Below are 230,686 nucleotides of genomic sequence, written 5' to 3'. Positions count from 1 at the left end.
TCATCCGGCTCTAACCTCGGCTTCGTCTTCACAACGGTTTTAAGGACGGACATGGCTCAGCGTGTGTGCATCATCGGCGGCGGCGTGATTGGTCTGGCAACGGCCTATGCGCTGGTGCGCGACGGCTTCGAGGTGACGGTGGTCGAGGCCCGGGACTCGCTGGGCAGCGAAACCAGTTTTGCCAATGGCGGCCAGCTCTCCTATCGCTATGTTGCGCCGCTGGCCGATGCCGGTGTGCCGCTGCAAGCCATTGGCTGGATGCTGCGCGGTGATTCGCCCTTGAAGCTGCGCCCGCGCCTGGACCCGGTGCAGTGGCGCTGGATGGCGTCATTCCTTGCTGCCTGCCGAAGCTCGGTCAACCGAGAAAACGCCGGGCACCTGTTGCGTCTGGCGCTGTTGAGCCAGAGCACATTGAAAAGCTGGCGCGAGGACGATGGGCTGGCCGGTTTCCAATGGCGGCGCAACGGCAAACTGGTGACCTTTCGTACCGCCGGCAGCTTCGAGCAGGCTCGCAAAAAACTGGCCGATCCGCAACAGCAGCAGGTGTTGTCGGCGATCGAGTGTGCAGCGCTTGAACCAGCGCTGGCCGATGCCCCCTTTGTCGGTGCGATTTACACCCCGGACGAAGAGGTTGGCGATTGCCATGGGTTCTGTCAGCAGTTGGCCGCACGGCTGAAGGCGTCGGGTCATTGCGAGTTTCGCCTGGGCCAGGCAGTGACCGGCATCCGCCACGACAATGGCACGGTCAGCGCCATCGAATTGGGTGACGATGTGCAACCGGTCGAACACCTGGTGATCGCCGCCGGCCACCGCAGTCCATTGCTGGCGCTGCCCGGCCTGCGCCTGCCGCTTTATCCGCTGAAGGGTTACAGCCTGACCGTGCCCATCGGCGCCGGCCACCGGGCGCCGGACGTAAGCATCACTGACTACGACCGCAAGATCGTCTATGCCCGCATCGGCGAGCAATGGCGGGTGGCGGCGATGGTCGATATCGTCGGTTTCGACCCCGCTGTCGATCCCGAACGCCTGGCCCTGATCAAGCGCCAGGCGCGCGACACCTTCCCCAATGCCGGCGACTACGAGTCGGCGGTGGAGTGGGCCGGCATGCGTCCGGCGACGCCCAGTGGTGTGCCGTTGCTCGGTGCCACGGCTTATCGCAACCTGTGGCTCAACCTCGGTCATGGCGCGCTCGGATTTACCCTTGCCTGTGGCAGCGGTCGGTTGCTCAGCGAGCTGATCGGCCAGCGTCAACCTTCCATCGACCTGCACGGCTTCAATCACCGGGCCGCTTGAATTCCATTTTGAAGAGGACACTGCAATGACCATTACCCGACTGCACAGCAACCCTCGCCTGTCTGGCGCCGTGACCTTTGGCGACCTGGTGTTTCTCTCCGGCCAGGTGCCGGGCGATGCCGTGGATGCCGGCGGCCAGACCCGCGAAGTGCTGGCGAAAATCGATGCCTTGCTGGCCGAAGCCGGCAGCGACAAGGATCACCTGCTCAGCGCGACCATTTACCTGAAAAACATCACCGAGGATTTTGCCGCGATGAACGAAGTCTGGTCGGCCTGGCTATCGCCGGGGCAGGCCCCGAGCCGCACTACGGTGCAAGCCGAACTGGCTCGTGCGCAGGTACTCGTGGAAATCACCGTCATCGCCGCACGCCTCTGAAATACCCAACACCCACAACGGAGAATAACAATGCAAAAAATCACGTTGCTCGGCTGCACCCTCGGGCTGTTGCTCGGTAGTCAGGTCCAGGCCAGTGAAGCGCCACTGACCGGCACATTGAGCAAGATCGCCAGCGCCAACAGCATCACCCTGGGCTATCGCGATGCATCAGTCCCGTTCTCTTATGTGGGCGATCACACCGGCAAGCCGATGGGCTACTCGGTGGATCTGGCGGGCAAGATTGTCGAGCGCATCCAGCAACAACTGGCACTGCCGGATCTCAAGGTGAAGTACAACCTGGTGACCTCGCAAACCCGCATTCCACTGGTGCAGAACGGTACCGTGGACCTGGAGTGCGGCTCCACCGGCGTGACCGCCGAGCGCCAGAAGCAAGTGGCGTTTTCCTATGGCTTCATCTACGTCAAAGGCCAGCTGCTGACGGCCAGGGATAGCGGCATCAAGCGCTTCGCCGACCTGCGCGGCAAGAACGTGGTCACCACCGCCGGCACCACCAACGAGCGTTTTCTGAAAAGCTACAACGTCGACAACAAGATCGATATGTTCGTGATCAGCGCCAAGGATCACGGCGAAGCGTTCCAGATGCTGCAGTCGGGCCGCGCGGCGGCGTTCTACATGGATGATGCACTGCTCTACGGCGAGCGCGCCAAGGCCCACGATCCGCATAAGTGGGTGGTGGTCGGGGAGGAGCAGTCGCGGGAAATCTACAGTTGCATGGTGCGCAAGGACGACCCGCAATTCCTGGCGCTGGTTAACGGGGTGTTGGGTGATCTGTATAGCTCGGGCGAGATCAACGGTATCTATCAGCGCTGGTTCGAACAGCCGATTCCACCGAAAGGCTTGAACCTGGAATTTCCGATGACCAGCGAACTCAAGGCGATCATCGCCAAGCCGGTGAGTGATCCGGTGCAGTAAGTCAGCCTTTAGACCGTGTCGCGGCCATTCGCGAGCAGGCTCGCTCCTACATTGGAATGCGTTTCACTGTGGGAGCGGGCTTGCTCGTGAAGAGGCCCTAGAAATCACCCCAAAGCTGCTGGGCCACAGATAACGCCACCACCGGCGCGGTCTCAGTCCGCAACACGCGCGGACCAAGGCGTGCAGCATGAAAACCAGCCCCCTTGGCCTGATCCACTTCCGTATCCGATAAACCACCTTCCGGACCAATCAGGAACGCCAGGGTCGAAGGCTTGGCATGACTGACCAATGGTTCGGCCACCGGGTGCAGCACCAGCTTCAGCTGCGCTTCGGTCTGTTTCAACCAGTCGGCCAATACCATCGGTGGATGAATCACCGGCACCCTGGAACGCCCGCACTGCTCGCACGCACTGATCGCCACCTGGCGCCAGTGCAGCAGGCGTTTATCGGCGCGTTCGTCCTTGAGCCGGACTTCGCAGCGCTCGCTGAAAATCGGGGTGATTTCGCTGACGCCCAATTCGGTGGCTTTCTGAATCGCCCAGTCCATGCGCTCGCCACGGGACAGGCCCTGGCCGAGATGAATCTGCAGCGGGGATTCCACCTGGCCAGTGAACTGCTCGTCGATCTGCACGACCACGCGTTTTTTGCCGACTTCCACCAGCGTGCCGCGAAATTCATGGCCGGAACCGTCGAACAGTTGCAACGCATCGCCCTCGGCCATGCGCAGTACGCGGCCGATGTAATGGGCCTGGGCTTCGGGCAGTTCGTGCTCGCCGGTGCTCAGGGGGGCGTCGATGAAGAAGCGGGACAATCTCATGTTGGGTCTCTGTAATTCATGTATAGGTCATGGCGACGCTTTCGCGAGCAGGCTCGCTCCCACAGTTGACCGAGTTCTCTGTGGGAGCGAGCCTGCTCGCGAAGAGGTCATTCCAGACGCTGCGAAAGCTTAGGTGAAATCAATCAGCCCGGATCACGGAAGCCGGGATGGAAATCCTTCGGCACCGCCACGCTTATGCCATCGCGGGTGGCGATGTCGATGCCTTCGCTGGCGACCTCGGCCAGAAAGTCGATCTGCTCCGGGGTGATAACGTACGGCGGCAGGAAATACACCACGCTACCCAGCGGTCGAAGCAAGGCGCCGCGCTCCAGGGCGTGCTGGAATACCCTCAGACCGCGACGTTCCTGCCATGGGTAAGCCTCTTTTGTGGTTTTGTCCTTGACCATCTCGATGGCCAGCACCATCCCGGTCTGGCGCACTTCGCTGACGTTCGGGTGATCCACCAGATGCGCGGTGGAGGAGGCCATGCGCTGCGCCAGGGCCTTGTTGTTCTCGATGACGTTGTCTTCTTCGAAGATGTCCAGCGTCGCCAGTGCCGCCGCACACGCCAGCGGGTTGCCGGTGTAGCTGTGAGAGTGCAGGAAGGCGCGCAGGGTCGGGTAGTCGTCGTAAAAGGCGCTGTAGACCTCGTCGGTGGTCAGGCACGCGGCCAGTGGCAGATAACCGCCAGTCAGAGCTTTGGACAGGCAGAGGAAGTCCGGACGGATGCCGGCCTGCTCGCAGGCGAACATCGTCCCGGTGCGGCCGAAGCCTACGGCGATTTCATCGTGGATCAGGTGCACGCCATAGCGGTCGCAGGCTTCGCGCAACAGCTTGAGGTACACCGGGTGGTACATGCGCATGCCGCCGGCCCCCTGGATCAGCGGCTCGACGATCACCGCAGCCACGCTGTCGTGATTCTCGGCCAAGGTCTGTTCCATCGCCGCGAACATGTTGCGCGAGTGCTCTTCCCAGCTCATGCCCTCAGGGCGCAGGTAGCAATCCGGGCTTGGCACCTTGATGGTGTCGAGCAGCAGGGCCTTGTAGGTTTCGGTGAACAGCGGCACGTCGCCCACCGACATCGCCGCCATGGTTTCGCCGTGGTAGCTGTTGGTCAGGGTGACGAAGCGTTTCTTGTTCGGCTGGCCGCGGTTGAGCCAATAGTGAAAGCTCATTTTCAGCGCGACTTCGATGCAGGACGAGCCGTTATCGGCGTAGAAGCACCGGGTCAGGCCTTCCGGCGTCATCTTCACCAGACGCTCGGACAACTCGATCACCGGTTGATGGCTGAAACCGGCGAGGATCACGTGCTCCAGCTGATCGACCTGATCCTTGATGCGCTGGTTGATCCGCGGGTTGGCGTGGCCGAACACGTTGACCCACCAGGAACTGACGGCATCGAGGTAGCGCTTGCCTTCGAAGTCTTCCAGCCAGACGCCTTCACCGCGCTTGATCGGGATCAGCGGCAGTTGCTCGTGGTCTTTCATCTGGGTGCAGGGATGCCACAACACCGCGAGATCGCGCTCCATCCACTGTTTATTCAAGCCCATTTTCATTCTCCTCGAGGCGGTCCGTGACAGGCGCGGACATGCAATCGCGCAAGCCTATGCAATGCATCGCACGGGGACAACCCATTGTGTCTAATGAGCTACTTTGTATAGGCAGATAGACGTTGCTGGCGGGCGTCTGAAGGCTGACGTATTCTTCGCGGTTCTTGAGCCGTCTGGCTCGAAAAACCGCTATTTTCATCTGTATTTCCGGAGTTCGCTGAATGTCTGTCGGTTGGCTGCGCGCCTGTGCGCTGGTGATGTTGGGGCTGTTCAGCGTGTCTGCGCTGGCCAAGGATAAAACCGCGATCGTGATCGGCGGCGGAGTCGCAGGCCTCACGGCTGCTTATGAACTGCAAAACAAGGGCTGGCAGGTCACGCTGCTGGAAGCCAAGCCGAGCCTGGGCGGCCGTTCCGGCATGGCCACCAGCGAGTGGATCGGCAACGACAAGACCCAACCGGTCCTGAACAAATACGTCTCGACCTTCAAGCTGAGCACCACGCCGGCACCTGAATTCGTGCGGACCCCGGGTTATCTGATCGACGGCGTGTATTACACCGCTGCCGATCTGACCACCAAGGAGCCGGCGACCGCCGAAGCGCTCAAGCGCTACGAAAAGACCCTGGACGACCTGGCGCGCTCGATCGAAGACCCGCAGAACCCGTCCGCCAACAGCACGCTGCATGCTCTGGACCAGATCAACGTGTCCAACTGGCTTGATCGCCTGAGCCTGCCGCCCACTGCCCGACAGCTGGTGAATCAGCAGATCCGTACCCGTTATGACGAACCGTCGCGCCTGTCGCTGCTGTACTTCGCGCAACAGAGCCGCGTTTACCGTGGTGTGGCCGACCGTGACCTGCGTGCTTCGCGTCTGGTCGGTGGCAGCCCGGTACTGGCCCAAGCCTTCGTCAAACAACTGAAAACCATCAAGACCAGCTCCCCGGTCTCTTCCATCACTCAGGACAAGGACGGCGTCACCGTCAAGGTCGGTAGCGTCGGCTATCAGGCGGACTACGTGGTACTGGCCGTGCCGTTGCGCGCCTTGAACAAGATCCAGATGACGCCGGCGCTCGACGCCCAGCACCTGGCCGCGATCAAGGGCACCAACTACGGTTGGCGCGACCAGATCATGCTGAAGTTCAAGACGCCGGTGTGGGAAAGCAAGGCGCGGATGTCTGGCGAGATCTACAGCAACACCGGGCTGGGCATGTTGTGGGTCGAGCCGGCTCTCAAGGGCGGCGCCAACGTGGTGATCAACCTGTCCGGCGACAACGCCCGGGTCATGCAGGCCTTTGGTGACAAGCAGATTGCCGACCAGGTGCTGATTCGCCTGCACGCGTTTTATCCGCAGGCACGCGGTTCGTTCACCGGTTATGAAATCCGTCGCTACAGCAACGACCCCTCGATGGGCGGCGCCTACCTGGCCTTCGGCCCGGGCCAGATCAGCAAGTACTGGCGCCTGTGGGAACGTCCGATCCAGCGTGTAGCCTTTGCCGGCGAACACACCGACACCTTGTACCCGGGCACCCTGGAAGGTGCGTTACGCACCGGTCAGCGCGCGGCCAGTCAGGTCGAAGACCTGGCAGCCGGCAAGTCGTTCGAACCGGCGAAGGCCGTTCCAGTGGCAGCCGCCGCTGCAGCCGGCGCCGTGGCGGCGAAGAAGGGCAACTTCTTCAGCAACCTGTTCGGTGGTTCGGATGACGACAAGAAACCGGAGCCGGTCAAGGCGCCTGAGCCTGTTGCTCCGCCAACTCCGGCACCTGCTCCGGCGCCAGTCGCCGCGCCGGCACCGGTCGAAGCACCGAAGCCAGCGGCACCGGTGAAGGCCGAGCCAGCCAAGAAGGCGCCGGCTAAAACCCCGGTGAAGAAGCCGGTGGCCAAGGCTGAAGTCAAAAAAGCCCCGGCCAAGGCGCCGGCGAAAAAGACTGAAGTGGCGAAGAAGCCAGCAGCGGCGACTGAGACCAAGGCTCAGTAGCGTTCAGGCGTAAAAAAGCGCGGCCCGAGGGTCGCGCTTTTTTTTGCTCATCAAACGTGAGACATCCCGGTTTTTCCTGTGCTGTGCCCGGGAGTTGCACAATCCACGATCCCGGTCCTACACGTTTCAGTGGTTTATCAGATACTTCCCACAAAATAACCAGAACCAAATGATAGGTGGGGCCTGAACTTAAAGTCTATGCTCTGGAAAACCGGAGGGGATATGAAAACACTTTTAGCAGTAATTGTTTTGATAATGATCTCGGGATGTGTAAACGGCGCATTCGTTCTTAAAAGACACGCTCCGGAGCTGGCCCATAAATGCCATATTAATCCTTACGATCCTGATTGTTTAGACCCGCCTCCAATCTTCAAAAGCTCTTAAGTCGGCCTACGGAAATTTCCATAAAGTAATCTCCGTACCATCCGGTAGTACTCTGACCTGCCTTTCCTTTGGCTTTGGGATACGACCAGGGACGAATCCAGAGCGTGCCCAGCACAAATTTCCGTTACGCTGATCGTAAATGACCAGATTCCCGTCATCTTGAATAACCATACAGGTGTTGTACCAGAGCGATTTATCAATGCTATGAGTGCTTTCAGCAATCCACAATCGCCTTCTGGATGGATCGTAAAGAAAGCCATTGTTACTGATTACAAACATAAGTGGCTCACCCATTCTTTTCGGGTACAAAGTTTTACTATAAGGCTGATTGCCATCAGCAACCCAGACTACAGAGCCTCCATCAGTAATGACCAAATTTCCATCAGCCTGTAATACCAATTGAAATCGTCCATTCTCGGACGTGAGGTATTGTCCTGACGACATCTTTTGATTGGGAGGTAGCACCGGGCTGCCACTTGCTTGAAACGGGGTATAAGTAATAGCCATGTTCTTCACCTTGATCAGTGAGTGTTATTGAGTACTCATTCAATCAAGTTAAAAAATGGAAGTGGCTATACATATTTATCGTTTGTCAAAAAATATCTGCTGCTGATCTATCGCTTTCGCGAGCAGGCTCGCTCCCACAAGGGAGCTGATGCGAATAGGAAAACCGTGTTCCCCACAGATCCACTGTGGGAGCGAGCCTGCTCGCGAAGAGGCCTCGGCAGGCGGAAAAAATTTCCAGCCTTGCACTCACTCCCTGCCAGACTTTGGCCTTTAATCTTTCCTTAACTCAGCCATTTCAGACTCTTGATCGCATTTCTCGATATTTCAAAGCAAAATTTTCCGCTTTAATTCGATAGATAACTCGATAGTCTTTGGGCCAGCACTCACAGGATCCAGGCAATGCAGCTACGTAACTCTACTTCCCGTTATGGTTTGGTCAGCATAGTCATGCACTGGGGCGTGGCATTGGCAGTGTTCGGTCTGTTCGCGCTGGGGTTGTGGATGGTCGGTCTCGACTACTACAGCGTCTGGCGCAAAGACGCGCCGGATCTGCACAAGAGCATTGGCCTGGTACTGCTGGGTGTGATGCTGCTGCGGGTACTGTGGCGCTTCGTCAGTCCGCCGCCGCCCACCTTGACCAGCTACAGCCGTATGACGCGCCTCGGCGCCCATTTCGGCCATGGCTTCCTGTATCTCAGTCTGTTCGCTGTGATGATTGCCGGTTACCTGATTTCCACCGCCGAAGGTGTCGGGATTCCGGTGTTTGGCCTGTTTGAAGTCCCTGCACTGGTATCCGGACTACCGGACCAGGCAGATACCGCTGGCGTGATTCACCTCTACCTGGCGTGGGTGCTGGTAATTTTTTCCGGCCTCCATGCGTTGGCAGCATTGAAGCACCACTTTATCGATCGCGATGTGACCCTCAAGCGAATGCTGGGTCGCAAAGCCTGAAGCTCAACCTCGACTCCAAAGGAAAACAAAGTATGTTGAAAAAGACTCTGGCCGCTCTGGCAATCGGTTCCGCCCTGTTGTCCGCCGGTAACGCTATGGCCGCTGACTACGTGGTCGACAAGGAAGGACAGCACGCCTTCGTTGACTTCAAGATCAGCCACCTGGGCTACAGCTACATCACCGGTACTTTCAAGGACATTGACGGCAAGTTCAGCTTCGACGCTGCCAAGCCTGAAGCCAGCAAGATCGAGTTCAACGTGAACACCGCCAGCGTGTTCACCAACAACGCCGAGCGCGACAAGCACATCGCCAGCGGTGATTTCCTGAACGCAGGCAAGTTTGGCAAAGCCACCTTCGTGTCCACCAGCGTCAAACCCACCGGTAAAAACGCCGCCGGCAAAGACACTGCCGACGTGGCCGGTGACCTGACCATCGCCGGCGTGACCAAGCCGATCGTGGTCAAGGCCACTTTCCTGGGTGAAGGCAAGGATCCATGGGGCGGCTACCGTGCCGGTTTCGAAGGCACCACCAACCTCAAGCGTTCCGATTTCGGCAAGCAGAAAGACCTGGGTCCAGCGTCTGACGCGGTTGAACTGTACGTAACGTTTGAAGGTGTCAAAGCGAAGTAATTTTCGCGCCTGACACATAAACGCCCGCTGCTCTCACGAGCGCGGGCGTTTTTTATTGCCGTACAACAAACTCTGCCGGTATCAACAATCCCTGTGGGAGCGAGCCTGCTCGCGAAGACGGCGGTATGATCAACATGGAAATGACGGATAGACCGCTTTCGCGAGCAGGCTCGCTCCCACAGGGTTTCTCATTTGCCATAAAAAATGCCCCGGGTCTTTCGAGCCCGGGGCATTTTTCATTTCAGCGACAAATCAGCGATTGCGGGTCAGCAACGCCGGTTTTTCGCCGCGAGGGCGGCTTGGCAGTTGATCCAGCTGCTCAGGTGTCGGGAAGCGGTCGGCCTTGGACTCCTTGTGCATGATCTTCGGCGCGTTGCCCCGCGGGTTCTGCACGGCCGGTTCCGAACGGGCCTGGTCGTCACGGGCCGGACGACGATTGCGCGAGTCTTCGCGACGGGCCTGACCGTCACGTGGCGCACCGTTGCGTGGGCCGCTGCGTTTGGCTGGCGGCGTACCGGTGCTGGCGCCATCACTGTTGCGCGGACCGTTCTGACGACCCTGTGGCTTGCCGCCACGTGGAGCGCCCGAACCGGTAGCTGTACCTTGTGCCGGAGCACCCGGACGGCGGCCGCGGCCATGGGCTGGCTTCTGTTGTGGCACGTAGTCGACGCGGTTACCGAAGTTATCGATATCGTCGTCCAGGAACTCATCCGGCGCACGGTCGGCAGCGGCGCGAGGCGGCTGGCTCGGTTGACGCTGTTCACGGGCCGGGGTGCCTTCGCGCGGCTTCTGTTCACGGGCCGGGCGTTCGCCGCGACCGGAGGCGGCAGGTTTTTCCTTGCCCTTGTCCTTGCCCTTGTCTTTACGGCCGCCACCGCTGCCGTTCGGACCATCACCGCGCGGGCCACGTGGATTGCGCGGGTTGCGCATGTCCGGGCGTTCGCGGGCTTCCGGTTTTTCAGCTTCCACGGCGCTGGCATCGAAGCCCATCAGGTCGCCATCGGCGATTTTCTGCTTGGTCATGCGCTCGATGCTTTTCAGCAGTTTTTCTTCGTCCGGGGCCACCAGCGAGATCGCCTCGCCCGAACGACCGGCACGGCCGGTACGGCCGATGCGGTGCACATAATCTTCATCGACGTTCGGCAGTTCGAAGTTGACCACGTGTGGCAACTGGTCGATGTCCAGGCCGCGGGCGGCGATGTCGGTGGCGACCAGGATGCGCACACTGCCTGCCTTGAAATCGGCCAGGGCTTTGGTACGGGCGTTCTGGCTCTTGTTGCCGTGGATCGCAACAGCGCTCAGGCTATGCTTGTCCAGGTACTCGGCCAGGCGGTTGGCGCCGTGCTTGGTGCGGGTGAACACCAGCACCTGTTCCCAGGCGCCAGCGGTGATCAGATGCGCCAGCAGCGCACGCTTGTGGCTGGCGGGCAGGCGGAACACGCGCTGTTCGATGCGCTCGACCGTGGTGTTCGGCGGCGTGACTTCGATGCGTTCCGGGTTGTGCAGCAGCTTGCCGGCGAGGTCGGTGATGTCTTTGGAGAACGTCGCCGAGAACAGCAGGTTCTGCCGTTTGGCCGGTAGGCGCGCCAGGACTTTCTTCACGTCATGGACAAAGCCCATGTCGAGCATGCGGTCGGCTTCGTCCAGCACGAGGATTTCAACGTGGGACAGGTCGACGCTGCCTTGGCCGGCGAGATCGAGCAGACGGCCAGGGCAGGCCACCAGCACGTCGACACCGCGGGACATGGCCTGAACCTGCGGGTTCATGCCGACGCCGCCGAAGATGCAGGCGCTGACGAATTTCAGGTCACGGGCATAGACCTTGAAGCTTTCGTGCACTTGTGCGGCGAGTTCGCGAGTGGGGGTCAGGACCAATACACGCGGTTGGCGCGGGCCGTGACGCTGGGATTTGTCCGGGTGACCGTTGGGGAACAACCGCTCCAGGATCGGAAGGGCGAAACCGCCGGTTTTACCAGTACCTGTCTGCGCCGCGACCATCAGGTCGCGACCTTGCAACACGGCGGGAATGGCCCGCTGTTGCACCGGAGTAGGCTCGGTATAGCCCGCATCTTCGATAGCGCGGACTAAAGCCTCGGAGAGACCGAGGGAAGCAAAGGACATGAGTAATCCTGTTTTAGTTAGGGCTTGGCCCAATGGGAGTCTTGCCTGGCGCGAATGGCGTTTAAGAGGACGCTATCCCGTCCGGTCCTGCCGGGTCTCGAAGGCTCGTCTGGAGCGCTCGCGCGGGCTGAAAAGCTGCGCTGTAGCGGGGTCGAGATGCCTTGAACGATTCCGGGCGTCCGGGCGTGAGCCTGGCGGGAAGGCCGGAGTATAACAGAGCAATCACTGCGCGCCGCTTTCCTGCTGCTCAACGGTTTTTGTACGGGCGGCGCTGACACTGGCGGCGCTCGCTGCATTTGTCGGGGCAGCACCGTAGCGGGCGCTTAGCTCGGCATAGGCCGGTTCGCGCTTGAAGCGCTTGAGCTCGGCACCGAAGCGCTGCACCAGCAAATCCATACCGGCATTGCGCCGCACCGCCAGAAACTGGCTCTGCTGGCTGATGATCGTGGGGTTTTCGGTAATCCTGTCGCGGATGTTCAGCTCGTCGAGCAGATGCTGGCCGACACGGCGGTCGGTGATCAGCAGGTCGATCCGTCCGCGCACCAGTTTGCCGAAGTTGGCTTCATGGCTGGGTGCCGGCTCGCGGGTGAACAACGTCGACTCCCTGAAATCCTTGCTGTAGAGGTAACCCGGCGAGGTGCCGATAGTCAGGCCGCGAAGTTCGTCGAGGGTGCGGAACGGGTGTGGTCGATCATTGGCATAGAACATCACGAACTGGACTTCCGAGAGCGGTTCGCTGGGGTAGAGCAGGGTCGCGTCGCGCTCATCGCTGTGAAAAATGTCCAGCGCGCCATCGGCCTGACCCGTTTCAAGCATCGACAGACAACGTTTCCACGGCAGGAACTGCCACTCCACTTCGATGCCCAGGCGCTTGAAGACAATCGCCGTGGTTTCGTAGTCCAGGCCCAGGGATTTGCCGTTTTCCTCATACACGTAAGGAGCCCAGGGTTCCGTGACAATGCGCAATTTCTCGCCCCGAGCGGCAAAGCTCAGGCAAGTGAAGACAAACACGGCGATTAACTGCGTGATCAAAGGCATGGGCTTGAGATTACGACGAGAAACGGGAAAGAGCCAGAAACTGGCTGCAGATGCTCTATCTCCGTGTCTTTGCGCACAATAAAAGTGCATGTGAAAACAAAAGATCGCAGTCTGCGACAGCTCCTACAGAAATTTCACATTCCAATGTAAGAGCTGCCGCAGAGTGCGATCTTTTGATCTTTCTTTGACGATTTTTAACGCGGCAACTTCAGGTTGTTCCACACCGCCAGGCTCGCTTCGGCCTGATTCAGTGTGTAGAAGTGCAATCCTGGCGCGCCACCTTGCAGCAAGCGATCGCACATCTCGGTGATGACTTGCTCGCCGAAACGCTGAATGCTTTGGGTATCGTCACCGTACGCTTCCAGTTGCTTGCGGATCCAGCGCGGGATTTCCGCACCGCAGGCGTCGGAGAAGCGTGCCAGTTTGCTGTAGTTGGTGATCGGCATGATGCCCGGCACGATCGGGAGGTTCACGCCCAGCGCCCGCACGCGGTCGACAAAGTAGAAATAACTGTCGGCGTTGAAGAAGTACTGGGTGATCGCGCTGTCGGCGCCGGCGTTGGCCTTGCGCACGAAGTTGGCGATATCGTCTTCGAAGTTACGCGCCTGCGGATGCATTTCCGGGTAGGCGGCGACTTCGATGTGAAAATGATTGCCGGTCTCTTCACGAATGAATTCGACGAGGTCATTGGCGTGGCGCAACTCACCACTGGCCATGCCCATGCCCGACGGCAAGTCGCCGCGCAGGGCAACAATGCGCTTGATGCCGGCCGCTTTGTACTCGGCCAGCAGGCCGCGCAAGTCGTCCTTGCTATCGCCCACGCAAGACAAGTGCGGTGCGGCAGGGATTTTCACTTCGCTTTCGAGCTGCAGCACGGTATTGAGGGTGCGATCACGGGTCGAACCGCCAGCGCCATAGGTGCAGGAGAAGAAGTCGGGGTTGTATGTGGCCAGCTGACGAGCAGTGGCGAGCAGCTTTTCATGCCCAGCATCGGTCTTCGTAGGGAAGAACTCGAAGCTGTAGCGACGATCTTGGGACATGGTCATATCCTTGGAAACAAGAGCCTTCGAGGCGCTGCTGTCCCATGTGGGAGCGAGCCTGCTCGCGAAAGCGATTTAATGGCCAGCGCAAATGTTGAATGCGATGGCCCCTTCGCGAGCAGGCTCGCTCCCACAGGGAGAGCGAACAATCAGCGCCTGTTAGTAGCGATAAGCGTGCGGCTTGAACGGGCCTTCGACGGTCACGCCGATGTAGTCGGCCTGGGTCTTGGTCAGTTGAGTCACAACGCCGCCGAAACCGCGGACCATTTCCAGGGCCACTTCTTCGTCGAGTTTCTTCGGCAGTACTTCAACCGTCAGGCGCTCGGCTTTCTGGGCTGGCGACAGGTCGGCGTACTTCTGGCCGAACAGGAAGATCTGCGCCAGAACCTGGTTGGCGAACGAACCGTCCATGATACGGCTTGGGTGGCCAGTGGCGTTGCCCAGGTTAACCAGACGGCCTTCGGCCAGCAGGATCAGGTAGTCGTCGTTCTGGGCATCGAATGCGCCAGGACCGGTACGGTGGATCTTGTGAACCTGTGGCTTCACTTCTTCCCATGCCCAGTTCTTGCGCATGAAAGCGGTGTCGATTTCGTTGTCGAAGTGACCGATGTTGCAGACAACAGCGCGTTTCTTCAGGGCCTTGAGCATGTTTGCGTCGCAAACATTGACGTTACCGGTGGTGGTCACGATCAGGTCGATCTTGCCCAGCAGCGCTTTGTCGATGCTTTCTTCGGTACCGGTGTTGATACCGTCGATGAACGGCGAAACCAGTTCGAAACCGTCCATGCAGGCTTGCATGGCGCAGATCGGGTCGACTTCGGAGACTTTTACGATCATGCCTTCCTGACGCAGGGACTGAGCGGAGCCCTTGCCCACGTCACCGTAACCGATGACCAGCGCTTGCTTGCCGGACAGCAGGTGGTCGGTACCGCGCTTGATCGCATCGTTCAGGCTGTGACGGCAGCCGTACTTGTTGTCGTTCTTGCTCTTGGTCACCGAGTCGTTGACGTTGATGGCCGGGATTTTCAGCTCGCCCTTGGCCAGCATGTCCAGCAGGCGGTGCACGCCAGTGGTGGTTTCTTCGGTCACGCCGTGAACGCGATCCAGTACCTGTGGGTACTTCTTGTGCAGCAGTTCGGTCAGGTCGCCGCCGTCGTCGAGGATCATGTTGGCATCCCAAGGCGCGCCATCCTTGAGGATGGTTTGCTCCAGGCACCACTCGTACTCCTGCTCGGTTTCACCTTTCCAGGCGAAAACCGGAATGCCGGCAGCGGCGATGGAGGCGGCAGCCTGGTCTTGAGTCGAGAAAATGTTGCAGGACGACCAGCGTACTTCGGCACCCAGGGCAACCAGGGTTTCGATCAGCACGGCAGTCTGGATGGTCATGTGGATGCAGCCGAGGATCTTCGCGCCCTTGAGCGGTTGCTCTTCGGAGTACTTGCGGCGCAGACCCATCAGGGCCGGCATTTCGGATTCGGCGATGATGGTTTCGCGACGACCCCAGGCAGCCAGGGACATGTCGGCGACTTTGTAATCGTTAAAATCTGCAGGCGTGATAACAGCGCTCATGAAGAGCCTCCATTCGTAATGTATGCGAATGGGCGCCGTTGTGCGTTTAGTGTCGGGCCGATCAAGGCCTGGCAACGCCCCATCCGAGCCTGACAGGTCCAGCCTGCTGCAGCGCCCCTCGGACAGGTGGCGGGAAAACGGTAGCAAGTTGAAGTTACCGTTTTGAAACGGGGGCGATTATAGCTTTCTTTGAGCTGCAAGTTGCAAGCTGCAAGCGACAAGCGAGAGCAGGTCGGCTTTTACTTGCAGCTTGTGGCTTGAGGCTTGAAGCTGGGGGCATTCACCACCATCGTTCAACCACCTCGGAGTCCCCCATGAATTTCCACACCCGCAAATGGGTCAAGCCCGAAGACCTGAACCCCAACGGCACGCTGTTTGGCGGCAGTCTTCTGCGCTGGATCGACGAAGAAGCGGCGATCTACGCCATCGTTCAGCTGGGTAACCAGCGCGTCGTCACCAAGTACATTTCCGAAATCAACTTCGTCAGCGCTTCCCGTCAGGGCGACATTATCGAACTGGGCATCACCGCCACCGAGTTCGGCCGCACCTCGATCACCCTGACTTGCGAAGTGCGCAACAAAATCACCCGCAAAAGCATCCTGACCGTCGAGAAAATGGTGTTCGTCAACCTTGGCGAAGACGGATTGCCGGCACCGCACGGCCGGACCGAGATCAAGTACGTCAAAGATCAGTTCAAGGATGATGACGCCGTTCAATGAATACGGTGGCAGCCCCTTCGCGAGCAGGCTCGCTCCCACATTGAAACGCAATCCCTTGTGGGAGCGAGCCTGCTCGCGAAAGGGGCAACGGAGATTTATCGGGCTACTGAACAGGCGTGATCCGCGCGGGTCGTAACTACATCGCACGCCAGCGGTTCAGGAGCGTTATGGACACTCACAAAACCGGCAAGACCCCCGACCTCTCGCCCAAAGAAAAGCACGAAGTCGAGAAAAGCCAGCCACCGCGCGCGGCGGTGCTGCACGAAATCATCCGCACCCAAGGCGATCAGGAACTGGAGCGCAGTATTGCCGCGCTGTGGTGGTCGGCCCTGGCTGCCGGCTTGACCATGGGCCTGTCTTTGATGGCCATGGGGCTGCTCAATTCCCGCCTGCCGGACGACGAAGGTTTCAAGGTGATCGCCAGTTTCGGCTACTGCGCCGGGTTTCTTGCGGTGATCCTCGCCCGCCAGCAACTGTTCACCGAAAACACCCTGACGGCCGTGTTGCCGATCATGAGCAAACCCACGCTGGGCAACTTTGGTCGGTTGCTCCGGTTGTGGTCTGTGGTGCTGTTCGGCAACCTTTGCGGGACCCTGCTGGTGGCCTACGTCATGCTGGAGTTGCCGATTTTCGACAGCAAGACCGACGTGGCCTTCCTCGACATCGGTCGCAAGGTCATGGAAAACCACCCCAGCCAGATGTTCGCCAAGGGCATTATTTCTGGCTGGATGATCGCCACCATGGTCTGGATGATCCCATCCATGGAGAGCGCCAAGATGTGGATCATCATCCTCATCACCTACTTCATGGCGCTGGGGGATTTCACCCACATCGTGGTCGGTTCGCTGGAGGTCTCGTACCTGGTGTTTGCCGGTGAACTGCCTTGGAAGGATTTCTGGCTGGTATTCGCCGGTCCCACGCTGGTAGGGAACATCATCGGTGGCAGCTTCATCTTCGCGTTGATCAGCCATGCACAAATTCGCAGTGAGAGCGGGCCGCCAAAAAATACAGCGGATCAGGGCGAGGAGCCCGACCCGCAAAAGATCAAAAAATAGTCGATTTCAGCTTGGGGCATTAACCGCTGCTACGCCACGGCGTTGCAGGTAGATGAAAAACAGCGCGGTCAGCACTGTCAGGCCGCTGACCAGCGCGCCCGTCCAGGGCAAGTCCGCCAGATCCGCGCCGCTGGCCACCACCAATCCGCCAATCCATGCGCCCGCTGCGTTGCCGAGGTTGAATGCGCTCTGGTTCAGGGTCGATCCCAGGTTTGGCGCTTCGTGGGCCTGATCGATGATCAGCAATTGCAGGATCGGGCACAACGCGAATGCAAAAATCCCCCACAGCACCAGGGTAATCGCCGCCGGAATCACCGAGTGGCTGGTCTGGCTGAAGGTGGCCAACACCAGCACCACGGCCAGTGCCATGCCGACCAGCGACGGCAACAGGCGACTGTCGGCGAGGCGGCCACCGAGCATGCTGCCCGCCGTCAAGCCCACCCCGAACAACAGCAACATGATTGTCACGCCATGGGGGCTCACGCCAGTGATGTCCTGCAGGATCGGTGCGATGTAGGTGAATACGCTGAAAAGGCTGGTCGAGGCCAGCACACTCATGCCTAGCGCCAGCAGCACGTTGACCTTGCCCAAAACCTTGAACTCGCTGGCGAGGTTGGCCTTGTCCATCGCAATGTCCTTCGGCAACCAGATCCATTGCGCAATGGCGGCGATCACACCGATCACCGACACCGCCCAGAACGTCGAGCGCCAGCCGGCGTATTGCCCAAGTGCGGTGCCCAGTGGCACGCCCAGCACGTTGGCCAGGGTCAGGCCGGTGAACATCATCGCAATCGCCTGAGCCCGTTTGTTCGGCGCCACCAGCCCGGCGGCGACCACCGAGCCGATGCCGAAAAACGCACCGTGGCATAGCGCGGTCACCACTCGGGCGGCCATCAGCGTGGCGTAGTTCGGGGCCAGGGCGCAGAGCATGTTGCCGAGGATGAACATCAGCGTCATGCCCAGCAATGTGGCTTTGCGCGGCATATTGGCGGTGCCGACCGCGAGGATCGGCGCGCCGAACACCACGCCCAGGGCGTACCCGGTGATCAACAGACCGGCATGAGGAATGCTCACCGCGAGGTCGCGGGCAACATCGGGCAGCAGACCCATGATGACGAATTCAGTGGTGCCGATGCCGAACGCGGCAACAGCGAGGGCAAGCAAAGCGAGTGGCATGCGCAAGGTCTCTGTCGGTAGTCTTGACGCTGTGATCAGGCATACGCATGCCGAAGACCGTTCTCGACGAGAGCGGGCAAGGGCGGATGTTATTGGAATTAGTCTGTGCGCAACTGAGTGCGGCGTGGTCGCTTGCAGTATAAACAGCTGCTGACATATCGCGAATCAATTCTGTGGGGGCGGGCCTGCTCGCGATGGATATCAACGATGACGCGTGTTTTCAGGATATACGCGTTGTTCTGACGTTTTTCGCGAGCGAGCTCGCTCCTACATGGGATGCGGGAAAACAAAAAGGAGTGTGCCGTGCTTGCGACGGCTCTGGTGTTGGTGGCGGCGCTGTTGCATGCGGCGTGGAATACCCTGATCAAATTCAGCGCTGAGCGCTTGTTGGTGGTGGCCTGCATGGACAGCGTGGCGATGCTTTTTGTCGCGCTGATGTTGCCTTTCGTGGAGCTGCCGCCCGTTGAAATCTGGCCCTGGATTCTGGCTTCCGCGGCATTCGAGTTGCTCTATCGCTATCTGTTGATCCAGGCCTACCGGGTCGGTGACCTCGGGCTGGTCTATCCGTTGATGCGCGGGTTGTCACCCCTGGTGGTGCTGGCGCTGACGCTGATCTTCGCCGGGGAAGCGCTGACCCATCAGCAGATCTTCGGGATTCTGCTGATCCCGCTTGGCATGCTGTGCCTGCTTTGGCAGGGCGGAGGCGGTGCGCGCCTGCCTTGGTCGATGTTGCCGGTGGTGGGGCTGATCGGCCTGTGCATCGGTTGCTACACCTACATCGACGGTCAGGCGCTGCGGCGCTGGTCGCACCCGCTGGACTATCTGGTCTGGGTGACGCTGCTCAGCGCCTGGCCATTCCCGTTGCTGGCCTGGGTGCGAAAGCGGCCGGCGTTCAGGTTGTTCTGGCGTGAGCAGTGGCGTTTGGGGCTGGCGGTCGGGTTCTGCGTGTTGTTCAGCTACGCTTTGGTGCTGTGGGCCATGCAGCTGGGCTCGATTGCCGAAGCGGCGGCGTTGCGCGAGATCAGTGTGATTCTGGTGGTGCTGTTCGGCATGCGTTACCTGAAAGAACCTTTTGGCAGGCCACGGCTACTGGCCTGTGGACTGGTGCTGATCGGCATGCTGGTGATGAAATTCTGACGGCTCTGTAACGTGAAGAAGGGACTGCTTTATGACGGTTGCTCTGTGGTGCATTTTGATTGCGATTTTCCTGCCGTATGTATGTGTGGGTGTGGCCAAGATCAGCGGCGGGTTCAGGTTGAGACACAACCATGACCCCCGGGGTTTTCTCGATTCGCTGGAAGGATTGGGCAGGCGCGCAAATGCGGCGCAACTGAACAGCTTTGAAGTGACCCCGGCGTTCGCCGCGGCGGTGATCGTGGCTCACCTGGCCGGTAATGCGGAATTGGTGACGATCAACGTGCTGTCGGTGTTGTTCATCACCAGCCGGCTGCTGTACATCATTTTTTATCTAACGGATCTGGCGACGTTGCGGTCGTTGATGTGGTTTGTGGGGATGGGGTTGATTGTGGCGTTTTTTGTTGTGTCGGCCTGAATCTTTATTGCCGATAACGACCCCTTCGCGAGCAGGCTCGCTCCCACAGTGGATCTTCATTGAACACAAATCTTGTGTTCGGCAATGAACCCGTGTGGGAGCGAGCCTGCTCGCGAAAGCTATCTGATGGCCAACGCTTGACTCAGGGCTTGGTCTTCTCTGCATCAGCCACCTGGGGCACTTGCGGCAGCGCCGCGCCCTTAGGCCACAGCATCCAGATCTGCCCCTGTTGCTTCATGTCCCCGGCCAGTTGCCCGGCCGCATCGCCCGTGCCCCAGAACAGATCTGCGCGAACCTCGCCGGCAATTGCGCCGCCCGTGTCCTGCGCCGCCACCGGTCGAACCAATGCGGTGCCATCCGGTTTGGTGGTGGATAGCCACAACAGGCTGCCCAGCGGAATGACCTTGCGATCTACCGCTGCGCTGTAACCCGCCGTCAACGGCACATTCAACGAGCCGCGAGGCCCTTCGTTGCTGTCGGGGTTGCGGGTGAAAAACACATAACTTGGATTGCTGCCGAGCAGTTCCGGAATGCGCGACGGATTGGCCTTGGCCCAGGCGCTGATCGTGCCCATGGTCACGTCCTCTTTCTTCAGTTCGCCTTGCTCCACCAGCCAGCGTCCGATCGGCCGATACGGGTGGCCATTCTGGTCGGCGTAAGCGATGCGCAACTGGCGACCGCTGTCGAGCTGGATACGACCCGAACCCTGGATCTGCAGGAACTGCAGGTTCATTGGATCAGTCAGCCAGGCCACCACCGGTGCCTTGACCCCCTTGGTTTCAATCGTTGCCGCATCGTCGTATGGCTTGAGTACGCGGCCTTCGAGCCGGCCGCGCAGACGTTTGCCTTTGAGTTCCGGGTAGATGCTGTCCAGGGCAACGATGATCATGTCGTCGGGCACGCCATACACCGGGATGTTCGCCGTTGCCGTCTGGGTCAGGCTGCCGGGGTAGACCGGTTCGTAGTAACCGGTGATCAAACCGTTGGGGTTGTCATTGGCGGCACGCAGGCCATAGACATCGAGGTTCTGCTTGATAAAGCCACGAATCTCGCCAGCGGTTTGCGGTACGTTGGCGGCTGCTGCGCAGGTGGTACCCCAGACCGGGTCGGCCTTGAGTCGTGTGCAGGCGCTGCGCCACGAGCCGAAGCCAGCAACCAGGTCATTGTCGGAAACTGCCGGCAGCGCCTCCCACGTGGCGCTGGAGTAGGTGGCCAAGGCGTGGGTTTTCGGTTGTTGTTTGTCGCCACCGGTGCAGCCTGCGAGCAGGGCCACCATTGGCAGGGTCCAGGCCAGGCTGCAACGCCATGCCTTGATACGGCTGTTCATGGAGTAATTCCTTTGCCGGTTGCCTGAGTGCTCCATGCGCTCATGCAACCCGTATTGATAATAGGGCTATTGGTGTTTGCCGATGACGCGAGGATACTGGCCGCCGTTTCCTGTGACCTGAAGCTGCCATGACTCTTAAAAGACTTACTGTTGTATTGCTGGCTTGTCTGACGTTGTCCGCCTGCGGCGGTGTCGATCCCAATTCGCCACTGGGTCAGCGCAAGGCCATTTTCAAGCAAATGCTCAAGACCGGCGAAGACCTGGGTGGCATGTTGCGTGGCCGTATTCCGTTCGATGGCCCGAAATTCGCTGACGGCGCGGTGAAACTTGACGCGTTGTCCCGTGAACCCTGGAAGCATTTCCCGCAAATGCGTGAAGAAGACCATACCAGTGCCAAAAGCGATGTCTGGCAACAGCAGGAGCGCTTTCAGGAAATGGCCCGCACCCTTGAAGCCGCTACCGGCGAACTGGTGATCGCCAGCCAGGTTCAGCCCTACAAGGCCAGCAACCTGGGGCCGGCGGTGCAGAAGGTCGAAGACGCCTGTAGTGCGTGTCATAAAGAATTTCGGGATCATTGATTGGCGGTGCCGGGTCTGACGCCTTCGCGAGCAGGCTCGCTCCCACAGTTAATCGCATTCCCCTGTGGGAGCGAGCCTGCTCGCGAAGACGGATCTGGCAACGCCAACGATCCACGTTTTTTACCGTTTCTTACTTATCCAACTCATCGACCGCTTCCTGCAATTGCTTGCGGGACTCGGCGAGCTTCTCTTTGCGCTTGTCGATCTTCTCGGGATCGCCTTTTTTCATGGCCTTGTCGAGGTCGGCCTGACGCCTGCTGACTTCGTGCTTGGCGTCGAGCACCTTGTTTTCCCGTTCTTTTTTCAGTGAGGCGTCCGTGCAGTTGGCGGTGACTTCGCTCAGGGCTTTTTCCAGCCCCGCCTGCTGCTCGGCATTACCGTGGGACTTGGCCAGTTCGATCTGATTGATGATGCCTTGCTTCTTGGCGGCGCAGCCGGTCAGTCCCGGTGCATCTTCGGCCGCCATCAGCGGGGCGGCCATCACGCTGCAAAGGGCCAACAGGGCGAGCGGTGAAAGAAATTTCATAAAAGCTCCATGTGAAAAGGCAATCGTGTCGATGCAGCGATGGCTTGTTTGAGCCCATCGGTACTAGAGGGTTCCCGGGTGCCAAGGCATTACCGGTCGTTAAAAACCGTCAATCCCTGCCGCCCGTAATGTTTCACTCAAGGCCAGGACCTGCGGGTCGCGGAAAAACGCGCTCAGTTGCGCTGCGCGTCCCGGGCCGATCCCGGATTCGGCCTGCCATTGTTCGATGTTTCGATTCGCCAGCGCCTGCCATGAATCAACGAGATGTGCCTGGCCTGTCGGTGGCATGCCCAGGGCTTTGAGCCAACGGGCGAAAGATCGTTGCCGGGCACTGTCGAAACTGCTCGAAAGTCGCGCGGCACTGCGCTCGCCGAAACCATCAATGTTAGCAAGCTCCTGAGCATCGAGGGTCAACCAATCGAGCAGACCTTTCAGGCGGCCTGATTCAAGAAGCTTTTCCCAGGTGCCAGGGCCGACATGGGACAAAGCCAGGCCCTGCTTGCCACTGAGCCAAGTCAGGCGGGCGAGGAATTGACCCTCGCATCCCGGAGTGGGTTGCCAGCAGCTTAGCGAATGAAAATCCGTTGCCAGCGGCACGTTCAGTTCCGGTCGCTGGGTGCTGCGCAGCACCACGCCATCCAGTCTGGGAATGGTCAGGCCGGCCAGGCTGATGGCGACCTGGTCACCGGGCCGAATGTCCAGAAATTGCCAGCGTTGCAAGGAGCTCACACTGACACGCTTGATTTGCCGGTCATCGAGCATCACCGGCGTCAACTCCAGCACCGGGGTGATCCGCCCGGTCCGGCCGATCTTGAAGTGAACCTTGCGCACTTGCGCCAGTGCCTGGGCGAAAGGGTATTTCCAGGCGGCGATCCAGTAAGGCGGCTTGGCTTGCCACCGTTCGGCGGGTGGTCGGTTTGCCTGGCGCAGGACGATGCCATCGCTGGCAAACGGCAGGGGCGAGCGAAACCAGTGGTCGCGCCAGCGCTGTGCGTCGGCCAGTGCGCTGATCGGTTGGCTGTACGCTTTGGTACCGGGAAATCCCAGTTCATCCAGCATCGCGACGCGCTCTGGCAACTTTTCCGGACCTCGGGGCCAGTCCCAGACGAACAGGCCTATCCCGGTTGCCTGCTGCGAACTTAGTGCTTTGCGAGCCATCAAGCCCGCGACGGTGGCACGGGCATTGAGACTGCCGTCCCGAGCCTGCACGTGCCCGTCCAGGCGCCAGTAGAGTTCGCCTTGCACCAACAGGTCCAGGGGTTGCGAGAGGTGTTGGGGGATGGCTGCAATCTGACGTACCGAAGTCGTCCAGTCCTGGCCATGTGAACCATCGCCACGACTGATCGCCTGGGTCAGCCGGCCCTGGCGATAGATCAAGGTTACGGCAACGCCGTCGACCTTGGGTTGGACCCAGACGTCCGTGCGATCACGCAGCCAGTGTTCGACGGCTTGATCGTCGTGGAGTTTTTCCAGGCCTGTGTGGGCGATGGGGTGGGCAATCGTGCCGCGCGCGGTGCGCAGTGGATTTGTGGGTGAGTCACGATTGTAGCATTGGTGCCACTGGGCAAGGCGCGCGCGGGACTGGTCATAGAGTTCATCGGTGACCAGGGATTTTCCTTCGCGGTGATAGCTGTCGTCCCAGAGGTCGATCTGTTTTTGCAGTGCAGCGACTTCGTTCGAGGCGCGTTCGGTTGGCCAGTCGGGGCATGGGGTGGCGTTGGCGTTCAGGCTGGAAAGGGTCAGCAGGCAAGTGAAAAACAGGCGCAGGGTGAGGGGCATCGCGAGCGTCCTTGCTCATTGGGGTGCCTGAAGGCTAGGCGAGTACTGGCTGGCTTGAAGGGTGGGTGTTTTGCCGAATGTTTTGTTGTCTGGACTGGCTTCTTCGCGAGCAGGGGAATGCGATTAACTGTGGGAGCGAGCCTGCTCGCGAAGGGGGCGATGCGGTCTCGAATGCAAGGCCATAAAAAGCCCCGCACGGCAAAACCGTGCGGGGCTTCTGGTACAGCCGGGAAAGGCTTACAGGCCGGCGGCGGAACGCAGGGCGTCGGCGCGGTCGGTTTTTTCCCAGGTGAAGGTGGTGAAAGTATCGTCACCCACAGTCTTGGTTGCCGGGGTACGACCGAAGTGGCCGTACGCTGCGGTTTCCTGGTACATCGGGTGCAGCAGGTCAAGCATCTTGGTGATCGCGTATGGACGCAGGTCGAACACTTCGCGGACCAGCTTGACGATCTTGTCATCGCTGATCTTGCCGGTGCCGAAGGTGTTCAACGAGATCGAAGTCGGCTGGGCGACGCCGATGGCGTAGGACACCTGAATCTCGCAACGCTCGGCCAGGCCGGCGGCGACGATGTTTTTCGCCACGTAACGACCGGCGTAGGCAGCCGAACGGTCAACCTTCGATGGATCTTTACCGGAAAACGCGCCACCGCCGTGACGGGCCATGCCGCCGTAGCTGTCGACGATGATCTTGCGGCCGGTCAGACCGCAGTCACCTACCGGGCCACCGATGATGAACTGGCCGGTCGGGTTGATGTGGAACTGGGTGTCCTTGGTCAGCAGCTCGGCAGGCAACACGTGCTTGACGATCAGTTCCATCACGCCTTCGCGCAGGTCGTTGTACGACACTTCCGGGTTGTGCTGGGTCGACAGAACAACGGCGTCGATACCGACAACCTTGCCGTTTTCGTAACGGCAGGTTACTTGCGATTTGGCGTCCGGACGCAGCCAAGGCAGCAGGCCGGATTTACGGGCTTCGGCTTGCCTTTGCACAAGCTGGTGCGAGAACGTGATCGGTGCAGGCATCAGTACGTCGGTTTCGTTGCTGGCGTAGCCGAACATCAGGCCCTGGTCGCCGGCACCCTGATCTTCAGGCTTGGCGCGGTCGACACCCTGGTTGATGTCAGGAGACTGCTTGCCGATGATGTTCATCACGCCGCAGGTCGCACCGTCGAAGCCGACGTTGGAGCTGGTGTAGCCGATGTCGGTGATCACGTCACGAACGATCTGCTCCAGGTCAACCCAGGCCGAGGTGGTGACTTCGCCGGCGATGATTGCCACGCCCGTTTTCACCAGAGTCTCGCACGCCACACGGGCGAACTTGTCTTCAGCAATGATGGCGTCCAGTACCGCATCAGAAATCTGGTCGGCGATTTTGTCCGGATGCCCTTCAGACACGGACTCGGAGGTGAAAAGGGAGTATTCGCTCATCTCGATTTTTTCCTGAAATTACCGATGGTGAGTGTCGCCAGCCGGCCGCTGAAAATGGCGGACCTGGATCTGGAAACCATTACGTAAGCCTACATAGAGGCTTTCCCCGGGAACGAGTCCCGCAGCGGTGGCCCAACGGGCCAGGTCGTCCTGTTCAAACCCCAGCCAGAGATCACCGCAGGCCTCCTTGGCCCAACTCTGGTTGTGGCTGCATAACTCTGTCACTAACAGGCTACCGCCTGGTTGCAGCAAATTGGCCATGTGCTTGAGCGCATCGGCCGGCGCGGCGAAATGGTGCAGCACCATGTTCAATACAACGCAATCGGCCTTGAGGCTCACGCCGTTCAAGGCATCGGCCAGTTGCAGGCTGACGTTGGTCAGCATCTGGCGCTCGCACACCTGACGCGCCAGTTCGAGCATCGCCTGGCTGTTGTCCAGCGCCGTGACCTGGGTGAAGCGGCGCGCCAGTTCCGGTAGAAAAGCACCGTCTCCGGGGCCGACCTCGATGGCTGTGGCACCTTCGCTGAAACTCAGTTTGTCGAGCAAGGCCACCACGCTATCGCGGTATTGCGGCAGGCCGGCGATCAAGTCTTGCTGGGCGCGAAACTTCTCCGCGACCCGTGAGAAAAAATCCTGGCTGGCCGCCGCCCTTTGTCCGTGGACCTGAGTTATCCGCGACTGCACATCGGCAGGCAGGGTCAGCTCGTCCACTTCGTCGAGCAAGGCCATGTGCAGTTTGCCGCCCAGGGTTTCGGTGTGGGGCAGGGCGCGACGGTAGAAAATCGCGTTGCCTTCACGGCGGGTCGCTACCAGGTCGGCCTGGGCCAATACCTTGAGGTGATGGCTCATGCCGGACTGGCCGATACCGAAGATCTGCGCCAGCTCAAGCACGCCAAACGAATCGTTGGCCAGCGCGCGCAAAACATTCAGCCGCAGAGGATCGCCAGCGGCCTTGCACAAGGCCGCCAACTCATCGCAATCGTCATGGCGAATGGAAGGCACACGTAAATTCATAAGGCCGGCAGTCTAGTCATGCGTCGGAAGCACCGCAAGAGCAATATCAAAAAGTTTTGATATTGCTCGATAGATGGCACTTCTTAACGTTAGCTTCAGTCAACAAACGAGTGGCGGAAAGGTTTCACCAGCCGAAACCGTCGTTATCGATTGGAAAAACGCCTTCAGATGACTATCTGTCATTGCCCCGAGGCGGCTCGGTGAGGGAAAATGCTCGCCTTTTTTCCGTTTCGTTTTATTCACTCTCGATTCAGAACCCGCAGGAGAACAGCGATGCCTAGCCGTCGTGAGCGTGCCAACGCCATTCGTGCCCTCAGCATGGATGCCGTGCAAAAAGCCAACAGCGGCCACCCCGGTGCCCCTATGGGTATGGCGGATATTGCCGAAGTGCTTTGGCGCGACTACCTCAAGCACAACCCGAGCAATCCATCGTTCGCCGACCGTGACCGCTTCGTGCTGTCCAACGGTCATGGCTCGATGCTGATCTACTCGCTGCTGCACCTGACCGGCTACGACCTGTCGATCGAAGACCTGAAGCAGTTCCGCCAGCTGCACAGCCGCACCCCGGGTCACCCGGAACTCGGCTACACCCCGGGTGTTGAAACCACCACCGGTCCACTGGGCCAGGGCCTGGCCAACGCCGTGGGTTTTGCCCTGGCCGAAAAAGTCATGGCGGCGCAATTCAACCGTCCTGGCCACAACATTGTCGATCACCACACCTACGTGTTCCTGGGTGATGGCTGCATGATGGAAGGCATTTCCCATGAAGTCGCTTCCTTGGCCGGCACCCTGGGCCTGGGCAAGCTGATCGCCTTCTACGACGACAACGGCATCTCCATCGACGGCGAAGTCGAAGGCTGGTTCACCGATGACACGCCCAAGCGTTTCGAATCCTACAACTGGCAAGTGATCCGCAATGTCGACGGTCACGACCCGGAAGAGATCAAAATCGCGATCGATACCGCTCGTAAAAGCGATCAGCCAACCCTGATCTGCTGCAAGACCACCATCGGCTTCGGTTCGCCGAACAAGCAAGGCAAGGAAGATTGCCACGGCGCCCCGCTGGGTGACGCGGAAATCGCCCTGACCCGTGCCGCGCTGAAGTGGAACCACGGCCCGTTCGAAATCCCGGCCGACATCTATGCCGAGTGGGATGCCAAGGAAGCCGGCCGCGCGGTCGAAGCCGAGTGGGACCAGCGTTTCGCAGCCTACTCCGCGGCCTTCCCGACCGAAGCCAACGAACTGATTCGTCGTCTGAGCGGTGAGCTGCCGGCTGACTTCTCCGAAAAAGCCGATGCTTATATCGCCGAAGTCGCTGCCAAGGGCGAAACCATTGCCAGCCGTAAAGCCAGCCAGAACGCCCTGAACGCGTTCGGCCCGCTGCTGCCTGAGTTCCTTGGCGGTTCGGCTGACCTGGCCGGTTCCAACCTGACCCTGTGGAAAGGCTGCAAAGGCGTCACCGCTGAGGACGCCAGCGGCAACTACATGTACTACGGCGTGCGCGAGTTCGGCATGACCGCGATCATGAACGGCGTTGCCCTGCACGGTGGCCTGGTGCCTTACGGCGCGACCTTCCTGATGTTCATGGAATACGCCCGCAACGCCGTGCGCATGTCGGCCCTGATGAAGCAGCGTGTGATCCACGTCTATACCCACGACTCCATCGGTCTGGGCGAAGACGGTCCGACTCACCAGCCAATCGAGCAACTGGCCAGCCTGCGCTGCACGCCGAACCTCGACACCTGGCGTCCAGCTGACGCTGTTGAATCGGCGGTGTCCTGGAAGTATGCGCTGGAGCGTAAAGATGGTCCTTCGGCCCTGATCTTCTCGCGTCAGAACCTGCAACACCAGACCCGCAATGCCCTGCAGATCGCCGACATCAATCGTGGCGGCTACGTGTTGAAGGACTGCGCCGGCGAGCCTGAGCTGATCCTGATCGCCACTGGTTCGGAAGTCGGCCTGGCCGTTCAGGCCTTCGACAAACTCACCGAGCAAGGTCGCAAGGTGCGTGTGGTTTCCATGCCTTGCACCAGCGTGTTCGATGCCCAGGATGCCGGCTACAAGCAATCGGTCCTGCCGTTGCAGGTCAGCGCCCGTATCGCCATCGAAGCTTCCCACGCCGACTACTGGTACAAGTACGTCGGCCTGGAAGGTCGCGTGATCGGCATGACTACCTACGGCGAGTCGGCACCTGCGTCGGCCTTGTTCGAAGAGTTCGGCTTCACCCTGGAAAACATCCTGGGTCAGGCTGAAGAGCTGCTGGAAGACTAAGTTCAGGGTATGTATTGCCTGTTCTGGCGCCATCGCGGGCAAGCCCGCTCCCACAAGGATCTTCGCCGACCCTGTGGGAGCGGGCTTGCCCGCGATAGCGGTCGGTCAGGCAACGCTGCAGTGACAGATTCACCACGGTAATCGAGAACCCCCATGCCTCAACCGCGTCCCTACAAAGTTGCACTCAACGGCTACGGCCGGATTGGTCGTTGCGTCTTGCGTGCGTTGTTCGAGCGAGGCGAGAAGGCCGGGTTTGAAATTGTCGCGATCAACGATCTGGCCGACATGGCCAGCATCGAATACCTGACACGCTTCGACTCCACCCACGGGCGTTTTCCCGGTGAGGTGAAGGTCGACGGCGATTGTCTGCATATCAATGGCGACTGCGTGAAGGTATTGCGCAGTGCCACCCCCGAAGGCATCGATTGGGCGTCGCTGGGCGTCGATCTGGTGCTGGAATGCTCTGGCGCTTATCACACCCGTGAAGACGGCCAGCGTTTCCTCGACGCGGGCGCGCCGCGCGTTCTGTTTTCCCAGCCGATGGCCAGCGAGGCGGATGTCGACGCCACCATCGTCTATGGCGTGAACCAGGATTGCCTGACCGGTGACGAACTGCTGGTGTCCAACGCCTCTTGCACCACCAACTGCGGCGTGCCGCTGTTGCGCCTGCTGGATCAGGCTATCGGCCTGGAGTATGTATCGATCACCACGATTCACTCGGCGATGAACGATCAGCCGGTGATTGACGCCTATCACCATGAAGACCTGCGCCGCACCCGTTCGGCGTTCCAGTCGGTGATTCCGGTGTCCACCGGTCTGGCGCGCGGCATCGAACGCCTGTTGCCGGAACTTGCCGGGCGAATTCAGGCCAAAGCCGTACGTGTGCCGACGGTGAACGTGTCCTGCCTCGATATCACGATGCAGACGGTGAGTGACACCGACGCCACCGAGGTCAACCGGATCCTGCGCGAGGCTGCCACCAGCGGCCCGCTCAAAGGCCTTCTGGCCTATACCGAGTTGCCCCACGCCAGTTGTGATTTTAACCACGACCCACATTCGGCGATCGTCGATGCCAGTCAGACCCGCGTTTCCGGCCCACGGCTGGTGAACATCCTGGCCTGGTTCGACAACGAATGGGGTTTCGCCAACAGAATGCTGGATGTTGCAGAGCACTATCTGCAAACAGCGACTCCAACAACTGCTCTCTAAATCAGTAACCCAGGAAATGCGACCCATGACCGTGTTGAAGATGTCCGACCTCGATCTGCAAGGTAAGCGCGTACTGATCCGCGAAGACCTCAACGTCCCAGTCAAGGACGGTGTAGTCACCAGCGATGCGCGAATCCTGGCTTCGCTGCCGACCATCAAGCTGGCCCTGGAAAAAGGCGCGGCAGTGATGGTTTGCTCGCACCTTGGCCGTCCGACCGAAGGCGAATTCTCCGCCGAGAACAGCCTCAAGCCAGTCGCCGACTACCTGAGCAAGGCGCTGGGGCGTGAAGTGCCGCTGGTAGCCGATTACCTGGGTGGCGTCGACGTGAAAGCCGGCGACATCGTGCTGTTCGAAAACGTGCGCTTCAACAAGGGCGAGAAAAAGAACGCCGATGAACTGGCCAAGCAATACGCCGCCCTGTGCGACGTGTTCGTGATGGACGCCTTCGGCACGGCACACCGCGCCGAGGGTTCGACGCATGGTATAGCCAAGTTCGCCAAGGTCGCTGCTGCTGGCCCGCTGCTGGCCGCCGAACTGGACGCACTGGGCAAGGCCCTGGGTGCACCGGCCAAGCCAATGGCTGCCATCGTTGCCGGTTCCAAGGTTTCGACCAAACTCGACGTGCTGAACAGCCTGAGCCAGATCTGCGACCAGTTGATCGTCGGCGGCGGCATTGCCAACACCTTCCTGGCGGCTGCCGGTCACCCGGTCGGCAAATCCCTGTACGAGCCAGACCTGCTGGACACCGCCCGCGCCATCGCCGCCAAGGTCAGCGTTCCGTTGCCAGTGGATGTGGTGGTTGCCAAGGAATTCGCCGAAAGCGCAGCGGCCACCGTGAAACTGATCGCTGACGTCGCTGCCGATGACATGATTCTGGACATCGGTCCGCAGACCGCAGCGAATTTCGCCGAACTGCTGAAATCGTCGAAAACCATCCTGTGGAACGGCCCGGTCGGCGTGTTTGAGTTCGACCAGTTCGGAAACGGCACCAAGGTGCTGGCCCAAGCCATCGCGGACAGCGCGGCGTTCTCCATCGCTGGCGGCGGCGACACCCTGGCGGCCATCGACAAGTATGGCGTTGCCGAGCAAATCTCCTACATTTCTACCGGTGGCGGCGCGTTCCTCGAGTTCGTCGAAGGCAAGGTGCTGCCAGCCGTTGAAGTCCTGGAAAGCCGGGCCAAGGCCTGAGGCCGCCCGTTTGACCAGGCAAGGGAGTGTTTACATGGTCAAGACGTTAGCGCTGTTGATCGTCGCGGGTTCGCTGGCGGCTTGCGGGAGTAACCCGAAAGCCACGCCGGAGCCTGCGCCGGCTGCACCACAGAATGGCTGTTACCAGGCCGACTGGCAGGCGGAAACCAATCCGGTGCTCAACAAGCGTTCCGGGCCTGACGGCCTGGACAAATACGAGACACAGACCCCCGCCAAGGAACATGGTTGTCCTTGACGGGTCTGACTCTTTACCCAGTGCCGATGGCGTGCGCTGTCGGCCGAGGAACACGGATGAAAGGTTTTATCGCCATTACGGCGCTGGCTTTGCTGGCCGGATGCACTAACTTGAACCCGTTCCAGTCGTCCGCTGCGGCCGACAGCTGGACCACCTGGACCTGCGACAGCCAGGCCAAAGTGCTCTGGCGCTACGCCGATGACAGCCGCAAGGAAGTCGATGTACGTCTGGGCGGTGCCGATCAGGTCTATCGCTTGAAGCAGGAGCCGGGTGCGTCGGGTGCGCTGTACAGCAACGACATGCTGGCGTTTCACGTAAAAGGTGAGGAAGGCCTGGTTTACTGGGTCGCCACCAATGATTTGATTGGCCGCGGTTGTAAAGCGCAATAGCTGACACGAGACCCAATGTGGGAGCGAGCCTGCTCGCGAAAGCGGTCTGACAGGCACTGCGATGTGGGCTGCAAGATCGCCTTCGCGAGCAGGCTCGCTCCCACAGGGGCGGTGTCGAATTTGAGATTGATGCAACACCGAATTCGCAGCCCGGGCTCAACCCCCGATCTGCAATAACTTGAATAGCCGCCGCCGCTACGGCAGGCTGGCACGATTAACGACCCTCAACCGGGAGAGACACACACAATGGCACTTATCAGCATGCGCCAGATGCTGGACCACGCAGCCGAGTTCGGCTACGGCGTTCCAGCCTTCAACGTCAACAACCTTGAGCAGATGCGCGCCATCATGGAAGCCGCTGACAAGACTGACTCCCCGGTGATCGTCCAGGCTTCGGCCGGTGCTCGCAAATACGCCGGTGCGCCGTTCCTGCGTCACCTGATCCTGGCGGCAATCGAAGAATTCCCGCACATCCCGGTGTGCATGCACCAGGACCACGGCACCAGCCCTGACGTCTGCCAGCGCTCCATTCAACTGGGCTTCAGCTCGGTGATGATGGACGGTTCCCTGGGCGAAGACGGTAAGACTCCGACCGACTACGACTACAACGTGCGCGTTACCCAACAAACCGTGGCCATGGCTCACGCCTGTGGCGTTTCGGTAGAAGGCGAACTGGGTTGCCTGGGTTCGCTGGAAACCGGTATGGCCGGTGAAGAAGACGGTATCGGCGCTGAAGGCGTTCTGGATCACAGCCAGATGCTGACCGACCCGGAAGAAGCCGCTGACTTCGTCAAACGCACCCAGGTCGATGCCCTGGCCATCGCCATCGGCACCAGCCACGGCGCCTACAAGTTCACCAAGCCGCCTACCGGCGACGTGCTGGCGATCGACCGCATCAAGGAAATCCACAAGCGCATTCCGAACACTCACCTGGTGATGCACGGTTCGTCTTCGGTTCCGCAAGAGTGGCTGGCGATCATCAACCAGTACGGCGGCGACATCAAAGAGACCTACGGCGTACCGGTTGAAGAAATCGTCGAAGGCATCAAGCACGGCGTGCGCAAGGTCAACATCGACACCGACCTGCGCCTGGCGTCCACCGGTGCGATGCGTCGCCTGATGGCCACCAACCCGAGCGAATTCGACCCACGTAAGTTCTTCGGCGCCACCGTGACCGCCATGCGTGACGTGTGCATTGCGCGTTATGAGCAGTTTGGTACTGCCGGTAATGCTTCGAAGATCAAGCCGATCTCGCTGGAGGCGATGTTCCAGCGTTACCTGAAAGGTGAGTTGAACGCCAAGGTCAACTAAGCCCTGCGCGTTCCAGCTCTACAAAAAACCCGCAGAAATGCGGGTTTTTTTATGGGTGATGATTTGATGTTGGTGTACCCATTGTGGCGAGGGAGCTTGCTCCCGCTGGACTGCGCAGCAGGCCTTCTTTTATTGGGGCCGCTTCGCGACCCAGCGGGAGCAAGCTCCCTCGCCACAGATTCGGTATCTGGCTCGTTTGCTACTTATCGTGATCAATATCCAGCTTGCTGAACGTCACTTTCCCGCCTTCACTGGTGTACCCGGTGTTGTCCTGCACATACACCCCGGCCTTGAAGTACAACGGCTTGTCGCGCCATTTCGCGCTGATGATGGTGTCCCACTGGTAACCCGCGGCACTGATGCCCAACGCGCCGCCGGGGCTCAGGTGGATGAGGTAGGAGAACTCGCGGTCCAGTTTCACGCCGGTTGCGATGGTGATGACCCGGCCCGTGTCGTCATCGGGGTGCATGCGCACTTTGGCGACGATGTTGCCGGTCTCGGTGGCTGTCTTGTATTGATACTCCACTTTCACCATGGGCTTCTGGCTTTGATAGGCGTGGATCTGACCGATGACGATCTTGCCCGAGCTTGGCACTTGATTGACTGCCAGGGTAGCGCGCAGGGAATTGTCGGCATCCGGGTAGTACCAGTTTTTCAGGGTGCCGTTGCTGTAGGTTTCCCGCAGTTCGGTGCGGGGATATTTGGCATTTTCGGTTCGGGTACCGGTCACCGGGGACCAGAAAAACAGTGTGCCGGTGTCGGAGTGGAAGTATTGATCCTTGAAGCCGTTCACCAGTTTGGAGGTTTCTACGGTGTACGGCGGGCTGCCGACAGGAACGCTGAGGTTCCAGGTTGCGAGGTCGATCATAGGCAAAGCTTCCACGATTTTTTTGCAGTACGAACGTACCAGAAGCTCTAGCACGGGCCTTTTAGGGCGGTCTTTATAAGCGTAGAAGGCTTTTTTGTTAATGCCTGCCTGACAAATGGGTGACGTCAAAATCCTGTTAAAAGGCCATCTCTCCCGGTTTTAGCGGTCTTCAGGCATGACCGTTAGTCGGTAAATGAACCTATTGGTTAAATGATGGCGTACTGACACCTTCTGCTTTACTGGATCCAGGTCTAGAGTGAAGTATTAAAATTTGTCCGGTTTTCACGAGAGACCGGCCTGACGTCCTGAACAAAGAGAAGCAGCATGGAATGCGCGCAATCCCCGCCAGCTGAAGGCCGTTCTACGTTATTAATTGTCGACGATTACCCGGAAAACCTGATCAGCATGCGCGCGTTGTTGCAGCGCCAGGACTGGCAGGTCATGACCGCTGCTTCGGGTTTCGAAGCGCTCAGTCTGTTGCTTGAACACGATATCGACCTGGTGCTGCTGGATGTGCAGATGCCGGGCATGGACGGTTTTGAAGTGGCACGCCTGATGCGTGGCAGTCAGCGGACCCGGCTGACGCCGATCATTTTCCTGACCGCCAATGAGCAGTCCCAGGACGCGGTGATCAAGGGCTATGCCAGTGGTGCCGTGGATTACCTGTTCAAACCGTTTGACCCGCAAATTCTCAAGCCCAAGGTCCAGGCGCTGCTGGAACACCAGCGCAATCGCCGGGCCTTGCAGCGTCTGAGTCATGATCTGGAGGTCGCTCGCGCCTTCAATGCTTCGGTGCTGGACAACGCCGCCGAGGGTATTTTGGTGGTCGATGAGGGCGGTCAGATCCGCTTTGCCAACCCGGCGATGTCGCGCCTGCTCAATGCCACGGTACAAGAACTTCAAGGTCGGGCGTTTCTGGATTTCCTGCAAAAGCCGCACATCCCGAACTGGGCCACTTCGGACTTGTTGGCCGGTTATGAACGCGGTGAAACCCTGCGCTTGCACGATGCGTCGCTGCGCACCGCGCCCGGTCAGCTGGTGCCGGTGGCGCTGTCCTGTGCGCCTTTGCCTGCCGAGCAGCACGCCATGGTGGTCACGGTGCTGGACATGTCGGTCGTGCGCCACCTGCATCAGTAACTCGAATTTCAGGCGGTTACTGATCCGCTGACCGGGCTGCTCAACCGCCGTGGGTTTTACCAGACCGTGGAAAATCTTTTGCTGCGTGGCGAGCGCACCGACAGTGCCTGGGTGCTCTTGTACCTCGACCTGGACGGCTTCAAACGGGTCAATGACTCCCTCGGTCACGATGCCGGTGATCGGGTGTTGCGCTGGGTGTCCGAGCAGTTGAAGGCTTGCCTGCGGCCCTTCGACATTCTGGCGCGTATGGGCGGTGATGAATTCACCGCATTACTGGACCTGGAATTCCCCGAGCAAGCGGCCAAGATTGCCGAGAAATTGATCGAGCGAGTCTCGATCTGTCAGCAAATCGATGGTCTGGATATTGCCCTGGGTGCCAGCATCGGCATCGCCACGTACCCGGATTGCGGGGCCAATCTGGACGGATTGCTGCGGGCATCCGACATCGCGATGTACGAGGCCAAGCGCGCTGGTCGCCAGCAATATCGCTTCTACGATCATGAAATGAATGGCCGGGCGCGTTCGCGGTTGATGCTGGAAGAAAGCGTTCGTACGGCCATCGAGAACCGCGATTTCAATCTGGTCTATCAACCGCAGGTGGCCATCGCCGGGGGACAGATCCGCGGCTTCGAAGCCTTGTTGCGTTGGCAGCACCCGAGCGTCGGTGATGTTCCGCCGGGACTGTTTTTACCGTTGCTGGAAGAGGCGCGATTGATCAGTCGCCTGGGTAGCTGGATTTACCAGCGCGGCGCCGGACAACGCAAAGCCTGGGAAGCACTGTTTGCCGAGGATCTGGTGTTGAGCGTCAGTTTGAGCGGCACCCAGTTCGCCATGCCCAATCTGGTCACCGAATTGCGCCAGGTACTGGAGCGGCATGGCTTGCAGCCCCGTCATCTTGAAGTAGAGGTCACGGAAGAAGCCTTGACGCATAACCCGGAAGAAACCCGTAAACAACTGCGTTTGCTGCGTAGCCTGGGCGTCAGGGTGGCGCTGGACGATTTCGGTTCCGGGCAGTGTTCGCTGGCGCATTTGCGCGATCTGGAGCTGGATACGCTCAAGCTCGACCGTCATCTGATCGCTCGGCTGCCGGAGTCTTCACGGGACGCAGCGCTGGTGCGCAATGTGATCGAGCTGTGCAAGCAGTACGACATGCTGGTGATCGCCGAAGGCGTGGAAACCATGGCGCAATATGAATGGCTGCAAGCCAATGGCTGTGAGTATGTGCAGGGGTTTCTGGTTGCGCGGCCGATGATGGCCGAGGACACCGGTCACTTCGTGCAGCCCTTCGACTGGAGCGCGCTGACCCGCTGAATTCGCTACACTGGCCATCTTTCCGTCCTTTGTGTTGCCGTTGCGATGACCGCGTTGAAATACCTCCAGGCCTATCCCGCTTCGCTGCAGGATCAGGTACGCCAACTGATCGACGACGGTCGGCTGGGTGACTACTTGAGCAAGCGCTACCCGCAAAAGCACGGGGTGCAGAGCGACAAGGCGTTGTATACCTACGCCCTAGAACTCAAGCAGGAATACCTGCGTAACGCCCCGGCCATCGACAAGGTGTTGTTCGACAACCGCCTGGACCTGACCCACCGCGCCCTTGGCCTGCACACCACGATCTCACGGGTGCAGGGCGGCAAACTCAAGGCCAAGAAGGAAATCCGTATCGCCTCGCTGTTCAAGGAGGCGCCCTCCGAGTTTCTGAAAATGATCGTGGTTCACGAGTTGGCGCATTTCAAGGAATCCGATCACAACAAGGCGTTCTACAAGTTGTGCGAACACATGCTGCCGGGTTATCACCAGGTGGAGTTCGATGTGCGGGTGTACCTGACCTGGCGGGATATGCAATCTTTCGAGGAGCATAAATGGACGTAAGCAAGACCAAGAGCAGCTTCTATCGTCGTTTGTATGTGGCGTACCTGATCGACAGCGGGCTGGCCAGCAGTGTTCCGGCTTTGACCGAGGTCACCGGAATGCCGCGGCGCACAGCCCAGGACACCATCGCCGCGCTGGCGGATCTGGATATCGTTTGCGAGTTCGAACAGGAAGAGGGCGCGCGAAACCACGCTGGGCGCTACCGGATTCGTGGCTGGGGGGCGATTGATCGGGGGTGGATCGAGCGTAATCTTCGGCAGATCAAGGCGGTGCTTGAATATCCCTGAGTGTTGTAGTGACTGATCTGACGCCTTCGCGAGCAGGCTCGCTCCTACAGTTGAAATGCATTCCAATGTGGGAGCGAGCCTGCTCGCGACGAGGGCCTTACGAGCGACGCATCCCGATGTGCGGAATACCATCCTCGACGAACGCTTCACCCGCCACCTCAAACCCGTACCGCCCGTAATACCCCTGCAAATGCGCCTGGGCCGAGAGATAGATCGGCATGTCGGGCCAGTATTTCTCCGCTTGTTTCAGCGCCTGCGCCATCAACTCATGCCCCAACCCGGTGCCTCGTGCCTGTGGTGCAATGATTACCCGGCCGATCACCACGTCACCACCCTGTAACTCGGGATCGAGCAAGCGCAGGTACGCCACCAATCGATCCCCGTCCCAGGCCATCAAATGGCAAGTGTCGCCTTCCAGATCCTGGCCATCGATGTCCTGATAGACGCATTTCTGCTCGACGACGAACACCTCGGCACGCAACTGCAAAATGGCGTACAGCTGCTCCTTGCCCAGATCGCTGTGGTGTTTGCAGACCCATTCGATTGTCATGTCCTGATTCCTTGAAAACGTCCCTGTGATGGTAAGCGCCCCGGCGATGGATGTCTTTATGGCGGAGAAATCTGTGACAAAGACCAAAATGCCATCATTCATTTCGCGCTTCTGTGTCTTCTTTGTGTAATCTGGAATCAAGCGATGTGCTGGCTTCAATGAGCTAACGTTTAGTGCCTGGGTGTGCCGGTAAGGGGCTTGGAGTTTTAGCTGAAAACACGTCGGGCATCCCGCCCGCTAAGGATTTTCTAGCATGCCGCGATTGCATCGAGCCTTTGCTTTGACTGGATTGCTGTTGCTCATTCAGGACGCGGCGGCGGAAAAGCTGCGTCTGGTGGCCGATGCCTGGCCGCCCTTTACCGATGCCACGCTGGTCAATGGTGGCCTGGCCACCGATATTGTCAGTACCGCGCTGGCGCGGGCCGGTTATGCCAGTGATTTCGAGCAGGTGCCCTGGGCGCGAGCGTTGCTCGGTGTGGGCGAGGGGCGATACGACGTGCTGGTCAATGCCTGGTACACCGACGAACGCACCAAGCTCGGCCAGTTTTCCAGCGAGTATCTGGTCAACCGTGTGCGCTTTATCAAGCGTAAAGACGCGCCGATCGAATTCAACAATCTGCAGCAACTGCACACCTACCCGGTTGCGGTGGTGCGAGGGTACGCCTATTCGCCGGCGTTCGATGGCGATGCGTCGTTGCAGAAGGTTCCGGTACACAGCTTCGCCATGGCCGTGCGAATGGTCGCCGCCGACCGGGTCAAGCTGACCCTGGAAGATGAATACGTCGCGCGTTATTACCTGGCCCGTGAATCCGCCAAGGTGCGCAATGCCGTGGAATTCCTGCCCAAGCCGCTGAGCGAGAACAGCCTGCACATCCTGGTCAGCCTGAAGAACCCCAAGCATGAGCAGATCGTTGCCGGTTTCGACCGGGAGATTGCCAGGATGAAGGCGGATGGGAGTTATGAGCGGTTGATGAAGCAGCATGGGATGTAGGTAAAAAGCAGCTGCAAGCTGCAAGCTGCAAGCGGCAAGTTGGAGTGATGTGGAGCCCTGCTTTTTCTTGGAGCTTGCAGCTTGTAGCTTCAATCTGTTTTCAACAAATGCGCCGCCAGGGTCCGCAACGGCCCCAGTTGCCGGCAGATCAACGCCAGTTGTGTCTGCACCAGCCGCTGGCCTTCATCGATTTCATCGGGCATTTGCTCGAGCTCGTTGGCCAGCGCTTCTTCCTCATCGCTCTGAATCGCAATGGCGGATTTGCTGGCCAGCCCCTGGGCGATTTCGTCGATGCTGACCGCCAGTTTCACGCCGGCACCCTGGATCAAATGCTCGCGTACATCCGACGGCAGCTGGGTTTCCCGGTGCGCGCCCAGGCCTGACAAATAACTGAGCAGCGTGTGCGAGAGCACCAGAAAACGGAACCCCACATCCGCTTCCTTACGGAAATGCCCCGGTTCCATCAGCATGTTGGCCAGGGTGGTCGACAGCGCCGCATCGGCGTTGTGCGCATTGCGCCGGGCCAGGCGATAAGCCAGGTCGTCGCTCTTGCCGGCAGCGTATTGCTGCATGATCTGGCGCAGGTAAATGCTGTTGCAGGTCAGGGTATTGGCCAGCACTTTGTTCAGGCGTCGGCCCTGCCAGTCCGGCAGGAAGAGGAATACCGCGAGACCGGCGATCAGGCTGCCGAGCAAGGTATCGAACAGCCGTGGCAGGAATAGACCGTAGCCGTCACCCACCTGGTTAAAACAGAACAACACCATCAGGGTGATCGCGGCCGTCGCCAAGGTGTAGCGGGTGGTGCGGTTGGTAAAGAACACCACCCCGGCGGCAATCGCGAAGCACGATTGGATCAGCGGGTTGGGGAACAGGTCGAACAGCGCCCAGGCCAGGGTCAGGCCGATGGCGGTGCCGATGATCCGCTGACCGAGTTTGCGCCGGGTGGCGCCGTAGTTCGGCTGACAGACAAAAAGGGTCGTCAGGATGATCCAGTAACCTTGGGACGGGTGGATCAAATGCACCATCGCATAACCGATGCTCAAGGCCAGGGGCAGGCGCAGGGCATGGCGGAACAGCAGCGATGTCGGCGTCAGTTGCGTACGCAGGCGCACCCAGACGTCCTTGAAATTGCGGGGTGAGCGGTCGAGCAGGCTGCTGTCGGTCGCGTCGGCCAGGGCATCAGGGTTGCTGGCGTCGCTGAGCAAGCGGTCGAGGGTGCCAAGGTTCGCCGCCAGCGCTCGCAACGAACGCAGCAAGCCGCGCCAGGCCGGGTTGCTCTGGATGCGCAGGTGTTCAAGGGAGGCGTGCAGATCGCTCAGGGCTTCGGCGAAGCTGGCGTCATAAACGAACGGCTGGCGCATCTGGATCGACTCGGCCAGCGCCCGGCAGGCTTTCCCCTGCTGCCGCAGCAGGCGCTGGCAGCGGAACAGCACGTCGCTGTGGAAGAACGCTTCGGCCAGGGCGTTGTAAGGGTAATGCGAGGAACTGGCGCGCTCGTGGATGTCCTGGGCGAGGAAGTACAGCTTCAGATAGCGGCTGACTTTCGAGCCCGGGCGACCGTTGCCCACGCGGTGGAGAATGATTTCCTTGGCCGCGTTGAGTGCGGCGACCACGCGACCGTTCTGCTGGGCCAGCTCCAGTCGCCGTGCTTCCACGTCCATCTGCCGGACGGGTTCGAACAGCGACGACTTCAACTTCAGGTAATAACCCAGCTCCCGGAACAGTTTCGCCAGGCTCTGCTGCACTGGTTGATTGGAAAACAGCGCCTGCCACAACACCGAGAGCAGGCCGTACCAGGCCGCACCGGCCACCAGCAGCACCGGCTCATGCCAGACATCGGTCACCGCGCCGCCGCGCTGATCCACGCCGATCATGGTGTAGACCGACAGAATCAGCGTCGCCGAGGCAATCGCGCCATAGCGTTCGCCCAAGGCACCGAGCATGGTCAGGCAGAAGGCGGCCAGGGCGAAGGCGATGATGAAAAAGATGGGGTAGGGGAACAGCAGTTCGACCGACAGCGCGGCGACCAGGAAACACACCAGCGTCACGGCCAGCGCGTTGAGGCGGCCTTGCCAACTGTCGTCGGTCTCGGCCAGGGCGCTGGCGATAATCCCCAGGAACAACGGGATCAGCAGCCCCATTTCATCCTGATACCAACACAGCGCCATGGTACCGGTCAGGGCGATGAACACCCGCACGCTGTAGCTGAATTTATCCAGCGCCCAAAGGCGACGCAGAGACTGACTGAACGAGGTCAATGACATGAAATGCGAAGGCCTTCCGAGGCGATGCCGCTAAATTGAGCCAGTAATGACGCCGACGCAATGGCGGCGATCACATCTGACAGCAAAATCTGTTCCTTTACCGAACAATGCCCGCCTCAATTTTTCAGGCAAGCCAAGAAACCTGTGGGAGCTGGCTTGCCAGCGATAGCGGTCTGACAGTCAACAAAGTTGTTGGATGTACTGACTTCATCGCTGGCAAGCCAGCTCCCACAGTGATTGCATTTCACATTAGAGAAATGAGGTATCAGACGTACTGCGCAGCTGCGTAACCCGAAGCCCACGCCCACTGGAAATTGAACCCGCCCAGATGCCCGGTCACGTCCAGCACTTCGCCGATGAAATACAGCCCTGGGCTTTTCAGCGACTCCATGGTCTTGGATGAGACCTCGTTGGTATTCACCCCGCCCAGGGTCACTTCGGCGGTGCGGTAGCCTTCGGTACCGGCCGGCACGACTTTCCAGCTCGCCAGTTTTTCGGCGATGTCCGCCAGTTCCGCGTGGGTGTATTGCTTCATCGGTTTGGAGACAAACCAGTTATCCGCCAGCAGGTTGGCCATCTTCTTGGTGAAGATTTCACCGAGCAGGGTTTTCAGCTCGCTGTTGGGGCGTTCGGCTTGCTGTTGTTGCAGCCAGGTCGGCACGTCGTGGTCTGGCATCAGGTTGATTTCGACGGTATCGCCTGATTCCCAGAACGAGGAAATCTGCAAAATCGCCGGGCCGCTGAGGCCGCGGTGGGTGAACAGGATGTTCTCGCGGAAACTCTGGTCGTTGCAGCTGACCAGGCAATCCACCGATGTACCTGACAGTTCGGTGCACAGCGCCTTGAGCTGATCGGTGATGGTGAACGGCACCAGGCCGGCGCGGGTCGGCAGCAGGTCGTGACCAAACTGCTTGGCTACCTGATAGCCGAAGCCGGTGGCGCCCAGGGTCGGAATCGACAGGCCACCGGTGGCGATCACCAGGGACTCGCAGGTGATCTGCCCCATCGTGGTATCCAGCAAATAGCCTTTCTCAAGCTTTTCGATGGTCTGGATCGAGGTGTCCAGGTGCAGGCTGACGCCGACCTGATTGCACTCATCGAGGAGCATTTCGAGGATGTCGCTGGATTTGTTATCGCAGAACAACTGGCCGAGCTTTTTCTCGTGGTACGGCACGCCGTGCTTGGCGACCATGCCGATGAAGTCCCACTGGGTGTAGCGGGCCAGGGCGGATTTACAGAAATGCGCGTTCTGCGAGAGGAAATTGCCCGGTTCGGTGTACATGTTGGTGAAATTGCAGCGACCACCGCCCGACATCAGGATTTTCTTGCCGGCCTTGTTGGCGTGGTCGAGCAACAGCACCTTGCGCCCGCGCCCGGCGGCGGTCAGCGCACACATCAACCCTGCGGCGCCAGCGCCAATGATCACGACTTCGGTAGAGCGCAAAACGGTGTCCTCTCAGTGTTCACCACAATACAAACTGTGGGAGCGAGCCTGCTCGCGAAAGCGGTGTGTCAGTCAACCATGGGCCAACTGACAGATTGCATTCGCGAGCAGGCTCGCTCCCACAGGGGATCTTCGTAGGTTGGAAGATCGCTTACAAAATACGCACGCGCAACGAACGGCCCTTGATCTTGCCGTCGTTCAGGCGCTGCAGGGCCTGCTTGGCGACGCCACGTTCCACGGCCACGTAGGCCTGGAAATCGAAAATCGCAATCTTGCCGACCTGGGCACCCGGGATCCCGGCGTCACCGGTCAATGCGCCTAGAATATCGCCTGGACGAACCTTGTCCTTGCGGCCGGCAGCGATACACAGGGTGCTCATCTGCGGCAGCAGCGGGCCGCCGCCCTTGGAGGTGAGGTTGTCCACCTGATCCCAGGTCAACGGCGTCTTCTGCAATTGTTCGATGGCTTGTGCACGCTGCGCCTCGGACGGCGCGACCAGGCTGATGGCGATACCTTTCTCGCCGGCACGACCGGTACGGCCGACGCGGTGGATGTGGATTTCCGAATCGCGGGCGAGCTCGACGTTGATCACCATGTCCAGGGAGTCAATGTCCAGGCCGCGCGCCGCGACGTCGGTGGCCACCAGTACCGACGTGCTGCGGTTGGCGAACATCGCCAGTACCTGATCGCGGTCACGCTGTTCCAGATCGCCGTGCAGGCCGACGGCGGAAATGCCTTTGGCGGTCAGGTGATCGACGGTTTCCTGAACCTGTTGCTTGGTGAAGCAGAAGGCCACGGTGGACGCTGGACGGAAGTGGCCCAGGACTTTGGTCACCGCGCTCATGCGCTCTTCCGGGGAGATCTCGTAGAAGCGCTGCTCAATCTGGGTGTCGTCGTGGAACGCCTCGGCCTTCACTTGCTGCGGGTTGCGCATGAACTTCGAGGCCAGCTGCTTGATGCCCACCGGGTAAGTGGCGGAGAACAGCAGGGTCTGGCGACGTTCCGGGGCCTGCATGATGATTTCTTCGATGGAATCGTAGAAACCCATATCGAGCATGCGGTCGGCTTCGTCGAGGATCAGTGTGTTCAGGCCATGGAGCACCAGCGAACCCTTGCGCAGGTGCTGCTGGATGCGTCCCGGGGTGCCGACGATGATGTGTGCGCCATGTTCCAGCGAAGCGATCTGCGGGCCGAGAGACACGCCGCCACACAGGGTCAGGACCTTGATGTTGTCTTCGGCACGGGCCAGGCGACGGATTTCCTTGGCGACCTGGTCGGCGAGCTCGCGGGTCGGACACAGGATCAGCGCCTGGCAACCGAAATAACGCGGGTTGATCGGGTTCAACAGGCCGATACCGAAGGCGGCGGTCTTGCCGCTGCCGGTCTTGGCCTGGGCGATCAAGTCCATCCCCTTGAGGATCACCGGCAAGCTTTGCGCCTGGATCGGCGTCATCTGGGCATAACCGAGGGAGTCGAGGTTAGCCAGCATGGCGGCGGACAGCGGCAAAGTATTAAAAGCGGTGGCGATGGTGGTCACGGGACTGGCCTGCAAAACAAAATGTCGCGCAGTGTACCAGCCTCTGGCCACTTTCCTCGAAAGTTCTGGACGAACGCAAACCAGTGGCGAGGGGATTTATTTGTGGCGAGGGGATTGATCCCCGTTCGGCGGCGAAGCCGTCGCAAAAACCTGTGTGCACGGTTCGCCTGATGGGGCACTGGGGTCGCTTCGCAACCCAACGGGGATAAATCCCCTCGCCACAAATGTTCTCCTCAATGTTCGATGTGTTCTTCCGGGCGTTTGACGCGCCGTCCGTCTTCCCGCGACAGCTGGGAGAAGATCGTCGCCGCCAGCATCGCCATGATGCCAACGGTCACGAACGTCAGCTGAAAGGCGCCCAAAACGGTCTGAACGCCATCGTTCCCGATCTGTGCCGTGAACCCGCCGAGCAGCGCTCCGGCACAGGCCACCCCCAGGCTCAGGGACAGTTGCGCCACCACCGACAACAAACTGTTGCCGCTGCTGGCGCTGGCGTCGTCGAGGTCGATCAGGGTCACGGTATTCATCGCGGTGAACTGCAAGGAGTTGATCGCCCCGAGGATCGCCAGCAGGCACAGCAGCAGCCAGTACGGCGTCTGCTCGCTGACCAGGCCCATGCTCGCCAGCATGATGCCCAGCGCCAGGGTGTTGCCGGTCAGGACGATGCGGTAGCCCAGGCGCTCGATCAGCGGTCGTGCCACCCACTTGGCGATCATCGCCGCCGCGGCCAGCGGCAGCATGCTCATCCCGGCCTGTGACGGTGAATAGCCCAGCGCCACTTGCAGCAGCAACGGCACCAGAAAGGGCAGGGCGCCGCTGCCGAGTCGGGCGAACAGGTTGCCGAGGATGCCGACGGCGAAAGTCCGGGTCTTGAACAGCGACGGTGCGAACAACGGATTGTCGATATGCCCTGCGCGCAGCCAGTAAGCCGCCAGGCAAGCCATGCCGCCGAACAGCAGCAACATCACCCGCAGGTGCGGTAAATGCAGTTCGCCCAGGCCTTCCATGGCGATGGTGATCAGGATCATCGCCGCCCCGAACAGCACAAAGCCAAGGCTATCGAAACGGGTGCGTTCGGAGCCGCGCAGGTCCGGGATGAATTTCCACACGGCGTAGCAACCGATTACCCCCACTGGCAGGTTGATCAGGAAGATCCAGTGCCAGGTCAGGTATTCGACCATCCACCCGCCCATGGTCGGGCCAATCAACGGGCCGAGCAGGCCGGGGATGGTGATGAAACCCATGATGCGCACCAGCTCCGAGCGCGGGTAGGCGCGCAGCACCACCAGCCGCCCGACCGGCAGCATCAACGCGCCGCCCAGGCCCTGGATCACCCGGGCGCCGATCAGCAGGGTCAGGCTGTTCGACATGGCGCAAAGCAGTGAGCCGAGGCTGAACAGCAGAATGGCGCCGAAGAAGATTTTCCGGGTGCCGAAACGGTCGGCGATCCAGCCTGAAGCGGGGATCAGCAAGGCGACGGTGAGCATGTAGGCGATGATTACGCCCTGCATGCGCAGCGGGTCTTCCGCCAGGTCCGCGGCCATGGCCGGCAGGGCGGTGTTGAGGATGGTCCCGTCGAGGGACTGCATGAAGAAGGCAATGGCGACGACCCACGGCACCCAGCGGGCGGTGACAGGGTCGAGAGGTGGGCGGTTGGGCATGGGACCTCTTGTCAGTGTGAATCAGGGAGTCCGTGGTGGCTTCTTCGCGAGCAGGCTCGCTCCCACAGGTTATTCACCGTCCATGTGGGAGCGAGCCTGCTCGCGAAGCTTTTAAAGGGTCAGTGTGAGCCGGCTGACCAGTGCCCCCGGCAACAACGCCGACGCCGTTGCCCGCTGGCTGTAGGTGCTGGCCGACAACAGCAACTCGCGTTCAGCGGTCAGCGCTTCCAGCTGCGAGCCCAGCAAACTGTAGGCACTGTCATCGAAACGCATGGTGCTGACCGGTGCCTGGATCTCGCCGTTCTCGACCCAGAAGGTCGCAAAGCGGGTCATGCCCGTCATGCGTGCCCCCGGCTGGTCCGAAAAATTCAGGTACCACAGGTTGCTGATGTACAAACCGGTGCCCAGTTGCTTGAGGACGTCCGCCTCCAGCAGCGCCCCAGCCTGCATGTTCAAGGCGCTCGGCGATTCCCCGCCGCTGGCGCCGTTGGCGGTCAGGCCATACTCGGCGGCGCTGCGTGAGCCGACCAGTTGCGCGCCGGCCCTGCCTTCGACAATCAACTTGAGATCACTGCGCGGATAGCCTTCGTCGGAGAACGCCGGGCTCAACGAACCACTGACTTTTTCATCCAGCGACACCAGCGGGCTGAAGCTTTGATCACCCCCATAGAGCTTCTGCAGCGGGCTGCTCTTGCTGGCAATCGACTGCGCCGAGAAACCACCCCAGCACAGCATGCCCATGATTTCTTCCAGCGCGGCCGGCGCCAGGTAAGCGCGGTATTGACCCGGCGCCAGGGTGCGCGTTGGTCGCCCCAGGTAGTCAAGTTGCTCGCGGGCCTGCTGGAAGCGCTTGGCAAAACCCTCACTGCTCCAGTCGTGCCCGGCGTAGCTGGCCTTCACGGCCTGGCCGTTTTCATGGAACAGGCTGAAGTCGAAGTTGAAGCTGTTGGCCTGATGCCAGCCGAATGCCCCGGCGGAACTGGCGAAGCCACGGCTGATCGGACCTGCCGCGTAGAAACCGACCAGGTCCAGGCCTTCGGCGGCGCGGGTGATTTCGGCGACTACTTGCTCGGTATCCGGCAGTGGATGCTCTTGAACATTCTTACTCTGCCAACCGTTGTAGTTGAGCAGCAGATAGGGGTCTTGCGGCAGCAGCGGCAGGGTTTCGCGCAATTGTTGCAGGCCTTCGGCCAGGCGTTGTCGGTCCACCTGCGGATCGCCGGACAGGGTGATGTCGAGGTCGGCGTGACGGCCATCGTTGATCAGTTTCAGACTGAGGCTCGCCTGCTGGACCTGCCCGGCCTGGCGCACCTTGGCGTGGTTGAAACGCACGAAGGCCGACGATTCGGCGGCATAGCCGAGGGTGAACTGTTCCGGTTCACGCAAGGCTTCGCGCAAGCCGTTGACCAAGGCCTTGAACGATTCGGCTTGAGCTTTGGACGTACTCATCAGGCGTCTCCCCCAAACACATCAACATTGCTGAATACACAGGCCGGTGACGCATGGCCGACGCGGATCACCTGGTTCGGTTCGCCCTTGCCACAGTTCGGGGTGCCAAGGACCTTGACGGTGCCGGCATCGCCGACAGCGCTGAGGCTCTTCCAGAACTGCGCGGAAATCGCCCGGTAATTCGGGTTCTTCACCACGCCCTTGAGTTCGCCGTTCTCGATCAACTGGCCCCATTCGCAACCGAACTGGAATTTGTTGCGCGCATCGTCGATGGACCAGGAGCGGTTGGTGCTCATCAGGATGCCGTGTTCGATGTTGCCGATCAGGTGTTCCAGCGGTTGATCGCCCGGCTCGATATTGAGGTTGGCCATGCGATCGATCGGCGGACGGTTCCAGCCGCAGGCGCGGCTGTTGGCGACGCCGTCCAGTCCAGCGCGGAATTGCGATAGCGCACCGCCCAATGGCCGAAGCAACAGGCCTTCGCGGATCAGGAATTGTTTGCTGGCGGCGCTGCCGTCGTCGTCATGGCCGTAGCTGGCGAGCTGTTCGGGAATGTCCGGGTCGAAGGTCACGTTGAGCAGTTTCGAACCGTATTGCAGGCTGCCGAAGTCTTCGGGTTTGACGAAACTGGTGCCGGCGTAATTGCGCTCGTCGCCGAGGATGCGGTCCAGTTCCAGCGGGTGGCCGATGGATTCGTGGATCTGCAGCATCATCTGGTCGGGCATCAGCAGCAGGTCGCGCGGGCCTTGTGGGGTGTTCGGCGCCAGCAGCAATTGCAGCGCCTGATCGGCGATTTTCGGGCCGGCACCGAACAGGCCGCAGCGACTGATTACATCAAAGCCGCCCTGTTGGCCGAAGTTCTCGCGGCCCAAGGTGCGGGTCTGGCTGTCGTTGCCGTCGTAGGCGGTGACTTCCAGGCCGGGATAGACGAAGCGCTGTGCCTGGCGCAGTTCGGCGCCTGCGGTATTGAGGTAGATCTGCTCGACGTGGGTGATGCCGATGCTCACCTGCCAGTTCACCAGGCGCTCGTCCTTGGGCACGGCGGCGGATTCGGCGCCGAGCAGTTGATAGCAATCGCTCAGGGACGGGAACGGCTGGTCGAGGTTGGGCGAGAAGTAGTCGGCGCGGTCGCTGGACACGGTTTGTTCGCGCAGGTCCAGCAAGGCGTGGGATTTGAGTCGACGGGCCTGCTGTTCGGCGCGTTCGAGGGCGGCCTGCAAGCCCTGTTGTGACAGGTCATTGGTGGCGGCATAGGCTTCGACGCCGTTGACCCGTACGGTCAGCATCGCGCCTTCGTCACGGCGCAGGCTCGGCGGTTCCGCCACGTTCTTGCGCACCGACAGGTACTGGCCGGACTCGCGCACATAACGCAGGGAAAAGAATTCAGCGCCCGTGCGCAAGGCAGCGAAGCGCTGCTTGAGCTGGGGGTGGAAATCGAACATTCGGGAACCTCCTTGGTATGGAGTGAGGGCGGAGCGGTGCTGCAAGGAGAGGGGTGAAACGATTGCGTGGCGCTAGAGTAGGCCTGCGTGGGGGCTGGATCAAGGATGGAGCGGTGCGGGAAGGTTTAACCGGGGTGAGTCAGATACAGATGTGTTGTTTTACAAGGCCTCTTCGCGAGCAGGCTCGCTCCCACATTGGACCTGTGAATAACTCAGGTCTTATGTGGGAGCGAGCCTGCTCGCGAATAGCCGTAATACGGTGTAACGGTATTACGCGGTCTGGCTGACTTCACGCATCGGCTTGCCCTTCACCGGCGCATCGCCGGCCACATAATAGGCGGCCTTGCTGCGCGGCAATGGCTGGCGGCCACGGATCTTGTCGGCGATTTTCTCGGCCATCATGATCGTCGGCGCATTCAGGTTGCCGGTGGTGATGATCGGCATGATCGAGGCATCGACCACGCGCAGGCCTTGCATGCCATGCACGCGACCTTCGCCATCGACCACGGCCATCTCGTCGGTGCCCATCTTGCACGAGCAGGACGGGTGGAACGCGGTTTCGGCGTGCTCACGGATGAACGTGTCCAGCTGCTCATCGGTTTGCACTTCGATGCCCGGGCTGATTTCGCGGCCGCGGAAGGCGTCCAGTGCAGGTTGCTGCATGATTTCACGGGTCAGGCGAATGCCGTCGCGGAATTCCTGCCAGTCCTGCTCGGTGGCCATGTAGTTGAACAGGATGCTCGGGTGCTGGCGCGGGTCCTTGGACTTGACCTGGATGCGACCACGGCTCGGCGAACGCATGGAGCCCATGTGCGCCTGGAAACCGTGCTCTTTCACACCATTGCTGCCGTTGTAGTTAATCGCTACCGGCAGGAAGTGGTACTGGATGTTCGGCCATTCGAATTCCGGACGGGTACGAATGAAACCGCCGGCTTCGAACTGGTTGCTGGCGCCGATGCCGGTGCCGTTGAACAGCCACTCGGCACCGATGGCCGGCTGGTTGTGCAGGAGCAGCGACGGGTACAGCGAGACCGGTTGGGTGCAAGCGTATTGCAGGTACAACTCAAGGTGGTCCTGCAGGTTTTCACCGACGCCCGGCAAGTCGTGGACCACTGGAATGTCGAGCTTGTTCAGCAGCTCGGCAGGGCCGACGCCGGAGCGTTGCAGGATCTGCGGCGAAGCGATGGCGCCGGAGCACAGCAGGACTTCCTTGCGTGCCTTGACTTCAACGCGTTCTTCAGTCGCGCCGACCAGGTAACGCACGCCGACCGCACGCTTGCCTTCGAACAGGATCTTGTCGGTCAGGGCGTGGGTGACGATGGTCAGGGTCGAACGCTTCTTGGCCACGTCCAGGTACCCGCGAGCGGTGGAAGCGCGACGGCCTTTGGGCGTCACGGTGCGGTCCATCGGACCGAAACCTTCCTGCTGGTAACCGTTGAGGTCTTCGGTGCGCGGGTAACCGGCCTGCACGCCGGCTTCGACCATGGCGTGGAACAACGGGTTGTTGCCGGCTTTTGGCGTGGTCACGCTGACCGGACCTTCACCACCGTGGTAGTCGTTCGGGCCTATGTCACGGGTTTCCGCCTTGCGGAAATACGGCAGGCAATCGAGGTAGGTCCAGTCTTCCAGCCCAGGCAGTTTCGCCCAGCCGTCGTAGTCCATGGCGTTGCCGCGGATGTAGCACATGCCGTTGATCAGCGAGGAACCACCCAGGCCCTTGCCGCGACCGCACTCCATCCGGCGACCGTCCATGTGTGGCTCCGGATCGGTTTCGTAGGCCCAGTTGTAGCGACGGCCTTGCAGCGGGAACGCCAGCGCGGCAGGCATCTGCGTGCGGAAGTCCATGCGGTAGTCCGGGCCGCCCGCTTCGAGCAGCAGGACGGTGACGCCTTCGTCTTCAGTCAGACGGGTCGCCAGGGTGTTACCGGCCGAGCCGGCACCGATGATGATGTAATCGAATTCTTGGGACATTGAATGCACCCTCTTTGAAGTTGGTTCAGGTCAGGCCATGGCGAGTGCTGCGCACTCGATTCGCGAGCAGGCTCGCTCCCACAGTGGAACGCGTACTTCTGTGGGAGCGAGCCTGCTCGCGAAGACGGCCTCGCAGGCGAAGCGAATGTCGCCTTAGAACACCGAGGCGTAATCGCCCAGCTCGACCTGTACCGATTTGATGCGGGTGAAGTTGTTCAGCGAGCTGATCCCGTTTTCACGGCCAACACCCGACTGCTTGTAGCCGCCGACCGGCATCTTGGCGTCGGATTCGCCCCAGGCGTTGATCCAGCAGATACCGGCTTCCAGCTGATGAATTACGCGGTGGGCGCGGTTCAGGTCCTTGGTGACGATACCGGCGGCCAGGCCGAAGTCGGTGTCGTTGGCGCGGCGGATCACTTCTTCTTCGGTTTCGTAGCTGAGGATCGCCATGACCGGGCCGAAGATTTCTTCACGGACGATGGTCATGTCGTCGGTGCAGTCAGTGAATACGGTCGGTGCGACGAATGCGCCTTTGCCGAATTCGCCGTCAGTCAGACGTTCGCCACCGCACAGCAGACGTGCACCTTCTTCCTTGCCCTTGGCGATGTAGCCCAGCACGCTTTCCATGTGGGCGAAGCTGACCAGCGGGCCGAAGTTGGTGTTTTCGTCTTCCGGGTTGCCGATGCGGATGCGTGCAACACGTTCAGCGATCTTGGCTTCGAACGCGGCTTTCAGGTGGGCCGGTACGAATACGCGGGTACCGTTGGTGCAAACCTGACCGGAGCTGTAGAAGTTGGCCATCATCGCGGTGTCGGCGGCGCGGTCGAGGTCGGCGTCGTCGCAGATGATCAGCGGGGATTTGCCGCCCAGTTCCATGGTCACGTCTTTGAGCGAAGAGCTCGAAGCGCTGGCCATGACTTTCTTGCCGGTGTCGGTGCCGCCGGTGAACGAGACTTTCTCGATGCGCGGGTGCTCGGTCAGCCAGGTGCCGACTTCGCGGCCGCTGCCGGTCAGGACGTTGAACACGCCTGCTGGCAGACCGGCTTCGGTGTAGATTTCGGCCAGTTTCAGGGTGGTCAGCGAGGTGACTTCGCTTGGCTTGAAGATCATCGCGTTACCGGCCGCCAGGGCAGGTGCGGATTTCCACAAGGCAATCTGGATCGGGTAGTTCCACGCGCCGATGCCGGCCACGACGCCCAGCGGCTCGCGACGGGTGTAGACGAACGACGTGGTGCGCAGCGGGATCTGCTCGCCTTCGATGGCTGGCACCAGGCCCGCGTAGTACTCCAGCACGTCGGCGCCGGTGACGATGTCGACGTAACGGGTTTCGGAGTAAGCCTTGCCGGTGTCCAGGGTTTCCAGGGCGGCCAGTTCGTCGTTGCGCTCACGCAGGATGTCCACGGCGCGACGCAGGATGCGCGAACGCTCCATGGCGGTCATGGCGGCCCAGATTTTCTGGCCCTTTTCGGCGCTGACGACGGCGCGCTCGACGTCTTCCTTCGTCGCACGTTGTACTTTTGCGAGGACTTCACCGTTAGCCGGGTTGATGGCTTCGAACGTGGCGTCGCTGCCAGCGTCGGTGTACGCGCCATCGATGTAGAGTTTTTGCAGTTCGAAACGGGCCATATTGTCCTCGCAAGTGCATCAGTGATTGGCGCGTTCAGGGGTTGAGCGTTCTATGTGTGCTCTAACTCACCTGCTTGGCCAGTTGGAAATCCATGTATTCGTAAGCGATCCGGTGCGCCTGCTCGGTGTCGAAAGCGTCTCCCGACAGCGCACCGCGCAGCCACAAACCGTCAATGAGGGCTGCCAGGCCACGGGCTGCACTGCGCGCATCGTCGAGCGACAGTACGCGGCGGAACTGGCAGCACAGGTTGGAATACAGACGGTGATCGTTGATCCGCTGCAACCTGTGCAAAGACGGGTGGTGCATGCTGGTGGCCCAGAAGGCCAGCCAGGTTTTCATTGCCGGGCCATTGACCTGGCTGGCGTCGAAGTTGCCTTCGATGATCACCTGAAGGTGCGCCCGCGGGCTGTTGTCCTTCAGCGCCTGACGGCGCGCGGTGACGTTCTCGCTGAGGACGCTCATCAGATACTGCGCCGTGGCAGCAATCAGGCCGTTCTTGTCCTGAAAATAGTGACTGATGATGCCATTCGAGACACCGGCCAAACGGGCGATCAGCGCAATGCTGGCGTCCCCCATTCCGACCTGATCGACGGCCAGTAAAGTGGCTTCGATCAATTGCTGGCGGCGAATGGGTTGCATACCGACCTTGGGCATCTTGCACATCTCCTTGGGCCTTCCGGCAGACGCAAAACGTCTATCGGATTGAGGGCCAGTCTATTTTGTTTTGATTGAACGTTCAATCAACAAAGAATAAGATCTGCGACAAATCGTCGCTGCCTACAGGTTTTTCCTACATGTAGCTGGCGGAAAAACGACATCCCAAAACGCTCGAAACCCACGCGCACTGGCGCTCCCGGGCTTCGGGCTTTTTTCGGGGTGTCTTTATATCACCCACTGGTCGGCTGCCCACTAACCGATTGGTCGGGTTCCGTGTTGCCTTGCGTTCTTCACTCGCACTGCCTGGAGCATCTGTGCAATGAGTTCTGCCTCGCTTATAAAGACCCCGCCGGAAAAGGTGACGGTCAACGGTTGGGTGTTCTACACCTCTACCGCGTTGATTCTGTTGTTGACCGCCATTCTGATCATCGCCCCGCAAGAGGCGGGCAAAATGCTCGGAACGGCCCAGGCCTGGTTGTCCCGCAGCTTTGGCTGGTACTACATGGTGGTGATTGCCGCCTATCTGATCTTCGTCGTCGGCCTGGCGTTTTCGTCCTACGGCAAACTGAAACTGGGCAGCAAGGACGACACCCCGGACTTCAGCTACGGCGCCTGGGCGGGGATGCTGTTCTCGTCGGGTATCGGCATCTCGTTGCTGTACTTCGGCGCCTCCGAGCCGCTGGATCACTACTTCAACCCGCCGGAAGGCGTCGCTGCCAGCAACCTGGCGGCACGTCAGGCGGTTCAGCTGACGTTCCTGCACTGGGGCCTGCATGGCTGGGCGATCTACGCATTGGTCGGCCTGGCCGTGGCGTACTTTGCCTACCGTCACAACCAGCCACTGGCGTTGCGTTCGGCGCTGTACCCGCTGGCGGGTGAGCGTTGGGTCAAAGGCGCGGCCGGTCACGCGGTGGACGGTTTCGGCATGTTCGTGACCCTGTTGGGTCTGGTGACCAACCTGGGGATTGGTTCGCTGCAAGTGTCGTCGGGCCTTGAAAACCTGTTCGGCATGGAGCACAGCAACACCAACCTGCTGATCGTGATCATCGTGATGAGCACCGTGGCGACCATTGCTGCTGTGTCGGGTGTGGAAAACGGCATTCGCCGTCTGTCCAACCTGAACATCGTTTTGTTCAGCGGCCTGCTGATTTTCGTGCTGCTGTTCGGCCCGACCCTGCACCTGCTCAACGGCTTCGTGCAGAACATCGGTGACTACCTGAACGGTGTGGTGCTGAAGACGTTCGACCTCTATGTGTACGAAGGCGACAGTGAGAAGTCCGACCGCTGGTTGGGCCTGTGGACTCTGTTCTACTGGGCCTGGTGGATTTCCTGGGCGCCATTCGTGGGCATGTTCATCGCGCGTATTTCCCGTGGTCGCACGGTGCGTGAACTGGTCGCTGGCGTGCTGCTGATCCCACTGGGTTTCACCCTGGCGTGGCTGTCGATCTTCGGCAACTCGGCCCTGGACCTGGTGATGAACCATGGGGCGGTGGAACTCGGCAAGACGGCGCTGGAACAGCCGTCCATGGCGATCTACCAGTTGCTTGAACACTACCCGGCGTCGAAAGTGGTAATCGGCGTCTCGATTTTCGTTGGTTTCGTGCTGTTCCTGACACCGGCGGATTCCGGCGCGGTGATGATGGCCAACCTGTCGTGCAAGGGCGGTAACGTCGACGAAGACGCCCCGCACTGGTTGCGGATTTTCTGGTCGGCGGTGATCACCCTGGTGACCATTGGTCTGCTGTTCGCCGGTAACTTCGAAGCCATGCAAACCATGGTGGTGCTGGCGGGACTGCCGTTCTCGGTGGTGCTGGTGTTTTTCATGTTCGGCTTGCACAAGGCCATGCGCCAGGACGTGCAGATCGAGCAGGAACAAGCGGAACTGGCGGCACGCGGTCGCCGTGGTTTCACCGAGCGCCTGACTCAACTGGACCTGCAACCGAGCCAGTCGGTGGTACAGCGCTTCATGGACAAGCATGTAACGCCGGCGCTGGAAGATGCCGCCGTGCAAATGCGCGCTCAAGGCCTGGATGTGCAAACCTTGCTGGGCAAGTCCAAGCGTTGCATGGGCCTGCGGATCGAGATGGAAGAGGGCAACCCTTTTGTCTACGAAGTCAGCCTGGATGGGTACCTGGCCACGCCAACTGAATCGGCTCAATCCGATGAGGCACGCCAGCGCTACTACCGTGCCGAGGTGTACCTGCACAACGGCAGCCAGGACTACGACTTGATGGGCTTCACCCAGGATCAGATCACCCGTGACGTGCTCGATCAGTTCGAAAGCCATAGGCAGCTCCTTGGCCGGGTGTATAGCTAAGTTGTAAGTGGCGCGGTGTTTCCATGACACCGCGTCGCGTTCTTCGCGAGCAGGCTCGCTTCCACAGTTGACCGCATTCCAATGTGGGAGCGAGCCTGCTCGCGAAGGGGTCATTAGCCGCAAAGCAGATTGACCCGATATCCCCATAAACAAAAACGCCGCGATCCTCTCGCGGCGTTTTTGTGTCTGTTGCCTTACCCCAGGTTCTTGCCGAGCAGTGCGTGGTACAGCTCGCTGTCGCCGAGAATCCCGACCACATGGTTGTTGTCGTGCAGTACAAGCTTGTTGCCGGTCTGGTAGCGGATCTGCAGCGCGTCGCGCATGCCGATGCTCGAATCCACCAGGGTAGGTCGACGACCCAGGCCTTCAACCGCTTGCCCCGGTACCCAGTTCTGCAGGTCCAGCACCGAGCCGTTCTGGCGTGCGCCCTTGATCGTGTTGCCCTCTGCCAGGTCGAGCCACGAATCGCCGCCCGGATCCAGGCAGACCGAACCGTTGATGCGCTTGCAGTTGTCCAGGGTGCGCATCAGGCTGCGGCCGCACAGTACGTTCAGCGGGTTGGTGTGGGCCACGAAGGTCCGCACGTAGTCGTCCGCCGGGTTGAGGACGATTTCTTCAGGCTTGCTGTACTGGATGATCCGGCCGTCTTTCATGATCGCGATACGGCTGCCGAGCTTCAGGGCTTCGTCGAGGTCGTGGCTCACGAACACGATGGTTTTGCTCAGCTTGCGTTGCAGTTCCAGCAGTTCATCCTGCAGGCCCTGGCGAATCAGCGGGTCGAGGGCCGAGAACGGTTCGTCCATCAGCAGAATGTCGGCGTCCATTGCCAGCGCACGGGCCAGGCCCACACGCTGTTGCATGCCGCCGGACAGCTCATCGGGCTTCTTGTTGCGCCATTGGGTCAAGCCCACCAGTTCGAGTTTTTCATCGACCAGCTTTTTGCGTTCCTTCTCCGGCCGACCCTGCATTTCGAGGCCGAAACTGATGTTCTCGCGCACTGTCAGCCAAGGCATCAGGGCAAACTTCTGGAACACCATCGCAATGCGCTTGGTGCGCATCATTTTCAGTTCGGCGGCCGTGCAGGACGCAATGTTGATCTGCTTGCCTTCGTGCTCGACGAACAACTTGCCGCGGCTGACGGTGTTGAGGCCGTTGATGCAACGCAGCAGGCTGGACTTGCCGGAGCCGGAAAGGCCCATCAGCACGCAGATTTCACCTTTTTCGATATCCAGGCTGGCTTTTTCGACGCCAACGATCTGCCCGGTCTTTTTCAGGATCTCGCTGCGGGTCAAGCCTTGATCGAGAAGTTTCAGTGCTTCGCGCGGATCTTTGGTGAAGATCACGTCGACGTCTTCGAAGCGAATTATGCTCATGCGTCACCCCCTACTTTGGCTTCGGGTTGTTTGCAGATACGGTCGAGCATGATCGCCAGCAGTACGATCGCCAGGCCCGCTTCGAAGCCCAGGGCGATATCAGCAGTGTTCAGTGCGTTGACCACCGGTTTACCCAATCCATCGGCGCCCACCAGTGCCGCGATCACCACCATCGACAGCGACAGCATGATGCACTGGGTGATGCCGGCCGCGATGCTCGGCATGGCGTGGGGCAGTTCGATCCGTGTCAGCAGTTGACGACGCGAGCAGCCGAAGGCCTTGCCGGCGTCCATCAATTCTTGTGGGACATCGCGGATGCCCAGGTAGGTCAGGCGGATCGGCGCGGCAATGGCGAACACCACCGTGGAGATCAGGCCTGGCACCACACCCAGCCCGAAGAGGGTCAGGGTAGGAATGAGGTAAACGAAGGTCGGTACGGTCTGCATCAGATCGAGTACCGGACGCATTACAGTGTAGAACATCGGCTTGTGCGCGGCGACGATGCCCAGTGGCACGCCGATGACCACGCAGACCAGGGTGGCGAACAACACCTGGGCGAGGGTCTCCATGGTTTCCTGCCAGTACCCCAGGTTGAGGATCAGCAGAAAGGAGGCGACAACAAAGGCGGTCAACCCCCATTTGCGCTGGATCAAGTGGGCCAGGAGGGCGATGAGGCCGATCAAGACCAGCGGGTTGAACCAGGTCAGCGCGAAAGTCACGCCGTGGATCATCGTTTCCAGCGTCACGGCAATGGCGTCGAAGGTGTTGGCGCCGTGTTGCGTCAACCATTCGACAAAGCTCGCAATGTGCTGGCCTAGAGGTATTTTCTGATCAATCAGCATGGTAGTGAACGTCCGCATGCAAGGAAATAAACAGCCCGGGCAGGCAGACCTGCCCGGCATAAGCGATTACTGCGCGAGCTTGGCTTTCACGGCCTCCAGGCCTGGTTTACCGTCAATGGTGGTCACGCCAGCGAGCCAGGTATCGAGTACCTGTGGGTTCTTTTTCAGCCAGGCCTTCGCGGCTGCGTCAGGCTTCATCTTGTCGTCCAGGACGTTGCCCATCAGCGTGCTTTCCATGTCGAGGGTGAAGACCAGGTTTTTGAGCAGCTGACCCACGTTGCTGCATTCCTGGGCGTAACCCTTGCGGGTGTTGGTGTAGATGGTCGCCTGGCCGAAGTTGGGGCCGAAGAACTCGTCGCCGCCGGTCAGGTACTTCATCTTGAAGCGTGTGTTCATCGGGTGCGGTTCCCAGCCCAGGAACACCACCGCGGTGTTGCGGCGCTGGGCGCGATCGACTTGCGAGAGCATGCCTGCCTCGCTGGACTCGACCACCTTGAAGCCGGCGTCTTTCAAGCCGAAGGCGTTCTTGTCGATCATGCTCTGGATCAGACGGTTACCGTCGTTACCCGGTTCGATACCGTAGATTTTGCCGTCCAGTTCTTTCTTGAACTTGGCGATGTCGGCGAAATCCTTCAGGCCTTTGTTGTACAGCTCTTCCGGTACGGCGAGGGTGTATTTGGCGTTTTCAAGGTTGGCGCGCAGGGTGTCCACGGTGCCGGCATCGCGATAGGGCTTGATGTCGTTTTCCATGGTCGGCATCCAGTTGCCGAGGAAGATGTCCATGTTCTTGCCATCGGCCAGCGACTTGTAGGTCACTGGCACGGAAATCATGGTGGTTTTGGTCTTGTAGCCCAGGGCATCGAGGACGACGCTGGTAGTGGCGGTGGTGACAGTAATGTCAGTCCAGCCGACATCGGAGAAGTTTACGGTGCTGCATTGGGCCGGTTCGGCGGCTTGCGCCAGAACCGGCAGACTAAGCATGGCGGCCAACAACAACGACGGGGAACCTTTCATGGATGGACTCCTTGGTGTTTTTTTTGGCAGTGTTCCGACTGGACCACCGCACTTATAGAGTTGCGGCTGGATGGCGTTTTGGAGACAGCTCTACCACGGCGCCTTGCAATCGAGTCGATATGATCATGTACCAGTGAAAATCTGACGCCTACAGGGTGCGTCGTAACCAGTACAGGGATGGTCGCATCCAGTGTCAGTGACGTCGTTTACAGATTTTTTCAGCCCCATTTCCCCCTCTGCATCGCAAAAAAACGCCGAAAACATGGCGTAAAACGCCCACGGCGTTAGTGGACATGAGTGCGTCGGTTAGAGACGTCGAACGACAAGACAAAAGCCTGATGATGCAGTCATCTCGGCGGATTGCAGCTTGAGCGTAGCAGCTCCGCCACCGGGCGTTTTTGCGCCTGGAGTTGGCTCATCCAGGAGTTCGGCAGTAATGGCTATCAGTGTTTTCGACCTGTTCAAAATCGGCATCGGCCCTTCCAGTTCGCACACCGTGGGACCCATGCGGGCGGCGGCTTTGTTTGTACAAGGTTTGCGTGAACGGGGTCTGCTGGAGCAGGTGCGCAGGGTCGAAGTTCAGCTCTATGGTTCGTTGTCCGCCACCGGCATCGGTCACGGCAGCGACAACGCGGTGATCATGGGCCTGATGGGCGAGTGGCCGGATGCGATCGATCCGTCGCAAATCGGCATCCGCATCGCCACCCTGCGCGAAACCGACACGCTGTTGCTCGACGGTCGTTTGTCGGTGCCCTTCATCTGGGGTCGGGACATGCGCCTGATCGACGAAAACCTGCCGTTCCATCCCAATGCCATGACCCTGATTGTCGAAGGCAATGACGGCGAGTTGCATCGCGACACCTACTATTCGGTCGGCGGCGGTTTTGTCGTCGACGAGGCCCAGGCCTCCAGCGGGGTGGTCGACCTTGACCGCACTGTGTTGCCCTATGATTTTTCCTCTGCTGCCGAGTTGTTGGAGCTGTGCAAGAAGCACAATCTGCGCGTAGCCGAACTCATGATGGCCAACGAGAAGGTCTGGCGCAGCGAAGAGGAAATCCGCAGCGGCCTGATGAAGCTCTGGCGCGCCATGCAGGATTGCGTCGATCACGGCCTCAAGCACGAAGGCATCCTGCCCGGTGGCCTGAATGTGCGCCGGCGTGCGGCCAAACTGCATCGCAGCTTGCAGGAGTTGAACAAACCCAACGTGATCGGCTCGACCCTCAGCGCCATGGAGTGGGTCAACCTGTTCGCCTTGGCGGTCAATGAAGAAAACGCCGCCGGCGGGCGCATGGTCACGGCACCGACCAATGGTGCGGCGGGGATCATTCCCGCGGTGTTGCATTACTTTATGAAGTTCAGCGAGGACGTGACCGACGCCAACGTCGTCGACTACTTCCTCGGTGCGGCGTCGGTGGGGATTCTGTGCAAGAAGAACGCTTCGATCTCCGGTGCCGAAGTCGGTTGCCAGGGCGAAGTCGGTTCGGCCTGCGCCATGGCCGCGGCGGGGCTGTCGGAAATCCTCGGCGCCACCCCGGAGCAACTGTGCAACGCGGCGGAAATCGGCCTGGAACATAACCTGGGGCTGACGTGCGATCCGGTGGGCGGTCTGGTGCAAGTGCCGTGTATCGAGCGCAACGCGATTGCCGCGGTGAAAGCGATCAATGCGGCGCAAATGGCATTGCGCGGCGATGGACAGCACTTTATCTCGCTGGATCGGGTGATCCGCACCATGCGTGATACCGGTGCCGATATGCATGACAAATATAAGGAGACATCGCGGGGTGGGTTGGCGGTCAGCGCGGTGGAGTGCTGATACCGAGCTGACTTCATCGCTGGCAAGCCAGCTCCCACAGATTCTTTGGTGTAGCTGATATCTTGATCACACCCTGAATCCCTGTGGGAGCTGGCTTGCCAGCGATGGGGCCAGACCAGTCAAAACTGCGCGTAAACTGAACACTCGATCCAAACCGCGCCACCTTTTGGCGCGTCGCTAACAGATAAATAGTCTCACCGTCGGCGGGGTATCATGGGGTCCCTGACCGCCCGTCACCCGTGCCTGCGGTGACACTCTTTCCGGGCTGCTCGCAGCCCTGTTCCCACAAGTGCTACCGATTTGCTCACACGCAACGGGGCAGAGCGCTTGTCGCCACTGATGGCACTTATAACCCCTACTCGCCGCGCGTCATATATAGACACATTCCGACGTCGTTTTTAGGAGTTATTGAACGCACATTCAAATTTAGGCATGGCAATTGCTCTGTCATTACAAAGCCCGTCTCCCACGCGAGAACGATGGCAATAACAAGAGCCTCCGCCTGAGGCCATCACCCGCTTTGTGTGAGGAGATACCGCGATGACGACGTTCAACTCCGGGGCCCAACCCCAGAACCGTGCGCCTCAATCCATCGGCTTTCTGCTGCTGGACAATTTCACGCTGATTTCCCTGGCCTCCGCAGTCGAACCCCTGCGCATGGCCAACCAGTTGTCCGGCCGCGAGCTGTATCGCTGGACGACCCTCACCGTCGATGGCGGTCAAGTCTGGGCCAGTGACGGTCTGCAGATCACCCCCGACGCCTCCATGCACAAAGCCCCTCCAATGGACACCGTGATTGTCTGCGGCGGCATCGGTATCCAGCGCACTGTTACCCGTGAACACGTTTCATGGCTGCAAAGCCAGGCGCGTCAGTCCCGTCGCCTGGGTGCGGTCTGCACCGGCAGCTGGGCCCTGGCCTGCGCCGGCCTGCTGGACGGTTTCGATTGCAGCGTGCACTGGGAATGCCTGGCGGCGATGCAGGAAGCCTTCCCGCGGGTGGCCATGAGTACCCGCCTGTTCACCCTGGACCGTAACCGTTTCACCAGTTCCGGTGGCACCGCGCCGCTGGACATGATGCTGCACCTGATCAGCCGCGATCACGGCCGTGAACTGTCCGCCGCGATCTCGGAGATGTTCGTGTACGAGCGCATCCGCAACGAACAGGATCACCAGCGCGTGCCGCTCAAGCACATGCTCGGCACCAACCAGCCGAAGTTGCAGGAAATCGTTGCGTTGATGGAGGCCAACCTAGAAGAGCCGATCGACCTCGACGAACTGGCAGTGTATGTCGCCGTGTCCCGTCGTCAGCTGGAGCGGCTGTTCCAGAAGTACCTGCACTGCTCGCCTTCGCGTTACTACCTGAAGCTGCGCCTGATCCGCGCGCGGCAGCTGCTCAAGCAAACGCCGATGTCGATCATCGAAGTGGCATCTGTGTGTGGCTTCGTGTCCACGCCGCACTTCTCCAAGTGCTACCGCGAATACTTCGGCATTCCGCCACGTGACGAGCGCGTAGGTTCCAACACCACGCAGCAAGTGGCGATGATGCCGCTGCCACAAGCCCTGGTGCTGTCGCCGTTGTCCGGGCCGTTGTCAGCGCTGAGCCAGGCGCGTAATGAGTCGACTTTCGCTAGCGTAAGGCTTTAATCCGCGGCGCCTTCTTCGCGAGCAGGCTCGCTCCCACAGTTGACCGGGTTCCCACAGAGGAGTGCGGTCGAATGTGGGAGCGAGCCTGCTCGCGAAGGCGATTTAACGGGCGACGTGGCTTTGTTGGTATTCGGCCAATGCCGGCAGCAATTGCTTGTCGATAGCCTGGCGCACAGCTGGCAGGATGGTCGCGCTGCTGGTGTACATCTGCTTGACCATGGTGCGCAGCACGATGGCCCGCTCGTTGTTCAAACCTCGCACCGCACACTCGCAAGCCTGCTCGGCTGTGGCGCCGTTCGGCACTTGAAAGCCCAATGCCTTGAGCTGGCCCAACAAGTCTTCCTGATCAATCAAATCGGCGTGCATCATGACGCAAATCCTTCTTCTGGGAATGGAGTCGTGGCTCGATTCTGGTAGGGGGGCAGGGTGGCGGCAAGGGCGATTTGTCGCAATGGCCGCATTGGCTATGAAAGCGTCGTTTTCGGGCTATTTACCCGCGAGAGGAGTCGGCACACTGGACTCAGCTCGCTTCACGATGGTTTGGTCACCCTCGCACGGCAGCTCCTCAACAGTACCTATTGCCTCGATCCTGTCACGGCTTGATCGGGGCTTTTTTTTGCCTGTGGTTTCAGTGTTGCCCGTCCGGACGCCATCGCGGGCAAGCCCGCTCCCACAGGGGTTGCGAATAACCTGTGGGAGCGTGGCTTGCCCGCGATGAACGATGACACGGTCTAGCGTTGCAATACCAAAATGCGCGACAACAACTCATCCCGATCGACATAACACCCCTGGAAATGCCGGGCACCGGTAGCGGGATCGAAGGCGTTACGGGCGTGGAGGGTGCGGCGGTTGTCGAAGCACCAGAGCTCGCCGGGGTTGAGCCTTTGCATCAGCCTGAACCGGGGCTCGCGGGTCATCGCGATAAAGCGGCGATAGGCGCGATAGAGCCTGGGCATCTGTTCCACCGACGCATCGAACGGCCCGCGCAGAAAGTTTGCCATGCGGATTTCCGACACTTGTCCCAAGGCGTCCAGGGCGATGATCGGTGCGAGGCAACGGTAGTCGCTATGGCGGTCCTTGTTGCGAAATTCCACAGGGATCTCGCAGAGGCTTTTGAATGACTCAGGATCTTCCTGGCGCAAGGCATCGGCGATGGCAAAACCGTCGACAAAAATACTTTCGCCCCCCTCGGCGTCATTGACCAGGCAATGCAGGAATTGCAGTCCCGGTTGCAACTCCCGGGTCGGCAAATCGCTGTGCAACGGCAGGTTGAAAGCGGTGTAGGCGTTGCTGTCGGCATCGGACTTGGATTGCACGTTGAACAGCACGCCGAAATTGCTCTCGCGGATGAAGGAAATGCGCTGCGCGATCAGCTTCAGCGAGCCGGGTTCGGTGGGTACGCCTCGGACCTGGGTCAGGCCGGTGTCCCGCACGGCCAGCAGCCATTGCAACAGGGCATCGTTATCGTTCATCAGCGTTCGATACTCGAACACCGGCAACTGCAGATCGCTATGCCAAAGACTGGCTTTTGGCTTGGCTGCCAGGCGCTCGGCGCGGGATTCGTCGTCGTAGGCGTGGGCACGCAACCAGCCAGGGTCGAAGCGGCTGTGGTGGCCGTCCTGCCATTCGATGCTGAGGCAGCCCTCAGCGTCGATGCTGGTGTCGGCGGGTAGCAAGTTTTCCGGGACATCGACGATTTCCAGCACTTGCTCGCGGGTCACCGTGTAGACGCATTGCGGGCACGGGCAGTTGTCCCGCAGCCATTGATGATGGAAGGGGCTGACGCGGTGGTCGGCCCACTTCACCAGAACACGATCCGCCATCGCCTGCACGCCTTTGAGCGCGCTGATCAACGGATAAGTACGGAAGTCGGCAAAAGCAGCGGCGGTGTTCATGCGATCTCCTTGTTATTTTTTGGGCGGTAATGCGATCACTCGGCCAACGTAGGCGGGGGGTGGCAGGTCAGTCTGTTCAGCGACCATGGCTTGCAGTTTGCCCAGGGTCACTGCGCTGAACGGTGTGGAACTTGGCCCGGCGAGGTCGACATGCAGCAACATTTGTTCGTTGCCCGCCAGCTCTTTCGTGTCACCCACCAGATGCAGGCTGTGGTAGAGGTGCAAGCGTTTGCTGTCGTGGGCGATGATCTGCGTGTGCACTTCGACTTCGGCATCGCGCTTCACTTCGTGCAGGTAGTTCAGGTGCAGTTCCAGGGTGAACAGCGAGTTGCCGCTGGCTTCGCGGTTGTTGCTGTCCATGCCCAGGCGATCCATCAGCGCATCGGTGGCATAGCTGAAGATCAGCAGGTAGAACGCGTCGCGCAGGTGGCCGTTGTAGTCGACCCAGTCGGGGATGATTCTGGTTTGGTAGGTGGTTAGTGTGGGCATGTTTCAAGGTCCAATAGGGGAGGTGACTGGTCTATCGTCTTCGCGAGCAGGCTCGCTCCCACAAGGACCGCGCATAACCTGTGGGAGCGAGCCTGCTCGCGAAGGGGCCGATCCTGATGGCGCATTACTCGCTAAAAGTCATCCCATGCTTCTCTTTGGTGGTCTTCACCGCCTCCAGCACCGCCAGCAGGCAGTCATCACGATAGCGCTCCAGCGCAGAAATGCTGTGTTTACCCAATTGATCGCTGGTGCCATCCACCACATCGTCGATCAGTTTTTCGGTCAGTTCCGGCGCCGGCAGGTAGGTCCACGGCAACTGCAGGGCCGGGCCGAACTGTGCCATGAAGTGACGCATGCCGGCATCGCCACCGGCCAGGGTGTAGGTCAGGAACGTGCCCATGAACGACCAGCGCAGACCGGCACCAAAACGGATGGCGTCATCGATTTCGCCGGTGGTCGCCACGCCGTCATTGACCAGGTGCAATGCCTCGCGCCACAACGCTTCGAGCAAGCGGTCGGCGATGAATCCCGGCACTTCCTTGCGTACGTGCAGCGGGCGCATGCCGAGGGATTCGTAGACTTTCATCGCCGCCTGCACGGCTTCCGGGGCGGTGTTCTTGCCGCCGACCACTTCCACCAGGGGCAGCAGATAAACCGGGTTGAACGGGTGCCCGACCACGCAGCGTTCCGGATGGGTCGAACTCTCGTAGAACTCGCTTGGCAACAGGCCAGAAGTACTGGAACCGATCAAGGCGTCGGGCTTGGCTGCGGCGCTGATTTTGCTGTGCAGTTCCAGTTTCAGTTCAAGACGTTCAGGGGCACTTTCCTGGATGAAATCGGCGTCGCGAACACATTCTTCGATGGTGGTGACAAAGCGCAGGCGATCCTGCGAGGCACCCGGCGCCAGGCCTTGTTTCTCCAGTGCGCCCCAGGCGTTGGCAACGCGTTTGCGCAAGGCGGCTTCGGCACCGGGCGCCGGGTCCCAGGCCACCACATCGAGGCCGTGGGCGAGGGCGCGGGACACCCAGCCGCTGCCGATGACACCGCTGCCCAGGGCTGCGAAGGTTTTGATTTCGGTGATAAAGCTCATGGTGATTTCCTAAAGGATTCGGTGTTGCCCTTGTGGGAGCGAGCCTGCTCGCGAAAGCGGTGTGTCAGTCGACTGAAATGTCGGCTGTGACGGCCTCTTCGCGAGCAGGCTCGCTCCCACAGGGGTAAAGAATGAATAGTGATTAGCCGCGCTGTTTCAGGCCCATTTTCTTGCGGCCTTCAGCCGGGGTGAGGACCCGGGCACCGAGGCGGCTGAGGATTTCGCCGGCGCGCTCGACCAGTTGGCCGTTGGTCGCCAGAACGCCCTTGTCCAGCCACAGGTTGTCTTCCAGCCCGACACGCACGTTGCCGCCGAGCAGCACGGCCTGCGCGGCCATCGGCATTTGCATGCGACCGATGCCAAAGCCGGCCCAGACCGCATCGGCTGGCAGGTTGTCGACCATGGCTTTCATGGTGGTGGTATCAGCCGGGGCGCCCCACGGGATGCCCAGGCAGAGCTGGAACAGCGGGTTGTCGAGCAGACCTTCCTTGATCATCTGTTTGGCGAACCACAGGTGACCGGTGTCGAAAATTTCCAGCTCGGCCTTCACGCCCAGCTCTTGAATGCGTTTGGCGCCGGCACGCAGCTGCGCCGGGGTGGATACGTAAATGGTGTCGCCATCGCCGAAGTTCAGGGTGCCGCAATCGAGGGTGCAGATTTCCGGCAGCAGTTCTTCGACATGGGCCAGACGGGTCAGCGGGCCGACCAGGTCAGTGTTCGGGCCGAACTCCATCGGGTTCTCGCCCGCGCCGATTTCCAGGTCGCCGCCCATGCCGGCGGTGAGGTTGACGATGATGTCGACGTCGGCTTCGCGGATGCGCTCCATCACTTCGCGGTACAGCGCCACGTCGCGGCTGAACTTGCCGGTTTGTGGGTCGCGAACGTGGCAGTGAACCACGGTGGCGCCGGCCTTGGCGGCCTCTACGGCGGCGGCAGCGATTTGTTTCGGGGTGACCGGCACGTGTGGGCTCTTGGCGGTCGTGTCGCCAGCACCGGTGAGTGCGCAGGTGATGATGACGTCGTGGTTCATTTTTCGGTTCCTTACAGGCGTGGTGGTCCCGTTCGCAGCCCGGTCGGGCTGCGAATCGGTGGTTCGATTGAGGGTTACTTGCTGGTCAGCTTGAGGTTTTCAGCCGCGGGCTTGCCATCGAAGGTGGTCACGCCTTCGAGCCAGCGCTGCTTGTCTTGCGGGTGATCCTTGAGCCACTGTCTGGCCGATTCGAAGGCGTCCTTGTGATCCAGCAACGGCTGCATCATCCGGCTCTCGTCTTCGGCGGTGAACGTCAGGTTGCTCAGCAGTCGGCCAATGTTCGGGCATTGCTCGGAGTACTTCGGCGCGGTGACGGTCCAGACCGTGGCCATGCCTTCGTTCGGGCCGAGAGCGTCTTCACTGCCGGTGAGGTAAGTCATCTGCACGTTGACGTTCATCGGGTGCGGCGCCCAGCCGAAGAACACTACGGCTTCCTTGCGGCGCACTGCGCGATCCACCGCGGCGAGCATGCCGGCCTCGCTGGACTCGACCAGCTGGAACTTGCCGAGGCCAAACTGGTTCTTGGCAATCATCGCCTTGATCTGGGTGTTGGCGCCCGAGCCAGGCTCGATGCCGTAGATCTTGCCGCCCAGCTCTTTTTCGAACTTGGCAATGTCGGCGAAGGTTTTCAGACCCTTGTCGGCGAGGTAGGTCGGAACGGCAAGGGTGGCGCGGGCGTCTTTGAGGCTTGGTGCTTCAAGCACTTTGACCTGATTGGCGTCGACGAACGGGGTGATGGTCTGGGTCATCAGCGGGTTCCAGTAACCCAGGAACAGGTCCAGGCGCTGATCGCGGATGCCGGCGAAGATGATTTGCTGGGAGGCGCTGGTTTGTTTGGTGCTGTAGCCGAGGCCGTCGAGCAATACCTGGGTCATTGCACTGGTGGCGATAACGTCGGTCCAGTTCACTACGCCCATGCGCACGTTCTGGCACGACGCAGGTTCGGCTGCCATGACACTGGCGCTCAGCAAAGCGGTACCGCTGAGTGCAAGAACACAGCTGCTGATCAGTCGTTTCATCTCAGGATTCCTCGGCAGTTTCGTTATTGTGGGTCCGGTCGTCTTTGTGCGCCGGTGATGCCAAGTTACGCAGCTGTGCCCCCATAAAAGCGCACTGCGGCGACCGACTCTTGCACTGCAGCGACCTGCCCTCTTGAATGCCTGTTGCAAGTGGCGTATCAACGTCCTCACGCTACCTGCCATCGAGTGCGCTCCATGTCCCAGGATTTCTATTTCTTGTTGATGCCAGGTTTCTCGGCCATTGGATTTATCTCGGCCATCGAGCCGCTGCGGGTCGCCAATCGCTTTCGCGGCGAGCTTTATCGCTGGCATGTATTGAGTGCCGATGGCGGGGCGGTGCTGGCCAGTAACGGCATGTCGGTCAACGCCGATGCGGCGCTGGAGCCGCTGAGGAAAGGCGCGACGCTATTGGTGGTCGCCGGCTTCGAACCGCTGAAGTTCGCCACCCCGGCCCTGGAGCACTGGCTGCGTCGTCTGGACAACGAAGGCGTGACCCTTGGCGCCATCGACACCGGCAGTTTTATCCTCGCCGAAGCCGGTCTGCTCGATGGCCACCGCCTGACCCTGCACTGGGAAGCCATCGATGCCTTCAAGGAGTCCTATCCGCAGCTTAGCGTCACCCAGGAATTGTTCGAGATTGACCGTCGACGCATCACCTCCGCCGGCGGCACTGCATCGATCGATTTAATGCTGGATCTGATCGCCCAGGCCCATGGCCCGGAACTGGCGATCCAGGTCAGCGAACAGTTCGTGCTGGGCCGCATCCGCCCGCGCAAAGACCACCAACGCATGGAAGTCGCCACGCGCTACGGCATCAGTAACAAGAAACTGGTGCAGGTGATCGGCGAAATGGAGCAGCACAGTGAGCCGCCGCTGAGCACGCTGGAACTGGCGGAATCGATCAAAGTGACGCGCAGGCAGCTTGAACGGCTGTTTCGCCTGCATCTGAACGACACGCCAAGCAATTTCTACCTGCGGCTGAGGTTGGAAAAGGCGCAGCAATTGTTGCGTCAGACCGATATGAGTGTGTTGGAAGTGAGTATCGCCTGCGGCTTTGAATCGCCGTCGTATTTCACCCGTAGCTATCGGGCGAAGTTCGAGCGGTGCCCGAGGGAAGACCGGCGGACCGCGAAAGCCTGAACACCGAGAACACCTGTAGGAGCGAGCCCTGCTCGCGAAAAACGCCTGGGCGACGCGTTCATTCAGGCAGCACGCATGATCGTTAACGTCCATCGCGAGCAGAGCTCGCTCCTACAGAGTTGAAGGTTACTTTTTCAGGAGTGCCGAACAGGCCGCCTTGTAAGCCTCATGCTGATATTTGTTCAGCGTCCCCGGTAGCTCAAAACCGTGCTTCTTGGCCTGCGCGTTGATCGTCTGCGGCGACAGCAGCATCACCTCGCAATTCTCCAGCAACTGGAAAACTCCCTCGATCTTGAACGTGGTCGGCCCACCGGCGAATTCGCCTTTTTTGCTGCGCTTTTTGATCGCGATCCGATCTATCGAATTCTCGCGAACAAACGACGCGACCTGAGCGGCAAAGACTTTGACGTTGGCGGCTTCGTCGTCATCGTCCAGGGCGATTTTCTTGGTGGCGAGCGCGACGTGGCTCAGAGCCGAACCATCAAGGGCGGCCACGGCAATGATTGCTTCGCTGCCTTTGATTTCGATGCCGCAGATTTTCATGGTGAATCCCTTTTAGGTGAAGGCGTGCAGCCTACAGCTCAATTGAGTGAAGTTTGCATTTACTCCTGCCCAATCGACTCCAGAAACTCCGACCGCTCATCACTGATCCGCGCCACGCAATCATTTTGCGCAATGGTGAAGGCTTTGCTGCCGGCCGTAGCCGGGAAGGCTTCGACGGCGCAGTCGGCGTCGCGGGTTTTCAGCCATTGTTGCTGGGCGGTCTTGAGTTTGGCGGTGATGTCGGCCAGTTGCGACGGGTTCTTGCCATAGAGCGACTGCATGCGCTCGTTCAGGCTTTTGTAGTTTTCACTCAGCAGATCTTCGGCGGTGGTTTTGCTGAAGGCGGAGCATTCCAGGGTCTGGACGTCGTTTTCGACCTTGTCGCAGGGGTTGTCGTCGGATTCTTCCGCTGCGTGTACGCCGGTCGCAATCAGTGCCAAAGCCAGGAAGATCGATTTCATTTACGTCACCACCCCTTATTCGAGTAAAGCATCCAGTGAAGCATTCTTATGATGCGGCGAATTCTGGCCCATGCAGGCGGGCTTGAACAGGTCGCGGATTGTGCCTGGCGACGACCCTTTGTCGCGGATTGACGCTTTCGGCAAACCCCCTGTCGTTTTTGCACCCGGCTGCCCCGGTCCTCAGGCATATGCTGGCCCCAAAGCGCCGGCAGACGATTCGGCGCATGAATCGCTAATAAGGGGACAGCCTGATGAGCCCAGCCGAATTGCACGCCGACAGCATCGTTATCGACGGGCTGATTATTGCCAAGTGGAACCGCGAGCTGTTTGAAGACATGCGCAAGGGCGGTCTGACCGCGGCCAACTGCACCGTGTCGGTGTGGGAGGGCTTCCAGGCCACCGTCAACAACATCGCCGCCAGCCAGAAACTGATCCGCGAGAACAGCGACCTGGTGATCCCGGTGCGCACCACCGCCGATATCCGTAAAGCCAAAGAGCAAGGCAAGACCGGCATTCTCTTCGGCTTCCAGAATGCCCATGCCTTCGAAGACCAGATCGGCTATGTCGAGGTGTTCAAGCAGCTCGGCGTCGGTATCGTGCAGATGTGCTACAACACCCAGAACCTGGTGGGCACCGGTTGCTACGAGCGCGATGGCGGCCTGTCGGGCTTCGGTCGTGAAATCGTTGCCGAGATGAACCGTGTCGGCGTGATGTGCGACCTGTCCCACGTCGGCTCCAAGACGTCCGAAGAAGTCATCCTCGAATCGAAGAAACCGGTCTGCTATTCCCACTGCCTGCCGTCGGGTCTCAAAGAGCACCCGCGCAACAAGTCCGATGAAGAGCTCAAGTTTATTGCTGACCACGGTGGTTTCGTCGGCGTGACCATGTTCGCGCCGTTCCTGGCCAAGGGTATCGATTCGACCATCGACGACTACGCCGAAGCCATCGAGTACACCTTGAACATCGTTGGCGAAGACTCGATCGGTATCGGCACCGACTTCACCCAGGGTCATGGCCAGGACTTCTTCGAATACCTGACCCACGACAAAGGCTACGCCCGCCGTCTGACCAGCTTCGGCAAGATCATCAACCCGCTGGGCATCCGCACCGTGGGCGAGTTCCCGAACCTGACCGAGACCCTGCTCAAGCGCGGCCATTCCGAGCGCGTGGTGCGCAAGATCATGGGCGAGAACTGGGTCAACGTCCTGAAAGACGTCTGGGGCGAATAAGCCGCCGCACCCCTGAATCCTTTCCCCCGGCCGTCCGTGCCGGGGGCAACACCAAAATTTTTCTGGAGTTAAGTTTCCATGGCCAAGATCGCCCCGCAATTGCCTATCGAAGTCGACAGCGAAACCGGTGTCTGGACCTCCGACGCCCTGCCGATGCTGTACGTACCGCGTCATTTCTTCGTCAACAACCACATGGGCATCGAGGAAGTGCTGGGCGCCGAAGCCTATTCCGAAATCCTCTACAAGGCCGGCTACAAATCCGCCTGGCACTGGTGTGAAAAAGAAGCCGAATGCCATGGCCTGGAAGGCGTCGCGGTGTTCGAACACTACATGAAACGCCTGTCGCAACGCGGCTGGGGCCTGTTCAAGATCCAGGACATCGACCTGGACAAGGGGACGGCCAGCGTCAAGCTCGAGCACTCGGCGTTCGTCTACGTGTACGGCAAGGTCGGACGCAAGGTCGACTACATGTTCACCGGTTGGTTTGCCGGCGCGATGGACCAGATCCTCGCCGCTCGTGGCAGCAAGATCCGCACCGTGGCCGAGCAAGTCTACGGTGGCTCCGAAGAGGGCCACGAAGACGGCTTGTTCATCGTCAAGCCGTTGTAAGTCGAGGAACCCGCCATGGCTTTCGAAGCAATGTTCCAGCCGATCCAGATCGGCAAACTGACCATCCGTAACCGCGTGCTCAGCACCGCGCACGCCGAGGTCTACGCGACCGACGGCGGCATGACCACCGACCGGTACGTCAAGTATTACGAAGAGAAGGCCAAGGGCGGGATCGGCCTGGCGATTTGCGGCGGCTCGTCCGTGGTGGCCATCGACAGCCCGCAGGAGTGGTGGAGTTCGGTGAACCTGTCCACCGACCGCATCATTCCGCACTTCCAGAATCTTGCCGACGCCATGCACAAGCACGGCGCCAAGATCATGATCCAGATTACCCACATGGGCCGTCGCTCGCGCTGGGACGGCTTCAACTGGCCGACGCTGATGTCGCCGTCGGGCGTGCGTGAGCCGGTGCACCGTGCCACCTGCAAAACCATCGAGCCGGAAGAAATCTGGCGGGTGATCGGCAACTACGCACAAGCGGCACGCCGCGCCAAGGCCGGTGGCCTGGACGGTGTCGAACTGTCGGCAGTGCACCAGCACATGATCGACCAGTTCTGGAGCCCTCGGGTCAACAAGCGTACCGACGAATGGGGTGGCAGCTTCGAAGGCCGCATGAAGTTCGGTCTGGAAGTCTTGAAAGCCGTGCGCGCCGAGGTCGGTGACGATTTCTGCGTGGGCATGCGGATCTGCGGTGACGAGTTCCACCCGGATGGTTTGTCCCACGAAGACATGAAGCAGATCGCCCAGTATTACGACAACACTGGGATGCTGGATTTCATCGGCGTCGTGGGCTCGGGTTGCGACACCCACAACACCCTGGCCAACGTGATTCCGAACATGAGCTACCCGCCGGAGCCGTTCCTGCACCTGGCCGCCGGCATCAAGGAAGTGGTCAAGGTTCCGGTGCTGCACGCGCAGAACATCAAGGACCCGAACCAGGCCACCCGTATCCTGGAGGGCGGTTACGTCGACATGGTCGGCATGACCCGCGCGCACATCGCCGACCCGCACCTGATCGCCAAGATCAAGATGGGTCAGGTCGACCAGATCAAACAATGCGTCGGCGCCAACTACTGCATCGACCGTCAGTATCAAGGCCTGGATGTGTTGTGCATTCAGAACGCGGCGACCTCCCGTGAGTACATGGGCGTGCCGCACATCATCGAAAAGACCACCGGCGTGAAACGCAAGGTGGTGGTGGTCGGTGCGGGTCCTGCGGGGATGGAAGCCGCCCGTGTAGCCGCCGAACGTGGCCACGACGTGACCCTGTTCGAGAAAAAGGAATTCATCGGCGGGCAGATCACCACGGCGTCGAAAGCGCCGCAGCGTGACCAGATCGCCGGTATCACCCGCTGGTATCAGCTGGAACTGGCACGGTTGAAGGTCGACCTGCGCCTGGGCACCGCGGCAGACGTACCGACCATCATGGACCTGCGTCCGGATGTGGTGGTACTCGCCGTCGGCGGCCACCCGTTCATCGAGCAGAACGAACACTGGGGCGCGGCTGAAGGCCTAGTGGTCAGCAGCTGGGACATCCTCGATGGCAAGGTGGCACCGGGCAAGAACGTGCTGGTCTACGACACCATTTGCGAATTCACCGGCATGTCGACCGCGGATTTCATTGCTGACAAAGGCAGCCAGGTCGAGATCGTCACCGACGACATCAAGCCAGGCGTGGCGATTGGCGGTACGTCGTTCCCGACTTACTACCGCAGCATGTACCCCAAAGAAGTGATCATGACCGGGGACATGATGTTGGAGAAGGTTTACCGCGAAGGCGACAAGCTGGTGGCGGTGCTGGAAAACGAATACACCGGCGCCAAGGAGGAGCGGGTGGTCGACCAGGTGGTCGTGGAAAACGGCGTGCGTCCGGACGAAGAAATCTACTACGCGCTGAAGGAAGGCTCGCGCAACAAAGGCCAGATCGACGTCGAAGCCTTGTTCGCGATCAAGCCGCAGCCATGCCTGGAACAGAGCGGTGATGGCTACCTGCTGTTCCGCATCGGCGACTGCGTGGCCCAGCGTAACGTACACGCGGCGATCTACGACGCGTTGCGGTTGTGCAAGGATTTCTAACGGCTTGCAGTAAACCCTGTGGGAGCGAGCCTGCTCGCGAATGCAATCTGTCTGCCGATGTTGATGTCGACTGACCCACCGCTTTCGCGAGCAGGCTCGCTCCCACAGACGTCGCCGACCAAGATTCTCCAAGTTGTACTGGCGGGAGCTCCACCATGTTGAACACCCTTCTTCCAATCCTGTTGTTCGCTGCCCTGGGCCTCGCGGTTCTGGGCGCGTTGCGGCGGGTGGCCATGTGGCGCCGGGGCCGTGCCTCGAAGGTCGACCTGATCGGCGGCCTTTTCGCCATGCCCAAGCGCTACATGGTCGATTTGCACCATGTGGTGGCGCGGGACAAATACATTGCCAACACCCACGTCGCCACGGCCGGTGGCGCGGTAGCGTCCATCGTGCTGGCGATTCTGGTGCATGGTTTCGGTCTGCATAACCGCTTCCTCGGTTATGCGCTGCTGTTGATGTCGGCGGTGATGTTCGTCGGCGCGGTCTTCGTGTACCTGCGTCGGCGCAACCCACCTTCGCGCCTGTCGAAAGGCCCGTGGATGCGCTTGCCGAAAAGCCTGATGGCGTTCTCGGTGTCGTTCTTCCTGGTGACCCTGCCGGTGGCAGGCATCCTGCCGGAAAACTTCGGCGGCTGGCTGTTGGCCGTAATACTTGGCGTCGGCGTGTTGTGGGGCGTGTCGGAATTGTTCTTCGGCATGACCTGGGGCGGGCCGATGAAGCACGCCTTCGCCGGTGCCCTGCACCTGGCCTGGCACCGTCGCGCCGAACGCTTTGGCGGTGGTCGTTCCACCGGTCTCAAACCCTTGGACCTGAACGACTCGGCCGCCCCGCTGGGCGTGGAAAAACCCAAGGACTTCACCTGGAACCAACTGCTCGGCTTCGACGCCTGCGTGCAGTGCGGCAAGTGTGAAGCCGCGTGCCCGGCGTTCGCCGCCGGTCAGCCGCTGAACCCGAAAAAACTGATTCAGGACATGGTCGTCGGCCTGGCCGGTGGCACCGATGCCAAGTTCGCCGGTAGCCCTTATCCAGGCAAGGCGATTGGCGAACACGCCGGCAACCCGCATCAACCGATCGTCAACGGTCTGGTGGATGCCGAAACCCTGTGGTCGTGCACCACCTGCCGCGCTTGCGTCGAGGAATGCCCGATGATGATCGAGCACGTCGATGCCATCGTCGACATGCGTCGTCATCTGACCCTGGAAAAAGGCGCGACCCCGAACAAGGGCGCCGAAGTCCTGGAAAACCTGATCGCCACTGACAACCCGGGCGGTTTCGCACCGGGTGGGCGGATGAACTGGGCGGCGGACTTGAACCTCAACCTGCTGAGCGAGAAGAAATCCGTCGACGTGCTGTTCTGGGTCGGCGACGGTGCTTTCGACATGCGCAACCAGCGCACCTTGCGCGCCTTCGTCAAAGTGCTCAAGGCCGCAAAAGTCGACTTCGCCGTGCTGGGCCTCGAAGAACGCGACAGCGGTGACGTGGCCCGTCGCTTGGGCGACGAAGCGACCTTCCAGTTGCTGGCTAAACGCAACATCCAGACCCTGGCCAAGTACAGCTTCAACCGCATCGTGACTTGCGATCCGCACAGCTTCCATGTGCTGAAAAACGAATACGGCGCCTTCGACGGCAACTACCTGGTTCAGCACCACAGCACCTACATGGCGGAAATCATCGAGGCTGGCGCGTTGAACCTCGGCCAGCACAAGGGTGACAGCGTGACGTATCACGACCCGTGCTACCTCGGCCGCTACAACGGCGAATACGAGGCGCCGCGTCAGGTACTGCGCGCCCTCGGCATCGAGGTCAAGGAAATGCAACGCTCCGGTTTCCGTTCACGCTGCTGCGGCGGTGGCGGCGGTGCGCCGATCACCGACATTCCAGGCAAGCAGCGGATTCCCGACATGCGCATGGAAGACATCCGTGAGACGGGTGCCGAACTGGTGGCCGTGGGTTGTCCACAGTGCACCGCGATGCTCGAAGGCGTGGTCGAACCACGGCCGCTGATCAAGGACATTGCCGAACTGGTGGCTGACGCGCTGCTGGAGGACCAGGTCCCAAAGTCGTCCACCCCGGCCAAACGTGAACCTGCGGAGGTGCACTGATGAGCGACATTATCCGCCGCGACCCCCGCGCCGAATGGATCGCCCGTAACCGCCTGCACCCGCTGCACGCGGCCATGCAACCGGCGCAACACAGCTGGATGGGGCCGAACGGCGTCATCCGCAAGAATCCCCATGGCATTGGCTTCATCGGGCCGAACGGGATCAAACGTATCGACCGCAGCGGCGCGCAACAGGGCGGGTCGGCCAAGCGCTCGGCCGCCGTTGAAGTGCAATTGCCGCTGCATCAAGTGCCAGCGCCGGCGTTCTACATTTGCGTGGTGCCGGACATGGTCGGTGGCCGCTTGAGCAGCCACGACAAGGACTTGCTGGGCCTGGCCCATCAACTGGCCGGCAAGGACGGCGCGGTCCTGGCCGTGGTCTTCGGCGAACACAAGGAAAGCGCGTTTGCCACCGCCGGCGTCGATCGCTTGCTGGTGCTCGAAGGCGACGAGTTCAGCGGTTATGCACCGGAACAACGGGTCCAGGGCCTGCGGGCTGTGGATAACCAGTTCAGCCCGCGTCACTGGCTGCTGCCGGATAGCCGCAGCGGTGGTGGTGAATTGGGTCGACGCTTTGCCGCCGCCCTGGGCGAGCGCCCGGCCACGCGGGTCTGGCAGGTCAAGGATCAGGAATGCATCGGCCGTGCCGGTGCTGGCTTGCAAGACCTGGCGCGCCCGGTCGCACGCTTGATTCTGGCCGCCGTCGAATGCGCCGAGCCGGTCAGCGAAACCCGTCACGAAGCCTTGCCAATGGAGTTATCCACAGCCGTCGCGCGCAGCTTGTCGCGCATCGAGGATCTGGGCGCGGTGGCGGTGGACCCGGCAGCGATTCCCATGGCCGAGGCCGAATTCATCTTCTCCGGTGGCAACGGCGTCAAGGACTGGGATCTGTTCCACCAGGCCGCTGCAGCGCTTGGCGCCACCGAAGGGGCATCCCGGGTGGCGGTGGACGATGGCTTCATGGCCCGTGACCGCCAGGTTGGCGCGTCCGGTACCTGGGTCACCGCACGGGTTTACGTGGCGGTGGGGATTTCGGGGGCGATCCAGCACCTGCAAGGCATCGGTGCCTGCGACAAGGTGGTAGCGATCAACCTCGACCCCGGCTGCGACATGATCAAACGGGCCGACCTGTCGGTGATCGGCGAGAGTGCCGAGATTCTTCGGGCCTTGATCGACGCGGTAGCGGCCTACCGCAACGACGCCAAGCGCGATGCGGCTTAAGGGAAGGAAAGGGTTATGAGCACGAAAATCATCAGCCTGGTGTCCATCGGCGCCCACCCGACGTCCGGTCGACCCCGTCGCGCGGAACAAGATGCGCGGGCGGTGGAGCTGGGTCTGCAACTGGCTGGGGATAACTTGCAAGTGCTGCACGCCGGCGACGTTGCCGAGCCAGCGCTGCGCGCTTATCTGGGCATGGGCCTGGAACAGCTCCATGTGCTGGAACAACCGGAAGGCGCCGATGCACTGCCGGCGCTGACCGCGTATTTGCGCGATGCCGGTGCCCAGGTGGTGCTGACCGGCAGCCAGGCGGAAACCGGTGAAGGCTCGGGCATGTTGCCGTTCCTGTTGGCCGAAGGCCTGGGCTGGCCGCTGGTGGTGGGGCTGGCGCAGGTCGAGTCCATCGACGGTGGCTCGGCGCTGGTGCTGCAAGCCTTGCCTCGTGGCCAGCGTCGTCGGCTGAAGGTGCGCCTGCCGTTTCTGGCGACTGTGGATAACGCTGCGCCCAAGCCACGCCAGAGCGCCTACGGTCCAGCGCGGCGCGGGGTGTTGCAGGCCGATGAAGTGGAGGTCATCGATGATGAACTGCTGGTGGTGGCCACCCTGCAACCGGCCAAACCACGGCCAAAACGCTTGAAAGTGATCAAGGCCAAGAGTGGTGCCGACCGAATGAAAGCCGCTACGGCGAAAGCCAGTGGCGGTGGTGGACAAGTGCTCAAGGGCGTTACGGCGCAAGCTGGGGCTGAAGCGATCCTCAAGTTGCTGATCGAAGAAGGCGTGGTTCGCTGACCAACAATCACCCAGATCCAATGTGGGAGCGAGCCTGCTCGCGAAGGGGGCGTGTCATTCAGCATTCAATTTGGCTGACCCACTGCAATTCGCGAGCAGGCTCGCTCTCACAGGGTGTCGTGTCACCTAATTGATGGGAAAACAATGGCAGTTGAATTTCGTTCGGCAGTGCGCGCCGATGCGCGAGAGATTGCGCGTTTGTTCCAGATTTCATCCGAGGGCGCTTCAGATTACATCTGGAGCCAGATCGCCGAACCCGGCCAGGATCTGCTCGACGTCGGCGCCCTGCGCTACGCCCGTGACGATGTGGATTTTTCCTGGCAGAACTGCCTGATCGCCGAGGCACATGGGCAGGTCGTGGGCATGATGCACAGCTACGTGATGCGCCACGATCCATTCGCAGCGCCGGTAACCGATCCAGTATTGGCGCCTTACGCCACGATGGAAATCCCCGACACCCTCTACATTTCCAGCCTGGCGCTGCATGAGGGCTGGCGTAACCAGGGGTTGGGCAAGGTGTTCCTGGCGTATGCCTACGACCGTGCCAACCAGCTCGGGCTCAATGGCCTGAGCCTGATCGACTATGCCGCCAACACCGGTGCCCGGCGCTTCTATGAGCGCCATGGCTTCCGTATCGTCGATACCTGCACGATCACACCGCATCCAATGATTCGGGTGACGGGTGAGGCCTATCTGATGTATCGGCCCTAGCGCCGCTTTGCCCGCAATGGGTCCCTGTAGGAGCGAGCTTGCTCGCGATGGACGTCAACGATAACGCGGGCAACCTGAATGAACGCGTTGTCTCAACCGCCATCGCGAGCAAGCTTGCTCCTACAAGAAGCCCGCCCGTGGATGAGTGCGTTGAGCTACATTTTTACTGTGCGCTGGTCAGGGTGAAGCACACTGTTACGGAGTTCTGAGAGGTTCAGCGCAAATCATAAAACCTGGTTTTTATGAATGGGTTGGCCATGAAGCCTGTAACGCTGTTGCTGCTTCTCGCATGGGTTACGGCCGTATCTGCGGGAGCGGTGGAGGGTGCCCGGATGAACGCGCCTGAGCGGCGCTACGAGCCCGAGCAGGACTTCTATCAATGGCTGGGCTCCGATCAGGGGCGTAAAGCCTCCCTTGCCCAAATGCGCCAACGCTGCGACCGCGTGCTGGATGCCAGGAAGAGCCTGGACTGTTCAGTGTCTGTGGTCGCCCGCATGTTCGAGGTCAAGGCCGCCAATCAGTTGCCGGATTACTACCGGGCGATCAAGCGCAAGCACGCTCGGGCCATTGAGGCCGATCCGGAGCTGAAAGTGTTGTTTTCAATGTTCGGCGCTCAGTCGCTATCAACCCTGAAGACAACCGGCGATTTCACGGTGAAAAGAACCTCGCGGCGCGAGGTGCTCAGGATTCATCCGTATTCCAGCGACTATTTCATTGCCCAAGAGGTGTTGCCGTTCATCGATGTCGACGCGGCCAACGGTCACTCGGCACGTTTCGTTCTCGATACCGGTGCGCCGCAAACCCGGGTCAATCAAGACACCGCGAAGCTGATGGGGATCAGGTTGTTGACCGACTCCCACTATGCCTACAGCACGTTTTATGGAGAGCGTGATCTGTCCGCCCGACTGGGCATACTCGACGCCATCAAGGTAGGCGGCAGCGAATTCAGGAACGTGCTGGTGTTTGTCAGCGATCGGGACAACTTGCTGGGACTGGACCTGATCAGCAAGCTGGGGCGGCTTAAAATCACCCGTAAAACCCTCGAACTCAATTCCGCACCGCCCGCCCGCTGTGAATCGCCGATTGTGTATAGCCGCCTGGATATCAACCAGCGACTGGTTATCGCTGCACGGCTGGATTCCCGCGCCACGCAGGCGATTGTCGACACCGGTAACGTCGATTACCTGACGTCGGCTTCACCTGGGGATCAGGTCAATGTTCACAGCGCCGGCAACTGGCCCTTGAGTGTTGACGAAAAGCAGCGCTATCAAACGTTCAAGGGCCTCCTGAAATTGCCGGGCACCACCCTGGCAACCACCTACAAATACTACCCGGACTTCACTATTCCACCGTCGTGGGTGCTTGGCCGCTATGTACCGTCGATTTTGATGGGATGGCGTGCATTCGATGACTTTGTGCTGCATCTGGATATCGAGGCGGGGCGATCGTGTTTGAACAAGATTGGATAAGTACGGGCGGTTTTGATGTGTTTACCCACAATGCCTGTTGGCGGAGCTGTGGATAAGGTGTTTGCCCATTGCTGCAGGCCAGGTTAATCGGGGGTTGTAGCCCTCAGTTCAAAAAATAACCAGCCTAAGCTTCGGTTTTTCATGGGTTTTTTCACAGGATAAGTGCAGGACTTGCCCCCAATCTCTGTTGGCGCTTCTGTGGATAAGATGTTCGCTTACCGCTACAGGCCATATAAAACGAGGGCTTCAGGCTTCTGGTTAAAAAATGATCATTTGCGTGATTTCCACCGTTAAACCTTGCGCCAGCCCGTATTTTTCGCAGCGCACAGCGGTTTTCCACAGCGGTGCAGAAGTTGCCCCCAAAGTCTGTTGGCGCTTCTGTGGATAAGGTGTTCGCCATCCTCTACAAGCCACGATTTACTTGATGTCCAGCGAGTTGATCAATAAATGATCGGTCGCTGTCGAAAACCCTGCTTCTGAATAAGTCACGGATTTTCTTCGGTTTCTGCGGAGAAATTTTGCAGTCTTTCCACAGTTGTCCCCATTTGCTGTGGGTGGAGATGTGGATAACTTGTTTGCGGAAGGCTGGGAGGTGCGGGCGGTATAGCTCTGAACGGAATAGATCATATTTCGTACAGTTCTGAAGCGGTGGCTGTGTCAGGTGGAATGTGTTGTAAGAGAGGGCGCGTTCGCGAGCAGGCTCGCTCCCACAAGGGATCTGTGGGAGCGAGCCTGCTCGCGAAGCTTTGGATCTTAGCCTTGAACCGGAACCCCTTTGAGGTACGGTGCAGGCTCGGCCCCCAGGTTGCTCAACAGACGCTCGCTGTACCAATCCACAAAGTTCACCACACCAAACTCATAGGTCTTGGAGTAAGGCCCTGGCTGGTAAGCGGTGGAGTTGATGCCGCGCTGGTTCTCTTCCGCCAGGCGACGGTCCTGATCGTTGGTGGCGTCCCAGACCTGGCGCATGCGCTCCACGTCGTAGTCCACGCCTTCGACGGCGTCCTTGTGGACGATCCACTTGGTGGTGACCATGGTTTCCTGGGCGCTGATCGGCCACACGGTGAACACGATGATGTGGTCGCCCATGCAGTGGTTCCAGGAGTGCGGCAGGTGCAGGATGCGCATCGAGCCCAGGTCCGGGTTTTTGATGCGGCCCATGAGTTTGGCGCAGCCCTGCTTGCCGTCCATGGTCATCGACACGGTGCCCTTGAGCAGCGGCATGCGCACGATGCGGTTACGCAGGCCGAAGCTGGCGTGGGCGTAAGGGATCTTCTCGGCTTCCCAGGCAGCGGCGGAGGCCGCGACGTGGTCCTTGAACGCCTGGTCGGCGCGCGGGTCGGTGACGTCGTCCCATTCCAGCAGGGTTTTGAGTAGTTCCGGGTGCGACGCGTTGCAGTGGTAGCACTCGCGGTTGTTTTCCAGCACCAGTTTCCAGTTGGCCTTTTCCATCAAGGTGGTGGTGATCGCCACCTTGGTGTTCTCCATGTCGTACGGTTCCATGTAATGGCTGAGCGTCGACAGGAAGTCATCGATGGCCGGCGGATTTTCCGCCAGGCTGATGAAGATGTAGCCGCCAGCGGTCTTCACATTCACCGGCTTGAGGCCGTACTGCTTCATGTCGAAGTCGTCGCCCATCTCGGTGCCGGCGAACAGCAGGCGACCGTCGAGTTCGTAGGTCCACTGGTGGTAGTGACAAACCAGTTTGGCGACCTTGCCCTTGTCGCTGGTGCACAGGCGTGAACCACGGTGACGGCAGACGTTATGGAATGCATGCACCACGCCTTCAGCGCCACGGATCACGATGATCGGGTTCTTGCCGATCTGCAGCGTCAGGTAGTTGCCCTTGGTCGGGATCTCGCAGGTCATGCCGGCGATCAACCACTCCTTCTGGAAAATCTCCTGCATGTCGATATCAAACAGGCGCTCGTCAGAGTAAAACGGCTGCGGCAGCGAGAACGTGCGTTCGCGCTCTTGCAGCATCTGGGCGGTGGCCTTGCGTGCGGGTTCCAGCGGATCGCCCAGGCTCAGGGTAGTAGTGACGTCCATCGTTTAATCCTCAAGGCCATCTGCGTGGCCGGCGAAAAGTGGCTAATCGGTGTACTGCTAATGGTTGCTACGCAAGGTGTAAAGATTGTGTCTTGGTATGGGGCGAGTGTGGGGCCGGCGCTGGCCAGAACCTTATCCATGGGCGACATGATGCAATCTGTTCCCGACGCGCAAGCCCCGGTAGTTGCGGGCTGGTCGCGATAAGCATGTGAATGTCGCAGATAGGTAAATGGGTGGTTCGCGCTATACGCAGAATCGCCAACATGAAGGCCGACAGTCGGCCGTGGAGATCAGCATGTCCAACAACTTCCTGAACCCGGTAACCACCCAGACCTGGGCCAATGGTCGGCACATCGTCCGTTGCGTCAAAGTCATCCAGGAAACCTGGGATGTGCGCACCTTTTGCTTCATGGCCGATCAGCCGATCATGTTCTTCTTCAAGCCGGGGCAGTTCGTCACCCTGGAGCTGGAGATCGAAGGCCAGCCGATCATGCGTTCGTACACCATTTCCAGCTCGCCGTCGGTGCCGTACAGCTTCTCGGTGACCATCAAGCGCGTACCGGGCGGCAAGGTCTCCAACTGGCTGCACGACACCTTGCACGAAGGCCAGGAACTGGCGGTGCACGGCCCGGTCGGGCTGTTCAACGCCATCGATTTCCCGAGCCCCAAGGTGCTGTACCTCAGCGGCGGCGTGGGCATCACGCCCTGCATGTCCATGGCGCGCTGGTTCTACGACACCAACGGCAACGTGGATATGACGTTTATCCACAGCGCCCGTTCGCCGAAAGACATCATCTATCACCGCGAACTGGAACACATGGCGTCGCGGATCGATAACTTCAGCCTGCACCTGATCTGCGAGAAGCATGGGATGGGCGAGCCCTGGGCCGGTTATCGCGGTTACCTGAACCACAAAATGCTGGAACTGATGGTGCCGGACTTCCTTGAGCGGGAAGTCTTCTGCTGCGGCCCGACCCCGTACATGACCGCAGTCAAGCGCTTGCTGGAAAACGCTGGCTTCGACATGAAGCGTTACCACGAAGAATCCTTCGGAGCGACCCCGCCCGAGGCTCGTGCCGATGCCGAAGAGCACGCCGAACAAGCGGCCGAGGCGCCGGAAGTGGACGCGGCGGACCTGCATCAGGTGGAGTTCACCGCGTCCGGCAAAAGCATTCGCGTAGCGCCTGGCGAGACCGTTCACGCGGCCGCAGCCAAGGCCGGTTTGCTGATACCCAAGGCGTGCGGCATGGGCATCTGCGGCACCTGCAAGGTGTTGAAGCTGGGCGGCGAAGTGGAGATGGAGCACAACGGCGGGATCACCGAGGAAGACGAGGCTGAAGGGTACATCCTGTCGTGCTGCAGTGTGCCGAAGGGGGATGTGCGGATCGAGTACTAACCCCTTTGTGGAATGCCTCTTGTGGGAGCGAGCCTGCTCGCGAATGCGGTGTGTCATTCAAATCGATATTGACTGATCCGACGCTTTCGCGAGCAGGCTCGCTCCCACAATGATCGGTGTTTAATCCACAAACAAATCCGGCATCAGCTTGTCGCTGGTGTCGGGGGCAAACCGATAGTGTTCGAACTCGGTGGTGCCGTTTTCCCGCAAAACTTCTTCATCAATCAGCAGCCGCCCGGTCAGGCTGCGCTCGGTGCTGCTCAAGATCACATGGGCGGCATCCGCCATGATCGCAGGCGTGCGTGCATGCTTGAACGACTCCCGTGACCCCAGCTGAAACTCGATCGCAGCGGTGGCAATCATCGTCTGCGGCCACAGCGAGTTGACGCTGATGCCGTAATTCCTGAACTCCTCGCTCATGCCCAGCGTCAGCATGCTCATGCCGTATTTGGTCACGGTATAGGGGCTGTATTGGGCGAACCATTTGACGGCCAGGTTCAGCGGTGGCGACAGGTTGAGAATGTGTCCCTTGGACTGCTTCAGGTAGGGCAGCGCGGCCTGGCTGCACAGCAGCACGGCGCGGGTGTTGATCTGGTGCATCAGATCGAAGCGCTTGAGCTCGAGGTGTTGAACTCCGGTCAGCTTGATCGCCCCGGCGTTGTTCACCAGTGCATCGATACCGCCGAAATGCTCGTTGGCCTGGGCCAGGGCTTGATGCACGGCAACTTCATCGCGCACATCCACCTGCAGCGCCAACGCCTTGCCGCCTGCGGCCTCGACTTCCTTGGCCACGCTATAAATGGTGCCCGGCAGCTTGGGATGCGGTTCGGCACTCTTGGCGGCAATCACGATGTTGGCACCATCACGCGCGGCGCGTAGCGCGATCTCTCGGCCAATGCCACGGCTGGCGCCGGTGATGAACAGGGTTTTGCCTTGCAATGACATGCGTACGCTCCTGATTGTTGTTGTCTGTACGGCTCGTCAGACAATGTAGACCAAGACTTCAGGTGCGAACGATCAGGGGCGATTGGTTTGACTTTTTGTGGGAGCGAGCCTGCTTGCGAAGGCGGCGGGTCAAACAACATTTGCGTTGACTGACACGCCCTCTTCGCGAGCAGGCTCGCTCCCACAGGGACAGTGGGCCTTAGTGGGACATCACTTGGCGGATGTCATGGGCCAGTTCGCGCACACGCTCTTCCTCGGTATCCCACGAGCACATGAAGCGAGCGCCGCCGTTGCCGATGAACGTGTAGAAACGCCAGCCCTTGGCCGTCAGGGCGGCGATGGCCGGTTCCGACAGTTGCAGGAACACGCCGTTGGCCTGCACCGGGAACATCAGTTCCACGCCCGGGATGTCGCTGACCAGTTCGGCCAGCAACTGTGCGCAGTGGTTGGCGTGGCGGGCGTATTTGAGCCAGGCGTCGTTTTCCAGAATCCCGACCCAGGGCGCGGACAGGAAACGCATTTTCGACGCCAGTTGCCCGGCCTGTTTGCAGCGGTAGTCGAAATCTTCGGCCAGTTTGTGGTTGAAGAACAGGATCGCCTCACCCACGGCCATGCCGTTTTTCGTGCCGCCGAAGCACAGCACGTCCACGCCGGCCTTCCAGGTCAGGTCGGCTGGCGAGCAGCCGAGGAACGCGCAAGCGTTGGAGAAGCGCGCGCCGTCCATGTGCAGATTCAGGCCCAGCTCTTTGCAGGTGGCGCTGATGGCGCGGATTTCGTCCGGGGTGTAGACGCTGCCGACTTCGGTGGCCTGGGTCAGGGTCACGACGCGCGGTTTCGGGTAGTGAATGTCCTGGCGCTTGAGGGCGATTTCGCGGATCGATTCCGGGGTCAGCTTGCCGTTTTCGGTGCGGGCAATCAGCAGTTTCGAGCCGTTGGAGAAAAATTCCGGCGCGCCGCATTCGTCGGTTTCGACGTGGGCGGTTTCCGAGCAGATCACGCTGTGGTAACTCTGGCACAGCGACGACAGGGCCAGCGAGTTGGCAGCGGTACCGTTGAAGGCGAAGAACACTTCGCAGTCGGTTTCAAACAGTTTGCGGAAATCGTCGGACGCACGGGCGGTCCATTCGTCGTCGCCGTAGGCGCGCTGATGGCCATGGTTGGCCTGCTCCATGGCGGCCCAGGCTTCAGGGCAAATGCCGGAATAGTTGTCGCTGGCGAATTGTTGGCTCTTATCGGTCATGGCCTGCTTCCGTGGTCGAGGCGCCTATGGTGAAGCGTCTCGTGGTCAATGAGGGTGCGCACTTTACCGAAGATCGTCCGGGGAGCGCACGGGATGTCTCTGTCAGAACATTACTGGGATGCCGGGCAATTATGCACGTGTCTATGAACGTGACACAGCCGCACTTAAAGCAGCGCGATGGAGCGCTGGATCTGCTCAAATGGCTGGCGCTGCTGAGCATGCTGCTCGATCACCTGCGATATGTCGGTTATTCCGCCGATTGGCTGTATGTGCCGGGTCGTCTGGCATTTCCGTGGTTTTGCCTGGCGATGGCGGCCAATCTGGTGCGGGCTTCGGCAATGACGACAGGCAGGCAGTGGCGTTATCTGGGCTGGTTGCTGCTGTTCAGCGCGGTGAGCGAAGTTCCCTACCGGATGTACATCCCCAATCCCGACACCCTGAATGTATTGCCCACGCTGGCGCTTGGCCTGTTGGTGGTGCGCGGCTGGCAGGACGGGGTCCTGCCGGCGCGACTGCCGGCGCGACTGCTGGCCGGCGGTGCGCTCGCGCTGGCGGCTATGTTCCCGGAGCGGCTGATGTTCGGGTTCTTCGGTGTGTTATTACCGCTGGCGATGTTGCTGGCGATCCGGCGACCCTGGTTTTTCGCACTGCTGCCGGGGCTGGTCTGCCTGGCGGCCAATCAATTGCAGGTGCTCTATTACTCCGTTCGATTGGGTAACGGCGTGGCGATGGCGGCGGTTGCCACTTGTCTGATTGCGCCATGGCTCGGGCTGTTCCTGTTGCGACACGCCCAGGACGTAAAACCACCGCCGATGCGACGCTGGGCATATGCCCTGTACCCCGCGCATTTCCTTGTGCTGCTGGCATTGCGACAGGTTCTCGCATAACCCCGGAAACCGAATGCAAATCTTGTGGGAGCGAGCCTGCTCGCGAAGGCGGCGGGTCAAACAACATTTGCGTTGACTGACACTCCCTCTTCGCGAGCAGGCTCGCTCCCACAGGGGATTGGCGCTGGTTCTCAGTGCGTGGCCGGCTTGCCATTTCCCGCCATGTCGTAAACGCACCTTTGCGTGGCGCCCATAGGCATTTGACCACGCCAAGCCAGTCATACCATCGCTATCAAAGGGCACTGCCGAAACACCAGTGCCTTACCGAGACGAATGGCGCACAGATGCCGCTGGGAGAGACGCGATGTTCAGCAAGCAAGACAAGATCCAGGGTTACGACGATGCACTGCTGGCGGCGATGAATGCCGAGGAGCAACGTCAGGAAGATCACATCGAGCTGATCGCGTCGGAGAACTACACCAGCAAGCGCGTGATGGAAGCGCAGGGCAGCGGCCTGACCAACAAGTACGCCGAAGGTTACCCGGGCAAGCGCTACTACGGTGGCTGCGAGCATGTGGACAAGGTTGAAGCCCTGGCCATCGAACGCGCCAAGCAACTGTTCGGCGCCGATTACGCCAACGTGCAGCCGCACTCCGGTTCCTCGGCCAACAGCGCCGTGTACCTGGCCCTGCTGCAAGCCGGCGACACCATCCTCGGCATGAGCCTGGCCCACGGCGGTCACCTGACCCACGGCGCCAAGGTGTCGTCCTCGGGCAAGCTGTACAACGCCGTTCAATACGGTATCGACACCAACACCGGCCTGATCGATTACGACGAAGTCGAGCGCCTGGCGGTCGAGCACAAGCCGAAAATGATCGTTGCCGGTTTCTCGGCCTACTCCAAGACTCTCGACTTCCCGCGTTTCCGTCAGATCGCTGACAAAGTCGGTGCGCTGCTGTTCGTCGACATGGCCCACGTGGCCGGTCTGGTCGCTGCCGGCCTGTATCCAAATCCGCTGCCTTACGCCGACGTGGTCACCACCACCACCCACAAGACCCTGCGCGGTCCGCGTGGCGGCCTGATCCTGGCCAAGTCCAACGAAGAGATCGAGAAAAAGCTCAACGCCGCGGTCTTCCCCGGTGCCCAGGGCGGCCCGCTGATGCACGTGATCGCCGGCAAGGCGGTGTGCTTCAAGGAAGCGCTGGAGCCTGGCTTCAAGGCTTACCAGCAGCAAGTGATCGACAACGCCCAGGCCATGGCCGGCGTCTTTATCAAACGCGGCTACGATGTAGTGTCCGGCGGTACCGATAACCACCTGTTCCTGGTCAGCCTGATCCGTCAGGGCCTGACCGGCAAAGAGGCGGACGCTGCACTCGGTCGCGCCCACATCACTGTGAACAAGAACGCTGTCCCGAACGATCCGCAGTCGCCGTTCGTGACCTCCGGCCTGCGCATCGGCACCCCGGCGGTGACCACTCGCGGCTTCAAGGTTACCCAGTGCGTCACGCTGGCCGGCTGGATCTGCGACATCCTCGACAACCTCGGCGATGCCGACGTTGAAGCCAATGTCGCCCAGCAAGTATCGGCCCTGTGTGCGGACTTCCCGGTTTATCGCTGAGTGCGGTTTTGGAGTAAATGACTATGCAACGCTACTCAGGCTTCGGCCTCTTCAAACACTCCCTCAGCCACCATGAAAACTGGCAGCGGATGTGGCGCACACCGACCCCGAAAAAGGTCTACGACGTGGTCATCGTCGGCGGTGGCGGGCATGGTCTGGCGACCGCCTACTACCTGGCCAAGGAACACGGCATCACCAACGTGGCCGTGGTCGAGAAAGGTTGGCTGGGCGGCGGTAACACCGCGCGCAACACCACCATCGTTCGCTCCAACTACCTGTGGGACGAGTCGGCGCACCTGTACGAACACGCGATGAAACTGTGGGAAGGCCTGTCCCAGGACCTGAACTACAACGTGATGTTCTCCCAGCGTGGCGTCTACAACCTGTGCCACACCCTGCAGGACATCCGTGATTCCGAGCGTCGGGTCAGCGCCAACCGCCTCAACGGCGTCGACGGCGAACTGCTCGATGCCAAGCAAGTGGCCGACGAGATTCCGTACCTCGACTGCTCGAAGAACACCCGCTACCCGGTGATGGGCGCTACCGTCCAGCGTCGCGGCGGCGTGGCCCGTCACGATGCCGTGGCCTGGGGCTTTGCCCGTGCCGCCGACGCACTGGGCGTGGACCTGATCCAGCAGACCGAAGTGATCGGTTTCCGTAAGGAAAACGGCGTGTGCATCGGTGTGGAAACCAACAAGGGCTTCATCGGCGCCAAGCGCGTTGGTGTGGTCACTGCCGGTAACTCCGGGCACATGGCCAAACTCGCCGGTTTCCGTCTGCCGATCGAATCGCACCCGCTGCAAGCACTGGTGTCCGAGCCGATCAAACCGATCATCGACAGCGTGATCATGTCCAACGCCGTGCACGGTTACATCAGCCAGTCCGACAAGGGCGACCTGGTGATCGGCGCCGGTATCGACGGCTACAACGGTTACGGCCAGCGTGGTTCGTACCCGGTGATCGAACACACCATCCAGGCCATCGTCGAGATGTTCCCGGTCCTGTCCCGCGTACGCATGAACCGTCAGTGGGGCGGCATCGTCGACACCACCCCGGATGCGTGCCCGATCATCTCGAAAACCCCGGTACCGAACATGTTCTTCAATTGCGGTTGGGGCACCGGTGGCTTCAAGGCCACACCTGGCTCGGGCAACGTGTTTGCCGCAAGCCTGGCCAAGGGTGAAATGCACCCGTTGGCCGCACCTTTCTCCATCGACCGTTTCCACAACGGTGCGTTGATCGATGAACACGGCGCTGCTGCGGTCGCCCACTAACAGGAGAAATCCCCATGTTGCATATCTTCTGTCCTCACTGCGGCGAACTGCGCTCCGAAGAGGAATTCCACGCATCCGGCCAGGCGCACATCCCGCGTCCACTGGACCCTAACAGCTGCACCGATGAGGAGTGGGGCGACTACATGTTCTTCCGCGACAACCCTCGCGGTCTGCACCACGAGCTGTGGGATCACGTCGCCGGTTGCCGCCAGTACTTCAACGTTACCCGCGACACCGTGACCTACGAGATTCTCGAAACCTACAAGATCGGCGCCAAGCCACAATTCACCGACAAGACCGATAGCCCGAAAGCGGCCACCACGGCTCTGGGAGAGAAGGTATGAGCCAGATCAATCGCCTGTCCAACGGCGGACGGATCGACCGCAACAAAGTCCTGAGCTTCACCTTCAACGGCCAGAGCTACAAAGGCTTCGAAGGTGACTCCCTGGCCGCTGCACTGCTGGCCAACGGCGTCGACATCATCGGTCGCAGCTTCAAGTATTCCCGTCCGCGCGGCATCTTCGCCGCCGGTGCCGAAGAGCCGAACGCGGTGCTGCAGATCGGCGCCACCGAAGCCACGCAAATCCCGAACGTGCGCGCCACGCAACAAGCGCTGTACCAGGGCCTGGTCGCCACCAGCACCAACGGCTGGCCGAGCGTGAACAACGACATGATGGGGATCCTCGGCAAGGTCGGCGGCAAGCTGATGCCACCGGGTTTCTACTACAAAACCTTCATGTACCCGCAATCGTTCTGGATGACCTACGAGAAGTACATTCGTAAGGCCGCCGGTCTTGGCCGCTCGCCGACCGAGAACGATCCGGACACCTACGACTACATGAACCAGCACTGCGACGTGCTGATCGTCGGCGCCGGCCCTGCCGGTCTGGCCGCTGCACTGGCCGCTGCGCGCAGCGGTGCCCGGGTGATCCTGGCCGATGAGCAGGAAGAATTCGGCGGCAGCCTGCTCGACTCCCGCGAAAGCCTCGACGGCAAGCCTGCCGTGGAATGGGTCGCCAGCGTCATCGCAGAACTGAAGAACACCCCGGACGTGCTGCTGTTGCCGCGCGCCACGGTCAACGGCTACCACGACCATAACTTCCTGACCATTCACGAGCGCCTGACCGATCACCTCGGCGACCGCGCACCGATTGGCCAGGTACGTCAGCGCATCCACCGGGTTCGCGCCAAGCGCGTGGTCCTGGCGACCGGCGCTCACGAGCGTCCGCTGGTCTACGGCAACAACGACGTGCCGGGCAACATGCTGGCCGGCGCTGTGTCGACTTACGTACGTCGCTATGGCGTGGCACCGGGCAAGAAGCTCGTGCTGTCGACCAACAACGACCACGCCTATCGCGTCGCGCTGGATTGGCTCGATGCCAGCCTGCAAGTGGTAGCCATCGCTGACGCTCGCAGCAACCCTCGCGGTGCGCTGGTGGAAGAAGCGCGCGCCAAGGGCATTCGCATCCTCACCGGCAGCGCCGTGATCGAGGCTCGTGGCAGCAAGCACGTGACCGCTGCCCGCGTGGCCGCGATCGATGTGAAAGGACACAAAGTCACCAGCCCTGGTGAATGGCTCGACTGCGACATCGTCGCCAGTTCCGGCGGCTACAGCCCGGTGGTTCACCTGGCTTCGCACCTGGGCGGCAAGCCGATCTGGCGTGAAGACATCCTCGGTTTCGTTCCGGGCGAAGCACCGCAGAAACGCGTGTGCGTCGGTGGCATCAACGGCGTCTATGGCCTCGGCGATTCCCTGGCCGATGGTTTTGAAGGGGGCGTGCGCGCTGCCAGCGAAGCCGGTTTCGGTGCGGTCGAAGCGACCTTGCCCAAAGCCCTGGCCCGTCTGGAAGAGCCGACCCTGGCGCTGTTCCAGGTGCCGCATGAGAAGAACACCGCACGGGCGCCGAAGCAATTCGTCGACCTGCAGAACGACGTGACCGCTGCCGCCATCGAACTGGCGACCCGCGAAGGCTTCGAGTCGGTCGAGCACGTCAAGCGCTACACCGCGTTGGGCTTCGGCACCGATCAGGGCAAGCTCGGCAACGTCAACGGCCTGGCCATTGCCGCCCGTTCGCTGAACGTGACCATCCCGCAGATGGGCACCACCATGTTCCGCCCGAACTACACACCGGTGACTTTCGGTGCCGTGGCCGGTCGTCACTGTGGCCACATCTTCGAGCCGGTGCGTTACACCGCGCTGCATCAGTGGCACCTGAAAAACGGTGCTGAATTCGAAGACGTCGGCCAGTGGAAACGTCCGTGGTACTTCCCGAAAAGCGGTGAAGACATGCACGCGGCGGTCAAGCGCGAATGCAAAGCCGTGCGCGACAGCGTCGGCCTGCTGGACGCCTCGACCCTGGGCAAGATCGACATCCAGGGCCCGGATACCCGCGAGTTCCTCAACCGCGTGTACACCAACGCCTGGACCAAGCTCGACGTGGGCAAGGCCCGTTACGGCCTGATGTGCAAAGAAGACGGCATGGTGTTCGACGACGGCGTGACGGCATGCCTGGCCGAGAACCATTTCGTGATGACCACCACCACCGGTGGCGCGGCCCGCGTGCTGCAATGGCTGGAGCTGTACCACCAGACCGAATGGCCGGACCTGAAGGTGTACTTCACTTCCGTGACGGATCACTGGGCGACCATGACCCTGTCCGGGCCGAACAGCCGCAAGCTGCTCAGCGAAGTCACTGACGCCGACCTGAGCAACGAAGCCTTCCCGTTCATGACCTGGAAAGAAGCCTTGGTCGGCGGTGTGCCGGCGCGGATATTCCGGATTTCGTTTACCGGTGAGCTGTCGTACGAAGTCAACGTGCAAGCCGACTACGCCATGGGCGTACTGGAAAAAATCGTCGACGCCGGCAAGAAGTACAACCTGACGCCGTACGGCACCGAAACCATGCACGTCCTGCGGGCCGAGAAGGGCTTCATCATCGTCGGTCAGGACACTGACAGCTCGATGACCCCGGACGACCTGAACATGGGCTGGTGTGTGGGCCGCACCAAACCGTTCTCGTGGATCGGCTGGCGCGGGATGAACCGTGAAGACTGCGTACGTGATCAACGTAAGCAGCTGGTCGGCCTGAAGCCGATCGATCCGAACAAGTGGCTGCCGGAAGGTGCGCAACTGGTGTTCAACACCAAGCAGGCGATCCCGATGACCATGGTCGGTCACGTGACCTCCAGTTACCTGCACAACTCCCTGGGCTATTCGTTTGCCATGGGCGTGGTCAAGGGCGGCCTGAACCGCATGGGCGAACGTGTGTTCGCGCCCCTGGCGGACGGCAGCGTGATCGAGGCGGAAATCGTTTCTTCGGTGTTCTTCGATCCGAAGGGCGAGCGCCAGAACGTTTAATGGCCTTGGGTCCTGTGGGGTGGCTGCTGACGCTTTCGCGAGCAGGCTCGCTCCCACAGGAGATTGCGTAACCCTTGTGGGAGCGAGCCTGCTCGCGAAGACGGCAGAGCAGTCACCACAAGGCCAACAGAATTCAGAACAGGTGCTTTATGACCGCAGCCAATGTTTACCAACAACGCCCAACCTCCGGGGCCAAGGCCGAGTCGTCGCTGCATCATGCCGACCTCGCCAGCCTGGTGGGCAAGGGTCGCAAGAACGCCGGCGTGACTGTGCGCGAGAAAAAACTCCTCGGCCACCTGACCATTCGTGGCGATGGCCACGATGCCGCATTCGCCGCGGGCGTGCACAAGGCCCTGGGTATCGAATTGCCCGGCGCGCTGACCGTCATCGTCAAAGGCGAAACCAGCCTGCAATGGATGGGGCCGGATGAGTGGCTGCTGATCGTCCCGACCGGCGAAGAATTCGCCGCCGAGCAAAAACTGCGTGAAGCGCTGGGCGATCTGCACATTCAGATCGTCAATGTCAGCGGCGGCCAGCAGATCCTCGAACTGAGCGGCCCGAACGTGCGCCAGGTCCTGATGAAGTCCACCAGCTACGACGTGCACCCGAACAACTTCCCGGTGGGCAAGGCGGTCGGCACGGTGTTCGCCAAGTCGCAACTGATGATCCGCCACACCGCCGAAGACACCTGGGAACTGCTGATCCGTCGCAGCTTCTCGGACTACTGGTGGTTGTGGTTGCAGGATGCTTCTGCCGAGTACGGCCTTAGCGTTCAGGCCTGATTACAACCCGCCATGGAGGCGACCCCCTGTGGGAGCGAGCCTGCTCGCGAAGAGGGAGTGTCAGGCGACATCAATGTTGCTGATACACCGCCTTCGTCGGAACGCCGCCCGGAGCCGGCTCGCTCCCACAGGAGGATGTTTTCTTTACCGATTCAGCAGGAGTCACCGCACTATGAGCCGCGCCCCAGACACATGGATTCTGACCGCCGACTGCCCCAGCGTGCTCGGCACGGTGGACGCGGTGACCCGCTTTCTGTTCGAGCAGGGCTGCTACGTCACCGAACACCATTCCTTCGATGACCGCCTCTCGGGGCGTTTCTTCATTCGTGTGGAATTCCGCCAGCCCGACGGTTTCGACGAACAGTCATTCCGCGCCGGCCTTGCCGAGCGTGGCGAAGCCTTTGGCATGATCTTCGAGCTGACCCCGCCCCATCACCGCCCGCAAGTGGTGATCATGGTGTCCAAGGCCGATCACTGCCTCAACGACTTGCTCTACCGCCAGCGCATCGGCCAGTTGTCCATGGACGTGGCCGCCGTGGTCTCCAACCACCCCGACCTCAAGCCGCTGGCCGACTGGCACCAGATTCCGTACTACCACTTCCCGCTGGACCCGAACGACAAGCCGTCGCAGGAGCGTCAGGTCTTGCAGGTGATCGAAGAATCCGGCGCCGAACTGGTGATCCTTGCCCGCTACATGCAGGTCCTGTCGCCGGAGCTGTGCCGCAAACTCGACGGCAAGGCGATCAACATCCACCACTCCCTGCTGCCGGGCTTCAAGGGCGCCAAGCCCTATCACCAGGCCTATAACAAGGGCGTGAAACTGGTCGGCGCCACGGCGCACTACATCAACAACGATCTGGATGAAGGACCGATCATCGCCCAGGGGGTCGAGGTGGTGGATCACAGCCATTACCCGGAAGATCTGATCGCCAAGGGGCGGGATATCGAAGGCCTGACCCTGGCCCGGGCGGTGGGTTATCACATTGAGAGAAGAGTGTTTTTGAACGCCAATCGTACGGTCGTTCTTTAGATCGCTTTCGCGAGCAGGCTCGCTCCCACAGGGGGGGGCGTTCTCCGGCCCACTGTGGGAGCGAGCCTGCTCGCGAAGAGGCCCTTACAAGCAACACAAGACAAACAGGCAATAACCCGAGCAATCAACGCGCCGCCACTCCCCGGCGACGCGACCGCTACATAAAAACAACAGCGAGGTGAAAGCATGTCTGGCAATCGTGGTGTGGTGTATCTCGGCGCTGGCAAGGTCGAAGTACAGAAAATCGACTATCCGAAAATGCAGGACCCGCGTGGCAGGAAGATTGAACACGCTGTCATCCTGCGTGTGGTGTCCACCAACATCTGTGGTTCCGACCAGCACATGGTGCGCGGTCGTACCACCGCTCAAACCGGCCTGGTCCTGGGTCATGAAATCACCGGTGAAGTGATCGAAAAGGGCCGCGACGTCGAAAACCTGCAAATCGGCGACCTGGTGTCTGTACCGTTCAACGTGGCTTGCGGGCGCTGCCGTTCCTGCAAGGAAATGCACACCGGCGTGTGCCTCAGCGTCAACCCGGCGCGTCCGGGCGGTGCTTATGGCTATGTCGACATGGGCGACTGGACCGGTGGCCAGGCGGAATACGCGATGGTGCCGTACGCCGACTTCAACCTGCTCAAACTGCCTGATCGCGATCGCGCGATGGCGAAAATCCGCGACCTGACCTGCCTCTCCGACATCCTGCCGACCGGTTATCACGGCGCAGTGACCGCCGGTGTCGGCCCAGGCAGCACCGTATACATCGCGGGTGCTGGTCCTGTCGGTCTGGCCGCTGCCGCTTCCGCTCGCCTGTTGGGCGCAGCGGTGGTGATCGTCGGTGACGTCAACACCGTGCGCCTGGCTCACGCCAAGGCCCAAGGCTTCGAAATCGCCGACCTGTCCCTCGACACCCCGCTGCACGAACAGATCGCCGCGCTGCTGGGCGAGCCTGAAGTGGATTGCGCCATCGACGCCGTAGGCTTCGAAGCCCGCGGCCACGGTCACGACGGCGTCAAGCACGAAGCCCCGGCCACCGTACTCAACTCGCTGATGGGCGTGGTACGCGTAGCCGGCAAAATCGGCATCCCGGGCCTCTACGTGACCGAAGATCCAGGTGCCGTGGACGCCGCCGCGAAAATGGGCAGCCTGAGCATTCGCTTCGGCCTCGGCTGGGCAAAATCCCACAGCTTCCACACCGGCCAGACCCCGGTGATGAAGTACAACCGCCAACTGATGCAGGCGATCATGTGGGACCGCATCAACATCGCCGAAGTGGTGGGTGTGCAGGTGATCAGCCTGGATCAGGCGCCTGAGGGGTATGGCGAGTTTGATGCGGGCGTGCCGAAGAAGTTTGTGATTGATCCGCATAAGTTGTTTAGTGCGGCGTGATTTTATTTGCAAAAAATGAAGGGCGACTTTATGTCGCCCTTTTTTATACAAGGATATCGAAATTAAAATAGATCGCCGTGCATTGCTCTGATTTGCGCGGCGACGTTTTGAGGAGGGTCGACTTGGGGAAGCAAGTCAGGCCTGGGGCCGTAGTGCATGCTTCTATTATTAGGTCCAACCAGTCGAGTCATTGCATAAGGAAAGTCGCGCTGGGCTTGAGCGATGGTTACTCCAGTATTGATCGCTGCCGAAGGCGCTATTCCTTTAATCTCTCCAAATCCCACGGCATCGATTAGTGGCAGGTGTTCGCTTGGCAATTTTCCAGCCAACTGTTTATTTAGGTTGATGGCGGATAATCTGCTAACGCCGGCCTTCATCCGTTTTGAAGTAAGTGAAACATTGATAAGGTCTTTGCCATCTAATTGATCAAAGATTTTGGCCAATATTTTTTCGGGCATGTGATTAAGACTGGTTCGAGGTCGCAAATCAGGAGTTGGACTAACTCTTTTTGCAGTACCGGGAATAGCGTTGCCCCAGGGGGTGGCTAAAGTTTTGGAGGAGGCTCGCATTTTTACGATACTTGGTAGGTTGCTTCGCACTATTGCCCAGCGGGAGAAGTGTCCATTTCGATCTGCCCGATTCACCGGATCTCCCAAGCAATACGCATACGCATTCAATCCACCCCTCCCAAACGGACTCAAACGGACACTGTCGGGACTATGAAAGCGCATTAACAAGGGACTAAACGCCCGATACCCATTCCCCAACAAATACCATCCCGTCAATGGATCCTGCCGTTCGCCTTTGAAGCCGAGCAGGCTGAGTAAGCCACCTCCAGTAAAACAGTGGCCGTATGGGGTGTAAACGAAGGTATGAGGTTGTTTGGCGTCGAGCAGGGTCAGTACTGAACGCTGATGATCTGCGGCGAGAAAAGAGCTTTGCGCAGCCGCGCTGCCCTGGCGCTGTTGCTGCGCCAGCAGTTGATCGTCGTGTTGCATGATCGAACTCTGCTCCGTGCCCTGAATCTCGGTAGCCAGGTGATCTTTCAGGTAAAAGCGCTGGGTGGTGGCTTGCACCGAAGGTGTGCTGGCAACCAGCCGATTCAGTGCGTCGTAATGGTATTCAACCAGTGGTGTCTTGAGGTTGGGCTGCATGGGCTGAGTTCCCCTGAATGGCCATCGGTCCAAGTCTTCACTGTGGCGCATCCCATTCACACTGCCTACTAGCAGAACTGATAGGGTCGCCACCTCCCGCTCGTAAGTTGGTTAAAAAATGCCCACTGCACCCAGGAACATGCCCACGCATCCCCGGTCAAACCGGCAGCTTTTACGCCCATCAGCCGGGCGTTTTTCATGGCACAAGAGGATGTCCGAATGAAGATTTCACGCGGTTTTGCACTGGCATCGCTCATGACCCTGGCGGCCAGCCCGGTGTTTGCCCAGTTCAGCCTGGGCGATGCGGCCAATGCCATTTCCGGGATGAAAGGTGAAAACGCCGCCACGCAGGCTGCGCCGACTTCGGAGACCGCAGACCTGCTGGGCGCGCTGAGCCAATTGAACGTGACGCCGCAACAGGCCGTCGGTGGTGCCGGGGCGATGCTTGGTCTGGCGAAGAATCAGTTGAGTTCGACCGACTACTCGGAGCTGGCCAAAAGCGTGCCGGGCCTCGACATTTTGTCCGGTGGCGGGGAGCTTGGCGCTCTCGCCGGATTGCTCGGGGCTACCGGCCAGGCAGCCGGGCTGAATAACGCGTTGGGCAACGTCAAAAGCACCGACGACTTGAACAACGCCTTCAGTACCCTGGGCATGGACAGCGGCATGGTTGGCCTGTTTGCCCCGGTGATCCTGCAATACCTCGGTCAACAGGGCGTCGGTGGTTCGCTGCTGCAGAGTCTGGGCGGCATCTGGGGCACGGGCTCTGGAATTGACACCGACAGTTGATCAGCGGCTTTCGGCGCGCAAGGCGTCGATGCGCAGGTCTTTCTCGGTCCAGAGCTGGTTGACCCAGTTCTGGACCTGCTCACGAAACAGCGGATCGTTTTCGTAATCGCCCTGCCACAGCGCCGGGTCGAGTTCGCGGGTCTTGATGTCGATGATGACCCTCGGCACATTGCCGCTGATCAAGTCCCAGAAACCCGGAATCGCTTGCTGTGGATAGACCACAGTGACGTCGAGAACCGCATCCAGTTGTTCGCCCATCGCGGCCAGCACGAAGGCCACGCCGCCCGCCTTGGGCCTGAGCAGGTGGGTGAACGGTGATTGTTGCTGGGTGCTTTTGGCGGTGGTGTAGCGGGTGCCTTCCAGATAGTTGACCACGGTCACTGGCTGACGCTTGAACAACTCGCAGGCTTGTTTGGTGATCTCCAGGTCCTTGCCGGCCAGCTCCGGGTTTTTCGCCAGAAAGGCCTTGGTGTAGCGCTTCATGAACGGGTAATCCAGCGCCCACCATGCCAGACCCAGGAACGGCACCCAGATCAGTTCTTTCTTGAGGAAGAATTTGAAGAACGGCGTGCGCCGGTTCAGCGTCTGGATCAGCGCCGGAATATCGACCCAGGATTGATGGTTGCTGATCACCAGATACGAGGTGTCGGTGCGAAGATCGTCACCGCCACGAATGTCCCACTGGGTGGGGATGCACAGGCGGAAGATCAGTTTGTCGATCTCGGCCCAGGTCTCGGCAATCCACATCACCGCCCATGACGCGTCATCGCGAAAGCGACCGGGCAGGACCAGCTTGAGCAGGGCAAATACCATCAAGGGCCCGAACAGGACCAACGTGTTGAGCAACAGCAGCAGGGTGACGAAACAGCCGGTGAGCAGGCGGCGCATAGGCAACTCTTGAAAGCGTGTGGGCGCGCCATGATAAGCAGCTTCGGGCGGCAGGCCAAATCGGCGGATGACGAATACTTCACCCTGGTAGCGATAAGCTTGGTCAACTTAAACTGATCCGTCAGTTGTATTGTTAATGAGTGCCTCTTCGCGAGCAGGCTCGCTCCCACAGTGGATCAGGGGGGCACAGGTTAGGGAACGACTCGAAACCCTGTGGGAGCGAGCCTGCTCGCGAAGCGATCTGAAGAACGAACGAATAGCTGGCGGGTTGTCTAAAATTCCGCTGCCCATCTTTCAAGGACAACGATCACGTGAAATCCCTTCTCGCACTGCTGTCGTTCATCGCCCTGCCGGCCCTGGCCGCCGAGCCGACCCTCTACGGGCGTTACGAATACATTGCACTGCCGGAAATCGGCGGTGAAGTGCTCAAGGCCAAAATGGACACCGGCGCCCTGACTGCGTCGCTGTCGGCCAAGGACATCGAAACCTTCACCCGCGATGGCGAGGATTGGGTGCGTTTCCGCCTGGCGACCAAGGATGCGAGCAACAAGGTGTACGAACACAAGATTGCGCGAATCAGCAAGATCAAGACCCGCTCCGAAGAAGACGAGGATGAGGACGTGGCTGCGCCTACCAAGCGGCCGGTGGTTGATCTGGAGTTGTGCCTGGGTAACGTCAAGCGCACGGTTGAGGTGAACCTGACCGATCGCAGCAGTTTCAATTATCCGCTGCTGATCGGTGCGAAGGCGTTGCGTGAGTTTGGGGCGGCGGTGAATCCCGCGAGAAGGTTTACGGCGGATAAGCCGGATTGTTGAATGAGCGAATTTACCTCTTCTCGGGTATCAGAATCGCCGCCGCATGGGATGAACTCTAAGCTTCATTGTTCATTTTGACTTAGGCGTTTATCAATGTTTTTTCTTATTTTAGCCAGAGTATATTCTACTTTTTCTATCAAGCGGGATGGTCCGGGATTTTCCCTTAACCATGCGTGGTTGATGATGAGTTCATCAAGCGATGCACTATTGGCACTCCCCAATGCACTGTCTAAATAATTTTCAAATTGTGTCCGGGCGGGCGGGTACTTAGATAAATTACCATCATTAGAATGAACAGTAGGGGTTCTTCCTATAGGAGTGGAAGTGTTTTTCATGGGATAATTAATTGGCACAGATTCATTTCGCCCGTTTATAGATGTCTGTGTAGAGAAATCCGCCAACGCCGACACATTGGTACTATTGTCAACATTTATTGATGCCGGCTTTTGGGTTTTAACTGCACGGACCCTGATATTTTCACGAAACTTAATTTTGAAACTCTTCCACATATGGCCCGTTGGATCTGATCGATTAACCGGATCCCCCCCACAGTACGCATACGCATTCAACCCCCCCTTCCCAAACGGACTCCAACGATCCGTGCTGTTAAACCGCATCAACACCGGATTGAACTGCCGATACCCATTCCCCAAATGATAATGCCCAGTCAGCGGGTCCGACGGTTCGCCATTAAATCCAAGCAAGTTGCAACCGCCGTTTTCCCGTGGGCGATGACCATAGGGTGGGTAAGCGATGGGATGGGGTCGATTCGTGTGGAGAGCACTCAGCACTGAGCGCTGTTGATCGGTTGCCAGCAGGATTGTTTTGAATGAATGAGTAGGCATTGGTTAATCCCTGCACCAGATTCCAAGTAAGGGGTATCAGACTCAGTCCTTTTTCGGCCTTTGCCTACTATCACAACTGCTAGTTCCTACAGACTACACCGCTGATTTACCCTTGCCGATTGACGCCGATTCCCCCTTGGTTCACCGTTCGCCCACTCACCTGACGGGCTCGGACGCCATGCCTCATATCCTGATTGTCGAAGACGAAGCGGCGATTGCCGACACCCTGATTTTTGCCCTGCAGGGCGAGGGGTTCACCACCACCTGGCTGAGCCTTGGCGCGGCCGCGCTGGATTATCAGCACCAGACGCCGGCGGATCTGATCATCCTCGACATCGGCCTGCCGGACATCAGCGGTTTCGAAACCTGCAAGCAACTGCGGCGTTTCAGTGATGTGCCGGTGATATTTCTCAGTGCCCGCGATGGCGAAATCGATCGTGTGGTGGGTCTGGAGATCGGTGCCGACGATTACGTGGTCAAGCCGTTCAGCCCCCGGGAAGTGGCGGCGCGGGTCCGGGCGATTCTCAAACGCATGGCCCCGCGTGCGATAGAAGAGCCGGCGTCGACCCTGTTTCGCATCGACAGCGAGCGCGTGCAGATCAGCTATCGCGGTCAGCTGCTGACCCTCACCCGTCATGAGTTCCGCCTGTTGCAATGCCTGCTGGAGCAGCCCGAACGCGTGTTCAGTCGCGAGCAATTGCTTGATGCGCTGGGCGTGGCCGCCGATGCCGGTTACGAGCGCAGCATCGACAGCCACATCAAGAGCGTGCGCGCCAAACTGCGGCAGGTGAAGGCCGATGCCGAGCCGATCCAGACCCATCGCGGCCTCGGCTACAGCTACAACCCGGGGCACAGCTGATGCCGTTGGGGATGCGGATTTTCCTGGTCTATGTGTTGTTCATCGGCCTGACCGGCTACTTCGTGCTCAACACCGTGATGGAAGAAATCCGCCCCGGGGTGCGCCAGTCCACCGAAGAGACCCTGGTCGATACCGCCAACCTGATGGCCGAGATCCTGCGCGACGATTTCAAGGCCGGCACCCTTAATCAGAACCGCTGGCCCGAACTGCTCAAGGCCTACGGTGAGCGGCAGCCGAAGGCGAACATCTGGGGTTTGTCGAAGAACCAAGTCAACCATCGCATCTACGTCACCGACGCCAAGGGCATCGTGGTGCTCGATTCCAGCGGCGCGGCGGTCGGCCAGGATTACTCGCGCTGGAACGATGTGTACCTGACTCTGCGTGGTGAGTACGGCGCTCGCTCCAGCCGTAGCGACCCTGATGATGCCAGCTCATCGGTGATGCATGTCGGCGCACCGATTCGCGATAACGGGCGGATCATCGGCGTGGTCACGGTGGCCAAACCCAACAGCTCGTTGCAGCCCTATGTGGATCGTACCGAACGCCGATTGCTGGCTTATGGCGCCGGGTTGATCGGCCTCGGTCTGCTGTTCGGCGCCTTGCTGTCCTGGTGGCTGAGCCGGGCGCTGCGGCGGTTGACCGCCTATGCCCAAGCGGTGAGCGAAGGCCGTCGGGTCGAGGTACCGCATTATCGTGGTGGCGAACTGGAGCAACTGGCGATGGCGGTGGAGCAGATGCGCACTCAGCTTGAAGGCAAGGCCTATGTCGAGCGTTATGTGCACACGCTGACCCATGAATTGAAGAGTCCGCTGGCGGCGATTCGCGGCGCGGCGGAGTTGCTGCAAGGCGAGATGCCGTTGGATCAACGGCAGCGTTTTGTCGGCAACATCGACAACGAAAGCGCGCGGATGCAGCAGTTGATCGAGCGGTTGTTGAACCTGACGCAGGTTGAACAGCGGCAAGGGCTGGAGGAACGCGTGGAAGTGCCTTTGGCGGCGTTGGTGGATGATTTGCTGAACGCTCAGGCGGCGCGTATCGAAGCCAAGGCACTGCGTGTGGAGCAAGGGATTCCATCGGCCGTAACGTTGATCGGCGAACCGTTTCTATTGCGCCAGGCGCTGGGCAATCTGCTGGAGAATGCTCTGGATTTCACCCCGGCCAAGGGTGTGCTGCGGTTCAGCGCCGAACGGATGGGCGAGCAGGTCGAGTTCACGCTGTTCAATCAGGCCCAGGCGATTCCCGACTATGCATTGCCGCGATTGACCGAGCGTTTCTACTCACTGCCCCGGCCGGACAGTGGGCGCAAAAGCACCGGGCTCGGGCTTAACTTTGTCGAGGAAGTGGTCAAGTTGCATGGTGGGACGATGAGCATCGGCAATGTTGAGGGTGGGGTGGAAGTCAGGTTGCGCCTGGCTTAGGACCGAGTCGCGGCCATTCGCGAGCAGGCTCGCTCCCACAGTTGATCTGTGGTGTGCAGTGACTTTGTATCCACAGGAGATCCATTGTGGGAGCGAGCCTGCTCGCGAAGGGGCCATGTCAGTCTCCACACAATCTCCATATTCCCCCCATAACGCCCCCACACAGCCATCCCAGACTCTCCCCATCCAAAACAGGGAGAGTCCCATGAACCGCAGCCTGACCCTAAAACTCGGGGCAATCGCCCTTCTGATTCTGTTGTTGCTGATCCCGCTGTTGATGATCAACGGCGTGATTCAGGACCGCCAGCAACTGCGCGATGGTGTGCTCGAAGACATCGCCCGCAGCTCCAGCTACAGCCAGCAATTGAGCGGGCCGTTGATGGTGGTGCCGTACCGCAAAGTGGTGCGCACCTGGAAGCTCAACGAAAAAACCAACCAGCGCTATCAGGATGTTGGCGAAGAGCGCGGCCGGTTGTATTTCCTGCCGGAGCGCTTTGAACTTGACGGCCAGGTCCAGACCGAACTGCGTTCCCGGGGGATTTATCAGGCGCGGCTGTTCCATGCCGACAACCGCATCAGCGGGCATTTTTCGCTGCCGGCGCAACTGGGCATCAAGGAAGATTTCGCCGACTATCAATTCGACCAGCCGTTTCTTGCGGTCGGCATCAGCGATATTCGTGGTATCGAAAACGCCTTGAAACTCGAGCTGAATGACCAGACGCTGGACTTCGTTCCGGGCAGTCAGGTCGGCTGGCTGGGCGAGGGTGTCCATGTGGCGCTGCCGGCCCTGGAGGCGAAGCAGGCCACCGAACTGGCTTTCGCTTTCGACCTGAAGCTGCAAGGCACTGGCCAGTTGCAGATCCTGCCGGTGGGTAAGACCAGCAACGTCTCGCTGACCGCCAACTGGCCGCATCCGAGCTTCATCGGCAACTACCTGCCGGCCCAGCGTGAAATCACCGATCAAGGCTTCACCGCCAACTGGCAGACCTCGTTTTTCTCCACCAACCTGCAAGAAGCCTTGAACGGTTGCGTCGCCCGCAGCAGTTGCGAGGCGTTTCATGGCCGCAGCTTTGGCGTGAGCTTCATTGACCCTGTGGACCAGTACCTGAAAAGCGATTGCGCCATCAAATATGCGCTGCTGTTCATCGTCCTGACCTTCGCCGGTTTCTTCCTGTTCGAAGTGCTGAAAAGCCTGGCGGTGCACCCGGTGCAATACGCGCTGGTGGGTGTGGCGCTGGCGTTCTTCTATCTGTTGTTGCTGTCGTTGTCCGAACACATCGGTTTTGCCTTGGCGTATTTGCTGTCGGCTAGCGCTTGTGTGTTGTTGATCGGGTTCTATGTTTGCCACGTGCTGCGGAGCGTGCGCCATGGCTTGAGTTTTTCGGCGGGATTGGCGGCTTTGTACGGGCTGCTTTATGGCTTGTTAAGTGCCGAGGATTACGCGTTGTTGATGGGGTCGTTGTTGCTGTTCGGGTTGTTGGGTGTGTTCATGGTGCTGACGCGCAAGCTGGATTGGTATGGAGTCGGGCAAAAAGCGGCCAAGCCGTTGCAGTTTGATATTGGAGCGGTGGAGTGAGCGGGTGGGTGGGGTTGCGTGAGGATCGGCGGGAAGGGGAGATGTTGGCGACGCTGATTTTGCAGTGGCTACCAGATAAACCGCGCTGGTGCTTTCGCGAGCAGGCTCGCTCCCACAAGGGATCTTCAGTGAATGCAGATCAAAATGTGGGAGCGGGCTTGCCCGCGAAGAGGCCGGAACAGCCGGTGAAGAATTAGGGCTTGGGCATCGTCGCCAACATCGATGGCCGCTGGCTCACCTCGAAATACCACGCCGCCAACTGCGGATTCGCCGTGCGCCAGTCCAGGTCGGGATGGCGCAGGTCCAGGTACCCCAACGCACAAGCCACGCTGATCGCCGCCACGTCGAAGTGGCAGGTCAGTTCGGCAATCGCGTCTTTTTCCAGCAGCGCCACGGCGCGGCGGATTTTGTCGCGTTGGCCGTCGAGCCAGGCGTCCCAGTGTTTTTCCGGGGCGCGCAGGGCGACTTCGTAGCGCACCAGTACTGCCGCGTCCATGATCCCGTCGGCCATCGAGGCCAGGGTCAGGCGCCGCCAGCGGGTGGAGCCTTCGCGGGGAATCAGCGGGTTGCCGACGTGCTGGTGGTCGAGGTAGTCGAGGATCACGCGGCTGTCGTGGATGACGCTGCCGTCAGCCAGGCGCAGGGCGGGGATCTTGCTCAGGGGGTTGTCGTCGATCAGCGACTTGTCCGGGTCGACGGGCGTGAGCACACAGTTTTGCAGGGCCACGCGGTCCTGTTGACCGGTTTCGTGCAGCAGCACCATGACTTTGCGAACGAAGGGGGAAAGGGAGTTGTGGTACAGGGTCATGCTCGGGGCGGACATGGCGGCGTCTCGGTCGGTGGCGGTGAGTCGAGGCAGCATAGCGCGTTGAGGGGATAGCTCAATATCACCCAGACACACTGATCCCCTGTGGGAGCGAGCCTGCTCGCGAAAAGGGCGTGCCAATCTGCATCAATGCTGGATGACACACCGCATTCGCGAGCAGGCTCGCTCCCACAGGGTTATCTGTGTTCAGCGGCGTTGCAGCAGACCGCGCAAGGCGAGGACGGCGGGTATGCCCAAGCCGAGCCAACTCAAGGCATCCCACACACCATCGCCGAGCAAGGCGGCGAACAACCCCGCTGCGCTGAACAGGGCGATGACGGTGGGCGTGGCGAAGACCTTCCAGAAGCTTGACTGCCGGGGTTTCATGCCACCTTCTCCGCGTTTTCCAGCACGGGTTTTGCCGCCTTGCGCCGCACGACCCACAGGTAAACCCCACTGCCGAGCACAATGATGGTCAGCACATCCAGGGTCGCCCAGAGGATTTGCATCGGCATGCCGCCGTAGTCACCGAAATGCAGTGGCTGCGACATGCCCATGGCGTCCATGTACCACGGACGTTCGGCCACAGCGGTGACTTGCAGGGTGCTGGCGTCGATCAACACGGGCGTCAGCAGGTGCGAGGTCAGGTGCGTGCTGCCTTTCATGAACACCGCGTAATGGTGCTCGCTGGAAAAGCGTGTGCCGGGGAAGGCAATGAAGTCAGGCTGCATGCCCGGTGCAACCTCCTTGGCGATGTCGAGCAAGCGCGTGGCGGGCGCCAGTTGCGTCAGCGGTGGCGCATCGCGGTACGGCGCGACCATCGCACTGAGGCTGTCATTGCGCCATGCGGCGATGAGCAGGTCGGCGCAGGCACTGATGACGCCGGTCACGCCGACCACTAAAGCCCAGGTCAAGGTCACGACGCCGATCAGGTTATGCAGATCGAGCCAGCGCAGGCGGGTGGATTTGTCCTGGCGCACAGTGGCGAATTTCAAGCGGCGCATGAACGGCAGGTACAGCACGGTGCCGGACACGATCGCGATCACGAACAGCAGGCCCATGAAAGCCAGCAACAGCTTGCCCGGCAGCCCCGCGAACATGTCCACGTGCAGGCGCAGCATGAGCATCATGAAGCCGCCATTGGCCGACGGCATCTCCAGCGCTTCACCGGTGCGGGCGTCGAGCATGAAGGTGTGGGACGAGTTCGGTTCGGTGCCGGCGGTGGGCGCCATGATCGCGATCGCGGCGTTCGGCTCGTCTTCGTCGAAACCGAAATACTGCATGACTTCGCCCGGGCGATGCTTTTCAGCTGCCAGCACAAGCTGCTGCAAATTCAGCTGCGGGGTGTCCGCCGGCATTTGCTTCAACTCGGCGGCATCGCCCAGCAAGTGGTCGATCTCGTGGTGGAAGATCAGCGGCAGGCCGGTCAGTGCCAGCAACAGCAAAAACACGGTGCAGATCAGGCTGGTCCAGGTGTGGACGAAGGACCAGCGGCGAATTGTTTTACTTTTCATTTCATGACCTTCAGAAATACCAAAGCCGTCCTTGCTGGACGGCCTGGGTACTGGGCGTGTCAGATCAAGCCGTTACCACTTGTAGGTGGCACTGGCCACGACACTGCGTTGGTCGCCGTAGTAGCAATAGAAACCGTCGCAGGTGGAGATGTAATCCTTGTCGAACAGGTTGGTTGCGTTCACAGCCAGCGAGGCACCTTTGAGGCTGTTATCCAGGCGCCCCAGGTCGTAATGGACCGCCGCATCGAACACGGTGTAGGCGTCAGCCTTGCCCAGCCAGGTATTGCCCTGGTCGCCGTAGGTGTTGCCGGTGTAACGCGCGCCGGCGCCGATGCCGAAGCCGTCCAGCACGCCGTTGTGCCAGGTGTAGTCGGCCCACAGCGAAGCCTGTTGGTTAGGCATCAATTGCAGGCGATTGCCTTTGAAATCGCCTTTTTGCACTTCGGACTTGGCCAGGGTGTAAGCCGCGATGACCTTGAGGTTCTCGGTCACGTCGGACACTGCTTCCAGCTCCAGGCCTTTGACTTTCACTTCACCGGTCTGGCTGGTGATCGAGACGTTATCCGAGTTGGTGGTGGTGACGGAGACGTTTTTCTGGGTCAGGTCATACACCGCGGCGCTCAGCAACGTGTTGCTGCCCGGTGGCTGGTACTTGATGCCCAGCTCCCATTGCTCGCCTTCGGTCGGCTTGAACGAATCGGTCGGCGAGGCCGTGGCGTTGCTGGTCGGCTGGAACGATTCGGCATACGACAGGTACGGGACGAAGCCGTTATCGAACACGTAGCTGATCGCTGCGTTGCCGCTGAAGTTGGTGTCGCGCTCGGTGTTGGTGGCATCGCCCTTGTTGAAGAACTTGGTGCCGGTGTGAACCCAGTCCTCGCGACCACCCAGGGTCAGGCGCCAACGGTCGAGGGCCATCTGGTCCTGAATGTACAGGCCGGTCTGGTAGGTCTTCTGATCGTAGTCATAGAACGCCGACGAGCGCGGTGGCCGAACGATGGGTTGACCATAAATCGGGTTGTTGACGTTGGTGGGCGGAGCGCTGCCGAAAATCGACGTGTAGTTGGTGTTGCTGCGCTGATGATCGAGACCGATCAGCAGAGTGTGACGAATTTCGCCCGTATCGAAGTCGGCCTGGAAGTTGTTGTCCACGGCGAACTGGCTGATGTCTTCGTCGACGCTGGTGGTCGAACGACCTACGTTGCCTTCGTCGTCGACCATGGTGAACGGGTACGCGCCGACGGTGATGCCCTGGAAGGACAGGTCGGACTTGGTATAACGCAGGTTCTGGCGGAACTGCCAGACATCGTTGAGGCGATGCTCGAAGGCGTAGCCCAGCGCGTAGTAGGTGCGGTCGTAGTATTCCCAGTCCGGGTCGCCCAGGTTCTTGTGGTGGGAAACATCGCCGAACGGCATGTTGATCTTGGTGCCCTGGATCGGCAGGAACTGGCTGGTGATGCCGGTATCGTCACGGGTGAATTGCGTGAGCAAGGTGAATTTGGTGTCTTCGTCGATGTTCCAGGTCACGCTCGGCGCAATGTTGTAGCGCTTGTTGTCGACGTGGTCGATCTGGGTGCCGCTGTCGCGCACCACGCCGCTGAGGCTGTAGAGGAATTGACCTTCATCGTCGATCTTGCCGGTGCTGGCGAAGTTGATCTGGCGATGATTGTCGCTGCCGTATTGCAGCTGGATTTCGTTGCTCGATTCAGCGCTGGGACGACGGCTGACCATGTCCAGCAGACCGCCCGGCGGGGTCTGGCCGTAGATCGACGAGGCCGGGCCACGCAGCAGGGCGAGGCGGTCGAGGTTCCAGGTTTCCTGTTTCGGGTTGGCGTACACACCTTTTGGCAGTGGCAGACCATCGAGGAACTGGGTCGGTTCGAAGCCGCGCACACGTATCCAGTCTGCACGGGTGTCGCTGCCATAGCTGCTGGCGGTGATGCCGGGCATGTAGCGCACGGCGTCGTCGAGGCTGTGTACGTTGCGGTCGTCCATTTGCTCGCGGGTGGCAATCGAGATCGAACGGGGGACTTCGACCAGTGCGGTGTCGGTCTTGGTGCCGGCGGCGGTGCGCTTGGCCACATACCCTTCAACCGGGCCCCAGGCGCTTTCGGTGTTTTCCACGCCGATCACGCTGGTGGCCGGCAGGGCCATCGCGCCTTCGGGCACGGCCACCAGGGTGTAGGTGCCGCCGCTCTGTTCCAGCTGCAGGCCGGTACCGCGCAAGGCTTCTTGCAGGGCGCCGGCGGCATCGAACTGGCCTTTGACCGGGGCGGACGTCTTGCCCGCGGCCAGCGATGGATTCAACGACAGCGCCAGACCGGCTTGACTGGCGATCTGGTTCAGGGTGCTGGCCAATGGCGCGGCGGGCAAGTTGTAGGCGCGAATGCTGGATGCCTGTTCAGCGGCGATCAGTTGGCTGCTGGCCAAAGGGGTGCAAAGGGCAATGGCAACCGCCAGCAAACTGGGGCGCAACAAGGTGTCTAGCGAACGGGACATACAGCGGCTCCTGAAAGTGAATACTTCTCAATTGCCTACGTGCCGAACGAAAATCAAAAAGTGATAGGGCTGGATGAAAATAATTTCGATTCATCAATCTGTGGTGAGGCTGATGGCGCTATCGCGGGCAAGCCACCATAAAATCAGGGCTTGACCTCGGTTTTCGCCGCCACCTTCACCCACCACGGCGTACGCTGTTCGATCTGCACCGGCAATGTCGGCAGCAGGGCGTTCAGGGCCAGGTCGGTGTCTTTGAGCGGGAAGCTGCCGGTGATCCGCAGGTCGGCCACTTCCGGGGCCACTCCCAAATGTCCCTGGCGATAGCGACCGAGTTCGTGCACCAGGTCTTCCAGGCGTGCGTTGTCCACCACCAGCATGCCGCGGGTCCAGGCATCGGCGCCCTGGTTGAGCGCGGCAACCGGTCCCAGGCCGTCGTTGCGGATCAGCACTTGCTGACCTTCGCGCAGAATTTGCTCGTCAGGGCTCGCTTGCGGATGGGCAGCCACCGCGGACTGCAACACGCTCAGGCGCGTGCCTTGTTCTTCGCGCTTGACCAGGAACCGCGTACCCAGCGCGCGCATGCTGCCTTCACGGGTTTCGACGATGAACGGCCGGTTGTCGCCGTGACCGGTCTCGACGAGGATTTCCCCTTCCTGCAGGATGATCAGCCGTTGCTTCTCATCGAAGCGCACGTCCACGGCACTGTGGGTATTGAGGTTGATCAGCGTGCCGTCGGTCAGGCGAAGGGTGCGTTGCTCGCCGGTGGCGGTGCGTTGGTCGGCCAGCCAATAGTCGACCGGCAGGTAACGCTCACTGGCAAACAACACCAGGCCGATCACCGCGACGACACTGGCCAGACCGCTGCCGAGCCTGCGCACCCGTCGGCGAATGCCTGCGCGCGATTGCAGCAGGGCGGTGCGGGCCGGGCCGCTGGCGACGTTGAAGCGTTGATCGAGCATGCCCAACTGACGCCAGGCCCGCGCATGCTCCTCGTGGGCGGCATGCCATTTGGCGAATTCTTCGCGCTCCACCGGGTTGGCCGAATCCAGCGACAATTGCCAGGCGATCGCCGCGTCCAGGACCTGCGCCGATACCGGTTTGGAACTGACCGGGCTCATGTCGGCTCCCCGTACAACGCGATGTAGCACTGACGGATGCCCTGGGCCAGGTACTGGCGCACGCGGGGCACCGACACACCGAGGCGCTCGGCGATTTCCGCGTGGCCCAGGCCGTCGAGACGGTTGTAGAGAAACGCCGCTCGGGCCTTGCTCGACAACTTGCCGAGCAGGCGATCGATGTTTTTCAGGTCTTCGAGGATCATTTGCTGTTCTTCCACCGACGGTTGCTCGGCTTCGGGAATCAGCATCAATTCGGTGAGGTAGGCCTGTTCCAGCGCGGCGCGGCGAAAATAATCAAACAGCAGGCCCTTGGCAATCGCCACCAGAAACGCCCGGGGTTCGCGGGGTTCCTTCAACGCTTCACGGCCCAGCAAGCGCACGAAGGTGTCCTGGCTCAGGTCTTCGGCCCGTTGCGGGCAGGCGACATTGCGACGAAGCCAGGCCAATAGCCAACCGCGATGGTCGCGATATAGCGCACCGACGAGCTCACTTTGAGGGCTTGGGACTGACGACACGCAGCATCACCGATTGGGAAGTGTTAACTAACGAGAATTGTTCGCGATTGTGTCAGAGGCGGGGGAGGTAAAGCAATTGGCGTTGGTCGGGTGTTTTTTGAGGGGGGGGCAGTTGGACCGCGTTATCGTTCTTCGCGGGCAAGCCACGCTCCCACAGGTTTCGAGTCGTTCACAAAATCAGCGCACAACACAAAACCTGTGGGAGCGTGGCTTGCCCGCGAAGAGGCCGGTACAGTCACCGAATGTCAGAAGGACGGCGTACTCTGGCGCCGCTTCCACTGATTCAACCGCTGCTGCAAATTCAACGGGCTATGCACCTGCTGCTGCCGCGCCCGGCTGAACAGGATCAGCGCCAGTTCGGCGGTGGCCAGGGCATCGGCGCTGGCGTTGTGGCGCTCGAAGACTTCCAGCTTGAACCAGTCGATCCACTCATCCAGCCCGGCCTCGCGGATGTTGGCGTGCGGGCACAGCAGCGGTGCGATATCGGCCACATCCAGAAAGGCATGCTGCAACTTGTAGCCCAAGTGATCTTTCAGGGCGCGCCCGAGCATGTGCTGGTCGAACGGCGCATGAAAGGCCAGCAACGGACTGTCGCCGACGAACTCCATGAAATCGAGTAACGCGTGCGCCGGTTCGCTGCCGGCGGCAATTGCGCTGGGCGCCAGGCCGTGAATCAAAACGCTGGGGCCGAGTTTGAGTTCGGCGCATTGCAGGGTGCGTTCGAACTGCTGACTGAAATCGATCGCGCCATCCTCGATCACCACCGCGCCGATGGACAGCACCCGATCCTTGTTCAGGTTCAGCCCGGTGGTTTCCAGATCGAGCACCACCCAGCGTTGTTCGCGCAGGCTGCACTCGCTCAGCGCGGTCGCCGTCGGCAAGCGTTGCAGACGCTGTTGCAGTTCCCCGGTCAAAATCGGGCTGGCCGGGCGCAGCCATGAAAACAGACTCATAACTGATACCGCAGGGTCAGGCTGCTTTGCAGGCGTTGCGCCTGGCGCAGGGATTCGCGCAGGATCCGCCGGTCCAGATGATTGAGGCTATCCGGATCGACCCGGTTGGAGTAGGGCAGATTTTCCCGGGTCTGTAGCTGATGTTGCTGCATGCGGGTTTGCTGGATGAAGTGATAGGCCTCTTCGTACGCCGCGCCGTCCAGCGGCTCGATGACCTCTTTATCGACCAGTTGGCGAAACCGCTCCAGAGTATTGTTGGTCTCGATGCCATGGGCCAGGGCCAGCAGTCGGGCGCCGTCGACAAAAGGCGTCAGGCCCTGGATCTTCAGGTCCAGGGTGGCTTTCTCGCCATTCTTGCGCGCCAGCACGAACTCACGGAAACGGCCTACGGGTGGGCGATTGCGCAATGCGTTCTCGGCCATCATGCGCTGAAACAGGCGGTTGTCGCCGACCTGATCGAGAATCCCGCGACGCAACTGCTCACAGCCTTGCTCGCTACCCCAGACCACGCGCAAATCGAAATAGATGCTCGAACCCAGCAGGTTTTCCGGCGTCGCCTCGCGGATAAACGCGGCAAAGCGACGTGCCCATTCGACCCGGGACAGACACAGCTCGGGATTGCCGGCCATGATGTTTCCCTTGCACAGTGTGAAGCCGCACAGCGCCAGACTGTGGTTGATCTGGTGCGCGATGGGCAGCAATTTGCCACGGATTTCCGCTGCATGGGCCGCGTCCCGGGCTTCGAACAGAATGCCGTTGTCCTGATCGGTGTGCAGCGTCTGCTCGCGACGACCTTCGCTGCCGAAACACAGCCAGCTGAACGGTACGCCGGGGTCGCCTTTTTCGGCCAGGGTCAGTTCGATCACCCGGCACACGGTGTGGTCGTTGAGCAGGGTAATGATGTGGGTGATCTGCGTCGAAGACGCACCGTGGGCCAACATGCGCTCCACTAGCTGGCCGATCTCGCCACGCAGCGCTACCAGGTTTTCCACGCGGGGGGCATTGCGAATGGTGCGGGCCAGGTGCACCAGGTCAACCCGTTGCAGGGAAAACAGATCCCGTTCAGAGACCACGCCGCACAAGCGCTGATCCTTGACCAGGCAGACGTGGGCGATATGTCGCTCGGTCATGGCAATCGCTGCATCGAACGCGCTGTGATCCGGGCTCAGGTAAAACGGCGACTGGGTCATATGCCGCTCGATGGCCTCGGTGAAATCACCGGTGCCGTTCGCCACCACCTCGCGCAAATCGCGCAGGGTGAAAATCCCCAGTGGCGCCTTGTGTTCATCGACCACCACGATGCTGCCGACCTGCTGCTCGTGCATCAGGGTCACGGCTTCACGCAACGGCGTGGCCGGGCTGCATGTCACCGGATGGCGCATGGCCAACTCACCCAGGCGGGTGTTGAGCGAGTATTGGGTGCCGAGGGTTTCCACGGCTTTTTGCTGGACTTGCTGGTTGACCTGATCCAGCAGGCTGCTCACGCCGCGTAGGGCAAAGTCGCGAAAGGTGTGGGAAATGGCGAATAGCTTGATGAACGCCAGCTTATTGAGCTGTAGGCAAAAGGTGTCTTCGGCGGCCAGGTGTTCGGTGCGGGTCGCCCGTTCACCCAGCAGCGCGGCGAGAGGGAAGCATTCGCCGGTGGTGATTTCGAAGGTGGTTTCGGTGCCGCCCTTGGCCGAATGCGGACGCTCGCCCACCACCCGACCCTGCTTGACGACGTAAAAGTGCTCAACCGGGCCATCGGCGGGCTTGATGATGCTCTCGCCGGGGCCATAAAAACGCAGCTGACATTGCTCGACCAGGTACGCCAGGTGCGCGTGTTCCATCTGGTTGAAGGGCGGGAAGCGCTGAAGGAATTGCAAAGTGCCCTGGATGTTCTGCAACACCGCGGTTTTCCCTGCCTGTGTGAAGGCGTCCGCTTTACTCATAACCATTACCGCAGTCTTTTTTGGATTTGTTGTTGTCGGATGACTCACCCATGGTCGACCCCTGCGGTCAGGGTGCCCATTGGACGTAAGTCTAGGTAGGCAAATAGTGTGATGGAATGTCGGAAAAACCTTACGCAACGGCGCGAAAAATCGCTCTATTCTGCTATTGGAAAAGTATCCGACGAAGTGCACATTGAAGCTCTGCTTAGTGATGTCTCACCACTGTGTCAGGGAATTGAATTGAACATGTAGAGAGCGCCATGTCCGACCACGATATTTTGAGTGACGCCGAGCGCGAAGCGCTCAGTGCCGTCATGCTGGAACCCGACCTGCCGCCGCAGCGGGTGCTGATCGTTGATGACGACAAGGACGCCCGAGAGCTGCTGTCAGAGATTCTGGCGCTGGACGGCATTCGTTGCATGACGGCGGCCAGCGGCGAAACCGCGCTCAAGATGCTCGAAGAGAAACCCTCGATCGGCCTGGTGATCACCGATCTGCGGATGGGGCATATCGATGGTCTGGATCTGATCCGCCAAGTGCGGGAGTCGGTACGGGCGGCGATGCCGATCATCATCGTCTCGGGTGACGCCGACGTGAAAGACGCCATCGCTGCGATGCATTTGAGCGTGGTGGATTTTCTGCTCAAGCCCATCGATTCCGGCAAATTGTTGGGGTTGGTCAAGCATGAGTTGGGAATGGATTTGTAGGATCGAGGGCTTTTGTGGCGAGGGAGCTTGCTCCCGCTGGGGCGCGAAGCGGCCCTTTGCGGTTTACCAGTCAAATCCCATTCGCTGACTTTACGACTGCTTCGCAGCCGAGCGCGAGCAAGCTCGCTCGCCACAGGAATACCTTCACCACCAAAATCGCGGTGAACAAAAAAGCCCTGATCGAAAGATCAGGGCTTTTTCATGTCCGGCATCAGCGCTCAGTTACAGGCCATTGGCAGCCTTGAACTCGCGACGACGACGGTGCAGAACCGGCTCGGTGTAGCCGTTCGGCTGTTTGGTGCCTTCGATCACCAGTTCGACCGCCGCCTGGAAGGCGATGTTGCTGTCGAAGTTCGGTGCCAGCGGGCGATACAGCGGGTCGTTGGCGTTCTGACGGTCAACCACCGGCGCCATGCGCTTGAGGCTTTCCATCACTTGCTCTTCGGTGACGATGCCGTGACGCAGCCAGTTGGCGATGTGCTGGCTGGAAATACGCAGCGTGGCACGGTCTTCCATCAGGCCGACGTCATTGATGTCCGGCACTTTCGAACAACCGACGCCCTGGTCGATCCAGCGCACCACATAACCGAGGATGCCCTGGGCATTGTTGTCCAGTTCATTCTTGATCTGTTCGGCGGTCCACTGCGGATTGACTGCCAGCGGGATGGTCAGGATGTCGTCCACCGATGCACGGGCACGCTTGGCCAGTTCGGCCTGACGGGCGAACACGTCGACCTTGTGATAGTGCAGCGCGTGCAGCGCGGCGGCGGTCGGCGATGGCACCCAGGCGGTGTTGGCACCGGCCAGCGGGTGAGCGATTTTCTGTTCCAGCATCGCCGCCATCAGGTCAGGCATGGCCCACATGCCCTTGCCGATCTGCGCACGGCCTTGCAGGCCAGTGCTCAAACCGATATCGACGTTGGAGTTCTCATAGGCGCCGATCCATTTTTCCGCCTTCATGTCCGCCTTGCGCACCATCGGGCCGGCTTCCATGGAGGTGTGGATTTCATCGCCGGTGCGGTCGAGGAAACCGGTGTTGATGAACACCACACGCTCGCTCGCCGCCTTGATGCAGGCCTTGAGGTTGACCGTGGTGCGGCGCTCCTCGTCCATGATCCCGACTTTGAGAGTGTTGCGCGGCAGGCCCAGCACGTCTTCGATGCGCCCGAACAGCTCGTTGGTGAACGCAGCTTCTTCAGGGCCGTGCATTTTCGGTTTAACGATGTAGACCGAGCCGGTGCGGGTGTTTTTGCGCGAGGTGTTGCCGTTCAGGTTGTGCATCGCCGCCAGAACAGTCACCAGACCGTCGAGGATGCCTTCCGGCACTTCGTTGCCAGCTTTGTCGAGGATCGCGTCGATGGTCATCAGGTGACCGACGTTGCGCACGAACAACAGCGAGCGACCGTGCAGGCTCAATTGGCTGCCGTCGACCGCAGTGTAGGTGCGATCGGCGTTCATGGTGCGGGTAAAGGTCTTGCCGCCCTTGGCGACTTCTTCCGACAGGTCGCCCTTCATCAGGCCGAGCCAGTTGCGGTAGATCACCACCTTGTCATCGGCATCGACGGCGGCGACGGAGTCTTCGCAGTCCATGATGGTGGTCAGCGCAGCTTCCATCAGGACGTCTTTGACGCCGGCAGCGTCGGTCTGGCCGACCGGGGTGCTGGCATCGATCTGGATTTCGAAATGCAGGCCGTTGTTCTTCAGCAGGATCGCGGTCGGTGCCGAAGCATCGCCCTGGAAGCCGATAAGCTGAGCGTCGTTGCGCAGGCCGGTGTTGCTGCCACCTTTGAGGGCGACCACCAGTTTGCCGTCAACGATGGTGTAGCGGGTGGAATCGACATGGGAGCCGGCCGCCAAAGGCGCCGCTTCGTCGAGGAAGGCACGGGCGAAGGCGATGACCTTGTCGCCGCGAACCTTGTTGTAGCCTTTGCCTTTTTCCGCTCCATCGGCTTCGCTGATGGCGTCGGTGCCGTACAGCGCGTCGTACAGCGAACCCCAGCGGGCGTTCGAAGCATTGAGGGCGAAACGGGCGTTCATCACCGGTACCACGAGTTGTGGACCGGCCATGCGGGCGATTTCTTCATCGACGTTTTGCGTCGTCGCCTGGAAATCGGCCGCTTCTGGCAGCAGATAACCGATGTCTTGCAGGAAGGCTTTATAAGCCACGGCGTCGTGGGCCTGGCCGGCACGAGACTGGTGCCAGCCATCGATACGAGCCTGGAAATCATCGCGTTTGGCGAGTAGGGCTTTGTTCTTCGGCGCCAGGTCATGAATGACCTTGTCGGCACCGGCCCAGAACTGATCGGCGGTGAGGCCGGTTCCGGGAATGGCTTCGTTGTTCACGAAGTCGAACAGGACTTTGGCGACCTGCAGGCCACCGACTTGAACGTGTTCAGTCATTGCTTGCCTCACTCTGCTCAGCTATTTCGCTTTTCAGCTCTTCAATTTAACAATGAAGCCTCTGGCATTTAAACCACAAACCCTGCGACCAGTGCATGCCATTTCTGACGGCTGGGTTGGGACCAATCAACGGCGTTGAGGCCTTGCTGACGGGGCTTTCAGGGATGCGACTGCGCCGGTGGCAGACATCGATCCAACGTTATGTAGTGCGCGCTGCGGCATACTACATGATGAATTGCGCTTGTGAAAATTAGACTAATTACGTCGTTCTGCGACCCCGTGACGCATTGCAGTCACGTCGGGGATCGGGATGTTCTCAAAAAAGTATGAGATTGTTCCAGTTAAATATAAAAAGTTGTACACGATTTGTGGCTGGCAGGTGAATCAGCGGGGGGCCATTCGCGAGCAGGCTCGCTCCCACAAAGGATTGCGCGGTCTCTGTGGGAGCGAGCCTGCTCGCGAAGGCGTCAGACCTGCCAGCGCAGGTTTAACCCTTGCCTATACTTGGATTTCTAAAACAAAAATCATGACCAGAGGGCTGCGCCATGGACCACCTCGTTCTCACAGTTTTCGCTCCAGACAAGCCTGGGCAGGTCGAGCGCATTGCCCAATGCATTGCCGAGCATGGCGGTAACTGGCTGGAAAGCCGCATGTCGCGCATGGCCGGGCAATTTGCCGGGATTCTTCGGGTGGGCGTACCGGCCGAAGGCTACGATGAGCTGGTGGATGCCTTGAAAGGGTTGTCCACCCAAGGCATTCGGGTGTTGATCGCCGAAAGCAGCATCGAGCAATCGTGCACCTGGAAACCCATTGCCATGGAGTTGGTGGGCAATGACCGGCCGGGGATCGTGCGCGATATCACGCGGTTGCTGAGTGAGCAGGGCGTCAACCTGGAACGGCTGGTGACTGAAGTGCGCCCGGCACCGATGAGCAGCGAGCCGCTGTTTCACGCCGAAGCGATCCTTGCGGTGCCGTTGACGCTGTCCCTCGACGTGCTGCAATCACGCCTGGAAACCCTGGCCGATGATCTGATGGTGGAGTTGGTGCTGCGCAGTGAACCCTGATGGGTTATCCAAGTTAAACGTGCACCTGCCTGTGGATAACCTGTAGAGACAGCCCGCCAGGCCACATCCGCCGTGGCTTGGCAGGGTTTGATCAAAAAATCGCCAGTATTCAGTGACTTGCGCACAAACGCCGGGGATCACGCTGTGGATAACCTTGGGAAGGAACCTTGCAGGCCACGTCAAACGTGGCCTGCAAGGGGTTGTGCGTTTTTTGATCAGTTTCGGCGGCGCAGACTTATCCACGCATCAACGCTGTAAACCGCCAGACCGGCCCAGATAAAGATGAACGCCAGCAGCGTGCTCGACGACAAATGCTCGCCAAACAGCAACACGGCCTGCAGCAATACCAGGGTCGGCGCCAGGTATTGGAGAAAACCGAGGGTTGTGTAGGGCAAATGCCGGGCAGCGGCGTTGAAACACACCAGCGGCACCAGCGTCACCGGCCCGGCCGCCACCAGCCACCAGGCTTCGGACGTGGTCCAGAACTCGGCCTGGGCGCTGCTGGCGGTCGGGTTGAATAGCAACCAGGCGACGGCAATCGGTACCAGCATCCAGGTTTCCACCACCAGCCCTGGTAGCGCCTTGACCGGTGCCTGTTTGCGGATCAGTCCGTAGAAACCGAAGGTCAGGGCCAGCACCAGCGACACCCATGGCAGGCTGCCAACCTGCCACACCTGTTGTGCCACACCGATGGTCGCCAGGCCCACGGCAATCCACTGCATGCGCCGCAGCCGTTCGCCGAGGATCAGCATGCCCAGCAGCACGTTTACCAGCGGGTTGATGTAGTAGCCGAGACTGGCTTCGAGCATGCGTCCGTTATTGACCGACCACACATACGTCAACCAGTTGGCCGCGATCAATGTGCCGCTGAGGGCCAGGATCGCCAGCCGTCGTGGGTTTTCCCGCAGTTCGCGCCACCAGCCCGGGTGCTTCCAGACCAACAGCAACAAGGCGCCGAACAGTGCCGACCACAGCACCCGGTGGATGATGATCTCCACGGCGGGCACGCTGGCGATGGCTTTGAAGTAGAGCGGGAAAAGTCCCCAGATGATGTAGGCACTCAGACCCAGAATGTACCCGCGACGCGGGTTGGCGGCTTGCATGCAGAATCCTTGCTTAGGCAGCTAACAAAGAAGCGATTGTAAGGAGGTTTGTCTACGAATGTCCTGCTGGAATGGTGAGCACTGAGAACCTGTGGGAGCGAGCCTGCTCGCGAAAGCGGTGTGTCAGCCACAGATGTGCTGGATGTGCCACCGTAATCGCGAGCAGGCTCGCTCCCACATTGAATCTGGGTGAATCAGAAAAGTTTGAGTGGCTCTTCGTTGAGTGCCGCCAATTGCTCACGCAACGCCAACACCTGGTCGCCCCAGTACCGCTCGGTGCCGAACCACGGAAAGCTGCGCGGGAAGGCCGGGTCATCCCAGCGCCGGGCGAGCCACGCGCTGTAGTGCATCAGGCGCAGGGCGCGCAACGGTTCGATGAGCGCCAGTTCCCGCGGGTCGAAGTCGTGGAACTCGTTGTAGCCGTCCATCAATTCCGACAATTGTCCCAGGCATTCCTGACGGTTGCCGGCCAGCATCATCCAGATGTCCTGTACGGCCGGACCCATGCGGCAGTCGTCGAGGTCGACGATGTGGAACATTTCGTCGCGGCACATCATGTTGCCGGGGTGGCAATCGCCGTGCATGCGGATGTTCTGGTGCGGCGTGTTGCTGTAGGCATCTTCCACACGTTTGAGCAGGTCGCGGGCTACGGACTCGTAGGCGGGCAGCAAACTGCGCGGTATGAAATTGCCTTCGAGCAAGGTCGCCAGCGAGTCATGGCCGAAGTTTTTGACTGCCAGTGCTTCGCGGTGCTCGAACGGTTTGGTCGCACCGACCGCGTGCAGGCGACCGAGCAATTGCCCCAGCCGATACAGCTGATCGAGGTTGCCGGGCTCCGGCGCGCGGCCGCCACGGCGTGGGAACAGGGTGAAACGGAAGCCGTTGTGCTCGTGCAGGGTTTCACCCTTGTGGATCAACGGCGCAACCACCGGCACCTCGACTTCGGTGAGTTCGAAGGTGAACTGGTGTTCTTCCAGAATCGCTTCGTTGGTCCAGCGCTGCGGGCGGTAAAACTTGGCGATCAACGGCTCGGAGTCTTCGATGCCGACCTGATAGACACGGTTTTCGTAGCTGTTGAGCGCCAGAATGCGCGCATCGCTCAAGAAGCCGATGCTTTCTACGGCATCGAGCACGAGGTCTGGGGTGAGGGTTTCAAACGGGTGGGCCATGCTGACTCCTGCGCGCAGCAGGCTGCTGCGTCCGGCCAGGCATGGTAGCGCAGACGAGCCGACTTTAGTGTTTAGGCTTGAGATGTGGGGCGTCTGGACTGACGTCATCGCGGGCAATTCCGCTCCCACAGGATATGCGCCATGTTGAAATCGGCGCAGGACCTGTGGGAGCGAGCCTGCTCGCGAAAGCGTTCTGTCAGGCGCCGATGATCCCGCCATCTTCACGGGTAATGGCCATGACCGAAGAGCGCGGCTTGCCGTTGGGCAAGTGCTCGGGGAAGGTCGAGCCGCCGAATTCGCCTGGATGCTGGATCCCCACAAACAGGGTCTTCTGGTCCGGCGAGAAGCTGATGCCCGTCACTTCGCAACCAATCGGTCCAACCATGAAACGGCGAATTTCGCCGGTCACCGGGTCGGCGCAGAGCATCTGGTTGTTGCCCATGCCGGCGAAATCACCGGCATTGCTCGCATCGCCGTCGGTTTGTATCCACAACCGCCCGGCGTCATCGAATGCCAACCCATCCGGGCTGTTGAACATGTTCTGCGGCGTGATGTTCGATGAGCCGCCCTTCGGTGTGCCGGCGTGCACTTGCGGGTTGCCGGCGACCACGAACAGGTCCCAGGAAAAACTTTTCGAACCGTGATCGTCGCGGTCGGTGCGCCAGCGCAGGATTTGCCCGTAAACGTTTTTTTCCCGCGGATTCGGACCGCCCGCCGGTTGCCCGTCTTCACCGCGCTTGGCGTTGTTGGTCAACGTGCAGTAGACCTGACCGTCCTTGGGACTCACCACGATCCATTCCGGGCGATCCATGCGCGTGGCCTTCACCACGCTGGCCGCCAGGCGCACGTTGATCAGCACTTGCGCCTGATCGGCGAAACCGCTGCCGGCATCGATGCCGTTTTTGCCGTGGGTCAGCTCGATCCATTCACCCTGGCCTTTCGGGTGATCGGCATTGCTGTCGCCGGCGTCGAAACGCGCCACGTACAAGGTGCCGTGGTCGAGCAAGTCGCGGTTGGCCTTGGGGGTTTTGTGGTTGATTTTGTCGCGGCTGACGAACTTGTAGATGAATTCGCCGCGTTCATCGTCGCCCATGTACACCACGGCATGGCCGTCATTGGTTTCGGCCAGGGCGGCGTTTTCATGTTTGAAGCGACCCAGTGCGGTGCGCTTGACCGGGGTCGATTGCGGATCGAACGGATCGATCTCCACGATCCAGCCGTGGCGGTTGAGTTCGTTGGGGTTTTTCGCCAGGTCAAAGCGCGCATCGTGCTGATGCCAGTTGATCTCTTTACTGGTCGCCACCGCGCCATAGCGCTTCTGTGCGGCATCGAGCTTCAGTTCTGCATCGGTGCTACCAAAGCAGTCGGTGAAGTTCTCTTCGCAGGTCAGATAAGTGCCCCAGGGTGTTTTGCCGTTGGCGCAGTTCTGGAAGGTGCCGAGAACAGTCTTGCCGTGTGGGTCGGCGCTGGTTTTCAGCAGCTCGTTGCCAGCGGCCGGACCGCTCAGGCTGATCGGGGAGTTACCGTGGATGCGGCGGTTGTAGCGCGAATCCTGGACGAATTGCCAGTGACCGTTTTTGCGCTGCACTTCGATGACCGCCACGCCTTCGGCAGCCAGTGCCTTGTGCACTTCTTCGGCCGATTGCGGCATGCCGCCGTGGGGGTAGAGGTAGCGGTAGTTGGTGTACTCGTTGTTGATCGCCATCAGCGCCCGGTTGGGGTCGTCGGGAAAGGCGAACAGGCTCATGCCGTCGTTGTGATCACCGAACTGCACTTCCTGCTGCTCGGCGCTGCCCTGGCCGCTCGGGTCGAAAGCCGGGCCGTTCTTGTGCAAGGGTTGACCCCAACTGATCAGCACCGAGGATTTGTAGCCCGGCGGCAGGCTGATGCTGTCGGCGGTGGCCGCGGGAATGCTGTCGAAACCCAGCAATTGGCTCGTGCCGGCACTGACACTGGCGGCCAGCACGCTGCGACTCAACAAGTTGCCGCCCAGAAACATTGCGGCGCCGCACAGGACTCCTGCGCTGATGAATCCACGGCGGCTGAGGCCGACCATTTGTTCGAGGTCGGTGGTTTGGTGTTCTTCCAATAGGCTCACATCAGGCTCCCTGCGGTTTGTGCAGTCACCTTAATGATGGGTGATGAAGGTTTTGTTGCAGCGCGTTTACAACGGCGTACCCAGCAACACGTTGGACGGCGAAAACTGCACGCTCACCGGTTCTCCCATGGCCAAGCGCCGCGATTGCAGATGTTCGGGATCGACCAGTGCGCAGAGTGTCTGGCCGTTGGGCAGGGCGATGCGCACTTCACTGGGGCCGTCTTCGGCGTCGAGAATTTCCTCGATCGTGCCTTTGAGGCAATTGTGTCCGGGCGTTGCGACGTCTTCGGCGCCGAGCAATTCAAGCCAGCCGGCCTTGATCAGGGCCACCACTTCGGTGCCGGGTTGCAGCTCCAGGCGCAGGGTGCTGTCGTGGGTGATTTGTGCGTCGATGCTCAAGCCTTCGGCCAGTTCAAGGCGAACTCTGTCGTTGTGGCCTTGGGTTTCGATGGCGGCAACCTTGCCATGCAATTGATTACGCGCGCTGGTGCGCAGCATCAAGCGGCTGAGCAGGTCGAGGTCGCTGGCTTCTTCGGCGGCTTCCAGCACCTGGGCCTGCAAGGCTTGCAGCTTTTGATACAGGCGCAAAACCCGCTCGCCTTCGCTGGACAGTCTGGCGCCGCCACCACCCTTGCCGCCGACGCTGCGCTCCACCAATGGCTTCTGCGCCAGGTTGTTGAGTTCATCGATGGCATCCCAGGCGGCCTTGTAGCTCAGGCCCGCGCTTTTCGCCGCGCGGGTGATCGAGCCCTGTTCGGCAATGTGTTGCAGCAGGGCGATACGCTGCGGGCGGCGGACAATGTGTTGGGACAACAACGTGGGCAGGGACATGGCAGAGCGCTTCGGGCTGTGACGATGGGGGGGACGTTGGCGGCTGGGAGCCCGGGAGTCAAGTCGAGCCACGGTCCTTGTGGGAGCGAGCCTGCTCGCGAAGAGGTCGTGTCAGCTGAAATCACTGCTGCTGACACACCGCCTTCGCTAGCAAGGCCGCTCCCACAGGTTTTTGTGTTTTGGGGTCAGATTGTATCGCCAGGTTTTGGGGTACGAGCCAGGCAATACACATCAACCCGTGCGGCACCTGCGTCCATCAGCAGGCGGGCCAGTGCTTGCGCCGTGGCACCGGTGGTCAGCACATCGTCCACCAACGCCAGGTGACGTCCTTTGAACGATGCGCCGGGTGCCAGCGCGAACGCATGGCGCAGGTTTTTCCGCCGTTCGTTGGCGTTCAGCACCTGTTGCGCGCTGGTGTCCTGGGTCCTCAGTAGCAGTCTTTCATCCCACGGCAAGTCCAATCGGGTGCTCAGCCAGCGCGCCAGCATCGCGGCCTGATTGAACCCCCGTTGGCGCAGCCGTCGGGTGGCCAGCGGCACCGGCACCAGTAAATCGGGACGCTGCAGATCATCTTCGAAGCGATGTTGCAGGGCCTGTGCGAGCAGCTCGGCCAGCAGGTGGCCGAAGGGCCACTTCGCGCTGTGTTTGAAGCGGGTGATCAGGCTGTCTATCGGAAAACTGTAGGTCCAGGGGGCAATGACGTGTTCGAAGGCCGGCGGCTGCTTCAGGCACTGGCCACAGGTCAGGCCAGCCGCGGGCAACGGCAGGGCGCAGGTCTGACAGTGATCGCCGAGCCAGGGAAGCTCCGTTTCGCAGGCCATGCAGAGGGGCGTATCGCCATCGGCGGCTTCGTCGCAAAGCAAACAGATCTGTTTATTTTTTAACCAGATGTAAACCTGTCCATTGTGTCGTGGTTGACAGCGCATCGCTCTTCCTTAAATATGCCGAACATCCGTGTTGCGCCTGTGGGTATTCCGTCCCGCAGTCGCTTGCCCAGCATAAAACCTTGTACGGCTTAAAATAAAGGTAACGCCCATGAGCGCCAGCACCTCTGCAACCCTGCGTCATGACTGGTCTTTGGCCGAAGTCAAAGCACTCTTCGTTCAACCATTCAATGACTTGCTGTTCCAGGCGCAGACCGTGCACCGCGCGCATTTCGACGCCAACCGCGTCCAGGTGTCGACCCTGTTGTCGATCAAAACCGGCGCCTGTCCGGAAGATTGCAAATATTGTCCGCAGTCCGGTCACTACAACACCGGCCTGGAAAAAGAAAAGCTGATGGAGGTGCAGAAGGTCCTCGAAGAGGCCGCTCGTGCCAAGGCCATCGGTTCGACCCGTTTCTGCATGGGCGCGGCGTGGAAGCACCCCTCGGCCAAGGACATGCCGTATGTGTTGAAGATGGTCGAAGGCGTGAAGGCCCTGGGCCTGGAAACCTGCATGACCCTCGGTCGCCTGGATCAGGAGCAGACCGAAGCGCTGGCCAAGGCTGGCCTCGACTACTACAACCACAACCTCGACACCTCGCCGGAGTTCTACGGCAGCATCATCACCACCCGCACCTACAGCGAGCGCCTGCAAACCTTGGCATACGTGCGTGATTCGGGGATGAAGATCTGTTCCGGCGGTATCCTCGGCATGGGCGAGTCCCTCGATGACCGTGCCAACCTGCTGATCCAGCTGGCCAACCTGCCGGAGCATCCGGAGTCGGTGCCGATCAACATGCTGGTGAAAGTGGCCGGCACGCCGCTGGAGAACGCCGACGACGTCGACCCGTTCGACTTCATCCGCATGCTCGCCGTCGCCCGGATCCTGATGCCCAAATCCCACGTGCGCCTGTCCGCCGGCCGCGAAGCCATGAACGAGCAGATGCAGGCCCTGGCGTTCTTCGCCGGCGCCAACTCGATTTTCTACGGCGAGAAACTGCTGACCACCGCCAACCCGCAGGCCGACAAGGACATGCAACTGTTCGGGCGTTTAGGGATCCTGCCGGAAGCTCGCGAAGAACATGCCGACGAAGTGCATCAGGCGGCTATTGAGCAGGCGCTGGTGGAGCACAAGAGCAGCGAGCAGTTTTACAACGCGGCTGTTTGAATCGCCCACCATTGACCTGATTGAAATGCAAAACCCTGTGGGAGCGAGCCTGCTCGCGAAAGGGATCTGACAATCGACATTTTTGTTGAAGGTGAGGCCCTCTTCGCGAGCAGGCTCGCTCCCACAGTGGACTTGTGTCACTGGATAGACGAGGCCTGCATGTCTTTCGATCTCGCCGCACGCCTGGCTACCCGTCGTGCCGAAAACCTTTACCGCCAACGCCCGCTGCTCGAAAGCCCGCAGGGCCCTGAAGTGGTGGTCGATGGCCAGCCGCTGCTGGCGTTCTGCAATAACGACTACCTGGGCCTGGCCAATCACCCGCAAGTGATCGAAGCCTGGCGCGCGGGTGCTTCGAAATGGGGGGTTGGCGGCGGTGCTTCGCATCTGGTGATCGGCCACAGCGGCCCGCATCACGCCCTGGAAGAAGCCCTGGCCGACCTGGCCGGCCGTCCGCGTGCCTTGCTGTTCACCACCGGCTATATGGCCAACCTCGGTGCAGTCACGGCGTTGGTGGGGCAGGGCGATACGGTGCTCGAAGACCGGCTCAATCATGCCTCCCTGCTGGATGCGGGATTGTTGTCGGGGGCGCGTTTCAATCGCTACCTGCACAACGATGCGGCGAGCCTGGCCGCACGTCTTGAGAAAGCCACCGGCAATACGCTGGTGGTCACCGATGGTGTGTTCAGCATGGACGGCGATATCGCCGATCTGCCGGCATTGGCCCGGGAAGCCAAGGCCAAGGGCGCGTGGCTGATGGTCGACGATGCTCACGGTTTCGGCCCGCTGGGCGCGAATGGCGGCGGCATCGTCGAGCATTTCGGATTGAGCATGGAAGACGTGCCGGTGCTGGTCGGCACCCTCGGCAAGGCGTTCGGCACGGCGGGGGCGTTTGTCGCCGGCAGCGAAGAGCTGATCGAGAGCCTGATCCAGTTCGCCCGACCTTACATCTACACCACCAGCCAACCGCCGGCCCTGGCCTGCGCCACGCTGAAAAGCCTGGATCTGCTGCGCAGCGAGCACTGGCGTCGTGAGCATTTACAGACGCTGATCCGTCAGTTCCGCCAGGGCGCCGAGCAGATCGGCCTGGAACTGATGGACAGCTTCACGCCGATCCAGCCGATCATGATTGGCGACGCCGGGCGCGCGGTGCGCTTGTCGCAGATGCTGCGCGAACGCGGCTTGATGGTGACCGCGATCCGCCCGCCGACCGTGCCTGCCGGTAGCGCCCGTCTGCGCGTGACCCTGACCGCCGCTCACAGCGAAGCGCAGGTGCAGCTATTGTTAGAGGGACTGGCCGATTGTTTTAAACAACTTGGACCGGAGCCAAGCGATGCGTGACCGACTGATTCTGCTGCCCGGCTGGGGCCTCGGAATTTCGCCGCTGGAACCCTTGGCCGCGGCCCTGCAAGGCCTGGACGAGCACCTGCGGGTGGAAATCGAGCCATTGCCGGAACTGGAATCGAGCGATCCTGAAGAATGGCTCGATGAGCTCGACTCGACGATCCCCCAGGACACCTGGCTCGGCGGCTGGTCGCTGGGCGGCATGCTTGCGTCGCAGTTGGCGGCGCGTCGCGGTGATCGGTGCTGCGGCTTGTTTACGCTGGCCAGTAACCCTTCTTTTGTCGCCCATGAGCAGTGGCCAAGCGCGATGCCCGGGGAAACCTTCGATGCGTTTCTGGCGAACTGCATCGCCGACCCGCGCATGACTTTGAAACGCTTTTCGTTGCTCTGCGCACAAGGCGCCGAAGACCCGCGCGGGTTGTCTCGGTTGCTGCTCGGTGGTGCGCCACATAGCGCAGCACCCATGTTGATGAGCGGCCTGGAAGTGCTCGCGCAACTGGATACCCGGCAAGCCTTGCAGGCTTTTCGCGGTCCACAGTTGCACCTGTTCGCCGGCCTCGACGGGCTGGTGCCTGCCGAAGCGGCGGGCGACGTGCTGACGTTGCTGCCCGATGTCGAAATCGGCCTGATCGAACAGGCCAGCCACGCGTTTCTTCTGGAAGATCCCCACGGTGTGGCGGGGGCGATCCAGGCCTTTTTGCATGAGTGCGGCGATGACTGACTTATCCCTTCCCACCCCACCTGGGGGGTTGCCTGACAAACGCCAGGTAGCGGCTTCCTTCTCCCGTGCCGCGGAGAGTTATGACAGCGTGGCCGAATTGCAGCGTGATGTCGGCAGCCAGCTGCTGAGCCGTTTGCCGGACGATTTCGTCCCGGGGCGCTGGCTCGACCTGGGCTGTGGCACCGGGCATTTCAGTCGCGCGCTGGGTGAGCGGTTCCCGACGGGGCACGGCGTGGCGCTGGACATCGCCGAAGGCATGCTCAATCACGCCCGACCATTGGGCGGCGCCACGCACTTCATCGCTGGCGATGCCGAGAATCTTCCGCTGCGCGATTCGACCTGCGACCTGATCTATTCCAGCCTGGCGGTGCAGTGGTGCGCGGACTTCGCTTCGGTACTCAGCGAGGCTCATCGCGTGCTGAAGCCTGGCGGAATTTTCGCGTTTGCTAGTCTGTGCGTGGGCACGTTGTTTGAACTGCGTGACAGTTGGCGGCAGGTGGATGGCATGGTGCACGTCAACCGCTTCCGTGAGTTCGCGGATTATCAGCAGTTATGCGCGGCCAGCGGTTTGCAGCCGATCAGTCTGCAAACCCGTCCCCACGTGCTGTACTACCCGGATGTGCGCAGCCTGACCCATGAGCTCAAGGCGCTGGGCGCGCACAACCTCAACCCTGGCCGGCCGGGTGGACTGACCGGTCGGGCGCGGATTCTGGGGTTGATCGAGGCCTATGAGCAGTTTCGTCAGGCCCAGGGCCTGCCGGCGACTTATCAAGTGGTGTACGCCGTTATGGAGAAACCCTTATGAGCGCAGCCTATTTCATCACCGGCACCGACACCGATGTCGGCAAAACCACGGTGGCCGCCGGTTTGCTCTACGCCGCAAGGTCTGCGGGCCTGAGCACAGCGGCGGGTAAACCGGTCGCCTCCGGTTGCGATGTCACGCCCAAAGGCTTGCGCAACGCCGATGCGTTGGCGCTGCAGGCGGAATGCTCGGTGCCGCTGACTTATCAACAGGTCAATCCGGTCGCCTTCGAACCGCCCATTGCCCCGCACCTGGCGGCACGCGAGGCGGGTGTGGCATTGACGGTGCAGTCGCTGTTGGTGCCGATGCAGCAGATTCTCGACATGCAAGCCGACTTCACCTTGATCGAAGGCGCCGGTGGCTGGCGCGTGCCGCTGGCGGATCAGGACAATCTGTCGGACCTGGCGATGGCGCTGGGTCTTCCGGTGATTCTGGTGGTCGGCGTGCGCCTGGGGTGCATCAACCATGCGTTACTGACCGCCGAGGCCATCGCCCAGGACGGTTTGCAACTGGCGGGGTGGGTGGCCAATATCATCGATGCCAAGACCTCGCGGCTGGAAGAGAATCTGGCGACACTGGCCGAGCGAATCCCGGCGCCGTGTCTTGGGCGGGTGCCGAAACTCAAATTGGTCACGGCCGAAGCGGTGGCGGAGCATCTTCAGCTGGATTTGCTGGACTGAAGGTGTGGGCGTTGTCTATGACAAGGCACTGTGCCATTAGTGTTTTTGTCGGGCGTTTTGCTCACGCGTCTGCTTCAATGCCCGCTGTTGATCCTTTGCAAGGACGGGTTCTCCCATGGAAATCTCAGGAAGCACTGCTTTTTACGCCGGTCTGAGCACTATTCAGACAGGGCAGAACCGTGTTGATCAAGCCGCCGGGCAGATCGCCAATAATACGATCGAGGGCTCGGTCACCAGCCAGTCATCCGAGGTTCAGGTTGATCGCCTGCGTTCGGTCGATCGCAGCCAGCAATCGGACCTGACCAGCAGCATGGTGGAGATGGCCCAGGGTAAATTTCAGGTGGAACTGGGTGTCAAAGTTGCCAAGGCATCCGATGAAATGCTCGGTACGTTGATCGATACCTTCGCCTGACGCTTCTGAACCCGCAACGCCGACGCCGCGATCATTCGCGGCGTTTTTCTGCGTAAGTCCTTCTCTGCAAACTATTCTTTCCTACACTGCGTGTAGCTCGTCGAGCGCCGTTGCGTTGCCGTGCGCGTGGGTGTGGCGATGGGGCGATGACGAATGGCAAAAGATCGGCGCTTGACAAGCTTTTGGCGTAAACGTATGTTTCAAACAACTGTTTGACCGCCACAACAAATCCACGCGGTCGTTCATTCCCGGTTACATCAGCAGAGGTTTATCGCTATGCCTGACTACAAGGCCCCCTTGCGTGATATTCGCTTCGTTCGTGACGAACTGCTCGGCTACGAAGCGCACTATCAGAGCCTTCCGGCTTGCGCGGACGCAACTCCGGACATGGTTGACGCCATTCTCGAAGAAGGCGCCAAGTTTTGTGAGCAGGTACTGGCTCCGCTGAACCGTGTGGGCGACCTTGAAGGCTGCACCTGGAGCGAGTCCGGCGTTAAGACCCCGACTGGCTTCAAGGAAGCGTACAAGCAGTTCGTCGAAGGCGGCTGGCCAAGCCTGGCCCACGACGTCGAGCACGGCGGTCAAGGCCTGCCGGAATCCTTGGGTCTGGCCATCAGCGAAATGGTGGGCGAATCCAACTGGTCGTGGGGCATGTACCCGGGCCTGTCGCACGGCGCAATGAACACCATCTCCGAGCACGGCACGCCTGAGCAGCAAGAGGCTTACTTGACCAAGCTGGTGTCCGGCGAGTGGACCGGCACCATGTGCCTGACCGAACCTCACTGCGGTACCGACCTGGGCATGCTGCGCACCAAGGCCGAGCCTCAGGCCGACGGTTCCTACAAAGTCTCCGGTACCAAGATCTTCATCTCGGCCGGTGAACACGACATGGCCGACAACATCGTCCACATCGTGTTGGCCCGCCTGCCGGACGCACCGGCCGGTACCAAAGGCATTTCCCTGTTCATCGTGCCGAAATTCCTGCCGAACGCAGACGGTTCGATCGGTGCACGTAACGCGGTGTCCTGTGGTTCCCTGGAACACAAGATGGGCATCCACGGCAACGCCACCTGCGTGATGAACTTCGACGCGGCCACCGGTTACCTGATCGGCCCGGCGAACAAAGGCCTGAACTGCATGTTCACCTTCATGAACACCGCACGCCTGGGTACCGCGCTGCAAGGCCTGGCCCACGCTGAAGTCGGCTTCCAGGGCGGCCTGAAATACGCTCGCGATCGCCTGCAAATGCGCTCGCTGACTGGCCCGAAAGCGCCGGACAAAGCGGCCGACCCGATCATCGTGCACCCTGACGTACGCCGCATGCTGTTGACCATGAAGGCGTTCGCCGAAGGCAACCGTGCGATGGTTTACTTCACCGCCAAGCAAGTCGACATCGTCAAGTACGGCGTGGACGAAGAAGAGAAGAAGAAAGCCGACGCACTGCTGGCGTTCATGACCCCAATTGCCAAAGCCTTCATGACCGAAGTCGGTTTCGAATCGGCTAACCACGGCGTGCAGATCTATGGCGGCCACGGTTTCATCGCCGAGTGGGGCATGGAGCAGAACGTTCGCGACAGCCGCATTTCCATGCTGTACGAAGGCACCACCGGCATCCAGGCACTCGACCTGCTGGGTCGTAAAGTACTGATGACTCAAGGCGAAGCCCTCAAAGGTTTCACCAAGATCGTGCACAAGTTCTGCCAGACCCACGAAGGTAACGAAGCGGTCAAAGAGTTCGTTGCACCGTTGGCTGCACTGAACAAGGAATGGGGCGAGCTGACCATGAAGGTCGGTATGGCTGCCATGAAGGATCGCGAAGAAGTCGGCGCGGCCTCGGTGGACTACCTGATGTACTCCGGTTACGCCTGCCTGGCCTATTTCTGGGCCGACATGGCGCGCCTGGCGGCCGAGAAACTGGCTGCCGGCACTTCCGAGGAGGCGTTCTATACCGCCAAGCTGCAGACTGCGCGCTTCTACTTCCAGCGCATCCTGCCGCGTACCCGCACTCACGTTGCAACCATGCTGTCGGGCGCCAACAACCTGATGGACATGAAAGAAGAAGACTTCGCGCTGGGTTACTAAGCCTTAGCGCCGATCTTCAAAAAACCGCTGGTCCTTCGGGGCTGGCGGTTTTTTTTGCCTGTTTCTTTCTCGTCTGTAGGAGCGAGCTTGCTCGCGATGGACGTTAATAATAACGCGTGCTCCTGATTAAACGCGTCGAATTAAAGTCCATCGCGAGCAAGCTCGCTCCTACAGGTTTTTTGCAAACTAAACGTGCAGGGCTAGTTTATGAAGTGCAAGTAAGCGCCTCATGGCTATTGAGCGGTGATAAGAGGCTTCAATAATTAAGTCGCTTATATGTCGACTGTCTGCTCTTGTTGAATCAGCAATTACTTTGCCAATCCGAATGGTGGCGCGGAATGAGGAGTCGACGGCCTGTCAGTCTTTGTTTGTGGGGGGTTGTCCCCAATGCCGGGGGCGTTTTACCCCGAGGTTGCGTAAGTGCCGAGCGCCGAATTACGCGCATTAAAAAATTGTAAATAAATGCTGCTGAAATTATTTGTTACGACTACAGTGCAATCAAGCGTCGCCGCAGAGCGACGCGCCAATACTTATCAGCCAACGATTAGCGAGCACTTCGCCAGTCTAGTCATGCCCTGCGTCCAGCAACTTAAGTTAGAGATTGCTGCGAGCGCCGGCAGCAAGGTTTCTGGCCATGAGTCCATCTCGCAACGGGTTATCCGGAGCCTGGCAACTCCGTTCTGAATCGGGAGTGTCATCATGGTCAAAAATCTACACATCCTGCGCAGCCTCCCTCTGGTCTGTGCGCTCATCGGTTGCCTGTCAGTGAACCCGGTTTTCGCCGCTGACCCCGAAGAGGTTGAGCCGCCCATACCGGAAGTACCGAGCCTGCAATCGTTGCGCGGCATGACGCCACCCGATCCATCCGGCACCGAGGGCGGGCGCAAGGTCGATCTGATGACCGACTACGTACTCAACCGCTCGGCGGCGATCCTGCTGGGCAAGGCCCTGTTCTGGGACATGGAGGTCGGCAGCGACAGCACCACCGCTTGTGCATCCTGCCACTACCACGCCGGGGTCGATCACCGGACCACCAACCAGATCAACCCGGGCCAGGCGCACACCAACGCCAACGTCGCTTCGATTTTCAACAAACCGTTCACGGCATCCGACATTCCCGGCGACGTGCCCTCCTACACCACCCGATCCGGCGGCAAGGGCGGGCCGAATTATCCGTTGAAGAAAACCGATTTCCCGACCCATGTGCTGGCGAACCCGCTGGATCGCAACTCTGCGATCCTCTATTCGACCGACGATGTGATCGGCTCACAGGGTGTGTTTGACGCCAACTTCGTCAAACCGAATCAGCCGCGCTTCGACAAGTGCACACAGCAGCCGGACAGCATCTTCCAGGTCGGCGGCATCAATGTGCGACGCAGCACCGGGCGCAATGCGCCGTCAGTGATCAACGCCGCGTTCAACGTGCGCAATTTCTGGGACGGCCGGGCCAATAACGTGTTCAACGGTTTTTCACCATTCGGCAACCGCGACCCCGACGCCGGGATCTACGTGACCAAGGACAGCAGCGGTGTGGCGCTCAAAGTGCGGCTGGCGCTCAACGATGCTTCTGCCGCTTCGCAGGCGGTAGGCCCGCCCGGCAGTGCCGTGGAAATGTCCTGCGGCGGGCGCACCTTTGCCGACATTGGCCGGCGCATGCTCGATACGCTGATGCTCAAGCAGCAACGCATCTCGTCCACCGATTCTGTGCTGGGCCCGGTTTCCGGCGCTCGCCGCCCGACCTACCGTGAACTGATCAAGAACGCTTTCCAGCCACGCCTGTGGAATGCCACGCAGCAGGTGTTGGTGGGTGGTGCGCCCTACACCCAGATGGAGGCTAACTTTCCGCTGTTCTTCGGTCTGGCGATCCAGATGTATGAAGCCACACTGGTGTCGGACCAGGCGCCGCTGGACGCCTGGCTGCAGGGCGATCACACGGCCATGAACGAGCAGCAGGTGCAGGGTATGAATCTGTTCCTGGGCAAGGGCAAGTGCGTCAACTGCCATGGCGGTGCGGAACTGACCAACGCCGCCAGCCGCTTGCAACTCCATCCCCGTGAGCGCATCGAGCGCATGGTCATGGCGGACGGCCTGACTACGCTCTACGACAACGGTTTCTACAACACCGGCGTGCGGCCAACCTCGGAAGACCTCGCACTCGGCGGCGCCGATGCCTGGGGCAATCCGCTGTCCTTCACCCGTCAATACAACACGCTGCTGCAAGGCGGGAAGATTCCTGACTCGCTGGCTGTCGATGTCTGCACCTTTGAAGCACCGTTGAGCGCAGCGATTCCCTGCGATGCGACGCTTGCGCCAAACGTTGGTTTCCGCGATGCGGTCGACGGCGCCTTCAAGACACCGACGCTGCGCAACATCGCGCTGACCGGGCCGTATTTCCACAACGGCAGTCGCTCGACGCTCAAACAAGTCATGGAGTTCTACAACCGTGGCGGCGACCGCCGTGGCGAAGACGCGAGCAACACCAGTGGATTCGAGCACCCGGTGGTCAATCAGCACAACGGCTCGAACCTCGATCCGGACATGACCAACCTGAACCTGACCCCCGATGAAGTGGATGCCGTGGTCAAATTCATGGAGGTCGGCTTGACCGACCCGCGAGTCGCGTGGGAACGGGCACCCTTCGATCATCCCTCGCTGGTGTTGCCTCAGGGTCATGTGGGCGATGAAACCGCCGTGACGCAAAAACCGGTCAGCCTGAAGATCACCACCCGCCAGGCAATGGACGCCAACATCCAGCTCAAACCGATCGGTGCTGAAGGTCGCCGACCTGAAGAAGGGCCGTTGCAACCCTTCAACAACGATATTTGATTGGAAAAATCCCGCCGCAACTTAGCCACCGACCTTGTTGAAGGGGGCGGTGGCTGGTGTTGCATACGGTTACGCATTGCCGAAAAAAACCTCGTCCACTTGCTCAGTAAGTCTGGGCTTCTGCCGTTAACAATGATGGCCATGTGACCTTGGTCAGAATGTGTGTGCTTATTGGCCTGCATTGCAGGCACAATGCCATCAAATTGCTATGACGGTCGGAGCTTTACCCTTGCCGCGTTCTTCCGCTGTACGTTTCAGTCATTTCCTGCCGTCGTTGCTGCTGTTGCTGGCGGGGCTTGCGGCTGCGTACGTCAAGGACCTGAACGTCTTCTTCACCTCGCTGTTCAACGTACTGCCGACCTTGGTGCTGCTGCTTGGCGGTGCTTATTGCGCGGTTTACCGACGTCAACGTGAACTGTTTCTGATGGTCACGGTGTACATCGCCTACTTCCTGCTCGACACCCAGACTGACTATTACCGCGACAACGGCAAAGTGCGCGAAGACGCTGCGGTGGTCTTTCATTTGTGCTGCCTGTTGCTGCCGTTGCTGTTTGGCGTATTCGCTGCGTGGCAGGAGCGAACGCACCTGTTCCAGGACATGGTGGCGCGTTTCGCCGTGTTGCTGGCGGTGGGCAGCGTGGCGTTGGGGCTGGAGCAGAGCTATCCACAAGCGTTGCTGATGTGGCTGTCGGAGATTCGCTGGCCGGCCTTGCACGGCGCCTGGATGAGCCTGATCCAGCTGTCGTACCCGGTGTTCATCGCGTCGTTCGTGCTGCTGGCCTGGCAGTACTGGCGCAACCCGAGACCGCTCCACGCCGCACAACTGGTGGGCTTGCTCGGGCTGTTCTGGATGTTGCCGAAAACTTTCATTCTGCCGTTCACCCTGAACATCATGTGCAGCCAGGTGATGTTGATGATCGCCGCCGCCGTCGCCCATGAGGCTTATCAAATGGCCTTCCGCGACGAGCTGACCGGGCTGCCGGGCCGCCGCGCACTGAACGAACGCATGCAGCGTCTGGGACGCAACTACGTGCTGGCGATGAGCGATGTCGACCACTTCAAGAAATTCAACGACACCCACGGCCACGATGTCGGTGACCAGGTGTTGCGACTGGTGGCCAGCAAACTGTCCAAAATCGGTGGCGGCGGTAAGGCGTATCGCTACGGTGGTGAAGAGTTCGCCCTGGTGTTTGCAGGCAAGACTCTCGAAGAATGCATGCCGCACCTGGAAGTGATCCGAGAATCCATCGCCACCTACAACATTCATCTGCGCAATCAGGACAGCCGTCCGCAGGATGATAATCAGGGGCGCCAGCGTCGCTCCGGTTCTGCCGCTTCGAGCGTGTCGGTCACCGTCAGCATCGGCGTCGCCGAACGGGTTGAGCAACGCACCCCCGAAGAAGTGCTCAAATCCGCCGACCAGGCGCTCTACAGCGCCAAGGGCGCCGGGCGTAACTGCGTGATGGCATTCGGGCAGAACCGCCGTGGCGCCGTGCGCATGGACGCCGCTACGGTTGAGTGATGATGGCGCATTCAGCGTCTGGACTGTGATTGTGAGGCATGGTTGCCGGCAGTAGGTTGAACACATCTGCCGCCGGAGAAATGACCATGCCCGAGTACAAAGCTCCCCTGCGCGACATGCGCTTTCTGATCGACCACGTCTTCGACTATCACAGCAACTACGCGGCGCTGGGCGCCAATGACGCCAGCCCGGACATGATCAATGCGATCCTTGAGGAAGGCGCGAAATTCTGTGAGAACGTGCTGTCGCCCCTCAATCGCAGCGGCGACGAAGAGGGCTGCCATTTCGACAATGGCGTGGTGACGACGCCCAAAGGTTTCAAGCAGGCTTTCGCACAATATGTGGAAGGTGGCTGGCATGGCCTGGCGGCCGATCCGGCCTACGGCGGCCAGGGTTTACCCAGCTCTCTGGGGCTGGTCATCAGCGAAATGGTGGCTTCCAGCAATACGTCGTGGGGCATGTACCCCGGCCTGACCCATGGCGCCATGTCGGCGATCCACGCCCACGGCACCGAAGAGCAGAAACAGACCTATCTGAGCAAACTCACCGCCGGCCAGTGGACCGGCACCATGTGCCTGACCGAAGCCCATTGCGGCACCGACTTGGGCATTATCAAGACCCGCGCCGTACCCCAGGCCGACGGCAGCTATGCCATCTCCGGCAGCAAGATTTTCATCTCTGCCGGTGAACATGACATGAGCGACAACATCATTCACCTGGTGCTGGCGAAACTGCCGGATGCACCGGCCGGGACCAAAGGCATTTCGCTGTTTATCGTGCCCAAGTTCCTGCCTGATGCCGCGGGTGAAGCAGGAGAGCGCAATGGTGTGTCTTGCGGCTCCATCGAACACAAAATGGGCATCAAGGCTTCGGCCACTTGCGTACTGAATTTCGACGAGGCCAAGGGCTTTTTGATCGGTGAAGCGAACAAGGGCCTGAACTGCATGTTCACCATGATGAACCACGCACGGCTGGGCACCGGCATGCAGGGCTTGTGTCTGGGCGAGGCGAGCTTTCAAGGCGCGATCAGGTACGCCAATGAGCGTTTGCAGATGCGTGCGTTGACCGGTCCTAAAGCCCCGGAAAAAACGGCCGACCCGATCATCGTGCATCCCGATGTACGCCGGATGTTGCTGACCATGAAGGCCTTCAACGAAGGCAACCGCGCACTGACCTACTTCACTGCGCAGTTGCTGGACGCCGCGCACCTGGGTGCGGATGAAACGGCGCGTCAGGATGCCGAAGACCTGCTGGCGTTCCTGACGCCGATCTGCAAGGCCTTCATGACCGAAACCGGCCTGGAAGTGACCAACCACGGCATGCAGGTGTTTGGTGGTCATGGCTTTATCCGCGAGTGGGGGATGGAGCAACTGGTGCGCGATTGCCGCATCGCACCGATCTACGAAGGCACCAACGGCATCCAGGCGCTGGATCTGCTTGGGCGCAAAGTCCTCGGCAGCCAGGGCAAACTGCTGCGTGGCTTCACCAAAATCGTTCACAAGTTTTGCGCGGCGAACGCCGGGCATCCGCAATTGGCCAGCTATGTGGCTCAGCTCAATGAGCTGAACCAGCAATGGGGTGAGTTGACGACCCAGGTGGGCATGGCGGCGATGAAAAACCCGGATGAAGTGGGTGCCGCGTCGGTGGATTACCTGATGTACAGCGGCTACATCGTCCTCGGCTACCTGTGGTTGCGTATGGCGTTGGTGGCGCAGGCACAGCTTGAAACGGGGGAAGGCGATGCCGATTTCTGTCGGGCGAAACTGGCGACCACCGAGTTTTACTTCAAGCGATTGTTGCCGCGTACCGCCGCTCATCGGGCGGCGATCGAGGCGGGGAGTGACTGCCTGATGCAGCTGCCGGCGGAGTTGTTTGCGCTCTGACGCCAGCCTTTTGTAGGAGCGAGCTCGCTCGCGATGGTCGTGAACGATAACGTGTGAAACCTGACACCCAATGGCGCCCTCAGGTTTTTCGCGAGCAAGCTCGCTCCTACAGATTCATCTTTTCATTCCTCGCACACGGCGATGACCAAAAATTACAAAACGGTCATGTGCTGACCCTATGTGTCGCAAAAGTTGTTGGGTTACACTCGGACCCATTCAAAACACTATTCCTGTGAATCACCAGTATTAGATCTTGCGAGGTTTGCCATGGCTGACTACAAAGCGCCCCTGCGCGATATGCGCTTCGTCCTCAATGAAGTATTCGAGGTCGCCAAACTTTGGGCCGAGTTGCCGGCGCTGGCCGATACCGTTGACGTTGAAACGGTCGAAGCCATTCTCGAAGAAGCCGGCAAGGTCACCAGCAAAAGCATCGCACCCCTGAGCCGCGCGGCTGATGAAGAAGGTTGCCACTGGGCGGACGGTGCTGTCACCACCCCGGCCGGTTTCCCACAGGCCTATCAGACTTACGCTGAAGGCGGTTGGGTCGGCGTGGGCGGTGATCCGTCCTACGGCGGCATGGGCATGCCCAAGGCGGTTTCGGCCCAGGTCGAAGAGATGGTCAACTCCGCCAGCCTGTCGTTCGGCCTGTACCCGATGTTGACCGCCGGGGCTTGCCTGTCGATCAATGCCCACGCCAGCGAAGAACTGAAAGCCGCCTATCTTCCGAACATGTACGCCGGGGTCTGGGCAGGCTCCATGTGCCTGACCGAGCCGCATGCCGGCACCGACCTGGGGATCATCCGCACCAAGGCCGAACCTCAGGCCGACGGTTCCTACAAGGTCAGCGGCACCAAGATCTTCATCACTGGCGGCGAGCACGACCTCACCGAAAACATCATCCATCTGGTGCTGGCCAAGCTGCCGGACGCGCCGGCGGGGCCGAAAGGCATTTCGCTGTTCCTGGTGCCCAAATTCCTGGTCAATGCCGACGGCAGCCTGGGCGCGCGCAACCCGGCGAATTGCGGTTCGATCGAACACAAGATGGGCATCCAGGCGTCCGCGACCTGCGTGATGAACTTCGATGAAGCCGTGGGTTATCTGGTCGGCGAGCCGAACAAAGGCCTGGCGGCGATGTTCACCATGATGAACTACGAACGTCTGGGCGTTGGCATCCAGGGCCTGGCCAGCGGCGAGCGCTCCTACCAGAACGCCGTCGAATATGCCCGTGACCGCCTGCAAAGCCGTTCGCCGACCGGCGCGCAGAACAAGGACAAGGTGGCCGACCCGATCATCGTCCACCCGGACGTGCGTCGCATGTTGCTGACCATGAAAGCCTCGAACGAAGGCGGCCGTGCTTTCTCGACCTACGTGGCGATGCAACTGGACACCGCCAAGTTCAGCGAAGACGCCACCACGCGCAAACGCGCGGAAGACCTGGTGGCGCTGCTGACCCCGGTGGCCAAGGCGTTCCTCACCGATCTCGGCCTGGAAACCACCGTGCACGGCCAGCAGGTGTTCGGCGGCCACGGCTACATCCGCGAATGGGGCCAGGAGCAATTGGTGCGCGACGTGCGTATCACCCAGATCTACGAAGGCACCAATGGCATTCAGGCGCTGGATCTGGTGGGGCGCAAGATCGTCGGCAGCGGCGGCGCGTTCTACAAGCTGTTCGCCGACGAGATTCGTCACTTCACCGCGACCGCCAGCACTGATCTGACGGAGTTCACCAAACCGTTGAACGACGCCGTGACCACTCTCGACGAACTGACGGCCTGGTTGCTGGATCGTGCGAAAGCCAATCCGAACGAAATCGGCGCGGCGTCGGTCGAGTACCTGCAAACCTTCGGTTACGTGGCCTACGCTTACATGTGGGCCTTGATGGCCAAGGCAGCGTTCGGCAAGGAAGCGCAGGACGATTTCTATGCGAGCAAACTGGGCACGGCGCGGTTTTATTTTGCCCGCCTGCTGCCGCGTATTCACTCGTTGAGCGCCTCGGTGAAAGCCGGCAGCGAGTCGCTGTTTCTGCTGGAGGCGGCACAGTTCTGACAATGTAACGTCATGTAAGCATTCTCTTACATGACGTGCTGCTTTTCTCCCATAGAAGCAGATTGGATCCACAGCTAATCTACTTCTCATGGACGTCGCGCAGGAAGCGCAAAGCAACAACACGGACACGTAGGATTCTGCCAGGACGGCGGAGTGAAATGGATGTCAGGGAAACAGTCTGCAAAGCCCCGCTTCGGCGGGGTTTTCTTATGCCTGCGAAAAAGTATTCAGCTCAGGCCATCCCGTTCATCCGGCCGACTCATCACCTCTTCAAGCAATGTCCGCAGCAACGCCAGCGAGGCCTGTTGCCGTTGCACATCGCGACACACCAATCCGACTTTCAGTGGCACCCGTGGTTCGCTCAGGGGTTTCCACAGCAAATCCTTATTGCCATGCGCCTTTTGTGAACGCCCCGGCAGCACAGTCGCCAACCGCGTGTGCGGCAGGCTGTCGAGAATCCCGGCCATGTTGTTCAGTTCGGCTTGCACCTGTGGCCGACGCCCCAGATTTGCCAATTGCGCCTGCCAGATTTGCCGCACCTGAAACTCTTCACCCAGGAGCAGCATGGGCAATTCGGCAGCCTGGCTCATGGATACTTTCTTGAATTCCCGCAATGGATGCTCAGCCGGGATCACAAGGGTCAGTTCATCTTCGTACAACATCACGCCATGCAGCCCCGGTTGGCGGGGCGGCAAGTAGCTGATGCCGATATCCAGTGAGCCATTGAGCAGTCGTCGCTCGATTTCCAGGCCCGTCAGTTCATAGATCTGCACCACCAGATGCGGTTGCTCCCTGCGTACCCGTTCGAGCATCTGCGGCACCAGGCTGGTATGCACGGTCTGCAAGACACCGATGGCCAGCGTACGCAGCGCTTGCCCCTTGAAATTGCCTAGCGCCTCGCGTGCCCGTTGCAGACCGTCGAGCAAGGGCAGGGCGTGGTTGTACAGCGTGTGGGCCGCGAGCGTCGGCAGCAGGCGTTTGCTGCTGCGCTCGAACAGACTCACATCGAGGATCTGTTCGAGGTGGCGGATCTGCTGGGACAGCGCCGGTTGGGAGATGGACAGTCGCTCGGCGGCCCGGCCCACATGGCCTTCTTCATAGACCGCGACGAAATAACGCAGTTGCTTGAAATCCATAAGTAATACTTATCGAAAATGCTGGGAAATCGAAATGGCTCAACGCCTTGTCTGAGCCTAGTCTACCGATATTCACAAGGCTTACAGGGCCACAGAACACGATGAATACCGTTTGCTTCGATGGTGTTTACATTGGTAATGCAAAAAACCTCAAACGAGGGTTGAACAAATGAATTTGTTCAGCCTGCGCCGTCATTCGCCGAGTCTTGATGATCTGGTGACGAACGCTTCTTTCCCGTCCAGTGGCGACAACCTTTCCAGTGAGTGTCTGATGCCCAGTGTCGAGCGGCCGCAGCAGGTTTTTGTGCGCGGCCAGGGCTCATGGCTGTGGGACAGCGATGACCGCGCCTATCTGGATTTTTCCCAGGGGGGCGGGGCCAACAGCCTCGGTCACAGCCCCAAGGCGTTGGTCAACGCGATAACGGCGCAGGCTCAGACACTGATCAATCCCGGTTTCGGCTTGCACAATCGCGGCAGGCTCAACCTCGCCGAGCGCTTGTGCACCAGCACCGGCAGCGACCAGGCGTATTTGCTCAACACCGGCAGCGAAGCCTGTGAAGCAGCGATCAAACTGGCGCGCAAATGGGGCCAACAGCACCGTGGTGGTGCCTCGCGAATCATCGTTGCCAACAAGGGTTGTCATGGCCGTAGTTTGGGGACGATTCCGGCGTCGGACAGTTCGACGCTGATCAATCGATTCGAGCCGCAGCTTCCGGGCTTCAACCATGTGCGGTTCAATGATCTTCCGGCGCTGCACGCGGCCGTGGATGAGCAGACGGTGGCGATCATGCTCGAGCCGATCCAGAGCGAGGCCGGGGTGATGCCGGCCACGGCGCGTTACCTCAAAGGCGTCGAGCGACTGTGCCGTGAACTTGGCATCCTGCTGATCCTCGACGAAGTGCAAACCGGCATCGGTCGCTGCGCCACCTTGCTCGCCGAACAAGCCTACGGCGTCCGGGCCGATATCGTGGTGCTCGGCAAAGGGCTGGGTGGTGGCGTGCCCCTGGCGGCCTTGCTGGCGCGGGGCAAGGCCTGCTGCTTTGACACCGGTGAACTGAGCGGCACCCATCATGGCAATGCGCTGATGACCGCGGCGGGCCTGGCCGTACTCGACAGCGTGCAGGACAAAGGGTTTCTCGAGCATGTCGGGGAAACCGGCCAGCACCTGCGTGAAGGCCTGCAGCGTTTGTCCCATCGTTATGGCCACGGCGAATTGCGCGGCCAAGGGCTGCTCTGGGGCCTGACCCTATCAGACGATTGCGCCGACGACGTGGTCAAAGCGGCGTTGTACGAAGGCTTGCTGCTCGATGCGCCACAACCGGACTGCCTGCGCTTTACCCCTGCGTTGACTGTCAGCAAAGCCAACATTGACGAAATGCTGCTGCGCCTGGCCCGCGCCTTCTCCCGAGTACGCACCGCACAAGTGCAGTGCCGCAAAGGGATTGCCGTCTGACGCAGAAGCATCCCGCACGAATTCCCGAACCGTCTCGCGGTATAACGCGCGCCCCACGCCTGATTTTTTTGGCGTGGGGCGTTTTTTTGTGGCCGGGTTTTGCCAAAGGCAATCTCGGCTTGAGCTATGACTGGATCAATGGCTTTTTAGAGGGCGTCGGCAAGGAGTGCCGATGCCAGCGAAACAATATTGTTGTGGCGTTGGCTTTGAATTCTATACCACTGGGTGGTATGTTTTTAGGAAGGGATGCCAATGTCACCAAGGCTGTTCAAGACAAAACGTTTTGCGATGCAGGCCGCGAAGGCCTGGATCGGTGATGACGAGCTTCGGGAGGCATTCACCGAAATGCTCAAAGGGCAGGCGATTAATCTCGGTGGCGGGGTCTGGAAGAAGCGTTTGAATGCCAATCGGCATCGGTCGATTCTTTTGGCAAAGGGTAGCCGTTACTGGGTTTATCAGTTTCTCTATGCGAAGAAGGATCAGAGCAACATCACTCTGAAGCACTTGGCCGACTTACGTGAATTAGCCAAGACATACGGAGGGTTGACCGAGATCGAAATCCAGCGCTTGCTGGATATCAAGGAGTTTATGGAGATACCTCATGGGTAAAAAATACAAAAGTGAAATAGCGGAGTCGATCCACGAATCGGCCAGTGCCCTGTATGCCATTGGTGCAATCAGCAAAGCGACCATGCGTGAATTCGATGAGTCATGTCTCGCTACAGTGCCAGAGGCAATCCCGGCAGAGCAGATCAAAGCATTGCGCGAGCGCAACAATGTCAGCCAGCCGGTCTTCGCGCGTTACCTGAACACCAGCGCTTCCACCGTCAAGCAATGGGAAGCAGGTGATAAACACCCCAGCGGTATGGCGCTGAAGCTGCTGAGCATCGTTCAGAAACACGGTCTGGAGATACTCGCGTGAATAGTCGGGCTGAACCCTGACCAACGGCACAGGTCGATTGCATGTATGGTTCGCATGAGCCGACTTCAATCAGGAGCTGAACCCATGGATTTTATTCGCATCATCATCGCCATTCTGTTGCCGCCGTTGGGTGTGTTTCTGCAAGTAGGATTCGGCGGGGCGTTCTGGCTGAATATTCTGTTGACCCTGTGTGGTTACATCCCGGGGATCGTGCATGCGGTGTATATCATCGCCAAGCGCTGAGTATTGTGTCGCCCGGTAGATAGCTTTCGCGGGCAAGCCCGCTCCCACAGGGTATGTGGTGTACACAAAATCTGTGGGAGCGAGCCTGCTCGCGAACGGGACGACACAATTTCTGTTCTGAGCGTAGACCTCAGTCTTCCTGATCCATCACCCGCCGATAAAACATCCATTCCTGCTCCAGCGCATGGGCCTGGTTGCCGGCCTTGCGAAAGCCGTGGCGTTCGTCCGCATAGTAATGAGCCTCGACCAGAATGCCTTTGTTCTGCAACGCCTCCACCATGTCACGGGTTTGTTGTGGCACGACCACGGCATCCAGTTCCCCCTGAAAGAAGATCATCGGCACGCGGATGTTGCCCGCATGCAACAACGGCGTTCTTGCGGCGTAGCGCTCGGCGTCCTGTACGGGATCGCCGATCAGCCAATCCAGGTAGTCGCCCTCGAACTTGTGTGTCGCCCGACCCAAGGCGACGGGATCGCTGACCCCATAAAGACTGGCGCCGGCCCGAAACACGTCGTGGAAGGCCAGCGCGCAAAGTGTGGTGTAACCACCGGCGCTGCCGCCGCGAATGAACGCCTTGGCACCGTCAATCAATCCGCGTTCGGCAAGATGGCTGACCACCGCGCAAGCGTCTTCGACATCGACATCCCCCCAACCCAAATGCAACGCCTGGCGGTAAGCCCGACCATAGCCGCTGCTGCCACGGTAGTTGAGGTCGGCCACGGCGAAACCGCGCTGGGCCCAGTACTGAATGCGCGGATCGAGCATCGGGTAACACGCGGATGTCGGTCCGCCGTGGATGAACACCACCAGTGGCGGTTTTGCTTCGCCAGTCATCGCCGGGTAGAAGAAACCGTGGGCCTCGCCCGATCCGCTTGGATAGCGCAAGGTTTGCGGGCGGCTGATTTGCTCGGCGGGCAAAGGCGCGATGCCGCCGGCCAGCACCTTGACTTGCCGGGTCTGGCGGTCGATGGCGATCACCGCCGAGGAGCTGACCGGCGAGGCCGCGATGCAATAAATGAATTGCTCATCCAGGGCGAGGCTGCGAAAGCGGCTGTAGTCGCCCGTGAATGCTTCACAACTGGCCCCGCAAACGCCCAGTCGGCCAAAACCGCCTTCGGTCCAACTCGCCAGATAATGGTCCTCGCCCAGCGGTAACCAGGTGCAGCCGCCGAGTTGCCAAGGGGCAGGGCCATGATCGGCCGCTGCGCTCGGCAATGGGATCAGACCGTTTGCCGACTCGATCCAAGGCTGCCAGTAACCGCCACGATCCGTCAGGCACAGCAATCGGCCGCTGCTATCAAACCGTGGTTGTTGCAGGGATTCTTCAGCGCCATCACCGGCCACGCAGCGGGCCGGTCCAAATTCACCAACGCCCTGGCGTTCGGCAACCATCAAACGGGTCGCGGTCCAGGGTTGATCCGGGCGACTCCACTCGATCCACGCCAGACGCCGCGCATCAGGACTGAGGGTCGGGGCGGCGTAGAAGTCGGCGCCTTCGGCCAGCAAATGGCGCTTGCGGTCGGCCAGATCGATCGCCACCAGGCGGTGCCGATCACGGTTTTCTTCAACCGCCAGCACCTGACCCTTGGCGTACTGTAAGTCGCCGTAGCGGCAGATGCCGGATGTCAGCACCTCGGGTGCCTCATCCTTTAGCGATTGGTGATACAGCTGCTGATCGGCCTCGTTGACGAATACCACCCCATCGTCCGTCAGACAAAACGCGCCACCACCGTATTCGTACACCCGACTGCGCACGCTGAAGCCCGGCGGCGTCAGGCATTTCGCTGCGCCATTGCGCCAATGCCAGATGCGGCAGGCGGCGTCCTCCGGGCGGTATTCGTTCCAGAACAAGCCCTGTTGGCCGACCAGCAGTTCGGCAAAATCGATGCCGGCCGCAACGGCTTTGGCGGCGCTGAAGGGTTCAGCTTTTGGCGATGAGGCGTGAGTTTCGTTCATTGCGAAAGGCCAGTTGTTCAATGGTCTGGGTCGCGTGCTCAGCCTCTTCGCGGGCCTTGAGGATCACGCCGTGATGCTGCGATTTGCTGCACACCGGGTCGGCATTGCTCGCGTCACCCGTGAGCATGAATGCCTGGCAGCGACAGCCGCCGAAGTCTTTTTCCTTCTCGTCGCAGGAGCGGCACGGCTCGGGCATCCAGTCGTAACCGCGAAAACGGTTGAAGCCGAACGAGTCGTACCAGATGTGCTGCATGCTGTGGTCGCGCACGTTGGGAAATTGCACCGGCATCTGTCGGGCACCGTGACACGGCAGCGCCGTTCCGTCCGGCGTGACGGTCAGGAAAATACTGCCCCAGCCATTCATGCAGGCTTTGGGGCGTTCTTCATAATAGTCCGGCGTGACAAAAATCAGCTTGCACGGATGCCCTTCAGCTTCAAGTCTGGCGCGGTATTCATTGGTGATGCGTTCGGCACGGACCAGTTGTTCCCGGGTCGGCAACAGCCCCACGCGATTCAGCTGCGCCCAACCGTAGAATTGGCAGGTCGCAAGTTCGACGAAATCTGCCTCCAAGGCAATGCACAGCTCGATGATGCGGTCGATCTTGTCGATGTTGTGCCGATGAGTAACGAAATTCAGCACCATCGGATAGCCGTGGGCCTTCACCGTTCGGGCCATTTCCAGCTTCTGCGCGAAGGCCTTTTTCGAGCCGGCGAGCAGGTTGTTCACTTGCTCGTCGCTGGCCTGGAAACTGATCTGGATGTGATCGAGGCCTGCCTTCTTGAAGTCGCTGATTTTCTGCTCGGTCAGGCCAATGCCGGAGGTGATCAGGTTGGTGTAGAAACCCAGCTTGCGCGCCTCGGCGATCAGCTCGGCGAGGTCCTGGCGCACCAGCGGTTCCCCCCCGGAAAAGCCCAACTGCGCCGCACCCATCTCCCGCGCTTCGCGGAACACTTTGATCCACTGTTCAGTGGTCAGCTCTTTGCCTTGTTCGGCGAAATCCAGTGGGTTGGAACAATATGGGCATTGCAGCGGGCAGCGGTAGGTCAGCTCGGCCAGCAGCCATAGCGGCAGGCCGATTTCCGGTTTGGGCGGTAACTTGTCTGACGCGTTATCAGGCAAGTTCGATCCAGTGCTGAGCACGGGCGACCTCCATGAATTGCTCGATGTCGTCACCGAGCTCGGGCACGCCGGGGAACTGCTTGTCGAGCTCGGCGATGATCGCTGCGACATCCCGCTCGCCATCAATCAGACCGCCGATCAACGCGGCGCTTTCATTGAGTTTAATCATGCCTTCCGGGTACAGCAGCACATGGCCTTTTTGCGCCGGTTCGTACTGGAAGCGGTAGCCGGGACGCCAGGTTGGAGTCTTGCTGCGATCGAAACTCATAAGGTGATTCCTTTGTGCCAGACCCGTTGCCCGGTCACGCTGTGATAGGGCGGGCGTTTGAGTTCGTAGGCCATGCTCATGGCATCGAGCATGCTCCAAAGAATGTCCAGTTTGAACTGGAGAATTTCCAGCATGCGCTCCTGGCCTTCCCGCGTTGTGTAGTGCTGCAAAGTGATCGCCAGGCCGTGTTCGACATCACGGCGCGCCTGGCCCAGGCGCGTACGGAAATACTCGTAGCCGGCCGGGTCGATCCATGGGTAATGCTGCGGCCAGCTGTCCAGGCGTGACTGGTGGATCTGCGGTGCGAACAGTTCGGTCAGCGAACTGCTGGCGGCTTCCTGCCAACTGGCGCGGCGGGCGAAGTTGACGTAAGCGTCAACAGCGAAACGCACGCCGGGTAGCACCAGTTCCTGGGAGCGCAGCTGATCGGGGTCGAGGCCGACTGCCTGGCCCAGACGCAGCCAGGCTTCGATGCCGCCGTCTTCGCCGGGGGCGCCGTCGTGGTCGAGCAGACGCTGAATCCATTCGCGGCGGATCTCGCGGTCCGGGCAGTTGGCCAGGATCGCGGCATCTTTGAGCGGGATGTTCACCTGATAGTAAAAGCGATTGGCGACCCAGCCCTGGATCTGCTCGCGGGTTGCCCGGCCTTCGTACATCGCCACGTGGTAGGGGTGGTGAATGTGGTAATAGGCGCCTTTGGCGCGCAGGGCGGCTTCGAATTCGGCGGGGGACAATGGGGTGTCGGTCATTGCGGGTCTCCGGGGCTAACCGTAGAAATCTTAGTGTCTGGACTGGCCTCTTCGCGAGCAGGCTCGCTCCCACAGTTGATCGAATTCTCCTGTGGGAGCGAGCCTGCTCGCGAATGACCGCGCAGCGGTCTTAATCCCTACAGCACAATACTCATGCCGTCATACGCCACTTCAACATTGCGTCGATCCAGCTCCGCGCGTTCCGGCGAATCCTCATCAAGAATCGGGTTGGTGTTGTTGATGTGGATGAGCACCTTGCGCTGATCGGGCAATTGCTCCAGCACTTCGAGCATGCCGCCCGGGCCGTTCTGCGCCAGGTGGCCCATTTCCCGACCGGTGCGGGTGCCGACGCCGCGTCGCTGCATTTCGTCGTCGTCCCACAGCGTACCGTCCACCAGCAGGCAATCGCTGCTGGCCATGATCTCCAGCAACGATGCATCGACCTTGCCCAAGCCTGGCGCGTAGAACAGTTTACCGCCGGTGTTCAGGTCTTCGACGATCAGGCCGATGTTGTCGCCCGGATGTGGGTCGAAGCGGTGCGGCGAGTAGGGCGGTGCGGCGCTACGCAGTGGCAGCGGAGTGAAAAGCAGGTTAGGGCAGGCCGGGATATTGAAGCTCTGGTCCAGTTCGATGCGGTTCCAGATCAGGCCGCCGTTCCAGTGAGTCAGCATGTTGAACAACGGGAACCCGGTGCTCAGGTCTTCGTGGACCATGTCGGTGCACCAGACCTGATGCGGGCAACCTTCACGCAGCATGAGCAGGCCGGTAGTGTGGTCGATCTGGCTGTCCATCAGGATGATTGCGCCGATGCCGGTATCGCGCAGCGCGCGGCCCGGCTGCATCGGGGCGAAGCTCTGGAGTTGGGCACGGATGTCCGGTGAGGTATTGCACAGCACCCAATTCACGCCGTCATCGGAGATCGCGATAGACGACTGGGTTCGCGCCTTGGCCCGCAGGTTGCCGTTGCGAAAACCGGCGCAGTTCACGCAGTTGCAGTTCCACTGGGGGAAACCGCCGCCGGCGGCGGAACCTAGAATCTGGACAAGCATGGATGCTCCATCATTGCAACGTTGAAATTAAAAGTAACGCTGAAAATAAAACGCCTCGGCATAACCGAGGCGTCGTACTGCATGTCTGCCAAGGCAGAGATTAGCGGCTGGCGAAGTACATGGTGACTTCAAAGCCGATACGCAGGTCGGTGTAAGCAGGTTTTGTCCAAGACATGGGGGCGTTCCTTCAAGTGATGGGACTGGTGGCATCTATACATATAGTCCACCTCCGGCAAGAGGTGTCAGATAGTTAGGCAGCTATGTTACTTAAAATTTCAATGGAATTGGCTGCAAATGTTCGAGAAAGTTAATTGCAGCCTCGGTAATGATCATTTTGCCACTTGCCAAGGCGAGCCAGGACGCGGCCCGCTGGACAGGCAACGCCAACCGCCTTCGGCTTGAATCAGGCGTCGTGTGGCGGCGATGAGCGCAGGTTGATCCAACACAAGAATCGCGTCGGAGAGTTGAACCAAATATTCCGACGAGCGGTTGGCCAGCTTGCCCTGCCAAAGCAGATCGGCGGCTTGGGCGTTGGGTAATGCGTCAGCGCAGAATTGATCGACAAGCGCTTGGCGAAGAGTGACGAAACTGGCGTCATCGATGCCATGGATCATTTTTGGCAACTCATTGAGGAACTGCTCGATGTGTTGCAATAGATCCGACGGTGCGACGTTGGGTGATTGCACGCCGAACAGCAGCCCGGTTTGTCCGTGCATCTGACGCAGTGCGCTGAACACCGCGTAGCCGAGCTGCAACTCCACGCGCAGGCGCTGGTAGAAAGGCGTCTGCGTGAGGTGAGCGAGCAATCGCCACGCTGCGTCGTCGGCGATGTCCGTGGATGCAGTCGGGCAAAACAGCAATACCGCGTGTTCGCTGGAGCCGGTGTCGATCTGGTTCCAGAGGTGTTGCGAGCGAATCGTTGGCGGAGGTGTCAGTTGGTTGTCCGGTGTGCCGGGTATGCGGCTCAGTGACAAGCCCATTGCCGCTTGGGTCTGGGCGCCGAAGCCCATCGCCAGACCGTCCCAGCGGGCAGTCGACCAGAGTTGCTGCAAGTCATCCGATTCCGCGGTGGGCTCAAGGCATTGAGCGGGCAATGCCTTGAGCAGTTGCCGAATCGGCATCAACGCAACGGTCGTCGGTTCGTCCTGTGGGAAAACCTCATCAGGGTTTGCCAGCGTTTTCAGCACATGTTCCAGGACAGTGGGCATCGGCTCCTGGAGTCCGGTCATCTTCAGCAGCCATTCATTGCCCGATGCGCTGAACGAAAAATCCACGCCCGCCTGCCGGGCTTCTTCGCGCAACGGTTGCAAGTTGTTTTCCAGGCGGGACTGGAGACTGCTGCAAGGTGCCGCGTCCAGGCGCCAACGCAGATACAGCGCACCTTCAGCACTGTTATCCGGCAACGCCTGGCTGAATTGCATTGGCGAACGCTCGCGGCGACTGCGCGAGCGATCCTGGGCAAACGTGCGCAGGCCACGGTGGGCGCTGGTCTGTCCGCGAATCAATCCGGCGTTGGGCGTTGGCGTTTCGCAGCGCAAAAACGGGTTGGGCGCCGGCAGTTGCCATTGGCCGGTGAAGTTATCCACAGCACCGATTTGTCGGAGGATTTCCTTGAGCGCCTTCACGCCGTTTTCGGATAACCCGGCTTCACGCTGTTCGCTGTCCAGTCGCGCCAGTTGCAAGGCGCCGCTGATTTGCTGCTGGCGCTGGAGCAGAACGGAGTATTCGTTGCGCAACTCACTCCAGTCTTGCCGAGCGAAAAAGCCCAGCCAATCCAATAGCTGTTCGCGGATCGCAGTTGGCTGCGCATTGCTGTTCAGCGTGAGTTCGATGTGCAGCAGGGCTTGCCCGGCGAATTGATACAGCGGGGCTGCTTTCAACTGTTGGGCCAGCCCGCGTAGTTGCAGTTCAGCCAGCAGCCCACCGGGTTTCGCTACATTCAGCCAATGGCACAGGAACGCCAGGGCTTCAGGGGATGATTCGGGCAGCGCTTCAAACGTAAACAGCAGGTCCAGGCGCCGTTGGTTCATCTGTTGATAACTTCTGTTCGTAGCATTCATCAGCGGTGCAGGTGCTTGTTGCGGAGCTCTTTTGCCCTCGGGAATGGCATCGGCGAACACTTGGGCCAGCGTTTTCAGTTCTTCGAGCGGTTGAGGACCCGCCAGGCTCAACGTCATCTGCCCGGCCTGATAAAACCGTTGATAGAAATCCTTCAGCGCTTGCTGAAACTCAGGTTGCGCAACCGGCAGGCTGTCGCGATTGCCAGCGTGAAAACCCCGCAGAGGATGAATTTCAGAAAGTCCATCGAACAGCGAAAACTGCTGTTGAGCCGTCGCATCCTGGGACCAGGCAACAAACTCCGCCTGCAGAACTTCCCGTTCCCGCTGCTGATCATCCACATTCATACGCGGATGGGCGAGCATGTCTGACAGACGCTCCAGCCCGCCGCTGAAAGCCTGAGGCGGTAATTCGAAAAAGTAATCGGTAGTGCGCTCGCAGGTGCGTGCATTCACCTGCCCGCCATGACCCTGGACGTAGGCCATCAGCCCTTGGTCCGCAGGAAAACGTTGGGTCCCCAAAAACAGCAGATGCTCCAGAAAGTGCGCCAGGCCAGGCCACGCCAACGGAACATCATGACTGCCGACGGCGACCCGCAACGCAGCAGCGGCGCGTTTCAGATCGGGCACATGACGCAGCGTTACCCGCAGACCGTTGGCCAGGGTTTCAGTGTGGGGGCGAGGGAGATTCAGCGCAGGCATGGGCACTTCCGGAACAGTGAAGTGCCAATGCTAGCGGATCAGCGCTTGTTAAGCGCGCCGTAAAGCTCGGGACGGCGATCGATGAGGTAGCGATTGGCGGCGCGGGAATCGACCATCAATTGACGATCCAGCTCGCCGACAATCAAGGCTTCATCGAGGCCGGCCTGGGCGATGCGACTGCCATCCGGCGCGGCGATGCTGCTCTGGCCGCAATAGTGGATATCGCCTTCGTGTCCGCAGTAGTTGGCGTAGGCCACGTAGCACTGGTTTTCGAAGGCGCGGGAGCGGACGGTGACGTCAGCGACGAAATCAAAGGGAATCATGTTGGCCGTCGGTGCCAGAATCAGCTCGGCGCCCTCGAGGGCCAGGCGTCGGGCATTCTCCGGAAACTCCAGGTCGTAGCAAATCAGGAAGCCGAGTTTCCAGCCGTTGAGTTCAACCACGGGGAATTCGTCGCTGCCGGGGCTGAACATCGAACGGTCAAGATCACCGAACAGGTGGGTCTTGCGGTAGTTGCAGACGCGCTCGCCCTGGGCGTCGATCAACTGCACGGCGTTGTAGATCTGGCCGTCCTCGGTGCGTTCGGGATAGCCATACAAAATGGCGATCCCGGCGGTTCGGGCGATGCGCGCAACTTGCTGTGCCGACTCACCATTGTGTACCTCCGCCAACACACTGACGGCATCGACGCCGATGTTGTAACCGGTCAGGAACATCTCCGGCAGCACCAGCAAATCGGCACCTTTGGCTTCCTGCGCCAGCTGCTGCAGACGTTGCAGGTTGCCGGCGACATCCAGAGGCAGCGGTGGACATTGGTAAAGGGCTACACGCATCGGGGATTCCTCTTACTCGGGAAGGGCGATAGGGCCTATGTCTTTGAACACATCACCCGGGCCCGGGTTCTCTTTATGTGTGGCTCCGCCGAAATGTTTCATGATGCCCCACACTGCGTTGAGCGATGTTTGCACCGCGCCTTCGACCCAGGCGGGCGTCCACGAAACGTCGTCGCCGGCAATGAATATCCCGCGTTGTTCCGCAGGCATCTCGTCCTGCATGAAGTGCGCGTACATGCGCTGGTTGTAGCGGTAGTGACCAGGCAAGGCGCCTTTGAAGGCACCGAGGAAATGCGGGTCGGCTTCCCATGAAACGGTGATCGGATCGCCGATGATCCGAGCGGCGATGTCGACTTTCGGGTAGATCTTCTTCAACGCATCCAGCGCCAGTTTCACGCGTTTTTCCACCGGGTGCGGGAGCATTTTCAACGCATCGCTCATCCACGAATACGACAGGCAAATCACCCCAGGCTTGTCGTCGCCGTTATCGAACAGGTAAGTGCCACGGGTCAGGCGATCGGTGAGGGTCATGCTCATCAGGTCACGGCCGGTTTCCGGATCCTTGTCCTTCCAGAACGGGCGGTCGACCATCACGAAGGTTTTCGACGACTGCATGTAGCGGGTACGGTCCAGGGCCATCCACATCTTTTGCGAGAACAGGGTTTCTTCGCATTCGATCTGGGTGGTCAGCAGCCAGCTCTGGCAAGTGGTCAGCACCGCGGCGTATTCGCGGGTATCGCCGTTGTTGTCGGTGACCGCAAAGCGGCCACCCGGCGCGTGGGCGATTTTTTTCACGCCGGAGCGTGGAGCGCCGCTGTGCAACGACTTGAGGCTGGTGCCTTGTGGCCAGTGTACGCAACGTTCCGGCGCATGGCGCCAGATGCCTTGCGGGACTTGTTCCACGCCACCGACCACCAGGTGCTGGTGATCGTCGCAGTTGGTCATCACCACGCGGAAAATTTCCAGCATCGAATTGGGGAAGTCGGAGTCCCAGCCACCGGTGCCGAAACCGACCTGGCCGAACACTTCGCGGTGATGGAACGACAATTTGGCGAAGGCTTTGGAGGTGGCGACGAAGTCGTAGAAGGTGCGGTCGTCCCACAGTGGCACGAGGGTGTTCCACAACTCTTTGAGGCGCGGTACGTCGCGGTCGCGGATCGCTTGCTGGATATCGGAGAACTGCGAGCCGGCTTCCAGGGCGTCGGCCCAGGCGTCAGCCACTTCCTGGAACAATGCAGGAAGATCCGCCAGTTTCTGCGCGTAATGGGTTTTACCTTCCAGATCGATGACGGTGCTGCCGGAGGCTGGCGTCAGCGGGTTGGGGAAAGGTTTAGTCTCAAGACCCAGCTTGTCGACATAGTGATAGAACGCGGTGGACGACACCGGAAAACGCATGCCGCCCAACTCGGCGACGATGCCATCGGTGCCGTTGAACGCTTGGGAGCGAAGACGACCGCCCAGCTTCGAAGCTTCATAGACCACCGGCTTGAGGCCGAGCTTCATCAGTTCGTATGCGGCCACCAGCCCAGCGATACCGGCGCCGACAATCGCCACTTCGGCACCGTGATTGTGCTCGGGAATGCTGCCCAGGCCGGCCGGGTGCTCGATCCAGTCGTCGAAGGCGAAAGGAAAGTCCGGACCAAAAATGGTGACTGGTTTTTTACCGTCTGCAGGATGGCGATTGTTCTTGTTCATGGCTGACCTTGCTGGCGACCCGACGGGGAGTGCGCGTCTGAGTATAGGAAAAGATGGCAGCCATTCTAGAGAGCGTGGAACACGTTAATAAGACGCAAAGTGTCGTCGTTTTGCTAAATAATATATCGATATGACGAAGGTATGAATCGAATTGACAATACTGACCCTTGTGGGAGCGAGCCTGCTCGCGAAAGCGCCAGCCCAGACACCACCCATTCAAGACTGAAAGCTCAAACCGGCTGCCCCCGATCAATCTTGCTGCTCAAGATGATCGAAGTCGTCGTCTTCTCCACCCCATCCACACTGCCAATCTGATCCAGCAACTGATCCAGTTGCTCCGGCGAATCGGTACGCAACCACGCCACATAATCAAATTCGCCACTCACGGCACACAGCTGTTGCACCTGGGCCATGGCACTGAGCCGGCGCAGCACTTCCTTCCCGGAGCGCGGCTGCACCGTGATCCCCACGTACGCCTGCAATCCACCATCCACCACTCGCTGGCCAAGACGCACGCCGTAACCGGTGATCACTTTGGCCTTTTCCAGTCGCGCCAGGCGTGAAGTCACCGTGGTGCGGGCGATGCCCAGTTGCCGGGCGAGCATGGCCACGCTTTCGCGGGCATTGATCTGCAGGGCGGCAATCAACTGGCGGTCGATTTCGTCAAGAACGGGCGGGCGAGTGTCAGGCAATGGGGCATCTCCAGCGGTATGGATCGGTGGATGAGTATGTTACAGGCACATCCCGCGCAACGGATGTGTGATCTGGCTTCACGACCGTTCGTGCCATTTTTGACTGCGACAAATTGTCATAAGTAACTAGGTAGTACATTATTCCGCCCCTTGTCACAAATGGGGAAAATTTCCGACATGAATACTTCTGGGGCTGCCGCCGGCAGCAAAGGGTTGCTGGCGGGGCTGGGTGTCCTGATCGCACTGATCGGGCTCGGCCTGGTCGGCGGCGGTGGTTATCTGATCGTGTTGGGCGGCAGTTGGTATTTCCTGCTGATGGGCTTGGCGATGCTGGTTTCCGGGCTGATGATCGCCCGCCGCAAACCACAGGGCGCCTGGCTGTATGGCCTGGCACTCATTCTGACGGCGATCTGGGGGGTATGGGATGCCGGTTTTGAATACTGGCCGCTGGTTTCGCGTGTGCTGACGTTCGCCGTGATCGGTCTGGTCGTCGCATTGATCTACCCGACACTGGTCCGCGCTTCCGGCGCGACGGCGGGCCGTGGCGCCTACGGTCTTGCAGGCATTCTGGGCGTCGGTGTCGTCGCAACGATGGCCTACATGTTCGTGCCAACCCACGTGGTCACGGCCGCCACTGAACCCACGGTAACGCCGGTTGCACCGGGCAATGAGCAGAAAGACTGGGCGCACTGGGGCAACACCACGGCCGGCAATCGCTTTGCCGCGCTGGACCAGATCAACAAGGGCAATATCGACAAGCTGCAGGTGGCCTGGACCTTTCGTACCGGCGACATCCCGCAAAGCACCGGCGCCGGCGCCGAAGACCAGAACACCCCGCTGCAAATCGGCGACACGGTCTACACCTGCACTGCCTACGGCAAAGTCTTTGCCCTGGACGCCGACACCGGCGCCCAGCGCTGGAAGTTCGACCCGCAAGGCACCGCGCCTAATTGGCAGCGTTGCCGCGGCCTGGGTTATTCCGAAACCCCGGCATCTTCGGACAATCAGCCCGCAGCCTGTACGAAACGTCTGTTTCTGCCGACCGGCGATGCGCGCCTGATCGCCATCAATGCCGAAACCGGCAAACCGTGTGAAGAGTTCGGCAACCAAGGCACCGTCGATCTGACCACCGACATGGGCGAAGTGAAGCCCGGTTACTACCAGCAAACCTCCACCCCACTGGTCGCAGGGGATGTGGTGGTCGTCGGTGGCCGCGTGGCCGATAACTACTCCATTGGCGAACCGCCAGGTGTGGTGCGCGCCTATGACGTGCGTAGTGGTGAACTGGTGTGGGCGTGGGATCCGGGCAACCCGAACACCACCAAACGCCCTCCGGCGGGCGAGACGTATACCCGTGGTACACCGAACGTATGGTCGGCCATGTCCTACGACGCCAAACTCGGTCTGGTCTACTTGCCGACCGGCAACGCCACACCGGACTTCTTCGGCGGACAGCGCACCGAGTTCGATGACAAATGGAGTTCGTCCATCGTCGCCCTCGATGTGAAGACCGGTCAGGTGCGCTGGCACTTCCAGACCACTCACCACGACCTGTGGGACTTCGACCTGCCAGCCCAACCGCTGCTGTACGACGTGCCGGACGACAAGGGCGGCATGCAGCCGGCCTTGGCGCAAGTCACCAAGCAAGGTGAGATTTTCCTGCTCAACCGCGAAACCGGCGTGCCCATCGCCCGCGTCGAAGAGCGTCCGGTGCCGCAAGGCCATGTGCCCGGCGAACGTTACGCGCCAACCCAGCCGTTCTCGGTGGACATGCCGTCAATCGGCAATAAAACCCTGACTGAAGCCGACATGTGGGGCGCCACGCCATTCGACCAGTTAATGTGCCGCATCCAGTTCAAGGGCATGCGTCACGAAGGCGTCTACACCCCGCCGGGCATGGACCGCGCCTTGCAATTCCCGGGCTCTCTGGGGGGCATGAACTGGGGCAGCGTCTCGGTTGATCCGAACACGAATTACATGTTCGTCAACGACATGCGCCTGGGCCTGGCCAACTACATGATCCCGCGCGACAAGATCGGTGCCGGTGCCAGCGGTATCGAAATGGGCGTGGTGCCGCAGGAAGGCACGCCGTTCGGCGCCATGCGCGAGCGCTTCCTCTCGGCGGTCGGCATTCCGTGCCAGAAACCACCGTTCGGCACCATGTCCGCCATCGACCTCAAGACCCACAAACTGATGTGGCAAGTCCCGGTCGGCACGGTACAGGACACCGGCCCGCTGGGCATCCGCATGCACCTGCCGATCCCGATCGGCATGCCGACCCTCGGCGCCTCCCTGGCCACCCAGTCCGGCCTGCTGTTCTTCGCCGGCACCCAGGACTTCTACCTGCGCGCCTTCGATACCGGCAACGGCAACGAAATCTGGAAGTCGCGTTTGCCGGTGGGCAGCCAGTCCGGGCCGATGACCTACGTATCGCCGAAAACCGGCAAGCAGTACATCCTGCTGACAGTGGGCGGTGCGCGTCAATCGACGGATCGCGGGGACTATGTGATTGCCTACGCTTTGCCCAATTAAGGGCTGAGAGGCAGGTATGAAAAAGCCGCGCGATTGCGCGGCTTTTTTCTGTGTGAAACTTCAGCGAAGCTACAGTCACGCGTAGTCGAACGGGAGAGCCGACGCGATGGCAATGAAGAAGATGCCGGCAGCAGTGCGCGAACATGCCTTGCAGATCGCCCATCACGAAATGGGCCACTATGTCGTGGCCCGGGCGTTGGGGTTTGAAACAGGAGGCGTGACCCTCACAGTGACCATGGACCTGAGGCACAAAGGGGGCGCCTCCATCAGCCTGGTGCGACCCATTTCGTCAATGGACGCCATGAAGGAATACCTGGAAGCCCGGATGATGATCCTCTTCGCGGGCGCCATGGCGCAGACATTGCCTTCGGCACATATGCGCGCGAAACGGGTTGATAAGTCGCAAGCGGTCGCCATCCTCAATGGTGCATTCGGCGCGGAACGGGATGACGCAAAAATCAGGGAATTGCGGCAGTTACTGCGCAACATCACCTATCCCGATACCGATCCGGCGGCGTGCGACAGCATCACGGCCGAGCTGAAGGCGATCAACGACCATCTGTGGTTGCGCACTCAAGAGATCGTCGAAGCGTTGGCAGGCACCATTACCGAGCTCGGAGAGGCATTGGTAGAGCGCATGGCCCTGGTCGAACAGTGGGGCAGGCCGGCGGACACCTATGAGGTCGTGTTGACGCGGGAAATGCTTGAGCAGTTGGAACCTCTGTAGGAGCGAGCTCGCTCGCGAAGGTCGTGAACGAAAACGCGTAAAACCAGATGCCCCGCGGTGTCCTCGGGTTTTTTCGTCGGAACGCCGCCCGAACCAAGCTCGCTCCTACAGGTTCTTCAACTGATCGGTCGACGCGTCAGCACCTTCACCACATCATCAATCACCGCTTTGCTCATCGTCGTCAGATAGTGCGCGGCCCAGGCGTGCCGGTCGGAGTTCTGGGCGTAGGCGGCATCCACGGTCAGGGATTTGGCGAGGAACAGCAGGTCAGAGGCTTGGGCCAGGGCATCGGTGATGGGGACGTCGCGGCAGACGTGGAACAAAGGCTGGTCAGAGAGATACAGGAAGGGGGTGAAGCCGACGGTTTTTAACTCTGAGGGTTCAGGCGGATTTGTTTTCGTCATGGTGCAGCTCCTAATTTGAGGTGCTGTCACATTCGTTTCCAAGCGAATGGGTGGCAGCTATGCGCAGGTTGGAAAACCGGGAAATTAGGAAACCGGCACGCCCGAAGACGTCCCACGCACAGCCGCCATAACTTGATGGGCAAACTGTTGCGCTAATTTCGACGGGTTTCCAAGCCCGATCGCTGATTGGCAGCGACGTCCGGAGACTATCCCGTCGAAGAAAGCGCAACAAGGCGGCAAAGTGCCCAAAAGCAAGATTCGGAGTTTGCCTACGACGTCATCCGATATTGCGCGACATTAAGTAAACAAAACTAAACGCGGCGAGCGATTTTACAAGGCGTCGTAGGGCTTGTGCGGCTGAACCAAACGCATGAGGTCCGGGCTGTCGCTCTCCGAACTATCGGAAATCATCATTAACAATTGCCGCGGGAAGCAGGGTGGTCGGACGTCTGCAGGAGTCATACATTTATTCCTTTGAGGTTATATTCCTTTGGTGGCATATTTGTATGAAGTGGGACGTTGAATATACCGATGAGTTTGAAGCCTGGTGGAATCGCCTCAACGACGCTGAGCAGGACTCGGTCCAGGCCACGGTTATGATGCTGGGTGATGAGGGGCCGCACTTGGGATTTCCTTACACCAGCGATATCAAGGGCTCACGGCATGGCAACCTCCGTGAGTTGAGGGTGCAACACGCTGGCAGGCCTTACCGTGTTCTGTATGCCTTTGATCCGCGACGCTGCGCGATCCTGCTGATCGGGGGTGACAAAACCGGACAGGATCGTTGGTATCTGGAGCATGTACCGCTGGCTGAGCGTCTATACGACGAGCACTTGGAAACATTGAAAAAAGAGGGCAATGACAATGGCTAAAAAATTTGCTGATCTGGTGGCACGGCGCTCTCCTGAGTCTCAAGCGCGCGTCGCCGCTCTGCACCAGAAGCTACGAGCAGAAATGCCACTGCATGAGTTGCGCCAGGCTCAGGCGTTGAGCCAGGACACACTCGCCAAGACATTACATGTCAACCAGGCGGCGATCTCCAAAATGGAGCGACGCACCGACATGTACATCAGCACGCTGCGCAACTATATCCGCGCCATGGGCGGTGAACTGGAAATCATCGCGACCTTTCCCGAGGGACAGGTAAAGATCGAGAACTTTGCCAACTGAGCAGTCAGACACGAAAAAGCCGCGCATTGCGCGGCTTTCTTGTTTGGTGGGCCCACACGGACTTGAACCGTGGACCAAAGGATTATGAGTCCTGAAAATGGTCACCAGAACGCCACGCAACTACGCGCAAAGCGTGCTAAATCAAAGGTTAGTCGTAGTTGCGTGGAGTTGCAATGCACTTGGTTAGAGGTACGTTACGTACCTCACGACGTACCTCGTGAGAGGTGCCTTTTGCGGTCAATCCTTTTTTAGATATTCGGGCGGTGGGATGTAGAAGGTGCCGTCTGCGCGCAAATGATCGTAGGTGTCGACTAAATGGATTTTCGAGCCTCGGCCAGGCCACTCAAAGTGAAGGACGACATCGCTGGTTTTGTATTTGCCATGCACAGTCTTATAGGCAGGGATGCCTATGTGGTAATGCCAGAGGCTATTTTTTACGGTGTAGATATACACTGGGTCCGTGGACGAAAGACTCGACCACGACGGCGCAATCTTTCCCTCAAAGCGGGTAAAATCACCAAGGCCGTGTTGTTGGAATTTCTGAGCGAAAGTCAGCACAGCAATCTGTTGTGGAGCCGGGTAATTGGCAAATTCGATGGCGAATTTAGTATTGTAGTGAACCGAGTACGTCAATCTCGCATCCTTGCTAAAGGCTAACCCTGCTTCGCTTTTTTGGCGACTGCGAGAATGTGTTCGCGCATTTCCTCTAAAGACAGGCCGCGCGGCAGCTCATACGACGGTGTTTGCCGGGCAGCATGCATCCGTTCAAGATCGATACCGACCATGACTTCACGCTTGTCTTTGCCTTGCAAATGTAGGGGATGCACGGTGCACCTCATTGGTAGTAGGTGCCACTGCGTTGCGTAGTGGCACTGGAAGCTTAGCAACTATGTCACCTGATACTCAAATTTGATTACTAAATAGCAGACAAAAGGGCTTAGTACTTTTTGGAATAACATTCGCATTTTCTCCTGTGAGCTACACTCAAACATGCGCCGATTTATCCAGACTTGCAGGGGCGCTCCATAAATTCCTGCTAAAAATGGAGTCACCGCCATGATCCTCGATGCACAAGCCCGCCAAGAAATTCGCCAAGCCCTTCTTGAAAGCTCCCACAGCGACGTGTACGCCCTGATCCCGTTGCCGGATGGCGACAGCCTGTTGATGCTCGCACATGCTGGGAATATCGCCTTTGCCATGATCGACGACCGGGGAGACGACCTGTTCGACCCTCACCTGATGCAAGATGTCGGTGCCCTGGTGCTGGTCGACCTTGAACGGAATCGCGAGCTGACCCTGTAACGAAAAAAGCCCGGTTAATTCCGGGCTTTTTTACAGTTCCAACGGCGACAGCGACGGACTGTCCCCGACGTTCGCCGCTGGAAGTAGCGAGGTTATCACAGCAATTGGTCGCGGCGGATCTGACTGACGGTGCGTTTGGTTTGTACCTGGGGTTGGCGCGAGCGGGAATTTCCACCGCCATGCTCAGAGCCGCTGCCCGCATACGTCGTCAGAGAGGCGTCTCGCGTCTGCCTGATAAGAGCTTGATCGGCTTTTTCCTGTGGTGACAACGGTAACTCACTAGCCCACTGCCGACGCTGCGGATCATCCACCGGTGTCATGCTCGGTGGCACTTCACCGATGGGATTCCGCCAGTCGCACGCCTCCTGTGGTGTCACCGGCTCGACGGTTTCATCGGTTAGCACACGTTCGGCCTTCTGCGCATGTAGACCTTTGCTAAGGGCGAACGCGACCCTGGCGGCGATCTGGATATCAGACATGTTGCCGACGTTGATCTGGGTGTTGTTCACCACGTCCGGGTCATCCTTTTGTGGCGCTGGCATCAAACGAGACAAGCCTTGCCGTAGAAATTCAGCAGGGTTGTCCTGGGCGAACTTGAGCAGCCACCGAACGCCACCCAGTTTTCGGTAAACGGTCATGATGTCAGCGGCCATCTCAGCCGTGACCAGCTGGCGCTCGCCTTTATCCAGCGAGCCTTTCCGACGTCCACCAGTCTTCGGCGCGCCGATCCGGGCAGTCATGTCACCAACCTCACCAACGGCTCCGTGGTGATCGCGGACAGTGAGCCGTCCTCGAACTCGGTGAAAATCACTTTCAAGGTCTTCGGTGCCTGTTGTGGCTGATGGGCGAGCCAGTCGGTCAGCGCCTGCACCAGCGCGTGTACTTCGGCGTATTGATCGCCGTGGGGGGTGAACCAGAGGGTGGCTGCCATGGGTTACACCTCCGGAGTGTTGCCGTAGAGTTTGCGCGGTACACCGGGATTGTATCGGGCTTCGGTTTTAACAGCGATATCGAGCGCTGGCAGCACCGGCGATTCGTCCACCTGGCGCATGCCGACAATTCGGTCGGCACCGTCGCGCTGGATTTCAAATTTGACGTCGCCCACCGTGAGCCAGCGCATCAGGCCAGCACCGTCGCGGAACACCTGTACGCCTATGTTTTTAGGTGGCCGGGTTTTGGCCACAGGGGGGAGTTGTTCGAAGTCGGTGTAAGGCTTCGGTGCGTTGAACATCTGCCGTATCGGTTTCCGCTCTTGCATGGCTTCAGCCACACGCCTTTCGACTTCATCCGCGATGATTTTCTCAATGGCAGCACCCAGGCCATGACCTTCGGGCGCCGGGGCTTGCGCCTGTTCCTGTCGTGCCATTTTCCTTTCAAGTAACCGCAATTTAGCAGACATGATCAGGAACTCGCGGCGGAGATGCTGGCATGAATTAAACTGCCCCATCCGGTGCTGGTTGAAAGTGAAGATACCCTATGCCAGGTAACCGCACTGGTGCCTGATGTTGCGACACAAACAGCGGCAACCAGGTCGCCAACTTTCATGCCCGCGGCATTACTGCCATGGCTGCCGACTCCGGCGCCAGTAAAGAAGTTGGCACCTTCGACGACACTGTGGACATGAGTTGATTCATAGGTCCACAGGCTGCCAGCGGAAGCGAAGCCCAGGTCCAATATTTTCCTAACAGGATTTGTACTTGAGTAAGCCATGGTTTAGTTCCTCTGTTTACGAGCCTTTTGCCGTTTTTCCAGACGGCGCTTTTCTTTTGCCATTTTGGCGTCAACTTTCCGTAATTTTTTAATGTGCATATTAGCCACCATCCCTAATGCGAATGAGTTCCCTATATCGGCTCTGCATCCTTTCATCCGCCAGCCATTGTTTACGGTTATTCTTCATGGCGTCATGCATCAAGTTTATTTCATTAGCCAGTTCTGCACCGCCACGAGGTATATTGTTGACCCCGATTGCCTGACCATATAACCCGAGAATTACGGTAGGGTCGTTCAAGGCGTGGAGGCCGTTGTTCAGGAAGGTGTCAAAGTGTCGTTTCTCTGCCTCGCTTAAGGATTGCAGGTAGTTATCCACCATACGCAGATTGGCTTGGTAAGCGTGACCCCATTTATCCCGAAGAATACCCTCGGTGCGCGGCTTCATTTTTTCATTATAGTCGTACAGGGCATTGTATTCGGCATCGCTCATGCCATTGGAATTACTAGGGGATGCACTTCCCTGTGCTGGCTTACCCTGGCCTGCGCCAAGTTGTTGGGAGCTTAAACGTTTATTGAGCTTGTCCAGCCACTGGAGCGAAGCATTTAAAAACTGTTGTTTCTGCTGCTGCGTGCCACCGAGGGCTTGCAGGTGATTAGCGAACAACTGCGCCAGCCAGTCGTTATTAAGTTCGCTAGGTAAGGTAAACCGATGGCGCGGTGTAACCTGCCGCGCTGGCTTTGTCGCGTTTTCCATAAAAAATGAAATAGCGGACTGGATTAAATGTGACGGGTAGTTCAACTTAGTGAAGTCACTTAAAAAGAGTCCGCCAAGTTCGGCCAGTACAATCTGTGCATGCTGAGGCGTGGCACCAGCCGGAAGTGCCGCGCCAAACAAGGTTGGGCCTGACTGATGTTGCCGTGGGGTCGGCGCATCTATTTCGGTGCGGCCCCAGGTGTCGGGCGCTGGTGATAAGGGCGCCAGCACGGGCATTCCAGGATCGTAAGGCTGGAGTTCACCGCCGCTATTATAAAGTTCCAGGTCATTAGCCACGTTTCACCCCCGGTGCCCAAACGGTGTAATAACCCATACGTGGATGAGTGATTTCGACGCCAATTTCTTTCAGCGCTGGCAACAGGGTCGGCAACTTAGCCTTTACCTGGCGGTAGGTATCTTCATCGAACGGCAGGTCTGCAACTTCGACAATCTTCTCGATTAACCGACATTCTTCTGCCACATAAAAGCCGAAGCGCTCATTGTTCGCAATGGCAAACAGGGATGTAATAATTTTTTGCGATACGGACATTATTTTATTCCTCAAGATATTAAGGCGGATATACTGGGCATGGCGTGAGTTGTTCACCGCGTGGAGCAGGATTTCCTTAAGCGTGTTCACAGCAGCGACTCACGTTTAGTTGTCCCAGCGCGGGCGACAAGGTCTCGCATTAACTTCCACGGCCTGGTGCACGGGCGATGCAAATATAAGCTTTCCACCGGTTTGCCATAAATGTCCAATTCAGGCTTCAGCGCATCAAGAACGCCTCTTTCGTCCTGCCAGCAATATGCACAGCAATCCGATGAAGGCGGACGGCGGGCTAACAAGCGTTTTGCGACTTCGGGGTCGGACGTAGTAGCGAGTGAGATAAGGCGCCATGACTTGCTACGGTCTGCTGACTGCCACATCGCCACTTCCCATCCCAACTCAAGTGTCTTTTGCGTTGACTCTTTTAATAAGAAATTGCGAACTTGGTCAGGTGCCGGTGCCGCTTCACCGATGCTGTAGCGTACCAGTTCGATCAATTTATCGAGCGGGCAGCGTAGGGCTATAAAGTGCCGTGCCGTGAACTGGATGTGGGCCAGTAAAATGAGTTGCTGCTCGGTGTTCATCTTAACGTGGCGCTTTCGAGAAGCGCGGACAAGGCGTCATTGCGATTGTGGTGGCCCTTTGACATCAGTACCCCATCACAAAGCCTTTTTATACAGTATCCTCCTGCGCCATTCTCGACCGGTCCCGCATAAAAAATATCAAACCCAGGCGGCAGACCGGCTTCGCTTACAAGGAGGGCGGGAAGTGGGTGGAAACTAAGCAGAATCACATTCGCATATCCGCGTCCAGCATCAAGGACCAGCAGTTCCGCATATGCGCTACGGTCAGCCCAGATGCAGTTGATGCGGTCGAATGCATGGAATTGATCTGAAACAACGCTCCACAATCCTGATAGAACAACCATTTCCTTAGTTATGCCGCGTTCAATAACTGCCGACCAATCCATGTTTCGGGATTCGTGGAATGCCACGGCGCTACGCATCAGCGGCTTAATCTTAAAGGGTGGAAGTTCGGGTGTCGGTGCGGTTTCTGTGCTGGGTGTGTCGCGCATGATTGGATGCTCCGAAGTTGTATGCAACTTGAGCATGCGCCTGCTTAGGTTTTACGGGTGCGGGTTGTTCGTTAGAATCCGTTAAATTCTTTAACGACTCGACGCACCGTCTCAATATCAGGGGCCTTAATACCGCGCCGATCATAATAGCGCATCAGGATTGAGGTCCATCTACACCGGGGTTTACCCTCAAACGCAGACTTCTTGGTGCAACGGATCACGTCTTCGATATGCGCCTCGATCCAGGCTGTGCGGAACGCGCGCATGGTAGCCGCTTTAGCATCATCCACAGCCTGCCGACGTTTAAGTTCGTCATCCCTGTCGTACAGGAAGCTTTGAGTCTCAAGCGATAACCCGGCAATCTCGGCAACGTAGGGCAAGCTGGATTCAATCGTGGTTCCCATCACCAAATACCCCTTCAGATTGCCCCGATGGTGCGGCTGCCAGTTCCTGCTCTATCAGGTGGTCAACCAGTTCCACAACGGCGTCCAGTGCTTCCATGTCACCCTCATCACAGACCCTGTCGATCAGGGCGCGCAACTCAATCATGCTCATAACCTGAAACCTCTAACTGATCTAACCCTTATTCCATTGAAGACTTTACGGCCCTTCGGCTGCCATGGGGAATCTCGATACTCAAACCAACTATCGATGATCGTGTGCAGCGGCCTTGTCAGAAACCTCGTTTTCCACATCTCGACCTCCCAGGATCGCGCCAGAGCGACGATCTCAATGTCAGGTGATGCAACATCCAGCCTCATGGTCTGCATGTCCCACAGTGCGGTCAGATACCAGATTCCGCACCCTGACGTACCTCAAAAACGTACCTCGCGGTCTTGAGCGCCGCACCAGCTGGGCATGACACGCGGATTCACTATCCGTTTATGGTGTTTTCAAGCTGCCAAACGGCGGTTTGAAAAACGGCAAGTGTGCTTTGCATTTCCTGCTGGGATTTTCTAGTTGTGCGCGCCCACTGTAGATATTTGGTCATTGTCAGAAGCTGATAAAAGCCGCTCCAGCAATTCCGCCATGCTTTCACCATCACGGCATCTTTCGCGCAATTTATTAAAAATAGGCTCTGGTAATAAAACCTGAAGCTTCTTAAACCCAGCATCAAGACGACGTTGCATATATTCCTTTTGCGCAATGCAATGCGCTGTAGGTTTATTCGGCACCGTCGCCAGCAGATAACTACCGGAATTCAGCATTCGATCCAGATCAGGGCCAGGGACCATTTCTCGCGCCTGATTACGTGGTACCACCAATTTTGACTTCATTTCACAGAACCTCTGAAAAGGGCTGTTCCCATGTTACCGCCTGTTCCCACCTGTTCCGCTAACGCTGAAACCCTTACGGGGCAAGGGCTGGTTGAGGATTTTTACCCCCTGTTCCGGGGGGTCTATAGAGAAACAAGAAAAGCGCCCCTTTTTAATTAAAATAACCAAAAAGAAGTTGTTTTTTCAATGTGCATCCACCTACGGGAACATATATATATTTATGTATATAGAAGCTCTATTACGGGCCTTTGCGCGTTCCCGGAACACCCCCGGAACACCCCCGGAACGCGGTAACGCCGTCACAGAGGCAACCTGACACACGCGAGGGTCGCATCTGATGGGGTAGCCTCAATCGTCAGCAACTCCAGTAGGTAATCCAAAGCAGCGCGCAGTTGCTTGGCATCCATCTTTTTGGCCAATCTTAATAAAACAGAACGTGGCACCCATCCTGCTTTGAGTGCCTCGGCTTCCGACGTGCGCGTCGGGGTAAATTGGTTTTCTTTCAGGTAACGGAGTAACTGAGCCGCGTGGCTTTGGACTTCACCGCTGTGCATGTAGTCATCCATGAAAGCCAAGATTGCCTCATTCGAAGCCTGTACAGCCTTCCGCGCCCACTCGATGTGCGCGGTCGTGATAGTGGGGGCTTTTTCGTTATCGTAAACGGCCAACACCCCGGCAATACGCTCTGCCTTTTCATAGCTGCGGGTGTAGAGCACTTTCGCTGCGGGAGATTTAGCTTTTAGCTTGAGCGTGTGGAATTCATCCAGCAGAGCATCCAGCGCTTTATCACCTGCTGCGTCGATAGCAATAACAATCGGGGCACCGTGAAACCCGAGTTTCACCATATCCATGCGCAGCATGGCGGACTTGACACTATTAGGTAACTCGACGCCTTTCTTGGTTCTGCATGGTTTGTCATCCCTCTCAGATGCAACAAACAAAAAACGCCCCAGCAAACCATCCTCGACATTCCCCAGATTAAGCGCCTCACCTAATTTCAATGGAGTGGCAAAACCAAGAAAACTAACAGCAGGATGCTTGACGTTGCGTCCGGGGGCGCCGACCTTGTTTCGACATTGGTGCATGCTTCGTGATGCAGTGAATAACGCCAGTAGAACACCTGTAAAATCGACCATGTTCGGATTGGCGTTGCGCCCGGTCATGTTGGCAAAAAAATGCGCCACTTCGCCTACACACATAAGCAAGCCGCCATAGTCCTTTAGCAGATCCTCCAGGCTACCCCCCGAAGTCATCCGCCCCCTGACATCAGCACCGGCGCGGTTTGCCAAACCCATAGCTTCCATGGTGGGAATGTCCTTACCACCCCCTGACTCGGCTACCGCGCAACCATACAGGTTTAAACCGCTATCGTTTGGCAGGGCATAGTAGTAGCCACACCCGGCAGCCATGGCGACTGTTACCGCCAGCGTGGTCATTTCAATCTGAGGTTTGTTGGCGCCCGCCATGATCGCGGTGACGGCATCGGCCATGACGCCGGGAAAGGGTGAAGGGAAGGTCGTCGGTGATTGCGCAGGCGAAACCGCGCATCCAAATTTCGGCATGGATGGGGTGGGCTTGCCGGTTTCCTTCGTGTACCGCGCTAGCACCGCCCCATTGAATTCCACTTGGGTGCGCTCGGTACAATGACCATGGAAGCAACTGAAAGCCGCGTAGGGGTGCCCGTGGGTGTTTGCCAGGCAATACATGGTTTCCTTATCGCCGCCGTCCATGCTGTGCTCATGGGCGAACGGGCACTCGATCATGAACCTCTCCCCATCCTCAGTACTGCGCACCATCCCCAGTTTGATCATGGCTTGTAGAATTTTATCGTCGCTTTTTACCTGCTCAAGTCTGGAGTGATTGCCGTTTTTGCCTTTGGACTGAGGTGCGGGCACCAGCATCAGCATGGCGTCAACATTCACCGGCTGACCAGTGAAGCGAAACGTTTCTGCACCTTCCAAGGGTGTGTACAAAGGCTGCTCGCCCCGGTAGACCGATTGATCAAACTTCACCGCGCCAACACCAAGCTCATGCTCGATTAACGCCTGGACGGCCTCACATGCCGCTATGCCTTCTTGCCGGTCAGTCACCCTGGTTTGCGCCAGAACCACCCGGCAGCGGGGCGCCTCGGGCATGCTGCTGGCCGTGGTGTAAGCGAAGCCCTGATAGCGCTTCAGATACCCCAGCAGCATGGAGTAGGTTTCCAGACTGTCGAAGCCGTCGCAGTCGAGAGGCAAGTAGCAGCGCGGCTCGGCAAGATGTTTCTGCCGCCATGCCGCTTTCCCAGGATACTTCTCTGGCTTGCTGTGATACCCCTCAGCCATCGGCGCGCAGATGAAGGTTTTACCCTTGATCGTGCCGCGCCCAACTAATATGTCATCGGTGAATTCGTCAAAGCTGGCGGCTTCGCACTGCACGGGGCAGTTATCAAATTTGCTCGCGCCGAGTGAAACTTGGATGGTGTTTACTGCCTCTATATCTTGGGCCATAATTGTGCTGCTCCTAGTTTCTCCTAGTGGCGGCGCTGAAGTTGAAAGCCTTGGTCCGGCTTGTTTAAATGAATGACCCCGTATGACGGCCTGCGGGGTCATTTTTTTATTGATGTGCCTCGTAATAGCGCTGCCAAACATGGACGTCCACTTCGTAAGCCACACACTTTTCGCTATATGGGCGCCTTTCAGTCGAGTAGACGTAAGCAATGTCACCTCTAACCTCGACGTGCTCGATAAAAGCAACATTGATGTAAGTCTGACCATTCGTGGTTTTTAGAAAATTAGTCATTATTGTTCACCTCGTCTTTATAGATTTCCTTGAGTTGCCGCTCCATCTGTTTGCAGGCTTCCTTCGTTACTGGAAACTTGCGTGCCATCATCGGAAACAGGTCAGCGAGAGGATGGAATTCACATTCGTCGCTGTTCACTTCTTCGGTGCTGGCCATTACTCACCCCCGGCAAGAGCGCAAGTAATCAACAAACGCTTCAAGGTCAAAGATGAATTCCTTGCCAGGGCGCAGGACAGCGCCGGTTTCGGCTAGACCGTTCGCGTCACGGTTGCGGAGCAGATAGGCAAGCGTGCGCGGCTTGAGGCCGGGTACTTCTTCAAGCAGCTGAGCGCGGGAGACGATAGGTTTAGTTGCAGTGCTCATTGTCGAGGCTCCGCAGAGTGTTCTGGAGCCTCCATTTTATGCGGGTCGATTTCCTGACCCGGCGCTCACCCATCAGAATCGAGGGGGTCGCGCCGGATACGATCCAAGCGACGGCGGATGGCATCATGGGTCAGGGTTTCGCCCAAGTGCTGGTAGGTGATAGTCAGGAATTCGATCAGGTCTTCGTCGTAGCGGTCGTCAACCTGCACTTCACCGCCCGCACGCTTCCAAGCCTGAACCAGCCACTGAAGCTCCCGATCTGGTTCCTCCGGGTCGATAGGCTCGCTCAAGGCGTCGAGTACCATGTCCACCAGATTGGTGTCCTGCATCAGCCGCCGAACCTGCTCAGGATCGAGCCCACGACCGTAGGTGATGCGTTCGGCCAGCTCCCAGTGCAGGTGTGCCCTTGCCCGCAGCGGCAGCGCTGCAATGGCCTTGTAGGCCTGCCCAAGCTGGCGTGTACACTTGGCAGGTTCGGCACTGGCGATCAGGGGCTTCTGCCTCTCCCGGTAGCGCCTGCCCTTCATGGCGGATTCGACTGCCTGGATCAGCGGATCAGGATCTACATCCCAGTCCTTGGCCCGTTCGCGAAGGTCGATCATTCTGTCAGCCTCCTGAAGACCTCAGCCATCGCCTTATCGGCTGCGGCTTGCTTGGTCTTGATGCTGAGGTGGGCGTAGCGTGCCGTCGATTGCTGGCTGCGATGGCCGAGGATCTGACCCACGGTATAAAGGTCGGTGTCGGCGTTGATCAAGCTGGTGGCTGCATCATGCCGCAGGTCGTGAAACCTGAACGCGACTAGACCGGCTTCCTTAAGCGCTTTGTTCCAGTGCTTGCGGAAGCACAGCGGTTTCTCGCCATCAGCGCGACCGAACACCAGCCCCTTGGACTTCCTGTGCAGCATCAGCGCGGCAATCGCAGGCGCTGGGAACACCAGCACCCGAGGGTCGCCGTTCTTCGTGATAGCAAGCGTGGCCGTGCGTTTCTTCAGGTCGATACCTTCCCAGCGCAACGACTGCAATTCGCCCAGGCGCGCACCGGTGGTCATTGCCAAGGTGACCAACAGCTTGAGCAACGACCACTCTGATTTATCGCAGGCAATGAGCAATGCCTTGCGCTCATTGTCGTCGAGGAAGCGAATCCGCTGGTTGTTTTCTCCACGGCTGGCGATGCCTTTTGCCGGGTTGACGCTGACGTATTCCTCGTCGACGGCGAACTTGAACAGCGCCGACCAAGCCGCTTTGCGCCTATTCACCGTGGCCGGTGCTCGACCTTTGGCGTAAGTCTTGAGGTCAGCCTTGATCATGCTTTCGGTGATGTCGAGTAGACGTACTTTGCCGTGCGCATCGGCCAGTGCCTGGACGCGACCTTTGCGCGAGATATCGCGGCCCGTCCACGCTTCCGTGTACAGCTCGGCCAGTTTTTCGAGGGTGATCTTGGCTTTCGGATTACCGAGTGCTTCAAGGCGCTGGTGATCGCGCAGCAGATCGTTGGCCCAGGTCGAGGCGTCTTTCTTGAGGATGAAGGTTTTGGTGCTGATCAGCTTGTCGCCGTCGCGGATTATCGCTTTGTAGCGGGTTCCCGTCTGGCGCTGGATCTTGACGTAGGTGACGTGCATGGCGTAACTCCCAAGGCCCGGATGGGCCTAGCTCGTCGAACGGGAGGACGTACCTTTTCCCGTACCTTGCACGCTTTCGGTTGTTGCGACATCGCAGGTAACCCCTTGATGTTTATGGAGAATCTGGTGGGCCCACACGGACTTGAACCGTGGACCAAAGGATTATGAGTCCTCTGCTCTAACCAACTGAGCTATAGGCCCCAGTAGGTCGCGGATTATAGCGACGGTTTCGCGGCTGTGCTATCCGAAAAATCCAATACGGCTGTACGAAGAAACGTCGCGGCGAATTCGTCGGGGGGCAAGGGCAGGCTGACGATGTAGCCCTGGATCTGCTCACAACCCTCGAAGGCCAGAAATTGTTGCTGGGCCTGGGTTTCGACGCCTTCGGCAATCACGGTGAATTGCATGCTGCGGCCGAGCGCGATGATGGCGCGCACGATGGCGGCGTCGTGTGGATCATCCGGCAATCCGCGAACGAACGACTGGTCGATCTTGAGAATGTCCAGTGGCAGGCGCTTGAGGTAGCTCAAAGACGAGTAGCCCGTGCCGAAGTCGTCGATCGCCAGCTGCACGCCCAGCTGCTTGAGTTGATGCAGAACCGCCAGCGCTTCTTCCGCCTGGCTCATGATGAAGTTTTCAGTAATTTCCAGTTGCAGGAGCCCGGGTTTGAGGCGGTAGTCCTTGAGCAACTGTTCGATGCGCCCGAGCAGGTTCGGTTGACGCAGTTGTGCGCCCGCGAGGTTGACCGATAGCGGGCCGAGACCTACGTAGGTTTTGTTCCACTCGTGCAATTGCCGGCAGGCGGTCTCCAGTACCCAGTCGCCGATCTGCAGGATCATGCCGTTTTCTTCGGCCAGGGAAATGAAGTGCTCCGGCGGTACGTCGCCAAAGGTCGGGTGACGCCAGCGAATCAGTGCCTCGGCACCGACCAGGCGATAGTCGTCGAGGCTGATCTTCGGTTGGTAGCACAGGTAGAGTTCATTGCGCTCGATGGCGCGTCGCAGTTCATGCTCCAGTGCTATGCGTTCACTGGCTTGCGCGGTGAGGTCGCAGGTATAGCTTTCGACCCGGTTACGGCCCTTGGCTTTGGAGCGGTACATCGCCGCATCGGCGTTCTTGATCAGCGTGGCCACATCGCAACCATCCTGCGGATAAAGGCTGGTGCCGATGCTGGAACTGATGAAGAACTCATGCTCTCCAGCCTGGAACGGTGCGGTGAAGCAGTTGAGCAGCTTGGTAGCGATGTTGTCGGCATCGCTGGGTTGCTGCAGACCGGGCAGCAGGATGATGAACTCGTCGCCGCCCAGGCGTGCCACGGTGTCGATGTCGCGCAACTGCTCCTTGAGGCGCACGGCAATGCCCTTGAGCAACAGGTCGCCGACCGGGTGGCCGAGGCTGTCGTTGATGTGTTTGAACCGGTCCAGATCGAGGAACAGCACTGCGCCCTGGCCACCGACTTCTCTCTGGGTATTGAGTGCGGTCTGCAAGCGACTTTCGAACAGCGTGCGGTTGGGCAGGCCGGTCAGTGGGTCGTGGTGAGCCTGGTAGTCGAGTTTGGCCTGGGCGTGTTTGAGGCTGGAAATGTCGGCGAACACCGCCACGAAGTGGGTGATGAATTTGTCCCGGTTACGCACTGCGCTGATGGTCAGCCAGCTCGGGTAAAGCTCGCCATTTTTGCGCCGGTTGGAGATCTCGCCTTGCCAGTGCCCTTCGGCGGTCAATTGATGCCACATGGCGGCGTAGAACGCGCTGTCATGCAGGCCCGAGGCAAGCAAGCGCGGGGTATGGCCCAATGCTTCGCTTTCGCTGTACCCGGTGATCTCGGTAAATGCGCGGTTGACGGCGCTGATGTGCTGCTGGGTGTCGGTGATCAATACGCCTTCGGCGGTGCTTTCGAACACCGTGGCAGCCTGTTGCAGTTTTTCCTGCATCAGGTGCCGCTCAGTGATATCCCGGGCGATGGTCAGCATGCAGTCCTCGTCGCCGATCGGTAGCGGACGACTGGACACCTCGCACAGGCGGATCTGCCCATCGCTGCGGCGGATATGGCAACTGAAGTCGCGGACGAATCCATCGCGGTGCAACAGGTCGAGCATCTGTTTGCGTTCGTTGAGGTTGACCCAGATCCCTAGATCCAGAGCCGAGCGATCCACGGACATCGCACTGTTGAAACCGGTGATGCGGCTGAATCCTTCGTTGACTTCCAACAGCAAGCCATCACTCTGCCGTGACAGCAGCAAGCCATCCGGGGAGGCGTGGAAGGCTTTGGCGAATTTCTCTTCGGAGGTTTGCAGTTGCTGTTGGGTTTCCTTGAGTTGGGTGATGTCGCGTACGACCACCACCAGCGCCGGGGTTGTATCGAGGTCGAAGGGTTCGGCCGAGATCAGGCCGGTGAACACCTGGCCATTGCTGCGGCGAAAGGGCATCTCGAGGTTGCGGATGCTGCCGGCCTGCAAACGCTGCAACAAGCCGGGTCCCACGCCGGGAATGCCCCAGATGTTGAGGTCGGTGGCGGTCTGGCCGATAACGTCCTCGGCCTTGAGGCCGATCTGTTCTTCGAATGCTTCGTTGACCTCCAGCAGGCAACCGTCGGAGAGGCGAGCAATGACCAGAATGTCCGGGCATTGCTGGAATACCGAAGCAAATTTCTGTTCCGACAGACGAAGTGCTTCTTCGGTGCGCTTGGTTTCGCTGATATCGATCATCAGCCCGCGCATCACCGGTTCATGACCGTGTTCGATCAGGCTGACGATATCGCGGACCCACAAACAGCGCCCATCAGCGGTGATGACCCGATAATCCAGGCTGTGATCACGCCCGGCCAGCACTTCGTGATCGCAGAAACTCTGCGCGCGGGTGAGGTCGGCCGGGTGAATGATGTTGCGCCAGAAGCCTGGAATCAGCCAGTGGGACAGGGGGTAACCGAGCAGATCCTCGGCGTGGGGTGATACGTAGCTGTAAGTGAAGTCGCTAATCCGCGCTTCCCAGGCGATGGCCGAAAGGCTTTCTACCAGCCCGCGGTAATGGTATTCGCTACTGCGCAGTTCCTGCTCCAGATCGACTCGGCGGGCAATTTCTGAGCTCAGCCGGCGGTTGATGCGGATCACTGCTGCCAGCACAGCGATCAGCAGCAGCAATCCTGGAAGGCCATAGACCAGCAGATCGGACCAGAAAGTCCGGTGATCGAGGACGTTGCCGACCCATTGTTCCTGGATTGTGCTGATTTCGGCCGGAGTCATGTCCGCCAGGACTTTATCCAGGATGCTGACCAGCATTTTGTTGTCTCGCGGCACGCCCATGGCCAACTGATAGCGATAGGGGGTTTCGCCGCTGACATACAACCCATCCAGCTTGAGCTGGCGCAAACTCCAGACGCTGGAAGCCAGATCACCCACCACAGCATCCACTTCATCTGTTGCCAGCGCCTGCAAGGCCGAACTGACGTTGGGCATGGCCACCAGATTCAGGTCGGGATGGTGGGTGCGCAGCAGTTCATGGGGCGCATAATTTTCCACAACCGCGATTTTCAGTCCGTAAAGGTCCTGTAGCTTGCGCGGTTGAGGGCCGCCGACATGGGCCAGGATGACAATCGGGAAGTCCAGATAGGGGCGGGTAAACGACAGATAAGCCTGTCGTTCTGGAGTCGACATGATGCCAGGCAGCAGGTCCAGCTTGCCTTGTTTGGCCTGCTCCAGCACGACCGACCAACTGACGGGTTCGATGGGCGTGAGTTTGACCGCCAATCGCTGGCGAATCAGGTCGATATAGTCTGCTGCAAGTCCCTGGTAACGGCCCTGATCGTCACGAAACTCAAAGGGCGGCCAGGACGCATCGACACCCAGGCGCAAGTCCGGGTGGGCCGCAAGCCAGCTACGTTCTTCGTCGGTCAGAGTCAGCGCGCCAGCCGTTGCGGTCCAGGTCATCAGCGACAGCAAAAAAAGCACGGTCGGCAGTCTGGGCATAACGGTCTCGTTATGGCTCGGGGAATGATTCGAGTGTAGACGGGCAAATCGACGGGAGGGGTATGGCGGGGGGATTTAATCTGCATAAAGCAAAACCCCCGGCCTGGGCCGGGGGTTTTGTGATCACTCGTCGAGGAAAGAGCGCAAATGCTCGCTTCTCGTCGGGTGGCGCAGCTTGCGCAGCGCCTTGGCTTCGATCTGACGAATCCGCTCACGGGTCACGTCGAACTGCTTACCAACCTCCTCAAGGGTGTGGTCGGTATTCATGTCGATACCGAAGCGCATGCGCAGTACCTTGGCTTCACGGGCAGTGAGGCCGGACAGCACTTCGCGAGTCGCTTCTTTAAGGCTCTCAACGGTAGCAACATCGATTGGCGACTGCATGGTCGAGTCTTCGATGAAGTCACCCAGATGGGAGTCTTCGTCATCACCGATCGGGGTTTCCATGGAGATCGGCTCTTTAGCGATCTTCAATACCTTGCGGATCTTGTCCTCAGGCATTTCCATGCGTTCGCCCAGCTCTTCCGGCGTCGGTTCGCGACCCATTTCCTGCAACATCTGACGGGAAATACGGTTGAGCTTGTTGATCGTCTCGATCATGTGCACCGGAATACGGATGGTGCGGGCCTGGTCGGCGATCGAGCGAGTGATCGCCTGCCGGATCCACCAGGTGGCATAAGTCGAGAATTTGTAGCCGCGGCGGTATTCGAACTTGTCTACCGCTTTCATCAAGCCAATGTTGCCTTCCTGGATCAGGTCGAGGAATTGCAGGCCACGGTTGGTGTACTTCTTGGCGATGGAGATCACCAGACGCAAGTTCGCTTCAACCATCTCTTTCTTCGCGCGGCGGGCCTTGGCCTCACCGATCGACATGCGACGGTTGATGTCCTTGATCTCGGCGATGGTCAAACCGGTCTCGGTTTCCAGCGCGGTCAGCTTCTGCTGGCAACGAATGATGTCCGGTTGCAGGCGACCAATGGCTTCAGCGTATTTGGTCTTGCCCTTGGCCAGTGCGTCGGTCCAGCTTTCGTCGATTTCATTGCCCGGGAACTGGCGCAGGAAGTCGGCACGCGGCATGCGCGCATCACGAACGCAGAGCTGCATGATTGCACGCTCTTGTTGACGCAGACGGTCCAAAGCACTGCGAACACGCTCGACCAGGCCTTCGAATTGCTTCGGCACCAGTTTGATCGGCATGAACAGCTCGGCCAGTGCCAGCAACTCGGCAATCGCTGCCTTGTTGTGCCGACCGTGCTTCTTCAGGGCCTTGCGGGTGATTTCCATTTGATCGGCCACAGCGCCAAAACGCTGTGCGGCGATAATCGGATCCGGACCGCTTTCGGCTTCTTCTTCGTCATCCGAGGCTTCGGCGTCGTCGTCGTCGGAGTCGTCATCCGCTTTCGCGGCCTTCGCATCGATCGGCGGTGGCACTTCTGCTGCAGGCGGTGCAATGCCGTCATCCGGGTCGATATAACCGCTCAGGACGTCGGACAGGCGACCACCTTCGGTGGTGACGCGAGTGTACTCGGAGAGAATATGGTCAACCGTGCCAGGGAAGTGCGCGATGGCGCTCATCACTTCACGGATGCCTTCTTCGATACGCTTGGCGATTTCGATTTCGCCTTCACGAGTCAGAAGCTCGACCGTACCCATTTCGCGCATATACATGCGCACCGGGTCAGTGGTGCGACCGATATCGGTCTCCACCGCCGCCAACGCAGCGGCTGCTTCTTCCGCAGCGGCCTCGTCGGTATCGGCGTCGGCCAGCATAAGGGCGTCCGCATCCGGAGCACTCTCGTGTACGGGGATCCCCATGTCGTTAATCATGCGGATGATGTCTTCCACCTGCTCTGGATCTGAAATATCCTCAGGCAGGTGGTCGTTGACCTCGGCGTAAGTCAGATACTTCTGCTCACGGCCCAGTTTGATCAACTCAATAATACGAGACTGCTGTTGCGCTTTTCCGGACATAACACCCTATCCACTGAAGGTCTTGGCGGGCAAAAAACAAGCCGAGGATTATACCTGAGCTATGACCTCACGCGCCAGTTGAGGTCGGGTTTGATGCGGAAACATTCTGTTTTAAGAGGTCGCGCATCTGTTTTGCTATCTGAATTTGCTCTTCAGCCGACAATCCCGGCTGCCTTGCTTTCTTGATGAGTTCGTCAAGGGTCTGCGTGTGCTGACCCGCGGACAATCTAGTAATGGTGTCTAAAAACTGTTGTTCAAGGTTATCGCCGTCAATTAGCCACTCCTTTTCTGCGAGTGCTCTCAACAGGCGACCTTGCTCTGTGCCGTGCCAACGGGCCATCAACTGAATAGAGTTTAGCTTAGGATTTTTCTGCACGGCCTCGATCAAGGCGATTAGTACCTGAGCGTACGTGTTGCTCTCGTTGGCAAAGTGATCGGCGCTCTCGACCTTGCCGGCCAGTTGTGGGTGGTGGATAAGCGTTCGCAACGCGATAAGCGTCGGGGCCTCTACCGCCACTGGCGTGCGTGGAGCGTAGGACTCATCGCGATCACCGCGCTTGCCGTTTTTGCTCCAGGGTTTCTTGTCCCATTTCTTGCCGCCGGCACCGGGCTTCTTCGGCGTCCATTCCTGCTGGGGCGCGTAGGCCTCCTGGGGTTGATGGAAGTCTGAATAGTCCGGCATGGCGTCGTAATCCATGCCCGGGTCATAGGCTGGCGGCGCGTCTTGAGGTGCGCTGTGAACCAGTTGGCTGACCGCCTCGCCGCTCAAGCCGGTGATTTCCAGCAAGCGTTGGCGCATCAGGGTGCGCAGATTGGCGCCTGGGACCTTGTCGATCAGCGGTGCCGCGAGGGTGGCCATATGGGCCTTGCCTTCGAGGGAGCGCGGATCGGCTTCTTCGGTCAGTTGCTGGAAGAAGTAGTCCGCCAATGGCTGAGCGTGTTGGTTGATGCGTGCGCGGAAGGCATCGGTACCTTCGGAGCGGACCAGGGTGTCCGGGTCTTCGCCTTCGGGCAGGAACAGAAAGCGCGCCCGACGGCCATCCTGCAAGCTCGAGAGCGTTGCTTCCAGGGCTCGCCACGCGGCGTTGCGGCCAGCCTGGTCGCCATCGAAACAGAACAGGACGCTAGGCACCACGCGGAACAGGCGCTTCAAGTGTTCTTCGCTGGTGGCGGTGCCGAGGGTGGCCACGGCGTTACGCAGGCCTTGTTGAGCAAGGGCGATCACGTCCATATAGCCTTCAACCACGATGATTTCATCGAGGTTGCGGTTGTTCTTGCGGGCTTCGAACAAGCCGTAGAGTTCCTGGCCCTTATGGAACACCGGGGTTTCCGGAGAGTTCAGGTATTTGGGCTTGTCGTCACCCAATACCCGGCCACCGAAGGCGATGATCCGGCCGCGGCTGTCGCGGATCGGGAACATCACGCGGTCACGGAAGCGGTCATAGCGCTTGCCGGTCTCGGCGTTTTCCACCAATAGGCCGGCGTCGATCATGGCTTTCTGTTGAAGGCTGTCGCTGCTCAGGTGCTTGTACAGATTGTCCCAGCCTGGTGGCGCAAAGCCGAGGCCGAAATCACGGGCGATTTCACCGGTAAGGCCGCGGCCCTTGAGGTAATCGACGGCGGCCTTGCGCTGGGGATGGCTTTTGAGCGCCTGGCGGTAGAAATCGGCGGCGGCCGTGAGCAGCGGGTAAAGCGGTGAGTCAGTCGGCTGCCGGGGTTTGTGCGATCGGCCGTTTTCTTCCCGGGGAATTTCCATGCCGGCGGCTTTGGCCAGTTCTTCGACAGCCTGGGGAAAGTCCAGGTTGTCGTGGTCCATGATGAAGCCGAGAGCATTGCCCCCAGCGCCGCAGCCGAAGCAGTAGTAAAACTGCTTGTCGGGGCTGACGCTGAAGGATGGGGTTTTCTCTTTGTGAAACGGGCAGCAGGCGGTGTGGTTCTTGCCGGCTTTTTTCAGTTGCAGGCGAGAGCTGACCACGTCGACGATGTCGGTGCGGTTCAGAAGGTCGTCAATGAAGCTCTGGGGAATTAGCCCGGCCATGGCGTTCTCGTCATCTGCGCTGAAAGGGACCCGAAACGAGGTGCTGCCGAACGCGGGTCGTTGTGTGAGGCGCGCAAGGTGTGCGGCTCGACCAGTGTCGTCTGCGTAATCGCTGTCGGGAAGTGTATCTGCCGAAAATCCACTGACGTTAATAACATTCAGTATTCGACTATTTGAAAGTATTGCGCTGAGTCCGTCTGCGACCAGTCATTGGTCTCGGATAGCTCATAATGTGGCACGCAAGCGGTGCCTCGGGCTGATCGTCGTGAGAGGAATCAGTGGGTGTGCTCGTCAGTAGCCTTGAAAGGCTCGTCAGAAAAGACGTGCACCGCTGGCAAAAAAGCCAGGTCTGACGCGGTGAAGCAGATTCGTCTCGGTCGCGTCTGCGGCTTCGACGGTGAAGCATCAAGCGTTTTACGCAAATGCCATAAGCCCGGCTGAGGGCCGGGCTTGGCAGAAGCTTGCTACGAACGTCTGTGTATTAGTACAGACGAACGGCGCGGCGCTGTTCGCGCTGAACTTTCTTGGCGTGACGCTTAACAGCGGCTGCTGCTTTGCGCTTACGCTCAGAAGTTGGCTTCTCGTAAAATTCGCGGCTACGAACTTCAGCCAGTACACCGGCTTTTTCGCAGGAGCGCTTGAAACGACGCAGAGCTACGTCGAAGGGTTCGTTCTCTTTTACTTTGACGGCTGGCATCCAGAGCTACCTTCATTCATTACCGGGGTCAACATCCTCGCGGCAAAAGAGCACTTGAAGACGTCGGTTTTTAAGGGTTGCGGATGTTAACCCCTCAACGCTCGGAATGCAAAGCCTCTGATCGAAAACCGCTGGTCGGGGCATCACGCGGCGACTATTATGCGCGCCTTCGAATTCAGCCTAAACAAGGCGCAAACCCATGCTAGTACTGGGATTAGAAACCTCCTGCGACGAAACCGGCGTCGCACTATACGACAGTGAGCGGGGCCTACTGGCCGACGCGCTGTTCAGTCAGATCGACCTGCACCGCGCCTACGGCGGTGTGGTGCCGGAGCTGGCCTCGCGCGACCACGTCAAGCGCATGCTGCCCTTGATTCGTCAGGTGTTGGCTGAAGCCGACTGTGTGCCAACCGAGATCGACGCCATCGCTTACACCGCCGGTCCCGGGCTGGTAGGGGCATTGCTGGTGGGTGCTTCCTGCGCGCAGGCGCTGGCCTTTGCCTGGGGCATTCCAGCGCTGGGTGTGCATCATATGGAAGGCCACTTGCTGGCACCTATGCTGGAGTCGCAACCACCGGAATTTCCGTTCGTCGCTTTGTTGGTGTCCGGCGGTCATACGCAGTTGGTGCAGGTCGACGGAATCGGTCAATACACGCTTCTGGGCGAGACGCTGGACGACGCCGCGGGCGAGGCCTTCGACAAGACCGCCAAGATGATGGGGCTCAATTATCCGGGTGGCCCGGAAATCGCTCGCCTGGCGGAACAAGGGATTGCAGGGCGCTTCGTTTTCCCGCGTCCGATGTGTGACCGTCCTGGCCTGGATTTCAGCTTCAGCGGCTTGAAAACCTTCGCCTTGAATACCTGGCAGCAGTGCGTGAGCGCCGGGGACGACAGCGAGCAAGCCCGTTGCGACATCTCGCTGGCGTTCCAGCAGGCCGTGGTGGAGACTTTAACCATCAAGTGCAAGCGTGCCCTCAAGGCGGCAGGCATGAAGCGTCTGGTGATCGCAGGCGGCGTTAGCGCCAACAAGTCATTGCGCGCTTCTTTGGAAAAAATGCTCGGCGACATGAAGGGTGATGTTTTTTATGCCCGTCCGCAGTTCTGTACCGATAACGGTGCAATGATTGCGTTCGCCGGCTGCCAGCGTTTGCAGGCCGGTCAGCAGGAAAGCCTGGCGATCAGTGTGCAGGCACGCTGGCCGATGGAGCAGCTGTCGGCATTGTGATGAGTGTTGCTCATGGCCGGCATCTAAAAATGCCGTTCGCGCCCGGCAAACAGGTCGCGTAGATTGCCGCGATGGCGCCAGACGATCAATGCCGTGAGCGTACTCATGGGTAGCAGCGCCGCCGGTTCTTGCCAGGCCAGCAGCGGCAGGGTCAACGGCGTGGCGATGAGCGCGGCCAGCGAGCTGGTTCGGGTCAGGTAGAACGTCAGCAACCAGGCGCAGACCGCCAGCAGCGCTGCAGGTGGATACAGGCCCATTAACATTCCGGCAGCGGTGGCGACACCCTTGCCCCCGCGAAAGCGGAAGTACAGCGGGAACAGGTGACCGATGACGGCGCAGACGCCGATCCAGGCCTGATCTTGTAGCGAAAGACCCGCAACGCCGGCGATCAGCACAGGTAGCAGGCCTTTGCAGAGGTCGCCGAGCAAGGTCAGGATGGCAAGTTTCTTGCCCGCCAGACGCAACATGTTGGTGGCGCCGGCATTGCCCGAGCCACTCATTCGCGGATCGGGGTTACCGGTCAGGCGGCTGAGCAAAATGGCAAAGGACAGAGAGCCGAGCAGGTAGGCGAGGATCGCCAATAACCAAAACATGCTAACTATTCCGGGGCGAGGACGCCCTGATTCTAACGGCGCAATGCGCCCTTGTCGTGTAGCGGAGAAAAGTGCTTGGACAGAGTGTTTATCGAGGGCCTGGAAGTCGACACCGTGATCGGTGCCTACGACTGGGAGCGAGGCATCCGACAATGCTTGCGTCTTGATCTGAGTTTCGCTTGGGATAATCGTCCGGCGGCAGCCGGCGACGACCTGACCCTGGCACTCGATTACGCGAGCGTTTCGTCGCGCATCCAGGCCTTTGCCGAACAGGCACAGTTCCAGCTGGTCGAGACCTTCGCCGAGCGTCTGGTTGAAGTGCTGATGAGCGAATTCAAAATCACCTGGGTGCGCCTCAAGCTGACCAAGCCAGGCGCTGTTCCTGCCGCTACCGGCGGCGTGGGCGTGGAGATCGAGCGCGGATGTCGCTGACTCAGGTGTATCTCGGGCTCGGTAGCAATATCGACCGCGAATCCCATTTGCGGGCTGGTCTGGACGCTTTGGCGGGTTTCCTCGTGGATATCCATTGTTCGCCGGTCTTCGAAAGCCAGGCGGTAGGGATCAAGAGCGGACCGTTTTTCAATTTCGTGGTGTCTGCCTTTACCGATTTGCCACTGATGGAGCTTGATCGTCGGCTGAAATTCATCGAAGCCGACAATGGTCGTTATGCGCCAGATCGCAAGGGTTTGCCGCTGGACATCGATGTACTGCTGTTCGGCGAGCTTGCAGGCAATTTCGATGGCTTGATTCTGCCGAGAGCCGAGATTCTCAAAAATGCCTTTGTGTTGTGGCCGCTGTCGCTGATTGCGCCGGATCGGGTCCATCCGGGGGTGGGCAAAAGTTTTGCGACACTGTGGGGTGAAGCGCAGATTGATCAGGTGTTGGCGCCGGTGGCGTTTGAGTGGCGTGGGGAGCAGCTGACGCCTTCGAATTTGTTGTGACCTGACTGACGTCTTCGCGAGCAGGCTCGCTCCCACAGATTGACACTAACCCTGTGGGGGCGAGCCTGCTCGCGAAGTCTTTCAAATCGACGCCGCTTCCTTGTAAGCCTTCAACGCCCTGAGTCGTTCACGCTTGATCGCCTCGCCCAGCTCGGGACCTTTGAATCCCTTCTCCAGCAAAGGCTGAACCGCAACGCTACGAGCTGCCGTCGCCGCTCCGCGCAGGTAATCCGCCTGTGGATAACTCATCTGCTCCAGGCCTTTGCGTCCACGGGCGTCCATCTCGCACGCCGCAATGAACTCCTCGAAACGTTGGGGGCGACGATAAACGTCGAAGCTTTGCAGCAATTCCAGCAGAGTCGATGGCTTCAGTTCCAGAGCACGGTGGCCGTGGGTGTGATATTCGCCCACCAGTAGCGCCAGCTCTTGGCAATCCCTGGGTGCCTTGAAGCGCTCATTGACCGCTTTGATCAGCTTGAGACCCTTGAACTCGTGGGCAATGTGCCGTGGCCACTCTTTCTCGGGCGTCAGTCCTTTGCCCAGGTCATGCAGCAGGCAAGCCCAGCGCACGGTCAGCGGCTGATTGTGCTTTGCAGCCTGCTCCAGGACGCTGAGAGTGTGTGCGCCGGTGTCGATTTCCGGATGGTGAGTCTCGGGTTGAGGAACCCCAAACAGCGCGTCGATTTCCGGCATCAACACCTTGAGTGCCCCGCACGCGCGCAACACTTCGATGAATACCTGTGGCTGGCTTTCCATCAGTGCACGGGAAATTTCTTTCCAGCTGCGTTCCGCCGTCAGGGCTTCAAGCTCGCCTGACTCGCTGAGTTGGCGCATCAGGTCCAGTGTTTCCGGGGCGACAGTAAAACCCAGTTCGGCATAACGCGCCGCGAAGCGGGCAACGCGCAGAACCCTGAGAGGATCTTCGGCGAATGCAGGGGAAACGTGACGTAGTATGCGCGCTTCCAGGTCGCGCTGGCCGTGATAGGGGTCGGTCAGGTTCTGGTGATCGTCCTCGGCCATGGCGTTGATCGTCAGGTCGCGGCGGATCAGGTCTTCTTCAAGTGTAACTTCTGGGCTGGTGTGAAAAGTGAAGCCGCCATACCCGCGTCCGCTTTTGCGTTCGGTCCGGGCAAGGGCGTATTCCTCCCCGGTCTTTGGGTGAAGAAACACCGGGAAATCCGAGCCAACCGGGCGAAAGCCCCGGGCGAGCATTTCTTCGGTGGTGGCGCCAACCACGACCCGGTCAATGTCAGTGACAGGTATGCCCAGCAGGCGATCACGTACCGCACCGCCGACTTTATAGATCCGCATAAAAAACCTCCGTTAGCTCGACAGGATAACCGTTGCGTCGGGCTTTCGGAGGCACAAACAGGTTCAAAGATGGATGACGGCCAGGTCCAGCCGCCCGTAATCACCTTCGCTGTGTTCGCTCCTGGGGGGAACATGGTGGGTTTTCATCACCTGATCCCCTTGCAGGGTCTCCAGATGAATGTCGAAGCCCCACAGGCGGTGCAGGTGCTTGAGTACTTCCTCGGTGGAGTCCCCCAGCGGTTTGCGGTCGTGTTGCTGATGGCGCAGGGTCAGGGAGCGGTCGCCGCGGCGGTCGATGCTGTAGATCTGTATGTTGGGTTCGCGATTGCCCAGGTTGTACTGGGCCGCCAGGGTTTCACGGATGATCCGGTAGCCGCCCTCGTCATGAATCGCCGGAACCAGCAGATCGTCCTTCTGGTCGTCGTCGAGAATGCTGAACAACTTCAGGTCGCGGATCACTTTAGGTGACAGGTACTGCAGGATGAAGCTCTCATCCTTGAAGCTGCTCATGGCGAACTTGATGGTAGATAGCCAATCGGTGCCTGCAATTTCCGGGAACCAGCGGCGATCTTCTTCCGTAGGCTCTTCGCACATGCGACGGATGTCGCGGTACATGGCAAACCCCAAAGTGTAAGGGTTGATTCCACTGTAATAGGGGCTGTCGAACCCAGGCTGAAAGACAACGCTGGTATGGGAGGTCAGAAACTCCATCATGAAGCCATCGGTGACGAGGCCTTCGTCATACAGGTCGTTCATCAACGTGTAATGCCAGAACGTTGCCCAGCCTTCGTTCATGACCTGGGTTTGGCGTTGTGGATAAAAATACTGGGCGATCTTGCGCACGATCCGCACGATTTCCCTCTGCCACGGCTCCAGCAGCGGCGCGTGTTTTTCGATGAAATAGAGGATGTTTTCCTGCGGTTCGGCAGGGAAGCGTGCATTGTCCTTGTCGCTGTACTTGTCCGCGCCTTTTGGAATGGTCCGCCACAAATCATTGATCTGTTTCTGCAGATGTTCTTCCCGGTCCTTCTGCCGGCGACGTTCCTCTTCGGCGGAAATCGGATAAGGCCGCTTGTAACGGTCGACCCCGTAGTTCATCAGGGCGTGGCAGGAATCGAGAAGGTCCTCGACTGCGTCGATGCCATGGCGCTCTTCACATTGCATGATGTACTGCTTGGCGAACACCAGGTAATCGATGATCGAACTGGCATCGGTCCAGGTTCGGAACAGGTAATTGCCCTTGAAAAAGCTGTTGTGCCCATAGCAGGCATGCGCCACGACCAGCGCCTGCATGCAGATGGTGTTTTCTTCCATCAGATAGGCGATGCACGGGTCTGAGTTGATGACGATCTCGTAGGCCAGCCCCATCTGGCCGCGGGTGTAGGATTTCTCTGTGCTGAGGAAGTGTTTGCCATAGGACCAATGGTGATAACCCAGCGGCATGCCGACGGAGGCGTAAGCATCCATCATCTGTTCAGCGGTGATCACTTCAATCTGGTTGGGATAAGTGTCGAGCGCATAGCGGGCCGCGAGACGACTGATTTCGCGGTCGTAGGCCTGGATCAGCTCGAAAGTCCATTCGGAGCCGGTGGAAATGGGTTGGCGCTTCTGCTCTTTGGCGGTCATGTCACTAACCTGCGCTGGAAGAGTTCACGGAAGACCGGGTAGATATCTCCGGCCGAGACCAGTTGTTGCTGGGCAAAAGTGTCAGAAAAGGCTTCGGCGATGCGCTCGTATTCGAACCACAGGGCCTGATGTTCGCGTGGGGTTATCTCAACGTAAGTGTAGTACTGCACAAACGGCATGATCTGGTTGATCAGGATGTCGCGGCAAATCGGCGAGTCATCGTTCCAGTTATCGCCGTCGGAGGCCTGGGCCGCGTAGATGTTCCACTCGTTGGCTGGATAGCGCTCGGCCATGATCTCCTGCATCAGTTTCAAGGCGCTGGATACGATGGTCCCGCCGGTTTCGCGGGAATAGAAGAATTCTTCCTCGTCTACTTCGCGCGCGCTGGTGTGGTGGCGGATGAACACGACGTCGATCTTGTCGTAGTTACGCTTGAGAAACAGATACAACAGGATAAAAAAGCGCTTGGCGATATCCTTGGTTGCCTGGGTCATGGAGCCGGATACGTCCATCAGGCAGAACATCACCGCCTTCGAACTGGGGTTGGGCTGCTTGATGAGCAGGTTGTATTTGAGATCGAAGGTATCAAGAAACGGTACACGATGAATTCGCGCGCTGAGTTTTTCGATTTCCGCTTCGAGTTCCTGGATATCGCCGAAATTGTCCGGTTCTTCCTGCTTCAATCGCAGAAGTTCTTCTTTGGCGTCCCGCAGTTTCGCGCGACTGCTGCCTGACAGGGCGATCCGCCGTGCATGGGCTGAACGCAGGGTGCGGATGATATTGATCCGCGACGGGTTGCCCTCGTTGCTGATCCCCGCGCGTACAGTCTTGAAGGTATCGGTGCCGGTCAGGTTGCGTTTGACCAGGTTTGGCAGCTCAAGGTCTTCGAACATGAATTCGAGGAATTCTTCCTGAGTGATCTGGAAGACGAATTCGTCCATCCCTTCGCCCGAATTACCGGCCTTGCCAGGCCCTCTGCCGCCGCCACCTCCCGGTGGGCGGGCAATGTGTTCGCCGCTGGTGAACTCCTTGTTGCCGGGGTGCACCACGGTTTGCTTGCCTCCGCGGCCATGGTGAAGCACCGGCTCGTCGATGTCGCGGCCGGGAATGCTGATTTGCTCGCCATGCTCCATATCGGTTATGGAGCGCCGGCTGACCGCCTCTTCGACAGCCTTTTTGATGTGATCACGGTAACGCCGCAGAAACCGCTGACGGTTTACCGTGCTCTTGTTCTTGCCATTGAGACGTCGGTCGATCACATAGCTCATGACTGCTCCTTAGAAGCTGTCCTGAAAGGGGCAAGCCATCAAGCAGCACGCCGAGTGCCAAGGGATGTACACGCTCCCCCAAGCGCCGTGGTTACTGCCTGAACCTCGCTACCGACTTTCGAACACCTTCCTGAGGCCTGTGTAGCAGAAAAAGTGCAAACAGGCCTCGGGCTGACGACAACCGGTCTTGCCGGTGGCGGGTTACTGCGATTTTCTGACCCGCAGATACCACTCGGACAGCAGTCGTACCTGTTTGTCGGTGTAGCCCCGCTCGACCATCCGTGTGACGAAGTCGTTGTGTTTTTGCTGGTCTTCTTTGCTGGCCTTGGCATTGAAGCTGATGACCGGCAGCAGGTCCTCAGTGTTGGAGAACATTTTCTTCTCGATGACCACCCGCAGTTTTTCGTAACTGAGCCAGGTCGGGTTCTTGCCGTTGTTGTTGGCGCGGGCACGTAATACGAAGTTGACGATTTCGTTGCGGAAGTCCTTCGGATTGCTGATGCCCGCTGGTTTTTCGATTTTTTCCAGTTCCTCGTTCAGTGCCACACGGTTGAGGATTTCGCCGGTTTCCGGGTCGCGATATTCCTGGTCCTGGATCCAGAAGTCCGCATACAGCACATAGCGGTCGAAGATGTTCTGGCCATACTCGCTGTAAGACTCGAGGTAGGCAGTCTGGATTTCCTTGCCGATGAATTCGATATAACGCGGCGCCAGGTACTCCTTGAGGAAGCGCAAGTAGCGTTCGCGGGTTTCAGCCTGGAACTGTTCCTGTTCGATCTGCTGTTCCAGCACGTAGAGCAAGTGCACCGGGTTGGCGGCGATTTCGTGCGGATCGAAGTTGAAGACCTTCGACAGGATCTTGAACGCGAAGCGGGTCGACAGGCCATTCATGCCCTCGTCGACCCCGGCATTGTCGCGGTATTCCTGGATCGACTTGGCCTTCGGATCAGTGTCCTTGAGATTTTCGCCGTCGTACACGCGCATCTTGGAGTAGATGTTGGAGTTTTCCGGTTCCTTCAGGCGAGAAAGCACGGTGAACTGAGCGAGCATCTTCAAGGTGTCGGGTGCGCAATGGGCTTTTGCCAGCGAACTGTTGAACAGCAGTTTGTCGTAGATCTTCACTTCGTCGCTGACCCGCAGGCAGTAAGGCACCTTGACGATGTAGATCCGGTCGATGAACGCTTCGTTGTTCTTGTTGTTACGGAAGGTATGCCATTCCGATTCGTTGGAGTGGGCCAGCAGGATCCCGGTAAACGGAATCGCACCCAGGCCTTCGGTACTGTTGTAGTTGCCTTCCTGGGTGGCGGTCAGTAATGGGTGCAGCACCTTGATGGGCGCCTTGAACATTTCGACGAATTCCATCAGGCCCTGGTTGGCCCGGCACAGTGCACCCGAGTAGCTGTAGGCGTCGGCGTCGTTCTGCGGGAATTCTTCCAGTTTGCGGATATCGACCTTGCCCACCAGTGCCGAGATGTCCTGGTTGTTTTCATCTCCCGGCTCGGTTTTGGCCACGGCGATCTGGTTGAGGATCGACGGATACAGTTTGACCACGCGGAACTGGCTGATGTCGCCACCGAATTCGGCCAGACGCTTGGTTGCCCAGGGCGACATGATGGTATTGAGGTAGCGCCGTGGAATGCCGAAGTCTTCCTCGAGGATTGCGCCATCTTCAGTGGCGTTGAACAGCCCCAGAGGCGATTCGAAAACCGGCGAGCCCTTGATCGCATAGAAGGGCACTTTTTCCATCAGTTGCTTGAGCTTTTCGGCCAGGGACGATTTACCACCACCGACGGGGCCAAGCAGATAGAGGATCTGTTTCTTCTCTTCCAGACCCTGGGCGGCATGGCGGAAATACGACACGATCTGGTCGATGCATTCTTCCATCCCGTGGAAGTCTTCAAAGGCCGGATAACGGCGGATCACCTTGTTGGAAAAGATTCGCGACAGCCTCGAGTTGGTCGAGGTGTCGAGTAGCTCCGGTTCACCGATGGCCAGGAGCAGACGCTCTGCGGCGGAAACGTAGGCGCTACGGTCCTGTTTGCACAGTTCCAGATACTCTTGCAGCGTGAGTTCTTCCTGGCGTGTGGACTCGAAACGTTGTTGGAAGTGGCTAAAGATACTCATGACGTCACCTCGCTCGATACGTGGAGCCGACGCCGGATCACTCAGTCGATGCTGGCAGCAACCGAACAGGCAGTTGCTGTTTACCCCCCAGAACTCTCTCGGAGCTGACGACTCCGAAAGCTACTCCCGATGATCCGCGCGCCGGTGTACCGGCTCTCCCCTGTTTTGGATGGCCTGCGCTTAAGGATAGTTGGGAATTTGGCAGGTAAAGGCGAGATACGTAATTAGTTGTGGCAGACCGTTCGTCTGCCACCGCGCTAGCCCGCGCATGCCGGGGGCTTGCGCGTTACAAAAAAATTATTCGGAAGTGCCTTGCGCCGTTTCCGAAGGAAACGTCGTACGCCACAGCTCAAAACCGCCATCCATGCTGTAGACGTCGGAGAAGCCCTGGCTGATCAGGTAAGCGGCAGCGCTCTGGCTGGAGTTGCCGTGGTAGCAGACCACAACGGTCGGTGCATCCAGGTCGGCCGCGCGGATGAAATCCGAGATCGAATGATTGTCCAGATGCTTCGATCCACTGATGTGCAGGGCGGCATAGGTGGCAGGATCACGGATATCGACCACTACCGCGCCTTGTTCGCGCAGGGCATGGGCCTGTTCAGGGGGGATACGTTTGAATTCGCTCATGGCGGGCTCCTGTGGCTCGGCTGAAAGCGCAGTCTAGCGCGGGGCGCTGGCTGACGATGGTTCGGAATTGAGTGGAGGGGCTGGAGGTTTGGCGGCATGGCCATGCTCGTCGCATTTGCAGGACAGGCGTTCGCCGTTGTCGACATTCATCAGGGTCAAGGCACCACCCCAGACGCAGCCGGTATCGAGGGCCGAAATACCTGGCTCGAGGACTTTGCCTTCCAGTGCGGCCCAGTGGCCAAAGATAATTTTCAGGTCCTTGGTCTTGCGTTCCTTATGCAGGAACCAAGGCTTGTATCCCGGCGGCGCGCTGTCGAGACCTTCCTTGCTCTTGAGGTCAAGCTTGCCTTCGGCCGTACAGAAACGCATCCGGGTGAAATAGTTGGTGATCACCCGCAGTCGAGTCACGCCTTTAAGGTCATTGTCCCACTTTGCCGGATCGTTGCCGTACATACCGTCAAGGTAGGGCGCAAACAGGTTGTCGTCGCGCAGGGCGGTCTCAACCTCGGCGGCGCACTTCAGGGCTTTTCGCAGTGACCACTGCGGCGGGATCCCGGCATGCACCAGCGCGACATTGCGCTGCTCGTCGTAATGCATGAGTTTTTGCTGACGCAGCCATTCCAATAACTCCGCGCGATCCGGTGCTTCGATGATTTCGCGCAGGGTGTCGGCTTTCTTCAGGCGTTCGATATTCTGCCCGGCGGCCAGTAGGTGCAGGTCGTGGTTGCCGAGTACGCAAACCAGCGATTCGCGGATGCTATAGAGGAAGCGCAAGGTGTCGAGCGATTGCGGACCACGGTTGACCAGGTCGCCGACCAGCCACAGGCGATCTTTTGCGGGATCGAACGCCACTCGTTTGAGCAGGCATTGCAGGGCCTCCAGGCAGCCCTGCAGATCACCGACGGCATACGTCGCCATCAGTGCAACGCTCCAGGCACTGCGAGACGGAACGGTGCAATGATGGCGTCGAATTGTTTGCCGTCGTCGGCAATCATCTGATAGCTGCCTTGCATGGTGCCCACCTTGGTGGTCATGACCGTGCCGCTGCTGTAGGTGTGACTCTTGCCGGCCTCGATCAGCGGTTGCTGGCCAACCACGCCCGCACCGCGAACCTCTTCGACATGTCCGTCGCCATCGGTGATCACCCAGTGCCGTGACAACAGTTTGGCCGGTATCAGGCCATTGTTTTGCACGGTGATGGTGTAGGCGAAGGCAAAGCGGTCGTGTTCGGGTTGCGATTGTTCTGCCAGATAGCGGGTGACGACGCTGACGTCGACCTGATAACGAGGATCGGACATGCAAGAGGCCTTAAAAACGAAGCGGGACGCGGGGCGTAGCTGATGGAGTTCAGTCTAGGCCAAGTATCGGGTAGTAAACCAGACATGGGCGCTGGTGTCCTACCCGATAACGCTTCGACCCTCTCAGGCGTCCGCAGGCTTGTGCAGGGGTTGTTCGCTGAGTTTGTCTGCCAGGCGCACGAAGGCGGCCAGATCGAGTTGCTCGGGACGCAAGCTGCCGTCGACGCCAGCGGCTTCGATTTCGGCGTTGCTCAGCAGCAACTTGAGGGTATTGCGCAGGGTCTTGCGACGCTGGTTGAAGGCTTCGCGTACGACGCGCTCCAGTAACCGGTGGTCCTTGGCCGGGTGCGGCAACACGGCGTGAGGCACCAGGCGCACGATGGCTGAATCGACTTTCGGCGGCGGGTTGAACGCGCCCGGCCCGACGTTGAACAGATGCTCAACCCGGCAATGATACTGGACCATGATCGACAAACGACCCCAGTCACCGCCGCCAGGCCCTGCCGCCAGACGCTCGACCACTTCCTTTTGCAGCATGAAGTGCATGTCGCGAATCAGGTGGGCGTTGTGCAGCAGGTGAAAAATCAGCGGTGTAGAGATGTTGTACGGCAGGTTGCCGACCACGCGCAGGCTGTTCGGCGCGGCGTTCAGGCTATTGAAGTCAAACTTCAGCGCATCACCCTGATGCAGGTTGAAGTTGTCCCTGCCGGCGAATTGCTGATTGAGGATCGGGACCAGGTCCTTGTCCAGCTCCACTACGTCGAGTTGGGCGCCGCTATTGAGCAGGCCTTGAGTCAATGCACCCTGGCCCGGGCCGATCTCCAGCATCCGGTCGTCGGGTTTGGCGTGGATGGAGCGCAGGATGCGGTCGATAACGCCGGCATCGTGCAGAAAGTTCTGGCCGAAGCGCTTGCGCGCACGGTGTTGGTATTGCTCGGTCATAAACGGGTCTCGGCCATCTGGTAGGCGGTTTCCAGGGCGACTTGCAGGCTGCCGGTGTCGATTTTGCCGCTGCCGGCCAGATCGAGAGCGGTGCCGTGGTCGACCGAAGTGCGGATGATCGGCAAGCCAAGGGTCACGTTGACTGCTGCGCCGAAGCCTTTGTACTTCAGCACGGGCAGGCCCTGGTCGTGGTACATCGCCAGCACTGCATCGCAGTGCTCCAGATATTTTGGGGTAAACAGAGTGTCGGCGGGCAGGGGGCCACGCAGGTCCATGCCTTCGCCGCGCAGGCGCTCTAATGTGGGTTCGATGATATCGATTTCTTCATGGCCCAGGTGTCCGCCTTCACCGGCATGGGGGTTGAGCCCGCACACCAGGATGCGTGGCTGGGCGATGCCGAATTTTTCCTGCAGGTCGGTGTGCAGGATTCGCGTGACCCGCTCCAGGCGCTCTGGCGTGATCGCATCGGCAATTTCGCGCAAGGGCAGGTGGGTGGTCACCAACGCTACGCGCAATCCACGAGTGGCGAGCATCATTACTACTTGCGCGGTATGGGTCAGGTCGGCGAGAAATTCCGTGTGCCCGGAGAAGGCGATCCCTGATTCATTGATCACACCCTTATGCACCGGAGCAGTGATCATCCCGGCGAAATCCCCGTCCAGGCAGCCTTGGCCGGCGCGAGTCAGGGTTTCCAGAACAAAAGCGGCATTGGCTTTGTCCAGTTGCCCGGCGACCACGCTGGCGTTCAGCGGAGTATCCCAGACATACAGGCTGTTGGCGGGAGCGGGTACGTCCGGCCAGCTGTCCGGTGTGACCGGCAGCAAGTCGACCGCCACACCCAGCTGCGCGGCCCGCTCAAGGAGCAGGTCGCAGCTGGTAATGGCAATCAGGGGATGTGGCTGGGCTTGCGAGGCGAGCAGCAGGCACAGGTCGGGACCTATGCCGGCCGGTTCGCCGGGGGTCAGCGCGAAACGTTGGGGTTTCACTGCGCTGCCTGGTCGGCGCCAGGGAGTTTGATTTCTACGTACGCTTCGTCACGGATCTGACGCAGCCAGGTTTGCAGCTCTTCGTCGTATTTGCGGTTGCGCAGTACGGTCATCGCTTGTTGCTCGCGAGCCTGGTTGGTGCTGTCGGTGGCACGACGGCCAAGGACTTCCAGAACGTGCCAGCCATATTGCGTCTGGAACGGCTTGGACAGTTGACCTTGCGGGGTGTTGGCCATCACTTCGCGGAACTCGGGGACCAGTGCGTTCGGATCGATCCAGTTCAGGTCGCCGCCGTTGAGGGCAGAACCGGGATCTTCCGAGAAGCTTTTCGCCAGCTCACCGAAGTCTTCGCCCGCTTCGATGCGGGTGTAGAGCGACTCAGCCAGAGCCTTGGTCTTTGCTTCGTCGCGGATCGGGCTCGGCTTGACCAGGATATGCCGTACATGCACTTCGTCACGTACCTGGGCTTCACCGCCACGCTTGTCGGTGAGCTTCAGGATGATGAAGCCACCTGGCGTACGCATTGGCTGGGTGATATCACCGACGGCCATGGTGCTCAGCAGGCGATCGAACGGTGGTGGCAATTGAGCAGCTTTACGCCAGCCCATGTCACCACCTTCCAGTGCCGTTTCGCTGGCGGACCTGGCGATGGCCAACTGACCGAAGTCGGCGCCTTGCTTGAGCTGCTGGTAAACCGCGTCGGCCTGCTTGGCGGCATTCTGAATTGCGTCGGAGTTGGCGCTTTCCGGCGTAGGAATCAGGATGTTGGCCAGGCGGAACTCTTCGGACAGCTGCATCTTGCCAAGGTCGGAAGCCAGGAAGTTTTTCACCTCTTGCTCAGACACCTGGATGCGCTCGGCCACTCGGCGCTGGCGCACACGGCTGATAACCATCTCGCGACGGATCTGGTCACGTGCGTCGTCATAAGACAGGCCGTCACGAGTCAGGGCCTGGCGGAATTGATCGACCGTCATGTTGTTGCGCTGGGCAATGGTGCCGACAGCCTGGTTCAGTTCTTCATCGGTAATGCGGATGCCGGAGCGTTCGCCGATCTGCAGTTGCAGGTTCTCGACGATCAGGCGCTCAAGCACCTGTTGCTCCAGTACGCTGGCCGGCGGCACGGCAGTACCGCGCTTGGCGATGGTTTGCTGGACTTCATGGACGCGCTGGTCCAGTTGGCTCTGCATGACCACGTCGTTGTCGACGATCGCCACCACTTTATCGATGGACTGTACCGCGGCGTTGGCCGCGGTACCCAGGAACAGCGCGCCCAGCAACAGCGGGCGCAGACAATCAGAAAGCTTGGTCTTCACGTTCACGATAACCTTGGATGCCTTTGTCGAGGAAGCTCTCTACCTTGGCGCCGGTGAGGCCGCCGAGTCCCTTCAGAACAATTTGGAGGAAGACGCCATGGTCGCCTTTTTCGTTTTCCGGTGCATCCTGACTGAATTCATCATAGGAAACCCAGTAACGGTTGATCAGGCGCAATTTCCAGCAGCAGTTGTCGTACTCGAAGCCACCGAAGGCCTCCAGGGTACGGTTGCGGTTGTAGTCATACTGCCAGCGGCTGATGGCGTTCCATTGTGGCACGATCGGCCAGATCACCGAGAAGTCGTGCTGTTGGATCTTGTAGTAATCCTTCACGTAGCCAGGCTGGCCGGGAACGCCGTAGTCACCGCCGCCCACTTGCCATTGACCGGTGTTCTGGTCGTAGCGGATCTGGTCATTACGATAGCGATAGCCGGCGTTGATGACCTTGTTCGGATTGTCTTCAGGCTGGTAGTGGAACATCGCGCTACCCGAGCGAGGGCTGCGACTGTCCGGGTCCCAGTTATAATCGGCAGTGGTACGCCAATCGCGGTTCCAGCGATATTCGTACTCCAGTGCATAAGGGGATACGTCAGAGTGCGCATCCTCGCGGATTTTGGCATCGATCCCCGGCAACTGGACTTCGCGATCCTTGAAGTACAAGGCCTGGCCGACGCTGATGCGTTGACGCTCGAAACCGTTGTCTTCGATCCAGCGGCTGGTCACGCCCAGCGACAATTTGTTCTCGTCGCCGACACGGTCGGAGCCGGAGAAGCGGTTGTCGCGGAACAGCGACGAATAATTGAAGGTGTATTCGCTGGTATCGAACACGGGAATGTCTTCCTGGTCCTTCTCGGGTACATAGAGATAGAACAGGCGAGGCTCAAGGGTCTGCCGGTAGTTCTTGCCGAACCATTGGGTATTGCGATCGAAATACAGGCCGCTGTCGATGCTGGCAATCGGCACGCCACGGCTCTGGCTGCTGCCAAAGTCGCCATTGAGCTTTCTCTGTTCTGGAGTTAGCGCGGCAATCTGAGCTTTACCAATGCTGTCCAGGTCCAGATCATACTGCGTGTACTGGTACTTGAGCTTTGGCTTCAGGAAGCCATAAGTCCACTCCAGTGGCAGGGCGACGGCCGGTGCAAGGTTGAGGCGATCGCCGTTGGCGCGAGCCAGACCCCCAACATTGGTGTCGAGACGCGGCTCGACATTGCCATCTTCATCGGTAAAGGTGCCGTTTTTCAAATCGCGATCGAAGCGTACGATTTCAGTGTTGTAGGTGAAGTCCAGGCCGCCTGGATGAAACGGCAACGCCCCATCGAGGGTGATCTGTGGCAGGCGGTCGTACGGTGTGATGTACGACACGGTTGCCAGTTGAAAGGCCTGGGCGTTGATACGAGCGACGTAACTGTCGCCGCGATAGCTGACAGCACCTTGCTGGTTCACGTAGTCGGAACTTTTCACGCCGATCTGATCGGTCTGCAGATCCTGGAAGTAGTAAGGGTCACTGATTTTGGTGTAGTCGACGTAGGTGAAGACGCGCGAATCGAGGCCACCCTTGTGTTGCCAGTTGTACATGTAGCGCGTTTTGTCGTAGTCGCTCTGCAACTCGCGCTCGTTGTCTTCGTCGTTGAGGTACGCGGCGCCGAACTGACCTTCGGTGGACTTGGTCAGGTAACGGAACTCGCCTTCCATCAACAGGCCGCGCTTGCTCATGTAGCGCGGATACAACGTGGCATCGTAGTTCGGTGCCAGGTTGAAGTAGTACGGCGTGACGAGCAGGAAGCCTGTATCGGTGCCGCTGCCGATGGTCGGCGGCAGGAAACCGGACTGACGGCGGTCGTCGATCGGGAAGTAGATGTACGGCGTATACAGGACCGGGAAGTCCTTGACCCGCAGGGTCACGTTGGTCGCGGTACCGAAGCCGGTGGCCGGGTTCAGGGTGATGTTATTACCCTTGAGCTGCCAGGCGTTGCTGTTCGGTTCGCACGTGGTGTACGTACCGTCCTTGAGGCGGATGATCGCGTTCTCGGCACGTTTGGCGTACAGCGCGTTACCGCGGATACGGGATTTGTGCATCACGTATTCAGCGTTGTCGACCTTGGCTTCACCGGTATCGAGTTGCACGTCGGCATGGTCGCCGACGATCAGCGCACCGTTGTCGCGGATGCGCACGTTGCCGGCCAGTTCGCCACGGCTCTCGGCCTGGTAAAGGTTGGCTTCGTCGGCTTCGACCTGCATGCTGCCTTGGCGCATGACCACGTCACCGGCCAGGGTAGCGACTTGCTCATCCTGCTTATAGCGAGAGGCTTTTGCGCCGATAAAGGTTGGCGCGTCACTTTTACTCGTCTTGTCATTCATGCCAGGACGAATCGGTTCGATATAGGAACCAGAGCAGTAAGGACCGGTTTCGGCCAGCTGTGCTGCAGTGAGTTGTTCGCGGGGAACCCAGTCGAGGTGGCTGTAGTCTTCGCTACGGGACTTCAGGCCGCGGCCCTTGGACTCGGTAACCAGCACGGGCTTGGCGCCAGTGTCTTCACTGGAACCATCCTGTGCCGCAGCCTCGCCGGTAGCGCTGACTGCACTACCGTCATGGACGGGACGCGGAGGCAAGGCTGCCGCCGGTTTTTTAGGCGCACAGTCCCAGGCACCCGAAGCAGAGACTGAGCAGTCATACTGTTCCGCGGCGACCACGAAGGAAGTGGCTAGTGGTTGCAAGGCCAGCAGACTGCCGGTTACCAACAACGGAAATTTTTTACGAAACGCGGGGGATTTCAATGCCATCTTATTAGTCCGGGCTTCCTGCGTGCCATCTGCCCGCGGTGTGGGCCGCACGCCTCTCGATGGTCTGAAAAAGATGCTGGATAATAAAGCATGACCCGCTTGACGGCTAGCGCCGTCGGAGACCCTTGCAATGCCTGACCAAGATGTACGTTTGCAACACCTGAAAGTTTGGCTCGATGAACAATTGGCGATCCTTTTTGCAGAACAGGGTTGGGGTGCCATACCCCCGGCCACATTGACCGCGGCCAGTAGCGACGCGAGTTTTCGGCGTTATTTTCGTTGGGAGGGCGCGGATAAAAGTTTTATCGTCATGGATGCGCCGCCCCCGCAGGAAAACTGCAAACCTTTCGTGGATATCGCTTTTTTGCTGGCGAAATCCGGAATAAATGTGCCGAAAATTTATGCCGAAGATCTCGAGCGCGGTTTTCTTTTGCTCAATGACCTGGGCAACAAGACGTATCTGGACGTGATCGAGAGCGAAAACGCCGAAGATTTGTTCAATGATGCCCTGCAAGCGCTATTGGCTTTTCAGCAGTTGCCGATGGTGGCTCCCCTGCCGAGCTATGACGTGGCACTGCTGCGCCGGGAACTGGAACTGTTCCCCGAGTGGTATGTGAAGCGTGAGCTGGGCATCGAGTTCGATGCGGCGCAGCAAGTACTCTGGCAACAGGTCAGCGATCTGCTGATCGACAGTGCTCTCGCCCAGCCGAAGGTCCTGGTGCACCGCGACTACATGCCGCGCAACCTGATGCTCAGCCAGCCGAATCCCGGTGTGCTGGATTTCCAGGATGCGGTGTATGGCCCGGTGACCTACGACGTGACCTGCCTGTTCAAGGATGCATTCCTCAGCTGGCCAGAAGAACGCGTACGCGGCTGGCTGGAAAGTTATTGGCAGCAGGCCGCGGCGCTGGATATTCCGGTGCAGCCGGATTTCGAAGACTTCCTGCGCGCCAGTGACCTGATGGGCGTGCAGCGTCACCTGAAAGTGATCGGCATTTTCGCCCGCATCTGCCATCGCGATGGCAAACCGCGCTATCTGAGTGATGTGCCACGCTTCTTCGCTTATATAGAAACCGTGATCGCACGCCGCCCTGAGCTGGCGGAACTGGATGTGTTGCTGGCCAGTCTGCGGTCCGGGGTGAAGGCATGAAGGCGATGATTCTGGCGGCGGGCAAAGGCGAGCGCATGCGCCCGCTGACCCTGACCACGCCAAAACCGCTGGTACGTGCAGGCGGGGTTCCGCTGATCGAATACCACCTGCGCGCGCTGGCCGATGCCGGGTTTACCGAAATCGTGATCAACCATGCCTGGCTCGGTCAGCAGATCGAGGACTATCTGGGTGATGGTTCGCGCTATGGCGTGAGCATCAGGTATTCGCCGGAAGGGGAGCCGCTGGAAACCGGTGGCGGGATCTTCCGTGCGTTGCCGTTGTTGGGCGACGAGGCATTTGTCGTGGTCAATGGCGATATCTGGACCGATTACGATTTCAGTGTGCTGCATCAGCCGATTGTCGGCCTTGCTCATCTGGTGCTGGCCAACAACCCGGCCCATCACCCGACCGGGGATTTCCAGTTGATCGACGGCCAGGTCTCTGACGGTGTACCCGGCGCCGCCAATCTGACGTACAGCGGCATCGCCGTGCTGCATCCGCAGCTGTTCGAAGGGTGCTCTGCCGGGGCTTTCAAGCTGGCACCGTTGCTGCGTACTGCAATGGCGAACGGGCAGGTGTCCGGTGAGCGCCTGAACGGGCAGTGGGTCGATGTCGGCACTCACGAGCGCCTGGCTGAAGCGCAAGCCCTGATCGAAGCGAGACGCTGACATGTTGTGGCCAGGGACTCTGATCGGAGCCGGAGCGGGCTTTGCCATTGCCAGCATTCCGGGGGCCATGCTCGGTGCCTTGTTGGGGCAGGCGCTGGATCGACGCCTGCACTTGCAAAGCTGGGCGCATCTGCGTGAAAAACTCGGTGGTCGTCCTGTACTGCGCAACGATGAATTGCTGTTCGTCTTGCTGGGGCGTTTGGCCAAGTGCGACGGGCGAGTGGTTGATGGTCATATCCAGCAGGCGCGTCAGGAGATGCGCGCGCTGGAAATGAACGAGCCGGCTCAGCGTCGGGCGATTGCCGCGTTCAATCGCGGCAAGTCGGGCAACGACCGGTTACGCGGCTACTTGCGTCGCCTGAGTGCCCAGCCCCATGCGGCCGAAGGGGTGTTGCGTGCCTGTTGGCGGATGGTTTGGGCCGATGGCCGGGCAGGCACCGGTGAGCGAGAACTGATCGCTCAGTGGGGCAAATGGCTGGGCTGGACGCCGCATCAGGTGCAGGCGTTGGCGACGGACTATGAGCCGCATAAGCGTCCACAGGTCAGCAATGCCGTGACTTATCAGGACGCACTGCGCCTGTTGGGTGTGTCCGCAACCAGTGAGCCGTCGCAGATCAAGCGCGCCTATCGGCGTCTGCTCAGCCGTCATCATCCGGACAAGATTGCCGGCAGTGGGGCGACGGCGTCCCAGGTGCGGGAGGCAACCGAGAAGACCCGGGAATTGCATAGTGCCTATACGTTGATTCGTCAGCGGCGGGATTTCCGTTAGCGGGGTAGATTTGTGTCGTTCGTGATGCCGCTTTCGCGAGCAGGCTCGCTCCCACATTTGATCTCCAGTGTCAGAAGATCGAATGTGGGAGCGAGCCTGCTCGCGAATGGGGCGACCCGGTCTATCAGTCCGCCGTACCCTGCGGATTCAACCACCCCCGCACCCGGCGAACCAACTGCTCCTGCTGTGCCTTGTTATCACCCGGCAACGCCTTGAGCGATACCTGGCTGAATGCCGAGGTTTTCAAGCGTTTGCTCGCTTGCAACCGGGCCAGCGCCGCGTTGCGATCCAGCGGTTTGTCCATATAGAAAATGTCTGCGGTTGGCAGTTTCAGGTTCGGTGCGAGTTCGTCCAGTTCCGGTTTTGCCTGAGTGGGTGTCTGCGCGGCGACCATGAGGAACCGCTCGACTTGCGACGGTTGCTTTTCGCTCAGGTAGCGCGCGGCCCAATATGCGCCGGTGCCATGCCCCAGTACGACGATGCTGCGAGCGCTTTGCTGTTCGGCGAACGCGATGGCTGCGTCGATACGGGCAAAGATCCGCTCAGCGTCGGCCTTCGACTGTTCTTCGCTGGTTTCGGCGACAGGCTTGTCGACTACGTCTGCTTCACCGCCGGCCGCCTGTTCGATGGGGGCCGCGGTGGTCGAGTCCTTGCTGCCGACATCCGGTGTTTTAGGCGCTGGCGGCACCTCGACAACGCGTGGTGCAATGGCATCGCTTTGCAAGTCCGGCAAGGTGATACTCAGGCTGCTCCACTCGGCATTCGGCAAATTGCGCCGCAACGGACCGATTGCTTGCGGCCAGTCAGCGGTTTCGCCAGCGCCCGGGATGATAATGACCGCGCCTTTGGGTTCGGCGGTGTTGGCCGGCTTCCACAAGGCCAGGAAGCTGTCGCTGCCCGCCTGCAGTTGTTGCTGTTGCTGGGCCGGGATTTTTCGCTCAAGTGCTGCTGCTTCTTCCTGACTACGCTCAGGCAGCGGCTGACGTTCCACCGGTTTTTCTTCGGCGGCCTTTTCTGTGGCTTCAGCCGGGGCGGCAGGTGCCGGGTCGGCAGCCTTAACGGAAAAAGCCCATGGCAGAATCAGCGACAGGCACAATGCTGGCAGTGCCAGGCGGTAGACAGGGGGCATCGGATATTCCAGGCCAGAAGTTATTCCGGCAGCCTAATGGGTTGGTCAGTATTTGTCAGTGTGTGAGAGTTCGATGATGCGTTTTCGCTGCCTGTGGGTTATCGGCTGTTTATGGTTTCCCTTGATGGGCTGGGCGGCGGCCGCGCCGCCGGCGCATGTTGCCGTCCTGTCGCCCAAACAACAGCAGTGGCTGGCGCAGCAAAGCGAGCTACGAGTGGGGCTGGTATTGCAAGCGCCCTATGCGCAATACGATCGCCGCCTGCAGCGTTTGTCAGGGGTCAACGTCGAGCTGATGAAATGGCTGTCCAAGGCGCTTAAGGTCGAGCTGAGCTGGCGCAACTTTCCCGACGTTGAACAGTTGGAAGCGGCGGCGCGCGCGGGTGAAATCGACATCGCGCCCGGGCTGACCCAGACCCCCGGCGGATTACGTCTGTGGCAGTTCTCCGATCCGTATATGCGGGTACCGCAACTGGTGGTCAGCGACCAGAAAAGCACCGGGACGGTGGAACTGGAAAAACTCGACAGCCAGACCCGTGTCGCCGTGCGCATGCCCAGTGCCACCGCCGATTACCTGCGCGGCAACTATCCACACCTCAACCTCCAGGGCGTTCCGATGGAGCGTCAGGCGTTGCAACTCTTGTTGAGCCAGCAAGCCGGTTACGCGGTGGTCGATGAGGCGCAGTTGGGGCGACTCTCTATCGAGCCGGAGTTCGCCGGATTGGTGGTAGTGGGTGACATCGGCTTGCCGCAATTGCTGAGGGTGGCCACCCGGCGCGACAAGCCGGAGCTGGCGGGTATCGTCGAAAGCGCATTGCGGGCTATTCCGGCCAAGGATCTGGAAAACCTTCACAACCAGTGGCTGCAGCCCAAGTACCCAAAACTCACCGAGTCTCCAGGCTTTTGGCAAAACCTCTGCCTGTTGCTGTTGGTACTGGCACTGAGCAGCATGGCTATCGTGTTCTGGCAGCGTCGCCAACAGCACAGTCTGGAGCAGCGACTGGCGGCGGCGCAGGAAGACATAGCCTTGCGTGCCGCCAGCGAGGAGGCGTTACGACTCACGCAGTTTTCCATCGACCAGAGCACCGTCGGCATCCTTTGGGTCAACTGGGACAGTCACGTGCGCTACGCCAACCGCGCGGCCGAGACCATGCTGGGGTATCCGCCGGGCGGGATCATCGACCGGCCTTTGATCGACTTCGAGCCCGGCCTGCACATGGATCGCTGGTTGAACCTGTGGAAACGCGCCCGGGCCAGCGACGAGTCGCCCCAAAGCTTCGAAACCAATTGCTTGCGAGCCGATGGCAGCATCCTGCCGACGGACGTCTCGCTGAGCTTCCTGCGTTTTCGCGATGGCGAGTATCTGGTGGTCTACCTCACCGACGTCACCGAACGCCGTCGCGCCCTGGCCGCTTTGCAGGAAAGTGAAGCTCGGCTGCAAGGGATCGCAGCGAATGTTCCCGGACTGGTCTTTCGCCTGGAGCGGGCGCCGGTGACAGGCCAGATCGACTTTGCCTACATCAGTGAGGGCAGTGAAAGTCTGGTGGGTTATTCGCCGGCCACCTTGGCCCACCGTGACAAAGGCCTGCGCAGCCTGGTGCATCCGGACGACAAGGCCAGTTATCACCAGACTCAGGATCATGCGCTGGACACCGACAGCGACTGGTCGTGGCAAGGGCGAATTCTCACGCGCCAAGGGGAGCAGCGCTGGGCGGAAATCAAGGCGATTACCCGGCAGCTTGAGGACGGTGCCTACGTCTGGGACGGAATTGTCTGGGACATCAGCGAAAGCAAACGCATCGAACTGGAACTGGCCAGCTCCCGGGAGCAACTGCGGGAGTTGTCCGCGCACCTGGAAAGCGTACGCGAAGAGGAAAAGGCCCGCATTGCCCGGGAAGTTCACGACGAGCTGGGTCAGATGCTGACCGTGCTCAAGCTGGAAACGTCCATGTGCGAACTGGCCTACGCGCAACTCGATCCCGGGTTGCACGAACGCTTGAACAGCATGAAGCGCTTGATCGCCCAGCTGTTCCAGTTGGTGCGTGATGTGGCGACGGCGTTACGTCCGCCGATTCTCGATGCCGGCATTGCATCGGCCATCGAGTGGCAGGCCCGCCGCTTCGAGGCGCGTACGCAGATTCCGTGCCTGGTGCAGGTGCCGGACAATTTGCCGGTACTCAGCGATGCCAAGGCGATTGGTCTGTTTCGAATCCTTCAGGAAGCGCTGACCAATGTCATGCGTCACGCCCAGGCGCATACTGTGGAACTGACGCTGGCCCTTGAACACGACGAGCTGTGCCTGACGGTCAGCGATGATGGCGTAGGATTTGTCGTTACAGAGGGTAGGTCGACATCCTTTGGATTGGTCGGCATGCGTGAACGGGTGCTGATCATGGGTGGGCAGTTGTTGCTTGAGAGTGCGCTGGATGAGGGTACGACTCTGATTGTGCGTGTGCCGTTGGATGAGGCCTGAAAAATTGTGTTGTCTGGTCTGACGCCTTCGCGAGCGGGCTCGCTCCCACAGTGAGTCGGGTGTGACAAATATTTGTGCCGCGACCCAAAACTCTGTGGGAGCGAGCCTGCTCGCGAATGATATTGAATCTGGAGAAGAACGTGATCCGTGTACTGGTAGCCGAAGACCACACCATCGTCCGCGAAGGCATCAAGCAATTGATCGGCCTGGCCAAGGATTTGCTGGTGGTGGGGGAGGCGAGCAATGGCGAGCAGTTGCTTGAGACCTTGCGGCATGTGCCCTGCGAAGTGGTGTTGCTCGATATTTCCATGCCGGGGGTGAACGGCCTGGAGGCGATTCCGCGGATCCGCGCGCTGAACAATCCGCCGGTGATCCTGGTGTTGTCGATGCACGACGAGGCGCAGATGGCGGCACGAGCGTTAAAGGTCGGCGCTGCGGGCTACGCGACCAAGGACAGTGATCCGGCCCTGCTGTTGACTGCCATCCGCAGGGTCGCGGCGGGCGGGCGTTATATCGACCCGGACCTGGCTGACCGCATGGTTTTCGAAGTCGGCCTGACGGATTCGCGGCCATTGCATTCATTGCTCTCGGAGCGTGAGTTTTCCGTGTTCGAACGCCTGGCCCAGGGCGCCAACGTCAACGATATTGCCCAGCAACTGGCCTTGAGCAGCAAGACCATCAGCACCCACAAGGCGCGGTTGATGCAGAAGCTCAACATCACCTCTTTGGCTGAACTGGTGAAGTACGCGATGGAGCACAAGCTCCTTTGAAAGATCATCGATCATTGTGGGAGCGAGCAGGCTCGCTCTCACAGGGCTCCCCGCATCGTTGGCGATAGCAGACTTATCCAATAACGACAGTCCTTTCCGACCGTTTTTGCTCATTCCTGCAGCTTGCGGCTATCCGTTTGCCACTGCATTTACCAAATCCCGCCATCCTTGTAGGGCAATCCCTACCCCCAACCTTCCATCCGGCTGAGGCGATTCTCTCCTGCGTCCCGATTTGCGCGGTCCCCGGCGTCCACTAGGCTTAGTCCACAGCAGTCATCAACAACAAAGGTGTGGGTATGAGCCAGGTCGATTCAAGCGCAGGGGCCAATGATGTTTTGGTCAGCTTTCGTGGAGTGCAGAAGAGCTACGACGGCGAGAACCTGATCGTCAAAGACCTCAACCTGGATATTCGCAAAGGCGAATTCCTCACCTTGCTCGGACCATCCGGTTCCGGCAAGACCACCAGCCTGATGATGCTCGCCGGTTTCGAAACCCCGACGGCGGGCGAAATCCTGCTGGCCGGGCGCTCCATCAACAACGTGCCGCCGCACAAGCGTGACATCGGCATGGTGTTCCAGAACTACGCGTTGTTCCCGCACATGACCGTGGCCGAGAACCTGGCGTTCCCGCTGACCGTGCGCGGCTTGAACAAGAGCGATGTCAGCGACAAGGTCAAGCGCGTGCTGAGCATGGTGCAACTCGACGCCTTTGCTCAGCGTTATCCGGCGCAGCTGTCCGGCGGTCAGCAACAGCGTGTGGCCCTGGCCCGCGCATTGGTGTTCGAACCGCAACTGGTGCTGATGGACGAACCCCTCGGCGCACTCGACAAGCAATTGCGTGAACACATGCAGATGGAAATCAAACACCTGCACCAGCGTCTGGGCGTGACCGTGGTCTACGTGACCCACGACCAGGGCGAAGCCCTGACCATGTCCGACCGGGTAGCAGTGTTCCACCAAGGCGAGATCCAGCAAATCGCCCCACCGCGCACGCTCTATGAAGAGCCGAAAAACACCTTCGTCGCCAACTTCATCGGCGAAAACAACCGTCTCAATGGCCGCCTGCACAGTCAGACCGGCGACCGCTGCGTGGTGGAACTGGGGCGTGGTGAAAAAGTTGAAGCGCTGGCCGTGAATGTCGGCAAGACCGGTGAACCGGTGACCTTGTCCATTCGCCCGGAGCGCGTGAGCCTCAATGGTTCCAGCGAGTCTTGCATCAACCGCTTCTCGGGACGGGTGGCGGAATTCATCTATCTGGGCGACCACGTCCGGGTTCGCCTGGAAGTCTGTGGCAAGACCGACTTCTTCGTGAAGCAACCGATTGCCGAGCTCGATCCCGGGCTGGCGGTGGGTGATGTGGTACCGCTTGGCTGGCAGGTCGAGCACGTTCGTGCGCTCGACCCACTTCTAGAGGCGCATTGATCGCCCCCTGCTTCAACAACACCAACCCTGCACGTGGAGAGAACAATAAATGTTGAGATCCCTGAAATTCACCGCTCTGGCACTGGGCATGATGGGGGCAGCGAGCGCTATGGCCGCTGGCCCGGACCTGACCGTGGTGTCCTTTGGCGGGGCGAACAAGGCCGCGCAGGTCAAGGCCTTCTATGCACCGTGGGAAGCGGCAGGCAACGGCAAAATCGTGGCAGGCGAGTACAACGGTGAGATGGCCAAGGTCAAAGCCATGGTCGACACCAAGAGCGTGTCCTGGGATCTGGTAGAGGTTGAATCGCCAGAACTGTCCCGTGGTTGCGACGAAGACATGTTCGAGCAACTCGATCCTGCGCTGTTCGGCAAAACCGAAGACTACGTCAAAGGCGCTATTCAGCCATGCGGCGTGGGCTTCTTCGTGTGGTCGACCGTGCTGGCCTACAACGCCGACAAGCTGAAAACCGCACCGACCAGCTGGGCGGATTTCTGGGATACCAAGCAATTCCCGGGCAAGCGCGGCCTGCGTAAAGGCGCCAAGTACACCCTGGAATTCGCACTGATGGCTGACGGCGTTGCGCCCAAAGACGTCTACAAAGTGCTGGCCGGCAAGGACGGTCAGGACCGCGCGTTCAAGAAACTGGATGAACTCAAGCCAAGCATTCAATGGTGGGAAGCCGGCGCACAACCGCCGCAATACCTTGCTTCCGGTGACGTGGTCATGAGTTCGGCCTACAACGGCCGAATCGCTGCCGTACAGAAAGAAAGCAACCTGAAAGTGGTATGGAACGGCGGCATTTACGACTTCGACGCATGGGCCATCCCGAAAGGTCTGGATAAAGCGCGTGCTGAAGCGGCGAAGAAGTTCATCGCGTTCTCGGTGCAGCCACAGCAGCAGAAGACCTATTCGGAAAACATCGCCTACGGCCCGGCCAACACCCAAGCCGTACCGTTGCTGGCCAAGGATGTCCTCAAAGACATGCCGACCACCCCGGAAAACATCGCCAACCAGGTGCAGATCGACGTCAGCTTCTGGGCTGATAACGGCGAGCAACTGGAACAGCGCTTCAATTCCTGGGCTGCCAAGTAACCAGAGGGCTCGCCCTCCTGTGAGGGCGGGCTTTTGTGGCGAGGGAGCTTGCTCCCGCTTGAGTGCGCAGCACTCACAAAATTGGCGATTTTTTACGTAATTTTGGGGCCGCTTCGCAGCCCAGCGCGAGCAAGCTCGCTCGCTCGCCACACGAGTTCGCTCCCACATTATCGATTGATCAAAGATTTCCGGAGTACGCCATGGCCATCGCCATTCCCGTGAACGCGGGCACTGACCCCACCTTGAAGCAGCGGCTCAAGCACGCCGAGCGGGTCAACCGCTGGAAGGCCCAGGCCTTGATCGCGCCGCTGGTGCTGTTTCTGTTGCTGGTGTTCCTGGTGCCGATCGTGGCGCTGCTCTACAAAAGCGTCGGTAACCCGGAAGTAGTCGGCGGCATGCCACGCACCGTGGCGGCCATCGCCAGTTGGGACGGCCGCGGCCTGCCCGCTGAACCGGTTTACAAGGCTGCCAGCGAAGACCTGGCTGAAGCCCGCAAGAATCAGACCTTGGGCGATTTGTCCAAGCGCTTGAACATGGAGTTGGCCGGCTACCGCAGCCTGCTGACCAAAACTGCCCGAGCCTTGCCATTCGCCACCGAACCGGCCTCTTATAAAGAAGCGCTGGAAGGTCTCGACGAGCGCTGGGGCGACCCCGCCTACTGGCAAGCGGTTCGCCGCAACACCAGCAGCATCACTCCGTACTACCTGCTGGCCGCCGTCGATCACCGTATCGACGACCTCGGCGAACTGGCGCCGGCCACACCCGACCAGGCGATCTACCTCGACATCTTTGCCCGCACCTTCTGGATGGGCCTGATCATTACCGTGATCTGCCTGGTGCTGGCCTATCCATTGGCTTACCTGCTGGCAAACCTGCCATCACGGCAAAGCAACTTGCTGATGATTCTGGTGCTGTTGCCGTTCTGGACGTCGATCCTGGTGCGTGTCGCGGCATGGATCGTTCTGCTGCAATCGGGTGGCTTGATCAACAGCGGCCTGATGGCTCTAGGCATCATCGATAAACCGGTGGAGCTGGTGTTCAACCGCATCGGTGTCTACATCTCCATGGTGCACATCCTGCTGCCGTTCATGATCCTGCCGATCTACAGCGTGATGAAAGGCATCTCGCCGACCTACATGCGTGCGGCGATTTCCCTGGGCTGCCACCCATTCGCCAGTTTCTGGCGGGTGTACTTCCCGCAAACCTATGCCGGTGTCGGCGCCGGTTGCCTGTTGGTGTTCATCCTCGCCATCGGCTACTACATCACCCCGGCGTTGCTGGGTAGCCCGAACGATCAGATGGTCAGCTATTTCGTCGCCTTCTACACCAACACCAGCATCAACTGGGGCATGGCGACCGCGCTGGGCGGGCTGCTGCTCCTGGCGACCGTGGTGCTTTATCTGATTTACAGCTGGCTGGTGGGCGCGAGCCGCCTGCGCCTGAGCTAAGGGGAGAATGAAATGCTGAGTCCTTATATGTCGCCCATCGAGCGGGTGTGGTTCTACAGCTTGCGGATTCTCTGCGGCCTGATTCTGTTGTTCCTGATCCTGCCGGTACTGGTGATCATTCCGCTGTCGTTCAACTCCGGCAGCTTCCTGGTGTACCCGCTGCAAGGCTTCTCGTTGCAGTGGTACCACGACTTCTTCGCGTCGGCGGAGTGGATGCGGGCACTGAAGAACAGCATCATCGTTGCCCCGGCGGCCACAGTGCTGGCCATGGTGTTTGGAACATTGGCAGCGATCGGCCTGACCCGCGGCGATTTCCCGGGCAAGGCGCTGGTCATGGCGTTGGTGATTTCACCGATGGTGGTGCCGGTGGTGATCATCGGTGTGGCCAGCTATCTGTTCTTTGCGCCCTTGGGCCTGGGCAACAGCTTCTTCTCGCTGATTGTGGTGCATGCGGTGTTGGGTGTGCCGTTCGTGATCATCACGGTGTCGGCGACCTTGCAGGGCTTTAACTACAATCTGGTGCGTGCTGCTGCGAGCCTCGGAGCTTCGCCGCTGACCACATTCCGTAGAGTGACCTTGCCGCTGATTGCTCCCGGTGTGATCTCCGGAGCGTTGTTCGCCTTCGCCACCTCGTTCGATGAGGTGGTGGTGACGCTGTTCCTCGCCGGCCCAGAGCAAGCAACCCTGCCACGGCAGATGTTCAGCGGTATCCGCGAAAACCTCAGCCCGACCATCGCCGCCGCCGCGACGTTGCTGATCGCCTTCTCGGTGATTCTGTTGCTGACCCTGGAATGGCTGCGTGGCCGTAGCGAGAAACTGCGTACCGCGCAGGTCTAGCGCCACGCTTCTATCAACTGTGGGAGCGGGCCTGCTCGCGAAAGCGGAGTGTCAGTCGACTCAAATGTCGAATGTTCAACCGTCTTCGCGAGCAGGCTTGCTCCCACAGGGGCTCTAGCGGACCTTCAGTTCATTCACGACCTGAATACCAGCGAACCCCAAATCCCCAGCTACTATTGTGCCCAGCTCCCCTACCTATAAGAGGCTGCGCACATGAGTCTTTCTTCTTTCAAAATCGCTCACAAACTGATCACCGGCGCAGGGGCTATCGAGCAACTGGCGGCGGAGCTGACCCGTCTGGACATCGACAATCCGCTGATCGTCACCGACGCCGCCCTGGTCAAGTCCGGCACGGTCGAACTGGCGCTGGCGCAGCTCGGGGAGCGCAGCTACGAGATCTTCGACCGGGTACTGCCTGATCCGGAAATCGCCATCGTCGAAGATTGCATGCGGGTTTACCGTGAGGGCGGGCACGACGGGTTGATCGGTCTGGGCGGCGGCAGTGCCATCGATATCGCCAAGAGCGTTGCCGCCTATGCCGGATATCACGGGGCGCTGGAGGATTTGTTCGGCATCGACCAGGTTCCGCGCAAGGGCCCGCCGCTGATCGCGATTCCAACCACCGCCGGCACCGGTTCGGAAGTGACCAACGTGGCGATCCTCTCCGACAAGGTCGCGCAATTGAAGAAGGGGATCGTCAGCGACTACCTGTTGCCGGATGTGGCGTTGGTCAGCCCGCAAATGACCCTGACCTGCCCGCGCAGTGTCACCGCCGCCAGTGGCATCGACGCGTTGGTGCATGCCATCGAATCGTACCTGTCGATCAACGCCTCGCCGATAACCGACGCCCTGGCCATCGGCGCGATCAAGCTGATCGCCAAGGCTTTACCCAAGGCCTACGCCAACCCGTCCAACTTGCAGGCCCGTGAGGACATGGCCACCGCCAGCCTGATGGCCGGCATGGCGTTCGGCAATGCCGGGGTCGGCGCGGTGCATGCGCTGGCATATCCGCTGGGGGGGCGCTTCAACATCGCCCATGGGGTGAGCAACGCTTTGTTACTGCCCTATGTCATGACCTGGAACAAGATGGCTTGCATCGAACGCATGCAGGATATTGCCGAAGCCATGGGGGTGAAGACCGCTCATCTGAGTGTTAGCGAGGCGGCCGATAAAGCCGTGGAGGCCATGAGCATGTTGTGCGCGGCTGTGGAAATCCCCCCAGGGCTGCGCAGTTTCGGGGTGCCGGAGGACGCCATCCCGGCCATGGCCGTCGAAGCCGCGGGGATCGAGCGTCTGATGCGCAATAATCCGCGCAAACTCAGTGCCGTCGATATCGAGAAGATCTACCGCGCGGCTTATTAGAACCTTTGCCGTTGAAACTGATGGCAAAGCCCAATCATCGCGCTCACGGTGCGCGCGTCAAAGCATGAGGTATACAATGCGCGCCATCGTGATTTAGCTCAGAAAAGGTGCGTCATGCAGCCCTTCGTAATTGCTCCGTCGATTCTCTCCGCCGACTTTGCCCGCCTGGGCGAAGAAGTGGACAACGTCCTGGCCGCCGGCGCCGACTTCGTGCACTTCGATGTCATGGACAACCACTACGTTCCAAACCTGACCATCGGCCCGATGGTGTGTGCGGCGCTGCGCAAGTACGGCGTAACCGCGCCGATCGACGCGCACCTGATGGTCAGCCCGGTGGACCGCATCGTCGGTGATTTCATCGAGGCCGGCGCGACTTACATCACCTTCCACCCGGAAGCCACGCAGCACGTTGACCGTTCCCTGCAACTTATCCGCGAAGGCGGCTGCAAGTCGGGTCTGGTGTTCAACCCGGCGACTCCGCTGGACGTACTCAAGTACGTGATGGACAAGGTCGACATGATCCTGCTGATGAGCGTCAACCCGGGCTTCGGCGGGCAGAAGTTCATTCCCGGCACGCTCGACAAGTTGCGCGAAGCGCGGGCCTTGATCGATGCGTCCGGTCGCGACATCCGCCTGGAAATCGATGGCGGCGTGAACGTGAACAACATTCGTGAAATCGCTGCGGCGGGTGCCGACACCTTTGTCGCCGGCTCGGCGATCTTCAATGCCCCGAACTACCAGGAAGTGATCGAGAAGATGCGCTCCGAACTGGCGCTGGCTCGCCCATGAGTGGTTTCGAGCAGCTGTTCCCGGGAAGTCTGCCAAGGCTGGTGATGTTCGATCTGGATGGCACTTTGATCGACTCGGTTCCTGACCTCGCGGCGGCTGTGGATAACATGCTGCTCAAGCTCGGCCGTGCACCCGCCGGTATCGAATCGGTTCGCGAGTGGGTCGGCAATGGTGCGCCGGTGCTGGTTCGCCGCGCGCTGGCCGGTGGTCTCGACCATTCGGCGGTCGATGACACCGAGGCCGAAAGAGCGTTGGAGATTTTCATGCAGGCGTATGGCGAAAGCCATGAGCTGACCGTGGTCTATCCCGGCGTGCGCGACACCCTGAAATGGCTGCACAAGCAGGGTGTCGAGATGGCGCTGATCACCAACAAGCCGGAGCGCTTCGTCGCACCGTTGCTGGATCAGATGAAGATCGGCCGGTATTTCCGCCTGATCATCGGCGGCGATACCTTGCCACAGAAAAAACCGGACCCGGCCGCGCTGTTTTTCGTGATGAAGATGACCAACATCCCGGCCTCGCAATCCTTGTTCGTCGGCGATTCGCGCAGCGATGTGCTGGCGGCGAAAGCGGCGGGGGTCAAGTGCGTGGCGTTGAGTTACGGCTACAACCATGGGCGGCCGATTGCCGAAGAGTCGCCGACGCTGGTTATCGATGATCTGCGCAAACTAATTCCCGGTTGCCTGGATCCGGCCGCTGAGATAACGTTGCCCGACGCTGTCCAACCCCCTTCTGGAAACGCCATCGTGGTGGTCACTCGCAAACTCTGGATGAAAGTCATCAAGGCCCTGGCCCGCTGGCGTTGGCGCGCCTGACTTGTTCCTGGCCGGTTACCCCGGCGCGTTTGCATACCTGACTGTCAGACCCTCAAGCCACGAGGCACATCATGATCCGCGAAGAATTCCTGCGTTTGGCCGCTGCCGGCTACAACCGCATCCCGCTTGCCTGCGAAACCCTGGCCGACTTCGACACGCCGCTGTCGATCTACCTGAAACTGGCTGACGAACCCAACTCTTACCTGCTGGAATCGGTACAGGGCGGCGAAAAATGGGGCCGCTACTCGATCATCGGCCTGCCGTGCCGTACCGTGCTGCGGGTTCATGATCATCACGTCAGCGTGACCGTCGACGGCGTTGAAACCGAAAGCCATGACGTCGAAGATCCGCTGGCCTTCGTCGAAGCCTTCAAGTCCCGCTACAACGTGCCGACCATCGCCGGCCTGCCACGTTTCAACGGTGGCCTGGTGGGTTATTTCGGCTACGACTGCGTGCGCTATGTGGAAAAGCGTCTGGGTAAATGCCCGAATCCGGACCCACTGGGCGTGCCGGACATTCTGCTGATGGTCTCCGACGCGGTGGTGGTGTTCGACAACCTCGCCGGCAAGATGCATGCGATCGTCCTGGCCGATCCGGCGCAGGAAGATGCTTTCGAACAAGGTCGTGCGCGTCTGGAAGAGCTGCTGGAGAAGCTTCGTCAGCCGATCACTCCGCGTCGTGGGCTGGATTTCAGCAAGCAGCAATCGGCTGACCCGGTGTTTCGCTCAAGCTTCACACAGGACGATTACGAAAAAGCCGTCGACACCATCAAGGAATACATCCTGGCCGGTGACTGCATGCAAGTGGTGCCGTCCCAGCGCATGTCGATCGACTTCAAGGCTGCCCCGATCGATCTGTACCGCGCGCTGCGCTGCTTCAACCCGACGCCTTACATGTACTTCTTCAACTTCGGCGACTTCCACGTCGTTGGCAGTTCGCCGGAAGTGCTGGTGCGGGTCGAAGACAATCTGATCACTGTGCGTCCGATTGCCGGCACCCGTCCGCGTGGTGCCAACGAAGAGGCTGATCTGGAGCTGGAAAAAGACCTGCTGTCGGACGCCAAGGAAATCGCCGAGCACCTGATGCTGATTGATCTGGGCCGTAACGATACCGGTCGCGTGTCGGAGGTCGGTTCGGTGAAACTCACCGAGAAGATGGTCATCGAGCGCTATTCCAATGTGATGCACATCGTGTCTAACGTCACTGGCCAGTTGAAGGCCGGCCTGACGGCAATGGACGCATTGCGGGCGATTCTGCCGGCGGGTACGTTATCCGGCGCGCCGAAAATTCGCGCAATGGAAATCATCGACGAACTGGAACCGGTCAAACGCGGTGTTTACGGCGGTGCCGTCGGCTACTTCGCCTGGAACGGCAACATGGACACTGCCATTGCGATCCGCACGGCGGTGATCAAGAACGGCGAACTGCATGTGCAGGCCGGTGGCGGCATCGTCGCCGACTCGGTGCCGGCGCTGGAATGGGAAGAAACCCTGAACAAGCGTCGCGCGATGTTCCGTGCGGTTGCCCTGGCTGAACAAACCCCGCAGTAACTAGTCCTGTGGGAGCGAGCAGGCTCGCTCCCACAGGTCAATGTTGCTCTTCAAAAATCCAGACTGACGCCGACGGTAATCCCCTGCTGGGTAAAGTCGTCGTCCTTGCGCAACGTATAGCCGCCACGCAGCGCCAGATCGGCGGTCAACTTGTGGCTGACTCCCAGACTCACACGATTCAAGTGGCTTTGTGGCGTGTAGCCAACAAGCTTGAAGTCGAGAGTTGGCAGGCTATTGAGAGCGATATTCACCTTCTGTACATCGTCCTCATACTCGCGCTCATGGGCATATTCGCCGAACACTTGAGTCTGCGGGGTGATTTGGTATTTACCCTGCAGCCCGGCGCCGAGACGTTTTGAATCACGTTTCTGGTCATCAAAGGTCAATGCCGTGGAGCGGTTGTCATTTTCCGAGTAGCCGTCGACTTCCACTTTCGCGTAATCGGCGCTGATGAACGGTGACAGGTGCCACTCACTGCCCGGCTGCGCAATGTCGTAGCCAATACGTGTGCTGAACGCCCAGAGGTAGCCATCGGTGTCGCCTTTTTCCGCACCCTCGCTCGCACCCAGGTCGAATTTACGCTTGAGGTTGTCGTAGTCCAGTTTGCCGCCGGTCAATGCGGCATCGGCCCACCAACGGTTTTGCTGGAACTGGGCGAATACGGTGGCCAGGTAGCTGTTGAGTTTGTAGTCGGAGTCGTTACTGCCTGCCTCCAGGTTCTGACGATAGAAGCCGGCCGCCACGCCCACACGCCAGGCTTCATTGAGGCGATAGCTGCCGCCAATGTTCAGGTTGTAGCCGCTGCCATCAGCGCTGGCGCCGCTGGTCTGGCTGTCGACATCGAGATGCTGGCCGCCTCCGGCGACGATGGCGCGCCATTGGCCGACGGCTTGCCAGTTCTCCCAGTCCGCTTGCCATTGGCTGCGCAATTCATCCTGATGCGCACGCAAGGTGGCGTGGGCCATTTCCGGTAACAGCGTCAGCTCCCAGGGCGCAGCGAGTAAGGAGTATGCGTAGTCGGACACCAGCTTTTGCCCGGCTTCGGTCGGATGTACCCCATCGTTGTAAATCAACTTGCTTGGATCCGGGGTGGCGCTGTTAATGCCGTAAGTAGCGTTTTCGGTGCAGCTGTCACCACTGAAACAAGTGGCAGTCAGATTCTGGCCGGTAGCGAAACCGAATCGCGCTGGATCGGCGAAGGTTTCCTGCAACAGCAGTGGAATGTTCAGCGGGATGATTTCGGCATCGATCCCTGCCAGTCGCGTAACCAATTGCCGGTTGAAGGCTGCGCTCAGCTGTGACGTGGGCGTCTGCAGAGGCGTGCCGTTGATCGCTGGCGTCAAACCCAGGTCGGGCAGCAGCCAGACCATGATGTATCGGGCGCCGGCGGTTTGCAGAACCTGAGCACTGTTTGCCAGTCGGTCCGCAGCGGCGTTTGCTTGAGCGCCACTTTGAACACGGCCTTGAAGAAAGTCATTACCACCCCCGGAGAGGTAATACAGCGCGTTCGGATCGGCGAGGAAGTTGTTGGTCGGCAGATAGCCTGCACGGGTGCGTTCACCGGTGGCGGATGCGGTGGTGATCGAGTCGAGGATCTGGTCGGTGCGATAACCACCAACGGCCCAGTTATTGCCATCAGGCAAACCCTGGGAAGCACGCGCGGCCGAGGTTGAAGCGGCGGTCTGGTCCGGTGAAAAACCGAGTCTTGCACCCAGCAGTTGGGTGGAGTTTGCGGAGTAAACTTCGCCACTGCCGTCCTGATAAGTCGGTCCGGTACGGTTGGTGAAGCGCAGGGTAGAGCCGGGAGGGCCACCGGCGTCGGTAAACTGCCCCGCATCGTTGAGGCTGTCGCCGAAGACGATAAAATTCGAATAGGGGTTGGGCGCCGCGATTGCTTGAGTGCAGGCTATGGCAAGCAAGCAGCCGGCAAGCGGTGCATAGAGCGTCTGTCTGATCATGAGCAAGTCCGTTTGTTTATTGTTTTAATGAGCGAAACGACAGTGGCAAAAACTATAGAGCCAGATGCCATTCGGCGCGAACCCGCCGAATGTTACATAAGGTTCGATCGCCCCATATTGCGCGCTCTGCCCAGCTAAGTTACTGTGCCAAGACGTATAAATGAGACCTTCCCCGTGTTGATCGTCAGCAAACTACTGGATCAAGTCATCAAGGCACACGCCCGCTGGCGTTGGCGCGCCTGAATCCTTCTGCCGGCCCTGCCGGATCTTTACCGCTTTGCCTTCTTTGCCCGTAAGACACACCGCTTTGCTGCGCGATTTCAGCGACCGACAAAGTGCAGGACGCTGCGGGTCAATCATTCGAAGGCTGTATTAAAGTCAGTGAATTCAAGAGGTTCTTAACGCCATGTTGCTGATGATCGATAACTACGACTCTTTTACCTACAACGTTGTGCAGTACCTTGGTGAGCTCGGCTCCCAGGTCAAAGTCGTGCGCAACGATGAACTCACCATTGCCGAAATCGAAGCCCTCAACCCTGAGCGCATCGTTGTGTCTCCTGGCCCTTGCACCCCGACCGAAGCCGGCGTCTCGATTGACGTGATCAAACACTTTGGCGGCAAACTGCCGATTCTTGGTGTCTGCCTCGGCCACCAGTCCATCGGCCAGGCCTTTGGCGGTGATGTGGTCCGTGCCCGTCAGGTCATGCACGGCAAGACCAGCCCGGTGTTCCACGAGGACAAGGGCGTGTTCGCAGGCCTGAACAATCCGCTGACGGTTACCCGCTATCATTCATTGATCGTCAAGCGCGAAACCCTGCCCGACTGCCTTGAACTGACCGCCTGGACTCAGCACGAAGACGGTTCGGTCGACGAGATCATGGGCCTGCGCCATAAAACCCTGAACATCGAGGGGGTGCAATTTCACCCCGAGTCGATCCTCACCGAACAAGGCCACGAACTGTTCGCCAACTTCCTCAAACAAACCGGCGGCACGCGCTAAGGACTTTTCATGAATATCAAGACAGCCCTGAGCCGTATCGTCGACCAGCTCGATCTCACCACTGATGAAATGCGCGATGTGATGCGCGAAATCATGACCGGGCAATGCACGGACGCGCAAATCGGTGCGTTCATGATGGCCATGCGCATGAAGAGCGAAAGCATCGATGAGATCGTCGGCGCCGTGTCGGTGATGCGCGAGCTGGCAGACAAGGTCGAACTCAAGACCCTCGACGGCGTGGTGGATGTAGTCGGCACCGGTGGTGATGGTGCCAACATTTTCAACGTTTCCACCGCGTCTTCCTTTGTCGTGGCAGCGGCAGGATGCACCGTGGCCAAGCACGGTAACCGTGCGGTGTCGGGCAAGAGCGGCAGTGCCGATTTGCTTGAGGCGGCCGGGATCTACCTCAACCTGACGCCTGTTCAGGTGGCGCGTTGCATCGACAACGTCGGCATCGGTTTCATGTTTGCCCAGACCCATCACAAAGCCATGAAGTACGCTGCCGCCCCGCGCCGCGATCTCGGCCTGCGAACCCTGTTCAACATGCTCGGCCCGCTTACGAATCCGGCTGGCGTGAAACATCAGGTGGTCGGCGTGTTCAATCAGGCGTTGTGCCGGCCATTGGCCGAAGTCCTGCAACGTCTGGGCAGCAAGCATGTGCTGGTGGTGCATTCGAAAGACGGACTGGACGAATTCAGCCTGGCGGCACCAACCTTTGTCGCCGAACTCAAGAATGATCAGATCACCGAGTACTGGGTCGAACCAGAAGATCTGGGCATGAAGAGTCAGAGCCTGCATGGTCTGTCGGTGGATGGCCCGGAGGCCTCGCTGGCGCTGATCCGTGATGCGCTGGGCAAGCGTAAAACCGAGAACGGCCAGAAAGCCGCCGAAATGATTGTGCTCAATGCCGGGGCGGCGCTGTATGCCGCTGACCTGGCCAGTAGTTTGAAACAAGGCGTGGAGCTTGCGCACGACGCCCTGCACACCGGTCTGGCTCGGGAAAAACTCGAAGAACTGGGTGCCTTTACCGCGGTATTCAAAGTGGAGAATGAGGGATGAGTGTACCGACGGTTCTGGAAAACATTCTGGCGCGCAAGGTCGAGGAAGTTGCCGAGCGTAGCGCTCGTGTAAGCCTCGCCGAGCTGGAACGTCTGGCCAAGGCGGCCGATGCACCCCGTGGTTTTGCCCAGGCGTTGCTGGCTCAGGCCAAGCTGAAACAGCCGGCAGTCATTGCCGAGATCAAGAAAGCCTCGCCGAGCAAAGGCGTGATCCGCGAGAACTTCGTTCCCGCCGACATCGCCAAAAGCTACGAGAAGGGCGGTGCGACCTGTCTGTCCGTACTGACCGATATCGATTACTTCCAGGGCGCCGACGCGTACCTGCAGCAGGCCCGCGCGGCATGCAATCTGCCGGTAATCCGCAAGGACTTCATGATCGATCCCTACCAGATCGTCGAAGCCCGTGCCTTGGGCGCCGACTGCGTGCTGTTGATCGTCTCCGCTCTGGATGACGTGAAAATGGCCGAGCTGGCGTCGGTAGCAAAAAGCGTCGGCCTCGATGTGCTGGTGGAAGTCCACGATGGCGACGAACTGGAGCGGGCCTTGAAGACCCTCGACACGCCATTGGTTGGCGTGAACAACCGCAACCTGCACACCTTCGAGGTCAGCCTGGAAACCACTCTGGATCTGTTGCCGCGTATCCCGCGCGACCGCCTGGTGATCACCGAAAGCGGCATCCTCAATCGCGCCGATGTCGAATTGATGGAAATCAGCGACGTTTACGCGTTTCTGGTGGGCGAAGCCTTCATGCGTGCCGAGAGCCCGGGTACTGAATTGCAGCGATTGTTCTTCCCTGAGCGTGGCATTCCTGTCAGCGGTTCGACCCTCGACTGATTGCTCATCGACCGAGTCGACCCTTTCGCGAGCAAGCCTGCTCCCACATTAGATCTCTGGTATCAGCAGATCCCTTGTGGGAACGAGCCTGCTCGCGAAGGCGGCATAAGATGCACCACAGGCTTCAAGTCCTACGGAAAACCTTATGACCTCACCTCTCTCCCTGACCATCGAAACCGGCCTTCAAGCCGAACAGGATCTGTTGGCATCGGTCTGTGCCGGCGACGCGGAATTCGGCCTGCTGTTCTGGCAACCGAGTGATCGGGCGCTGGTCATGCCCCGCCGCTTGAATCGCTTGCCGGGTTTCGAGGCAGCATGCGAAGTCTCGGCAGCGGCAGGCTGGCCAGTGCTGCTACGCGAAACCGGCGGCGAGCCGGTGCCACAATCGGCCTCGACCCTCAATATCGCACTGGTTTACGCGCCACCGCGCAGCGAAGGCGACCTTAACCGCATCGAATCCGGTTACCGACGCCTGTGCGATCCGATCTGTCAGTTGCTGGATGAGCTGGGTGGCACTTCATCCCTTGGCGAAATCGACGGCGCGTTTTGCGACGGACGCTTCAACGTCAATCTGGACGGGCGCAAGATGGTAGGCACCGCCCAGCGCTGGCGGCAGAGTCAAGGCGGTCAGCGTCCGGTCGGGCTGGTACATGGTGCAATGCTGCTGGATAACGAGCGCGAATCGATGGTTGCGGCGGTCAATCGCTTCAACAAGGCTTGCGGTCTGGAGCAACGGGTGCGTGCCGAGAGTCATATCGCCCTGCATGAGAAGTTCACGCCACCAGGTGCGCTGGCACGTCTCGACGAGCTCTACCGGCAAATGCTGGTGCAGATGTTCGGCGCTTGAATATCCGGATTTAGCGCGTACCGAAGACCACCATGGTCTTGCCTTTGACGTCCACCAGGTTGCGTTCCTCCAGATCCTTGAGTACGCGACCGACCATCTCCCGCGAACAACCGACAATCCTCCCGATTTCCTGACGGGTCACCTTGATCTGCATGCCGTCGGGGTGAGTCATCGCATCCGGTTGCTTGCACAGTTCCAGTAGGCAGCGAGCAACACGACCGGTTACGTCGAAAAACGCCAGGTCACCCACCTTGCGAGTGGTATTACGCAGGCGTTGTGCGATTTGTCCGCTAAGCACGTAAAGAATGTCTGGATCCTGCTGCGACAATTCACGGAATTTCGCATAACTGATTTCCGCAACTTCGCATTCGACCTTGGCGCGCACCCAGGCGCTGCGTTCCTGTTCCTGGCCTGCTTGTTCAAACAGGCCCAGTTCGCCAAAAAAGTCCCCGGCGTTCAGGTAGGCGATGATCATTTCTCGACCATCGTCATCCTCGATCAGAATCGTGACCGAACCTTTAATGATGAAGAACAGCGTTTCCGAGCGGTCGCCGGCACAGATGATGTTGCTCTTGGCCAGATAACGACGGCGCTGGCAATGCATCAACAGCTTGTCGAGGTTCTTGATCTTGGGTGTGGGGGCAATAGCAACCATGGTTGTATCCCGAAATGACTGCACGGATATGTTGGTTTTTTTAGGAATTACGGAAACAGTTGCGAAGATGGCTATGCGCCAGCGATTTGGCGTCAGCTTAACAGACACTTCCTGCAATATTCGAGAATTTACCTACAAGGCAGATGGTTATGTCCTAGGAAGGCGAACGCGGTCAATCACGGGGCCTGTGCTAAGCTGGCGACCCTTTTTTAGACAGTGGAGTCTTGGCGATGAAGGCACGCATCCAATGGGCTGGCGAAGCCATGTTCCTCGGCGAATCCGGCAGCGGTCATGTCGTGGTCATGGACGGTCCGCCCGATGCCGGCGGTCGTAACCTGGGTGTCCGGCCGATGGAAATGCTCCTGCTGGGTGTTGGCGGTTGCAGCAATTTCGACGTGGTCAGCATCCTCAAGAAATCCCGCCAGGCGGTCGAGAGCTGCGAAGCCTTCCTCGAAGCCGAGCGCGCAACCGAAGATCCGAAAGTATTCACCAAAATCCACATGCACTTCGTGGTCAAGGGCCGCGGGCTGAAAGAGGCCCAGGTCAAGCGCGCCATTGAGCTGTCCGCCGAGAAGTATTGCTCGGCGTCGATCATGCTGGGCGCTGCCGGTGTCGAGATCACTCACGACTACGAAATCATCGAGCTTGGCTGAATCGACATTCAACTATCATAAAGTCTGTGCAGACTCTGGCGATCCCCTGCTGACGTCTGCATAATGCGCCACTTTTTTCAGGGTAGTGGCCTGTCAGCCGACAGGCCGCACACCCGAACAGACAACCAAAATCGCCATCGCGAAGAGGTGTTAACCGTCCTACGCAGGTGCGTCGTTCGCATCTGACGGGCATGCTTGATCACGCGGCCGGGCCGCAATACATAGAGAGTTTTTAACGGTGAAAAGCAAACTCAAGCTCCACGGGTTCAATAACCTGACAAAGACCTTGAGCTTCAACATCTATGACATCTGCTACGCGGAAACCCCGCAAGACCAACAGGCTTACGTCGAGTACATCAATAAAGAGTACAACGCCAAGCGCCTGACGCAGATCCTCACAGAAGTTGTCGATATCATTGGTGCCAACATCCTGAACATCGCCAGTCAGGATTACGAACCGCAGGGCGCCAGCGTCACGATTCTGATCTCTGAAGAGCCGGTGACCCCGACCGACAGTCAGATCGAAGAATCCCCGGGTCCATTGCCCGAGATCATCCTGGCCCACCTCGACAAGAGCCATATCACGGTGCACACCTACCCGGAAATCCATCCGGATGACGGTATTGCCACTTTCCGTGTGGATATCGACGTGTCGACGTGCGGGGTCATTTCACCGCTCAAAGCGCTCAACTTCCTGATTCACCAGTTCGATTCGGACATCGTGACCGTGGATTATCGTGTGCGCGGCTTTACCCGTGACGTTGAAGGCAAGAAGCACTTCATCGACCACGAGATCAACTCGATTCAGAACTACCTCTCCGAAGACACCCGCGACGCGTACCAGATGACCGACGTGAACGTGTACCAGGAAAACCTGTTCCACACCAAAATGCTGCTGAAGAACTTCGAACTGGATAACTACCTGTTCGGCGACGCCACCAGCAACCTGTCACCTGAGCAACGTACCCAGGTGACCGAGCGTGTGAAACACGAAATGCTCGAAATCTTCTACGCGCGCAATATGCCGAACTAAGATCTTCGAACACAAAAAAGGCGACTACCTGACGGCAGTCGCCTTTTTCATGTCTTTAATAAAAACTGTGGGAGCGGGCTTACCCGCGATGACGGCCGCACTGCCCCTACAATGCTCAGATCCGATAAGTGCTCTTGGTCATCACCTTCGCCATCAAGCTCATCCCGAACTTCACCGGTGCAGGAAAGCGGAAACCGCCGGCCTCGAGTGCACTTTCGGCATGCTGCTCTTCATCAATGCGCATCTGCTCAAGAATCGCCCGGGACTTTTCATCCTCCGCCGGCAGCTGCTCAAGGTGTTCGTTCAGGTGTTTGCACACCTGATCTTCCGTCGCCGCGACGAAACCCAGGCTGACTTTGTCGCTGATCAGCCCCGCGACCGCACCAATCCCGAACGACATGCCGTAGAACAGCGGATTGAGAATGCTGGTATGGCTGCCCAACTGCTTGATGCGTTGCTCGCACCAGACCAAATGGTCGACTTCTTCTTCGGCGGCATGTTCCATGGCTTCACGCACTTGCGGCAGCTTGGCGGTCAAGGCCTGCCCCTGGTACAGCGCCTGGGCGCAGACTTCACCGGTATGGTTGATGCGCATCAGGCCGGCAACGTGCCGGGTGTCTTCGTCGCTCAGTTTTGCATCCGGCTGCACGATGGCGGGCGATGGACGGTACGGCTGGCCACTGAAGGGCAACAAGGTACGCATCGCGGCATCGGCTTGCAGCAGAAGGCGGTCAATCGGCGAGTAGTGACGTTGGGTAGTCATGCTGACCTCCGGAGGAATCTCGGCGGCCAGTTTAACCCAATCGGCCGGGGAAGGTTTGCGCTGGGTCATTGTGCTGCAGTTGCCATGACAATGCTGTGATGCATTTGTGGGGGCGGCGGTGCGCCGCTCCCACAAGGTTTGTTGCAATCAGCCCGGCGGCCAGTGCATCTGGCGCTGTCCCAGCACGTGCATATGAATGTGATAGACGGTCTGTCCACCTTCTTCATTGCAGTTCATGACGACGCGGAAGCCTTTTTCGCAACCCAGTTCCAGGGCCAGGCGCTGGGCGGTGAACAGAATATGCCCGGCCAGTGCCTTGTCGTCCTCGGTCAGGTCATTCAATGTGCGTACGGGCTTTTTCGGAACCACCAGAAAATGCACCGGTGCCTGCGGGGCGATGTCGTGGAAGGCCAGTACCTGGTCGTCCTCGTAAATGATCTTCGCCGGGATTTCCCGGTTGATGATCTTGGTGAACAGAGTATCCACAGCTGTTTCTCCGTTGTTTGAGCTGGCCTGAGTGTACCCATGGGGAATGCACCAGCCCAGTGTTTTACCGTAGGACAGTTCAGCGCGGGCAGTAAGCCTTGTTGACCATGCCGGTGATTGTCCGGATCAGCCATCGCGAGCCGAACCGGGGCAGGGCGGCAAACCAGCGGTTGCGTCGACCAGGAATAATGATTGCGCGATTTTTCTCCAGGGCTCGAACGGTATAGAGCGCGACTTCCTCGGGGCTCATCAGCAGCTTGCTGTCGGCCAACTTGTCCGCGTTCAACTGCGCGGTGCGGAAAAACGCCGTGCGAGTCGGACCGGGGCAGAGCACCGAGACCTTGACCGCACATTTTTTCAGCTCGACGCGCAGTCCTTCGGAAAAGTGCAGCACATACGCCTTGCTCGCGTAATAAGTGCTCATCCACGGGCCGGGATGAAAGGCTGCGACCGAGGCGACGTTCAGGATCTGCCCGCCGCCCTGCAGCGCCATGCTGTTGCCGATGGCATGGCACAGGCGAGTGAGCGCCAGAATGTTTACTTCAATCAGATCCTGCTCGGTCATCCAGTCCTGAGCCAGAAACGGTCCGCAGGTGCCAATACCGGCGCAGTTGACCAGCAGGTCGATCTGCCGGTCACCCTCCTCGAGCTCCAGTAGAAAGCCGGACAGCCGCAGCGGCTCACCCAGGTCGCAGGCACGGAACAACACTTCCACGCCAAACCGTTGAGTCAGTTCGATCGCAATACTTTCCAGCTGATCACGTTGTCGGGCCACTAGAATCAGACTGCGGCCGCGCCGGGCCAGCGCTTCGGCCAGGGCCAGGCCGATGCCGCTGGATGCGCCAGTGATCAGTGCGTAACGGGTCATGCAGTTCTCCATCGCAACAGCTCCGTGCCGCGACGCAGGTGTCACGAGCAGGGAGCGCTGTTCATTCTTGCGCAGAGTCTACAGGGGGCTGGGCTGCTTCGGCTGCATCGTCCGTTGAAATTGCGGGCGTTTCGGTCTCAACGTCGATTTCATCGGTGATCACCGAGCCACTTTCGTAGCTGCTTTCCAGGCTGCTTTCGTATTCCTGCTGGATGGCGGAGATACCACCGAGCATGGCGCCGACGAAAAACAGACCGATGAATACAATCCACAATGAACACAGCACTTTCACCGCGGTGCTGTTGGGTGGGGGAGGCGGGCCATAACGGTTGGCTCCAGTGTTGCCTGGCACGACCATGATCACCAGCGGGAAGAAGCTGCCCACGAAGGGTACGAGGTTCAGCAACCAAAGCCAGCCTGACCAGCCGATATCGTGCAGGCGCTGAACGCTGAACAGAATGCTGACAATCACGAACGCGAGGAACAGGAAAAACGCAAAGATGCCGCCGATGATCAGGCCTGTGGTGGAGTCGCCACTGACCAGTCCGAGGCCGATGAGTGCGAACACGCCCACGATGGGCAAGGTCACCAGGCTAAGGACCATGGTCCAGGCCAGAAAACGCAGGCGGCCTATCCGCCCTTCGACGCTGAACGGCTTGAGTGTGGCGAATTCGGGAAGGCTGTCGCCGACGTTGGCCCGGGGCGGCGCATAGGGGGAATCGGGTTCCTGTGTGGTATCGACGTGTTCGTGAACGTCCGACAGATTCAACTCGATCGGCGTCTCGGTTTCTATCCGGGCGTCGATGCCGGTTTTGCTCAGCGCCTGTAGATAAGTCTGTGCGTCACTGTGAGACAAATCGCGCTTGAGTGCGACGGCGCGACCACTGAACAGGCGCTCGATAGCGCTGACATCACTCTTGAACAGACCGGCCAGGTTGAGCTTGGCCGTGGTGATTTCGACACCGGGCTGTAGAGCACCGTCGAAAACGATCTTGTAGCGGGGTTCACTCATGGCCGAGGCATCCTTGTCGCGCGTGTTGAAGCAGTGAGTGTAAGACCAGCCTGGCGTCGCTGGTCCGGATTTCTTTCAGCGCGGCCAGCGCTTGGGTAGTTGCGCTGCGTGTTCCAGTGCCTTGCGGTACTCGGCGTCGAGACGCGTCACCAGTTGATCGACGCTTGGCAGGTCATCAATTTCACCGACACCCTGGCCCGCCGACCAAACGGTTTTCCAGGCCTTGGCTTCGTCGCTCAACGGCTTGAGCTTCGAGCCGAAATTGACTTCGCCCTTGTTTTGCAGCGCGGCCATGTCGAAACCGGCAGCCTCCAGGCTTTGGCGCATGAAACTCGCTGGTACGCCCGACACTGCGGGAGTATGGATGATGTCTGCGGCCCTGGAAGTCAGCAGCATCTCTTTGTAGGCCTCAGGCGCATGACTTTCGGTGGTACCGATAAATCGCGTGCCGAAGTAGGCGAGGTCCGCACCTAGTAGTTGCGCGGCGAGAATTTCGTGACCGTGGTTTAGGCAGCCAGCCAACAGCAACGTCTTGTCGAAGAACTGGCGGATCTCGGCGATCAGCGAAAACGGACTCCAGGTCCCGGCATGCCCCCCGGCACCCGCAGCGACAGCGATCAAGCCATCCACGCCGGCCCCGGCCGCTTTCTCCGCATGGCGTCGCGTCGTCACATCATGAAATACCAGGCCACCATAGCTGTGTACTGCATCAACCACCTCTTTCACGGCTCCGAGGCTGGTGATCACGATCGGCACTTTGTGCTCGATGCAGATTTCCAGGTCCGCCTGCAGTCGTGGGTTGCTGTTGTGGACGATCAGGTTGACCGCATACGGCGCGGGGTTTTCCAGCGTTGCCAGCCCGGCTTCGATTTCCTCCAGCCAAGCCTTGAAACCGCTACTCTCGCGCTGGTTCAGTGCTGGAAAGCTGCCAACCACGCCATTGCGGCAGCAGGCGAGTACCAGGTGCGGATTGGAAATCAGGAACATTGGCGCTGCAACCACGGGCAGACGCAAACGTTGTTCGAGCAGAGCGGGCAGTGCCATTGGAAGTACCCCGGTGAGTTATACCTGTTGGATTTAGAACGGCCGAACGACGACCAGAATTACGACTGCCAGCAATATCAGAACAGGCACTTCATTGAACCAGCGATAAAAGACATGGCTGCGGGTGTTTTCGCCACGGGCAAAACGCTTTACCTGGGCGCCGCACATGTGGTGATAGCCGATCAGCAACACCACGAGGGTCAGCTTGGCGTGCATCCAGCCTCCCTGACTGAAATAGGCGCCCGGATTAAGACTGATCAGCCAGCCACCGAAAATCAGTGTAGCGATCATCGCCGGACCCATGATGCCGCGATACAGCTTGCGCTCCATGATGCTGAAGCGTTCCTTGCTGACGGTATCTTCGCTTTGAGCGTGGTAAACGAACAGGCGCGGCAGATAAAACAGGCCGGCAAACCAGCACACGACGCTGATGATGTGAAAAGCTTTGAGCCATAGATAAAGCATTTTTAGTTGTTCCCAGGTTCACGGTAGCCCGGATAGTAGAGGCTTGACGCTCCGCACGTCACCTTGCAGGTTGTCGCAGGCGCGCGCGGCCCCTATTATCGACGGCTTTCCAGTGGGTTCGTTGAGGGCAGGTTTATGGTCAAGGTCGGTATCGTCGGCGGCACGGGTTACACCGGTGTCGAACTGCTGCGTCTGTTGGCGCAGCATCCGCAAGCAGAAGTGGTTGTCATCACTTCCCGATCCGAGGCCGGCCTGGCCGTGGCCGATATGTACCCGAACCTGCGAGGCCATTACGACGGCCTGGCGTTCAGCGTTCCGGACATCAAGACTTTGGGTGCCTGCGACGTGGTGTTCTTCGCAACGCCTCACGGTGTTGCACACGCCTTGGCAGGTGAGTTGCTGGCGGCCGGGACCAAGGTCATTGACCTGTCTGCGGACTTCCGTCTGCAAGATGCCGATGAGTGGGCCAAATGGTACGGCCAGCCGCATGGCGCGCCTGAACTGTTGGAGGAGGCGGTCTATGGGCTGCCGGAAGTCAATCGCGAGCAGATCAAACAGGCACGCCTGATCGCTGTGCCGGGTTGCTATCCGACCGCTACGCAGCTGGGCTTCCTGCCACTGCTTGAAGCGGGGTTGGCCGATGCCTCGCGCCTGATCGCCGACTGCAAATCCGGCGTCAGTGGTGCTGGTCGTGGCGCAGCTGTAGGTTCGTTGTACTCAGAGACGTCGGAAAGCATGAAGGCCTACGCCGTCAAAGGGCACCGTCATTTGCCGGAAATCCGCCAGGGTCTGCGTCGTGCGGCGGGCAAGGACGTTGGCCTGACCTTCGTTCCACACCTGACGCCGATGATCCGTGGCATTCACTCGACGCTTTACGCCACCGTGGTGGATCGCTCGGTAGATCTGCAGGCGTTGTTCGAAAAGCGTTATGCCAACGAGCCGTTCGTCGATGTCATGCCGGCCGGCAGCCATCCGGAGACCCGTAGCGTGCGCGGCGCCAACGTTTGCCGTATCGCGGTGCATCGTCCACAGGACGGTGATCTGGTGGTGGTGTTGTCGGTGATCGATAACCTGGTCAAAGGTGCATCGGGCCAGGCGGTTCAGAACATGAACATCCTGTTCGGGCTGGATGAGCGTCTGGGTCTTTCCCACGCGGGCATGTTGCCGTAAGGCTTTACCACTTAAAGTGAAAAGGCCCGTTGAACGGGCCTTTTTGCATTCCGGGCTGACGATTGAGATGGTTGATATACCATAACAATAGTTGACCGATTTTCTAGGACAAGCGGATAATGCGCGTCATCACGCATTATGGCGGCGTAACGCCGGGAGATAGTCAGCATGAGCGTCGAATCCTTCACCCCCACGGCTTTGCAATTCACACACGGTGCCGCGCACAAGGTGAAGAGCCTGGTCGATGAAGAGGGGAATGATCGCTTGAAGCTGCGCGTATTCGTTACGGGCGGCGGTTGTTCAGGTTTTCAGTATGGCTTCACCTTCGATGAAGAAGTGGCCGATGACGACACCATCGTCGAGCGCGAAGGCGTGAGTCTGGTTGTCGATCCGATGAGCTTCCAGTACCTGGCAGGTGCCGAGGTGGATTACCAGGAAGGTCTGGAAGGTTCGCGTTTCGTCATCAAGAACCCGAACGCGACCACTACCTGTGGTTGTGGCTCCTCGTTCTCGATCTGATCAGCGCGCCTGTATCATTAAAACGCCGCATGGCTTCACGGCCCTGCGGCGTTTTGCTGTCTGACGTTTATGCGGGATAGATTGCGCCCAATACGCGCAAGCCTCGGGCGCCGGTGACGCTCGGGCGATTGGCTGCGATGCCCTCGAGGCAGCAGTGGGCCAGCCAGGCAAAGGCCATGGCTTCGACCCAGTCAGGATCTACGCCGTATGCGGATGTGCTGCTGACTTTTGTCTTCGGTAGCAGGCCGGCGAGGCGATTCATCAGTGTAGTGTTATGCGCGCCGCCGCCGCAGACCAGCAGCTCCTGCGTATCCGATTGGGCGCTTTGCAGTGACTCGACGATGGTCAGTGCGGTGAGCTCTAGCAGCGTTGCCTGCACATTTTCTGCGGCGAAAGTTGGCAGCGGTGCCAGGTGTTGCATCAACCACGGCAGGTTGAACACTTCACGACCGGTACTTTTCGGGCCTTTGGTCACGAAAAACGAATCGCTGAGCAACGCCCTCAGCAGTACCGGTTCAACCTTGCCACTGGCGGCCCACTGGCCATCGCGGTCAAAGTTGGCGCCGCGTTGCTGGTGTATCCACGCATCCAGCAGCACATTCCCTGGACCGCAGTCGAAGCCGGCGACGGGTTTGCCAGGTTCTATGAGGCTGAGGTTGCTGAAGCCGCCGACGTTCAGTACGGCGCGGTTGCCGACACGCTCTTCGAACAAGGCTTCATGAAAGGCAGGAACCAGCGGCGCGCCTTGTCCGCCTGCCGCAACGTCGCGACTGCGGAAGTCGCCGACGACGGTGATACCTGTCAGTTCGGTCAGCAGTGCCGGGTTGCCGATCTGCACCGTGAAGCCGCGTGCCGGTTCGTGGCGAATGGTCTGCCCGTGGCTGCCAATCGCGCGAATGTCGTCAGGTTTTAGGTGCTGTTGAGCAAGTAGAGTGTGAATGCCCTGTGCGGCCAGTTTTACCCAGTTCTGTTGGGCAATGGCAGAGCGGGCAATCTCGTCCGGGCCGCTGGCGCACAAGCCAAGCAGCTCGGCGCGCAGGGATTCGGGCATGGGGATGTAATGCGTGGCGATCAGTTTGATCGCCGGGGCGAGCTCGATCAGCGCAATGTCCAGGCCATCAAGGCTGGTTCCGGACATAACACCTATATAGAGCGCCATGGCTTAGCGTTTACTCGAAGCCAGTTGAGTGGCTTTCTCTTGGTCCATGCGAGCCATCAACGGTTGGCTCTGCGCGAGGAAACGTGCACGTTCTGCTTTGGAAATCGGATCAGCCATTGCCACTTTCTGACCCAGCGGGTCGACGTGCACGCCATTGACCTGGAACTCATAGTGCAGGTGCGGGCCGGTAGACAATCCGGTGGTGCCGATGTAGCCAATCACCTGCCCCTGTTTGACATTGCTGCCCGTCTGGACACCTTTGGCAAAGCCCTGCATGTGGCCGTACAGGGTTCGGTAGGTATTGCCATGCTGGATGATCACGGTGTTGCCGTAACCGCCACGGCGGCCGGCGAGCAATACTTTGCCATCGCCGGCGGCCTTGATTGGCGTGCCGCGCGGGGCTGCGTAGTCGACGCCTTTATGGGCGCGGATCTTGTTCAGGATCGGATGCTTGCGGCCCATGGAGAACTTCGAGCTGATGCGGGCGAAGTCTACCGGGGTGCGGATGAACGCCTTGCGCATGCTGTTGCCGTCAGCGGTGTAGTAGCTGCTGTTGCCTTGTTTATTGGTGTAACGCACGGCGGTGTAAGTCTTGCCGCGGTTGGTGAAGCGCGCGGACAGGATCGGGCCATTGCCGACGGCTTTGCCATTGACGACTTTCTGTTCGTAGATCACGTCGAACTCGTCACCCTGGCGAATGTCCTGGGCGAAGTCGACGTCATAGCCAAACACACTGGCCATGTCCATGGTCAGGCTATGGGACAGACCGGCGCGAGCGGCAGATTGCGACAGCGAGCTGTTGATCACGCCATGAACATAGGCGGAGCGCACGGTTGGCTTGGCAGTGATGCGGTTGAACGTATAGCCCTTGTCGTTCTTGGTCAGGGTGATGGTTTCGAGATCGCTGACCTTGCTGTGAAGGTTGGTCAGCTGGCCATCCGGGTTCAGTTCGAATTCGAGTTTCTGTCCGTGCTTGAGTTGGCTGAATTGCTTGGCCTGCTTGTCGCTGGCCAGCACTTCATGCACCGACGTGGCCGGAAGACCAACCTTCTCGAACAGAGTGGAGAGGGTGTCGCCCTTGGCGACGATCACTTCCCTGTGGTTTGGCGCCTTCTTTTCTTCGACAACCGGTGCGGGTGCGGCTTGGGCGGTTTCCTGAGTGTCTTGCGCGCTGTTTTCAATCTGCGCGAATGGAGAAGTTGCTGGCTCATTTGTGGCCTGGACGGCCTCGGCAGCGTCTTGATCTTGTGTCAGTTGTTCAGCAGGGCTTTCCAGTTCAAGACTCAGGGTCGTCTTTTTTGCTTCGACATCACTGGAAGGAAACACCAGAAGCGCCAGGCTCAGAAGAGCGGCGATACCACTTGCTGCGAGCAGGTGGGTCTTCGGGTAAAGCGGTGGCGCTTTAGACGATTCTTTGGTCATAGGTAATTTTGACTTTGAAAAAGATGAATTGGAAAAGATGAATGACATGATGAAGATGAAATAACTGTATAAAATATAACCAAATCATCTCTTAAGCAAGCTCGCGGACTCTCTGTCCACGGATTGGCGTCCGTGCGCCGGGCAAACCTTGTATTTGACGCGCGTTCTTGTATGGTTGGTTCCCTTTGAATCTGAGCCTTGCGGGTCTGTTATGAAGTCGGTTGAAGAGCAGCTAGCGCTGATCAAACGTGGTGCGGAAGAACTGTTGGTCGAGTCCGAGCTGATTGAAAAGCTCAAGCGCGGCCAGCCGCTGCGTATTAAGGCAGGCTTCGATCCGACTGCGCCGGATTTGCACCTGGGTCACACGGTGCTTATCAATAAGCTGCGTCAGTTCCAGGAGTTGGGGCACCAGGTGATCTTCCTGATTGGCGACTTCACCGGAATGATTGGCGATCCGAGCGGCAAGAGTGCGACGCGCCCTCCGCTGACTCGCGAGCAGGTTCTCGAGAACGCAGAGACCTACAAGACTCAGGTCTTCAAGATTCTTGATCCGGCCAAGACCGAAGTGGCATTCAACTCCACCTGGATGGATCAGATGGGGCCGGCCGATTTCATTCGCCTCACTTCGCAGTACACCGTCGCGCGTATGCTCGAGCGCGATGACTTCGACAAGCGCTACACAACCAATCAGCCCATTGCCATTCACGAGTTTCTCTATCCGCTGGTTCAGGGGTATGACTCGGTTGCCTTGCGTGCTGATGTCGAGTTGGGTGGTACCGATCAGAAGTTCAACCTGCTGATGGGGCGCGAGTTGCAGCGCGGTTATGGTCAGGAGGCTCAGTGCATTCTGACCATGCCATTGCTCGAAGGTCTGGATGGCGTGAAGAAGATGTCCAAATCCTTGGGCAACTATGTAGGTATCCAGGAAGCGCCAGGCGTGATGTATGGCAAGCTGGTTTCCATTCCTGATGCTCTGATGTGGCGTTACTTCGAGTTGCTCAGCTTCCGCTCCATGGATGAGATCAATGCTTTCCGTGCTGATGTAGAGGCGGGTGCTAATCCGCGTGATATCAAGATCAAGCTTGCTGAAGAAATTGTTGCTCGCTTCCACGGTGAGGAGGCTGCGGCCAATGCTCATCGTGCGGCCGGTAATCGTATGAAGGACGGCGAGCTGCCGGATGATTTGCCCGAGATCGAATTGACCGCCGCCGAAGATATGCCGATCGCTGCCGTTCTTAACAAGGCGGGTCTGGTGAAGAACTCTGCTGTTGCGCGGGACCTCCTTGGTTCTGGTGGTGTGCGTATAGATGGCGAGGTTGTTGATCGCTCCTTTATATACGTGCTGGGCGCGACCCATGTTTGCCAGGCAGGGAAGAAGGCATTTGCGCGTATTACGCTCAAATCCGAATAAACCTGAAATAAAGGGTTGACGGCGAATTTTAGAAGCCTATAATTCGCCCCACTTCCGGCGCAGTCGAAACGGAAAACTCCTTGGTAAACAATGAGTTACGCAGTTTTCGGCAGCAGGTTGCTTCAGGTCATCGAAGCCGAAAGGGAGTTGAAAAAGAGGTGTTGACAGCAGCGAGTAACGCTGTAGAATTCGCCTCCCGCTGACGAGAGATCGAAAGCGCAAGTGGTTGAAGTTACAAAGGATTCTTTGAAAACTTCTGAAAATAACCGCTT

205 protein-coding genes, 1 tRNA gene, 1 pseudogene and 1 riboswitch are annotated in these 230,686 nt (G+C 59.5%); of the genes and pseudogenes, 95 read left to right on the top strand and 112 right to left on the bottom strand.

All coding sequences use genetic code 11. The features are described from left to right. Positions 1-51 precede the first annotated feature (51 nt). From CKW21_RS21940 to CKW21_RS21930, 3 genes are read left to right on the top strand one after another with little or no spacing between them, the layout of a single operon-like run. On the top strand, positions 52-1,293 hold the full coding sequence (locus tag CKW21_RS21940; RefSeq protein ID WP_095196002.1) for a D-amino acid dehydrogenase: 1,242 nt from the start codon (positions 52-54) through the stop codon (positions 1,291-1,293). Between the two features lie 25 nt (positions 1,294-1,318). Then, positions 1,319-1,669: a RidA family protein gene (locus CKW21_RS21935; protein WP_095196001.1), complete on the top strand. Its 351-nt coding sequence runs from the start codon at positions 1,319-1,321 to the stop codon at positions 1,667-1,669. A 30-nt stretch (positions 1,670-1,699) separates the two neighbouring features. Continuing rightward, on the top strand, positions 1,700-2,602 hold the full coding sequence (locus CKW21_RS21930) for a transporter substrate-binding domain-containing protein (RefSeq protein WP_095196000.1): 903 nt from the start codon (positions 1,700-1,702) through the stop codon (positions 2,600-2,602). A 97-nt stretch (positions 2,603-2,699) separates the two neighbouring features. Here the strand turns inward: CKW21_RS21930 and CKW21_RS21925 are convergent, their stop codons facing one another. Continuing rightward, a complete protein-coding gene (locus tag CKW21_RS21925) occupies positions 2,700-3,419 on the bottom strand; it encodes a 16S rRNA (uracil(1498)-N(3))-methyltransferase (protein ID WP_095195999.1) in 720 nt (239 codons plus the stop codon). Between the two features lie 143 nt (positions 3,420-3,562). Further along, positions 3,563-4,969 carry an adenosylmethionine--8-amino-7-oxononanoate transaminase gene (locus CKW21_RS21920; RefSeq protein WP_095195998.1) on the bottom strand — a complete coding sequence of 469 codons (1,407 nt, stop codon included), beginning with the start codon at positions 4,967-4,969 and terminating at the stop codon, positions 3,563-3,565. A 221-nt stretch (positions 4,970-5,190) separates the two neighbouring features. Here CKW21_RS21920 and CKW21_RS21915 point away from each other — a divergent pair, with 221 nt between their 5' ends. Next, complete coding sequence (locus CKW21_RS21915; RefSeq protein WP_095195997.1) at positions 5,191-6,942, top strand: flavin monoamine oxidase family protein; 1,752 nt, start codon at positions 5,191-5,193, stop codon at positions 6,940-6,942. A 390-nt stretch (positions 6,943-7,332) separates the two neighbouring features. Here the strand turns inward: CKW21_RS21915 and CKW21_RS21910 are convergent, their stop codons facing one another. After that, entirely contained in the window at positions 7,333-7,833 is a 501-nt protein-coding gene (locus CKW21_RS21910; RefSeq protein WP_095195996.1) for a hypothetical protein, read from the bottom strand. Positions 7,834-8,232: 399 nt separating this feature from the next. On the opposite strand from CKW21_RS21910, the gene CKW21_RS21905 reads away from it, so the two are divergent. Then, positions 8,233-8,784, top strand: coding sequence for a cytochrome b (locus CKW21_RS21905; RefSeq protein ID WP_095195995.1), 552 nt, complete (start codon positions 8,233-8,235; stop codon positions 8,782-8,784). Positions 8,785-8,816: 32 nt separating this feature from the next. Further along, complete coding sequence (locus tag CKW21_RS21900; protein ID WP_095195994.1) at positions 8,817-9,413, top strand: YceI family protein; 597 nt, start codon at positions 8,817-8,819, stop codon at positions 9,411-9,413. A gap of 252 nt (positions 9,414-9,665) precedes the next feature. Here the strand turns inward: CKW21_RS21900 and CKW21_RS21895 are convergent, their stop codons facing one another. The 4 genes from CKW21_RS21895 to ahcY all read right to left on the bottom strand — a co-directional run bounded on the left by CKW21_RS21895 (position 9,666) and on the right by ahcY (position 15,181). Continuing rightward, on the bottom strand, positions 9,666-11,534 hold the full coding sequence (locus tag CKW21_RS21895; protein ID WP_095195993.1) for a DEAD/DEAH box helicase: 1,869 nt from the start codon (positions 11,532-11,534) through the stop codon (positions 9,666-9,668). A 222-nt stretch (positions 11,535-11,756) separates the two neighbouring features. Then, entirely contained in the window at positions 11,757-12,572 is an 816-nt protein-coding gene (locus CKW21_RS21890; protein WP_095195992.1) for an ABC transporter substrate-binding protein, read from the bottom strand. A 194-nt stretch (positions 12,573-12,766) separates the two neighbouring features. Further along, a complete protein-coding gene (gene metF, locus CKW21_RS21885) occupies positions 12,767-13,612 on the bottom strand; it encodes a methylenetetrahydrofolate reductase [NAD(P)H] (protein WP_095195991.1) in 846 nt (281 codons plus the stop codon). Positions 13,613-13,771: 159 nt separating this feature from the next. Then, positions 13,772-15,181, bottom strand: coding sequence for an adenosylhomocysteinase (gene ahcY, locus CKW21_RS21880; RefSeq protein ID WP_095195990.1), 1,410 nt, complete (start codon positions 15,179-15,181; stop codon positions 13,772-13,774). A 23-nt stretch (positions 15,182-15,204) separates the two neighbouring features. Continuing rightward, positions 15,205-15,307, bottom strand: a riboswitch (S-adenosyl-L-homocysteine riboswitch). Positions 15,308-15,495: 188 nt separating this feature from the next. On the opposite strand from ahcY, the gene CKW21_RS21875 reads away from it, so the two are divergent. Both CKW21_RS21875 and CKW21_RS21870 read left to right on the top strand, forming a co-directional pair. Beyond that, positions 15,496-15,900, top strand: a complete 405-nt coding sequence (locus CKW21_RS21875) for an acyl-CoA thioesterase (RefSeq protein WP_007981658.1) — start codon at positions 15,496-15,498, stop codon at positions 15,898-15,900. A 167-nt stretch (positions 15,901-16,067) separates the two neighbouring features. Further along, positions 16,068-16,955, top strand: a complete 888-nt coding sequence (locus CKW21_RS21870) for a formate/nitrite transporter family protein (RefSeq protein ID WP_095195989.1) — start codon at positions 16,068-16,070, stop codon at positions 16,953-16,955. Between the two features lie 6 nt (positions 16,956-16,961). On the opposite strand, the gene CKW21_RS21865 is transcribed toward CKW21_RS21870, so the two are convergent. Further along, positions 16,962-18,131 carry an MFS transporter gene (locus CKW21_RS21865; protein WP_095195988.1) on the bottom strand — a complete coding sequence of 390 codons (1,170 nt, stop codon included), beginning with the start codon at positions 18,129-18,131 and terminating at the stop codon, positions 16,962-16,964. 303 nt (positions 18,132-18,434) lie between these two features. Here CKW21_RS21865 and CKW21_RS21860 point away from each other — a divergent pair, with 303 nt between their 5' ends. After that, the gene (locus CKW21_RS21860) at positions 18,435-19,268 is read left to right on the top strand and encodes an EamA family transporter (RefSeq protein WP_095195987.1); all 834 of its coding nucleotides are present in this window, start codon (positions 18,435-18,437) and stop codon (positions 19,266-19,268) included. 31 nt (positions 19,269-19,299) lie between these two features. Then, positions 19,300-19,683, top strand: a complete 384-nt coding sequence (locus CKW21_RS21855) for an MAPEG family protein (protein ID WP_095195986.1) — start codon at positions 19,300-19,302, stop codon at positions 19,681-19,683. Between the two features lie 142 nt (positions 19,684-19,825). Here CKW21_RS21855 and CKW21_RS21850 read toward each other — a convergent pair whose 3' ends face one another. Continuing rightward, a complete protein-coding gene (locus tag CKW21_RS21850) occupies positions 19,826-21,010 on the bottom strand; it encodes a murein transglycosylase A (protein WP_095195985.1) in 1,185 nt (394 codons plus the stop codon). A gap of 128 nt (positions 21,011-21,138) precedes the next feature. Here CKW21_RS21850 and CKW21_RS21845 point away from each other — a divergent pair, with 128 nt between their 5' ends. Beyond that, positions 21,139-21,588, top strand: a complete 450-nt coding sequence (locus tag CKW21_RS21845) for a cytochrome c (RefSeq protein ID WP_095195984.1) — start codon at positions 21,139-21,141, stop codon at positions 21,586-21,588. Between the two features lie 130 nt (positions 21,589-21,718). On the opposite strand, the gene CKW21_RS21840 is transcribed toward CKW21_RS21845, so the two are convergent. The 4 genes from CKW21_RS21840 to CKW21_RS21825 form a co-directional block, all read right to left on the bottom strand. Beyond that, positions 21,719-22,114 carry a DUF1090 domain-containing protein gene (locus tag CKW21_RS21840; RefSeq protein ID WP_095195983.1) on the bottom strand — a complete coding sequence of 132 codons (396 nt, stop codon included), beginning with the start codon at positions 22,112-22,114 and terminating at the stop codon, positions 21,719-21,721. Between the two features lie 99 nt (positions 22,115-22,213). After that, on the bottom strand, positions 22,214-23,893 hold the full coding sequence (ligB, locus tag CKW21_RS21835) for an NAD-dependent DNA ligase LigB (protein WP_095195982.1): 1,680 nt from the start codon (positions 23,891-23,893) through the stop codon (positions 22,214-22,216). A 237-nt stretch (positions 23,894-24,130) separates the two neighbouring features. Beyond that, the gene (metK, locus tag CKW21_RS21830) at positions 24,131-25,321 is read right to left on the bottom strand and encodes a methionine adenosyltransferase (RefSeq protein ID WP_095195981.1); all 1,191 of its coding nucleotides are present in this window, start codon (positions 25,319-25,321) and stop codon (positions 24,131-24,133) included. A gap of 18 nt (positions 25,322-25,339) precedes the next feature. Continuing rightward, on the bottom strand, positions 25,340-26,335 hold the full coding sequence (locus tag CKW21_RS21825; RefSeq protein ID WP_095195980.1) for a metalloregulator ArsR/SmtB family transcription factor: 996 nt from the start codon (positions 26,333-26,335) through the stop codon (positions 25,340-25,342). A 273-nt stretch (positions 26,336-26,608) separates the two neighbouring features. On the opposite strand from CKW21_RS21825, the gene tkt reads away from it, so the two are divergent. The 6 genes from tkt (at position 26,609) to fba (ending at position 32,960) form a co-directional block, all read left to right on the top strand. Further along, the gene (gene tkt, locus CKW21_RS21820) at positions 26,609-28,606 is read left to right on the top strand and encodes a transketolase (RefSeq protein ID WP_095195979.1); all 1,998 of its coding nucleotides are present in this window, start codon (positions 26,609-26,611) and stop codon (positions 28,604-28,606) included. Between the two features lie 153 nt (positions 28,607-28,759). Beyond that, a complete protein-coding gene (gene epd / locus CKW21_RS21815) occupies positions 28,760-29,815 on the top strand; it encodes an erythrose-4-phosphate dehydrogenase (protein WP_095195978.1) in 1,056 nt (351 codons plus the stop codon). A 25-nt stretch (positions 29,816-29,840) separates the two neighbouring features. Then, positions 29,841-31,004, top strand: a complete 1,164-nt coding sequence (locus CKW21_RS21810; protein ID WP_095195977.1) for a phosphoglycerate kinase — start codon at positions 29,841-29,843, stop codon at positions 31,002-31,004. Between the two features lie 34 nt (positions 31,005-31,038). After that, positions 31,039-31,260, top strand: coding sequence for a hypothetical protein (locus tag CKW21_RS21805; protein ID WP_095195976.1), 222 nt, complete (start codon positions 31,039-31,041; stop codon positions 31,258-31,260). Positions 31,261-31,316: 56 nt separating this feature from the next. After that, the gene (locus CKW21_RS21800) at positions 31,317-31,649 is read left to right on the top strand and encodes an MliC family protein (protein WP_095195975.1); all 333 of its coding nucleotides are present in this window, start codon (positions 31,317-31,319) and stop codon (positions 31,647-31,649) included. Between the two features lie 246 nt (positions 31,650-31,895). Beyond that, complete coding sequence (gene fba / locus CKW21_RS21795; RefSeq protein WP_030130215.1) at positions 31,896-32,960, top strand: class II fructose-bisphosphate aldolase; 1,065 nt, start codon at positions 31,896-31,898, stop codon at positions 32,958-32,960. A gap of 199 nt (positions 32,961-33,159) precedes the next feature. Here the strand turns inward: fba and CKW21_RS21790 are convergent, their stop codons facing one another. Beyond that, positions 33,160-33,828 carry a polysaccharide lyase family 7 protein gene (locus CKW21_RS21790; RefSeq protein WP_095195974.1) on the bottom strand — a complete coding sequence of 223 codons (669 nt, stop codon included), beginning with the start codon at positions 33,826-33,828 and terminating at the stop codon, positions 33,160-33,162. A 324-nt stretch (positions 33,829-34,152) separates the two neighbouring features. Here CKW21_RS21790 and CKW21_RS21785 point away from each other — a divergent pair. The 3 genes and pseudogenes from CKW21_RS21785 (at position 34,153) to CKW21_RS21775 (ending at position 37,124) form a co-directional block, all read left to right on the top strand. Continuing rightward, a pseudogene (locus CKW21_RS21785) lies at positions 34,153-36,276 on the top strand (putative bifunctional diguanylate cyclase/phosphodiesterase). Between the two features lie 45 nt (positions 36,277-36,321). Beyond that, positions 36,322-36,837: a M48 family metallopeptidase gene (locus tag CKW21_RS21780; RefSeq protein WP_095195973.1), complete on the top strand. Its 516-nt coding sequence runs from the start codon at positions 36,322-36,324 to the stop codon at positions 36,835-36,837. Further along, positions 36,828-37,124: a helix-turn-helix domain-containing protein gene (locus CKW21_RS21775; RefSeq protein WP_046818280.1), complete on the top strand. Its 297-nt coding sequence runs from the start codon at positions 36,828-36,830 to the stop codon at positions 37,122-37,124. Before CKW21_RS21780 ends, CKW21_RS21775 begins: the two co-directional genes overlap by 10 nt. 97 nt (positions 37,125-37,221) lie before the next feature. Here CKW21_RS21775 and CKW21_RS21770 read toward each other — a convergent pair whose 3' ends face one another. Beyond that, a complete protein-coding gene (locus CKW21_RS21770; RefSeq protein WP_095195972.1) occupies positions 37,222-37,674 on the bottom strand; it encodes a GNAT family N-acetyltransferase in 453 nt (150 codons plus the stop codon). A gap of 253 nt (positions 37,675-37,927) precedes the next feature. On the opposite strand from CKW21_RS21770, the gene CKW21_RS21765 reads away from it, so the two are divergent. Continuing rightward, entirely contained in the window at positions 37,928-38,665 is a 738-nt protein-coding gene (locus CKW21_RS21765) for an ABC transporter substrate-binding protein (RefSeq protein WP_095195971.1), read from the top strand. An 89-nt stretch (positions 38,666-38,754) separates the two neighbouring features. On the opposite strand, the gene yccS is transcribed toward CKW21_RS21765, so the two are convergent. From yccS to betI, 9 genes are all read right to left on the bottom strand, one after another. Continuing rightward, positions 38,755-40,929, bottom strand: coding sequence for a YccS family putative transporter (yccS, locus tag CKW21_RS21760; protein WP_095195970.1), 2,175 nt, complete (start codon positions 40,927-40,929; stop codon positions 38,755-38,757). Positions 40,930-41,194: 265 nt separating this feature from the next. Continuing rightward, positions 41,195-42,373 carry an NAD(P)/FAD-dependent oxidoreductase gene (locus CKW21_RS21755; protein ID WP_095195969.1) on the bottom strand — a complete coding sequence of 393 codons (1,179 nt, stop codon included), beginning with the start codon at positions 42,371-42,373 and terminating at the stop codon, positions 41,195-41,197. Positions 42,374-42,524: 151 nt separating this feature from the next. Then, positions 42,525-43,862 carry an ATP-dependent RNA helicase DbpA gene (gene dbpA, locus CKW21_RS21750; protein WP_256590301.1) on the bottom strand — a complete coding sequence of 446 codons (1,338 nt, stop codon included), beginning with the start codon at positions 43,860-43,862 and terminating at the stop codon, positions 42,525-42,527. A 281-nt stretch (positions 43,863-44,143) separates the two neighbouring features. Next, positions 44,144-45,571 carry a multidrug transporter subunit MdtD gene (gene mdtD, locus CKW21_RS21745; protein WP_095195967.1) on the bottom strand — a complete coding sequence of 476 codons (1,428 nt, stop codon included), beginning with the start codon at positions 45,569-45,571 and terminating at the stop codon, positions 44,144-44,146. 111 nt (positions 45,572-45,682) lie between these two features. After that, complete coding sequence (locus tag CKW21_RS21740) at positions 45,683-47,020, bottom strand: TldD/PmbA family protein (protein ID WP_095195966.1); 1,338 nt, start codon at positions 47,018-47,020, stop codon at positions 45,683-45,685. Then, on the bottom strand, positions 47,020-48,462 hold the full coding sequence (locus CKW21_RS21735; protein ID WP_095195965.1) for a TldD/PmbA family protein: 1,443 nt from the start codon (positions 48,460-48,462) through the stop codon (positions 47,020-47,022). The genes CKW21_RS21740 and CKW21_RS21735 overlap by 1 nt, the downstream gene beginning before the upstream one ends. A gap of 270 nt (positions 48,463-48,732) precedes the next feature. Beyond that, a complete protein-coding gene (betA, locus tag CKW21_RS21730; RefSeq protein ID WP_095195964.1) occupies positions 48,733-50,433 on the bottom strand; it encodes a choline dehydrogenase in 1,701 nt (566 codons plus the stop codon). 153 nt (positions 50,434-50,586) lie between these two features. Then, positions 50,587-52,059 (bottom strand): betaine-aldehyde dehydrogenase, encoded by a 1,473-nt coding sequence (gene betB / locus CKW21_RS21725; RefSeq protein ID WP_095195963.1) that lies wholly within the window; start codon positions 52,057-52,059, stop codon positions 50,587-50,589. A 61-nt stretch (positions 52,060-52,120) separates the two neighbouring features. After that, entirely contained in the window at positions 52,121-52,714 is a 594-nt protein-coding gene (betI, locus tag CKW21_RS21720) for a transcriptional regulator BetI (RefSeq protein ID WP_095195962.1), read from the bottom strand. A 379-nt stretch (positions 52,715-53,093) separates the two neighbouring features. Here betI and CKW21_RS21715 point away from each other — a divergent pair, with 379 nt between their 5' ends. Further along, positions 53,094-55,034 (top strand): BCCT family transporter, encoded by a 1,941-nt coding sequence (locus tag CKW21_RS21715; protein ID WP_256590300.1) that lies wholly within the window; start codon positions 53,094-53,096, stop codon positions 55,032-55,034. Between the two features lie 194 nt (positions 55,035-55,228). On the opposite strand, the gene choV is transcribed toward CKW21_RS21715, so the two are convergent. The 3 genes from choV to CKW21_RS21700 all read right to left on the bottom strand — a co-directional run bounded on the left by choV (position 55,229) and on the right by CKW21_RS21700 (position 58,263). Next, positions 55,229-56,407, bottom strand: a complete 1,179-nt coding sequence (choV, locus tag CKW21_RS21710) for a choline ABC transporter ATP-binding protein (protein WP_095195960.1) — start codon at positions 56,405-56,407, stop codon at positions 55,229-55,231. Beyond that, positions 56,404-57,249, bottom strand: a complete 846-nt coding sequence (gene choW / locus CKW21_RS21705) for a choline ABC transporter permease subunit (protein ID WP_095195959.1) — start codon at positions 57,247-57,249, stop codon at positions 56,404-56,406. The genes choV and choW overlap by 4 nt, the downstream gene beginning before the upstream one ends. Positions 57,250-57,315: 66 nt before the next feature. Continuing rightward, the gene (locus CKW21_RS21700) at positions 57,316-58,263 is read right to left on the bottom strand and encodes a choline ABC transporter substrate-binding protein (protein ID WP_095195958.1); all 948 of its coding nucleotides are present in this window, start codon (positions 58,261-58,263) and stop codon (positions 57,316-57,318) included. Positions 58,264-58,699: 436 nt separating this feature from the next. Between CKW21_RS21700 and CKW21_RS21695 the strand changes: the two genes are divergently transcribed. Both CKW21_RS21695 and CKW21_RS21690 read left to right on the top strand, forming a co-directional pair. Further along, positions 58,700-60,076: an L-serine ammonia-lyase gene (locus CKW21_RS21695; protein WP_095195957.1), complete on the top strand. Its 1,377-nt coding sequence runs from the start codon at positions 58,700-58,702 to the stop codon at positions 60,074-60,076. Between the two features lie 540 nt (positions 60,077-60,616). After that, positions 60,617-61,720 (top strand): GlxA family transcriptional regulator, encoded by a 1,104-nt coding sequence (locus CKW21_RS21690; protein WP_007975492.1) that lies wholly within the window; start codon positions 60,617-60,619, stop codon positions 61,718-61,720. A 102-nt stretch (positions 61,721-61,822) separates the two neighbouring features. Here CKW21_RS21690 and CKW21_RS21685 read toward each other — a convergent pair whose 3' ends face one another. From CKW21_RS21685 to CKW21_RS21655, 6 genes are all read right to left on the bottom strand, one after another. Further along, positions 61,823-62,089, bottom strand: coding sequence for a hypothetical protein (locus tag CKW21_RS21685; protein ID WP_095195956.1), 267 nt, complete (start codon positions 62,087-62,089; stop codon positions 61,823-61,825). A 362-nt stretch (positions 62,090-62,451) separates the two neighbouring features. After that, positions 62,452-63,615 (bottom strand): gamma-butyrobetaine dioxygenase, encoded by a 1,164-nt coding sequence (locus CKW21_RS21680; RefSeq protein ID WP_095195955.1) that lies wholly within the window; start codon positions 63,613-63,615, stop codon positions 62,452-62,454. A 12-nt stretch (positions 63,616-63,627) separates the two neighbouring features. Further along, on the bottom strand, positions 63,628-64,104 hold the full coding sequence (locus CKW21_RS21675; protein ID WP_095195954.1) for a thioesterase family protein: 477 nt from the start codon (positions 64,102-64,104) through the stop codon (positions 63,628-63,630). A gap of 124 nt (positions 64,105-64,228) precedes the next feature. Beyond that, complete coding sequence (locus tag CKW21_RS21670) at positions 64,229-65,194, bottom strand: L-carnitine dehydrogenase (protein WP_095195953.1); 966 nt, start codon at positions 65,192-65,194, stop codon at positions 64,229-64,231. Positions 65,195-65,336: 142 nt separating this feature from the next. Continuing rightward, positions 65,337-66,224 (bottom strand): 3-keto-5-aminohexanoate cleavage protein, encoded by an 888-nt coding sequence (locus tag CKW21_RS21660; protein WP_095195952.1) that lies wholly within the window; start codon positions 66,222-66,224, stop codon positions 65,337-65,339. Positions 66,225-66,298: 74 nt separating this feature from the next. After that, positions 66,299-67,243: a choline ABC transporter substrate-binding protein gene (locus tag CKW21_RS21655; RefSeq protein ID WP_095195951.1), complete on the bottom strand. Its 945-nt coding sequence runs from the start codon at positions 67,241-67,243 to the stop codon at positions 66,299-66,301. Positions 67,244-67,438: 195 nt separating this feature from the next. On the opposite strand from CKW21_RS21655, the gene CKW21_RS21650 reads away from it, so the two are divergent. Then, entirely contained in the window at positions 67,439-68,383 is a 945-nt protein-coding gene (locus CKW21_RS21650; RefSeq protein ID WP_095195950.1) for a GlxA family transcriptional regulator, read from the top strand. A 126-nt stretch (positions 68,384-68,509) separates the two neighbouring features. On the opposite strand, the gene CKW21_RS21645 is transcribed toward CKW21_RS21650, so the two are convergent. Together CKW21_RS21645 and CKW21_RS21640 are read right to left on the bottom strand one after the other, a co-directional pair. Then, positions 68,510-68,926, bottom strand: a complete 417-nt coding sequence (locus CKW21_RS21645; RefSeq protein WP_095195949.1) for a DUF3010 family protein — start codon at positions 68,924-68,926, stop codon at positions 68,510-68,512. Positions 68,927-68,985: 59 nt separating this feature from the next. Beyond that, complete coding sequence (locus CKW21_RS21640) at positions 68,986-69,387, bottom strand: lysozyme inhibitor LprI family protein (protein ID WP_095195948.1); 402 nt, start codon at positions 69,385-69,387, stop codon at positions 68,986-68,988. Between the two features lie 251 nt (positions 69,388-69,638). Between CKW21_RS21640 and CKW21_RS21630 the strand changes: the two genes are divergently transcribed. The 8 genes from CKW21_RS21630 to CKW21_RS21595 all read left to right on the top strand — a co-directional run bounded on the left by CKW21_RS21630 (position 69,639) and on the right by CKW21_RS21595 (position 79,589). After that, on the top strand, positions 69,639-70,616 hold the full coding sequence (locus CKW21_RS21630; RefSeq protein ID WP_008019494.1) for a dipeptidase: 978 nt from the start codon (positions 69,639-69,641) through the stop codon (positions 70,614-70,616). Positions 70,617-70,694: 78 nt separating this feature from the next. After that, on the top strand, positions 70,695-71,225 hold the full coding sequence (locus tag CKW21_RS21625; protein ID WP_095195946.1) for a DUF5943 domain-containing protein: 531 nt from the start codon (positions 70,695-70,697) through the stop codon (positions 71,223-71,225). 15 nt (positions 71,226-71,240) lie between these two features. Then, entirely contained in the window at positions 71,241-73,301 is a 2,061-nt protein-coding gene (dgcA, locus tag CKW21_RS21620; RefSeq protein WP_095195945.1) for a dimethylglycine demethylation protein DgcA, read from the top strand. A gap of 155 nt (positions 73,302-73,456) precedes the next feature. After that, the gene (dgcB, locus tag CKW21_RS21615) at positions 73,457-75,403 is read left to right on the top strand and encodes a dimethylglycine demethylation protein DgcB (protein WP_095195944.1); all 1,947 of its coding nucleotides are present in this window, start codon (positions 73,457-73,459) and stop codon (positions 75,401-75,403) included. Next, positions 75,403-76,623, top strand: coding sequence for an electron transfer flavoprotein subunit alpha/FixB family protein (locus CKW21_RS21610; RefSeq protein ID WP_095195943.1), 1,221 nt, complete (start codon positions 75,403-75,405; stop codon positions 76,621-76,623). Before dgcB ends, CKW21_RS21610 begins: the two co-directional genes overlap by 1 nt. 15 nt (positions 76,624-76,638) lie before the next feature. After that, positions 76,639-77,409, top strand: a complete 771-nt coding sequence (locus CKW21_RS21605; protein WP_095195942.1) for an electron transfer flavoprotein subunit beta — start codon at positions 76,639-76,641, stop codon at positions 77,407-77,409. A gap of 144 nt (positions 77,410-77,553) precedes the next feature. Next, positions 77,554-78,120: a GNAT family N-acetyltransferase gene (locus CKW21_RS21600; RefSeq protein WP_095195941.1), complete on the top strand. Its 567-nt coding sequence runs from the start codon at positions 77,554-77,556 to the stop codon at positions 78,118-78,120. A 332-nt stretch (positions 78,121-78,452) separates the two neighbouring features. Continuing rightward, on the top strand, positions 78,453-79,589 hold the full coding sequence (locus CKW21_RS21595; protein ID WP_256590295.1) for a retropepsin-like aspartic protease: 1,137 nt from the start codon (positions 78,453-78,455) through the stop codon (positions 79,587-79,589). 753 nt (positions 79,590-80,342) lie between these two features. Here CKW21_RS21595 and gbcA read toward each other — a convergent pair. Continuing rightward, complete coding sequence (gene gbcA, locus CKW21_RS21590) at positions 80,343-81,638, bottom strand: glycine-betaine demethylase subunit GbcA (protein ID WP_095195939.1); 1,296 nt, start codon at positions 81,636-81,638, stop codon at positions 80,343-80,345. Positions 81,639-81,933: 295 nt separating this feature from the next. Here gbcA and gbcB point away from each other — a divergent pair, with 295 nt between their 5' ends. Next, positions 81,934-83,034, top strand: coding sequence for a glycine-betaine demethylase subunit GbcB (gene gbcB, locus CKW21_RS21580; RefSeq protein ID WP_095195937.1), 1,101 nt, complete (start codon positions 81,934-81,936; stop codon positions 83,032-83,034). A gap of 120 nt (positions 83,035-83,154) precedes the next feature. On the opposite strand, the gene CKW21_RS21575 is transcribed toward gbcB, so the two are convergent. Beyond that, positions 83,155-83,979, bottom strand: a complete 825-nt coding sequence (locus tag CKW21_RS21575) for an NAD(P)-dependent oxidoreductase (protein ID WP_095195936.1) — start codon at positions 83,977-83,979, stop codon at positions 83,155-83,157. Between the two features lie 199 nt (positions 83,980-84,178). Next, positions 84,179-85,219 (bottom strand): low specificity L-threonine aldolase, encoded by a 1,041-nt coding sequence (locus CKW21_RS21570; RefSeq protein WP_095195935.1) that lies wholly within the window; start codon positions 85,217-85,219, stop codon positions 84,179-84,181. 131 nt (positions 85,220-85,350) lie between these two features. Here CKW21_RS21570 and CKW21_RS21565 point away from each other — a divergent pair, with 131 nt between their 5' ends. From CKW21_RS21565 to fdhA, 8 genes are all read left to right on the top strand, one after another. Next, positions 85,351-86,106, top strand: coding sequence for a TraX family protein (locus CKW21_RS21565; protein ID WP_095195934.1), 756 nt, complete (start codon positions 85,351-85,353; stop codon positions 86,104-86,106). A gap of 304 nt (positions 86,107-86,410) precedes the next feature. After that, on the top strand, positions 86,411-87,664 hold the full coding sequence (gene glyA, locus CKW21_RS21560; RefSeq protein ID WP_095195933.1) for a serine hydroxymethyltransferase: 1,254 nt from the start codon (positions 86,411-86,413) through the stop codon (positions 87,662-87,664). A 23-nt stretch (positions 87,665-87,687) separates the two neighbouring features. Next, complete coding sequence (locus CKW21_RS21555; protein ID WP_007980419.1) at positions 87,688-88,938, top strand: sarcosine oxidase subunit beta; 1,251 nt, start codon at positions 87,688-87,690, stop codon at positions 88,936-88,938. A 14-nt stretch (positions 88,939-88,952) separates the two neighbouring features. Further along, complete coding sequence (locus CKW21_RS21550) at positions 88,953-89,282, top strand: sarcosine oxidase subunit delta (RefSeq protein WP_095195932.1); 330 nt, start codon at positions 88,953-88,955, stop codon at positions 89,280-89,282. Continuing rightward, positions 89,279-92,296 (top strand): sarcosine oxidase subunit alpha, encoded by a 3,018-nt coding sequence (locus CKW21_RS21545; RefSeq protein WP_095195931.1) that lies wholly within the window; start codon positions 89,279-89,281, stop codon positions 92,294-92,296. Before CKW21_RS21550 ends, CKW21_RS21545 begins: the two co-directional genes overlap by 4 nt. Before the next feature lie 149 nt (positions 92,297-92,445). Next, the gene (locus CKW21_RS21540; protein ID WP_095195930.1) at positions 92,446-93,078 is read left to right on the top strand and encodes a sarcosine oxidase subunit gamma; all 633 of its coding nucleotides are present in this window, start codon (positions 92,446-92,448) and stop codon (positions 93,076-93,078) included. A gap of 172 nt (positions 93,079-93,250) precedes the next feature. Then, complete coding sequence (gene purU, locus CKW21_RS21535; protein ID WP_095195929.1) at positions 93,251-94,108, top strand: formyltetrahydrofolate deformylase; 858 nt, start codon at positions 93,251-93,253, stop codon at positions 94,106-94,108. 186 nt (positions 94,109-94,294) lie between these two features. Next, entirely contained in the window at positions 94,295-95,494 is a 1,200-nt protein-coding gene (gene fdhA, locus CKW21_RS21530; protein WP_008057129.1) for a formaldehyde dehydrogenase, glutathione-independent, read from the top strand. Between the two features lie 62 nt (positions 95,495-95,556). On the opposite strand, the gene CKW21_RS21525 is transcribed toward fdhA, so the two are convergent. Next, positions 95,557-96,648: an RHS repeat-associated core domain-containing protein gene (locus CKW21_RS21525; protein WP_095195928.1), complete on the bottom strand. Its 1,092-nt coding sequence runs from the start codon at positions 96,646-96,648 to the stop codon at positions 95,557-95,559. 219 nt (positions 96,649-96,867) lie between these two features. Between CKW21_RS21525 and CKW21_RS21520 the strand changes: the two genes are divergently transcribed. Next, positions 96,868-97,434 carry a DUF2780 domain-containing protein gene (locus CKW21_RS21520; protein ID WP_095195927.1) on the top strand — a complete coding sequence of 189 codons (567 nt, stop codon included), beginning with the start codon at positions 96,868-96,870 and terminating at the stop codon, positions 97,432-97,434. Here CKW21_RS21520 and CKW21_RS21515 read toward each other — a convergent pair whose 3' ends face one another. Then, on the bottom strand, positions 97,435-98,322 hold the full coding sequence (locus tag CKW21_RS21515) for an acyltransferase (protein WP_095195926.1): 888 nt from the start codon (positions 98,320-98,322) through the stop codon (positions 97,435-97,437). 311 nt (positions 98,323-98,633) lie between these two features. On the opposite strand from CKW21_RS21515, the gene CKW21_RS21510 reads away from it, so the two are divergent. Then, positions 98,634-99,137, top strand: a complete 504-nt coding sequence (locus CKW21_RS21510) for an ATP-dependent zinc protease (protein ID WP_095195925.1) — start codon at positions 98,634-98,636, stop codon at positions 99,135-99,137. A gap of 62 nt (positions 99,138-99,199) precedes the next feature. Here the strand turns inward: CKW21_RS21510 and CKW21_RS32355 are convergent, their stop codons facing one another. Continuing rightward, entirely contained in the window at positions 99,200-99,982 is a 783-nt protein-coding gene (locus CKW21_RS32355; protein WP_095195924.1) for an RHS repeat-associated core domain-containing protein, read from the bottom strand. 178 nt (positions 99,983-100,160) lie between these two features. Between CKW21_RS32355 and creB the strand changes: the two genes are divergently transcribed. The 3 genes from creB (at position 100,161) to creD (ending at position 103,835) form a co-directional block, all read left to right on the top strand. Then, the gene (gene creB, locus CKW21_RS21500; protein ID WP_095195923.1) at positions 100,161-100,841 is read left to right on the top strand and encodes a two-component system response regulator CreB; all 681 of its coding nucleotides are present in this window, start codon (positions 100,161-100,163) and stop codon (positions 100,839-100,841) included. Further along, positions 100,841-102,259 carry a two-component system sensor histidine kinase CreC gene (creC, locus tag CKW21_RS21495; RefSeq protein WP_095195922.1) on the top strand — a complete coding sequence of 473 codons (1,419 nt, stop codon included), beginning with the start codon at positions 100,841-100,843 and terminating at the stop codon, positions 102,257-102,259. The genes creB and creC overlap by 1 nt, the downstream gene beginning before the upstream one ends. 205 nt (positions 102,260-102,464) lie before the next feature. Continuing rightward, a complete protein-coding gene (gene creD, locus CKW21_RS21490; protein ID WP_095195921.1) occupies positions 102,465-103,835 on the top strand; it encodes a cell envelope integrity protein CreD in 1,371 nt (456 codons plus the stop codon). A 193-nt stretch (positions 103,836-104,028) separates the two neighbouring features. Here creD and CKW21_RS21480 read toward each other — a convergent pair whose 3' ends face one another. From CKW21_RS21480 to CKW21_RS21445, 8 genes are all read right to left on the bottom strand, one after another. Next, positions 104,029-104,658: a glutathione S-transferase gene (locus CKW21_RS21480; RefSeq protein ID WP_095196007.1), complete on the bottom strand. Its 630-nt coding sequence runs from the start codon at positions 104,656-104,658 to the stop codon at positions 104,029-104,031. Positions 104,659-104,847: 189 nt separating this feature from the next. Then, on the bottom strand, positions 104,848-105,027 hold the full coding sequence (locus CKW21_RS21475; protein WP_095195919.1) for a hypothetical protein: 180 nt from the start codon (positions 105,025-105,027) through the stop codon (positions 104,848-104,850). Continuing rightward, positions 105,024-106,154: a PepSY domain-containing protein gene (locus CKW21_RS21470; RefSeq protein WP_095195918.1), complete on the bottom strand. Its 1,131-nt coding sequence runs from the start codon at positions 106,152-106,154 to the stop codon at positions 105,024-105,026. Before CKW21_RS21470 ends, CKW21_RS21475 begins: the two co-directional genes overlap by 4 nt. A gap of 72 nt (positions 106,155-106,226) precedes the next feature. Further along, on the bottom strand, positions 106,227-108,653 hold the full coding sequence (locus CKW21_RS21465; RefSeq protein ID WP_095195917.1) for a TonB-dependent siderophore receptor: 2,427 nt from the start codon (positions 108,651-108,653) through the stop codon (positions 106,227-106,229). 143 nt (positions 108,654-108,796) lie between these two features. After that, a complete protein-coding gene (locus CKW21_RS21460) occupies positions 108,797-109,771 on the bottom strand; it encodes a FecR domain-containing protein (RefSeq protein WP_095195916.1) in 975 nt (324 codons plus the stop codon). Continuing rightward, on the bottom strand, positions 109,768-110,286 hold the full coding sequence (locus CKW21_RS21455; protein WP_095195915.1) for an RNA polymerase sigma factor: 519 nt from the start codon (positions 110,284-110,286) through the stop codon (positions 109,768-109,770). Before CKW21_RS21455 ends, CKW21_RS21460 begins: the two co-directional genes overlap by 4 nt. A 245-nt stretch (positions 110,287-110,531) precedes the next feature. Further along, on the bottom strand, positions 110,532-111,239 hold the full coding sequence (locus CKW21_RS21450; RefSeq protein ID WP_095195914.1) for a PolC-type DNA polymerase III: 708 nt from the start codon (positions 111,237-111,239) through the stop codon (positions 110,532-110,534). Further along, on the bottom strand, positions 111,236-113,176 hold the full coding sequence (locus tag CKW21_RS21445) for a putative nucleotidyltransferase substrate binding domain-containing protein (protein WP_095195913.1): 1,941 nt from the start codon (positions 113,174-113,176) through the stop codon (positions 111,236-111,238). Before CKW21_RS21445 ends, CKW21_RS21450 begins: the two co-directional genes overlap by 4 nt. A gap of 254 nt (positions 113,177-113,430) precedes the next feature. Here CKW21_RS21445 and CKW21_RS21440 point away from each other — a divergent pair, with 254 nt between their 5' ends. Further along, positions 113,431-113,877 (top strand): response regulator, encoded by a 447-nt coding sequence (locus CKW21_RS21440; RefSeq protein WP_095195912.1) that lies wholly within the window; start codon positions 113,431-113,433, stop codon positions 113,875-113,877. A 222-nt stretch (positions 113,878-114,099) separates the two neighbouring features. Here CKW21_RS21440 and CKW21_RS21435 read toward each other — a convergent pair whose 3' ends face one another. Then, entirely contained in the window at positions 114,100-116,277 is a 2,178-nt protein-coding gene (locus CKW21_RS21435) for a malate synthase G (RefSeq protein WP_095195911.1), read from the bottom strand. Between the two features lie 545 nt (positions 116,278-116,822). Between CKW21_RS21435 and CKW21_RS21430 the strand changes: the two genes are divergently transcribed. Further along, a complete protein-coding gene (locus tag CKW21_RS21430; RefSeq protein WP_095195910.1) occupies positions 116,823-117,341 on the top strand; it encodes a glycine cleavage system protein R in 519 nt (172 codons plus the stop codon). A 215-nt stretch (positions 117,342-117,556) separates the two neighbouring features. Here the strand turns inward: CKW21_RS21430 and rarD are convergent, their stop codons facing one another. From rarD to CKW21_RS21405, 5 genes are all read right to left on the bottom strand, one after another. Further along, positions 117,557-118,444, bottom strand: coding sequence for an EamA family transporter RarD (rarD, locus tag CKW21_RS21425; RefSeq protein WP_095195909.1), 888 nt, complete (start codon positions 118,442-118,444; stop codon positions 117,557-117,559). A 194-nt stretch (positions 118,445-118,638) separates the two neighbouring features. After that, complete coding sequence (locus CKW21_RS21420; RefSeq protein WP_095195908.1) at positions 118,639-119,613, bottom strand: serine/threonine protein kinase; 975 nt, start codon at positions 119,611-119,613, stop codon at positions 118,639-118,641. Positions 119,614-119,809: 196 nt separating this feature from the next. After that, positions 119,810-121,711: a PhoX family phosphatase gene (locus CKW21_RS21415; RefSeq protein WP_095195907.1), complete on the bottom strand. Its 1,902-nt coding sequence runs from the start codon at positions 121,709-121,711 to the stop codon at positions 119,810-119,812. A 66-nt stretch (positions 121,712-121,777) separates the two neighbouring features. Next, a complete protein-coding gene (locus CKW21_RS21410) occupies positions 121,778-122,542 on the bottom strand; it encodes a TOBE domain-containing protein (protein WP_095195906.1) in 765 nt (254 codons plus the stop codon). A 185-nt stretch (positions 122,543-122,727) separates the two neighbouring features. Beyond that, positions 122,728-123,468, bottom strand: coding sequence for a ComF family protein (locus CKW21_RS21405; protein WP_095195905.1), 741 nt, complete (start codon positions 123,466-123,468; stop codon positions 122,728-122,730). A gap of 109 nt (positions 123,469-123,577) precedes the next feature. On the opposite strand from CKW21_RS21405, the gene bioB reads away from it, so the two are divergent. From bioB to CKW21_RS21350, 11 genes are all read left to right on the top strand, one after another. Further along, positions 123,578-124,633 (top strand): biotin synthase BioB, encoded by a 1,056-nt coding sequence (gene bioB, locus CKW21_RS21400; protein WP_095195904.1) that lies wholly within the window; start codon positions 123,578-123,580, stop codon positions 124,631-124,633. Between the two features lie 159 nt (positions 124,634-124,792). Beyond that, positions 124,793-125,971, top strand: a complete 1,179-nt coding sequence (gene bioF, locus CKW21_RS21395; protein ID WP_095195903.1) for an 8-amino-7-oxononanoate synthase — start codon at positions 124,793-124,795, stop codon at positions 125,969-125,971. Continuing rightward, positions 125,964-126,695, top strand: a complete 732-nt coding sequence (locus CKW21_RS21390) for an alpha/beta fold hydrolase (RefSeq protein WP_095195902.1) — start codon at positions 125,964-125,966, stop codon at positions 126,693-126,695. The genes bioF and CKW21_RS21390 overlap by 8 nt, the downstream gene beginning before the upstream one ends. Next, positions 126,688-127,500: a malonyl-ACP O-methyltransferase BioC gene (gene bioC, locus CKW21_RS21385; RefSeq protein ID WP_095195901.1), complete on the top strand. Its 813-nt coding sequence runs from the start codon at positions 126,688-126,690 to the stop codon at positions 127,498-127,500. The genes CKW21_RS21390 and bioC overlap by 8 nt, the downstream gene beginning before the upstream one ends. Then, the gene (bioD, locus tag CKW21_RS21380) at positions 127,497-128,177 is read left to right on the top strand and encodes a dethiobiotin synthase (protein WP_095195900.1); all 681 of its coding nucleotides are present in this window, start codon (positions 127,497-127,499) and stop codon (positions 128,175-128,177) included. The genes bioC and bioD overlap by 4 nt, the downstream gene beginning before the upstream one ends. A 115-nt stretch (positions 128,178-128,292) precedes the next feature. Further along, entirely contained in the window at positions 128,293-128,589 is a 297-nt protein-coding gene (locus CKW21_RS21375; protein ID WP_095195899.1) for a pyrroloquinoline quinone biosynthesis protein PqqE, read from the top strand. 276 nt (positions 128,590-128,865) lie between these two features. Continuing rightward, complete coding sequence (locus CKW21_RS21370; protein WP_095195898.1) at positions 128,866-130,671, top strand: phenylacyl-CoA dehydrogenase; 1,806 nt, start codon at positions 128,866-128,868, stop codon at positions 130,669-130,671. A gap of 699 nt (positions 130,672-131,370) precedes the next feature. Beyond that, positions 131,371-133,497, top strand: a complete 2,127-nt coding sequence (locus CKW21_RS21365; RefSeq protein WP_095195897.1) for a cytochrome-c peroxidase — start codon at positions 131,371-131,373, stop codon at positions 133,495-133,497. Positions 133,498-133,726: 229 nt separating this feature from the next. After that, entirely contained in the window at positions 133,727-135,019 is a 1,293-nt protein-coding gene (locus CKW21_RS21360; protein ID WP_095195896.1) for a GGDEF domain-containing protein, read from the top strand. Between the two features lie 86 nt (positions 135,020-135,105). After that, positions 135,106-136,902 carry an acyl-CoA dehydrogenase C-terminal domain-containing protein gene (locus CKW21_RS21355; RefSeq protein WP_095195895.1) on the top strand — a complete coding sequence of 599 codons (1,797 nt, stop codon included), beginning with the start codon at positions 135,106-135,108 and terminating at the stop codon, positions 136,900-136,902. 267 nt (positions 136,903-137,169) lie between these two features. After that, the gene (locus tag CKW21_RS21350; RefSeq protein WP_095195894.1) at positions 137,170-138,948 is read left to right on the top strand and encodes an acyl-CoA dehydrogenase C-terminal domain-containing protein; all 1,779 of its coding nucleotides are present in this window, start codon (positions 137,170-137,172) and stop codon (positions 138,946-138,948) included. Between the two features lie 227 nt (positions 138,949-139,175). Here CKW21_RS21350 and CKW21_RS21345 read toward each other — a convergent pair whose 3' ends face one another. Then, a complete protein-coding gene (locus CKW21_RS21345) occupies positions 139,176-140,084 on the bottom strand; it encodes a LysR family transcriptional regulator (RefSeq protein WP_095195893.1) in 909 nt (302 codons plus the stop codon). Positions 140,085-140,253: 169 nt separating this feature from the next. Between CKW21_RS21345 and CKW21_RS21340 the strand changes: the two genes are divergently transcribed. From CKW21_RS21340 to CKW21_RS21325, 4 genes are all read left to right on the top strand, one after another. Next, positions 140,254-141,537 (top strand): aspartate aminotransferase family protein, encoded by a 1,284-nt coding sequence (locus tag CKW21_RS21340; RefSeq protein ID WP_095195892.1) that lies wholly within the window; start codon positions 140,254-140,256, stop codon positions 141,535-141,537. A gap of 252 nt (positions 141,538-141,789) precedes the next feature. Beyond that, positions 141,790-142,146, top strand: a complete 357-nt coding sequence (locus CKW21_RS21335; protein ID WP_095195891.1) for a type II toxin-antitoxin system RelE/ParE family toxin — start codon at positions 141,790-141,792, stop codon at positions 142,144-142,146. After that, positions 142,139-142,459 (top strand): DNA-binding transcriptional regulator, encoded by a 321-nt coding sequence (locus CKW21_RS21330; protein ID WP_095195890.1) that lies wholly within the window; start codon positions 142,139-142,141, stop codon positions 142,457-142,459. Before CKW21_RS21335 ends, CKW21_RS21330 begins: the two co-directional genes overlap by 8 nt. An 84-nt stretch (positions 142,460-142,543) precedes the next feature. Beyond that, complete coding sequence (locus tag CKW21_RS21325; RefSeq protein WP_003228885.1) at positions 142,544-142,702, top strand: YqaE/Pmp3 family membrane protein; 159 nt, start codon at positions 142,544-142,546, stop codon at positions 142,700-142,702. A 130-nt stretch (positions 142,703-142,832) separates the two neighbouring features. Here the strand turns inward: CKW21_RS21325 and CKW21_RS21320 are convergent, their stop codons facing one another. From CKW21_RS21320 to CKW21_RS21275, 10 genes are all read right to left on the bottom strand, one after another. Then, positions 142,833-144,659, bottom strand: a complete 1,827-nt coding sequence (locus CKW21_RS21320) for a S9 family peptidase (protein ID WP_095195889.1) — start codon at positions 144,657-144,659, stop codon at positions 142,833-142,835. Beyond that, positions 144,625-145,779: a pyrroloquinoline quinone biosynthesis protein PqqE gene (gene pqqE / locus CKW21_RS21315; protein ID WP_170948705.1), complete on the bottom strand. Its 1,155-nt coding sequence runs from the start codon at positions 145,777-145,779 to the stop codon at positions 144,625-144,627. Before pqqE ends, CKW21_RS21320 begins: the two co-directional genes overlap by 35 nt. Further along, the gene (pqqD, locus tag CKW21_RS21310; protein WP_095195887.1) at positions 145,772-146,047 is read right to left on the bottom strand and encodes a pyrroloquinoline quinone biosynthesis peptide chaperone PqqD; all 276 of its coding nucleotides are present in this window, start codon (positions 146,045-146,047) and stop codon (positions 145,772-145,774) included. Before pqqD ends, pqqE begins: the two co-directional genes overlap by 8 nt. Next, a complete protein-coding gene (gene pqqC, locus CKW21_RS21305) occupies positions 146,044-146,796 on the bottom strand; it encodes a pyrroloquinoline-quinone synthase PqqC (protein ID WP_095195886.1) in 753 nt (250 codons plus the stop codon). Before pqqC ends, pqqD begins: the two co-directional genes overlap by 4 nt. A gap of 137 nt (positions 146,797-146,933) precedes the next feature. Beyond that, positions 146,934-147,845: a pyrroloquinoline quinone biosynthesis protein PqqB gene (pqqB, locus tag CKW21_RS21300; protein WP_095195885.1), complete on the bottom strand. Its 912-nt coding sequence runs from the start codon at positions 147,843-147,845 to the stop codon at positions 146,934-146,936. A 100-nt stretch (positions 147,846-147,945) separates the two neighbouring features. After that, the gene (gene pqqA, locus CKW21_RS21295; RefSeq protein ID WP_003422658.1) at positions 147,946-148,020 is read right to left on the bottom strand and encodes a pyrroloquinoline quinone precursor peptide PqqA; all 75 of its coding nucleotides are present in this window, start codon (positions 148,018-148,020) and stop codon (positions 147,946-147,948) included. 154 nt (positions 148,021-148,174) lie between these two features. Further along, on the bottom strand, positions 148,175-150,604 hold the full coding sequence (gene pqqF, locus CKW21_RS21290) for a pyrroloquinoline quinone biosynthesis protein PqqF (RefSeq protein ID WP_095195884.1): 2,430 nt from the start codon (positions 150,602-150,604) through the stop codon (positions 148,175-148,177). Between the two features lie 38 nt (positions 150,605-150,642). Further along, complete coding sequence (locus CKW21_RS21285; RefSeq protein ID WP_095195883.1) at positions 150,643-151,437, bottom strand: carbon-nitrogen hydrolase family protein; 795 nt, start codon at positions 151,435-151,437, stop codon at positions 150,643-150,645. Positions 151,438-151,449: 12 nt separating this feature from the next. Continuing rightward, a complete protein-coding gene (locus tag CKW21_RS21280) occupies positions 151,450-153,132 on the bottom strand; it encodes an NAD(P)/FAD-dependent oxidoreductase (protein ID WP_095195882.1) in 1,683 nt (560 codons plus the stop codon). Positions 153,133-153,362: 230 nt separating this feature from the next. Next, on the bottom strand, positions 153,363-153,824 hold the full coding sequence (locus CKW21_RS21275) for an Lrp/AsnC family transcriptional regulator (protein ID WP_007980298.1): 462 nt from the start codon (positions 153,822-153,824) through the stop codon (positions 153,363-153,365). Positions 153,825-154,001: 177 nt separating this feature from the next. Between CKW21_RS21275 and CKW21_RS21270 the strand changes: the two genes are divergently transcribed. Both CKW21_RS21270 and CKW21_RS21265 read left to right on the top strand, forming a co-directional pair. Continuing rightward, positions 154,002-156,356 carry a glucose/quinate/shikimate family membrane-bound PQQ-dependent dehydrogenase gene (locus CKW21_RS21270; RefSeq protein WP_095195881.1) on the top strand — a complete coding sequence of 785 codons (2,355 nt, stop codon included), beginning with the start codon at positions 154,002-154,004 and terminating at the stop codon, positions 156,354-156,356. A gap of 112 nt (positions 156,357-156,468) precedes the next feature. Beyond that, positions 156,469-157,083, top strand: a complete 615-nt coding sequence (locus tag CKW21_RS21265) for a peptidase M41 (RefSeq protein WP_095196006.1) — start codon at positions 156,469-156,471, stop codon at positions 157,081-157,083. 116 nt (positions 157,084-157,199) lie between these two features. On the opposite strand, the gene CKW21_RS21260 is transcribed toward CKW21_RS21265, so the two are convergent. Continuing rightward, positions 157,200-157,487 carry a DUF3077 domain-containing protein gene (locus CKW21_RS21260; protein WP_095195880.1) on the bottom strand — a complete coding sequence of 96 codons (288 nt, stop codon included), beginning with the start codon at positions 157,485-157,487 and terminating at the stop codon, positions 157,200-157,202. A 506-nt stretch (positions 157,488-157,993) separates the two neighbouring features. Here CKW21_RS21260 and CKW21_RS21255 point away from each other — a divergent pair. The 3 genes from CKW21_RS21255 (at position 157,994) to CKW21_RS31105 (ending at position 159,314) form a co-directional block, all read left to right on the top strand. After that, a complete protein-coding gene (locus tag CKW21_RS21255; protein WP_095195879.1) occupies positions 157,994-158,359 on the top strand; it encodes a type II toxin-antitoxin system RelE/ParE family toxin in 366 nt (121 codons plus the stop codon). Further along, positions 158,352-158,657, top strand: coding sequence for an XRE family transcriptional regulator (locus tag CKW21_RS21250; protein WP_095195878.1), 306 nt, complete (start codon positions 158,352-158,354; stop codon positions 158,655-158,657). The genes CKW21_RS21255 and CKW21_RS21250 overlap by 8 nt, the downstream gene beginning before the upstream one ends. 315 nt (positions 158,658-158,972) lie before the next feature. Beyond that, positions 158,973-159,314 (top strand): hypothetical protein, encoded by a 342-nt coding sequence (locus CKW21_RS31105; RefSeq protein ID WP_141232998.1) that lies wholly within the window; start codon positions 158,973-158,975, stop codon positions 159,312-159,314. On the opposite strand, the gene CKW21_RS31545 is transcribed toward CKW21_RS31105, so the two are convergent. Next, entirely contained in the window at positions 159,311-159,484 is a 174-nt protein-coding gene (locus tag CKW21_RS31545; protein WP_170948704.1) for a hypothetical protein, read from the bottom strand. The genes CKW21_RS31105 and CKW21_RS31545 overlap by 4 nt on opposite strands. Positions 159,485-159,713: 229 nt before the next feature. Between CKW21_RS31545 and CKW21_RS21240 the strand changes: the two genes are divergently transcribed. Next, positions 159,714-159,959, top strand: a complete 246-nt coding sequence (locus CKW21_RS21240; RefSeq protein ID WP_095195876.1) for a hypothetical protein — start codon at positions 159,714-159,716, stop codon at positions 159,957-159,959. Between the two features lie 95 nt (positions 159,960-160,054). Here CKW21_RS21240 and CKW21_RS21235 read toward each other — a convergent pair whose 3' ends face one another. The 21 genes from CKW21_RS21235 to rpsU all read right to left on the bottom strand — a co-directional run bounded on the left by CKW21_RS21235 (position 160,055) and on the right by rpsU (position 178,753). Beyond that, positions 160,055-160,699, bottom strand: a complete 645-nt coding sequence (locus CKW21_RS21235; RefSeq protein ID WP_095195875.1) for a hypothetical protein — start codon at positions 160,697-160,699, stop codon at positions 160,055-160,057. Further along, positions 160,696-160,890 carry a hypothetical protein gene (locus CKW21_RS21230; protein ID WP_095195874.1) on the bottom strand — a complete coding sequence of 65 codons (195 nt, stop codon included), beginning with the start codon at positions 160,888-160,890 and terminating at the stop codon, positions 160,696-160,698. The genes CKW21_RS21235 and CKW21_RS21230 overlap by 4 nt, the downstream gene beginning before the upstream one ends. Positions 160,891-160,893: 3 nt before the next feature. Next, positions 160,894-161,325 (bottom strand): hypothetical protein, encoded by a 432-nt coding sequence (locus CKW21_RS21225; protein ID WP_095195873.1) that lies wholly within the window; start codon positions 161,323-161,325, stop codon positions 160,894-160,896. Positions 161,326-161,360: 35 nt separating this feature from the next. Continuing rightward, entirely contained in the window at positions 161,361-161,669 is a 309-nt protein-coding gene (locus CKW21_RS21220; RefSeq protein ID WP_095195872.1) for a hypothetical protein, read from the bottom strand. A gap of 100 nt (positions 161,670-161,769) precedes the next feature. Next, on the bottom strand, positions 161,770-162,720 hold the full coding sequence (locus tag CKW21_RS21215) for a hypothetical protein (RefSeq protein ID WP_141232997.1): 951 nt from the start codon (positions 162,718-162,720) through the stop codon (positions 161,770-161,772). Beyond that, entirely contained in the window at positions 162,713-162,973 is a 261-nt protein-coding gene (locus CKW21_RS21210; protein WP_095195870.1) for a hypothetical protein, read from the bottom strand. Before CKW21_RS21210 ends, CKW21_RS21215 begins: the two co-directional genes overlap by 8 nt. Positions 162,974-163,059: 86 nt before the next feature. Continuing rightward, on the bottom strand, positions 163,060-163,554 hold the full coding sequence (locus CKW21_RS21205) for a hypothetical protein (RefSeq protein WP_095195869.1): 495 nt from the start codon (positions 163,552-163,554) through the stop codon (positions 163,060-163,062). Further along, positions 163,551-164,045: a hypothetical protein gene (locus CKW21_RS21200; protein WP_141232996.1), complete on the bottom strand. Its 495-nt coding sequence runs from the start codon at positions 164,043-164,045 to the stop codon at positions 163,551-163,553. The genes CKW21_RS21205 and CKW21_RS21200 overlap by 4 nt, the downstream gene beginning before the upstream one ends. A 71-nt stretch (positions 164,046-164,116) precedes the next feature. Beyond that, entirely contained in the window at positions 164,117-164,449 is a 333-nt protein-coding gene (locus tag CKW21_RS21195; RefSeq protein ID WP_095195867.1) for a hypothetical protein, read from the bottom strand. Beyond that, the gene (locus tag CKW21_RS31540; RefSeq protein WP_170948703.1) at positions 164,433-164,594 is read right to left on the bottom strand and encodes a hypothetical protein; all 162 of its coding nucleotides are present in this window, start codon (positions 164,592-164,594) and stop codon (positions 164,433-164,435) included. Before CKW21_RS31540 ends, CKW21_RS21195 begins: the two co-directional genes overlap by 17 nt. 407 nt (positions 164,595-165,001) lie before the next feature. Continuing rightward, complete coding sequence (locus tag CKW21_RS31100; RefSeq protein ID WP_141232995.1) at positions 165,002-165,322, bottom strand: hypothetical protein; 321 nt, start codon at positions 165,320-165,322, stop codon at positions 165,002-165,004. A gap of 299 nt (positions 165,323-165,621) precedes the next feature. Beyond that, positions 165,622-167,811, bottom strand: coding sequence for a DUF3987 domain-containing protein (locus CKW21_RS21185; RefSeq protein WP_170948702.1), 2,190 nt, complete (start codon positions 167,809-167,811; stop codon positions 165,622-165,624). Positions 167,812-168,095: 284 nt separating this feature from the next. Next, entirely contained in the window at positions 168,096-168,260 is a 165-nt protein-coding gene (locus CKW21_RS31535; RefSeq protein WP_170948701.1) for a hypothetical protein, read from the bottom strand. A 3-nt stretch (positions 168,261-168,263) separates the two neighbouring features. Further along, positions 168,264-168,467 (bottom strand): hypothetical protein, encoded by a 204-nt coding sequence (locus CKW21_RS21180; protein WP_095195864.1) that lies wholly within the window; start codon positions 168,465-168,467, stop codon positions 168,264-168,266. 65 nt (positions 168,468-168,532) lie between these two features. After that, entirely contained in the window at positions 168,533-169,069 is a 537-nt protein-coding gene (locus CKW21_RS21175; RefSeq protein ID WP_095195863.1) for a hypothetical protein, read from the bottom strand. After that, positions 169,066-170,085, bottom strand: coding sequence for a site-specific integrase (locus CKW21_RS21170; RefSeq protein WP_095195862.1), 1,020 nt, complete (start codon positions 170,083-170,085; stop codon positions 169,066-169,068). The genes CKW21_RS21175 and CKW21_RS21170 overlap by 4 nt, the downstream gene beginning before the upstream one ends. Positions 170,086-170,209: 124 nt before the next feature. Next, positions 170,210-170,286, bottom strand: a tRNA-Ile gene (locus tag CKW21_RS21165). Positions 170,287-170,300: 14 nt separating this feature from the next. Continuing rightward, positions 170,301-174,047, bottom strand: a complete 3,747-nt coding sequence (locus CKW21_RS21160; RefSeq protein WP_095195861.1) for a bifunctional diguanylate cyclase/phosphodiesterase — start codon at positions 174,045-174,047, stop codon at positions 170,301-170,303. A 123-nt stretch (positions 174,048-174,170) separates the two neighbouring features. Continuing rightward, on the bottom strand, positions 174,171-176,018 hold the full coding sequence (gene rpoD / locus CKW21_RS21155; protein ID WP_095195860.1) for an RNA polymerase sigma factor RpoD: 1,848 nt from the start codon (positions 176,016-176,018) through the stop codon (positions 174,171-174,173). Between the two features lie 67 nt (positions 176,019-176,085). Then, complete coding sequence (gene dnaG / locus CKW21_RS21150) at positions 176,086-178,056, bottom strand: DNA primase (protein WP_095195859.1); 1,971 nt, start codon at positions 178,054-178,056, stop codon at positions 176,086-176,088. Between the two features lie 481 nt (positions 178,057-178,537). Continuing rightward, complete coding sequence (gene rpsU, locus CKW21_RS21145) at positions 178,538-178,753, bottom strand: 30S ribosomal protein S21 (RefSeq protein WP_002551877.1); 216 nt, start codon at positions 178,751-178,753, stop codon at positions 178,538-178,540. 199 nt (positions 178,754-178,952) lie between these two features. On the opposite strand from rpsU, the gene tsaD reads away from it, so the two are divergent. Then, complete coding sequence (gene tsaD, locus CKW21_RS21140) at positions 178,953-179,978, top strand: tRNA (adenosine(37)-N6)-threonylcarbamoyltransferase complex transferase subunit TsaD (RefSeq protein WP_095195858.1); 1,026 nt, start codon at positions 178,953-178,955, stop codon at positions 179,976-179,978. A gap of 23 nt (positions 179,979-180,001) precedes the next feature. Here tsaD and plsY read toward each other — a convergent pair whose 3' ends face one another. Then, positions 180,002-180,571 carry a glycerol-3-phosphate 1-O-acyltransferase PlsY gene (plsY, locus tag CKW21_RS21135; RefSeq protein ID WP_095195857.1) on the bottom strand — a complete coding sequence of 190 codons (570 nt, stop codon included), beginning with the start codon at positions 180,569-180,571 and terminating at the stop codon, positions 180,002-180,004. A 75-nt stretch (positions 180,572-180,646) separates the two neighbouring features. On the opposite strand from plsY, the gene folB reads away from it, so the two are divergent. Further along, complete coding sequence (gene folB / locus CKW21_RS21130) at positions 180,647-181,003, top strand: dihydroneopterin aldolase (RefSeq protein WP_007993198.1); 357 nt, start codon at positions 180,647-180,649, stop codon at positions 181,001-181,003. Then, positions 180,994-181,512 carry a 2-amino-4-hydroxy-6-hydroxymethyldihydropteridine diphosphokinase gene (gene folK, locus CKW21_RS21125; RefSeq protein ID WP_095195856.1) on the top strand — a complete coding sequence of 173 codons (519 nt, stop codon included), beginning with the start codon at positions 180,994-180,996 and terminating at the stop codon, positions 181,510-181,512. Before folB ends, folK begins: the two co-directional genes overlap by 10 nt. Positions 181,513-181,593: 81 nt before the next feature. On the opposite strand, the gene CKW21_RS21120 is transcribed toward folK, so the two are convergent. The 11 genes from CKW21_RS21120 to CKW21_RS21070 all read right to left on the bottom strand — a co-directional run bounded on the left by CKW21_RS21120 (position 181,594) and on the right by CKW21_RS21070 (position 195,786). After that, a complete protein-coding gene (locus tag CKW21_RS21120) occupies positions 181,594-182,823 on the bottom strand; it encodes a multifunctional CCA addition/repair protein (protein WP_095195855.1) in 1,230 nt (409 codons plus the stop codon). A gap of 63 nt (positions 182,824-182,886) precedes the next feature. Beyond that, on the bottom strand, positions 182,887-184,449 hold the full coding sequence (locus tag CKW21_RS21115; protein WP_095195854.1) for a SpoVR family protein: 1,563 nt from the start codon (positions 184,447-184,449) through the stop codon (positions 182,887-182,889). After that, positions 184,446-185,717: a YeaH/YhbH family protein gene (locus CKW21_RS21110; protein WP_095195853.1), complete on the bottom strand. Its 1,272-nt coding sequence runs from the start codon at positions 185,715-185,717 to the stop codon at positions 184,446-184,448. Before CKW21_RS21110 ends, CKW21_RS21115 begins: the two co-directional genes overlap by 4 nt. A gap of 201 nt (positions 185,718-185,918) precedes the next feature. Then, complete coding sequence (locus CKW21_RS21105) at positions 185,919-187,841, bottom strand: PrkA family serine protein kinase (protein ID WP_095195852.1); 1,923 nt, start codon at positions 187,839-187,841, stop codon at positions 185,919-185,921. A gap of 297 nt (positions 187,842-188,138) precedes the next feature. Next, on the bottom strand, positions 188,139-188,468 hold the full coding sequence (glpE, locus tag CKW21_RS21100) for a thiosulfate sulfurtransferase GlpE (protein ID WP_095195851.1): 330 nt from the start codon (positions 188,466-188,468) through the stop codon (positions 188,139-188,141). 33 nt (positions 188,469-188,501) lie between these two features. After that, positions 188,502-189,386 (bottom strand): symmetrical bis(5'-nucleosyl)-tetraphosphatase, encoded by an 885-nt coding sequence (locus CKW21_RS21095; RefSeq protein ID WP_095195850.1) that lies wholly within the window; start codon positions 189,384-189,386, stop codon positions 188,502-188,504. Continuing rightward, positions 189,386-189,766 carry a Co2+/Mg2+ efflux protein ApaG gene (apaG, locus tag CKW21_RS21090; RefSeq protein ID WP_095195849.1) on the bottom strand — a complete coding sequence of 127 codons (381 nt, stop codon included), beginning with the start codon at positions 189,764-189,766 and terminating at the stop codon, positions 189,386-189,388. The genes CKW21_RS21095 and apaG overlap by 1 nt, the downstream gene beginning before the upstream one ends. A 123-nt stretch (positions 189,767-189,889) precedes the next feature. Continuing rightward, positions 189,890-190,708, bottom strand: coding sequence for a 16S rRNA (adenine(1518)-N(6)/adenine(1519)-N(6))-dimethyltransferase RsmA (gene rsmA / locus CKW21_RS21085; protein WP_095195848.1), 819 nt, complete (start codon positions 190,706-190,708; stop codon positions 189,890-189,892). Next, positions 190,705-191,694: a 4-hydroxythreonine-4-phosphate dehydrogenase PdxA gene (gene pdxA / locus CKW21_RS21080; RefSeq protein ID WP_095195847.1), complete on the bottom strand. Its 990-nt coding sequence runs from the start codon at positions 191,692-191,694 to the stop codon at positions 190,705-190,707. Before pdxA ends, rsmA begins: the two co-directional genes overlap by 4 nt. Then, positions 191,691-193,007: a peptidylprolyl isomerase SurA gene (gene surA / locus CKW21_RS21075; RefSeq protein WP_095195846.1), complete on the bottom strand. Its 1,317-nt coding sequence runs from the start codon at positions 193,005-193,007 to the stop codon at positions 191,691-191,693. Before surA ends, pdxA begins: the two co-directional genes overlap by 4 nt. Further along, positions 192,988-195,786, bottom strand: coding sequence for an LPS-assembly protein LptD (locus CKW21_RS21070; protein ID WP_095195845.1), 2,799 nt, complete (start codon positions 195,784-195,786; stop codon positions 192,988-192,990). Before CKW21_RS21070 ends, surA begins: the two co-directional genes overlap by 20 nt. A 130-nt stretch (positions 195,787-195,916) precedes the next feature. Between CKW21_RS21070 and CKW21_RS21065 the strand changes: the two genes are divergently transcribed. The 3 genes from CKW21_RS21065 to CKW21_RS21055 are packed head-to-tail and all read left to right on the top strand — an operon-like array spanning position 195,917 to position 198,373. Continuing rightward, positions 195,917-196,936, top strand: a complete 1,020-nt coding sequence (locus CKW21_RS21065; protein WP_095195844.1) for an aminoglycoside phosphotransferase family protein — start codon at positions 195,917-195,919, stop codon at positions 196,934-196,936. Then, positions 196,933-197,604 carry an N-acetylmuramate alpha-1-phosphate uridylyltransferase MurU gene (gene murU / locus CKW21_RS21060; RefSeq protein WP_095195843.1) on the top strand — a complete coding sequence of 224 codons (672 nt, stop codon included), beginning with the start codon at positions 196,933-196,935 and terminating at the stop codon, positions 197,602-197,604. The genes CKW21_RS21065 and murU overlap by 4 nt, the downstream gene beginning before the upstream one ends. 1 nt (position 197,605) lies before the next feature. After that, positions 197,606-198,373, top strand: coding sequence for a TerB family tellurite resistance protein (locus CKW21_RS21055; protein WP_095195842.1), 768 nt, complete (start codon positions 197,606-197,608; stop codon positions 198,371-198,373). A 124-nt stretch (positions 198,374-198,497) separates the two neighbouring features. Here CKW21_RS21055 and CKW21_RS21050 read toward each other — a convergent pair whose 3' ends face one another. Next, positions 198,498-199,502 carry an alpha/beta hydrolase family protein gene (locus CKW21_RS21050; protein WP_095195841.1) on the bottom strand — a complete coding sequence of 335 codons (1,005 nt, stop codon included), beginning with the start codon at positions 199,500-199,502 and terminating at the stop codon, positions 198,498-198,500. A gap of 73 nt (positions 199,503-199,575) precedes the next feature. Between CKW21_RS21050 and CKW21_RS21045 the strand changes: the two genes are divergently transcribed. The 10 genes from CKW21_RS21045 to trpE all read left to right on the top strand — a co-directional run bounded on the left by CKW21_RS21045 (position 199,576) and on the right by trpE (position 212,057). Next, positions 199,576-201,972 (top strand): PAS domain S-box protein, encoded by a 2,397-nt coding sequence (locus tag CKW21_RS21045; RefSeq protein WP_095195840.1) that lies wholly within the window; start codon positions 199,576-199,578, stop codon positions 201,970-201,972. 116 nt (positions 201,973-202,088) lie between these two features. After that, complete coding sequence (locus tag CKW21_RS21040) at positions 202,089-202,742, top strand: response regulator transcription factor (protein WP_170948700.1); 654 nt, start codon at positions 202,089-202,091, stop codon at positions 202,740-202,742. A 296-nt stretch (positions 202,743-203,038) separates the two neighbouring features. Beyond that, entirely contained in the window at positions 203,039-204,163 is a 1,125-nt protein-coding gene (locus tag CKW21_RS21035) for an ABC transporter ATP-binding protein (RefSeq protein ID WP_095195839.1), read from the top strand. A 49-nt stretch (positions 204,164-204,212) separates the two neighbouring features. Then, positions 204,213-205,256: an ABC transporter substrate-binding protein gene (locus CKW21_RS21030; protein ID WP_095195838.1), complete on the top strand. Its 1,044-nt coding sequence runs from the start codon at positions 204,213-204,215 to the stop codon at positions 205,254-205,256. Between the two features lie 200 nt (positions 205,257-205,456). Beyond that, on the top strand, positions 205,457-206,704 hold the full coding sequence (locus tag CKW21_RS21025; RefSeq protein WP_095195837.1) for an ABC transporter permease: 1,248 nt from the start codon (positions 205,457-205,459) through the stop codon (positions 206,702-206,704). Between the two features lie 12 nt (positions 206,705-206,716). Beyond that, positions 206,717-207,541, top strand: coding sequence for an ABC transporter permease (locus tag CKW21_RS21020; RefSeq protein WP_095195836.1), 825 nt, complete (start codon positions 206,717-206,719; stop codon positions 207,539-207,541). Positions 207,542-207,754: 213 nt separating this feature from the next. After that, positions 207,755-208,903 (top strand): iron-containing alcohol dehydrogenase, encoded by a 1,149-nt coding sequence (locus tag CKW21_RS21015; RefSeq protein ID WP_095195835.1) that lies wholly within the window; start codon positions 207,755-207,757, stop codon positions 208,901-208,903. A gap of 114 nt (positions 208,904-209,017) precedes the next feature. Further along, a complete protein-coding gene (gene rpe, locus CKW21_RS21010; RefSeq protein ID WP_008035979.1) occupies positions 209,018-209,692 on the top strand; it encodes a ribulose-phosphate 3-epimerase in 675 nt (224 codons plus the stop codon). Next, positions 209,689-210,507, top strand: a complete 819-nt coding sequence (locus tag CKW21_RS21005; protein ID WP_095195834.1) for a phosphoglycolate phosphatase — start codon at positions 209,689-209,691, stop codon at positions 210,505-210,507. The genes rpe and CKW21_RS21005 overlap by 4 nt, the downstream gene beginning before the upstream one ends. Positions 210,508-210,578: 71 nt before the next feature. Further along, entirely contained in the window at positions 210,579-212,057 is a 1,479-nt protein-coding gene (trpE, locus tag CKW21_RS21000) for an anthranilate synthase component I (protein ID WP_095195833.1), read from the top strand. Between the two features lie 50 nt (positions 212,058-212,107). Here trpE and estP read toward each other — a convergent pair whose 3' ends face one another. Further along, positions 212,108-214,015: an esterase EstP gene (gene estP / locus CKW21_RS20995; RefSeq protein ID WP_095195832.1), complete on the bottom strand. Its 1,908-nt coding sequence runs from the start codon at positions 214,013-214,015 to the stop codon at positions 212,108-212,110. A gap of 406 nt (positions 214,016-214,421) precedes the next feature. Between estP and CKW21_RS20990 the strand changes: the two genes are divergently transcribed. From CKW21_RS20990 to CKW21_RS20975, 4 genes are all read left to right on the top strand, one after another. Further along, positions 214,422-215,015: an aminodeoxychorismate/anthranilate synthase component II gene (locus tag CKW21_RS20990; protein ID WP_095195831.1), complete on the top strand. Its 594-nt coding sequence runs from the start codon at positions 214,422-214,424 to the stop codon at positions 215,013-215,015. Positions 215,016-215,024: 9 nt separating this feature from the next. Beyond that, positions 215,025-216,074, top strand: a complete 1,050-nt coding sequence (gene trpD, locus CKW21_RS20985) for an anthranilate phosphoribosyltransferase (RefSeq protein WP_095195830.1) — start codon at positions 215,025-215,027, stop codon at positions 216,072-216,074. After that, positions 216,071-216,907 (top strand): indole-3-glycerol phosphate synthase TrpC, encoded by an 837-nt coding sequence (gene trpC / locus CKW21_RS20980; protein ID WP_095195829.1) that lies wholly within the window; start codon positions 216,071-216,073, stop codon positions 216,905-216,907. Before trpD ends, trpC begins: the two co-directional genes overlap by 4 nt. A 145-nt stretch (positions 216,908-217,052) precedes the next feature. Next, positions 217,053-217,754 (top strand): lipoate--protein ligase family protein, encoded by a 702-nt coding sequence (locus tag CKW21_RS20975; RefSeq protein ID WP_095195828.1) that lies wholly within the window; start codon positions 217,053-217,055, stop codon positions 217,752-217,754. Between the two features lie 10 nt (positions 217,755-217,764). Here the strand turns inward: CKW21_RS20975 and crp are convergent, their stop codons facing one another. Then, entirely contained in the window at positions 217,765-218,409 is a 645-nt protein-coding gene (crp, locus tag CKW21_RS20970) for a cAMP-activated global transcriptional regulator CRP (protein WP_095195827.1), read from the bottom strand. A gap of 230 nt (positions 218,410-218,639) precedes the next feature. On the opposite strand from crp, the gene CKW21_RS20965 reads away from it, so the two are divergent. Both CKW21_RS20965 and speD read left to right on the top strand, forming a co-directional pair. After that, complete coding sequence (locus CKW21_RS20965) at positions 218,640-219,062, top strand: OsmC family protein (protein ID WP_008061600.1); 423 nt, start codon at positions 218,640-218,642, stop codon at positions 219,060-219,062. A gap of 238 nt (positions 219,063-219,300) precedes the next feature. Beyond that, entirely contained in the window at positions 219,301-220,095 is a 795-nt protein-coding gene (gene speD, locus CKW21_RS20960; protein WP_095195826.1) for an adenosylmethionine decarboxylase, read from the top strand. Positions 220,096-220,210: 115 nt separating this feature from the next. On the opposite strand, the gene coq7 is transcribed toward speD, so the two are convergent. The 6 genes from coq7 to hemJ form a co-directional block, all read right to left on the bottom strand. Beyond that, complete coding sequence (gene coq7, locus CKW21_RS20955; protein WP_095196005.1) at positions 220,211-220,858, bottom strand: 2-polyprenyl-3-methyl-6-methoxy-1,4-benzoquinone monooxygenase; 648 nt, start codon at positions 220,856-220,858, stop codon at positions 220,211-220,213. Between the two features lie 147 nt (positions 220,859-221,005). Beyond that, the gene (locus CKW21_RS20950; RefSeq protein WP_007986008.1) at positions 221,006-221,344 is read right to left on the bottom strand and encodes a histidine triad nucleotide-binding protein; all 339 of its coding nucleotides are present in this window, start codon (positions 221,342-221,344) and stop codon (positions 221,006-221,008) included. 79 nt (positions 221,345-221,423) lie between these two features. After that, on the bottom strand, positions 221,424-222,212 hold the full coding sequence (locus tag CKW21_RS20945; RefSeq protein ID WP_095195825.1) for an SDR family oxidoreductase: 789 nt from the start codon (positions 222,210-222,212) through the stop codon (positions 221,424-221,426). Between the two features lie 61 nt (positions 222,213-222,273). Further along, complete coding sequence (locus CKW21_RS20940; RefSeq protein WP_095195824.1) at positions 222,274-223,224, bottom strand: DUF805 domain-containing protein; 951 nt, start codon at positions 223,222-223,224, stop codon at positions 222,274-222,276. Between the two features lie 75 nt (positions 223,225-223,299). Beyond that, positions 223,300-224,268 carry a nitronate monooxygenase family protein gene (locus CKW21_RS20935; protein ID WP_095195823.1) on the bottom strand — a complete coding sequence of 323 codons (969 nt, stop codon included), beginning with the start codon at positions 224,266-224,268 and terminating at the stop codon, positions 223,300-223,302. A gap of 33 nt (positions 224,269-224,301) precedes the next feature. Then, entirely contained in the window at positions 224,302-224,733 is a 432-nt protein-coding gene (gene hemJ, locus CKW21_RS20930) for a protoporphyrinogen oxidase HemJ (protein ID WP_095195822.1), read from the bottom strand. 135 nt (positions 224,734-224,868) lie between these two features. Here hemJ and argC point away from each other — a divergent pair, with 135 nt between their 5' ends. Then, positions 224,869-225,903, top strand: coding sequence for an N-acetyl-gamma-glutamyl-phosphate reductase (gene argC, locus CKW21_RS20925; RefSeq protein WP_095195821.1), 1,035 nt, complete (start codon positions 224,869-224,871; stop codon positions 225,901-225,903). Positions 225,904-226,071: 168 nt separating this feature from the next. After that, entirely contained in the window at positions 226,072-226,422 is a 351-nt protein-coding gene (erpA, locus tag CKW21_RS20920) for an iron-sulfur cluster insertion protein ErpA (protein WP_007906865.1), read from the top strand. 67 nt (positions 226,423-226,489) lie between these two features. Here the strand turns inward: erpA and CKW21_RS20915 are convergent, their stop codons facing one another. Together CKW21_RS20915 and CKW21_RS20910 are read right to left on the bottom strand one after the other, a co-directional pair. Further along, positions 226,490-227,581 (bottom strand): anhydro-N-acetylmuramic acid kinase, encoded by a 1,092-nt coding sequence (locus tag CKW21_RS20915; protein WP_095195820.1) that lies wholly within the window; start codon positions 227,579-227,581, stop codon positions 226,490-226,492. Between the two features lie 3 nt (positions 227,582-227,584). Next, on the bottom strand, positions 227,585-229,003 hold the full coding sequence (locus CKW21_RS20910; RefSeq protein ID WP_095195819.1) for a peptidoglycan DD-metalloendopeptidase family protein: 1,419 nt from the start codon (positions 229,001-229,003) through the stop codon (positions 227,585-227,587). A gap of 211 nt (positions 229,004-229,214) precedes the next feature. On the opposite strand from CKW21_RS20910, the gene tyrS reads away from it, so the two are divergent. Beyond that, on the top strand, positions 229,215-230,414 hold the full coding sequence (gene tyrS, locus CKW21_RS20905) for a tyrosine--tRNA ligase (RefSeq protein WP_095195818.1): 1,200 nt from the start codon (positions 229,215-229,217) through the stop codon (positions 230,412-230,414). The last annotated feature ends 272 nt before the right edge of the window (positions 230,415-230,686 follow it).

Origin of the sequence: Pseudomonas sp. Irchel 3A7, assembly GCF_900187565.1 — a bacterium.
Lineage (GTDB): Bacteria > Pseudomonadota > Gammaproteobacteria > Pseudomonadales > Pseudomonadaceae > Aquipseudomonas.
This window is presented reverse-complemented; position numbering and strand designations above follow the sequence as displayed.

Excerpts from the sequence above, each read along its gene's own strand:
- purU (WP_095195929.1), top strand. The coding sequence starts at position 93,251 with ATGAGCCGCGCCCCAGACACATGGATTCTGACCGCCGACTGCCCCAGC.
- CKW21_RS32355 (WP_095195924.1), bottom strand. The coding sequence starts at position 99,982 with ATGCCTACTCATTCATTCAAAACAATCCTGCTGGCAACCGATCAACAG.
- CKW21_RS21630 (WP_008019494.1), top strand. The coding sequence starts at position 69,639 with ATGAGCCCAGCCGAATTGCACGCCGACAGCATCGTTATCGACGGGCTG.
- dgcA (WP_095195945.1), top strand. The coding sequence starts at position 71,241 with ATGGCTTTCGAAGCAATGTTCCAGCCGATCCAGATCGGCAAACTGACC.
- CKW21_RS21735 (WP_095195965.1), bottom strand. The coding sequence starts at position 48,462 with ATGTTCGATTTCCACCCCCAGCTCAAGCAGCGCTTCGCTGCCTTGCGC.
- CKW21_RS21920 (WP_095195998.1), bottom strand. The coding sequence starts at position 4,969 with ATGGGCTTGAATAAACAGTGGATGGAGCGCGATCTCGCGGTGTTGTGG.
- CKW21_RS21325 (WP_003228885.1), top strand. The coding sequence starts at position 142,544 with ATGGATTTTATTCGCATCATCATCGCCATTCTGTTGCCGCCGTTGGGT.
- ahcY (WP_095195990.1), bottom strand. The coding sequence starts at position 15,181 with ATGAGCGCTGTTATCACGCCTGCAGATTTTAACGATTACAAAGTCGCC.
- pqqD (WP_095195887.1), bottom strand. The coding sequence starts at position 146,047 with ATGAGTTTCGATCGCAGCAAGACTCCAACCTGGCGTCCCGGCTACCGC.
- CKW21_RS21200 (WP_141232996.1), bottom strand. The coding sequence starts at position 164,045 with ATGCGCGACACACCCAGCACAGAAACCGCACCGACACCCGAACTTCCA.
- CKW21_RS21350 (WP_095195894.1), top strand. The coding sequence starts at position 137,170 with ATGGCTGACTACAAAGCGCCCCTGCGCGATATGCGCTTCGTCCTCAAT.
- tkt (WP_095195979.1), top strand. The coding sequence starts at position 26,609 with ATGCCTAGCCGTCGTGAGCGTGCCAACGCCATTCGTGCCCTCAGCATG.
- apaG (WP_095195849.1), bottom strand. The coding sequence starts at position 189,766 with ATGTCCGATCCTCGTTATCAGGTCGACGTCAGCGTCGTCACCCGCTAT.
- hemJ (WP_095195822.1), bottom strand. The coding sequence starts at position 224,733 with ATGCTTTATCTATGGCTCAAAGCTTTTCACATCATCAGCGTCGTGTGC.
- CKW21_RS21045 (WP_095195840.1), top strand. The coding sequence starts at position 199,576 with ATGATGCGTTTTCGCTGCCTGTGGGTTATCGGCTGTTTATGGTTTCCC.
- CKW21_RS21120 (WP_095195855.1), bottom strand. The coding sequence starts at position 182,823 with ATGCGGATCTATAAAGTCGGCGGTGCGGTACGTGATCGCCTGCTGGGC.
- CKW21_RS21875 (WP_007981658.1), top strand. The coding sequence starts at position 15,496 with ATGAATTTCCACACCCGCAAATGGGTCAAGCCCGAAGACCTGAACCCC.
- CKW21_RS21410 (WP_095195906.1), bottom strand. The coding sequence starts at position 122,542 with ATGTCCCTGCCCACGTTGTTGTCCCAACACATTGTCCGCCGCCCGCAG.
- CKW21_RS21520 (WP_095195927.1), top strand. The coding sequence starts at position 96,868 with ATGAAGATTTCACGCGGTTTTGCACTGGCATCGCTCATGACCCTGGCG.
- CKW21_RS21770 (WP_095195972.1), bottom strand. The coding sequence starts at position 37,674 with ATGACAATCGAATGGGTCTGCAAACACCACAGCGATCTGGGCAAGGAG.
- CKW21_RS21460 (WP_095195916.1), bottom strand. The coding sequence starts at position 109,771 with ATGAGCCCGGTCAGTTCCAAACCGGTATCGGCGCAGGTCCTGGACGCG.
- CKW21_RS21345 (WP_095195893.1), bottom strand. The coding sequence starts at position 140,084 with ATGGATTTCAAGCAACTGCGTTATTTCGTCGCGGTCTATGAAGAAGGC.
- epd (WP_095195978.1), top strand. The coding sequence starts at position 28,760 with ATGCCTCAACCGCGTCCCTACAAAGTTGCACTCAACGGCTACGGCCGG.
- CKW21_RS21865 (WP_095195988.1), bottom strand. The coding sequence starts at position 18,131 with ATGCCACTCGCTTTGCTTGCCCTCGCTGTTGCCGCGTTCGGCATCGGC.
- creC (WP_095195922.1), top strand. The coding sequence starts at position 100,841 with ATGCCGTTGGGGATGCGGATTTTCCTGGTCTATGTGTTGTTCATCGGC.
- CKW21_RS21370 (WP_095195898.1), top strand. The coding sequence starts at position 128,866 with ATGCCTGACTACAAGGCCCCCTTGCGTGATATTCGCTTCGTTCGTGAC.
- CKW21_RS21335 (WP_095195891.1), top strand. The coding sequence starts at position 141,790 with ATGTCACCAAGGCTGTTCAAGACAAAACGTTTTGCGATGCAGGCCGCG.
- CKW21_RS21055 (WP_095195842.1), top strand. The coding sequence starts at position 197,606 with ATGTTGTGGCCAGGGACTCTGATCGGAGCCGGAGCGGGCTTTGCCATT.
- CKW21_RS21430 (WP_095195910.1), top strand. The coding sequence starts at position 116,823 with ATGGACCACCTCGTTCTCACAGTTTTCGCTCCAGACAAGCCTGGGCAG.
- bioD (WP_095195900.1), top strand. The coding sequence starts at position 127,497 with ATGAGCGCAGCCTATTTCATCACCGGCACCGACACCGATGTCGGCAAA.
- CKW21_RS31100 (WP_141232995.1), bottom strand. The coding sequence starts at position 165,322 with ATGAAGTCAAAATTGGTGGTACCACGTAATCAGGCGCGAGAAATGGTC.
- CKW21_RS21230 (WP_095195874.1), bottom strand. The coding sequence starts at position 160,890 with ATGGCAGCCACCCTCTGGTTCACCCCCCACGGCGATCAATACGCCGAA.
- CKW21_RS21095 (WP_095195850.1), bottom strand. The coding sequence starts at position 189,386 with ATGGCGACGTATGCCGTCGGTGATCTGCAGGGCTGCCTGGAGGCCCTG.
- CKW21_RS21115 (WP_095195854.1), bottom strand. The coding sequence starts at position 184,449 with ATGACCGCCAAAGAGCAGAAGCGCCAACCCATTTCCACCGGCTCCGAA.
- CKW21_RS21840 (WP_095195983.1), bottom strand. The coding sequence starts at position 22,114 with ATGAAATTTCTTTCACCGCTCGCCCTGTTGGCCCTTTGCAGCGTGATG.
- CKW21_RS21925 (WP_095195999.1), bottom strand. The coding sequence starts at position 3,419 with ATGAGATTGTCCCGCTTCTTCATCGACGCCCCCCTGAGCACCGGCGAG.
- choW (WP_095195959.1), bottom strand. The coding sequence starts at position 57,249 with ATGCTGATTGATCAGAAAATACCTCTAGGCCAGCACATTGCGAGCTTT.
- bioF (WP_095195903.1), top strand. The coding sequence starts at position 124,793 with ATGTCTTTCGATCTCGCCGCACGCCTGGCTACCCGTCGTGCCGAAAAC.
- CKW21_RS21905 (WP_095195995.1), top strand. The coding sequence starts at position 8,233 with ATGCAGCTACGTAACTCTACTTCCCGTTATGGTTTGGTCAGCATAGTC.
- CKW21_RS21685 (WP_095195956.1), bottom strand. The coding sequence starts at position 62,089 with ATGATGCACGCCGATTTGATTGATCAGGAAGACTTGTTGGGCCAGCTC.
- CKW21_RS21035 (WP_095195839.1), top strand. The coding sequence starts at position 203,039 with ATGAGCCAGGTCGATTCAAGCGCAGGGGCCAATGATGTTTTGGTCAGC.
- betA (WP_095195964.1), bottom strand. The coding sequence starts at position 50,433 with ATGTCCCAAGAATTCGATTACATCATCATCGGTGCCGGCTCGGCCGGT.
- CKW21_RS20915 (WP_095195820.1), bottom strand. The coding sequence starts at position 227,581 with ATGGCGCTCTATATAGGTGTTATGTCCGGAACCAGCCTTGATGGCCTG.
- CKW21_RS21640 (WP_095195948.1), bottom strand. The coding sequence starts at position 69,387 with ATGAAATCGATCTTCCTGGCTTTGGCACTGATTGCGACCGGCGTACAC.
- CKW21_RS21280 (WP_095195882.1), bottom strand. The coding sequence starts at position 153,132 with ATGAACAAGAACAATCGCCATCCTGCAGACGGTAAAAAACCAGTCACC.
- CKW21_RS21015 (WP_095195835.1), top strand. The coding sequence starts at position 207,755 with ATGAGTCTTTCTTCTTTCAAAATCGCTCACAAACTGATCACCGGCGCA.
- CKW21_RS21250 (WP_095195878.1), top strand. The coding sequence starts at position 158,352 with ATGGCTAAAAAATTTGCTGATCTGGTGGCACGGCGCTCTCCTGAGTCT.
- CKW21_RS21575 (WP_095195936.1), bottom strand. The coding sequence starts at position 83,979 with ATGTCATTGCAAGGCAAAACCCTGTTCATCACCGGCGCCAGCCGTGGC.
- CKW21_RS21675 (WP_095195954.1), bottom strand. The coding sequence starts at position 64,104 with ATGCCCACACTAACCACCTACCAAACCAGAATCATCCCCGACTGGGTC.
- bioC (WP_095195901.1), top strand. The coding sequence starts at position 126,688 with ATGACTGACTTATCCCTTCCCACCCCACCTGGGGGGTTGCCTGACAAA.
- CKW21_RS21170 (WP_095195862.1), bottom strand. The coding sequence starts at position 170,085 with ATGCACGTCACCTACGTCAAGATCCAGCGCCAGACGGGAACCCGCTAC.
- CKW21_RS21890 (WP_095195992.1), bottom strand. The coding sequence starts at position 12,572 with ATGCCTTTGATCACGCAGTTAATCGCCGTGTTTGTCTTCACTTGCCTG.
- gbcA (WP_095195939.1), bottom strand. The coding sequence starts at position 81,638 with ATGGACGTCACTACTACCCTGAGCCTGGGCGATCCGCTGGAACCCGCA.
- metK (WP_095195981.1), bottom strand. The coding sequence starts at position 25,321 with ATGAGCGAATACTCCCTTTTCACCTCCGAGTCCGTGTCTGAAGGGCAT.
- glpE (WP_095195851.1), bottom strand. The coding sequence starts at position 188,468 with ATGAGCGAATTCAAACGTATCCCCCCTGAACAGGCCCATGCCCTGCGC.
- CKW21_RS21550 (WP_095195932.1), top strand. The coding sequence starts at position 88,953 with ATGTTGCATATCTTCTGTCCTCACTGCGGCGAACTGCGCTCCGAAGAG.
- CKW21_RS21445 (WP_095195913.1), bottom strand. The coding sequence starts at position 113,176 with ATGGTTATGAGTAAAGCGGACGCCTTCACACAGGCAGGGAAAACCGCG.
- CKW21_RS21285 (WP_095195883.1), bottom strand. The coding sequence starts at position 151,437 with ATGCGTGTAGCCCTTTACCAATGTCCACCGCTGCCTCTGGATGTCGCC.
- ligB (WP_095195982.1), bottom strand. The coding sequence starts at position 23,893 with ATGCCCCTCACCCTGCGCCTGTTTTTCACTTGCCTGCTGACCCTTTCC.
- CKW21_RS21775 (WP_046818280.1), top strand. The coding sequence starts at position 36,828 with ATGGACGTAAGCAAGACCAAGAGCAGCTTCTATCGTCGTTTGTATGTG.
- CKW21_RS21025 (WP_095195837.1), top strand. The coding sequence starts at position 205,457 with ATGGCCATCGCCATTCCCGTGAACGCGGGCACTGACCCCACCTTGAAG.
- CKW21_RS21355 (WP_095195895.1), top strand. The coding sequence starts at position 135,106 with ATGCCCGAGTACAAAGCTCCCCTGCGCGACATGCGCTTTCTGATCGAC.
- pqqB (WP_095195885.1), bottom strand. The coding sequence starts at position 147,845 with ATGCTTGTCCAGATTCTAGGTTCCGCCGCCGGCGGCGGTTTCCCCCAG.
- CKW21_RS21790 (WP_095195974.1), bottom strand. The coding sequence starts at position 33,828 with ATGATCGACCTCGCAACCTGGAACCTCAGCGTTCCTGTCGGCAGCCCG.
- CKW21_RS21800 (WP_095195975.1), top strand. The coding sequence starts at position 31,317 with ATGAAAGGTTTTATCGCCATTACGGCGCTGGCTTTGCTGGCCGGATGC.
- estP (WP_095195832.1), bottom strand. The coding sequence starts at position 214,015 with ATGATCAGACAGACGCTCTATGCACCGCTTGCCGGCTGCTTGCTTGCC.
- CKW21_RS21420 (WP_095195908.1), bottom strand. The coding sequence starts at position 119,613 with ATGGCCCACCCGTTTGAAACCCTCACCCCAGACCTCGTGCTCGATGCC.
- CKW21_RS20910 (WP_095195819.1), bottom strand. The coding sequence starts at position 229,003 with ATGACCAAAGAATCGTCTAAAGCGCCACCGCTTTACCCGAAGACCCAC.
- CKW21_RS31105 (WP_141232998.1), top strand. The coding sequence starts at position 158,973 with ATGGATTTTCGAGCCTCGGCCAGGCCACTCAAAGTGAAGGACGACATC.
- CKW21_RS21595 (WP_256590295.1), top strand. The coding sequence starts at position 78,453 with ATGAACGCGCCTGAGCGGCGCTACGAGCCCGAGCAGGACTTCTATCAA.
- CKW21_RS21625 (WP_095195946.1), top strand. The coding sequence starts at position 70,695 with ATGGCCAAGATCGCCCCGCAATTGCCTATCGAAGTCGACAGCGAAACC.
- tyrS (WP_095195818.1), top strand. The coding sequence starts at position 229,215 with ATGAAGTCGGTTGAAGAGCAGCTAGCGCTGATCAAACGTGGTGCGGAA.
- CKW21_RS21105 (WP_095195852.1), bottom strand. The coding sequence starts at position 187,841 with ATGAGTATCTTTAGCCACTTCCAACAACGTTTCGAGTCCACACGCCAG.
- CKW21_RS21005 (WP_095195834.1), top strand. The coding sequence starts at position 209,689 with ATGAGTGGTTTCGAGCAGCTGTTCCCGGGAAGTCTGCCAAGGCTGGTG.
- CKW21_RS21545 (WP_095195931.1), top strand. The coding sequence starts at position 89,279 with ATGAGCCAGATCAATCGCCTGTCCAACGGCGGACGGATCGACCGCAAC.
- rpoD (WP_095195860.1), bottom strand. The coding sequence starts at position 176,018 with ATGTCCGGAAAAGCGCAACAGCAGTCTCGTATTATTGAGTTGATCAAA.
- CKW21_RS21910 (WP_095195996.1), bottom strand. The coding sequence starts at position 7,833 with ATGGCTATTACTTATACCCCGTTTCAAGCAAGTGGCAGCCCGGTGCTA.
- CKW21_RS21940 (WP_095196002.1), top strand. The coding sequence starts at position 52 with ATGGCTCAGCGTGTGTGCATCATCGGCGGCGGCGTGATTGGTCTGGCA.
- CKW21_RS21690 (WP_007975492.1), top strand. The coding sequence starts at position 60,617 with ATGACGACGTTCAACTCCGGGGCCCAACCCCAGAACCGTGCGCCTCAA.
- CKW21_RS21225 (WP_095195873.1), bottom strand. The coding sequence starts at position 161,325 with ATGGCACGACAGGAACAGGCGCAAGCCCCGGCGCCCGAAGGTCATGGC.
- CKW21_RS21070 (WP_095195845.1), bottom strand. The coding sequence starts at position 195,786 with ATGGCATTGAAATCCCCCGCGTTTCGTAAAAAATTTCCGTTGTTGGTA.
- CKW21_RS21805 (WP_095195976.1), top strand. The coding sequence starts at position 31,039 with ATGGTCAAGACGTTAGCGCTGTTGATCGTCGCGGGTTCGCTGGCGGCT.
- CKW21_RS21810 (WP_095195977.1), top strand. The coding sequence starts at position 29,841 with ATGACCGTGTTGAAGATGTCCGACCTCGATCTGCAAGGTAAGCGCGTA.
- glyA (WP_095195933.1), top strand. The coding sequence starts at position 86,411 with ATGTTCAGCAAGCAAGACAAGATCCAGGGTTACGACGATGCACTGCTG.
- creD (WP_095195921.1), top strand. The coding sequence starts at position 102,465 with ATGAACCGCAGCCTGACCCTAAAACTCGGGGCAATCGCCCTTCTGATT.
- CKW21_RS21220 (WP_095195872.1), bottom strand. The coding sequence starts at position 161,669 with ATGGCTTACTCAAGTACAAATCCTGTTAGGAAAATATTGGACCTGGGC.
- folK (WP_095195856.1), top strand. The coding sequence starts at position 180,994 with ATGTCGCTGACTCAGGTGTATCTCGGGCTCGGTAGCAATATCGACCGC.
- pqqC (WP_095195886.1), bottom strand. The coding sequence starts at position 146,796 with ATGACCGACACCCCATTGTCCCCCGCCGAATTCGAAGCCGCCCTGCGC.
- plsY (WP_095195857.1), bottom strand. The coding sequence starts at position 180,571 with ATGTTTTGGTTATTGGCGATCCTCGCCTACCTGCTCGGCTCTCTGTCC.
- betB (WP_095195963.1), bottom strand. The coding sequence starts at position 52,059 with ATGGCCCGTTTCGAACTGCAAAAACTCTACATCGATGGCGCGTACACC.
- CKW21_RS21895 (WP_095195993.1), bottom strand. The coding sequence starts at position 11,534 with ATGTCCTTTGCTTCCCTCGGTCTCTCCGAGGCTTTAGTCCGCGCTATC.
- CKW21_RS21470 (WP_095195918.1), bottom strand. The coding sequence starts at position 106,154 with ATGAAAAGTAAAACAATTCGCCGCTGGTCCTTCGTCCACACCTGGACC.
- CKW21_RS21265 (WP_095196006.1), top strand. The coding sequence starts at position 156,469 with ATGAAGAAGATGCCGGCAGCAGTGCGCGAACATGCCTTGCAGATCGCC.
- murU (WP_095195843.1), top strand. The coding sequence starts at position 196,933 with ATGAAGGCGATGATTCTGGCGGCGGGCAAAGGCGAGCGCATGCGCCCG.
- CKW21_RS21235 (WP_095195875.1), bottom strand. The coding sequence starts at position 160,699 with ATGACTGCCCGGATCGGCGCGCCGAAGACTGGTGGACGTCGGAAAGGC.
- creB (WP_095195923.1), top strand. The coding sequence starts at position 100,161 with ATGCCTCATATCCTGATTGTCGAAGACGAAGCGGCGATTGCCGACACC.
- CKW21_RS20975 (WP_095195828.1), top strand. The coding sequence starts at position 217,053 with ATGACCTCACCTCTCTCCCTGACCATCGAAACCGGCCTTCAAGCCGAA.
- CKW21_RS21555 (WP_007980419.1), top strand. The coding sequence starts at position 87,688 with ATGCAACGCTACTCAGGCTTCGGCCTCTTCAAACACTCCCTCAGCCAC.
- CKW21_RS21765 (WP_095195971.1), top strand. The coding sequence starts at position 37,928 with ATGCCGCGATTGCATCGAGCCTTTGCTTTGACTGGATTGCTGTTGCTC.
- CKW21_RS21660 (WP_095195952.1), bottom strand. The coding sequence starts at position 66,224 with ATGAACCACGACGTCATCATCACCTGCGCACTCACCGGTGCTGGCGAC.
- CKW21_RS21515 (WP_095195926.1), bottom strand. The coding sequence starts at position 98,322 with ATGCGCCGCCTGCTCACCGGCTGTTTCGTCACCCTGCTGCTGTTGCTC.
- CKW21_RS20940 (WP_095195824.1), bottom strand. The coding sequence starts at position 223,224 with ATGAGTGAACCCCGCTACAAGATCGTTTTCGACGGTGCTCTACAGCCC.
- trpE (WP_095195833.1), top strand. The coding sequence starts at position 210,579 with ATGATCCGCGAAGAATTCCTGCGTTTGGCCGCTGCCGGCTACAACCGC.
- CKW21_RS21390 (WP_095195902.1), top strand. The coding sequence starts at position 125,964 with ATGCGTGACCGACTGATTCTGCTGCCCGGCTGGGGCCTCGGAATTTCG.
- CKW21_RS21320 (WP_095195889.1), bottom strand. The coding sequence starts at position 144,659 with ATGAACGAAACTCACGCCTCATCGCCAAAAGCTGAACCCTTCAGCGCC.
- CKW21_RS21610 (WP_095195943.1), top strand. The coding sequence starts at position 75,403 with ATGAGCGACATTATCCGCCGCGACCCCCGCGCCGAATGGATCGCCCGT.
- CKW21_RS21465 (WP_095195917.1), bottom strand. The coding sequence starts at position 108,653 with ATGTCCCGTTCGCTAGACACCTTGTTGCGCCCCAGTTTGCTGGCGGTT.
- CKW21_RS20965 (WP_008061600.1), top strand. The coding sequence starts at position 218,640 with ATGAAGGCACGCATCCAATGGGCTGGCGAAGCCATGTTCCTCGGCGAA.
- CKW21_RS21270 (WP_095195881.1), top strand. The coding sequence starts at position 154,002 with ATGAATACTTCTGGGGCTGCCGCCGGCAGCAAAGGGTTGCTGGCGGGG.
- CKW21_RS20935 (WP_095195823.1), bottom strand. The coding sequence starts at position 224,268 with ATGGCACTGCCCGCTCTGCTCGAACAACGTTTGCGTCTGCCCGTGGTT.
- CKW21_RS21605 (WP_095195942.1), top strand. The coding sequence starts at position 76,639 with ATGAGCACGAAAATCATCAGCCTGGTGTCCATCGGCGCCCACCCGACG.
- CKW21_RS21260 (WP_095195880.1), bottom strand. The coding sequence starts at position 157,487 with ATGACGAAAACAAATCCGCCTGAACCCTCAGAGTTAAAAACCGTCGGC.
- CKW21_RS21680 (WP_095195955.1), bottom strand. The coding sequence starts at position 63,615 with ATGAACACCGCCGCTGCTTTTGCCGACTTCCGTACTTATCCGTTGATC.
- rpe (WP_008035979.1), top strand. The coding sequence starts at position 209,018 with ATGCAGCCCTTCGTAATTGCTCCGTCGATTCTCTCCGCCGACTTTGCC.
- CKW21_RS21565 (WP_095195934.1), top strand. The coding sequence starts at position 85,351 with ATGCACGTGTCTATGAACGTGACACAGCCGCACTTAAAGCAGCGCGAT.
- CKW21_RS21405 (WP_095195905.1), bottom strand. The coding sequence starts at position 123,468 with ATGCGCTGTCAACCACGACACAATGGACAGGTTTACATCTGGTTAAAA.
- fdhA (WP_008057129.1), top strand. The coding sequence starts at position 94,295 with ATGTCTGGCAATCGTGGTGTGGTGTATCTCGGCGCTGGCAAGGTCGAA.
- CKW21_RS21930 (WP_095196000.1), top strand. The coding sequence starts at position 1,700 with ATGCAAAAAATCACGTTGCTCGGCTGCACCCTCGGGCTGTTGCTCGGT.
- CKW21_RS21700 (WP_095195958.1), bottom strand. The coding sequence starts at position 58,263 with ATGAAAGGTTCCCCGTCGTTGTTGTTGGCCGCCATGCTTAGTCTGCCG.
- CKW21_RS21845 (WP_095195984.1), top strand. The coding sequence starts at position 21,139 with ATGACTCTTAAAAGACTTACTGTTGTATTGCTGGCTTGTCTGACGTTG.
- rpsU (WP_002551877.1), bottom strand. The coding sequence starts at position 178,753 with ATGCCAGCCGTCAAAGTAAAAGAGAACGAACCCTTCGACGTAGCTCTG.
- pqqF (WP_095195884.1), bottom strand. The coding sequence starts at position 150,604 with ATGCCTGCGCTGAATCTCCCTCGCCCCCACACTGAAACCCTGGCCAAC.
- dbpA (WP_256590301.1), bottom strand. The coding sequence starts at position 43,862 with ATGCTGGCTAACCTCGACTCCCTCGGTTATGCCCAGATGACGCCGATC.
- CKW21_RS21740 (WP_095195966.1), bottom strand. The coding sequence starts at position 47,020 with ATGAGTACGTCCAAAGCTCAAGCCGAATCGTTCAAGGCCTTGGTCAAC.
- crp (WP_095195827.1), bottom strand. The coding sequence starts at position 218,409 with ATGGTTGCTATTGCCCCCACACCCAAGATCAAGAACCTCGACAAGCTG.
- CKW21_RS21340 (WP_095195892.1), top strand. The coding sequence starts at position 140,254 with ATGAATTTGTTCAGCCTGCGCCGTCATTCGCCGAGTCTTGATGATCTG.
- CKW21_RS21450 (WP_095195914.1), bottom strand. The coding sequence starts at position 111,239 with ATGAGTCTGTTTTCATGGCTGCGCCCGGCCAGCCCGATTTTGACCGGG.
- metF (WP_095195991.1), bottom strand. The coding sequence starts at position 13,612 with ATGTCCCAAGATCGTCGCTACAGCTTCGAGTTCTTCCCTACGAAGACC.
- coq7 (WP_095196005.1), bottom strand. The coding sequence starts at position 220,858 with ATGACTACCCAACGTCACTACTCGCCGATTGACCGCCTTCTGCTGCAA.
- CKW21_RS21870 (WP_095195989.1), top strand. The coding sequence starts at position 16,068 with ATGGACACTCACAAAACCGGCAAGACCCCCGACCTCTCGCCCAAAGAA.
- CKW21_RS21210 (WP_095195870.1), bottom strand. The coding sequence starts at position 162,973 with ATGTCCGTATCGCAAAAAATTATTACATCCCTGTTTGCCATTGCGAAC.
- CKW21_RS21475 (WP_095195919.1), bottom strand. The coding sequence starts at position 105,027 with ATGAAACCCCGGCAGTCAAGCTTCTGGAAGGTCTTCGCCACGCCCACC.
- argC (WP_095195821.1), top strand. The coding sequence starts at position 224,869 with ATGGTCAAGGTCGGTATCGTCGGCGGCACGGGTTACACCGGTGTCGAA.
- CKW21_RS21825 (WP_095195980.1), bottom strand. The coding sequence starts at position 26,335 with ATGAATTTACGTGTGCCTTCCATTCGCCATGACGATTGCGATGAGTTG.
- CKW21_RS21110 (WP_095195853.1), bottom strand. The coding sequence starts at position 185,717 with ATGAGCTATGTGATCGACCGACGTCTCAATGGCAAGAACAAGAGCACG.
- CKW21_RS21205 (WP_095195869.1), bottom strand. The coding sequence starts at position 163,554 with ATGAACACCGAGCAGCAACTCATTTTACTGGCCCACATCCAGTTCACG.
- CKW21_RS21670 (WP_095195953.1), bottom strand. The coding sequence starts at position 65,194 with ATGAGCTTTATCACCGAAATCAAAACCTTCGCAGCCCTGGGCAGCGGT.
- CKW21_RS21600 (WP_095195941.1), top strand. The coding sequence starts at position 77,554 with ATGGCAGTTGAATTTCGTTCGGCAGTGCGCGCCGATGCGCGAGAGATT.
- CKW21_RS20945 (WP_095195825.1), bottom strand. The coding sequence starts at position 222,212 with ATGACCCGTTACGCACTGATCACTGGCGCATCCAGCGGCATCGGCCTG.
- rsmA (WP_095195848.1), bottom strand. The coding sequence starts at position 190,708 with ATGACCGAGCAATACCAACACCGTGCGCGCAAGCGCTTCGGCCAGAAC.
- CKW21_RS21195 (WP_095195867.1), bottom strand. The coding sequence starts at position 164,449 with ATGGGAACCACGATTGAATCCAGCTTGCCCTACGTTGCCGAGATTGCC.
- tsaD (WP_095195858.1), top strand. The coding sequence starts at position 178,953 with ATGCTAGTACTGGGATTAGAAACCTCCTGCGACGAAACCGGCGTCGCA.
- yccS (WP_095195970.1), bottom strand. The coding sequence starts at position 40,929 with ATGTCATTGACCTCGTTCAGTCAGTCTCTGCGTCGCCTTTGGGCGCTG.
- bioB (WP_095195904.1), top strand. The coding sequence starts at position 123,578 with ATGAGCGCCAGCACCTCTGCAACCCTGCGTCATGACTGGTCTTTGGCC.
- CKW21_RS21365 (WP_095195897.1), top strand. The coding sequence starts at position 131,371 with ATGGTCAAAAATCTACACATCCTGCGCAGCCTCCCTCTGGTCTGTGCG.
- CKW21_RS21020 (WP_095195836.1), top strand. The coding sequence starts at position 206,717 with ATGCTGAGTCCTTATATGTCGCCCATCGAGCGGGTGTGGTTCTACAGC.
- CKW21_RS21540 (WP_095195930.1), top strand. The coding sequence starts at position 92,446 with ATGACCGCAGCCAATGTTTACCAACAACGCCCAACCTCCGGGGCCAAG.
- CKW21_RS21375 (WP_095195899.1), top strand. The coding sequence starts at position 128,293 with ATGGAAATCTCAGGAAGCACTGCTTTTTACGCCGGTCTGAGCACTATT.
- CKW21_RS21900 (WP_095195994.1), top strand. The coding sequence starts at position 8,817 with ATGTTGAAAAAGACTCTGGCCGCTCTGGCAATCGGTTCCGCCCTGTTG.
- CKW21_RS21850 (WP_095195985.1), bottom strand. The coding sequence starts at position 21,010 with ATGAACAGCCGTATCAAGGCATGGCGTTGCAGCCTGGCCTGGACCCTG.
- CKW21_RS21655 (WP_095195951.1), bottom strand. The coding sequence starts at position 67,243 with ATGAAACGACTGATCAGCAGCTGTGTTCTTGCACTCAGCGGTACCGCT.
- CKW21_RS21695 (WP_095195957.1), top strand. The coding sequence starts at position 58,700 with ATGGCTATCAGTGTTTTCGACCTGTTCAAAATCGGCATCGGCCCTTCC.
- fba (WP_030130215.1), top strand. The coding sequence starts at position 31,896 with ATGGCACTTATCAGCATGCGCCAGATGCTGGACCACGCAGCCGAGTTC.
- dnaG (WP_095195859.1), bottom strand. The coding sequence starts at position 178,056 with ATGGCCGGGCTAATTCCCCAGAGCTTCATTGACGACCTTCTGAACCGC.
- CKW21_RS21645 (WP_095195949.1), bottom strand. The coding sequence starts at position 68,926 with ATGAAAATCTGCGGCATCGAAATCAAAGGCAGCGAAGCAATCATTGCC.
- CKW21_RS21780 (WP_095195973.1), top strand. The coding sequence starts at position 36,322 with ATGACCGCGTTGAAATACCTCCAGGCCTATCCCGCTTCGCTGCAGGAT.
- CKW21_RS31535 (WP_170948701.1), bottom strand. The coding sequence starts at position 168,260 with ATGGCCAGCACCGAAGAAGTGAACAGCGACGAATGTGAATTCCATCCT.
- CKW21_RS21330 (WP_095195890.1), top strand. The coding sequence starts at position 142,139 with ATGGGTAAAAAATACAAAAGTGAAATAGCGGAGTCGATCCACGAATCG.
- dgcB (WP_095195944.1), top strand. The coding sequence starts at position 73,457 with ATGTTGAACACCCTTCTTCCAATCCTGTTGTTCGCTGCCCTGGGCCTC.
- erpA (WP_007906865.1), top strand. The coding sequence starts at position 226,072 with ATGAGCGTCGAATCCTTCACCCCCACGGCTTTGCAATTCACACACGGT.
- choV (WP_095195960.1), bottom strand. The coding sequence starts at position 56,407 with ATGAGCATAATTCGCTTCGAAGACGTCGACGTGATCTTCACCAAAGAT.
- trpD (WP_095195830.1), top strand. The coding sequence starts at position 215,025 with ATGAATATCAAGACAGCCCTGAGCCGTATCGTCGACCAGCTCGATCTC.
- mdtD (WP_095195967.1), bottom strand. The coding sequence starts at position 45,571 with ATGCCCAACCGCCCACCTCTCGACCCTGTCACCGCCCGCTGGGTGCCG.
- CKW21_RS21255 (WP_095195879.1), top strand. The coding sequence starts at position 157,994 with ATGAAGTGGGACGTTGAATATACCGATGAGTTTGAAGCCTGGTGGAAT.
- CKW21_RS21040 (WP_170948700.1), top strand. The coding sequence starts at position 202,089 with ATGATATTGAATCTGGAGAAGAACGTGATCCGTGTACTGGTAGCCGAA.
- rarD (WP_095195909.1), bottom strand. The coding sequence starts at position 118,444 with ATGCAAGCCGCCAACCCGCGTCGCGGGTACATTCTGGGTCTGAGTGCC.
- CKW21_RS21935 (WP_095196001.1), top strand. The coding sequence starts at position 1,319 with ATGACCATTACCCGACTGCACAGCAACCCTCGCCTGTCTGGCGCCGTG.
- CKW21_RS21440 (WP_095195912.1), top strand. The coding sequence starts at position 113,431 with ATGTCCGACCACGATATTTTGAGTGACGCCGAGCGCGAAGCGCTCAGT.
- CKW21_RS21180 (WP_095195864.1), bottom strand. The coding sequence starts at position 168,467 with ATGAGCACTGCAACTAAACCTATCGTCTCCCGCGCTCAGCTGCTTGAA.
- CKW21_RS21855 (WP_095195986.1), top strand. The coding sequence starts at position 19,300 with ATGACGGTTGCTCTGTGGTGCATTTTGATTGCGATTTTCCTGCCGTAT.
- CKW21_RS21480 (WP_095196007.1), bottom strand. The coding sequence starts at position 104,658 with ATGTCCGCCCCGAGCATGACCCTGTACCACAACTCCCTTTCCCCCTTC.
- CKW21_RS21525 (WP_095195928.1), bottom strand. The coding sequence starts at position 96,648 with ATGCAGCCCAACCTCAAGACACCACTGGTTGAATACCATTACGACGCA.
- CKW21_RS21915 (WP_095195997.1), top strand. The coding sequence starts at position 5,191 with ATGTCTGTCGGTTGGCTGCGCGCCTGTGCGCTGGTGATGTTGGGGCTG.
- CKW21_RS21650 (WP_095195950.1), top strand. The coding sequence starts at position 67,439 with ATGTCCCAGGATTTCTATTTCTTGTTGATGCCAGGTTTCTCGGCCATT.
- CKW21_RS21435 (WP_095195911.1), bottom strand. The coding sequence starts at position 116,277 with ATGACTGAACACGTTCAAGTCGGTGGCCTGCAGGTCGCCAAAGTCCTG.
- CKW21_RS21570 (WP_095195935.1), bottom strand. The coding sequence starts at position 85,219 with ATGACCGATAAGAGCCAACAATTCGCCAGCGACAACTATTCCGGCATT.
- CKW21_RS21175 (WP_095195863.1), bottom strand. The coding sequence starts at position 169,069 with ATGATCGACCTTCGCGAACGGGCCAAGGACTGGGATGTAGATCCTGAT.
- CKW21_RS21065 (WP_095195844.1), top strand. The coding sequence starts at position 195,917 with ATGCCTGACCAAGATGTACGTTTGCAACACCTGAAAGTTTGGCTCGAT.
- CKW21_RS21050 (WP_095195841.1), bottom strand. The coding sequence starts at position 199,502 with ATGCCCCCTGTCTACCGCCTGGCACTGCCAGCATTGTGCCTGTCGCTG.
- CKW21_RS21030 (WP_095195838.1), top strand. The coding sequence starts at position 204,213 with ATGTTGAGATCCCTGAAATTCACCGCTCTGGCACTGGGCATGATGGGG.
- gbcB (WP_095195937.1), top strand. The coding sequence starts at position 81,934 with ATGTCCAACAACTTCCTGAACCCGGTAACCACCCAGACCTGGGCCAAT.
- CKW21_RS21185 (WP_170948702.1), bottom strand. The coding sequence starts at position 167,811 with ATGGCCCAAGATATAGAGGCAGTAAACACCATCCAAGTTTCACTCGGC.
- CKW21_RS21240 (WP_095195876.1), top strand. The coding sequence starts at position 159,714 with ATGATCCTCGATGCACAAGCCCGCCAAGAAATTCGCCAAGCCCTTCTT.
- betI (WP_095195962.1), bottom strand. The coding sequence starts at position 52,714 with ATGCCCAAGGTCGGTATGCAACCCATTCGCCGCCAGCAATTGATCGAA.
- CKW21_RS21160 (WP_095195861.1), bottom strand. The coding sequence starts at position 174,047 with ATGCCCAGACTGCCGACCGTGCTTTTTTTGCTGTCGCTGATGACCTGG.
- CKW21_RS31540 (WP_170948703.1), bottom strand. The coding sequence starts at position 164,594 with ATGATTGAGTTGCGCGCCCTGATCGACAGGGTCTGTGATGAGGGTGAC.
- trpC (WP_095195829.1), top strand. The coding sequence starts at position 216,071 with ATGAGTGTACCGACGGTTCTGGAAAACATTCTGGCGCGCAAGGTCGAG.
- CKW21_RS20990 (WP_095195831.1), top strand. The coding sequence starts at position 214,422 with ATGTTGCTGATGATCGATAACTACGACTCTTTTACCTACAACGTTGTG.